Origin of the sequence: Metabacillus indicus, assembly GCF_046603695.1 — a bacterium.
Taxonomy (GTDB): domain Bacteria; phylum Bacillota; class Bacilli; order Bacillales; family Bacillaceae; genus Bacillus_P; species Bacillus_P indicus.
Genome location: NZ_CP176757.1, coordinates 3258095 through 3488780 on the forward strand (window position 1 = coordinate 3258095; position 230686 = coordinate 3488780).

220 protein-coding genes, 22 tRNA genes, 3 rRNA genes, 2 pseudogenes and 6 riboswitches (2 of these 253 cut by a window edge) are annotated in these 230686 nt (G+C 44.7%); of the genes and pseudogenes, 64 read left to right on the forward strand and 183 right to left on the reverse strand.

The features are described from left to right. The 30 genes from ACK1LH_RS16685 to ACK1LH_RS16830 form a co-directional block, all read right to left on the reverse strand. Positions 1–171 carry the beginning of a glucose-1-phosphate adenylyltransferase gene (locus tag ACK1LH_RS16685; RefSeq protein ID WP_087946352.1) on the reverse strand. It extends 975 nt beyond the left edge of the window, so 171 of the gene's 1146 nt are visible here — the first part of the coding sequence; its start codon is at positions 169–171; its stop codon lies beyond the left edge, outside the window. Then, positions 125–2056, reverse strand: coding sequence for a 1,4-alpha-glucan branching enzyme (glgB, locus tag ACK1LH_RS16690; RefSeq protein ID WP_029278745.1), 1932 nt, complete (start codon positions 2054–2056; stop codon positions 125–127). The genes ACK1LH_RS16685 and glgB overlap by 47 nt, the downstream gene beginning before the upstream one ends. Before the next feature lie 652 nt (positions 2057–2708). Continuing rightward, positions 2709–2780 (reverse strand) — tRNA-Glu (locus tag ACK1LH_RS16695). Positions 2781–2793: 13 nt separating this feature from the next. Continuing rightward, positions 2794–2884 (reverse strand) — tRNA-Ser (locus ACK1LH_RS16700). Positions 2885–2892: 8 nt separating this feature from the next. Next, positions 2893–2967: transfer RNA gene (locus tag ACK1LH_RS16705), tRNA-Asn, on the reverse strand. Positions 2968–2994: 27 nt separating this feature from the next. Continuing rightward, positions 2995–3071, reverse strand: a tRNA-Ile gene (locus ACK1LH_RS16710). 5 nt (positions 3072–3076) lie between these two features. Further along, positions 3077–3150 (reverse strand) — tRNA-Gly (locus ACK1LH_RS16715). Between the two features lie 17 nt (positions 3151–3167). Beyond that, a tRNA-His gene (locus ACK1LH_RS16720) sits at positions 3168–3243 on the reverse strand. Positions 3244–3288: 45 nt separating this feature from the next. After that, positions 3289–3364, reverse strand: a tRNA-Phe gene (locus ACK1LH_RS16725). Positions 3365–3374: 10 nt separating this feature from the next. Then, positions 3375–3450: transfer RNA gene (locus ACK1LH_RS16730), tRNA-Asp, on the reverse strand. A 3-nt stretch (positions 3451–3453) separates the two neighbouring features. Next, positions 3454–3530: transfer RNA gene (locus ACK1LH_RS16735), tRNA-Met, on the reverse strand. A 45-nt stretch (positions 3531–3575) separates the two neighbouring features. Then, positions 3576–3668: transfer RNA gene (locus ACK1LH_RS16740), tRNA-Ser, on the reverse strand. A gap of 15 nt (positions 3669–3683) precedes the next feature. Beyond that, positions 3684–3760 (reverse strand) — tRNA-Ile (locus ACK1LH_RS16745). A 5-nt stretch (positions 3761–3765) separates the two neighbouring features. Beyond that, positions 3766–3842 (reverse strand) — tRNA-Met (locus tag ACK1LH_RS16750). 31 nt (positions 3843–3873) lie between these two features. Then, positions 3874–3949: transfer RNA gene (locus ACK1LH_RS16755), tRNA-Ala, on the reverse strand. A 15-nt stretch (positions 3950–3964) separates the two neighbouring features. Then, a tRNA-Pro gene (locus tag ACK1LH_RS16760) sits at positions 3965–4041 on the reverse strand. A gap of 5 nt (positions 4042–4046) precedes the next feature. Further along, positions 4047–4123 (reverse strand) — tRNA-Arg (locus ACK1LH_RS16765). Between the two features lie 14 nt (positions 4124–4137). Beyond that, positions 4138–4226: transfer RNA gene (locus ACK1LH_RS16770), tRNA-Leu, on the reverse strand. A 10-nt stretch (positions 4227–4236) separates the two neighbouring features. Continuing rightward, positions 4237–4308, reverse strand: a tRNA-Gly gene (locus ACK1LH_RS16775). Positions 4309–4315: 7 nt separating this feature from the next. Then, positions 4316–4396, reverse strand: a tRNA-Leu gene (locus ACK1LH_RS16780). Between the two features lie 14 nt (positions 4397–4410). Next, a tRNA-Lys gene (locus tag ACK1LH_RS16785) sits at positions 4411–4486 on the reverse strand. Between the two features lie 17 nt (positions 4487–4503). Further along, positions 4504–4579 (reverse strand) — tRNA-Thr (locus ACK1LH_RS16790). A gap of 18 nt (positions 4580–4597) precedes the next feature. Beyond that, positions 4598–4673: transfer RNA gene (locus tag ACK1LH_RS16795), tRNA-Val, on the reverse strand. Between the two features lie 20 nt (positions 4674–4693). Then, positions 4694–4809 (reverse strand): 5S ribosomal RNA (rrf, locus tag ACK1LH_RS16800). 128 nt (positions 4810–4937) lie between these two features. After that, a 23S ribosomal RNA gene (locus ACK1LH_RS16805) occupies positions 4938–7868 on the reverse strand. 203 nt (positions 7869–8071) lie between these two features. Further along, positions 8072–9609, reverse strand: a 16S ribosomal RNA gene (locus ACK1LH_RS16810). Together the 16S, 23S and 5S rRNA genes with 21 tRNA genes alongside form the textbook arrangement of a ribosomal RNA operon. A 287-nt stretch (positions 9610–9896) precedes the next feature. Then, the gene (locus ACK1LH_RS16815; protein WP_411333664.1) at positions 9897–10655 is read right to left on the reverse strand and encodes an ABC transporter ATP-binding protein; all 759 of its coding nucleotides are present in this window, start codon (positions 10653–10655) and stop codon (positions 9897–9899) included. A gap of 1 nt (position 10656) precedes the next feature. Further along, positions 10657–11658 carry an ABC transporter substrate-binding protein gene (locus ACK1LH_RS16820; RefSeq protein ID WP_411333666.1) on the reverse strand — a complete coding sequence of 334 codons (1002 nt, stop codon included), beginning with the start codon at positions 11656–11658 and terminating at the stop codon, positions 10657–10659. A 14-nt stretch (positions 11659–11672) separates the two neighbouring features. Beyond that, entirely contained in the window at positions 11673–12458 is a 786-nt protein-coding gene (locus ACK1LH_RS16825) for an ABC transporter permease (protein WP_051827363.1), read from the reverse strand. After that, entirely contained in the window at positions 12433–12726 is a 294-nt protein-coding gene (locus ACK1LH_RS16830; protein WP_029283875.1) for an MTH1187 family thiamine-binding protein, read from the reverse strand. Before ACK1LH_RS16830 ends, ACK1LH_RS16825 begins: the two co-directional genes overlap by 26 nt. A gap of 93 nt (positions 12727–12819) precedes the next feature. After that, positions 12820–12931, reverse strand: a riboswitch (TPP riboswitch). Positions 12932–13072: 141 nt separating this feature from the next. Further along, positions 13073–13173: riboswitch (TPP riboswitch) on the forward strand. Between the two features lie 105 nt (positions 13174–13278). Here ACK1LH_RS16830 and thiT point away from each other — a divergent pair. Then, entirely contained in the window at positions 13279–13851 is a 573-nt protein-coding gene (thiT, locus tag ACK1LH_RS16835; protein WP_411333668.1) for an energy-coupled thiamine transporter ThiT, read from the forward strand. A 92-nt stretch (positions 13852–13943) separates the two neighbouring features. Then, the gene (locus tag ACK1LH_RS16840) at positions 13944–14132 is read left to right on the forward strand and encodes a hypothetical protein (protein WP_029283879.1); all 189 of its coding nucleotides are present in this window, start codon (positions 13944–13946) and stop codon (positions 14130–14132) included. A gap of 447 nt (positions 14133–14579) precedes the next feature. Here the strand turns inward: ACK1LH_RS16840 and ACK1LH_RS16845 are convergent, their stop codons facing one another. Next, positions 14580–15470 carry an NAD-dependent epimerase/dehydratase family protein gene (locus ACK1LH_RS16845; RefSeq protein ID WP_411333670.1) on the reverse strand — a complete coding sequence of 297 codons (891 nt, stop codon included), beginning with the start codon at positions 15468–15470 and terminating at the stop codon, positions 14580–14582. After that, positions 15470–15991 carry a GNAT family N-acetyltransferase gene (locus tag ACK1LH_RS16850; RefSeq protein WP_411333671.1) on the reverse strand — a complete coding sequence of 174 codons (522 nt, stop codon included), beginning with the start codon at positions 15989–15991 and terminating at the stop codon, positions 15470–15472. Before ACK1LH_RS16850 ends, ACK1LH_RS16845 begins: the two co-directional genes overlap by 1 nt. 118 nt (positions 15992–16109) lie before the next feature. Between ACK1LH_RS16850 and ACK1LH_RS16855 the strand changes: the two genes are divergently transcribed. After that, positions 16110–17174, forward strand: coding sequence for a peptidase MA family metallohydrolase (locus tag ACK1LH_RS16855; protein ID WP_411333672.1), 1065 nt, complete (start codon positions 16110–16112; stop codon positions 17172–17174). A 44-nt stretch (positions 17175–17218) separates the two neighbouring features. Here ACK1LH_RS16855 and ACK1LH_RS16860 read toward each other — a convergent pair whose 3' ends face one another. Further along, complete coding sequence (locus ACK1LH_RS16860) at positions 17219–18121, reverse strand: DMT family transporter (protein ID WP_411333673.1); 903 nt, start codon at positions 18119–18121, stop codon at positions 17219–17221. A 136-nt stretch (positions 18122–18257) separates the two neighbouring features. Here ACK1LH_RS16860 and ACK1LH_RS16865 point away from each other — a divergent pair, with 136 nt between their 5' ends. From ACK1LH_RS16865 to ACK1LH_RS16880, 4 genes are all read left to right on the forward strand, one after another. Further along, on the forward strand, positions 18258–19907 hold the full coding sequence (locus ACK1LH_RS16865) for an AMP-binding protein (RefSeq protein WP_411333674.1): 1650 nt from the start codon (positions 18258–18260) through the stop codon (positions 19905–19907). A 56-nt stretch (positions 19908–19963) separates the two neighbouring features. Beyond that, positions 19964–20452, forward strand: coding sequence for a DinB family protein (locus tag ACK1LH_RS16870; RefSeq protein ID WP_029566112.1), 489 nt, complete (start codon positions 19964–19966; stop codon positions 20450–20452). 195 nt (positions 20453–20647) lie between these two features. Next, positions 20648–21148, forward strand: coding sequence for a hypothetical protein (locus ACK1LH_RS16875; RefSeq protein ID WP_411333675.1), 501 nt, complete (start codon positions 20648–20650; stop codon positions 21146–21148). Positions 21149–21256: 108 nt separating this feature from the next. Beyond that, positions 21257–21329 (forward strand) — tRNA-Ala (locus tag ACK1LH_RS16880). Between the two features lie 110 nt (positions 21330–21439). On the opposite strand, the gene ACK1LH_RS16885 is transcribed toward ACK1LH_RS16880, so the two are convergent. From ACK1LH_RS16885 to ACK1LH_RS16950, 14 genes are all read right to left on the reverse strand, one after another. Next, complete coding sequence (locus ACK1LH_RS16885; protein WP_411333676.1) at positions 21440–23143, reverse strand: methyl-accepting chemotaxis protein; 1704 nt, start codon at positions 23141–23143, stop codon at positions 21440–21442. A 67-nt stretch (positions 23144–23210) separates the two neighbouring features. Next, positions 23211–23292: riboswitch (cyclic di-GMP riboswitch) on the reverse strand. 175 nt (positions 23293–23467) lie between these two features. Then, a complete protein-coding gene (locus ACK1LH_RS16890) occupies positions 23468–24550 on the reverse strand; it encodes a peptidyl-alpha-hydroxyglycine alpha-amidating lyase family protein (protein ID WP_411333678.1) in 1083 nt (360 codons plus the stop codon). Positions 24551–24714: 164 nt separating this feature from the next. Beyond that, positions 24715–25065 carry a DUF898 family protein gene (locus ACK1LH_RS16895; protein ID WP_203288573.1) on the reverse strand — a complete coding sequence of 117 codons (351 nt, stop codon included), beginning with the start codon at positions 25063–25065 and terminating at the stop codon, positions 24715–24717. Positions 25066–25252: 187 nt separating this feature from the next. Next, positions 25253–28930 carry a GH32 C-terminal domain-containing protein gene (locus ACK1LH_RS16900; protein ID WP_411333680.1) on the reverse strand — a complete coding sequence of 1226 codons (3678 nt, stop codon included), beginning with the start codon at positions 28928–28930 and terminating at the stop codon, positions 25253–25255. Positions 28931–28996: 66 nt separating this feature from the next. Continuing rightward, positions 28997–29980 carry a carbohydrate kinase family protein gene (locus ACK1LH_RS16905; RefSeq protein WP_411335115.1) on the reverse strand — a complete coding sequence of 328 codons (984 nt, stop codon included), beginning with the start codon at positions 29978–29980 and terminating at the stop codon, positions 28997–28999. Then, positions 29980–31443 (reverse strand): glycoside hydrolase family 32 protein, encoded by a 1464-nt coding sequence (locus ACK1LH_RS16910; RefSeq protein WP_203288577.1) that lies wholly within the window; start codon positions 31441–31443, stop codon positions 29980–29982. The genes ACK1LH_RS16905 and ACK1LH_RS16910 overlap by 1 nt, the downstream gene beginning before the upstream one ends. 63 nt (positions 31444–31506) lie before the next feature. Next, positions 31507–33111, reverse strand: a complete 1605-nt coding sequence (locus tag ACK1LH_RS16915; protein WP_411333681.1) for an ABC transporter substrate-binding protein — start codon at positions 33109–33111, stop codon at positions 31507–31509. Positions 33112–33132: 21 nt separating this feature from the next. Further along, positions 33133–34011 (reverse strand): carbohydrate ABC transporter permease, encoded by an 879-nt coding sequence (locus tag ACK1LH_RS16920; RefSeq protein ID WP_029566123.1) that lies wholly within the window; start codon positions 34009–34011, stop codon positions 33133–33135. An 18-nt stretch (positions 34012–34029) separates the two neighbouring features. Then, positions 34030–34995 (reverse strand): ABC transporter permease, encoded by a 966-nt coding sequence (locus ACK1LH_RS16925; RefSeq protein WP_203288581.1) that lies wholly within the window; start codon positions 34993–34995, stop codon positions 34030–34032. Between the two features lie 294 nt (positions 34996–35289). Then, entirely contained in the window at positions 35290–36630 is a 1341-nt protein-coding gene (locus ACK1LH_RS16930) for an ABC transporter substrate-binding protein (protein WP_411333682.1), read from the reverse strand. Continuing rightward, positions 36627–38222 (reverse strand): response regulator, encoded by a 1596-nt coding sequence (locus tag ACK1LH_RS16935; protein WP_411333684.1) that lies wholly within the window; start codon positions 38220–38222, stop codon positions 36627–36629. Before ACK1LH_RS16935 ends, ACK1LH_RS16930 begins: the two co-directional genes overlap by 4 nt. Next, a complete protein-coding gene (locus ACK1LH_RS16940; protein WP_411333685.1) occupies positions 38194–39996 on the reverse strand; it encodes a sensor histidine kinase in 1803 nt (600 codons plus the stop codon). Before ACK1LH_RS16940 ends, ACK1LH_RS16935 begins: the two co-directional genes overlap by 29 nt. Before the next feature lie 197 nt (positions 39997–40193). Next, positions 40194–41555, reverse strand: a complete 1362-nt coding sequence (locus tag ACK1LH_RS16945) for a GDSL-type esterase/lipase family protein (RefSeq protein WP_411333686.1) — start codon at positions 41553–41555, stop codon at positions 40194–40196. Positions 41556–41736: 181 nt separating this feature from the next. Continuing rightward, complete coding sequence (locus ACK1LH_RS16950) at positions 41737–44127, reverse strand: immune inhibitor A domain-containing protein (protein WP_411333687.1); 2391 nt, start codon at positions 44125–44127, stop codon at positions 41737–41739. Between the two features lie 284 nt (positions 44128–44411). Here ACK1LH_RS16950 and ACK1LH_RS16955 point away from each other — a divergent pair, with 284 nt between their 5' ends. Then, positions 44412–44729 carry a hypothetical protein gene (locus ACK1LH_RS16955; RefSeq protein WP_029283903.1) on the forward strand — a complete coding sequence of 106 codons (318 nt, stop codon included), beginning with the start codon at positions 44412–44414 and terminating at the stop codon, positions 44727–44729. A 61-nt stretch (positions 44730–44790) separates the two neighbouring features. Here ACK1LH_RS16955 and ACK1LH_RS16960 read toward each other — a convergent pair whose 3' ends face one another. Further along, positions 44791–45630 carry an MBL fold metallo-hydrolase gene (locus tag ACK1LH_RS16960; protein ID WP_342825413.1) on the reverse strand — a complete coding sequence of 280 codons (840 nt, stop codon included), beginning with the start codon at positions 45628–45630 and terminating at the stop codon, positions 44791–44793. Between the two features lie 56 nt (positions 45631–45686). Next, positions 45687–46640, reverse strand: a complete 954-nt coding sequence (locus tag ACK1LH_RS16965) for an RNA methyltransferase (RefSeq protein ID WP_342825411.1) — start codon at positions 46638–46640, stop codon at positions 45687–45689. Positions 46641–46775: 135 nt separating this feature from the next. Here ACK1LH_RS16965 and ACK1LH_RS16970 point away from each other — a divergent pair, with 135 nt between their 5' ends. Beyond that, positions 46776–46967 (forward strand): hypothetical protein, encoded by a 192-nt coding sequence (locus tag ACK1LH_RS16970; RefSeq protein WP_029283906.1) that lies wholly within the window; start codon positions 46776–46778, stop codon positions 46965–46967. Positions 46968–47432: 465 nt separating this feature from the next. Here the strand turns inward: ACK1LH_RS16970 and ACK1LH_RS16975 are convergent, their stop codons facing one another. The 3 genes from ACK1LH_RS16975 to ACK1LH_RS16985 form a co-directional block, all read right to left on the reverse strand. Continuing rightward, entirely contained in the window at positions 47433–48875 is a 1443-nt protein-coding gene (locus ACK1LH_RS16975) for a DEAD/DEAH box helicase (protein ID WP_411333688.1), read from the reverse strand. Between the two features lie 144 nt (positions 48876–49019). Beyond that, positions 49020–49790, reverse strand: a complete 771-nt coding sequence (locus tag ACK1LH_RS16980) for a LysM peptidoglycan-binding and 3D domain-containing protein (protein ID WP_029283908.1) — start codon at positions 49788–49790, stop codon at positions 49020–49022. A 482-nt stretch (positions 49791–50272) separates the two neighbouring features. Further along, the gene (locus ACK1LH_RS16985) at positions 50273–51157 is read right to left on the reverse strand and encodes a sulfite exporter TauE/SafE family protein (RefSeq protein WP_029283909.1); all 885 of its coding nucleotides are present in this window, start codon (positions 51155–51157) and stop codon (positions 50273–50275) included. 238 nt (positions 51158–51395) lie between these two features. On the opposite strand from ACK1LH_RS16985, the gene ACK1LH_RS16990 reads away from it, so the two are divergent. Then, positions 51396–52427, forward strand: coding sequence for an FUSC family protein (locus ACK1LH_RS16990; protein ID WP_411333689.1), 1032 nt, complete (start codon positions 51396–51398; stop codon positions 52425–52427). Positions 52428–52454: 27 nt separating this feature from the next. Here the strand turns inward: ACK1LH_RS16990 and ACK1LH_RS16995 are convergent, their stop codons facing one another. Then, positions 52455–53573, reverse strand: coding sequence for an acyltransferase (locus tag ACK1LH_RS16995; protein WP_411333690.1), 1119 nt, complete (start codon positions 53571–53573; stop codon positions 52455–52457). A gap of 342 nt (positions 53574–53915) precedes the next feature. Between ACK1LH_RS16995 and ACK1LH_RS17000 the strand changes: the two genes are divergently transcribed. Together ACK1LH_RS17000 and ACK1LH_RS17005 are read left to right on the forward strand one after the other, a co-directional pair. Then, positions 53916–54824, forward strand: a complete 909-nt coding sequence (locus tag ACK1LH_RS17000) for an NAD(P)/FAD-dependent oxidoreductase (RefSeq protein ID WP_411333691.1) — start codon at positions 53916–53918, stop codon at positions 54822–54824. A 178-nt stretch (positions 54825–55002) separates the two neighbouring features. Next, a complete protein-coding gene (locus ACK1LH_RS17005) occupies positions 55003–56415 on the forward strand; it encodes a TerD family protein (protein WP_029566139.1) in 1413 nt (470 codons plus the stop codon). A gap of 131 nt (positions 56416–56546) precedes the next feature. Here ACK1LH_RS17005 and ACK1LH_RS17010 read toward each other — a convergent pair whose 3' ends face one another. Beyond that, positions 56547–56765, reverse strand: coding sequence for a hypothetical protein (locus ACK1LH_RS17010; protein ID WP_029283913.1), 219 nt, complete (start codon positions 56763–56765; stop codon positions 56547–56549). Between the two features lie 250 nt (positions 56766–57015). On the opposite strand from ACK1LH_RS17010, the gene ACK1LH_RS17015 reads away from it, so the two are divergent. Beyond that, positions 57016–57420: a hypothetical protein gene (locus ACK1LH_RS17015; protein ID WP_411333694.1), complete on the forward strand. Its 405-nt coding sequence runs from the start codon at positions 57016–57018 to the stop codon at positions 57418–57420. Positions 57421–57535: 115 nt separating this feature from the next. On the opposite strand, the gene ACK1LH_RS17020 is transcribed toward ACK1LH_RS17015, so the two are convergent. Beyond that, a complete protein-coding gene (locus ACK1LH_RS17020) occupies positions 57536–58006 on the reverse strand; it encodes a CBO0543 family protein (RefSeq protein ID WP_029283915.1) in 471 nt (156 codons plus the stop codon). Beyond that, entirely contained in the window at positions 57999–58496 is a 498-nt protein-coding gene (locus tag ACK1LH_RS17025) for a CBO0543 family protein (protein ID WP_029283916.1), read from the reverse strand. Before ACK1LH_RS17025 ends, ACK1LH_RS17020 begins: the two co-directional genes overlap by 8 nt. A gap of 197 nt (positions 58497–58693) precedes the next feature. On the opposite strand from ACK1LH_RS17025, the gene ACK1LH_RS17030 reads away from it, so the two are divergent. Then, complete coding sequence (locus tag ACK1LH_RS17030) at positions 58694–59521, forward strand: STAS domain-containing protein (RefSeq protein WP_411333695.1); 828 nt, start codon at positions 58694–58696, stop codon at positions 59519–59521. Between the two features lie 106 nt (positions 59522–59627). Then, complete coding sequence (locus ACK1LH_RS17035; RefSeq protein ID WP_411333697.1) at positions 59628–60518, forward strand: exonuclease domain-containing protein; 891 nt, start codon at positions 59628–59630, stop codon at positions 60516–60518. A 76-nt stretch (positions 60519–60594) separates the two neighbouring features. Here the strand turns inward: ACK1LH_RS17035 and ACK1LH_RS17040 are convergent, their stop codons facing one another. The 4 genes from ACK1LH_RS17040 to ACK1LH_RS17055 form a co-directional block, all read right to left on the reverse strand. After that, positions 60595–60960, reverse strand: a complete 366-nt coding sequence (locus ACK1LH_RS17040) for a winged helix-turn-helix transcriptional regulator (protein ID WP_029283919.1) — start codon at positions 60958–60960, stop codon at positions 60595–60597. Between the two features lie 22 nt (positions 60961–60982). Then, positions 60983–61969 (reverse strand): Gfo/Idh/MocA family protein, encoded by a 987-nt coding sequence (locus tag ACK1LH_RS17045; RefSeq protein ID WP_411333699.1) that lies wholly within the window; start codon positions 61967–61969, stop codon positions 60983–60985. 75 nt (positions 61970–62044) lie between these two features. Then, a complete protein-coding gene (locus ACK1LH_RS17050; protein ID WP_029283921.1) occupies positions 62045–62731 on the reverse strand; it encodes an MgtC/SapB family protein in 687 nt (228 codons plus the stop codon). Positions 62732–62906: 175 nt separating this feature from the next. After that, positions 62907–66119, reverse strand: coding sequence for an efflux RND transporter permease subunit (locus ACK1LH_RS17055; RefSeq protein ID WP_411333700.1), 3213 nt, complete (start codon positions 66117–66119; stop codon positions 62907–62909). A 215-nt stretch (positions 66120–66334) separates the two neighbouring features. On the opposite strand from ACK1LH_RS17055, the gene ACK1LH_RS17060 reads away from it, so the two are divergent. After that, a complete protein-coding gene (locus ACK1LH_RS17060; protein WP_411333701.1) occupies positions 66335–67177 on the forward strand; it encodes a TetR/AcrR family transcriptional regulator in 843 nt (280 codons plus the stop codon). Between the two features lie 47 nt (positions 67178–67224). Here ACK1LH_RS17060 and ACK1LH_RS17065 read toward each other — a convergent pair whose 3' ends face one another. The 7 genes from ACK1LH_RS17065 to ACK1LH_RS17095 all read right to left on the reverse strand — a co-directional run bounded on the left by ACK1LH_RS17065 (position 67225) and on the right by ACK1LH_RS17095 (position 74482). Further along, positions 67225–67839 (reverse strand): serine/threonine protein kinase, encoded by a 615-nt coding sequence (locus ACK1LH_RS17065; protein ID WP_029283924.1) that lies wholly within the window; start codon positions 67837–67839, stop codon positions 67225–67227. A 64-nt stretch (positions 67840–67903) separates the two neighbouring features. Further along, positions 67904–68350 (reverse strand): DUF6376 family protein, encoded by a 447-nt coding sequence (locus ACK1LH_RS17070; protein ID WP_411333702.1) that lies wholly within the window; start codon positions 68348–68350, stop codon positions 67904–67906. 273 nt (positions 68351–68623) lie between these two features. Further along, positions 68624–68926 (reverse strand): hypothetical protein, encoded by a 303-nt coding sequence (locus tag ACK1LH_RS17075; RefSeq protein WP_029283926.1) that lies wholly within the window; start codon positions 68924–68926, stop codon positions 68624–68626. A 99-nt stretch (positions 68927–69025) separates the two neighbouring features. Next, the gene (locus ACK1LH_RS17080; protein ID WP_411333703.1) at positions 69026–70894 is read right to left on the reverse strand and encodes a fructose-specific PTS transporter subunit EIIC; all 1869 of its coding nucleotides are present in this window, start codon (positions 70892–70894) and stop codon (positions 69026–69028) included. 21 nt (positions 70895–70915) lie between these two features. Next, a complete protein-coding gene (gene pfkB, locus ACK1LH_RS17085) occupies positions 70916–71827 on the reverse strand; it encodes a 1-phosphofructokinase (RefSeq protein ID WP_411333704.1) in 912 nt (303 codons plus the stop codon). Continuing rightward, a complete protein-coding gene (locus ACK1LH_RS17090) occupies positions 71824–72576 on the reverse strand; it encodes a DeoR/GlpR family DNA-binding transcription regulator (RefSeq protein ID WP_320155639.1) in 753 nt (250 codons plus the stop codon). The genes pfkB and ACK1LH_RS17090 overlap by 4 nt, the downstream gene beginning before the upstream one ends. Positions 72577–72721: 145 nt before the next feature. After that, the gene (locus ACK1LH_RS17095) at positions 72722–74482 is read right to left on the reverse strand and encodes an ABC transporter ATP-binding protein (RefSeq protein ID WP_411333707.1); all 1761 of its coding nucleotides are present in this window, start codon (positions 74480–74482) and stop codon (positions 72722–72724) included. A 152-nt stretch (positions 74483–74634) separates the two neighbouring features. Between ACK1LH_RS17095 and ACK1LH_RS17100 the strand changes: the two genes are divergently transcribed. Both ACK1LH_RS17100 and ACK1LH_RS17105 read left to right on the forward strand, forming a co-directional pair. Next, positions 74635–75414, forward strand: coding sequence for a hypothetical protein (locus ACK1LH_RS17100; RefSeq protein ID WP_029283936.1), 780 nt, complete (start codon positions 74635–74637; stop codon positions 75412–75414). Between the two features lie 13 nt (positions 75415–75427). Then, entirely contained in the window at positions 75428–75892 is a 465-nt protein-coding gene (locus ACK1LH_RS17105) for a hypothetical protein (RefSeq protein WP_029566157.1), read from the forward strand. A gap of 66 nt (positions 75893–75958) precedes the next feature. Here the strand turns inward: ACK1LH_RS17105 and ACK1LH_RS17110 are convergent, their stop codons facing one another. After that, positions 75959–77350, reverse strand: coding sequence for an L-cystine transporter (locus ACK1LH_RS17110; RefSeq protein WP_029283940.1), 1392 nt, complete (start codon positions 77348–77350; stop codon positions 75959–75961). 196 nt (positions 77351–77546) lie between these two features. Here ACK1LH_RS17110 and ACK1LH_RS17115 point away from each other — a divergent pair, with 196 nt between their 5' ends. Further along, positions 77547–78374: a protein-glutamine gamma-glutamyltransferase gene (locus tag ACK1LH_RS17115; RefSeq protein ID WP_342825375.1), complete on the forward strand. Its 828-nt coding sequence runs from the start codon at positions 77547–77549 to the stop codon at positions 78372–78374. A gap of 20 nt (positions 78375–78394) precedes the next feature. On the opposite strand, the gene ACK1LH_RS17120 is transcribed toward ACK1LH_RS17115, so the two are convergent. The 4 genes from ACK1LH_RS17120 to ACK1LH_RS17135 are packed head-to-tail and all read right to left on the reverse strand — an operon-like array spanning position 78395 to position 81674. Further along, positions 78395–78655: a hypothetical protein gene (locus tag ACK1LH_RS17120; protein WP_411333710.1), complete on the reverse strand. Its 261-nt coding sequence runs from the start codon at positions 78653–78655 to the stop codon at positions 78395–78397. Between the two features lie 49 nt (positions 78656–78704). After that, the gene (gene kynB, locus ACK1LH_RS17125) at positions 78705–79334 is read right to left on the reverse strand and encodes an arylformamidase (RefSeq protein ID WP_029283954.1); all 630 of its coding nucleotides are present in this window, start codon (positions 79332–79334) and stop codon (positions 78705–78707) included. Further along, a complete protein-coding gene (gene kynU / locus ACK1LH_RS17130) occupies positions 79331–80599 on the reverse strand; it encodes a kynureninase (RefSeq protein ID WP_411333712.1) in 1269 nt (422 codons plus the stop codon). The genes kynB and kynU overlap by 4 nt, the downstream gene beginning before the upstream one ends. Continuing rightward, positions 80586–81674: an NAD(P)H-dependent flavin oxidoreductase gene (locus ACK1LH_RS17135; RefSeq protein WP_411333713.1), complete on the reverse strand. Its 1089-nt coding sequence runs from the start codon at positions 81672–81674 to the stop codon at positions 80586–80588. Before ACK1LH_RS17135 ends, kynU begins: the two co-directional genes overlap by 14 nt. A 166-nt stretch (positions 81675–81840) precedes the next feature. Here ACK1LH_RS17135 and ACK1LH_RS17140 point away from each other — a divergent pair, with 166 nt between their 5' ends. Further along, positions 81841–82245 (forward strand): HIT family protein, encoded by a 405-nt coding sequence (locus ACK1LH_RS17140; protein WP_411333715.1) that lies wholly within the window; start codon positions 81841–81843, stop codon positions 82243–82245. 56 nt (positions 82246–82301) lie between these two features. Continuing rightward, positions 82302–82634 (forward strand): DUF948 domain-containing protein, encoded by a 333-nt coding sequence (locus ACK1LH_RS17145; protein ID WP_051865584.1) that lies wholly within the window; start codon positions 82302–82304, stop codon positions 82632–82634. Positions 82635–83359: 725 nt separating this feature from the next. Here the strand turns inward: ACK1LH_RS17145 and ACK1LH_RS17150 are convergent. The 6 genes from ACK1LH_RS17150 to ACK1LH_RS17175 all read right to left on the reverse strand — a co-directional run bounded on the left by ACK1LH_RS17150 (position 83360) and on the right by ACK1LH_RS17175 (position 90743). Continuing rightward, positions 83360–84277: an MBL fold metallo-hydrolase gene (locus ACK1LH_RS17150; RefSeq protein ID WP_411333717.1), complete on the reverse strand. Its 918-nt coding sequence runs from the start codon at positions 84275–84277 to the stop codon at positions 83360–83362. Next, positions 84258–84674: a secondary thiamine-phosphate synthase enzyme YjbQ gene (locus tag ACK1LH_RS17155; RefSeq protein WP_029283971.1), complete on the reverse strand. Its 417-nt coding sequence runs from the start codon at positions 84672–84674 to the stop codon at positions 84258–84260. Before ACK1LH_RS17155 ends, ACK1LH_RS17150 begins: the two co-directional genes overlap by 20 nt. Before the next feature lie 84 nt (positions 84675–84758). Beyond that, positions 84759–86420, reverse strand: a complete 1662-nt coding sequence (locus ACK1LH_RS17160) for a glycoside hydrolase family 13 protein (RefSeq protein ID WP_411333720.1) — start codon at positions 86418–86420, stop codon at positions 84759–84761. Between the two features lie 245 nt (positions 86421–86665). Next, the gene (locus tag ACK1LH_RS17165) at positions 86666–87901 is read right to left on the reverse strand and encodes a dicarboxylate/amino acid:cation symporter (RefSeq protein ID WP_282034720.1); all 1236 of its coding nucleotides are present in this window, start codon (positions 87899–87901) and stop codon (positions 86666–86668) included. A 107-nt stretch (positions 87902–88008) separates the two neighbouring features. Beyond that, positions 88009–89322: a hemolysin family protein gene (locus ACK1LH_RS17170; protein WP_411333722.1), complete on the reverse strand. Its 1314-nt coding sequence runs from the start codon at positions 89320–89322 to the stop codon at positions 88009–88011. A gap of 113 nt (positions 89323–89435) precedes the next feature. Continuing rightward, positions 89436–90743 (reverse strand): glycosyltransferase family 2 protein, encoded by a 1308-nt coding sequence (locus tag ACK1LH_RS17175; protein ID WP_411333724.1) that lies wholly within the window; start codon positions 90741–90743, stop codon positions 89436–89438. 138 nt (positions 90744–90881) lie between these two features. On the opposite strand from ACK1LH_RS17175, the gene ACK1LH_RS17180 reads away from it, so the two are divergent. Further along, the gene (locus ACK1LH_RS17180; protein ID WP_411333725.1) at positions 90882–91124 is read left to right on the forward strand and encodes an atypical membrane-integrating protein (Mistic protein); all 243 of its coding nucleotides are present in this window, start codon (positions 90882–90884) and stop codon (positions 91122–91124) included. Between the two features lie 14 nt (positions 91125–91138). Further along, positions 91139–92131 (forward strand): potassium channel family protein, encoded by a 993-nt coding sequence (locus ACK1LH_RS17185; RefSeq protein ID WP_029283978.1) that lies wholly within the window; start codon positions 91139–91141, stop codon positions 92129–92131. On the opposite strand, the gene ACK1LH_RS17190 is transcribed toward ACK1LH_RS17185, so the two are convergent. The 3 genes from ACK1LH_RS17190 to ACK1LH_RS17200 form a co-directional block, all read right to left on the reverse strand. Beyond that, positions 92128–92532 (reverse strand): YugN-like family protein, encoded by a 405-nt coding sequence (locus ACK1LH_RS17190; RefSeq protein WP_029283979.1) that lies wholly within the window; start codon positions 92530–92532, stop codon positions 92128–92130. The two genes, ACK1LH_RS17185 and ACK1LH_RS17190, sit on opposite strands and share 4 nt — an antisense overlap. Before the next feature lie 566 nt (positions 92533–93098). After that, a complete protein-coding gene (locus tag ACK1LH_RS17195) occupies positions 93099–94448 on the reverse strand; it encodes a glucose-6-phosphate isomerase (protein ID WP_411333728.1) in 1350 nt (449 codons plus the stop codon). Between the two features lie 143 nt (positions 94449–94591). Beyond that, positions 94592–95755 carry an iron-containing alcohol dehydrogenase gene (locus ACK1LH_RS17200; protein ID WP_411333729.1) on the reverse strand — a complete coding sequence of 388 codons (1164 nt, stop codon included), beginning with the start codon at positions 95753–95755 and terminating at the stop codon, positions 94592–94594. Between the two features lie 158 nt (positions 95756–95913). On the opposite strand from ACK1LH_RS17200, the gene ACK1LH_RS17205 reads away from it, so the two are divergent. Continuing rightward, a complete protein-coding gene (locus ACK1LH_RS17205) occupies positions 95914–96147 on the forward strand; it encodes a DUF378 domain-containing protein (protein ID WP_029283985.1) in 234 nt (77 codons plus the stop codon). Positions 96148–96229: 82 nt separating this feature from the next. On the opposite strand, the gene yugI is transcribed toward ACK1LH_RS17205, so the two are convergent. The 5 genes from yugI to ACK1LH_RS17230 form a co-directional block, all read right to left on the reverse strand. Next, a complete protein-coding gene (yugI, locus tag ACK1LH_RS17210) occupies positions 96230–96628 on the reverse strand; it encodes a S1 domain-containing post-transcriptional regulator GSP13 (protein ID WP_029283986.1) in 399 nt (132 codons plus the stop codon). Positions 96629–96831: 203 nt separating this feature from the next. Further along, positions 96832–98472 carry a hypothetical protein gene (locus ACK1LH_RS17215; RefSeq protein WP_411333731.1) on the reverse strand — a complete coding sequence of 547 codons (1641 nt, stop codon included), beginning with the start codon at positions 98470–98472 and terminating at the stop codon, positions 96832–96834. Then, the gene (locus ACK1LH_RS17220; protein WP_029566096.1) at positions 98465–99022 is read right to left on the reverse strand and encodes an RNA polymerase sigma factor; all 558 of its coding nucleotides are present in this window, start codon (positions 99020–99022) and stop codon (positions 98465–98467) included. Before ACK1LH_RS17220 ends, ACK1LH_RS17215 begins: the two co-directional genes overlap by 8 nt. 196 nt (positions 99023–99218) lie before the next feature. Continuing rightward, entirely contained in the window at positions 99219–100388 is a 1170-nt protein-coding gene (locus tag ACK1LH_RS17225; protein ID WP_411333733.1) for an aminotransferase, read from the reverse strand. Next, complete coding sequence (locus tag ACK1LH_RS17230) at positions 100385–100885, reverse strand: Lrp/AsnC family transcriptional regulator (protein ID WP_029283996.1); 501 nt, start codon at positions 100883–100885, stop codon at positions 100385–100387. Before ACK1LH_RS17230 ends, ACK1LH_RS17225 begins: the two co-directional genes overlap by 4 nt. A 235-nt stretch (positions 100886–101120) precedes the next feature. Between ACK1LH_RS17230 and ACK1LH_RS17235 the strand changes: the two genes are divergently transcribed. Further along, positions 101121–101948 (forward strand): alpha/beta fold hydrolase, encoded by an 828-nt coding sequence (locus tag ACK1LH_RS17235; RefSeq protein WP_411333734.1) that lies wholly within the window; start codon positions 101121–101123, stop codon positions 101946–101948. 38 nt (positions 101949–101986) lie between these two features. On the opposite strand, the gene ACK1LH_RS17240 is transcribed toward ACK1LH_RS17235, so the two are convergent. Next, positions 101987–102241, reverse strand: a complete 255-nt coding sequence (locus ACK1LH_RS17240; protein WP_035206850.1) for a DUF1871 family protein — start codon at positions 102239–102241, stop codon at positions 101987–101989. A 112-nt stretch (positions 102242–102353) separates the two neighbouring features. On the opposite strand from ACK1LH_RS17240, the gene ACK1LH_RS17245 reads away from it, so the two are divergent. The 3 genes from ACK1LH_RS17245 (at position 102354) to ACK1LH_RS17255 (ending at position 105520) form a co-directional block, all read left to right on the forward strand. Then, a complete protein-coding gene (locus tag ACK1LH_RS17245; protein WP_411335116.1) occupies positions 102354–103520 on the forward strand; it encodes a MalY/PatB family protein in 1167 nt (388 codons plus the stop codon). Positions 103521–103812: 292 nt separating this feature from the next. After that, complete coding sequence (locus tag ACK1LH_RS17250; RefSeq protein ID WP_411333735.1) at positions 103813–105111, forward strand: ATP-binding protein; 1299 nt, start codon at positions 103813–103815, stop codon at positions 105109–105111. Positions 105112–105205: 94 nt separating this feature from the next. After that, positions 105206–105520 (forward strand): hypothetical protein, encoded by a 315-nt coding sequence (locus tag ACK1LH_RS17255; protein ID WP_029284009.1) that lies wholly within the window; start codon positions 105206–105208, stop codon positions 105518–105520. A 109-nt stretch (positions 105521–105629) separates the two neighbouring features. On the opposite strand, the gene ACK1LH_RS17260 is transcribed toward ACK1LH_RS17255, so the two are convergent. Further along, complete coding sequence (locus tag ACK1LH_RS17260) at positions 105630–105839, reverse strand: hypothetical protein (protein WP_411333737.1); 210 nt, start codon at positions 105837–105839, stop codon at positions 105630–105632. Between the two features lie 146 nt (positions 105840–105985). On the opposite strand from ACK1LH_RS17260, the gene ACK1LH_RS17265 reads away from it, so the two are divergent. Then, the gene (locus ACK1LH_RS17265; protein WP_411333738.1) at positions 105986–106375 is read left to right on the forward strand and encodes a kinase-associated lipoprotein B; all 390 of its coding nucleotides are present in this window, start codon (positions 105986–105988) and stop codon (positions 106373–106375) included. Positions 106376–106402: 27 nt separating this feature from the next. On the opposite strand, the gene kapD is transcribed toward ACK1LH_RS17265, so the two are convergent. Beyond that, positions 106403–107026: a 3'-5' exonuclease KapD gene (gene kapD / locus ACK1LH_RS17270; protein ID WP_282034712.1), complete on the reverse strand. Its 624-nt coding sequence runs from the start codon at positions 107024–107026 to the stop codon at positions 106403–106405. A gap of 225 nt (positions 107027–107251) precedes the next feature. Here kapD and ACK1LH_RS17275 point away from each other — a divergent pair, with 225 nt between their 5' ends. From ACK1LH_RS17275 to ACK1LH_RS17285, 3 genes are all read left to right on the forward strand, one after another. After that, positions 107252–108430, forward strand: a complete 1179-nt coding sequence (locus tag ACK1LH_RS17275) for an MFS transporter (RefSeq protein ID WP_029284014.1) — start codon at positions 107252–107254, stop codon at positions 108428–108430. Positions 108431–109489: 1059 nt separating this feature from the next. Next, entirely contained in the window at positions 109490–111361 is a 1872-nt protein-coding gene (locus tag ACK1LH_RS17280; RefSeq protein ID WP_029566626.1) for a transglycosylase domain-containing protein, read from the forward strand. A 58-nt stretch (positions 111362–111419) separates the two neighbouring features. Further along, positions 111420–111818, forward strand: coding sequence for a thiol-disulfide oxidoreductase DCC family protein (locus ACK1LH_RS17285; RefSeq protein WP_029566627.1), 399 nt, complete (start codon positions 111420–111422; stop codon positions 111816–111818). Between the two features lie 51 nt (positions 111819–111869). Here ACK1LH_RS17285 and ACK1LH_RS17290 read toward each other — a convergent pair whose 3' ends face one another. Then, entirely contained in the window at positions 111870–112427 is a 558-nt protein-coding gene (locus ACK1LH_RS17290; protein ID WP_029284022.1) for a DUF5366 family protein, read from the reverse strand. A gap of 417 nt (positions 112428–112844) precedes the next feature. Next, on the reverse strand, positions 112845–113072 hold the full coding sequence (locus ACK1LH_RS17295) for a hypothetical protein (RefSeq protein WP_029566628.1): 228 nt from the start codon (positions 113070–113072) through the stop codon (positions 112845–112847). Between the two features lie 216 nt (positions 113073–113288). Between ACK1LH_RS17295 and ACK1LH_RS17300 the strand changes: the two genes are divergently transcribed. The 8 genes from ACK1LH_RS17300 to ACK1LH_RS17335 are packed head-to-tail and all read left to right on the forward strand — an operon-like array spanning position 113289 to position 119733. Beyond that, a complete protein-coding gene (locus tag ACK1LH_RS17300; RefSeq protein ID WP_029284026.1) occupies positions 113289–115679 on the forward strand; it encodes a Na+/H+ antiporter subunit A in 2391 nt (796 codons plus the stop codon). Continuing rightward, on the forward strand, positions 115676–116110 hold the full coding sequence (locus tag ACK1LH_RS17305; protein ID WP_029284028.1) for a Na(+)/H(+) antiporter subunit B: 435 nt from the start codon (positions 115676–115678) through the stop codon (positions 116108–116110). Before ACK1LH_RS17300 ends, ACK1LH_RS17305 begins: the two co-directional genes overlap by 4 nt. Continuing rightward, on the forward strand, positions 116110–116451 hold the full coding sequence (locus ACK1LH_RS17310) for a Na(+)/H(+) antiporter subunit C (RefSeq protein WP_029284030.1): 342 nt from the start codon (positions 116110–116112) through the stop codon (positions 116449–116451). Before ACK1LH_RS17305 ends, ACK1LH_RS17310 begins: the two co-directional genes overlap by 1 nt. After that, a complete protein-coding gene (locus tag ACK1LH_RS17315; RefSeq protein WP_411333741.1) occupies positions 116444–117925 on the forward strand; it encodes a Na+/H+ antiporter subunit D in 1482 nt (493 codons plus the stop codon). The genes ACK1LH_RS17310 and ACK1LH_RS17315 overlap by 8 nt, the downstream gene beginning before the upstream one ends. 5 nt (positions 117926–117930) lie before the next feature. Beyond that, a complete protein-coding gene (locus ACK1LH_RS17320; protein ID WP_029284032.1) occupies positions 117931–118407 on the forward strand; it encodes a Na+/H+ antiporter subunit E in 477 nt (158 codons plus the stop codon). Then, complete coding sequence (locus ACK1LH_RS17325; protein ID WP_029284033.1) at positions 118407–118697, forward strand: Na(+)/H(+) antiporter subunit F1; 291 nt, start codon at positions 118407–118409, stop codon at positions 118695–118697. The genes ACK1LH_RS17320 and ACK1LH_RS17325 overlap by 1 nt, the downstream gene beginning before the upstream one ends. Further along, positions 118675–119040 (forward strand): monovalent cation/H(+) antiporter subunit G, encoded by a 366-nt coding sequence (mnhG, locus tag ACK1LH_RS17330; RefSeq protein WP_029284035.1) that lies wholly within the window; start codon positions 118675–118677, stop codon positions 119038–119040. The genes ACK1LH_RS17325 and mnhG overlap by 23 nt, the downstream gene beginning before the upstream one ends. Positions 119041–119073: 33 nt before the next feature. Next, complete coding sequence (locus ACK1LH_RS17335) at positions 119074–119733, forward strand: DNA alkylation repair protein (RefSeq protein ID WP_029566630.1); 660 nt, start codon at positions 119074–119076, stop codon at positions 119731–119733. A 48-nt stretch (positions 119734–119781) separates the two neighbouring features. On the opposite strand, the gene ACK1LH_RS17340 is transcribed toward ACK1LH_RS17335, so the two are convergent. The 14 genes from ACK1LH_RS17340 to ACK1LH_RS17405 form a co-directional block, all read right to left on the reverse strand. Next, positions 119782–120351 carry a GNAT family N-acetyltransferase gene (locus tag ACK1LH_RS17340; RefSeq protein ID WP_029566631.1) on the reverse strand — a complete coding sequence of 190 codons (570 nt, stop codon included), beginning with the start codon at positions 120349–120351 and terminating at the stop codon, positions 119782–119784. Between the two features lie 24 nt (positions 120352–120375). After that, the gene (locus ACK1LH_RS17345; RefSeq protein ID WP_029284041.1) at positions 120376–120768 is read right to left on the reverse strand and encodes a hotdog fold thioesterase; all 393 of its coding nucleotides are present in this window, start codon (positions 120766–120768) and stop codon (positions 120376–120378) included. Positions 120769–120781: 13 nt separating this feature from the next. Next, the gene (locus tag ACK1LH_RS17350; RefSeq protein ID WP_411333744.1) at positions 120782–121843 is read right to left on the reverse strand and encodes a PQQ-dependent sugar dehydrogenase; all 1062 of its coding nucleotides are present in this window, start codon (positions 121841–121843) and stop codon (positions 120782–120784) included. Positions 121844–122103: 260 nt separating this feature from the next. Beyond that, positions 122104–122802: an SIMPL domain-containing protein gene (locus ACK1LH_RS17355; protein ID WP_029566633.1), complete on the reverse strand. Its 699-nt coding sequence runs from the start codon at positions 122800–122802 to the stop codon at positions 122104–122106. A 270-nt stretch (positions 122803–123072) separates the two neighbouring features. Next, complete coding sequence (locus ACK1LH_RS17360) at positions 123073–123714, reverse strand: response regulator transcription factor (RefSeq protein ID WP_029284047.1); 642 nt, start codon at positions 123712–123714, stop codon at positions 123073–123075. Positions 123715–123794: 80 nt separating this feature from the next. After that, positions 123795–126107: a histidine kinase gene (locus ACK1LH_RS17365; RefSeq protein ID WP_411333747.1), complete on the reverse strand. Its 2313-nt coding sequence runs from the start codon at positions 126105–126107 to the stop codon at positions 123795–123797. A 20-nt stretch (positions 126108–126127) separates the two neighbouring features. Next, complete coding sequence (gene comX / locus ACK1LH_RS17370) at positions 126128–126289, reverse strand: competence pheromone ComX (protein ID WP_411333749.1); 162 nt, start codon at positions 126287–126289, stop codon at positions 126128–126130. Between the two features lie 3 nt (positions 126290–126292). Next, on the reverse strand, positions 126293–127219 hold the full coding sequence (locus tag ACK1LH_RS17375) for a polyprenyl synthetase family protein (protein ID WP_203288682.1): 927 nt from the start codon (positions 127217–127219) through the stop codon (positions 126293–126295). Between the two features lie 146 nt (positions 127220–127365). Further along, the gene (gene degQ, locus ACK1LH_RS17380; RefSeq protein ID WP_029284053.1) at positions 127366–127506 is read right to left on the reverse strand and encodes a degradation enzyme regulation protein DegQ; all 141 of its coding nucleotides are present in this window, start codon (positions 127504–127506) and stop codon (positions 127366–127368) included. Positions 127507–127733: 227 nt separating this feature from the next. Further along, a complete protein-coding gene (locus ACK1LH_RS17385) occupies positions 127734–127961 on the reverse strand; it encodes a hypothetical protein (protein WP_203288683.1) in 228 nt (75 codons plus the stop codon). A 113-nt stretch (positions 127962–128074) separates the two neighbouring features. After that, complete coding sequence (locus ACK1LH_RS17390; protein ID WP_203288684.1) at positions 128075–128677, reverse strand: pyroglutamyl-peptidase I; 603 nt, start codon at positions 128675–128677, stop codon at positions 128075–128077. Between the two features lie 100 nt (positions 128678–128777). Further along, positions 128778–129680: an aldo/keto reductase family oxidoreductase gene (locus ACK1LH_RS17395; RefSeq protein WP_203290377.1), complete on the reverse strand. Its 903-nt coding sequence runs from the start codon at positions 129678–129680 to the stop codon at positions 128778–128780. Positions 129681–129741: 61 nt separating this feature from the next. After that, the gene (locus tag ACK1LH_RS17400) at positions 129742–130974 is read right to left on the reverse strand and encodes an EAL and HDOD domain-containing protein (RefSeq protein WP_282034697.1); all 1233 of its coding nucleotides are present in this window, start codon (positions 130972–130974) and stop codon (positions 129742–129744) included. A gap of 100 nt (positions 130975–131074) precedes the next feature. Beyond that, on the reverse strand, positions 131075–132346 hold the full coding sequence (locus ACK1LH_RS17405) for a helix-turn-helix transcriptional regulator (RefSeq protein WP_203288685.1): 1272 nt from the start codon (positions 132344–132346) through the stop codon (positions 131075–131077). Positions 132347–132483: 137 nt separating this feature from the next. On the opposite strand from ACK1LH_RS17405, the gene ACK1LH_RS17410 reads away from it, so the two are divergent. Next, the gene (locus ACK1LH_RS17410; protein ID WP_158001664.1) at positions 132484–132624 is read left to right on the forward strand and encodes a hypothetical protein; all 141 of its coding nucleotides are present in this window, start codon (positions 132484–132486) and stop codon (positions 132622–132624) included. 198 nt (positions 132625–132822) lie between these two features. Here the strand turns inward: ACK1LH_RS17410 and ACK1LH_RS17415 are convergent, their stop codons facing one another. Both ACK1LH_RS17415 and ACK1LH_RS17420 read right to left on the reverse strand, forming a co-directional pair. Continuing rightward, on the reverse strand, positions 132823–134073 hold the full coding sequence (locus tag ACK1LH_RS17415; RefSeq protein WP_029284065.1) for a S8 family peptidase: 1251 nt from the start codon (positions 134071–134073) through the stop codon (positions 132823–132825). 461 nt (positions 134074–134534) lie between these two features. Next, the gene (locus tag ACK1LH_RS17420) at positions 134535–134921 is read right to left on the reverse strand and encodes a YueI family protein (protein ID WP_029566636.1); all 387 of its coding nucleotides are present in this window, start codon (positions 134919–134921) and stop codon (positions 134535–134537) included. Positions 134922–135397: 476 nt separating this feature from the next. On the opposite strand from ACK1LH_RS17420, the gene hpaB reads away from it, so the two are divergent. Beyond that, positions 135398–136858 (forward strand): 4-hydroxyphenylacetate 3-monooxygenase, oxygenase component, encoded by a 1461-nt coding sequence (gene hpaB / locus ACK1LH_RS17425; RefSeq protein ID WP_029284069.1) that lies wholly within the window; start codon positions 135398–135400, stop codon positions 136856–136858. On the opposite strand, the gene ACK1LH_RS17430 is transcribed toward hpaB, so the two are convergent. The 6 genes from ACK1LH_RS17430 to ACK1LH_RS17455 all read right to left on the reverse strand — a co-directional run bounded on the left by ACK1LH_RS17430 (position 136855) and on the right by ACK1LH_RS17455 (position 144089). Next, positions 136855–138903 (reverse strand): molybdopterin-dependent oxidoreductase, encoded by a 2049-nt coding sequence (locus tag ACK1LH_RS17430; RefSeq protein WP_029566637.1) that lies wholly within the window; start codon positions 138901–138903, stop codon positions 136855–136857. The two genes, hpaB and ACK1LH_RS17430, sit on opposite strands and share 4 nt — an antisense overlap. 104 nt (positions 138904–139007) lie before the next feature. After that, positions 139008–139976: a LacI family DNA-binding transcriptional regulator gene (locus tag ACK1LH_RS17435; protein WP_411333753.1), complete on the reverse strand. Its 969-nt coding sequence runs from the start codon at positions 139974–139976 to the stop codon at positions 139008–139010. A gap of 88 nt (positions 139977–140064) precedes the next feature. Then, complete coding sequence (locus ACK1LH_RS17440; protein ID WP_029284075.1) at positions 140065–140286, reverse strand: spore germination protein; 222 nt, start codon at positions 140284–140286, stop codon at positions 140065–140067. 105 nt (positions 140287–140391) lie between these two features. Then, the gene (locus ACK1LH_RS17445) at positions 140392–141540 is read right to left on the reverse strand and encodes an AI-2E family transporter (protein ID WP_029566639.1); all 1149 of its coding nucleotides are present in this window, start codon (positions 141538–141540) and stop codon (positions 140392–140394) included. A gap of 713 nt (positions 141541–142253) precedes the next feature. Then, positions 142254–143591: a hemolysin family protein gene (locus ACK1LH_RS17450; protein WP_029284079.1), complete on the reverse strand. Its 1338-nt coding sequence runs from the start codon at positions 143589–143591 to the stop codon at positions 142254–142256. Between the two features lie 84 nt (positions 143592–143675). Then, positions 143676–144089, reverse strand: coding sequence for a MerR family transcriptional regulator (locus ACK1LH_RS17455; protein ID WP_029284081.1), 414 nt, complete (start codon positions 144087–144089; stop codon positions 143676–143678). Positions 144090–144384: 295 nt separating this feature from the next. Here ACK1LH_RS17455 and ACK1LH_RS17460 point away from each other — a divergent pair, with 295 nt between their 5' ends. Then, positions 144385–144939 carry a TVP38/TMEM64 family protein gene (locus ACK1LH_RS17460; RefSeq protein ID WP_411333755.1) on the forward strand — a complete coding sequence of 185 codons (555 nt, stop codon included), beginning with the start codon at positions 144385–144387 and terminating at the stop codon, positions 144937–144939. A 73-nt stretch (positions 144940–145012) separates the two neighbouring features. Here the strand turns inward: ACK1LH_RS17460 and ACK1LH_RS17465 are convergent, their stop codons facing one another. Beyond that, positions 145013–145234, reverse strand: coding sequence for a YuzF family protein (locus ACK1LH_RS17465; RefSeq protein ID WP_029284087.1), 222 nt, complete (start codon positions 145232–145234; stop codon positions 145013–145015). A 183-nt stretch (positions 145235–145417) separates the two neighbouring features. Between ACK1LH_RS17465 and ACK1LH_RS17470 the strand changes: the two genes are divergently transcribed. Beyond that, positions 145418–146923, forward strand: a complete 1506-nt coding sequence (locus tag ACK1LH_RS17470; protein ID WP_411333757.1) for an esterase/lipase family protein — start codon at positions 145418–145420, stop codon at positions 146921–146923. A 69-nt stretch (positions 146924–146992) separates the two neighbouring features. Here ACK1LH_RS17470 and ACK1LH_RS17475 read toward each other — a convergent pair whose 3' ends face one another. Next, complete coding sequence (locus ACK1LH_RS17475; RefSeq protein WP_029284091.1) at positions 146993–147526, reverse strand: HD domain-containing protein; 534 nt, start codon at positions 147524–147526, stop codon at positions 146993–146995. Between the two features lie 186 nt (positions 147527–147712). On the opposite strand from ACK1LH_RS17475, the gene ACK1LH_RS17480 reads away from it, so the two are divergent. Beyond that, positions 147713–148186, forward strand: coding sequence for a helix-turn-helix domain-containing protein (locus ACK1LH_RS17480; RefSeq protein WP_029566641.1), 474 nt, complete (start codon positions 147713–147715; stop codon positions 148184–148186). A 111-nt stretch (positions 148187–148297) separates the two neighbouring features. Here the strand turns inward: ACK1LH_RS17480 and ACK1LH_RS17485 are convergent, their stop codons facing one another. The 4 genes from ACK1LH_RS17485 to ACK1LH_RS17500 all read right to left on the reverse strand — a co-directional run bounded on the left by ACK1LH_RS17485 (position 148298) and on the right by ACK1LH_RS17500 (position 156097). Beyond that, positions 148298–148840, reverse strand: coding sequence for a hypothetical protein (locus ACK1LH_RS17485; RefSeq protein WP_411333759.1), 543 nt, complete (start codon positions 148838–148840; stop codon positions 148298–148300). 149 nt (positions 148841–148989) lie between these two features. Next, positions 148990–149742 carry a (S)-benzoin forming benzil reductase gene (locus tag ACK1LH_RS17490; protein WP_411333760.1) on the reverse strand — a complete coding sequence of 251 codons (753 nt, stop codon included), beginning with the start codon at positions 149740–149742 and terminating at the stop codon, positions 148990–148992. A gap of 71 nt (positions 149743–149813) precedes the next feature. Then, a complete protein-coding gene (locus tag ACK1LH_RS17495) occupies positions 149814–154340 on the reverse strand; it encodes a cell wall-binding repeat-containing protein (RefSeq protein ID WP_411335117.1) in 4527 nt (1508 codons plus the stop codon). A gap of 356 nt (positions 154341–154696) precedes the next feature. Next, positions 154697–156097 carry an alanine/glycine:cation symporter family protein gene (locus tag ACK1LH_RS17500; RefSeq protein WP_411335119.1) on the reverse strand — a complete coding sequence of 467 codons (1401 nt, stop codon included), beginning with the start codon at positions 156095–156097 and terminating at the stop codon, positions 154697–154699. Positions 156098–156380: 283 nt separating this feature from the next. On the opposite strand from ACK1LH_RS17500, the gene ACK1LH_RS17505 reads away from it, so the two are divergent. Next, positions 156381–157610, forward strand: a complete 1230-nt coding sequence (locus ACK1LH_RS17505; RefSeq protein ID WP_029284104.1) for a PucR family transcriptional regulator — start codon at positions 156381–156383, stop codon at positions 157608–157610. Between the two features lie 140 nt (positions 157611–157750). Beyond that, the gene (gene ald / locus ACK1LH_RS17510) at positions 157751–158881 is read left to right on the forward strand and encodes an alanine dehydrogenase (protein ID WP_029284106.1); all 1131 of its coding nucleotides are present in this window, start codon (positions 157751–157753) and stop codon (positions 158879–158881) included. Between the two features lie 517 nt (positions 158882–159398). Here ald and ACK1LH_RS17515 read toward each other — a convergent pair. Then, positions 159399–160121, reverse strand: coding sequence for a DsbA family oxidoreductase (locus tag ACK1LH_RS17515; protein ID WP_411333761.1), 723 nt, complete (start codon positions 160119–160121; stop codon positions 159399–159401). 147 nt (positions 160122–160268) lie between these two features. Between ACK1LH_RS17515 and ACK1LH_RS17520 the strand changes: the two genes are divergently transcribed. Then, complete coding sequence (locus tag ACK1LH_RS17520) at positions 160269–161198, forward strand: DMT family transporter (RefSeq protein WP_411333762.1); 930 nt, start codon at positions 160269–160271, stop codon at positions 161196–161198. Here ACK1LH_RS17520 and ACK1LH_RS17525 read toward each other — a convergent pair. Beyond that, entirely contained in the window at positions 161195–162961 is a 1767-nt protein-coding gene (locus ACK1LH_RS17525) for an ATP-binding protein (protein ID WP_411333763.1), read from the reverse strand. The two genes, ACK1LH_RS17520 and ACK1LH_RS17525, sit on opposite strands and share 4 nt — an antisense overlap. 115 nt (positions 162962–163076) lie before the next feature. Further along, positions 163077–163673, reverse strand: coding sequence for a sulfite oxidase-like oxidoreductase (locus tag ACK1LH_RS17530; RefSeq protein WP_411333765.1), 597 nt, complete (start codon positions 163671–163673; stop codon positions 163077–163079). A gap of 104 nt (positions 163674–163777) precedes the next feature. On the opposite strand from ACK1LH_RS17530, the gene ACK1LH_RS17535 reads away from it, so the two are divergent. Beyond that, positions 163778–164362 (forward strand): biotin transporter BioY, encoded by a 585-nt coding sequence (locus ACK1LH_RS17535; RefSeq protein ID WP_411333766.1) that lies wholly within the window; start codon positions 163778–163780, stop codon positions 164360–164362. A gap of 148 nt (positions 164363–164510) precedes the next feature. Here ACK1LH_RS17535 and ACK1LH_RS17540 read toward each other — a convergent pair whose 3' ends face one another. Continuing rightward, positions 164511–165044, reverse strand: a complete 534-nt coding sequence (locus ACK1LH_RS17540) for a DUF6241 domain-containing protein (RefSeq protein ID WP_029284118.1) — start codon at positions 165042–165044, stop codon at positions 164511–164513. A gap of 185 nt (positions 165045–165229) precedes the next feature. Here ACK1LH_RS17540 and ACK1LH_RS17545 point away from each other — a divergent pair, with 185 nt between their 5' ends. Continuing rightward, complete coding sequence (locus ACK1LH_RS17545) at positions 165230–165388, forward strand: hypothetical protein (RefSeq protein WP_158001665.1); 159 nt, start codon at positions 165230–165232, stop codon at positions 165386–165388. 38 nt (positions 165389–165426) lie between these two features. On the opposite strand, the gene ACK1LH_RS17550 is transcribed toward ACK1LH_RS17545, so the two are convergent. From ACK1LH_RS17550 to ACK1LH_RS17560, 3 genes are all read right to left on the reverse strand, one after another. Continuing rightward, positions 165427–166755, reverse strand: a complete 1329-nt coding sequence (locus ACK1LH_RS17550; RefSeq protein WP_411333768.1) for a Na+/H+ antiporter family protein — start codon at positions 166753–166755, stop codon at positions 165427–165429. 201 nt (positions 166756–166956) lie between these two features. Continuing rightward, positions 166957–168447 carry a leucyl aminopeptidase gene (locus tag ACK1LH_RS17555; RefSeq protein WP_029284122.1) on the reverse strand — a complete coding sequence of 497 codons (1491 nt, stop codon included), beginning with the start codon at positions 168445–168447 and terminating at the stop codon, positions 166957–166959. A gap of 30 nt (positions 168448–168477) precedes the next feature. After that, the gene (locus tag ACK1LH_RS17560; protein ID WP_203288722.1) at positions 168478–168861 is read right to left on the reverse strand and encodes a DUF309 domain-containing protein; all 384 of its coding nucleotides are present in this window, start codon (positions 168859–168861) and stop codon (positions 168478–168480) included. Positions 168862–169019: 158 nt separating this feature from the next. Between ACK1LH_RS17560 and ACK1LH_RS17565 the strand changes: the two genes are divergently transcribed. Next, positions 169020–169499 (forward strand): divergent PAP2 family protein, encoded by a 480-nt coding sequence (locus ACK1LH_RS17565; protein WP_029284126.1) that lies wholly within the window; start codon positions 169020–169022, stop codon positions 169497–169499. Between the two features lie 12 nt (positions 169500–169511). After that, a complete protein-coding gene (locus ACK1LH_RS17570) occupies positions 169512–170327 on the forward strand; it encodes an ABC transporter substrate-binding protein (RefSeq protein WP_411333770.1) in 816 nt (271 codons plus the stop codon). Between the two features lie 667 nt (positions 170328–170994). Here the strand turns inward: ACK1LH_RS17570 and ACK1LH_RS17575 are convergent. The 5 genes and pseudogenes from ACK1LH_RS17575 to ACK1LH_RS17595 form a co-directional block, all read right to left on the reverse strand. After that, positions 170995–171669, reverse strand: a complete 675-nt coding sequence (locus ACK1LH_RS17575) for a 3D domain-containing protein (RefSeq protein WP_411333771.1) — start codon at positions 171667–171669, stop codon at positions 170995–170997. A 146-nt stretch (positions 171670–171815) separates the two neighbouring features. Continuing rightward, entirely contained in the window at positions 171816–172106 is a 291-nt protein-coding gene (locus ACK1LH_RS17580; RefSeq protein WP_029566651.1) for a YuiB family protein, read from the reverse strand. Positions 172107–172197: 91 nt separating this feature from the next. After that, entirely contained in the window at positions 172198–172326 is a 129-nt protein-coding gene (locus tag ACK1LH_RS17585) for a YuiA family protein (RefSeq protein WP_158001666.1), read from the reverse strand. A 295-nt stretch (positions 172327–172621) separates the two neighbouring features. After that, positions 172622–172970: pseudogene (locus ACK1LH_RS17590) on the reverse strand (NUDIX domain-containing protein); the annotation flags it as partial. A 105-nt stretch (positions 172971–173075) separates the two neighbouring features. Continuing rightward, the gene (locus ACK1LH_RS17595; protein WP_411333773.1) at positions 173076–174299 is read right to left on the reverse strand and encodes an NAD(P)/FAD-dependent oxidoreductase; all 1224 of its coding nucleotides are present in this window, start codon (positions 174297–174299) and stop codon (positions 173076–173078) included. 385 nt (positions 174300–174684) lie between these two features. On the opposite strand from ACK1LH_RS17595, the gene yumC reads away from it, so the two are divergent. Beyond that, positions 174685–175680 (forward strand): ferredoxin--NADP reductase 2, encoded by a 996-nt coding sequence (gene yumC / locus ACK1LH_RS17600; RefSeq protein WP_029284138.1) that lies wholly within the window; start codon positions 174685–174687, stop codon positions 175678–175680. A gap of 257 nt (positions 175681–175937) precedes the next feature. Here yumC and ACK1LH_RS17605 read toward each other — a convergent pair whose 3' ends face one another. From ACK1LH_RS17605 to ACK1LH_RS17625, 5 genes are all read right to left on the reverse strand, one after another. Continuing rightward, entirely contained in the window at positions 175938–176828 is an 891-nt protein-coding gene (locus ACK1LH_RS17605; RefSeq protein WP_411333775.1) for a hypothetical protein, read from the reverse strand. Between the two features lie 143 nt (positions 176829–176971). Next, positions 176972–177334 carry a HesB/IscA family protein gene (locus ACK1LH_RS17610; protein WP_029284144.1) on the reverse strand — a complete coding sequence of 121 codons (363 nt, stop codon included), beginning with the start codon at positions 177332–177334 and terminating at the stop codon, positions 176972–176974. 83 nt (positions 177335–177417) lie between these two features. Next, complete coding sequence (gene dapF, locus ACK1LH_RS17615; protein WP_411333776.1) at positions 177418–178278, reverse strand: diaminopimelate epimerase; 861 nt, start codon at positions 178276–178278, stop codon at positions 177418–177420. A gap of 135 nt (positions 178279–178413) precedes the next feature. Next, entirely contained in the window at positions 178414–179637 is a 1224-nt protein-coding gene (locus ACK1LH_RS17620; protein ID WP_203288736.1) for a NupC/NupG family nucleoside CNT transporter, read from the reverse strand. Positions 179638–180482: 845 nt separating this feature from the next. After that, positions 180483–180719 carry a YuzB family protein gene (locus ACK1LH_RS17625; protein WP_029284153.1) on the reverse strand — a complete coding sequence of 79 codons (237 nt, stop codon included), beginning with the start codon at positions 180717–180719 and terminating at the stop codon, positions 180483–180485. Positions 180720–181004: 285 nt separating this feature from the next. Here ACK1LH_RS17625 and ACK1LH_RS17630 point away from each other — a divergent pair, with 285 nt between their 5' ends. After that, positions 181005–182072 (forward strand): NAD(P)/FAD-dependent oxidoreductase, encoded by a 1068-nt coding sequence (locus ACK1LH_RS17630; RefSeq protein WP_029284155.1) that lies wholly within the window; start codon positions 181005–181007, stop codon positions 182070–182072. An 81-nt stretch (positions 182073–182153) separates the two neighbouring features. Here the strand turns inward: ACK1LH_RS17630 and ACK1LH_RS17635 are convergent, their stop codons facing one another. After that, a complete protein-coding gene (locus tag ACK1LH_RS17635; RefSeq protein WP_029284157.1) occupies positions 182154–182480 on the reverse strand; it encodes a YuzD family protein in 327 nt (108 codons plus the stop codon). A gap of 104 nt (positions 182481–182584) precedes the next feature. On the opposite strand from ACK1LH_RS17635, the pseudogene ACK1LH_RS17640 reads away from it, so the two are divergent. Next, positions 182585–182918, forward strand: a pseudogene (locus ACK1LH_RS17640) (NifU family protein). Between the two features lie 45 nt (positions 182919–182963). On the opposite strand, the gene ACK1LH_RS17645 reads toward ACK1LH_RS17640, so the two are convergent. The 7 genes from ACK1LH_RS17645 to yutH all read right to left on the reverse strand — a co-directional run bounded on the left by ACK1LH_RS17645 (position 182964) and on the right by yutH (position 190846). Beyond that, positions 182964–184937 carry a S9 family peptidase gene (locus tag ACK1LH_RS17645; RefSeq protein WP_411333778.1) on the reverse strand — a complete coding sequence of 658 codons (1974 nt, stop codon included), beginning with the start codon at positions 184935–184937 and terminating at the stop codon, positions 182964–182966. A 124-nt stretch (positions 184938–185061) separates the two neighbouring features. Beyond that, positions 185062–185997, reverse strand: a complete 936-nt coding sequence (thrB, locus tag ACK1LH_RS17650; protein ID WP_029284163.1) for a homoserine kinase — start codon at positions 185995–185997, stop codon at positions 185062–185064. Beyond that, positions 185994–187052 (reverse strand): threonine synthase, encoded by a 1059-nt coding sequence (gene thrC / locus ACK1LH_RS17655; RefSeq protein WP_029566657.1) that lies wholly within the window; start codon positions 187050–187052, stop codon positions 185994–185996. The genes thrB and thrC overlap by 4 nt, the downstream gene beginning before the upstream one ends. Further along, positions 187052–188350, reverse strand: coding sequence for a homoserine dehydrogenase (locus ACK1LH_RS17660; RefSeq protein WP_029284167.1), 1299 nt, complete (start codon positions 188348–188350; stop codon positions 187052–187054). Before ACK1LH_RS17660 ends, thrC begins: the two co-directional genes overlap by 1 nt. A gap of 240 nt (positions 188351–188590) precedes the next feature. Beyond that, complete coding sequence (locus ACK1LH_RS17665; RefSeq protein WP_158001668.1) at positions 188591–188764, reverse strand: hypothetical protein; 174 nt, start codon at positions 188762–188764, stop codon at positions 188591–188593. A 53-nt stretch (positions 188765–188817) separates the two neighbouring features. After that, entirely contained in the window at positions 188818–189783 is a 966-nt protein-coding gene (locus ACK1LH_RS17670) for a 2-hydroxyacid dehydrogenase (RefSeq protein ID WP_411333780.1), read from the reverse strand. 64 nt (positions 189784–189847) lie between these two features. Then, positions 189848–190846 carry a spore coat putative kinase YutH gene (gene yutH / locus ACK1LH_RS17675; protein WP_029284171.1) on the reverse strand — a complete coding sequence of 333 codons (999 nt, stop codon included), beginning with the start codon at positions 190844–190846 and terminating at the stop codon, positions 189848–189850. A gap of 163 nt (positions 190847–191009) precedes the next feature. On the opposite strand from yutH, the gene ACK1LH_RS17680 reads away from it, so the two are divergent. Beyond that, positions 191010–191510, forward strand: coding sequence for a phosphatidylglycerophosphatase A (locus ACK1LH_RS17680; protein WP_029284173.1), 501 nt, complete (start codon positions 191010–191012; stop codon positions 191508–191510). A gap of 50 nt (positions 191511–191560) precedes the next feature. Here the strand turns inward: ACK1LH_RS17680 and ACK1LH_RS17685 are convergent, their stop codons facing one another. Both ACK1LH_RS17685 and ACK1LH_RS17690 read right to left on the reverse strand, forming a co-directional pair. Beyond that, positions 191561–192331, reverse strand: coding sequence for a TIGR01457 family HAD-type hydrolase (locus ACK1LH_RS17685; protein ID WP_411333781.1), 771 nt, complete (start codon positions 192329–192331; stop codon positions 191561–191563). Between the two features lie 376 nt (positions 192332–192707). Next, on the reverse strand, positions 192708–193145 hold the full coding sequence (locus ACK1LH_RS17690; RefSeq protein WP_029566661.1) for a DUF86 domain-containing protein: 438 nt from the start codon (positions 193143–193145) through the stop codon (positions 192708–192710). A gap of 121 nt (positions 193146–193266) precedes the next feature. On the opposite strand from ACK1LH_RS17690, the gene ACK1LH_RS17695 reads away from it, so the two are divergent. Continuing rightward, positions 193267–193533 (forward strand): DUF3055 domain-containing protein, encoded by a 267-nt coding sequence (locus ACK1LH_RS17695; RefSeq protein ID WP_029284179.1) that lies wholly within the window; start codon positions 193267–193269, stop codon positions 193531–193533. A gap of 51 nt (positions 193534–193584) precedes the next feature. Next, entirely contained in the window at positions 193585–193872 is a 288-nt protein-coding gene (locus tag ACK1LH_RS17700; protein WP_029284181.1) for a hypothetical protein, read from the forward strand. Positions 193873–193903: 31 nt separating this feature from the next. Here ACK1LH_RS17700 and ACK1LH_RS17705 read toward each other — a convergent pair whose 3' ends face one another. Next, a complete protein-coding gene (locus ACK1LH_RS17705) occupies positions 193904–194179 on the reverse strand; it encodes a YutD family protein (RefSeq protein WP_029284183.1) in 276 nt (91 codons plus the stop codon). Positions 194180–194288: 109 nt separating this feature from the next. Here ACK1LH_RS17705 and ACK1LH_RS17710 point away from each other — a divergent pair, with 109 nt between their 5' ends. Further along, positions 194289–194963, forward strand: a complete 675-nt coding sequence (locus ACK1LH_RS17710; protein WP_029566662.1) for a YhcN/YlaJ family sporulation lipoprotein — start codon at positions 194289–194291, stop codon at positions 194961–194963. A 45-nt stretch (positions 194964–195008) separates the two neighbouring features. Here the strand turns inward: ACK1LH_RS17710 and lipA are convergent, their stop codons facing one another. Further along, on the reverse strand, positions 195009–195905 hold the full coding sequence (gene lipA / locus ACK1LH_RS17715; protein WP_029284187.1) for a lipoyl synthase: 897 nt from the start codon (positions 195903–195905) through the stop codon (positions 195009–195011). A gap of 223 nt (positions 195906–196128) precedes the next feature. Here lipA and ACK1LH_RS17720 point away from each other — a divergent pair, with 223 nt between their 5' ends. Next, on the forward strand, positions 196129–197109 hold the full coding sequence (locus tag ACK1LH_RS17720) for a M23 family metallopeptidase (protein ID WP_051827386.1): 981 nt from the start codon (positions 196129–196131) through the stop codon (positions 197107–197109). A 38-nt stretch (positions 197110–197147) separates the two neighbouring features. On the opposite strand, the gene ACK1LH_RS17725 is transcribed toward ACK1LH_RS17720, so the two are convergent. The 28 genes from ACK1LH_RS17725 to ACK1LH_RS17860 all read right to left on the reverse strand — a co-directional run bounded on the left by ACK1LH_RS17725 (position 197148) and on the right by ACK1LH_RS17860 (position 224956). After that, positions 197148–197252, reverse strand: a complete 105-nt coding sequence (locus ACK1LH_RS17725; protein WP_139015515.1) for a methionine/alanine import family NSS transporter small subunit — start codon at positions 197250–197252, stop codon at positions 197148–197150. After that, positions 197252–198757, reverse strand: a complete 1506-nt coding sequence (locus tag ACK1LH_RS17730; RefSeq protein WP_029284191.1) for a sodium-dependent transporter — start codon at positions 198755–198757, stop codon at positions 197252–197254. Before ACK1LH_RS17730 ends, ACK1LH_RS17725 begins: the two co-directional genes overlap by 1 nt. Before the next feature lie 216 nt (positions 198758–198973). Next, a complete protein-coding gene (locus ACK1LH_RS17735) occupies positions 198974–200530 on the reverse strand; it encodes a Na+/H+ antiporter NhaC family protein (protein ID WP_411333784.1) in 1557 nt (518 codons plus the stop codon). 127 nt (positions 200531–200657) lie between these two features. Then, a riboswitch (Lysine riboswitch) is annotated at positions 200658–200840 on the reverse strand. A gap of 121 nt (positions 200841–200961) precedes the next feature. Continuing rightward, positions 200962–201729 carry a sporulation protein YunB gene (gene yunB, locus ACK1LH_RS17740; RefSeq protein WP_029284195.1) on the reverse strand — a complete coding sequence of 256 codons (768 nt, stop codon included), beginning with the start codon at positions 201727–201729 and terminating at the stop codon, positions 200962–200964. Between the two features lie 102 nt (positions 201730–201831). Then, positions 201832–202134: a YunC family protein gene (locus tag ACK1LH_RS17745; RefSeq protein WP_029284197.1), complete on the reverse strand. Its 303-nt coding sequence runs from the start codon at positions 202132–202134 to the stop codon at positions 201832–201834. Positions 202135–202195: 61 nt separating this feature from the next. Further along, positions 202196–203596, reverse strand: coding sequence for a bifunctional metallophosphatase/5'-nucleotidase (locus ACK1LH_RS17750; RefSeq protein ID WP_411333786.1), 1401 nt, complete (start codon positions 203594–203596; stop codon positions 202196–202198). A 33-nt stretch (positions 203597–203629) separates the two neighbouring features. Next, positions 203630–204454: a sulfite exporter TauE/SafE family protein gene (locus ACK1LH_RS17755; RefSeq protein WP_411333788.1), complete on the reverse strand. Its 825-nt coding sequence runs from the start codon at positions 204452–204454 to the stop codon at positions 203630–203632. A gap of 19 nt (positions 204455–204473) precedes the next feature. Beyond that, positions 204474–205331: a DUF72 domain-containing protein gene (locus ACK1LH_RS17760; protein ID WP_411333790.1), complete on the reverse strand. Its 858-nt coding sequence runs from the start codon at positions 205329–205331 to the stop codon at positions 204474–204476. 405 nt (positions 205332–205736) lie between these two features. Beyond that, complete coding sequence (sufB, locus tag ACK1LH_RS17765) at positions 205737–207134, reverse strand: Fe-S cluster assembly protein SufB (RefSeq protein ID WP_029284205.1); 1398 nt, start codon at positions 207132–207134, stop codon at positions 205737–205739. A gap of 87 nt (positions 207135–207221) precedes the next feature. Next, complete coding sequence (gene sufU / locus ACK1LH_RS17770; protein WP_029284207.1) at positions 207222–207650, reverse strand: Fe-S cluster assembly sulfur transfer protein SufU; 429 nt, start codon at positions 207648–207650, stop codon at positions 207222–207224. Beyond that, entirely contained in the window at positions 207640–208860 is a 1221-nt protein-coding gene (locus ACK1LH_RS17775; RefSeq protein ID WP_411333793.1) for a cysteine desulfurase, read from the reverse strand. Before ACK1LH_RS17775 ends, sufU begins: the two co-directional genes overlap by 11 nt. Further along, complete coding sequence (gene sufD / locus ACK1LH_RS17780) at positions 208860–210164, reverse strand: Fe-S cluster assembly protein SufD (protein ID WP_411333794.1); 1305 nt, start codon at positions 210162–210164, stop codon at positions 208860–208862. The genes ACK1LH_RS17775 and sufD overlap by 1 nt, the downstream gene beginning before the upstream one ends. Before the next feature lie 17 nt (positions 210165–210181). Next, the gene (gene sufC / locus ACK1LH_RS17785) at positions 210182–210967 is read right to left on the reverse strand and encodes a Fe-S cluster assembly ATPase SufC (protein ID WP_029284213.1); all 786 of its coding nucleotides are present in this window, start codon (positions 210965–210967) and stop codon (positions 210182–210184) included. A 169-nt stretch (positions 210968–211136) separates the two neighbouring features. Continuing rightward, positions 211137–211307, reverse strand: coding sequence for a hypothetical protein (locus tag ACK1LH_RS17790; RefSeq protein WP_158001669.1), 171 nt, complete (start codon positions 211305–211307; stop codon positions 211137–211139). Between the two features lie 196 nt (positions 211308–211503). Beyond that, positions 211504–211872 carry a carboxymuconolactone decarboxylase family protein gene (locus ACK1LH_RS17795; RefSeq protein WP_029284215.1) on the reverse strand — a complete coding sequence of 123 codons (369 nt, stop codon included), beginning with the start codon at positions 211870–211872 and terminating at the stop codon, positions 211504–211506. Positions 211873–212589: 717 nt separating this feature from the next. Further along, positions 212590–213417 carry a MetQ/NlpA family ABC transporter substrate-binding protein gene (locus ACK1LH_RS17800; protein ID WP_411333797.1) on the reverse strand — a complete coding sequence of 276 codons (828 nt, stop codon included), beginning with the start codon at positions 213415–213417 and terminating at the stop codon, positions 212590–212592. A 14-nt stretch (positions 213418–213431) separates the two neighbouring features. Continuing rightward, on the reverse strand, positions 213432–214088 hold the full coding sequence (locus ACK1LH_RS17805) for a methionine ABC transporter permease (RefSeq protein WP_411333799.1): 657 nt from the start codon (positions 214086–214088) through the stop codon (positions 213432–213434). Continuing rightward, positions 214081–215106: a methionine ABC transporter ATP-binding protein gene (locus ACK1LH_RS17810; protein ID WP_411333801.1), complete on the reverse strand. Its 1026-nt coding sequence runs from the start codon at positions 215104–215106 to the stop codon at positions 214081–214083. Before ACK1LH_RS17810 ends, ACK1LH_RS17805 begins: the two co-directional genes overlap by 8 nt. 129 nt (positions 215107–215235) lie before the next feature. After that, positions 215236–215342: riboswitch (SAM riboswitch) on the reverse strand. Positions 215343–215447: 105 nt separating this feature from the next. Next, positions 215448–216764 carry an O-acetylhomoserine aminocarboxypropyltransferase/cysteine synthase family protein gene (locus tag ACK1LH_RS17815; protein ID WP_282034654.1) on the reverse strand — a complete coding sequence of 439 codons (1317 nt, stop codon included), beginning with the start codon at positions 216762–216764 and terminating at the stop codon, positions 215448–215450. Positions 216765–216832: 68 nt separating this feature from the next. Further along, a riboswitch (SAM riboswitch) is annotated at positions 216833–216944 on the reverse strand. 74 nt (positions 216945–217018) lie between these two features. Then, the gene (locus tag ACK1LH_RS17820; protein ID WP_411333803.1) at positions 217019–217339 is read right to left on the reverse strand and encodes a hypothetical protein; all 321 of its coding nucleotides are present in this window, start codon (positions 217337–217339) and stop codon (positions 217019–217021) included. A gap of 142 nt (positions 217340–217481) precedes the next feature. Next, a complete protein-coding gene (locus tag ACK1LH_RS17825; RefSeq protein WP_029284227.1) occupies positions 217482–217790 on the reverse strand; it encodes a thioredoxin family protein in 309 nt (102 codons plus the stop codon). A 20-nt stretch (positions 217791–217810) separates the two neighbouring features. Beyond that, on the reverse strand, positions 217811–218158 hold the full coding sequence (locus ACK1LH_RS17830) for a toprim domain-containing protein (RefSeq protein ID WP_029284229.1): 348 nt from the start codon (positions 218156–218158) through the stop codon (positions 217811–217813). A 131-nt stretch (positions 218159–218289) separates the two neighbouring features. Next, positions 218290–218532, reverse strand: a complete 243-nt coding sequence (locus ACK1LH_RS17835; RefSeq protein ID WP_029284232.1) for a YusG family protein — start codon at positions 218530–218532, stop codon at positions 218290–218292. Between the two features lie 53 nt (positions 218533–218585). Continuing rightward, positions 218586–218969 (reverse strand): glycine cleavage system protein GcvH, encoded by a 384-nt coding sequence (gene gcvH / locus ACK1LH_RS17840; RefSeq protein ID WP_029284234.1) that lies wholly within the window; start codon positions 218967–218969, stop codon positions 218586–218588. Positions 218970–219030: 61 nt separating this feature from the next. After that, complete coding sequence (locus ACK1LH_RS17845) at positions 219031–219393, reverse strand: arsenate reductase family protein (protein ID WP_029284236.1); 363 nt, start codon at positions 219391–219393, stop codon at positions 219031–219033. A 169-nt stretch (positions 219394–219562) separates the two neighbouring features. Then, on the reverse strand, positions 219563–221347 hold the full coding sequence (locus ACK1LH_RS17850; RefSeq protein WP_029284237.1) for an acyl-CoA dehydrogenase family protein: 1785 nt from the start codon (positions 221345–221347) through the stop codon (positions 219563–219565). A gap of 34 nt (positions 221348–221381) precedes the next feature. Then, positions 221382–222557 (reverse strand): acetyl-CoA C-acetyltransferase, encoded by a 1176-nt coding sequence (locus ACK1LH_RS17855; protein ID WP_411333805.1) that lies wholly within the window; start codon positions 222555–222557, stop codon positions 221382–221384. A gap of 14 nt (positions 222558–222571) precedes the next feature. Next, a complete protein-coding gene (locus ACK1LH_RS17860) occupies positions 222572–224956 on the reverse strand; it encodes a 3-hydroxyacyl-CoA dehydrogenase/enoyl-CoA hydratase family protein (RefSeq protein WP_411333806.1) in 2385 nt (794 codons plus the stop codon). A gap of 248 nt (positions 224957–225204) precedes the next feature. Between ACK1LH_RS17860 and ACK1LH_RS17865 the strand changes: the two genes are divergently transcribed. After that, positions 225205–225354: a YuzL family protein gene (locus ACK1LH_RS17865; protein ID WP_081414238.1), complete on the forward strand. Its 150-nt coding sequence runs from the start codon at positions 225205–225207 to the stop codon at positions 225352–225354. A 48-nt stretch (positions 225355–225402) separates the two neighbouring features. Here the strand turns inward: ACK1LH_RS17865 and ACK1LH_RS17870 are convergent, their stop codons facing one another. Next, positions 225403–226317 carry a proline dehydrogenase family protein gene (locus ACK1LH_RS17870; RefSeq protein WP_411333807.1) on the reverse strand — a complete coding sequence of 305 codons (915 nt, stop codon included), beginning with the start codon at positions 226315–226317 and terminating at the stop codon, positions 225403–225405. Positions 226318–226418: 101 nt separating this feature from the next. Here ACK1LH_RS17870 and ACK1LH_RS17875 point away from each other — a divergent pair, with 101 nt between their 5' ends. Both ACK1LH_RS17875 and ACK1LH_RS17880 read left to right on the forward strand, forming a co-directional pair. After that, positions 226419–226688: a hypothetical protein gene (locus tag ACK1LH_RS17875; RefSeq protein WP_029284245.1), complete on the forward strand. Its 270-nt coding sequence runs from the start codon at positions 226419–226421 to the stop codon at positions 226686–226688. 12 nt (positions 226689–226700) lie between these two features. Next, positions 226701–227039, forward strand: a complete 339-nt coding sequence (locus tag ACK1LH_RS17880) for a spore coat protein (protein ID WP_029566673.1) — start codon at positions 226701–226703, stop codon at positions 227037–227039. A gap of 31 nt (positions 227040–227070) precedes the next feature. Here the strand turns inward: ACK1LH_RS17880 and ACK1LH_RS17885 are convergent, their stop codons facing one another. Both ACK1LH_RS17885 and ACK1LH_RS17890 read right to left on the reverse strand, forming a co-directional pair. Then, positions 227071–227787, reverse strand: coding sequence for a gamma-glutamyl-gamma-aminobutyrate hydrolase family protein (locus ACK1LH_RS17885; protein ID WP_282034766.1), 717 nt, complete (start codon positions 227785–227787; stop codon positions 227071–227073). A 65-nt stretch (positions 227788–227852) separates the two neighbouring features. Then, entirely contained in the window at positions 227853–228401 is a 549-nt protein-coding gene (locus ACK1LH_RS17890) for a GNAT family N-acetyltransferase (RefSeq protein WP_029566674.1), read from the reverse strand. A 107-nt stretch (positions 228402–228508) separates the two neighbouring features. Here ACK1LH_RS17890 and ACK1LH_RS17895 point away from each other — a divergent pair, with 107 nt between their 5' ends. Beyond that, a complete protein-coding gene (locus ACK1LH_RS17895) occupies positions 228509–228736 on the forward strand; it encodes a hypothetical protein (protein ID WP_029566675.1) in 228 nt (75 codons plus the stop codon). 32 nt (positions 228737–228768) lie between these two features. Here the strand turns inward: ACK1LH_RS17895 and ACK1LH_RS17900 are convergent, their stop codons facing one another. The 4 genes in view from ACK1LH_RS17900 to ACK1LH_RS17915 are tightly spaced (at most 34 nt apart) and all read right to left on the reverse strand, a layout consistent with a single transcriptional unit that may run on beyond the window. Next, entirely contained in the window at positions 228769–229032 is a 264-nt protein-coding gene (locus tag ACK1LH_RS17900; protein WP_029566676.1) for a YusU family protein, read from the reverse strand. Between the two features lie 13 nt (positions 229033–229045). Continuing rightward, a complete protein-coding gene (locus ACK1LH_RS17905; RefSeq protein ID WP_411333809.1) occupies positions 229046–229789 on the reverse strand; it encodes an IucA/IucC family C-terminal-domain containing protein in 744 nt (247 codons plus the stop codon). Then, positions 229786–230598 (reverse strand): ABC transporter ATP-binding protein, encoded by an 813-nt coding sequence (locus ACK1LH_RS17910; protein ID WP_029284257.1) that lies wholly within the window; start codon positions 230596–230598, stop codon positions 229786–229788. Before ACK1LH_RS17910 ends, ACK1LH_RS17905 begins: the two co-directional genes overlap by 4 nt. A 34-nt stretch (positions 230599–230632) precedes the next feature. Continuing rightward, positions 230633–230686, reverse strand: the end of a protein-coding gene (locus ACK1LH_RS17915; protein ID WP_411333810.1) for a FecCD family ABC transporter permease. The gene runs 1002 nt beyond the window's last position; 54 of the gene's 1056 nt are visible here — the last part of the coding sequence; its start codon lies beyond the right edge, outside the window; it ends in the stop codon at positions 230633–230635.

A 230686-nucleotide genomic window follows, 5' to 3' on the forward strand; every position in this document is an offset into this window, starting at 1 on the left:
CAGCACACCAACTGTATCAATGCCGGAGTTGCAGCAGTTGCTCAGTGTAAAATCAATGATTCTGTATTTTCCTCCAAAAGGAACAGCCGGTTTCGCCAGATTCTGTGTCAGTGAACTTAATCTGCTACCCTTTCCTCCTGCCAATAACATTGCGACGCACTTTTTTTTCACCATGGTTGATTGTCTCCTCTCGTTTTTTAACTGCGCGTAATATGGATATTCCATATGGCGGAATGGTCATTGATATATGGTAAGGCTGATTATGCATCTTGCCTTCCTGCGCTTTCAGTTCTTTCTTGTTGATCTGGCCCGACCCTCCGAATACCGCATCATCGCTGTTCAGCGTTTCAACATATCTGGTATCAATCGGCACTCCGACTTTATAGTCATGGTACGTTTCAGGAGTGAAGTTACAAACGACAACAAGCTGTTCGTTCGGCTTAATCCCTTTACGGATAAAAGAAAAAATACTCTGGTCTGAATTATTGACGTCAATCCATTCAAAGCCTTCCTGCGAATGGTCAAGCTCATAAAGCGGACGCTGGCGTTTATACAGGGCAAGCAGTTCTTTAACATAAACTCTTGATTTTTGATGCATGTCAAAGTCATCAAGCACCCAGTCAAGCTGCTCAAGGTCTTTCCACTCATCAAACTGGGCAAATTCTCCGCCCATAAACAGCAGCTTTTTGCCTGGATGTGCAAGCATATAACCGAGCAAAAGTCTGTACTGTGCAAATTTCTGCCAGTAGTCACCCGGCATTTTATTCAGCAGCGAACGTTTTCCATGGACCACTTCATCATGTGAAAGCGGAAGGATAAAATTCTCTGTGAAAGCGTAGATCAGGGAAAAAGAAACTTTGTGATGAAGATCTTTCCGCTGTTCTGGAGGGGCTTCCATGTATTTGAGGATGTCGTTCATCCAGCCCATATTCCATTTATAATTAAATCCCAGTCCTCCATCAGAGACAGGAGATGTAACAAGAGGAAAATCCGTAGAATCTTCCGCAATCATCAGTACGGAAGGATCGTACTCAAACACTTTCTCATTCAGTTTTCTTAAAAACTGAACCGCGAACGCATTCTCGTGAGGTTCATCCGTATTCTGCCAGTAAATCATATTGGCAACAGCATCAACCCTGAAACCGTCGATATGGAACATCTCAAGCCAGAAGAGAGCATTTGAAATCAGGAAACTCTGCACTTCCGGTTTTCCAAGATCAAAGTTCGCCGTACCCCAGACGATGTTCTCCCTGTCTTCAAATTTCTCATATTCAAAAACCGGTTCCCCGTCAAAGAAATAAAGTCCGTGTGCATCTTTGCAGAAATGGCCTGGTACCCAGTCCATAATGACTCCCAGGTTATTCTGATGGCAAAGATCTATGAATGTCATCAAGTCGTGCGGGGTGCCGTAACGGCTTGTAGCCGAATAATAGCCTGTGCCCTGATATCCCCATGAACGGTCATATGGGTGCTCAATAATCGGCAAAAGCTCGATATGTGTAAACCCATGCTCAAGAACATACGGAATCAAGACATCCGCAAGCTCTAAATATGTATAAAGGCTGCCGTCTTCTTTCTTTTTCCAAGAGCAGATATTCAATTCATAAATGTACATAGGGCGCTGATAAATTTCCTTCTGGCGTTTTTTTCTCTGCCAGTTTTTATCATTCCATTTATACCCTCCAAGATTGTAAACAACAGAAGCTGTATTCGGCTTCAGCTCAGAATAAAAGGCAAATGGATCAGCCTTCAGAATTTTTTCATGCTTTTGAGTGATAATCTCATATTTATAGAGATCACCCTCTTCGATGCCATCAATAAAAGCAGACCAGATTCCCTGTTCATTCAGCTTCTCAAGCTTGTGTCCAGTGCCGTCCCAGTGATTAAAATCACCTGCAACCCGCACCTCAAGCGCATGAGGAGCCCAAACTGTGAATACTGTTCCGCTCACACCGTTTCGCACGCTGCTGCGGGCACCAAACAATTCATGAGCTCTGAACAAATTTCCTTCATGGAAAAGATGCACCTCAAAATCAGTTGGCGTAGCAAGATTCATTCCCATCACCCTTTCTATAAAGTAATCTTAATTCTTATTTCAATCAGAAGGAAGGATTACCTTTTTTGTAAGCGCTTCTACTTATTGACACGAAATGTCATGAACAGCCATTCATTTTTCAAAACATTATACTTTTAAAATGATGTCGAATAAAGAAAGGAAGGAAGGAGAGAATGTTGGTGAAATGAACATCAGTCTTATTTACTAAATAAGTCATATTCGATGAGAAAATCCGGTCATATTAACAAAAAAATACAATCTCAGCAAATGCAGTATGCTATATCACAAAAACAGTTAATTCGACAAATCCTCTTATATTTGTCGAAATTTTCACGACCTTTTAATCACGGTTTCTTTATTACCATTACTTATACCTCTAATGAAAAACATTCAAACCTTTTTGAGTAACAGAAATATATATTATTTGTTGAAAACATATTTTAAGGGAAAAAAGGATTTTTTGAAGTCATATTTTAACGGGGATACAGGGTTCATTCGTTCCTTGGAGATGGTCTGAGCTGCCTTATAGGAGTCGAGATCCCGTTGACGGAATCATTGTGGAGGATAGGTACGCTTTACGGCGTTTTTCATAACGGCTATCTTTTCTAACAACAAAAAAAGCGCTGCACAATGTGCAACACTTTTTTAATGATGACCCGTACGGGATTCGAACCCGTGTTACCGCCGTGAAAGGGCGGTGTCTTAACCGCTTGACCAACGGGCCGGAGCATGCCTTCTGGCGGAGAAGGAGGGATTTGAACCCTCGCGCCGCTTACGCGACCTACACCCTTAGCAGGGGCGCCTCTTCAGCCACTTGAGTACTTCCCCAGAATAAATGGCTCCGCAGGTAGGACTCGAACCTACGACCGATCGGTTAACAGCCGATAGCTCTACCACTGAGCTACTGCGGAAAATCAAATATGCTCCCATAATAGGAATGGTGGGCCTAAATGGACTCGAACCATCGACCTCACGCTTATCAGGCGTGCGCTCTAACCAGCTGAGCTATAGGCCCATTATTGGAGCGGGTGATGGGAATCGAACCCACGACATCAGCTTGGAAGGCTGAGGTTTTACCATTAAACTACACCCGCAGTAAATAAAGATAAAATGGGGCGACTGATGGGAATCGAACCCACGAATGCCAGAGCCACAATCTGGTGCGTTAACCACTTCGCCACAACCGCCACTATCTGTAAAATGTCTAAAGCTATAATATTTGCAAAAGCAAATGGTGGCTTGGGACGGAATCGAACCGCCGACACAAGGATTTTCAGTCCTTTGCTCTACCGACTGAGCTACCAAGCCTTTATAAAAATGGCGGTCCCGACCGGGATCGAACCGGCGATCTCCTGCGTGACAGGCAGGCATGTTAACCGCTACACCACGGGACCATTTGGTTGCGGGGACAGGATTTGAACCTGCGACCTTCGGGTTATGAGCCCGACGAGCTACCAGACTGCTCCACCCCGCGATAATAATAATTAGTGCTGATTTGTTTTGCTGAAGATAAAAGAAATGGAGGAGGTAGAGGGATTCGAACCCCCGCGGGGTTTGACCCCCCTGTCGGTTTTCAAGACCGATCCCTTCAGCCGGACTTGGGTATACCTCCGTATGGAAAATAGAATGGTGGACCTTGTAGGACTCGAACCTACGACCGGACGGTTATGAGCCGTCTGCTCTAACCAACTGAGCTAAAGGTCCTTTTTTGGTAGCGGCGGAGGGAGTCGAACCCACGACCTCACGGGTATGAACCGTACGCTCTAGCCAGCTGAGCTACACCGCCCCAGGAACAAAGTCAATTACTTCTATTAAAATGGTGGAGCCTAGCGGGATCGAACCGCTGACCTCCTGCGTGCAAGGCAGGCGCTCTCCCAGCTGAGCTAAGGCCCCTTAAATCTGTGAAAATGGTCGGGAAGACAGGATTCGAACCTGCGACCCCTTGGTCCCAAACCAAGTGCTCTACCAAGCTGAGCTACTTCCCGTAATATGGCGCGCCCGATAGGAGTCGAACCCATAACCTTTTGATCCGTAGTCAAACGCTCTATCCAATTGAGCTACGGGCGCATATTAAATGTGTGTGGTGCCGAGGACCGGAATCGAACCGGTACGGTAGTCACCTACCGCAGGATTTTAAGTCCTGTGCGTCTGCCAGTTCCGCCACCCCGGCTTATTCAAAGAGCGGAAGACGGGATTCGAACCCGCGACCCCCACCTTGGCAAGGTGGTGTTCTACCACTGAACTACTTCCGCAATATCATGCGGGTGAAGGGACTCGAACCCCCACGTCAAAGACACTAGATCCTAAGTCTAGCGCGTCTGCCAATTCCGCCACACCCGCATATTAAGGAAAAATGGTGTGCCATGAAGGACTCGAACCTTCGACCCTCTGATTAAAAGTCAGATGCTCTACCGACTGAGCTAATGGCACAAATATAGTAAATCTGGTGGTGCCGGCGAGAGGACTTGAACCCCCAACCTACTGATTACAAGTCAGTTGCTCTACCAATTGAGCTACACCGGCATGTCCAAAAAAATCATATGGTGGAGGATGACGGGCTCGAACCGCCGACCCTCTGCTTGTAAGGCAGATGCTCTCCCAGCTGAGCTAATCCTCCGGGTTTAATTTTTGTCAGCAGCCTGGCAACGTCCTACTCTCACAGGGGGAAACCCCCAACTACCATCGGCGCTAAAGAGCTTAACTTCCGTGTTCGGCATGGGAACGGGTGTGACCTCTTTGCCATCATCACCAGACATAGTGACAAAAATTATTATACTATGAAATCCGAAGATTTCAAGCTTTTTTTTGATAGAAGTTATTCTTTCAAAACTGAATAACGTTTGATAACAAGATTCACGTGCAATTCACGCTTAGTTAGACTGTGGTTAAGTCCTCGAACGATTAGTATCTGTCAGCTCCACACGTCACCGCGCTTCCACCTCAGACCTATCAACCTGATCATCTTTCAGGGTTCTTACTCACAAATGTGATGGGAAATCTCATCTTGAGGGGGGCTTCATGCTTAGATGCTTTCAGCACTTATCCCTTCCGCACATAGCTACCCAGCGATGCCTTTGGCAAGACAACTGGTACACCAGCGGTGCGTCCATCCCGGTCCTCTCGTACTAAGGACAGCTCCTCTCAAATTTCCTGCGCCCACGACGGATAGGGACCGAACTGTCTCACGACGTTCTGAACCCAGCTCGCGTACCGCTTTAATGGGCGAACAGCCCAACCCTTGGGACCGACTACAGCCCCAGGATGCGATGAGCCGACATCGAGGTGCCAAACCTCCCCGTCGATGTGGACTCTTGGGGGAGATAAGCCTGTTATCCCCGGGGTAGCTTTTATCCGTTGAGCGATGGCCCTTCCATGCGGAACCACCGGATCACTAAGCCCGACTTTCGTCCCTGCTCGACTTGTAGGTCTCGCAGTCAAGCTCCCTTGTGCCTTTACACTCTGCGAATGATTTCCAACCATTCTGAGGGAACCTTTGGGCGCCTCCGTTACATTTTAGGAGGCGACCGCCCCAGTCAAACTGCCCGCCTGACACTGTCTCCCAGCCCGGTAAGGGCTGCGGGTTAGAATTTCAATACAGCAAGGGTAGTATCCCACCAATGCCTCCACCGAAGCTTGCGCTCCGGCTTCCAAGGCTCCTACCTATCCTGTACAAGCTGTACCAAAATTCAATATCAGGCTGCAGTAAAGCTCCACGGGGTCTTTCCGTCCTGTCGCGGGTAACCTGCATCTTCACAGGTACTATAATTTCACCGAGTCTCTCGTTGAGACAGTGCCCAGATCGTTACGCCTTTCGTGCGGGTCGGAACTTACCCGACAAGGAATTTCGCTACCTTAGGACCGTTATAGTTACGGCCGCCGTTTACTGGGGCTTCGGTTCAAAGCTTCGCTTGCGCTAACCTCTCCCCTTAACCTTCCAGCACCGGGCAGGCGTCAGCCCCTATACTTCGCCTTGCGGCTTCGCAGAGACCTGTGTTTTTGCTAAACAGTCGCCTGGGCCTATTCACTGCGGCTTTTCAGGGCTATTCACCCTAAAAAGCACCCCTTCTCCCGAAGTTACGGGGTCATTTTGCCGAGTTCCTTAACGAGAGTTCTCTCGCTCACCTTAGGATTCTCTCCTCGCCTACCTGTGTCGGTTTGCGGTACGGGCACCTCTCACCTCGCTAGAGGCTTTTCTTGGCAGTGTGGAATCAGGAACTTCGGTACTAAATTTCCCTCGCCATCACAGCTCAGCCTTATATGGGAAGCGGATTTGCCTACTTCCCGGCCTAACTGCTTGGACGCGCATATCCAACAGCGCGCTTGCCCTATCCTCCTGCGTCCCCCCATTGCTCAAATGGTGAGGAGGTGGTACAGGAATATCAACCTGTTGTCCATCGCCTACGCCTTTCGGCCTCGGCTTAGGTCCCGACTAACCCTGAGCGGACGAGCCTTCCTCAGGAAACCTTAGGCATTCGGTGGAGGGGATTCTCACCCCTCTTTCGCTACTCATACCGGCATTCTCACTTCTAAGCGCTCCACCAGTCCTTCCGGTCTGGCTTCGACGCCCTTAGAACGCTCTCCTACCACTGTTCGTAAGAACAGTCCGCAGCTTCGGTGATACGTTTAGCCCCGGTACATTTTCGGCGCAGAGTCACTCGACCAGTGAGCTATTACGCACTCTTTAAATGGTGGCTGCTTCTAAGCCAACATCCTGGTTGTCTAAGCAACTCCACATCCTTTTCCACTTAACGTATACTTTGGGACCTTAGCTGGCGGTCTGGGCTGTTTCCCTCTTGACTACGGATCTTATCACTCGCAGTCTGACTCCCGAGGAGCAAGTCTTTGGCATTCGGAGTTTGACTGAATTCGGTAACCCGATGAGGGCCCCTAGTCCAATCAGTGCTCTACCTCCAAGACTCTCATACTCGAGGCTAGCCCTAAAGCTATTTCGGAGAGAACCAGCTATCTCCAAGTTCGATTGGAATTTCTCCGCTACCCACACCTCATCCCCGCACTTTTCAACGTGCGTGGGTTCGGGCCTCCATTCAGTGTTACCTGAACTTCACCCTGGACATGGGTAGATCACCTGGTTTCGGGTCTACGACCACGTACTAATTCGCCCTATTCAGACTCGCTTTCGCTGCGGCTCCGTCTCATCAACTTAACCTTGCACGGGATCGTAACTCGCCGGTTCATTCTACAAAAGGCACGCCATCACCCGTTAACGGGCTCTGACTACTTGTAAGCACACGGTTTCAGGATCTTTTCACTCCCCTTCCGGGGTGCTTTTCACCTTTCCCTCACGGTACTGGTTCACTATCGGTCACTAGGTAGTATTTAGCCTTGGGAGATGGTCCTCCCGGATTCCGACGGGATTTCACGTGTCCCGCCGTACTCAGGATCCACTCTGGAGGGAACGAAGTTTCGACTACAGGGTTTTTACCTTCTATGACAGGCCTTTCCAGGCCGCTTCATCTACCCCGTTCCTTTGTAACTCCGTATAGAGTGTCCTACAACCCCAAGAGGCAAGCCTCTTGGTTTGGGCTGATTCCGTTTCGCTCGCCGCTACTTGGGAAATCGCATTTGCTTTCTCTTCCTCCGGGTACTTAGATGTTTCAGTTCCCCGGGTCTGCCTTCAGTACCCTATGTATTCAGGTAAAGATACTGTTCCATTACGAACAGTGGGTTTCCCCATTCGGAAATCTCTGGATCAAAGCTTACTTACAGCTCCCCAAAGCATATCGGTGTTAGTCCCGTCCTTCATCGGCTCCTAGTGCCAAGGCATCCACCGTGCGCCCTTCATAACTTAACCAAAATTGGTCAATCGTTTGTTTAGACTGTAAAGTCTAAGAAAATCACTATGGTAAGCGTAAATCTCAGTGAATTACTTGTTATCAATTACGTTATCCAGTTTTCAAAGAACAACCGGCAGATCAGAAATGATCGCCTTCTTTCATATAGAGAGAATGATCTCTCAAAACTAAACAAAAACCAAAAGCGACCTCATATCCTTAGAAAGGAGGTGATCCAGCCGCACCTTCCGATACGGCTACCTTGTTACGACTTCACCCCAATCATCTACCCCACCTTAGGCGGCTGGCTCCTTGCGGTTACCCCACCGACTTCGGGTGTTGCAAACTCTCGTGGTGTGACGGGCGGTGTGTACAAGGCCCGGGAACGTATTCACCGCGGCATGCTGATCCGCGATTACTAGCGATTCCAGCTTCATGCAGGCGAGTTGCAGCCTGCAATCCGAACTGAGAATGGTTTTATGGGATTGGCTAAACCTCGCGGTCTCGCAGCCCTTTGTACCATCCATTGTAGCACGTGTGTAGCCCAGGTCATAAGGGGCATGATGATTTGACGTCATCCCCACCTTCCTCCGGTTTGTCACCGGCAGTCACCTTAGAGTGCCCAACTGAATGCTGGCAACTAAGATCAAGGGTTGCGCTCGTTGCGGGACTTAACCCAACATCTCACGACACGAGCTGACGACAACCATGCACCACCTGTCACTTTGTCCCCCGAAGGGGAACCTTCTATCTCTAGAAGTGGCAAAGGATGTCAAGACCTGGTAAGGTTCTTCGCGTTGCTTCGAATTAAACCACATGCTCCACCGCTTGTGCGGGCCCCCGTCAATTCCTTTGAGTTTCAGTCTTGCGACCGTACTCCCCAGGCGGAGTGCTTAATGCGTTAGCTGCAGCACTAAAGGGCGGAAACCCTCTAACACTTAGCACTCATCGTTTACGGCGTGGACTACCAGGGTATCTAATCCTGTTCGCTCCCCACGCTTTCGCGCCTCAGCGTCAGTTACAGACCAGAGAGTCGCCTTCGCCACTGGTGTTCCTCCACATCTCTACGCATTTCACCGCTACACGTGGAATTCCACTCTCCTCTTCTGCACTCAAGTTTCCCAGTTTCCAATGACCCTCCCCGGTTGAGCCGGGGGCTTTCACATCAGACTTAAGAAACCGCCTGCGCGCGCTTTACGCCCAATAATTCCGGACAACGCTTGCCACCTACGTATTACCGCGGCTGCTGGCACGTAGTTAGCCGTGGCTTTCTGGTCAGGTACCGTCAAGGCGCCGGCAGTTACTCCGGCACTTGTTCTTCCCTGACAACAGAGTTTTACGATCCGAAAACCTTCATCACTCACGCGGCGTTGCTCCGTCAGACTTTCGTCCATTGCGGAAGATTCCCTACTGCTGCCTCCCGTAGGAGTCTGGGCCGTGTCTCAGTCCCAGTGTGGCCGATCACCCTCTCAGGTCGGCTACGCATCGTCGCCTTGGTGAGCCATTACCTCACCAACTAGCTAATGCGCCGCGGGCCCATCTGTAAGTGACAGCCGAAACCGTCTTTGAATGTCAAACCATGCGGTTTGACATAGTATCCGGTATTAGCTCCGGTTTCCCGGAGTTATCCCAGTCTTACAGGCAGGTTGCCCACGTGTTACTCACCCGTCCGCCGCTGACCTCCGAAGAGGTCCGCTCGACTTGCATGTATTAGGCACGCCGCCAGCGTTCGTCCTGAGCCAGGATCAAACTCTCCGAAGAAAATTTGTGACTCATAAATGTTGCTGACTTAAAAATTTAAAACGTTTGGTACGCTTTTGGTTTTGTTTAGTTTTCAAAGATCATTTTCGCTTCCTGCGAAGCTTTATTAGAATAACATTTCACCTTTTCAAAGTCAAGCGTTTTTTTTACTTTCCTTTTTCTCAGGCACCGTTGCTCTCACGCGTTTTTCGCGGCAACGAATAATAATATACCACGCTGTTTTCCCCATTGCAATAGCATTTTTATCTTTTTGCAAAAAAAATGTTATAAATGAAAACGCGCTGAAATCAGCGCGTTTCCAGATGACTTTTTGAATGCAGCAAATCCAGGAGTACTTGTTTAATTGATACAAATTCAGCTGAAGCGAAGAGTTGGTCCGTTCGCGACCGGCCGAAAGGAATGTCTATATGTTCAATGATCCTGCCAGGTCTCGGGGAAAACACGGCAATCCTGTCAGAAAGAAAAATCGCCTCATCCATATCATGAGTAATAAACAGGACCGTTTTCCCGGATGCCTCGCAAATTCTGATAAACCATTTCTGAAGCTTGTGTCTTGTCATGGCATCAAGCTTTCCAAAAGGCTCGTCCAATAATAGAAGTTCTTTGCCGCTCAAATAAGCCCGGAGGAAGTTCGCTCTCTGCCTCATCCCGCCAGAAAGCATGGAAGGGTAGTGTTGTTCAAATCCCTCAAGCCCAAACTGAGAAAAGAAAGATAGAGCTTCGGCACGCGCTTTTTCTTTCCCTGTCCCATGCAGCTCCAGCGGAAGTATGACATTATCAAGAATTGTTCTCCACGGAAACAGCACATCGCTTTGCGGCATATACCCGGCATGGCCTGTTTGATTCGTTATGTCTTTCCCCTTGTAATGAACAATTCCGCCGCTTGGCTTATTTACCCCTGCAATGATATCAAGAAGAGTGCTTTTGCCGCACCCGCTCGGACCAATGATGCTGACAAATTCCCCTTTTTCTACTATAAGATCAGATGGAAGCAGGACAGGCTGATCTTTCGAGTAAGTCTTGCTGACTCCTTTTAGTGTCAGCATGCTACTTTTCAGCCTCCGGAAGGAATTCATTTGTATAAGCCTCTGCCGGATCTATGTTTTCTTCAATCAGCTTTTGTTGATACATCCAGTCAGCATACCGTTCCCAAACTTCTTCTTTTTGAACGCCCCATTGCTTTGCATCACCCTGATACTGCTTGCTGAGCCACTTTTGGCTTTCCTTTGCAAGATCTTTATTTATTTCCGGTACATGCTTAATTAGAATATCTGCCGCTTCAATCGGCTTATCGATGGCAAACTCGTAACCTTTTGCGGTTGCCTGTACAAAAGCCTGTACCGTATCCTTTTCTTTTTTTATCTTTGTCTCGCTTGCAGCAAGTACAGGTGTATAGTAGTTCAATGCTGGATCAAGGTCTTTAAGATAGATGTAATTCAGTTCTATCCCCTTTCTTTTAGCTTCTATCCCGTCCCAGCCTTCAAAGATCCATTGAAAATCCGTATCCCGGCCGATTGATTTAAAGAAATCAGTTGCGCCAAGTGTGACATAATCGACTTTGCCAAAATCTGCGTCATCCTGGTTCATAACCGCACGAATCACAGCCTCTTCAGTAGGCGACCCCCATCCGCCGTACCGTTTCCCTTCAAAATCATCAGGCGAGACAATCTCTTCTTCCTTTAATGAAGCGAAAGCAGAAGTATTTTCCTGAATAATGGCCGCAATAGAAACGATCGGCACACCGGCTGACCGCGCATGTGTGATGTTTTCCTGGTGGCTGACCGCAAAATCGACTTCGCCAGATGCAACAATTTGATCTGCGCTGACTCCCTCGCCAGGTTCTACTATCTCAACTTCAAGACCCGCTTCTTTATAGAACCCTTTTTCAATCGCTGCATAAATGCCTGTATGATTTGTATTCGGAAACCAGTCCAGCATGACCTTCACTTTTTTTGCTTCTTCACTTGAGGCATTCTCAGCAGGAGCGCATCCTGTTAAAAGGATGGATGTGCTGAATAATATGACGAGCATTCTCCGCAGTTTTTTCATCGTATTCCTCCATGTCAGTTGTGTTTATTCGCTTTGTACTTCCAGGGCATCGCCGCTCTTGCCAGCAATTCAATGACTGCAAAAATAACCAGACTTAAAGCAACAATGACGATAATGATGGCAAATACCTTTTCTGTTAAAAAAGATTGAGAGGATCTAGTAAGGATAATTCCAAGGCCTTGACTCGCTCCCAGCCACTCTCCGATAACCGCTCCCATTACACTGTATGTTCCGGCTATCTTGAGCCCTGAGAAAAAATACGGCATGGAAGCAGGAATCTTCACCTTCAAGAAGAGCTGACGTTTATTCGCTCCCATGGTCTTCATCAGTTTGATCATATCCCTGTCTGCCTGACTGAATCCGTCTGCAAGATTAATGGCTATCGGAAAAAAGCAGACAAGTGCTGTTACGATGACCTTCGGCAAGATCCCGAATCCAAACCAGATAATCAGCAAAGGTGCCAGTGCAATAATTGGAACGGTCTGTGAAAGGACAAGGAGCGGTTCAACCGCTTTTCTGATCCAGAGGGAAAGGTCAATTAAAATGGCAATGGCCACTCCGGCAGCTGCTGCTATCAGGAGGCCGAGAACAGCTTCAGTAAGCGTCTGCAGAACGTGCACTCCGAGCGTTCCTCTCATTTCAAACAGGGTGATGAAAATGTCTGTAGGTTTTGGCAGGATCCACTTCTCAATTCGAAAAAGCACGACTGCCATCTCCCAGAGTAGAAGAAAAACGGCAAGAACGGCTGCAGGCAGCGCTATTCCTGATATAGATTCAGCGATATTTTTGGAGTTTTTCATCCATCGTTACTCCTTCAGCAGGGCGGTAATGAATTTTGATGTGCGTCATCACTTCACTTGCACCTGCCCCGATACAGGCATCCTGAGCCTGCTTGACAATTTCAAGCAGATGATTGAGTTCCCCCTCCATAACGGTCTCCATCGCGCCGACTTCATATTTGACACCTGACTGCTGCACAACTTCAATGGCTTTGTCGACAATCTCGTATGTATTTCCGTGTGCTGATTTCGGCAGTACTTGAAACGCAAGGTTTACACTGGACATCATGAATTCCTCCCTTTCTTTCTGTGAATCTCTTAGAAAATGCAAAAAAAGGCTGCCGGTTAGGGCAGCCTTAAGCATTCGCAAAGTTCATGGAAAATAGACTCTTTTCCTGTATCCCTCCGCTGGCATTACCCAGATCAGGTTAAAGGGTCGATACAAGAATCAGTATCCTCTCAGCCGAGTTCACTCAGCTCCCCTGCTTCTATAAGATTCATGGAAACTATAGCAAGTTTTACAAGACTTGTAAAGAAAGGAAAAATACTTTCCGCTATTTTCTGAAAAAAAATAGAATTTAGGCTTGTCGAATTTTGCAGTTTCCTGTATAGTAGTGTCTAAATCATATATCGCATTTGACCACTTGGGGAGCCGCCGGCTGAGAGTGAACGTTATGTTCTGACCCGTTGAACCTGTTAAGTTAAAGCTTACGTAGGGATGTGGCGATGGATTCAAGTGATAACCCAACCAAAGCAGTGCGTGGAAACCATCCGACATTCCCCGCATTGCTTTTTTCTATGGAGAAAAGGCCCCGGTCGAATGCCGAAAAGGGGTAAAATCATGCAAACAAATAAGCGCCTGGTTTTTTTATTGGAAGCAGCGATTCTTGCTGCAATCGCCTTTCTTTTAGATTTAGCGACAAGCTTTATCGGCAAAATGCCGCAGGGAGGATCGATTTCACTTGCAATGGTGCCCGTACTGATCATGGGATTTCGCCACGGTCTAAAAGGCGGACTGCTGACAGGCTTTCTCCTCGGACTGCTGCAGACGGTCATGGGCTATACGACCATTGTTCATCCTGTACAGGGTTTTCTGGATTACTTTGTCGCCTTTACAGCGGTTGGTGCCGGAGGTATTTTTTATAAGCAAATTCAGAACTCTCTCCATTCTTTAAACAAAGGGCGCCTGATTCTTTATGTCACACTTGCCGCTTTCCTTGGAAGCTTCCTGAGATTTGCAGCCCACACACTCGCAGGCGCTGTCTTTTTCGCTGAGTTTGCAGGAGATCAGCCGGTGCTTCTTTATTCAGCAGGGTACAATGCATCCTACATGATTCCGACATTTATCATCTGTACGATCATTCTTGTGCTGATGCTGCTGACATCAAAAGCGCTGATAGTAAATAGAAAATAGAGAAAAGCACCGGAAATCCGGTGCTTTTTATCATAATCTCTTCTTTTTCAGCATGTATTAGTAGTAATAGATTTCCTATTGGAGGCCATGAAATGAATCTCACATACTCACTCATGTTGTTTGCCTTTTTTCTATCCATCTTTCATTTTCTGTATGGCTACTTTGAAGCGCTGCGGATCAGCGGCGAAGATGGCCCTGTCAGAGGTTGGTCGGTTGTTTTTTCATTTCCGCTCGGATTTGTTTTTGCCTATTTTGCAGCAGTTTTTAACCAGCAAATCTGAACAAAAGCGCAAGCGCCAAGGCCCGCTCCGATAGGCAGATAAGAATCCGGCGGAAAAGTCCGGTTTTGACTTTTTTGACGGATTTGTTCTGACAGAGGATCTAGGCGCTGGAGCTTGCCGTTGATAACTTTGTTATGTTATCAACAGCCTTTTATTTTTTATAATTCCTTTAACAAAAAGTAGAACCCGGCATATGTCTGCCGGGTCTTTTTGATGCCTCTGGCGGGATTCGAACCCGCACTCCTTTCGTAAGCATAGGCTAAGGGGAACACGCTTCCCTACGGATTTTCACCGGCAGGAATTTCACCTGCCTCAGCATAGTTGCTTTTCGGTGCTTCTGAAACCTTTGCCTTGCGACCCGGTTCTACTGTTTTCCGGCGCTCTTCCCTTCTAGAGCTACAGAGGCTTATTAAGAGTCTCTGTTTTCACAGAAACTCCCGCAAGAGTTTACAGCAGCTCTTCTATTAAACTCTCAACATACTCGTTCATGTTCCCAAATGTATATCCTGTCATTTGTGCTTTTGTCACATCCAGCGTCCAGTCACCCGGAAGACCGTACGGGGAAGCATTTTCTTCTTCCCCTGTAATGACTGCGGCTTTGTCTGCAGCACTTTCAATCTTGCCGATCAGTTCCCTCAGGGAAAGATTGTCTTCAAACGCTATATTATACGCTCCTGTCAGCTTTTCTTTTCCTATATGTAAAAGAAAACCTGCAGCGTCTTCAGATGAAGTGAAGCTGAAAGAAACATTGTCATTTTTCGCGCCAATTGGCTCTTCCCTTTTCACTTTGTCTACATGAAATAAAAAGCGCTCGGTGTAATCATCGGTTCCGATAACCAGAGCAGGCCTGACTGCTGCAACAGGCACTTTTGCATTCTGGAACAGATAAGCTTCGGCACCGCGCTTTGCCTCCTGATAACCGGTCATTCCCCCGTATTCCTTGCGGTCTTTAAACGTCGGTTCGAACGAGAGCGGGTTAAAATCCGTTTCCCTTCGTCCTTTGCCGAATTCATAGACTGCCATTGTTGATGTAAAGATGTAATGCCCTACTTTATCTTCGAGAGCCTCATAAGCGGTTTTGGCTTCGAGCGGGGAGAAACAGGACTGATCATAGACAGCGTCCCATTGCCTTCCTTCAAAAGCCCGGGTCATTGATTCTTTCTTTTCCCGGTCAATGACAAGGCGCTCGACCCTGTCTCCAAAATCATCCCGGGTTCTGCCTCTTGTTGCGACCGTCACAACCACTCCCTCCTCGAGCAGTTTATGAACAAGCCTCTTCCCAAAAAACTGTGTCCCACCTAGTATTAACGCGGTTTTCAATGTATTTCCCTCTTTCATTATGTATTCAGCCTCGCTGACAAATCCTTGAGATTCCAGCCGTATGCCGTCTCCGGATGATCGGTACCTTCAATCGCGTATGTATCCTCTCCCACTTTTTCAGGGCTGTAGCGCTCATAGAATCCCTTTGACGGGTTGGCATTCATCACCCACAGCATCATCGTTTGATAGTTCAGGTTCATCAGCTCCTCTGCTGCCGCACGAACCAGTCTCTTTCCAACACCTGCACCTTGTGCTTCTTTCAGAAGATAGATGGCGTATAATTCGCCATCATAGCCGAATTCCTGAGATCTGGACGGACCAAATCCCGCAAACCCGACAATTTTGCCCTCTTCATCTTCTGCAACGAACACAGTATCCGGATTTATACTGCGCCAGATTTTCTCTTTGCTTTCGTAAGTCAGACTATTTAAAAATGAATCTGCTACGATTCCCTTATAGGTTGTCCGCCAGCTGTCGACGTGCACAATCGCAATTTGCTTTGCATCTTCTCTGGCAGCTTTTCTTATCAGTACCTTCATTTTTCAACACTCCTTGCTGATGAAAATTCGACAACATTCAATAAAAACCCTGTTTCAAAAGGAGTTTCTTTTTTTGCAGAGAATAAGTTTACTAGACCAAATCAATTGGAGGCCTACAGTGAAAATCGTACTTCATGCCGTCCTGTCCATTCTTTATATCGTGTACTTCACCGCTGTCTTTTACGTTTTGTTTCTTTTTTTAAATATCCCGGCGTCTGTGATTTCCGGGACCATTATATGCCTGCTGCTCCTTGGCCTCTTTATCTATTCCGTCTACGAAATGATTCACAGCAAAGAACGGAATCTTCTTTTTTTCAGAGGGCTGTCAGGAACAATCGCCCTTTCGGTAACAAGCATCAGCCTGATCATTACGCTGTTTTTCGTTGTGCTGATGAACATTATGACCACTCATGTAAATTACCAGAGCATCAGCCCGCGCGAAAAATTCGAATTCCAGGTCAATGCCTTCCTGCCGGTTGATCCTTACCAAGAATACAAAGACAAGGCACTGACAAAAACAATCTCACATTTAACTGTCTTTTACCCGTCACTGAAGAAAAAGGATCTTGAGCTAGTAGAAAATGAATATAAACAGGCAAGAGAAATAAGCACGCGCCTGCTCGGCGAGATTGAGGATCAGCCAATAGACCTTCTTCTCTTAGACGAATCGCCTGACTCTCTGCACGAGCTTGATTATCTGGATTATATGGGTTTCTACGACCACAATAAAAAAACGATGGCTGTTGTCATTCCGGATGAATACAATGCCTCATCTCCTGTTGTGATTGAAACGTTTTACCACGAGTATTCTCATTATTATTTAGAAAAGACACTGGAGAAGCTCAGCATTGAGCCTTACAAAATCCCGATCTGGTTTAATGAAGGACTGGCTGAATACGCGGGGTATAACGGGAAAGAGGTGCTCATCCCCCTGCAGACTACCGTTTCTTTCTACGATCTCATCAATCCGGGAGACTGGGCAAATGCCCTTGAAAAAAGCACGGAAGCTGACATTTATACTCAAAGCTATTATGCGGTAAAGATGCTTGCCGATGAATTTGGAGAAGAGATCATCCTCCAGCTGCTGAAGGAAACAAAAGCGGCCGGAAGCTTTGAAGAAGCCCTTAAAAATAAAACCGGATATACGTATGAAGAGTTAGAAAGAAAATTAAAAGAGCAATAAAATGGAAAGAGCACCAGGGAACAGCCCGGGTGCTCTTTTCCGTTTTACACGGCTTGTTGTTCAGGAATTTCCGCTCCTGTTTTTTTCTCAGTCATAAAAAGAAGCACACCGGCAACAATGATTGCCCCACCAATCACCTGCGTAAGGAGAACCGTCTCAGCCAAAAAGAAATAGGCCAGGATAATCGAGCCCACCGGTTCGAACAGAATGGCGACCGAGATGACATTTGTCGAAATCCACTTCAGCGACCAGTTAAACAGCGAATGCCCAAGCAGGGTCGGGACTGCCGCAAGCAGAAGAAAATATATCCAGTCCTGCTGCGGATAGCCGCCGAGCGGATACTTCAGAGCCAGACAGTAGATTAGAAGTGTCACGGAGCTTACGGCATAGACGATGAACGTATATAGCGTCAGAGAGTGCCTTTTCCTCACTCCCTGGCCAAAAAGAAGGTACGCCGTGACCATCGCACAGGCTGCCAGAGCAAGAAAGTCTCCGAACAGAGCAAGACCGCTGATTCTGAAATCTCCCCAGCTGATAACAGCACTGCCGGCAATCGCCAGCAGGGCACTGATTACTCCCCTGATCGAAACCCTTTCTTTAAAAAAGAAATACGTTCCGATAAAAGCAAACAGCGGCTGCAGCGTTACGAGAACAACCGAGCTTGCCACAGACGTGTAGTTCAGAGATTCAAACCAGAGGATAAAATGAAAGGCAAGCAGCACTCCGGCCAGAGCGGAATAGCTCCAGTCTTTCCGTGACATCGTCTTTAGCTGCGGTAGACATTTTGCCAGAAAAAGAGGCAGAACAAGCAGCGTGGAAAAAAAGAGCCTGTAAAAGGCAATAACCGGCGCAGGAGCAGATGTCAGTTTTACAAAGATAGCGGATGTTGAAACAGCCGCAACCCCCACAGCAAGTGCGATATATGGATACAAAGTGGTTTTATTCATGTTTTTTCTCCTTCACCATTCACTCATTTCCATTATACTGCATGATGGACCCGGCAATTTGCAGAATATTATTTTCAAAACTTTCAAAAAATAGTTATAATGAAAGCGTAACCATTTTAATGTTCCGGGAGGTCCTATGCAATCACTTAAAAACAAAACCATCGGCCAATTATTGAAAGACACTGTTTCTGCATACGGAAATAGAGATGCAGTCGTCTATTCAAAGGAAAACATCCGCTATACCTATGATGAGTTCTATCGCGAGACAACTAAACTCGCAAAAGCGTTAATCGGACTCGGCGTAAAAAAAGGCGAAAACATTGCCATATGGGCTACGAATGTTCCTGAATGGCTGCTCCTTCAGTTTGCATCTGCCCGCATTGGGGCCGTGCTTGTCACTGTCAACACCAGCTATCAAAGCAGTGAACTCAAGTATTTGCTGCAGCAGTCAGACTCTGCCGCTCTCTTTCTGATTGACGGCTATAAAGGAACATCTTACGTTGATCTGATCCGCTCCATCACGACTGAAACCTCTTCAGAAAACAGCTCACAGCCTGCACTCCCTTACTTGAAGAATCTCATTTACATAGGACAGAATGAAGCACCGGAGGGAATGCTCAGCTGGAACGACCTTCTCCTCCGCGGCATGAAAGTGACCGATGAAGAACTTGCAGAACGTGAGAGCCTGCTCACACCTGAAGGCGTTATAAATATGCAGTATACGTCAGGTACAACCGGTTTTCCGAAAGGTGTTATGCTGACGCACCATAATATCGTCAACAACGGGTTTTTGGTGGCAAGTTCGATGAATTTGACCCATGAAGACCGCCTGTGTATTCCTGTCCCGTTTTTCCACTGCTTCGGCTGCGTTCTCGGCGTGCTTGCCTGCGTTTCGGTCGGGGCGGCTATGGTTCCGATTGTGGAATTCGATCCTGACCTTGTTCTTCAGACGGTCGAGAAAGAAAAATGCACCGGGCTGCATGGCGTGCCAACGATGTTTATCGCGGAGCTGAACTCTCCAAATTTCAAAAAATACGATCTCTCCACTTTAAGAACAGGCATTATGGCTGGCTCCACCTGTCCGATTGAAGTGATGAAAAAAGTAATGAACGACATGGGCATGTCTGAAATCACAATCGCCTACGGACAAACAGAAGCCTCACCCGTTATCACGCAGACGACTGTAACAGATTCCATTGAACGCAAAGTGGAAACGGTGGGCAAGGCACATCCGCATGTGGAAGTGAAAATTATTGATCCCGTTACAGGAGAAGAGGCGCCAAGAGGCGTGCAGGGCGAGCTTTGCACAAGAGGGTATCTTGTCATGAAAGGCTATTACAAAATGCCGGAGGCTACTGAGGAAGCTATCGATAAACAAGGCTGGCTTCATACCGGCGATCTGGCAACAATGGATGAGCACGGCTATATTGTCATCACCGGACGCCTAAAGGATATGGTTATCCGCGGGGGCGAGAATGTCTATCCTCGTGAAATTGAAGAGTTCCTTTACCGTCACGAAGACATTATGGACGTTCAGGTGATTGGCGTTCCTGATGAAAAATATGGAGAAAGAGTGGCAGCCTGCATCGTTTTAAAAGAAGGCGCAGCACTTACTGCTGATGACGTAAAAGCCTTCTGCAGAGGACAGCTTTCCCATTATAAAATCCCTGAATACTACACCTTTGTCAAAGACTATCCAATGACCGCTTCAGGAAAAATCCAGAAATACAAACTCAGGGAGCAAGTGAAAAACGAATTGGCAAGGGAACTGTCTGAGAAAAGCTGAAAAGAGATTTCCTGCAGGCAAGTTTGATAGAATAACGGCAGAAGGGAGAGATCACCATGCTCGACTATACATTGAACGTAAGAGAAGAACTGATCAGAGAAACAGAACAAATGACAGATGAACAGCTGAACATGAAACCCTCAAAGGATGTCTGGAGCCCTGGACAGATTCTCGACCATCTGTATCTGATGGAAACCGTCATCACAGGCGGCCTCAAGCACGTATTGATGAACGGCGAGAAAAAAGAGGCCTCTGAAAAACCGCTCCAACTGGTCATTGACCGCTCACGTAAAGTGCCGGCACCTGAAAACCTGAAGCCGGCAGAAGGCCCATTTTCAAAAGAAGAGCTATTCTCAAAGCTTGACCGCTCGCGGCGTGAACTCATCAACTTTGCAGAAACAGCTCCTGAACAGGAACTTGAAGAAAAGGTGATGAAGCATCCGCATCTCGGAGACCTTTCTCTCAAGCAATGGATCGAATTCATCGGCTATCATGAAAAAAGACATCTCCTTCAGCTGCTCGAAGTGCGGAGTGCAGTTTCCTAAAAGAGAGACTTCTACAGAAACGTAAAAAAAGCGCAGACACCGTCTGCGCTTTTTTGGTTCGCGATTATGTGTCACAGGAAAAATAGATTAATAAGACTATGTAAATTTTCATTCTTTTCACTCATAACAGCCCCAATCACAACCATTAATGGTATTATTTAATAGGTATTACTTACATAAAAGGAGCTTGAAACTGTGAAGAAAGGACTTAAAATTGCAGCTGCAGCTGTCATGGTGATGCTTGCGGCCGGGGTCATCGGCGTCTGGACAATGGTTTACTTGAAAAACACCAGTGCTGAAGAAAATTCTACCGCCGCTGAAACCAACTGGCGCCCTCAGCAAGTGCAGGATTATGGGGACACAGAAAATCCGGAATACACTGATGCAGGTGAATTCATCAAAAAATTTCATGAGTTCTACAATCAAACAACCGGCTGGGACAGAATTCAGGAATTGAACATGCCAGACCAAATTGCCCGCGCGGAAGCAGCCAAGGCCTATGCCGGCCATTTCATTCCGCTGACGGAAGATCCTGCTCTAAAAAACGATCTTGAAGCCATCATCATGCATGCCGACAGTGTTATCGCAGGAAACGCTGAGACCGTCCTGACTCTTCATCGTTATTTTCATGATTTAGATATTGCTGTAAACGGATATGTCCATGAGCAAATTTTCGGAGTCACCGAAAGCAAATAAAAAACAGTCAAAACTTTTTTCGTTTTGACTGTTTTTTCTATTGCAACATAGTGAATCACGGAGTATAATTTAGTATATCGCCAGAAACAACTGGCACTAATTTTATACGGGGCATTAGCTCAGCTGGGAGAGCGCTACGCTGGCAGCGTAGAGGTCATCGGTTCGATCCCGTTATGCTCCATATCCGGAAACCCTTGTGTATCAAGGGTTTCTTTTTTATGCATTTTTTCACAAACAGAAAAGACAGCAAGCACACTATGCGCTCTCTGCCTTTAATATTCGTTTCTTCTCTTAAAACTTAAACTTCTTCAATTCTTCCTGAAGCTCTCCCGCAATATGACTCAGTGAGGCGGCAGAAGCAGAAACTTCCTGCATGGCTGTCAATTGTTCTTTTGAGGACACTGCAGCGTTTTGCGAATTTAAGGATGTATCTGTTGCTGCGTTTGCAAGCGAATGGATTCTTCCGTTTACGTGCTTTGAGTCACCCGCCATTTTCTTTGCGGATCTTGAAACTTCTTCGATTTTTTCTGAGACCAGGTGAATGGAAGCGATGATATTTTTAAATGCATGTCCGGCCTCATTCATCGCATCCGTCCCTTTTTTCACTTCGCCTTCACCTTGTGCCATAGACGAGATTGCTGTACTTGCATCGTTTTGAATGTGGCCGATTAATTCATCTATTTGATCGGCTGATTCTTTCGACTGCTCGGCAAGCTTCCTTACTTCATCAGCAACAATGGCAAATCCCCGTCCGTGTTCTCCTGCACGAGCAGCTTCAATTGCAGCGTTCAAAGATAACAGGTTTGTCTGCTCTGCAATCCCTGTAATCATCTCGGCTATTTTCCCGATTTCTTTTGAACGGTTTCCTAAATTAGATAAAAGGTGTGATGTCGTTGCAACAGATGTCTGGATGGCCCCCATTTGCTCAACGGCTTTGTCTACAAGAATATTACCGTCAGAAGCCTGTTTCGCTGCGGTCTGCGACTCTCTGGAAACATCTTCGGATGATTCGGCAATCTGGTAAACTCCTTTCGCCATTTCCTCCATCGACCGCACAGATTCATTGGCACTTTCAGAAGAGGTGTTGGCATCTTCGGCAATTCCCTGAATTGTTGCCGTTACTTGCAGGGCAGACGCGGAAGAATGCTCTGCTGATGCGTCGAGCTGCTGAGAGGCTGCCGCTACCTGTCCTGATGTGTCTGAGACTCTCTGCATAAACGCCTTTAAATTGACCGACATTGTATTTGAAGCCACAATGAGGCGGCCGATTTCATCCTGGGACTGCGTCTGAATAAGATCGCCTTTGAGGTCTCCTTTAGAGATGGTTTCGAGTCTGTCCACGATGAGGGCAGCAGCCTTTGAAATTCCATTGGCATTTAAAAGACCAATAATGAGAGCTGCTGCAAAAGCGATCACAGAAGCAATAACAATGATTATTTTAGATTGGTTTGAAGACTCAATCGTTTCAGATGTCTGATCACTTGTAATCTTATTTTGTATTTTTACAACTTCTGCCCAAGCATCAATCGCTTCCTGACTGTACGGGAGACATTTCTCCTCCATCAGCTGCAGGGCTTTCTCTCGTTCTCCGCTGTCATATAGAGGGATAATTTCTTCAGTAACTAGCGTCCTCCATTTGATCGTCTTTTCATCCGCTTCCGAGAGAGCAGATTCCACTTCTTTTGAAATCTTTCCGTTTTGGATAGCCTCTTGCAATACTTTTTCGGTTTCGATCGCTTTTTCCGTTTCGTCTAAAAATTGCTTTTTGAACTCTCCCCTGTCAAATAAAATATAATCACGCGCAATTTTTGCCCTGTACGCCACGCTGAATGTCATCGAATTTGAAGATTCCAGAAACGCCAAATCATTTGCGGTGATTTCCTCTACATCATCAGAGATCCGGTTTATCGTCAGATAACTGAACACGGCAATGATGACCAATAATAGCAAAACAATCGCATAGCTCATTAAGATTTTCCACTTTATACTCTTCATTTTTTCCCCCTTTTACCTTCATGCTTACCCTTACTCAATGCTTTTTCTATTTCAGTCCATCAGTCCTGTCTGTGCTGGCCGGTTGCGCTACTTGCTCCCGATCGTTAAAGCGCCCAATTATAAACGATCAATCTCTGCATTCCATTTATTACTTTATACCTATATTATCGGACGTAAAAATCCTCTATTTAGCGGGCAGCGCGTAAAAGCATAAAAAATTCTGAAATTAGTTAAGGCAGTTTTGAACCTGAGGGTAAAATTGAAGCAAAAGGGGAGGACGGCTATAAAGTGCCGTCCCCAGTTAGAAGAGATAATCCGATGTTTCTAGTTAAACGACTTTCTTGAAAACTCTTGTAATCTTTTATTGCCAAGCTCAGCTACATACAAATTCCCGCTCTCATCAACAGCAATATCATGCGGAATTTTCATCTGGCCTTCTTTGCTGCCCCATGTGCCGAATCGCTCCAGTATTGTTCCTTGTTTGTCTAAGACAATGACCCCGCTTGTAAAGTTTTCTTCTGCGCCGTTCAGGGAATCACCGCCGTCAACAACGTAAATGTTTCCGTCACTCGCAGCTTCTACACCAAACGGCCTGCCGATCTCCGGCATGTCCCAGCGGTCAAGATACTGTCCATTTTTATCAAATACCTGTATGCGTGCATTGCTTCGGTCTGCGACATAGATTCTGCCTTCGCTGTCGCTGCTGATTCCGTGCGGCAGGTTGAATTCTCCCGGCTCGTCTCCATGCTGATTAATCTGCCATTCCAGTTTTCCTTCTTTATCAAATTTAGCTATTCTCCGGTTTCTGTAGCCGTCCGAAACAGCGAATGAGCCGTCATCCATGACCGTTACATCTGTAGGGCGCGCAAATGTGTATTCGTCCATGAAAACAGGAAAGTTTGGAAGCACATTTCGAATGCGGAGACTCCATTCCATACCCGTCCGGTACTCATTTCCGAATGATTGCATAAGCTTACCTTCCGGACTCAATTTAAAAACCTTATTTAAAGAAACGTCTGTCACCCAGATGTTATCCTCGCTGTCGATTTCAAGACCATGCGGAGATTTGAACATGCCTTCTCCCAAAGTTCTCTTAACTTTTTTTGTTTTTCCGTCCAAAACGACAATCGTTGGTTCTTTAATAAAATCTTTTCCGCTGTACTCTCCGCTTGCTCTGTGAAAATAGTAAATATCTCCTTCAGAGTTAACCGCCACACCGCTTGCTTCACCAGCTGCGCTTTTCTCTTCGGGCGTTTTCGGCCAGAGAACTTCAGCTGAGTAAGTTTTTGTTTCCGGTATTTCAACCGGCTTTTCTTTAAAAATAACGTCTGATCCTCCCTGGCTGAACCATACGATTAATCCTGTGATGCTGAGTGCTGCCAAAAAGAACGAGTTCTTTTTATTCATTTGAAATATTCCTCCATATAAAATAGTAGTGCTTATCTCTTTGCACAGCCTATGATATCGCGGAATACAGCTTCCTGAAACGGACGCGGGATTGAACCGTTCTAAGACCTGAGTTGCAGAGAATAAAAAAATGCCCTCCTCATAAAGAGAAGAGCACTTTCATATTACTCAAATGACGTATGTTTTGTTTTCCATTTTTCCAGCGCAATAAACAGCCAAAAGGAATAGATTCCAAGAGTAATAATGCATAGGAACCACCATTTTATCCAATTGCCGAATAATCCTATTGCAGTTCCGTGAAATCTTAGGCGCTTGCCGTTAATAACAGTATGCCGTGCCTTCCAGCTTAAAATCATAGTAATAGACCAAGGATAACAAATACCAAATGTACACACTGTTACTAGCAAACCAAGCAAAGACCAACCGATGTATTGAAACAGTCCGCCATCAAAATATGAGGCTTCTTTATGTGATGCTGCATTCACCGGCTGACTTACATAAGCTTCTGTACTCAAGACTTTACACCCCCTCCTTTTAGACTAGAACATTGTAACATAATAGGATATTATTTCCTTGTTAAATAAATTTTCTAACAAATGAATCTGCTTATGGCTTTATAAGGTCTAATAAAAAAACGTGCAGAGAAGAGTTAAAACACGACTCCTCTGCACGATGCATTTTTAAAGTAAAGCTTTAGTAAGTTTACTTTATGCCGTTTCCTTCAAAGTTAATAAGCTCCCAATCCTGAAACTCCCCTCCCCCTGCATTCTGGATTTCTGCAATTGTTCCATCCTCGGGCCGGTTGTTCTTAACGCCCATTACTTTACCGCTGTTGACAGCACTGAAGCGATAGGTTCCATCCCACTGATCTGTAATTTTCCATTGCTGGTTGCCGTAGCCAAAATACTCCCATATTTGCACATCATCTCCGGCGGTGACTCCTGAAGCATCCAGCACAAACTTGCTGTCGCCTGCGTGAACTTTATAAGCCCCCGGTGCGGCATTTTCTATTTTCCATACATGTTCCCCGCCCGGCTGAAGTCTTGTTTTAGATCCATTTCCCTTTCCTTCCGGTACAAGGAATTTCCCGCTTGTCCTCTCGGCGATTTTAAAGGAAGCGGTGCTCTCGATAATGGTTCTGCCGGCAATTTTCCCATTTGCAGCCGATGCAGTAATGATGCTTCGTCCGTGGCCTGTCATACGGATTTCTGCACTGTCATCATCCGTTTTTTCAATTTCTGCTGCATCAGGATTACTTGAATGCCATTTCAGTTTTTGATGCTTGCCTGTTACGGATGCAGAAAGCTTATGCACACCTCCAACCGGAAGGGTCATTTTTTGATGATCCATGACGACTGCGGCAGAACCATCGCCTTCCTTCCAGACCCCTTTTAACGGGTACACATCAAGGGAAACAATTTTCACGCTCCCGCCTTTGGTGTAAAAACTCATCCCATCACTTGCCCCGTCCGGAAAGATAACATTGGAGAAAACGGCCGCGCCGTCGTTTACGAACACCTCAACAGAAGACTCATCTACAAAAATGTTTACTTTCACCCGTTTGTTCTCAGGTTCAGCACTAGTTTCATGATAAGTGGAGAACTTGTCAGAGAAGCTGACGTCTCCAGATTGAGACCGGTCAAAGAACATGATGCCTTCTGAAGCCTTGTAGCCTGCAGCCGTTTTTTGAGAGCCCGATTCTCTCAGCCCGAATCCGAATTCTGCCTTGCTGTTCTCAGGCAGTTCTATTTCTGCTTTGATTTCATACGATGTGGCTTTGATGCCCGCCAGTAGATTTGCATCTCCAGGCTTTACAGTCTTATCGCTCCAAGAGAAACCTGCGCCTCTTAACTGCTCCAGCTCTCCAACCGGTTTCTGGAACAATCTTACACCTTCTCCCGGCACGGTTTTGAGCGTCAGTTCACGCGGAATCGACATTTGCCCTTTCCACGGTGATGTCGGAAAAGCGAAGGGATAATCCCAGTTGCTCATCCAGCCGAGTGAGATTCTGCGCCCGTCCTCTTCCGGAATATCCGCAAACGACATCGCCGCATACATTTCCTTGCCGAACTCGTTTTTCAGCACTTTTCCAGCGGGATTATCGCTCTCAAAACGATTTCCGTCAAAGGTCCCCGTAAAATATTCCGAATCTGATCCGCCTGTTTTCGGATTGGCACCGGTACTGATGGACAGCACCCATTTCTTTTTGGACGGATCTCCGTCTACCGGCAGCTGAAAGAAATCCGGACATTCCCACACTCCCCCTCTGACGTAGTCCCCATAGCCAAATGATTCAATCATCTCCCAGTCCAGAAGATTTTGAGAGGTAAAGAAACGGATATGATCTCCTCCGGAAATGACCATCACCCACTGATTATGCTCCCCGTCCCATACAACTTTCGGATCTCTGAAATCCCAGCCTTCTCCGCCATAGAATTCCCCTATATTCGGGATAATCGGATTTCCGTCATAAAATTCCCACGTACGGCCTTTATCTTGGCTGTAGGCAACGCCGACCTTCTGATCTCCATTGTGTTTTTCAGGATTAAAGGAGGTATAGAAGGCAATCAGTCCGGAACCTTCCTTATCAAATAATCCGGAGGCATTCGTTTTATCAACTACTGCCGACCCTGACCAGGCGTGCCCCATTTCATTCCAGGGAATAGCAATCGGGAGCCTTTTCCAGTGAACAAGGTCCGTGCTGACCGCATGTGCCCACTTTCCGCCGTCCTGATGAAAAAGATGATACTCTCCCTCATAGTAAACAAGGCCATTTGGATCGCTTGCATAGCCCCTTGCCTGTGTAAAGTGATACTGCGGTCGGTAAAGCTCAGAATAATACGTGTCATGCTGTTCTCCGTATACATGCTGGAAAAAGGCTGTGCCGTTGTATACATTTAATCCATATTTTCCGCTTGAATAGGCTGAGTCTGTTACGGAAATAGCCGGATCAGCATATCCGTCAAAATAAATTTTCAAATGATCTCCCGCTGCATGAACCTCAACATGATAGAGTTTACCAGGCTCTAAATCCCTGTCCGCTATGCCAAGGGTACGGTCTCCTTTCAAATCGAGCAGACGAATTCGGTTCAGATTGGGATCCAGAGTCAGCATGTACCCTTCACTGACATCCCCTTTTCCTCTGAAAATAAGGCCAGCCGATGCATAGGGCGTCTTTGCATCCAGTTTCAGATCAGCCTCAAGAACAAAATCATCCCCTTCTGTTTCAGCCATACGGAAGGCATTTTCTTCTGGCAGGCTCGTTCCTCCAACACCTTCAAGATGAGGAGCCCATTCTCCATTGACCGGCTGCCATCCCTCAAGGTTGGACTGAAGATCACTCAGGTGACTATTTTGAAAGACGGCATGTCCGACGGCATGAAAGCCCAAAAATCCATTTGAATATGAATCATCTTCAGCATCTATAACCGGCTTTCCTGCGTTTTGCCAAAATACCTGCAGGGAAGAGCCCTCTGCTTTGACCTTTACGTGATAAAGCGTTTCATGGTCAATCGTTACCTGTTTTTCCTCAAGAATCTTTTTCTTCTGAACGTCTATAAGCTGCAGCCTATTTTTTTCGGCATCAGCCTTTACCTGATAGGCTTTTGTGCCGGTTTTGTCTGATCTGATAAGCAGGGAGGCGGCTGCATGTTTATCTTTTATCAGCAAATCCGATTCAAAGGTGAAATCTTTAGAAGAAACCGATGAAACGGAAGAGAGGTCCTCTCCCTGTCCCGGTAATGCTTCCAGCCCGTCAGGTCCAGCCTGCCACTTTCCTTTTTTCATTAAGAGGCCCGTCAGGTTTGTCCGTATTTCGTGCAGCTTCACTTTGCTGAAAAGTATATTTCCGTTCTCTGCCTGAAATCCTGCATAGCCCTTTGAAAAGCGGTAGTCAGTAACCTCCAGAACGGTTCTCCCGTTTACGGAAACTGTTATGTACGGGCCATCTGCCACTGTTTTAACGTTGATAGCTGCTGAATGTTTTAGTTTTAGCGGAACAGTTCTTAACGCGCGGCCTTGATTCAGCGTTCCAAGTGATACGGTTTCTTTTTTTGCATCAAGGCTCACTTTATACCCTTCTGTCCCTGTTTCATTTGCTCGCAGAACAAGGGATGCTGCACTTTTTTTCTCAAGCTTCACTGTTGCTTCATACTCAAGATAACCGGACGTTTCTGAATCTGATAAAAGGAGAGCCGGCTGTTTTGCCGCACTTCCCCTTAGCGATCCATCTGAATTCTTTGTCCAGCTTCCTGACAAAGCTGAGTATCCGAAAATGGCTGTATTCCTCTCGGTAGCTCTTCCTTTGAACTCTTGCATGGAAAAAGCAGAAAATAACAAAGCAGCTGCTGCTGCCAGTTTGAGAAGTGTTCTTTTTTTCATTTTATCCATCCCCTCCCAGTAATTATTAAGCGCTTACATTATTTCTTTTAAAAAAACGGGACGTAATTATCCAATCCCGTTAGCTGCTGATAATCTTTTGACGGTTTCAATTGAAGGCATTGCAGTAATGGCTCCAATCTTTGTACAGACCGCGGCTCCCGCCAGATTGCTGAAGGCCGTCATTCTTTTTACTGCTGCCATGTCAGAAGCCGCTTCCCTCGGATTCCCCTTGTCTGCAAGCTGATAAAGAAACGCGCCGACAAAGGCGTCTCCGGCACCCGTGGAATCGACCGACTTTACCTTAATACTTGAAACAGCGGCTCTTTCTTTCCGGTTCGAAACTACGGTTCCTGCACTTCCTAATGTAACGGCAATCAGCCCGCTGCAGGACTTGTGCAGTGCATCGAGGCCTGCCTGAATACTTTCTTCCCCTGAAATCAGCGCCAATTCCTCTCCGCTCATTTTGATAAAGTCAGCGAGTTTCAAGGCCTCTTGAACAAGATTGATAAACAGGGTTTCTCTTCCTTTCCACAAATCTTGTCTGTAGTTTGGATCGAACGAAATGAATTTCCCCCCGCCCTTTGCTTTTCCCATCAAATCCAAGTACATGGAACGCAGCGGTTCTTCCAGCAGGGCTGTCGCCGAACCAAAATGGTGGATTGACGCCTGATTCCACTTTTCTTCATTTATATCGCGCTCCGTTAAAAAACCATCTGCGCCTCTATTGAAAAGAAAGTCCCGTTCACCATTTTTTTGAAGTGATACAAAGGCAAGCGTCGTTTTATGATCAGGATCAAAAACAAGCATGGATGTATCTGCGCCTGCATCATCCAGCGTTTTCTTCAGAAACTGTCCGAACGGATCATTCCCGGCTTTGCCGCAAAAGGAAGCCCTGCCGCCAAGCTTGGCAATTGCGGCACAGACATTTGCTGGTGCTCCTCCTGCCTGCTTTTCAAACTTCCTTCCTTCTGCAAGATGGATGTCCGGTTCCGTGCAGTAAAAATCGATCAGCCCTTCTCCGATGCAAATGACAGACCTGTCCACATCCATCACTCCTTCCGCTTCCAGATGGAAGAGAGTTCATGCAGCTCGAGTGATTTGACATGTACCCTTCCGCCCCTCGACGCCAAGCGCAGCACACTTTCCTCCGGCTGAGGAAAAATCAGGCCCGTTATGGCGCATTCACCGTCATTGCCGAATAGCTCAATGGAGGATGAATCCAGCAGCAGCTGCAGGCGGATCGAACGATTCTTCATCTTTAGCGGCGCCTCCTGAACGGCAGGGAAAGACGCTGAAAAGTCAGACTCTCCGGAGTGCGTTCTGTCTGCTGAAAGGATTTCAGACTGCGGGTCATAATAGATGATCGTTCTGTCTGCTTCTGAATGAAGGATCATCAGCTCCAGCCCGGCATCCCCCTCAAACTCAGCCTCCAGGTTCAGTTCCATTAAAGAACCTTTCAATGGAATCACTGCGTGTTTTTCTGCGGACACAAAAAGATCGTGACAGGTTTCTCCCGCTTTTCTAAGGACCTGTATTTCCGGGACCGGTTTCTGGATAAGATGAAGGCCGTCTGCACCTGCTGATAGTGACAGCTCCCTCGGGAACGTCATAGCGCCGCGCCATTCTCCTGTCGGCACTTGATTGGCATACCGCCAGTTGCTCATCCACCCCATATATATGCGGCGGTCAGGAAGGTCTGAGAAGCTTACGCCTGCATAGTTGTCTCTGCCGTGATCAAGCCACAGCACCTCATCTTTTTCCCGGTCATTCACAAAGGTTTCTCCGTCAAAGTCACCGGTAAAATACTGAGTTCTCGACCCCTCTGTGTAATCACCTGTATCACCCAGACTGACGAGCATGACCCATTTCTCCTTCCCTTCGCCTGAAGGAAGCGGAAAGAGGTCAGGGCACTCCCAAAAGCCCGCGTGTGATCCTTCTGCAAATTCACTCGCAAACTGCCAGTCTATTAAGTTTTCCGACTTATAAATGGTCGCACTTTGTCCTGTGGCAAGAATCATAATCCAGCGCTGCGTATCCATATGCCAGAACACCTTCGGATCCCGGTAATCGGTCTTCGATTCATCCGTAAGAACGGGATTGCCGCTGTATTTTGTCCAAGTCCGCCCTTTATCGCTGCTGAATGCAAGGCATTGCCGCTGACGGGCTCTGTCTGTGCCCGGATAGGTGTCATGGCTCGTATAAACGGCAACAAGCCCCGGTTCATCATCGAAAAAACCGGTTGAGTTTTTCCAGTCAACAACTGCGCTTCCAGAGAAGATAGCTCCGTGTTCATCAGGATACAGGGCCAGGGGCAGATGCTCCCATTGAATCAGATCCCTGCTCACGGCATGCCCCCAGTGCATAGGACCCCAAACTGTGCTGTAAGGATGATACTGATAAAACAAATGATATTCGCCTTCAAAATACACCATTCCGTTAGGATCATTCATCCACTTCTCCTTCGGTGAAAAGTGAAACTGCGGGCGGTATTTTTCTGATAGAATCGTCTTCACTTAAAAAACTCCCTTTTCATAGAATAAGAGGCTGCTGATGATTAAGCAGCCCCTGCAGTCCGGTTATTGCTGGTTGCGGTCATAGCCTGTCTGCTTAATTTCAAGCCACTCCTGCAGTCCCAGACGGTCAAGCTCGGCCAGATATTCCTTCCATTCTGACTCTGCTTTTCCATTTGTCATCCATTCTGCTCGTTTTCTATTGATATAAGCAAACAGATCGGCTTCAATAGATGATAGTTTATCAAGCTCTTCAAGCGAGAAGAAAACCTTCGGATACGTGTTTTCAGCTTTCATATGTGGGACCATGACCTCTTTCATTAAGTCCAGTCTCCATGCGGCATCATCCGGCTTCGTTGTCACAGAGCCATAGTATTCATCCAAAATGGCAAGCGGCCCGTTAATGCTGGTTTTCTGACGGACTTCAACCGGAGCAGCTCCCTCAAGAGGCAGATGCTTCAGCATATTCGCAGCTTCGTCATATTCAAAGATGTTTTGCTGCTTATCATCCCCGTATGTTCCCCAGTTGTTCTGGACAGACTGCAGCGGGTCGTAGAGCTGGTCGACCCACTTCGCAGTCAATTCAAGGTTTTTGTTTGAGCTTGTGATGACCATTCTTCCTCTGTCAAAGCCCATCCCGTTTGTTCTCGCAACGTTCACATTTCCATCAGGTCCTGCTACTGGAGGCATTAAATCATATTTCTCGTTCATGCCTGTGATATTTGCTTTATCCCATGTAAAATACATACCGTACCGCTCATCTTTTCCTTTCGCGAGATACGTATTCCAGTCATGTTCAAACGCTTCAACATCAATCAGCCCGTCTTTATAGAGGTCGCTGAAGTACATAATGGCCTCTTTATATCCTTCTTCTGCAGCTGTCAGTATCACTTTACCTTCGTTGCTTACAACCGTGTGATCCCAGTTGTCTCCAAGCCCGAATGCCCCGAACAAGAAGGCCGGATCCTCCCCGCCGTGATTGATGATAAAGGACATAGGAATTTCATCCGCTTTGCCGTTGCCGTTTGGATCCTGCGTTTTAAAGGCAATCAATACCTGTTTCAGCTCTTCTGTCGTCTTCGGCATCTCCAGTCCAAGCTTGTTCAGCCATTCTTTATTGATCCACGGGAAATCATCGACTGAGTGAATGTTTTCTTTCCCGGTGCCAAGCTCTTCAATCCAAGGAAATGCATAAATGTGGCCGTCAGGAGCGGTCATCATCGCTTTGTATTCAGGTGATGAATCAAGCACTTTCTTCAGATTCGGCATATGCTTTTCAATTAACTCTTCAACAGGAATAATGGCCCCGTCCTTGGCGAGCTTCAGCAGGTCATAATCGCCGTAGCCCGCATCCATGATTGCATCCGGCAAATCACCGCTTGCCATGGCAAGGTTTCTTTTTTCTGCAAAAACATCGTTCGTATAGTTCTTCCACTGAATCTGAACACCCGTTTTTTCTTCCAGACGCTTATAAATCAGTTTTTCGTTTGGATCCTTCGGCGCAAGCGGAGAGCTTTGCGTGATAAACTTCAGCGTCACCTCTTCCTTCAGCGGGAAAGAAATATCCTTTAATTCATAGTCCTCAGAGGATGCGACATTTTTGCTTGTGCACCCGGATAATAATAGAGCGGCAATTGCCGCTGCCCCTGCAGCTTTTTTAACGTGTTTCATGACCATTTCCCCCTGTGTTTGTTATTTTAACGAACCAACCATAACCCCTTTTTCAAAATACTTCTGGAAGAACGGATACATAATAATCAGCGGAAGGCTTGAAATGACAATCGCTGAATATTTGATCATCTCAGAAACCTTGGCAAGCTCGGCCATTGCCAGCTGATCGCTTATCATGCCGGGTTCAGCCTGGTTCTGAATTAAAATAGACCTTAAAACAAGCTGCAAAGGATGCATGTTCGGATCTTCCAGGTAGATCATTGCGTCAAAGTATGAGTTCCACTGTCCCACAAAAGCATAAAGAGCAAGAACAAAGATGATCGGTTTTGAAAGCGGTATGACAATTTTGAAGAAAATCAGCAGATCTGACGCCCCGTCCACTTTTGCCGCTTCGTGCAGTTCGTGGGGAATTCCCTTAAAGTACGTTCTTGCAAGGATGATGTTCCACACATTCACAGCGGAAGGCAGCAAAATCGCCCAGACTGTATTCAGCATGCCGAGTTCCTTCACAACCAGATAGGTCGGAATCAAACCGCCGCTGAAAAACATCGTAATCAGGAAAAACGTCATAAACGCGTTCTTCCCGACAAACCCTCTTGTCGCAAGAGGAAACGCAGCAAATATGGAAACGACGACAGTTATTATGGCAAACCCCGCGGAGTAAAGCATCGCATTCACAAATCCCCGCACCATAGAATCATCCGACAGAATCCGTTTGTAGCCTTCAAGACTCCAGTCAGAGACGTTAAAGGAAAGTCCCTGATTTAAAAGAACCGTCGGATCCATGAAGGAAGCGATAACAACATAAACCAGCGGCACAAGAACAACAAGCACTGCCAGGCAGAGAAAAACGGCATTCAGAGACAGGATGATCCGGTCAACGCGCGTATGTTTAATCATGAAAATCCTCCTCTCGGATTAATAGAGTCCTTCTCCCTCATTCAGTTTTTTGACCACAAAGTTCACAACTACAAGCAAAATGACGTTGATGACGGAGTTAAACAGGCCGACTGCAGTGGAATAGGCGTAATCGCCAGCCTGAAGTCCGATTTTGTAAACGTAGGTCGGAAGGATTTCCGACGTTGGAAGGTTCATGGCTGTCTGCATTAGAAATGCTTTTTCAAAGCCGATTGCCATGATGCCCCCTGCACCTAAAATAAAGATAATAGCCATAAGCGGTTTTAAAGCGGGCAAGTCAATATGAATCATCCGCTGAAGAATATTGGCCCCGTCAATTGTTGCGGCCTGATGCAGTTCCGGGTCCACATTCGCAAGTGCCGCCACATAGACAATGGACGACCAGCCCGCAGCCTGCCAAATGCCTGAAAGAATATAAATCGATCTGAAGTATTCCGGATCGGACATAAACATGACCGGCTTCCCTGTAAGAAATGTAATGAAGTGATTCACCGGGCCTGTCGGAGCTAAAAAGATAAACAGCATCCCTACAATGACAACGACCGAAATAAAATTTGGCGCATATAAGAACAGCTGAATATTTTTCTTAATAGCTGCTCTTCTGACCTGATTCAGCATCAGAGCAAGGACAATCGGAATCGGAAATCCAAGCAAAAGCCCGTACAGGCTGAGCTTAAGCGTGCTCATGAAGATGGTTTCAAAATTTGGCGAGGTCAAAAACTCCTGAAAATGCTTAAGCCCAACCCATTCGCTTCCCCAGATTCCCTTTATCGTGCTGAAATCTTTAAAGGCAATGATTGCTCCGTACATCGGAACATACTTAAATACAATTGTGAGAATAACAGCAGGCGCAATCAGCAAATACAGAAAGTAATTCTTTTTCACATACTCCCATTTGTATTTGGGTTTTGCCTCCGGCTTTACGATGATAACACTCTCATCTTTTGCCTTCACTGCCTCCTGCATACAGCTCCCCCCCTTTACAGAAAACACATATAAGCGCTTTCATTATGTTTCAGAGATCTTTACCTGTTGTCTCTGTACATTCACTTTATCAAATGCCCCATTCAAAAAAGTTTGATATCTTTGGAAGAAGAAGTTTAATATTTTTGGTTCAACAGAGAAGAGGATACGCACAATCGTGTTCAAAAAATAAAAGAAGCCGATCCTCAGCGGAATCGGCTCTGCATTTTGAAGTTTTATTTGGGCTGGAGAATGCTAACAAATGTTTCAGCTCTCCACAACCAGCATATCTCCTCATTATTTCTTATCTATATCATCGAGACTTCCGTTTATTTTAGCGACAGCTTTATCGGCGGATTCTTTTACGTCCTTTCTTCCTATGCCGATGTCTTCGAATAATTCTTTCAAAGAATCGCTTATGACTGGATAAGCCGGTGAAACAGGACGGTTTTTTGAGTAGTTTAAAGCCTGATGAACAAATATATTTTTCGGATAAGATGAGAGTTCCGGAAATGACTTGGATACTGAAAATCGGGCAGGCATGTCACCCGTTATTTCCACATATTTTTTGGAACCTTCAAAGCCCGTCATGTATTGAATAAATTCCCAGGCTTCTTCCGGATGCTCTGAATTTGATGATATTCCAAGAGCCCAGCCTCCGTTTGGCGTCACCTGGTGCGTCCCTTTCGGCAATGGGGCCACTCCAAAATCCTCTCCAAGCTTAAAATCAGGAAAATTCCGTTCAATTTCTTCAAGCATCCATGACCCCATGACCGACATGCCAAGATGGCCTGTTACAAACGGATCGGGAGGCATTTCAACAGAAGCGACACCATGGCGGTGATAGAGATCCTGATAGAATTGCAGGGCTTTAATTGCGTTGTCTGAATTCAGATATCCGGATGCCGTTTTCCCGTCCGGACTGAGAACATCAGCGCCAAATTGCCACAGCAGCGGTGTTTTAAAGTAGGCTGGGGATTCTCCGCTGCTGAATCCCTGTGCAGGATCTATTCCATAAACCCCTTTTGAGGGATCATTGATTTCCTTCGCAAGCTCGACTGCTTCGTCCCATGACATTGGGTCAGCAGGATCCTGTGATGGAAGCATCAGTCCCGCTTTTTTAAAGAGGTGAATGTTATAAAATAAGGCCACACCGGATTCCGCGATAGGAGACAGATAGATTGCATCTTTAAATTTCATTCCCTCAAGTGTTGAATTGGGGATATCCGCAATCTGCCCTTCTGCTTTCATTTCTTTATCAATGGAAAGCAGCGCACCCGAATTTGCATAAAGCCCAAGATTCGGACTGTCAATCGACATAATGTCAGGAGGACTTCCTGCGGCAATTTCCGTCCTCAGCCTTAATTCATAATCTCCATACGGAATAGCGTTCATGGTAATCTTTATGTCTGGATGAGCTGATTCAAAAGCTGAAATCAGCTCTTTATAAGCTTCATTTTCAAGCTTTGTTCCATAATTCCGCCAGAATGTCAGTTCAATTGCTGCGGGTTTCCCCGATGACGATCCCTGATCGTTCCTTTCATCATTTGGAAACAGGTTGAAGGATGAAAAGGCATAATACCCGCCTGCAAGCAACAGCAGAAGGACGGGGATAATGACAACTGCACCTTTTTTCATCTACTTTCTCCTCCTGCCATGTTGAAAGCATTTTTCCTGTATTCAGCCGGTGTCTGTCCGATGTGTTTCTTAAAGACGGTACTGAAGTAACTGGAATTAGAGTAGCCTGTTAAGTATGCAATATCAATCACTTTCAGCTGTCTGTCTTTTAACAATCCGCATGCATGCTTCATCCGTACCTCCGCCAGATAATCACTGAACGTATGTCCGACATGAAGCTTAAACAGTTCGGACAAATAAGCACTGTTGATATGAAATTGATCAGCAAGCGTGCCCAATGAAATTTCATTTGCAAAATTCTGGTCGATGTATCGGCGCACGTTTTCCACAACGGATAAGCCGTTTGGCGAAGAGCGGACCGTGTTTACCCTCTGAATAATACTGTGAGCAAAATCTGATAGCTGCTCAATGACTTTTTCATGGGAGGTCAATTCTCCGATACTCTGCTGGCATGTCCACATCGTCTGGTTCATCTGTTCCCTGTCCAAATCATATTTCACAGCAAGCGATTCAAGCAGCAAAAGGAACCTGCCGGCTGCAAATGAAAAGGACAGCATTGACTTGGTCTTTGCTTCATTTAAAAGATCGGCGATCATCATGCTGCACTCACGCATTCGGCCATTTTCAATCAGATTGACTGCTTTTTTCTCAAGATCAGGCGAGAACTCGTAAAACTCTTTATGAAGTGTTCCGTCAATCACTTGTGATTTTTCCTCCGGATCACTCTGGCTCCAGGCAAGCAGGGCAGAAATGTAGCCTGTTTTTAACTCTGATGCTGATACCTGCTTGCCTATTCCGATGACGGTTTCAGCTTCAAGATATTTTTTTGCATACGTTTGAACTTTTTTGATCATGCTGGATGTTTCAAAAGCGTTCCTGTCTGATGAACACTGAAGAAAATGGATCATGCTTGCATACCCGGCATCATAAAAAGCGCACGCCCCTTCATACGTTCCGGCTATTTCTTTGCAGAGCATTCTGAAAGGAAGCCATAGCTCCTTTACTGAATATCTGGCTGACCTGAGTTCCACGGTGAAAAATTGAACGAAATTTTCTTTATTGGCGAGAAAATCCATCTCAAAATGATGCAGTCTTTCGGCAGCTGACTCAGTCCAGTCCTGTTTTACTAGCTGAAGGATGTATTGTTCCTTCATTTCTTCCAGCTGTGTGTGAACAAGCCTTGTCATTTTATCTGCTTCAAGCTGCTTCTTTTTTTCAGCAGCTATTTCTTCCTTCACCCTTCTTAAAGCTCCTGCAAGCTCGTCTGGAGCAACAGGCTTGAGCAAATAATCCTTTACTCCTTCAATTAGGGACGACCTGACATAGTCAAAATCGGAATATCCCGATAACACAATCACTTTTACACCGGGAAACTCACGGTGGCATCTTCCAGCGAATTCAATTCCGTCCATCACAGGCATCCGGACGTCCGTAATGACGACATCTGCCTTCAACTCTTTCACAAGCTGAAGTGCTTCCTTTCCATTTGATGCTTCTCCGGCAATCATGAATCCTTCTTCTTCCCAGTTTGCTTTCATTTTCAACCCTCTGCGCACTTGAATTTCATCGTCCGCCAATATAACCTTCATCATGTATATCCCCCTCATTTCCCTTTATACATAATGCAATGCTTGTCCCTGCTCCTTCTTCTGACTGAATGCTGATTGAAAACCGGCTCCCGCAGAACAGCTTCAGCCTTCCAATGACATTTCTCAGCCCAATGCTGCTTCCTCCACTGTCCAAAACGGTTTCGGATTCTTTCTCTTCGGCTAAGAGCTTTGATGAAATCTCCTTTGACATGCCTATGCCATCGTCCTCTATCAATATAGTTAACTCATTATCTTTCCATTCGGTCCTAATCAGAATTTCCGCCTCTGTTTTTTGTATTAAACTATACTTAACCGCATTTTCTACAAGCGGCTGAATGATAAATTTGCAGATGGGAAAGGATGCTGCTGCCGGATCTTCTTCTATGATAAAGCTGACTGCCCCATCATATCTGAGCTTTACAATTTCGATGAAGTCACGGATATAGGCTAGCTCTTCTCCTAATCTGACAATATCCGTTTTTGTATTTAATGAATATCTCATCATTCTTCCAAGAAAGATGCTTACATCCAGGACTTCCTTCTGTTTATTCTGCAGGGCAAGACTTCCGATGACTTCTAGCGTATTGTTTAAAAAATGCGGATTAATCTGCAGAAGCAGAGCTTTATACTCAGCATCCTTTCTTCGGAGATTTGCCTCATATTCTGTTTTGATGAGTTCATTCAGCTTTTCCACGGTATGATCAAACATCTTAATGGCGTATCCGACCTCATGATTATAGGATTTAATGGTCGGCATAAACGACCTGGCTCCTTCAAGATCTCCATTTTCTACAAATTTCATGGCATTGGTAAGCTTACCGAGAGGACGGACAATATTGGAAGAAAGGACATACGAAGCGAGGATTGTCAGCAGAAAAATCACTCCGCTGAAAAAGAATAATTTTTTCTGCAGCCTGTCAATTTCAGCGAAAAGCTCAGATGTTGTAATTTCACTGAAAAGCGTCCAATTGCCTACCTTTAATTTTTGATAAAAAACAAGATAATCCCTACCCTTGTATGCCGTTTCAATCAGCCCATTTGACTGATTCATCCGTTCAATGTTTAAAAGACTGTCCTTTAAGACAGAAGCAGGGGTTTCCACCTTGCCGGACAGCACATTCTTTCCGTCTTCATCCAGAAGATAAACGCGTCCGTTATCCCCCAGTTTAATTTTCCCAAGCGCAGTTTCAAGAAGCGAAGCTGGAAAACTGACTTTAATGATTCCCGATAAATCAAGCATCTGCATATCAAAAAGAGGAATTAAATAGCTGTTAACCTCCATTTCTCTCATTGCCTGATGAAGCTGGTACGGGTCCTGGTGATGACTTATCCAGCGCTTTTCATCTTTTGAAAACGCCTTGTACCAATGCGTTTCAGAAAGGTTGGGGTTATCTCCCCATGTCCCTGTTCCATCGTTTAGAAAAACGGAAATGTCCATGCCATTTGAATTATTGATCATCATCGAAGAAAGCTGCATTTTCAGCTGGTTTTTGATCAGCATCCTCTCATCGGACGAAACAGCAGAATCACTTTCTGCATGCAGCCAGTCCTGAGTTGCCTGATTAACAAGTACTTGTTTCCCCAAATCTTCTGCCTGTGAGGTGACGGAGTTAATATAGATTGAGAACTGCTCCATCATTTCAACAGTTGAATCCTTTGTCTGATCTTCAATAACAGAAGAGAACCATGCCGGGATAAGAAGGGACAAAACAAGAAACGGAACGGTCAGAAGAATCGTAAAAATGATAAACAGCCGGTTTCTAAGTGAATAAAACATGGAGACCCCCGATATTTTTTCGAAAATTTCTGTTTGTTTTACAGTATAATACAAACCTTCCTTTTCCGGGGGAATATTGTAGAGGAAGGACTTTTTACCCATTAGAGTTCGCCCATGCCGTGCAAAGGGAAAAAGCCCTCCTCACAAAGAGAAGGGCTTTCACATGAGGTATTCTGCTATTTAAACAGGTATAGGAGTCAATTTACCCGAGCTCTTCTCCTGCGAATCAGCATCGTTCCTGCTCCAACCATGATCATGACTGCACCTGCAGCCGTATAATTGTAAGCAGCGGTAGCTGTATCAGGCAGTTCATTTTTCTTAACAGTAACAACCGGAGTCGCGCTTTCTTCTTTTACCGGAGTTTTTTCATCCTTTTCCGTTTCGTTAACAGGTGTTTCTTCCTGAGGTTGTTCTGTCACAGGTTGCTCCTCAGCCGGCTCTTCTTCTTTAGGCGGTTCTTCTTGTGCCGGAGGTTCCTCAGCCGGAGGCTCTTCCACTGGCGGTTCTTCTTCTGCCGGCGGCTCCTCTTCTTCTTTAGAAACGATGTTTTCGATCTTAAACGTTTTGACAGCTTCAAGCTGCTCATGCGTTTTAACATACACTGTATAAGTGCCGTTTTCAGTTACATCGAACGTGTTTCCTTTTATTGCATTTCCTGCTGCTGAAAATTTATCAGCTGTCTGCTCGCCTGGAAGCCACTTCATCTCTAGTACGTCCTGGTCTGCCGATACTGTTACCGTGACAGTGCCCTCTGTTTTTTCTGTTGTCGAGAAAACTATTTCTACAGTTGGAGCTGCAGGAACCAATGATGCCAGGGCTTGATCAGCAAGTGCTCCAAGAACCTGATGTCCTGCTGCATTAGGGTGGATGTCACCCGGAATGATATAGGCAGCTTGATTACCGGAAAAAGCGCTGTATGTATCCACAAGCAATGACCCTGATGCTGCTGCGATCGGATTTAATACTTGCTGATTAACAGTTAGAGTAATTTGCTCCCCTGCTTGATGCAGCGAAAGTAAAAAGGGATCTTCACTTGCTCCAAAGGGATTGTACATGTTGTAAAAAACGACAGGTGCGGTTTGATTGTTCTGTCTGATTGTTTGCAGGATGTTTTGAAGGTTCTGAGATAGCTGTGCAGATGCTGCAGCAATCTTCTGCTGAAGTTCTGGTGTGAATTCGATAGGAGTTTGGTTTTCGATCAATTCCTGCAGGCCTATTGCCTGAAGGTAATCGTTGCTTCCAATATTCAATGTAATGACATCAGCCTGCTGCAGAGCGAGTAAGGTTTCCTGGTTAGAGAGTGCTCCAAGAAGCTGTGATGATGTCCAGCCCGGAAAGCTGATATTGGCGACTTCTGCATTGCCTTCGTTAATCAAGTAAGGAAATGCCTGGCTTGAAGGCTTTGTTTTATCTTCCTGAAGGTTGTAGCCAAAGGTGATTGAATCTCCTAAAGCTGCGACAAATAGCTTGTCCTTCCCGCTTTCCTGCGCAAAGCCGATAGATGCTGCAAAACTGCTCAGCAACAAGATGAAAACAAAAAGCAATGATCCTTTTTTCATTCTTTCTTTATCCCCCCATATTCACATATTTTGCAAAGCCTCTTTCATTATAGAGTTAGATTTCAGAATATTCAATACTAATTGCGCATACTGCATTCAATTTCTTCCATTCTTTTTTCCCATAAAAAAAATTTTATACAAACAGAAAAGCAGCGCCCAAAGAACGCTGCCCTTCAATGTTTTATTTGCGAATCCAAACCGCACCGGCGGAGTTGTCTTTCGCTTCTCCTACTACCTGGAATTTCAGGCCGTAGTTTGGAACTTTGCGCCCTGCATCCGGAATGACATCATTGATGTAGGATCTTGAATCATCAAAGAATGTTACTCCCTTCAGTCCGTTGTAGCTGTATTCGCCGCGTGTCGGGCTGTCTACATACCATGAAGGTGACTTGTCATACGAGAATGCTGCATCTGCAATCTGGTAGCGTGTTGATTGAGTAGTTGTCAGTTTGCCGTCAAGCTGGCCGTACAGAGGAAGCGGATGAGAATCTACCACTCCAAGGAAGCCTTCACCTGGATGTTCGCCGACCCAGTTGTCTGTGAAGCTGTCATCTGCATACCATACGACCATGCCTGTGTTGTATTTTGGTCCGCGTGAGAACGCAAGAGCTTTATCAGAACCTGCATAGTTTCTCCACTCAAGATAGTAGTGATGTTTAGCAAGGTACGTCCCGTCAAATGCCTGGAAACCGTTTAATGTAAACTTCGCTGCTCCTTCTGCATCATCGCTGAAAAGCTGTTCGCCATCAGCCGTCAAGACCGCGTTGTCAAGGGCAAAACCTTCAGGCGCAAGTCCTCCGTCTGTCGAGTAATCAAAGACAAGCTTCACTTTTTTGCCTGCGAATTCGCTCAAGTCGTATGACTTGTCGATCCATTTGCCGGCAGTTGTTCCTTTAGTAGCGTCTCCGTCTGTTACATCTCCGCCGAGGATTTCAAGAACTTTGCTTCCGTCAGCTGTTTCTGCTTTTACAGTTAAAGCATCACATGCACAGCCATATTCAATTTCATAGTTTGCTTTGAAAGTGAATGCTGCACTTGTTTTGCCTGTAAGATCAAATTGGGGTGTTTCCATTACTGTGTGTACGTTATCACCTTTCGTACTGTGATAGTACTTTTCGCCAAACTGCGGCTGAATTGTACTTTTCACTTCTTTTTCAGGAAGGTTTATTTTCACAATACCAGGATTGTTTGACTTCGTTACACTTTGGTCGATGAATGATGCCGTTCCTTCAGCCGTTACGTCCTTGTAATTAATTTCGTGAATGTTGGCCCAGTTTCCGCCCATCATCGTCTGGAAGAATTCTTTATTCTGGGGAGAAAAACTTGTCGGTTCTGTTCCGGCAATCTCTCCGTTCCAGCTTCCGCCGCTCATGATAGACCATGAAGCAACCGGTTCACCCTGGCCTGAATACTGCGTATCATACTCATCTGGAAGGCCTAAATCGTGTCCGAATTCATGGGCAAAAACGCCGACTGCCCCGTCTTCAGGCTGGATTGTGTAATCAAATGCAGCCATATTTCCGCCCCAGTAATCCACATCAGCCTCGGTGCCAGGTACAGGGAATACACCGTCTAATGTCCAGCGGTGTGACCAGATTGCGTTGCTCTCAAGCTTTCCGCCGCCTGCTTCCTGTCCTGTTCCCGCATGGACAATCATCAAGTGGTCGACAAGACCGTCCGGCTCATTTTGATTGCCGTCACCGTCAAGGTCATACAAATCAAATTCATCATAGTCTGCGAGATTCATGCCTGATGAGGCTGCAGCTTTTAGAGATTCTTTTACAAGATCACGAGGTCCAAGCGGGGCAAGGTTATCGTGTCCCCCTGCCGGATTATCATCTCCGTAGTCAGCAGCTTTTCCCGGAACCGTCAGCCACTCAGAAACCGTACCGTCTACTGTGTAGCTGCCGCCGGATTGCTCTTCATAGAATTGCTTAAAGGTAGGAACTTTCTTTCCGTCCAGAAGCTGAAACGGCTTGTCCCCAAACAGCATGTTTTCATAATGCTCCTTGCTGAAATCATTTGAATACATGTAGCCTTCTTCTTTAATGATATTGTTGTGCTTAAAATCTTCAAATTCAACAAGCAAAATCAAGACTTTATCTTCTCTGACTGCACCGTTATAACCTGCTTGTTTTGCAGGTTTCACATTAACAAAGCCGTCTTTTTTGCCTTTTTTCAGCTTTTCATGACCTTTAGCAAGCTGCTTTGTCAGCTGCTTTTTTTGTTTCGTTAAAAAATCTTTTGATTTTTCATCCAGGTCATATTCTCCATGACCGTCTTCTTCTGTATGCAGATCAGCAGCAGGCTTTTCACCTTGCTTTTTTTCAATATAGTTTTTCACAGCTGCGGCAGTCTCTTTGTCGCTTGCCTTTTTCGGGATGATTCCCTGTTTCTTCAAAGCGTCAGCCAGACGCTCTTCATTAATAATATTCATATCAATCGGCGCAGACAAAGCCGTTTGTGTGTTTTCCTGCACGGGCTGCTTGGCGAAAGCTGCCGGTGCAAACAGGCCTGCCGTCAAGCTTGCAGCCAGAATCGACGTTCCAAGTTTCTTGCTCCAGTTATTCAAGTGCGGTCCCCTCCCAATTTGTAAGAACATGTAGAATTTTCTGTTTTTTTCTACACGTATAAAGATACCATACTATGAAAAACTTGGAATTGGCCTATTATCCTATAATCGGAAATATTTTACTAGTATAATAGATCATCCGAATGGAAAAAGAACTGAAACAATGGACCTACTATAACCTTAAGGCATGAGGGAAAAAGGAAGCATAATCCATCTGCCACCCCCAGAAAATCCGCCTTTTCCTTCAATAGTGTATTGAAATAGACGATGCTTGGAGGGAAACGATGGAGTCCTACGTAAAAGATTCTCTGCAAAAATGGAAAGAAGACATGCTGCAGCAAAAAAATGAAATTGATGCTGAGTACGAGAAAGTAAAAAGCGAGCTTCAGCTGTATTCCTATAAGTTCGGCATTACGAAACAAGTGATTCAATCCACGATCAATGACGAGATCATCAGCACGATCAAAACAACTTACCAAAAGCCGTTTGAAGAAAAGTTCAATGAACTGAAACTGTACATAAAAGAATTGGATGAAAAGCGAAGAGTCTATCAGATGTTTGTTGAGAAGATTGAAAAGGTAAGTGAGACAGACGAAAATTAAGCAGAAATCCCTGAGGCGGATTTCTGCTTTTTATTTATGAAAAAAAGCCGGTTTCCCGGCATTAATGAAGATACCTTCCATGATCAGGAATGGCCAGCTTTTCAAAGTCCGTGCTCAAAAGGGCAAGGCCGTCACGCAGTTCTTCTCCTGAAACAGGCACGCCATGTCCTGTTATTGCTGTGGAAGGCTTTAAGGATTCCAATGTTTTGACAGATTCCCATGCCGCCTGCCAATCTGTCGTGAAGTATCTTGGCGGCCCTGAGATTTCCTGTTTTTGTGTAAACACTTTATAGAGGGAGTCCTGCCTCACGGTTACAAACGCATCCCCTGCGATCAGCGTTCGGTCGGATTCCCTGAAAAATGAGACATGTCCTGGTGTGTGGCCGGGAGTATGAACCCATTTCCAATCTGACAGCCCAGGAATCATCCCGTTTGGTTCAAACGGCTTGACCCGGTCTTTAAGATCGATGGATTCGTTCGGAAACATTTTTGACAGCTTCGCGACCATTCCGCCTTCTGCACTTGGGTCCGGTTCTGGATAATCTGTTTGGCCTGTTAAAAAAGGAATTTCCAGTTCATGAGCATACACCGGCACCTGCCATTGTTCAACAAGTTCCACAATTCCACCCACATGGTCAAAATGCCCGTGTGTCAGCAGAATCGCTTTTGGAGCAGCATCAATTCCGCCATGTGCTTCGAACGCTTTTTTAATGGCGTCTGCAGAGTGGGGCATCCCTGCATCAATGACATACCAGTCGTCCCCGCTTCTCATAAATACTACGTTTACCACCTGGTTTGTATAGCAGTAAATCCCGGGAAGCACATCCATTTCAAGTCCGCTCATGACAGATGTTACCGGGATGAACTTATGCTCAAAAGGGCTCTCCATGTTATCGTCCATCGCTGATACCTCCTGATTTTCATTCAAGAAGATAGTATCCTCACGATCCTGACAATCTATTCACAGACAAGAACCTGTCTAGAGAACATCTGTTTTCGGACAGTGCATCTGTCGATGATGGCAAAGCCGGCTTCGATAATCATGTGATCCATCGTTTCACTCGTGACAATGACTGCGCGATCTGCAATGCGTCTTGCGTGCCTGATGATATCAAGCTGCTCTTCAGGGGTAGCATGTGTGTAAAGATTGTAAGGCATATCGATGATGGCCGCGTCATACTTTCCATTTACCTCTGCAATCGGAGATACTTTCACATCACACTCATATCCGAAATGGGCAATATTTTCTCTGGAGCCATCCACAACAAGAGGGTTGATGTCACGGCCGGCAATATCAATTCCCATTGAAAGAGCTTCAACGAGCACTGTCCCTATTCCGCAGCATGGATCGATTGCCTTTACTCCTGCCGGATGCGGGACCGCAATGTTAGCCGCTGCTCTGGCAACCCTTGTACTGAGAGCGGTTGAATATTCCCTGGGCTTTTTCACATGGTGCAGATATACAGGTTCGGCTTTTGTATAGTTTCCAAAATACCAGCGTCCTTCGTGTACTGTAATCCCAAAAACCTGATCAGGATTCCGGACATCCGCTTCTGCTTTAAACGGCCAGCCTACTCTGCGTTCAATCTTCCGCCGTTCGTCATAACTGATTTGTTCTGAGTCATCGAGGTCATTGATTTTAAGAAAAATAATCTTAAACGTATCCGGCCCAATATCAATCTCGCCAACCTGCTGAACGATATCTTCTACTTCATTTCCTTCATATAAAATCTCTATGCGCTCTTTCATAAAAGGGCTTCTGCTTGGATCAATGCAGGTGCTGCTTTTCAGGCAGTGTCCTTCCGGCTGAACGCCAAAAAAAGACCGCATTTCCAGCTTGCATAGTTCAAGCTCTTCTTGTGTGCTTGCAAACGTATAAATATAGGCCGGTTTCCGGCTTTGATTCTGCAATCATTTCCCATCCTTTAGCGTTAAAAATATGCATCTATAAAACCATAGCTGTATTCTAAAAGAAAAGCAATTCTTCCGGCGCGTAAAAATGACTTTCCAGGAGAATCCTACGGATAAAAGGAGAGTGATCGTTCAATGAGAGATAAACACGCTCAAACGTCCGAAGGATTAAATCAAATCGTTGAAATCATTAATGCAAAAGGCGATCAGGGAGAACTGACAGACATCGTGAATCAGGCTGAAGAACATCTCCTCTGCAGCGACGACCTATTCGACCGGCAGCTTTTTGCAATCGTGGACGATACTGTCAGCGAAAAGGAAGAATAAAGAGACTGGGCAGAGAACCAAAAAATCCGAACTGTGAAAATAGTTCGGATTTTTTGTAATGGATTAGCTTTCTCGGGCCTTATGACCCTTCAGCTCTTAAATATCCGCGCGAAAGGTTAATCCCATACTTCTTATGACCCTTCAGCTCCCACATATCCGCACGAAGGGTTCTTTACACGCTTCTTATGACCCTTCAGCTCCCACATATCCGCACGAAGGGTTCTTTACACGCTTCTTATGACCCTTCAGCTCTCACACATCCGCACGAAGGGTTCTTTACACGCTTCTTATGACCCTTCAGCTCTCACACATCCGCATGAAGGGTTCTTTACACGCTTCTTATGACCCTTCAGCTCTCACACATCCGCGCGAAGGGTTATTTCCACGCTTCTTATAACCCTTCAGCTCTCACACATCCGCATGAAGGGTTATTTCTCAGATTCTAATGCCATTATCCAAAATCATTCACTTTCTTGCTTCATGTACCTTCAGAAGTTTTCCTTTAACAGTGGTCGTTTTCATGGCTTTTAAGACGGCGGGCCCTTTTCCGTTCAGTATATCTACGTATGAAACATTTTCCTGTATGGAAATGATCCCAATGTCATCCGCCGTGATGCCGGGAAGGTTTGAAATCGTCCCGACAAAATCAACGGCTCTGATTTTCTTTTTCTTTCCGCCGTTAAAATAAAGTTTCATGATGCCTTTATTCAACTGCGCACTTTTATCTTTTTTCATTACAGGCTTTGACGTTCGTTTTTCTTCAAACGCCGGCTTGGCAGCTGCCGTTTCTTCATGAGTTGGAGCATCTGTTCTGCGGATGGCGAATCCGATATAGTCCTCAATCTCCGCTGTCATTCTTTCTTCATTTGGAACGGCAAACGTTATGGCCTTTCCTTTTTTCCCTGCTCTTCCGGTCCTGCCTGTTCTGTGAACATAGCTTTCTTTTTCAAGGGGAAGATCGTAATTGATGACAAGGGATACGTTGTCAATGTCGATTCCCCTTGCCGCGACATCTGTTGCAATTAAGTAGCGGAATGCTCCTTTTTTGAAATCATCCATGACAGAAAAACGATCTTCCTGAACGAGTCCGCCATGAATTTTTCCGCATGGATAGCCAGCACGGCTGAGCTTCCTCTCGAGTAAATCCACTCTCTCCTGCGTTCTGCAAAAAAGAATGCAGCTGTCAGGATTTTCGATCACCGTTACTGCTTTAGCAAGTGAAAACTTATCATCCTCTGAAACAGTGATCAGCGAATGGTCAATGTCAGACGTCGTTAATCCTGATGCCTTTATTTCAATTTGGACCGGATCGTTCATATATTTGTCGCACAGCTTTTCAACATCATCAGGAAGCGTAGCTGAAAAGAGCATCGATATCCGCTCTTTCGGCAGTTCTTCCATAATGGCCGCCACTTGATCGATAAACCCCATATTCAGCATCTCATCAGCTTCATCTATAATTAAAAAGCGCAATTTCTCGAGAGGAAAAGTGCCTTTTTCAATGTGATCAAGAACTCTTCCGGGTGTTCCCGCAACGATGTGCGTCTTCTGCTTCAATTCTGTTTTTTGACGTTCAAATGGCTGTTTCCCATAAATAGCCGCTGCTTTAATTCGCTTGAATCTCCCAATATTTGTGAGATCTTCTTTTATTTGTGCCGCAAGTTCCCTTGTCGGAGTCAAAACCAGCGCCTGGGGCTTATTCTCCTCCCATTCAACAAGCTCACACAGAGGAATGCCGAACGCTGCTGTTTTCCCGCTGCCTGTCTGGGATTTAACCACCAGATCTTTTTGCTGCAGGGCAGCAGGGATCACTTGTTTCTGTACTTCAGTCGGCTGGGTATAGCTTAATTTATCTAAAGCTTTAAGCAGATCAGAGCTTAATTTGTAATCTGAAAATCCGTTTTTCATTTGTCCTGAACCTCAATTTCATTTGTTTTATCACGTGTGCTTCGGGTAAATATTCATTATACCCTTTATTAGACGGAATTAGATTTATGACCGCAAAAAAAATACCGTAAATCTCCTGGGAGATTCACGGTATCTATCAATCTATCAGTTTAAAACTTTCACATTTACTTCGCGCTTGCCAAATGCAACTGCTGCATCTTGTGTAGGAATGAACACATCAATGCGGTCGCCTTTAATCGCTCCGCCAGTATCCTCTGCTGTTGCATAGCCGTAGCCCTCAACATATACTTTCGAGCCAAGCGGAATCACATTTGGATCAACTGCAATTACTTTCTTGTCAGGATTTGCTCTTAAATCAACGCCTGTAGCCGTTGTTCCTGAGCAGCCGTCACAAAAAGCGGTATAAGCTGTTGCTGTAACTGTCATTTCTTTTGCAACGCTCTCTTCTTTTACATCATTTTCTGAAACCGCGCTTGCAGAAGCCTCATTTACAGACGGGTTTGTGTCCTTAGGCTTTTCGCTAGCTTTTGCAGGAGCAGGGGCAGGCTTGCCATTATCTGCATCACTGTAAACCACCAATTCCTGTCCAGGGTGGATCAGGTCGCTTTGAAGATCGTTTTTACCTTTAATATGTTCAACACTTGCTCCGAATTTTTCTCCGATGCTCCATAAAGTGTCTCCGGCAACGACTGTGTAAACTTCCTCATCTGATACTTTTAATGTATTGTCTGCCATGATTATGTCTGATGATAATCCGTTCCAGCTTTTAATATCTTCTACTGAAACGTTATGTTCTTTGGATAGGCTGTAAAGAGTGTCACCCTTCTCCACTACGACCTCTTCTGCCTGTGCGCTAAATCCTGCTGTCGTTGTTAGTGCAGCTGCTGCTGCTAATGAAAAGATTGTTTTTTTCATTATTTTTCCTCCTCCTTCAGCAATCGATGTTTCCCATCTTAGCATAAAAAAGAGGCTTGTAAAAAACAGCGAGATAATAAATCCATTACAAATGTAACAGCACGATAACAATTACCTTACCAAATAACTGAAAATTCCCACTATATTCCTTAGTTTCCTTCAAAAAATAAGGGAAATTAGTTCGTTTTTCACCATATTCAAATACTAAATTTCTTTTTATCAGGACATATGGTATGGCCCTATATAAGGGATACTTGCTAAAATTTCTTCTATTTTTTGAAACAAACCGCCATGAAAATCCGTCTTATATGTAAGAAGAAAAAACAAAGGGGAAATGAAAATGGGGAAATTACTTAAAAAGCTGGATATGACAAAACAAGACCTTCTGTTTGGCATTGCAGGGTCATTGCTGATAGCTTCATTCGTGCAGTTTATCGCTTAATAACGTCAAAAACCCCTTGAACAAAAGGGGTTTTTTCTTTTTATGAGACCACTGCCGCTTCCTCGGATCTTCCTCTGTTGCGTTTCACGGCATATGCTACCGCCGCAGCCCAGCCGATAATGATAAATCCATAAACAAATGGTGTAATCGATGCGTCCGTGTCCCAGGTTGTCAGGAGCGTTCTTGCGTTAGTCAGCACGATAAATCCTCCTACAAGGACGCCAAGGAGGTGGCCGGGAAGCTTCCTTACAAGCCAGGCCGCAATCGGGGCTGCGAAGATTCCTCCGATCATTAATGCTCCAACCCACAGCCAGTTCACCTGCTCCCATCCAAGAGAAAGCAAAAATCCAAGTGTTGCAGATACGGCTATGGCAAATTCACTCGTATCGACCGTCCCTACCACCTTGCGTGCTGAAGCTCCCTTTTGTGAAAGCAGCACTGGTGTTGCAATCGGCCCCCATCCGCCCCCGCCGGTTGCATCAGCGAACCCTGCAATCAGCCCAAGGGGAATTGATTTTTTTCTTGTCAGTGCAAGGGATTGATTTTTTTCCCTTTCTTCAAAATGAAATAAGAAACGGACAAGAACATAAAGCCCTAAAGCAAGCAGGAAAACAGCGATAAACGGTTTTGCCAGATCTCCGGGCAAATTACTTAGAAAGCACGCTCCTGCAAATGCTCCGATTGAGCCTGGGATGATCAGTTTATAGACGGCCTGCTTATCCACGTTTCCAAACTTAATGTGCGAAGCGCCGGATGCTGCTGTAGTGACCACTTCTGCCAAATGCACAGATGCCGAGGCAACGGCAGGGGCAATCCCGAAAGTCAAAAGCAGTGTAGTAGATGTGACCCCGTATGCCATCCCCAGTGAACCATCAATTAACTGTGCCAAAAAACCAATAAATGCAAAAATAATAAGCTTTCTCAACGTTATCTCCCCTTTCTGAATACAAAAAGGTCCCTAACAATGTGTTAAGGACCTTTGGTTTTCCAATCAGTCTGATTTTTTTAAATTTTTAATTTGTATTTTTATTATACATAATTCCTATGAGTTTACAAGGAATTATATGAAAAATTTTTCAAACCGATTTTTTCATTTTTAGGAATCAGCCTTTCTGTTAAACTAAAGCTACTTCATCCTGAGAATAGAGGAGTGAAAGAATCAGTTGATTTTTGGACCCCGCGTTTTGAAAACAGGCATATCCGTCACACTTGCGCTTTTTATCTGCTCCCTTGCAAATCTTGAGTATTCTGTATTTGCCGGGGTAGCCGCCATCTTTACCATCCAGCCTTCCATCTACAGGACATGGAAACAGGTTCGTGAACAAATTCAGGCTAATACACTCGGTGCGATGCTCGCCCTGTTTGCTCTTTACTTTTTCGGCAGCAGTCCGCTCGTCATTGGAGTCGTTGTCATCTCAGTCATCGTGATTTGCCTGAAGCTGAAAATGGAAGCGTCCATTTCATTGACGCTTGTAACCGTTCTGGCCATCATGAGTGCACCGGGACAAGAGGATTTTCTATATGTGCTGAACCGGTTTGCCGTCATTATGATTGGAATCGCATCAGCGTTTATTGTCAATCTCCTGATTCTTCCGCCGAAATATAAAGAGAACTTTTTTTCCAAAGTTCAGACCGTTTTTGAAACGATGTCTCTTTTACTGAGAACTGCCGTATCGGATGAACTGACTGAATCATACTATCAGGAAAAAAGAAAAGAGTTCAGGACTGACCTTCAGCAGCTTGAAGACTTATATGAACTTTTTGATGAAGAACGGGAAAAGATGGCAAAGATCAATCCGCTGAATGTAAGAGAAATTGTCGTGTTTAAACAGATGCTCAAAACCATTCAGCAGGCTGCCGATGTGCTGAAAGTTATTGAAGAGCATTACTTTCAGAGCAGAACCACAATGGCTGAGGATCAGTTGTTTGATGATCAAATTGAACAGCTGACGAAATGGCATGAGTATTTGCTTCTTAAATATGAAGGGAAAATTAAACTCAAGGACTGGTTTGAAGATGACCGGGTGACAAGAGGAACTAGAGTTTTTCTCATTCAGATGATGGAAAGAGACTCTGAAAAAATTGAAAACCAGAGGCTGAATGTTGTAGCATCCGCCGTCTATGAATATGCCTTCCAATTGCAGCGGCTGGATCAGCTGGTTGGAAGTTATGTTAAGAAAGCAGAAGGTTTATAAAAAAAGTCCAGCCAAACGGCTGGACTTTTATGCTGAGCGCAGCTGCCTTTCTGCAGATGCATCTTGAGCAGGTCTTGCTTTTTTGATTTTCGGTACGGGAATGACATAGCCGCTCAATGGAATAAACTGCAGCAGCCTGATAAATACTACCCCAATGACCATTACAGCAAGGAATAGCAGCGGAATGTTTCCGACTGTCCAAACGCTGTTTGGCAGGTATTCAACCATAAGATATAACGTCATCGGATGAACGAGATAAATGCCCATTGAATACTGGCCAATGACCATCAGCGGCTTTTTAATGACTGTCAGTTTTGTAAGAAGCGGGTACATGCCAATCGTCGCAATGCAAAGAAGCGGCAGGTTAATCAGATTGGTAAGTCTTCTGTTGGAAACCTGTCCAGTGATACGATACTCCACAACGGCTCCGGCAGAAACAACCAGTGCAAGAACAAGCATCTGCCATGGACGCTTAGTCGCAAAGCCTACAATTTCTTCCCAGAAATAAGCAAGGACTCCGCCAAACGCAAAGTAGAATAGCCAGATCGGCATAAAGGTCTTGCTTGCGAAAAATGCTCCAAGCGCACCTTCTACACCTGGATTAAAACCAAATAATTTGTAGCTGATCACTAATGAAATAAGAGCAAAAACAATCATAAGAATTCTAGATCTCACGATTTTTTGAAGAAGCGGAAAAACAAAATAAAACTGAACCACGATTGCTATAAAGTAAAGATGGTAAAACGATTCTCCCAATAACAGCCTCTGCAGTTCTGCGCCTAATCCCTGAAATTCCAGACCATCATAATGAAAAACCATATAACGGTAAGCGAAGCTCCAGATGAGGAACGGGAGCAAAATTTTTGAAAAGCGGGAAGTAATGAATTTCTTTGTATCAAAACCCCTTTTTCTCACTTGGTAAAAAAGGAGAAAGCCGCTGAGCACAGCGAAAATGGTTGTTCCAAATCTTCCAACCTGATTAATAAAATACGTAAACCAATGCCATGTTTGAGCATTTGCGTAATAATGAGTGGCCGTGACGTGAACGCCGACTACAGCCATACAGGCAAAAGCTCTTAAGAATGAAATTTCAAATAGGTAATTTCTGTTTTTTTGTTTAGTAGCAACAGATGACTGAACAGACATAACCTGACCTCCTTGTCCTTAAAGTATAAGTTTAGTGTAGATGGTATGAACAAACAAGTGTCGATTTATGTCAAAATAAGTACTTATGTATGAAATTGAAAAACGTGACATTTCCTGCATGAATTTTGCAAATCCTTGCAATGCCAATAGGACGGGGACTGAGCGTATTTCCCTGTAAAAGATGAATCCTGAAAAAATGAACAGCATGCCCCTCTTTTTTGGTAAAAGTTTCTTCCCTGCTTCCGTCAATTTTATTCTTGCTGAGAGAAAAGACTTACGTGTGAATGAGGTTTTTTGATTGAAGCATCCTATAGACTATACATAACCGAAGGCGTGTTGCTGATGAACGAGATTTACGAGTGTTTGATTATTGGGGCAGGGATTGCCGGGCTTCAGGCAGCCATTCAGCTTGGACGCTACAAAAGAAATGTACTTGTCATTGATTCCGGTGAAGGACGTTCTTCCCTTTGCAGAAGCTACCGCAATATTCTGGGCTGGCCTGACGGAATCAGCGGAGAGGAACTGAGAGCGCTTGGAAAAACACAAGCTGAAAAAACAGGTGTGCACTTTTTAAGCGGCCGCGTTGTCGGGCTGAAAAAAGGAGAAAATGCTTTTGAGGCTGAAACGGCGTCAGGAGCCGTCTATTACGCAAAGAGAATTCTGCTTTCGACTGGCCTATCTGACAGAATGCCCGAGCTTCCCGGTCTAAAAGCCTGCCTTGGCCTCAGTGTTTATGTGTGTCCCGATTGCGACGGCTATGAGGTCAGGGATAAAAAAACCATTGTGCTCGGCGCGGGAGCTGCTGGTGCAAACATGGCGCTGACCCTTTCTTATTGGACCGATTCTATTGTGTATATCAATCATGAACAGCAATCCATTCCTGAAGACCTGATTTTGAAGCTTACACACAAAGGAATTATGACCGTTGATAAAAAAGCTGATGAAGTTTTGACAGAAAACGAATCTGTGTTTAAAGGAATTCGTTTTGCAGACGGGACGCTGCTTGAGGGTGAACGCGGCTTTCTTGCTTTCGGAGGGAACACTGTCCACACCGGGCTTGCAGCAATGCTCGGGGCTGAACGGCTTGAAAATAAGCATGTCCTGACAAATCCCCGGACGAAGGAAACAAGTGTAAAGCATGTATGGGCCGCTGGCGATGCAGGCGTGCATTCTGAGCAGGTGACCATTGCTATGGGAGAAGGATGTCAGGCTGCGGTCTGGATCCATAAAAGCCTGATGGACGGAGAATAGCAGCGGGCTGCTGTTCTCTTTTGTTTTGCCGGTGTCATTACGGGGTCTTGGAATCGCACCTTATCATTGAAAAAATAGTTTAAAAGACTTAGTATTTAAAGAGAGTGATTTTTTACTAATTTTACATAATTTAAGCAACTTTACAGAAACCTATTTAACTTAAGGAGTGGATGGACGTATGGGTGTGACGCTCAGTAAAGGTCAAAAAGTGGATCTAACAAAATCAAATCCCGGCCTTCAGAACGTAATTGTCGGACTTGGATGGGATGTAAGCAGGCACGGGGCTTCCTACGATCTTGATGCATCAGCATTCCTGGTCGGTCAATCCGGCAAGGTGGGCAGCGATCAGGATTTTGTTTTTTACAACAATCCCTCAGGCGGAAACGGTTCGATTCTGTACACGGGAGATAACAGGACAGGTGCAGGGCATCAGGATGATGAGCAGATTCAGATTAATTTAAGCGCTGTCCCTCAGCACATTCACCGCATTGCATTTACAATTACAATCCATGATGCACAAGCAAAGCAGCAGAATTTCGGACAGGTTGAAAATGCCTATGTCCGCATTTTCAATCCGCTAAACAATGATGAGCTGATCAGGTTTAATCTTGGCAGAGATTTTACTGTCGAAACCGCGATTGTTGCAGCTGAGCTCTACCGCCACAACGGCGAATGGAAATTTAATGCAATCGCAAGCGGATTTCAGGGCGGCCTTGCAGCCTTGTGCCGCAACTTCGGGGTAACGGTTGATGACGAACCGGCACCGGCAGCGGGAATTCATTCAAGCGGATTTCAGCCGCAGCAGCCAAGCTATTCCCAGCAGAATACGTATCAGCCGCCGCAGCCAGCCTATTCTCAGCAGTCCGCGCCATCGTACACTCAGTCTACTCCGGCCTATTCTCAGCAAAGCTACAGCCAGCCGCAGCAGACATATGGTCAAGGTTCGCAGACATACGGCGGGGAAACAATCAGCTGCACCCGCTGCAGTTCAACGAACGTACGCACAGGCGAAAAGGGCTTCGGTCTTGGAAAAGCTGCTGTAGGCGGTTTGATTCTTGGTCCTGTAGGACTGCTTGGAGGATTTATCGGAAAAAACAAGCTGAAGTTCACGTGCAACAGCTGCGGTAATTCCTGGTCTCCAAATCAGACGGATTACGCCGAGTGGGCTAATCAGCAAAAGAACAAGGCTATGGAGCTTTTCCAGAAATATAAGAGTCAGGACGTGCTTGAAGCCGTTGTTGCCGCCTGTGCACTCGTAGGCACGGCAGATGGCCGCCTTGATCAGACTGAACGCCAAAAAATGATTGAGTTTGTGAATCAAAGTGAAGAGCTCCGTGTTTTTGACACAAATAAAGTCATTCAGCAATTTAACGTATATGTTCAAAAAATGGAAAGAGATCCGATCATCGGGCGTGCTGAAGCCTTTAAAGCACTTGGAAGAGTGCGCACGAAACCGGAAATTGCGAGGCTTGTTGCCCGCTACTGCATCGCCATCGGCTATGCGGACGGGCACTTCGATCAGAATGAACAAAAAGCTGTTGCAGATATCTGCTATGAGCTTGGACTGAATCCGAACGAGTTTTTGGCTTGATTAAAAAAATGCCTGCGGGACTTTGTCTCACGGGCATTTTTTTCACGCTGAAAACTTCGTCATATAATCTCACAAACTAGAAGTCTTTCTGATTTTTCTATTGTAGAATAAAAGAAAAACAAAAATTTTTTTTATCCTTCCCTTACCATATATACTCCTCTTCTCGGTTTTACGACTGAAGGATACCGTTCAATTACCTTTACCATGAATGCGGATGGAGACGATACCCGTTTTCCGGTCTGCGCTTCCAGATCGTCTGCAATTTGTTTGGGTGTGGCCACTTTCCTGGCCCTGAGCAGATGAAAAGCAGCCGCAATCAATTCATTAGACTCTTTTTTCGTATATCTCACAGTTCTCCATTCCCTTCTGATAATTGTGCTATTTCATTTATTTTACTTTGAATGGCGCCTTAAATCTACAACGTTTTAAACCACTAAAGCGTCAAATGGATTATTTACTATACTCCTATATTTTCTAAGGGCAGCCCTTTATGGAAAAATTTAATAGGCCAATGCTATGAACAGATTTGACAGAATCAGGTATAATAGGTTCATCACAAACAGAAATGGGTGACAGATTCTGAAAGAATTTATTCTTCTCATGGCAGAAGCTGTGAATAATATACACGACCTCATCAATTCAATGGCCTATCAGACCTTTGGGTTAAATGTGACGGACAAAGACCTTCACTTCTGGATTATGGGCTTCATTGGAATGGCTGTGTTTCTATTTGTCTATCTTCTTTCGAAATGGCTGTCCAAGCTTCCTTTTGGAATAACAGCTCTTTCCTTTCTATACACAATGACGTTTATGTTCGTTCTTGTTTTCGGCATTGAAATTCAGCAGGCTCTTACAAGGCGCGGGAACATGGAATTTATTGATGCCATTGTCGGACTGTGGGGCTTTGTCGCACTATTTTTAGTTTATATAGCGCTCATCATCGTTGTTTTGGTGATTAGAAGTCTTTTCAGAAGAATAACCAATAAAGACGATATAGATGCATAATCGTAAGCCCTCAAATAGAGGGCTTTTTTTGTATGGAGATTTTTCCGATTGCTCACGGAGTGTTACAAACTGAGTGAAAAAGCCGCATCTATGCCGCCTCTGCCTGAGCAGAGCACTACTTCCTTATCAGACCCTTCCGGAACCAGATATAGAATATGCGGATAATGATGATGATGGAAAGGTTAATGAAGAATGTCAGAAACCAATGATACTTCCTGTACTCCATTAAATCTGTATACTCTGCAAGAAGCCAGGCCATGAGCTGGATGCCTAATGCGCTCGCGATGAAATATGCTGCTTTCAGTGAAAGCCTTTTTTGTTCCGGATAATTCAGGTTAAACCAAACGGCAATTGCAGGATAAAATAAATAGAAGAGCGTCAGGCTCATCTTTGTCGCATCCGGAAACTCCCTGAACGGAAAAACCATTCTGCCTGACAGGGTTTGGATGTACACATACAGCCAGCCTACAGACTGTGAAAACAGGAAGATTATTTGAGCGTCTCTTCGTTTGCCTTTTGGAACCTTCAGCAGGAGATACAGAATGGCAGCTCCCCAAAGAGCAGCAAGGACAATGATTTCACGCATGACTGTCACCGCCCGAAACCATTCCCTTTCTGAACCATTTTACGTACTGGTGGTTTAGCATCAGCACAAGCAAGACGGAAAAAAAAGTCCAGTGCCATTTCCATTCGTCATATTTGACTAAGTTTGTATAGGCCTCCAATATGACTTCTGCAACGGTGAATACCCCGGAAAAGACAATAGCGTAGACCCATTTTACAATCAGGCTTTTCCGTGATGGATAATGGATGCTGAAAAGAATGGCCAGCACGGGAAATAAGAAAAACTCAAACGTAAAGCTTGATTCGTTCACTTTGTTTTCGATGCTTAAAAGCTGCACCGGGTAATGGATCCAGCCCTTTTCGACAACAAAAAGGCCTGCAATCCACGTAATGGAGCCCAGGGAAAGAAACGGAACCCATGCTTCCCTTGCCCTCTCTTTCGGTACAAACTTTCCTATTAATAGGATGCTGAGCACAATGGCTCCGGCAATAATCCATCTCTCATGTATCATAGCGGCCCTGTCCATTTCTGTTTTTGTTCATTCCTCTTTAACCATCTGTCATTAGAGGAGGATCCTGGTTTTCCTCTGTTTTATTACTATTGGTTCATCTTTTGACAATTATGTGAGAATAAAATAGGATGTTGGAATTTTTTATGATAAAGTGAGGGTACAAAGGGCTTTTACTTTTTGATACGGGAGAGAAGTTGATGAAGACTAAGGCTTTGTGTCAGTTTTTAAGAGAGCAGTCTGGATCTATGTCAGACAAATGGCTCAGTGCAAGAACCATTGAACCAGTATCTGTTTATTCCATTAATGTACCTGATAAAGTCACAGCAGATCTTCGCGAACAGAATCAGCATTTCATTCATACCCTTATCAATCTCCTTGAGAACCCCGCAGCTGACCGTATGAGCAGCTGGGCTCAGGAAATCGCTGTAAAACGCGCCGCTTCAGAAACTCCTCTGTACCGTACCATTCAGCAATTCAGGCGCTTCAGGCTGATTTTTCTGGAAACTGCCGAAGCCTATATCTTAAGCCATGAAGACGAATTTTCCATCCATGACCTTCTATCATTCAGCAAACAAGTTCACTCAGCGTTTGATCACGCTATTGAACTCTTTACCCGCTATTATCATCAAGTATCAGACGCAAGAATGGAAGCCCATAAAACCATGATTTACAAGCAGACAACGCCCGTTATTCCAATCTCGGATGAAATCGGGGTTTTGCCCATTGTCGGTGATCTTGATATGCACCGCGCGGCAATGATTACAGAAAGTGCCATTTCAAAAGCAGAACAGCTTAACCTGAGCCGCATTGTGATTGACCTCTCCGGCGTTTTGGTCATTGACACGATGGTTGCAGGGCAGCTTTTTAAAATGATGCAGATGCTGAAGCTGCTAGGAATTCAGGTAACCATTACGGGCATCCGTCCCGAAATCGCTCAAACTTCTATCCAGCTTGGAATTGATTTTGGAGATCTCGCTACATTTGGACAGCTTAAGCATGCACTGAAGTATTTATATAAGGAATGATCCCTTTCTAAACTGCAGCCCCATAACTCCTTCTGCGAAAGCAGATTCTTCACGCTGTTCCCTTCTCCAGAAAAGTGATAGATTAATAGGAAAGGAGGAGAACCGAATGATTCTTACTGGAATGATCCTTGATACTGAAACGACAGGCCTGTCCCCTGTTAATGATGAAATAATCGAGATTGGCTATATCCTTTTCACTTATGATGATGAGCGGGACCTTTACTTAGATACACTGGAAGAAGGCACTTATCTAAGAGAACCGCTCTCTGCCTCTGCCAGAAAAAATTATCCATTCGCTTTCCGCATTCATTCCATTCCGTTTGAAGACGTGAAAGGCAAGTCATTTGATGATGAAAAAGTAAAAGCGGCCATTAAAAAAGCAGATTTTATCATTGCCCACAATGCTTCGTTCGACAAAAGCTTTACGGTCAAAATGTACCCTGAGCTATTTTCAAAAAAGTGGTACTGCTCCGCCCGCAACATCCCTTGGAAAACATACGGATACTATAGCGCGAAGCTTATCAGCCTGCTGCACAGCCATAAGCTTGCATCTTCGCAGACTCACCGTGCCCTTGATGATGTCAGGCAGCTGAAGCAGCTGCTCATGAGTTCCAATTATGAGGGGAAATCCTATTTGAAGGTTGCCCTTTCCTCTGCATCGCCTGTGAACAAGACGGTCAAGTGCCCGCTCTCAGGCGTCAAGCAAAAACAGGCAGACGGGACGAGCCCTCAGACTTATATTCCTTCTCTTTCCGCAAAAGACATCCTTTCTCTGCTTAAAGAGGAAGGAAAAGACCGGTATCTTGTCTACACGGAAACTGGCCGCTATATCGGCTTTATCGGCGCAGCAAAAAGCAGACAAATAGAAGCCTCACTTCGTGAAGGTTTGGGGATGAAGGCAGAAGTAAAAGAGCTCTCGGTGAATGAAAAAGGAGAGCATCACTGCTTGATTTCGGTTACCATTGAGCCTGCTAAGAAAAAAGAGGCTGCGCGGTAATTGGACGAAAGTCTTTTTACAGACAGGCCGCATGCCTGTAGATACAAAAAGATCGGTGCATCGGCACCGATCTTTTTTACTGCTCGTTCAGGATGTTTTCTTCAAGCACAGCCGACTTGTCACCATACACTCTTTCAATATGCTGCAGACCCCATGCAGACAGCGATTCTAGAATGCCTGTTACTGACCAGCCGTATTCTGTAAGCTCATATTCGACTTTTGGCGGCACCTGATTGTAGATGATCCGGTTTATGATCCCGTCCTCTTCAAGCTCCCTGAGCTGTTGTGTCAGCATTTTCTGGGTAATGCCTGTCATCAGCTTTTTCAGCTCTCCTGTCCGCTTTTTCCCCCTCATTAAATGGCAGAGAATCACACATTTCCATTTACCGCCAATGACTTCAAGAGCAGCTTCTACGGGAATGTTGTACCGCTTTGCTTTCACCTGATCCTGCCTCCGCATTCACTTATTTTTTATCTGCCGGGTAAACGACGCCGATTTGTTTTCTTGCTTCATCCATTACGTTCATTACGGAAATTGAATGTTTATAAGTGTTGATCGTCGATTCATAAAGGTCATTTTGAATCAAATCAATAAATTCCTTCATTTCATAATACATCGTTTCTTCTTTCTGCGGACGCGTAATGTCTTCGATTCTGCCGTCGCGGTAGTGGATCTCCACTTTCCCGATTGTGCTGATTCTGTCAATGACGATCGTCCCGTCCTCTCCCTGTATTTCTGAAGGAAGGGCGGAATCAGATATTTTCGAGTACATCATGACAGCGTCCATGTCCTTGTATTGAAGAAGGATGCTTCCTTCTCCGTCAACGCCGGATTCGAGCATCATCCCGCTTGCTTTAATCGTCTCCGGTTCACCGAACAGCACAAGGGAAGGATACAGCGCATAAATACCAATATCCATAAGAGAACCATTCGAGAATTCGGGTTTGAATGCATTCAGAACTGTTCCCGAGCGGTATGCGTCATACCTTGAAGAATACTGGCAGTAGCTTGCCGTGTATCTTCTTACCGTTCCGATTTTATGAAGGTTTTCCTGGATGGCTTTAAAGTTTGGCAGGAAGGTGGATTTCATTGCTTCCATGAGCAGGACGCGGTTTTCTTTTGCTGCCTCAATCATCTTTGTCACTTCTGCCGTGTTGGAAGCGAGCGGCTTTTCACAAAGAACATGCTTTTTATGATTCATAAATAAAATGGCCTGCTCTGCATGCAGCGAATTTGGACTTGCTATGTAAACGGCATCAATCTCATCGCTTTTTGCCATGCTTTCTAAATCTGTGAATGTTGTTTTCACGTTATATTTTGCCGCAAATTCTTCCGCTTTTTCGCTTGATCTTGAGTAGACGGCAGTCAGCGAAAAATCTTCAACCTGCATAGCTGCCTGAAGCAGGCGGTCTGTAATCCAGTTGGTTCCGATAATTCCAAAGCGTATCAACGTTAGTTCCTCCCAAAAATCGATTTCTGTAATACCTTACCATATGTATGGGCAAACGTCTCCGCTGACGCCTGCTTAAATTAATTCCACCTCTACAGATTCAATGCCCTCAACTCTTTTTATATCTTCATACACATCAGACGTATAGCGGTCATTTTTTATCAGCAGGATCAAGTCAACGGTTCTCATTTCGCGGTCAACAACATCCTTGATTTTGACATATTTGATTTTCATATCGTAATCACGGAGAATTTTCAGCACGTCAGATATACTTACGTTCACCGGCACGGTCAGTTTTACTTTCAGTTCTTTAAGGCGCAGTGTGCGGGGTCCGAGCTTCTTCACCAGCGGCGCAATGATTTCAATTGAACCAATCATAAAAACAAGCGCAATCAAAGCCTCCTGATAAAAACCTGCACCAATGGCAATTCCAAGCCCTGCAGCTCCCCAGATCATCGCTGCAGTCGTCAGGCCGCTGATGACATCATTGCTTCTCCGGAGGATCGCACCTGCACCAAGAAAACCTACTCCTGATACAATTTGAGCGGCAAGTCTCAGCGGGTCCATCGGCCGGTTGTAATCACTTGAAAAGGTATAGGCTGCCTCTATTGAAATAACGGTCAACAGACACGAGCTTACTGCGATAATAATGGTCGTTTTAAGTCCGAGAGGCTTTTTCTTAATCTCACGCTCAAGCCCGATGATAATTCCGACAAGCAAAGATAAAAACAATTTAAGAATGGTATGCTGATGAACGATGATATCCTCCAACTCTTTTCCCCCTCTCTCTTTTTTATAGTGTACTCATTTAATGTTTGAAACATTATACCATTCGCAGGCATGTGAATATATGTGATTTTACAAATAAGGCCGCATATTCTCATGACAGACAGACAGCAAAAAGACACCCTGCATCGCAGGGTGCCTTGCGTACCTCTTATTCTTCTTCAGCGATTGCTGGTTTTTTACGCTTGAATTTGCTCATGATTTCATAAACGATCGGCACGATGATGAGAGTAAGAAGCGTTGAACTTGTGAGTCCGCCGATGACCGTTACTCCAAGTCCTTTTGAGATAATGCCGCTTCCGCCTTCAATGCCGATGGCAAGAGGGATGAGCGCTCCAATTGTAGCGATGGCGGTCATCAGAATCGGGCGCAGACGTGTTGTTCCTGCTTCAAGCAGCGCTTCTCTTGTTGAAAGTCCCTCACGTTCTTTGTGAATGACGCGGTCAATCAGAACGATTGCATTCGTTACAACAATCCCTATCAGCATTAGAGCTCCGATCATGGAGTTGATGCTGATCGTTTCTCCCGCAATCCAAAGTCCAACTAGAGCTCCGATTACTGTAAACGGAAGAGAGAACAGGATTGCGAACGGCGCAAGTCCTCCCCCAAACGTAATGACAAGCACAAGATACACGATGGCAACAGCTGCAAGCATCGCCAGGCCAAGCTGAGTAAAGGATTCCTGAATATCTTCTGTTACCCCGCCTGTGTCGATATCAGCGCCTGTTGGCAAGGAGAGTTTATCCACTTCCTTCTGTACTTCACCCGATGCTTTTGCCACATCATCTGTTGTCAGTTCTCCGGAAACCTGAACGTAAATTCGTCCGTCGCGGCGTGTCACTGTATCAGAGGTTTTCCCCTCTTCAACCGAGACAACATCTCCGATTTTCACTTCTTGACCCAGTGGGGACATAATGGTTTTTTCCGTCATGTCGTCTACATCTTCGAATGTTTCTTTTTCTGTCTGCAGATAGACGTTGATGTCTTCCCCGTCTTTTTCAACCTGAGTCAGAACCGGACGGTCGCGCTGAGGCATTAGTTCCATGCCGATTTGACCGGCAGTCAGCCCAAGCTTGCCGAGTTCCTCCTGGTTTGCGACAAGAGTGAACTCATCGTATGTTTCAGCAAGACTTGAACTTACGTTTTTAAAGCTGCCATTGTCCTTCATGATCTTTTCAATCTCTCCGACAGTCGGTTCAATGTCTTTCAGTTCGTTGCCGTACACGAAGAACTGAACTTCATTGCTTCCGGCGCTTTGAGTGAAATCCTGTGCAGCCCACTCGCCTTGTTCTGTGTCTGCCTGAAGGTCTTCAATGACTTTCTCTTTTTCTTTTTCGAAGTTTTCTGTGTCGTCTTCATATTCAATGAAGAATATCGCACTGTTCGTATCTCCCGGATTCATCGGGTTTTCGCTTCCAAGCGAGTATTGGACAAGCGAAACGTTTTTGCGGTCAAGCAGCATGCTTTCTGCGTTTGCGACTACATCTTCAACCTGTTCCTCTGTTTCGCCAGGTGCAGGTTTATACGTCGCATAAACAAGCTTCTGTTCTTCAGAAGGCAGGAAGCTGACACCGATGACAGGCACCAGGAACAAGCTTCCGACAAGAACCAGGACCGCAAGAATGGATGTGATCCATTTGTGGTTCAAGGTCCAGTTCAAAATACTTCTGTAGGCAGCCGTCATTTTCCCCGGCTTATGTTCATCATGTTTTTTAGCGGTCTCTCCGTACAGTCCTTTCTTAAAGAAACTGTGTGCAAGCATCGGCACGATTGTGACAGCTACAACAAGAGAGGCAAGAAGGGCAAAGACGATCGTTAAGGCAAATGGAAGGAATAATTCTCCGATGACTCCATTTACAAGTGCCAGCGGAAGGAACACCGCGATTGTTACGATCGTTGAAGACATGATCGGAACAAACATTTCTTTCGTTGCTTCTCTTACAAGCGCCATGCCTTTCAGTTTTTCACCCTGCAGAGACATTCTGCGGTAAATATTCTCGATGACGACGATCGAGTCATCGACGACACGTCCGATGGCAACGGTCATCGCTCCAAGTGTCATAATGTTCAATGTTATGTCCATTTGTTTCAATAAGAGAATCGCAATCAATAAAGAAAGCGGAATGGATACAACCGAGATTAGCGTTGATTTTATATCCCTCAGGAATAAAAGGATAATAATGACGGCAAATATTGCTCCAAAAGCCGCTTTGCTCAGCATCGTGCTTACGGATTCCTCGATCGGCTCTGCCTGGTCAAGAGTCGTCTGCACATCAAGGTTTTTGTATTCCTTTTCGTATGTTTTAAGTTCTTTTTTAACAGCATTTGCTACATCAACTGTGTTTGCATCAGCAGATTTTACAACCTGAATACCGATGGCTTCTTTTCCGTTTGTGCGGGAAATCGATTCTGCCTTCCCGACTGATTGAATGTCTGCAATCTCAGAAAGTTTTACTGTCGGCAGCTCGGCAGCCTGAGGAGCCTGTGCTCCGGGTGCTGTCTGAGTCTGTCCTGCAGGAGGAGCTGCTTCAGCAGGTGCCTGTGCACCAGGGTTCTGCCCTGCACCAGGGTTCTGTCCTGCCCCAGGTGCTGCCTGCTGCATGCCGGCATCTGCTCCTTTAGGCGTGACAGGAATTTCAAGGTTTTTAAGATCATCTATTGTGACGATATTTCCATCAACGACAACAGACTGCTCTTTCTCGCCAAACGTATAAAGACCGAGCGGGAAGTTTACATCTGCGCCTTTAATGATATTCTGGACCGTTTCCTGATCCAGGTTGTATTCTGTGAGTTTATCTTCTTTAAAAGTGAATTGAACTTCTTCTACCTGCTGGCCGGATACCTGAACAGAAGATACACCGTCAAGACCCTTCAATGAAGGGACGATGTCATCCTCCACGAGGGTGGTTAACTCGCTGAGAGACTCCCCGTCCTCTGAAATGCTTAACGCCAAAATAGGAAATGCGTTAATGCTGAGTCTTGAAATATCCGATTCATTGACTCCTTCAGGAAAAGACAAGTCTGCTACAGTGCTTTTCACTTCTTCTTCAGCTTTATCCATATCCTTTTCAAACTCATATTCAATTTGAATGGATGAGGCGTTCTGGAAGGATGTGGAGCTTACTACGTTTACTCCGCCAAGATTCTGGACTGCCTGTTCAATCGGTTCTGTTACTTTTTCAGCAACTTCTTCAGGAGTAGCTCCAGGATAAACCGTTGTCACGGTTACAATGGGAGTTGTAATGTTCGGGATTGTCTCAAGCTTCATGTTTATGCCTGAGTAGAGTCCTGCCACTGTCACAATAATGGTCAGCAGCCATACAGCAAATTTGTTCTTCAGGACAAAATTAATGATGGAATTCATGTGATCCTCCGGAGATGATTTTTTTAAAGTTTATTGACTGACTGGTCATAATAATTAATAATATAAATGACCAGTCGTTTGCAGTCAATTATAATAAGCTTGTTCCAGTATGAATTTTATGTAAATGTGAACATTCAGTCATAAATCAGCTGTACTTCAGGAACATTATGGTGAGAACAGAAGACGGCCAATGCACGTGTAAGGAGAATCAGCGAATGAAGGAAAAAGAAAAACGGATCATTGAAGCGGCGATGAGCCTTTTTGCCAAAAAGGGTGTAACCTCAACTTCCATTCAGGATATCGTCAATGAATGCGGTATTTCAAAAGGGGCTTTCTACCTTTACTTTAAATCCAAGGACGCTCTTTTGCTTGAGACGTTCAAGTATCATTTTGAGCTCATCCATTCAAAAATGCAGTCTGTCCGAGAAGAAAATCTTGAACCCCGCGCACTCTTGATTAAGCAATTATCCTGCCAGTTCAGTGAAATTAATAAACATAAAGATTTCATCATTATGCAAATGCGTGAAAATGCCGTGCCGAACAATCCGTCAGTCGCAGCATTTATTCAGAAAATGAATGCTGAAGCAAGTCTCCTTGTTAAAAATGGACTGGCTTCTATTTACGGAGACTCCATAAATCCATTCATCTGGGATATGACGGCAATCCTGCAGGGGATGATCCATTCCTATTTGAAGTACATTATTTTCGATAAAGCGGAGCTAGATTTTGAAGCACTCTCTGTTTTTCTTGTAAACCGGATCGATGATATGGTTTCAGGACTGATCCGTTCAGACGAAAAGCCTATTCTTTCGGGAGATGAACTGACTCTTTTTTCTCCATGCTCGGGTATTAGCAAAGAGGATCTGATCCATGCTATTTCCCACTATAAACAAAAAGTTTCAGGAGACTTGCTTGTGACACTGGAAGTTCTTGAGGCGGAAATACAGGAACCCGAACCGAGAACAGCCGTTATTCAAGGGATGCTTGCAAACTTCAGCCAGGATTCTGCTTTATCTGAATTAAAAGAGAGCATTGCTTATTATTTCCAAATTAAGTAGCAAAAAAACAAGAGAGGCCTCTTCTATTTCCTGAGATCTCTCTTTTTTTATGGAGCTAATGGAATCAGCTTCTTTTTATAAAGTGCAGCAATGACGTTCATTAAAGCTGCAGGAATTTTTTTAGGGAAATATGCTTTTCTGTAATATTTGTGAAAAGCGGTTTTCAGGTCATTCCACTGTGTACAGTCTTTCTTTTGGCGAAACCTGGCAACATCAATCATCATAATGCTGCCGTCTGACGTGATGAAAATGTTGCGGAGGTGAATATCGGACGGATTTAATCCTCGCATTTTTGCAGACAAAAGGGCACTGTCCACTTCTGCAATGTGTTCGTCTGTAATGGAGATTCCGCTGCTGACACATTCAAACAGGGTGCTTCCTTCAATGTAATCGATGACCAGAAAGTTTTTACCTGCTTCATACAAGGAGGGATAGTACTTAATTCCTTGTAGTGTCCTGTAAATGTCAGCTTCCTCCTGTGCAATATGTGTAAAATCAGGAAAGAATACTTTTAACGCTTTTTCTTCGCCGCTGAGCTTAAAGACGAATGCACTCCTGCCTGCTCCAATGAACGTCAGGGACGGGTCGTGGCCCAAAAGCTTTGCTCTCGTTCCTCTGCCGCCGATTTTCACGCTGTCAGCGAGCTTGCTCCAGACTGTCATAGGAAAACCTCCATTCGTTTTAAACGTCTTTTACAAAGTGCGATCATTGCGGGATACCATTCTATTACGATCCAAGCTGCTCGATCTGATCCAGAATCTGCTTCATTTCATTTATATTTCTCATCATTTCTGAGTCTTCCAGCATCTGCAGGGTATATTCTCCGTTCTCCACCTGCTGCAGAGCTGAATCAATGCCACTTTCGAGTGATTCACTGTACTTTATGAGCTGACTGTGGGCATCCTGAGCTGCACCAGGTGCCTCAATCTCTTTAAAGGTTTGTATTTCTTCTTTCATATCCAGGAGGCTTTGCTTCAAATCCTCTCTTGCCTGAACGCTCCCTGCTGCTTTTTCAGCAAGCGCAGGTGCCTCTTCAGCAAAAGCTGCTGCCTCGTTCATGTAATCTTTTGCCTCATTGGCGTACTCAAGCGTTGAATTAACCTCCTGGAGAAAAGAACATCCGCTTAGTAATACGACGGTTAAAACAGCCGTAAGTTTCATCATCCATTTCATTTAAACCGCTCCCTCCTTTTATACACCTGCTATTCCATCTGTAAATGCAAAAAGACGCTGCGGCCGATGAATTGGCCGAGCGTCTTTTTAAAAGAGACTTCACCAATAAATCGGCAAAGGTCTCGCTAACAGCGGATGCTGCCAGCAAAGCCGGGGAAACGGTCCCGTAATGACGACTTTGCTGTTAAAGCTACTCCCCTTTAAGGAATAGATATGATGTTGCTTTTATTATACCGTGAATGACCAGAATCAGTCAATTTCGGTCTCTCTGAATCACACAGTTACTTTTTCGCCCATGACAAAATAAAAACCTGAAGATCTCATATCACTTGCTACGCTGTGAAGTCCTTCTTCCTCAAGTTTTGAACACAGCTTTTCAGCATTCTGAAGATCAAATGCAAGCATCTCTTCTTTACCGAGACCTGAGATCCGGACATCGTCCAGAAGATGAGTAAAGTCTTCATCTGCAAATACATTGATGCCCACTTCATACGCAATGGCTCCAGTATCAGAGCCGTTAAGATTGATTTCTTCTGATTTTAAATACCAGAAATCGTAATAGATAATGTCAGACATAATCGCATTCCTCCATGAATGGTTGGTGAATGCATTGTACCAGAAAAAGGGCCGGTGTGTAAAAAACTGGCGCCGGTTCGTTCAGCGCCAGTTTCAGGATTATTCTTTTGCGTCTTTCTTGAGGACTCCAACCATTACTGCCGTGATGACGGATCCTGTTAAAATAGCCGCGATGTAAAGCAATGGATTTCCGTCAACAATCGGAATGACAAATGCTCCTCCGTGCGGGGCACGAAGTCCGATGCCGAAGATCATTGTCAGTGCTCCTGCAGCAGCAGAACCAATGACAGCTGCCGGAATGACTCTGGCAGGATCTGAGGCTGCAAACGGGATCGCTCCTTCTGTAATAAAGGTTGCTCCCATTACATAATTTGTTTTCCCGGCTTCTCTTTCAGCTTTTGTAAACTTCTTTTTAAAGAAAGTCGTAGAAAGGGCAAGACCAAGCGGGGGCACCATTCCACCTGCCATTATAGCAGCATGGGGAGCAAAGTTGCCGGCATCGATCATGGCGATTCCAAAGGTGAAGGCCGCTTTGTTGATCGGTCCTCCCATATCAACTGCCATCATGCCTCCAAGAATTAGTCCAAGCAATACGAGGTTGCCTGTTCCCATGCCTTTCAGCCAGACAGTCAGCCCGTCATTAATGGCCTTGACCGGCTCAACAACAACAAACATCATAATTAGTCCGGTCAAAAGGATGCCAAACAGCGGATACAGAAGCACCGGTTTAATTCCTTCAAGGGAACCCGGCAGACCGCTGAACGCCTTTTTTAATCCGACAACAAGATAACCTGCAAGAAATCCGGCAATGAGGCCTCCAAGGAACCCTGCCCCGCCAGTTGCCGCCATCAGGCCGCCGACCATACCAGGTGCAAATCCCGGCCTGTCGGCAATACTCATCGCGATGAATCCTGCAAGAACAGGAATCATGAGATAAAAGGCATTGCCTCCGCCAATCGTGCTGAGCGCTTCTGCAATCGGATGGTAGGAAGAATCTTTCGGGTCAGCCGCATTGATGCCAAAAACGAACGAAAGGGCTATTAAAATCCCGCCTCCGACTACAAACGGCAGCATGTTGGAAACACCGCTCATTAAATGCTTGTAAAAACCGGATCTGCCGGACTTGCCTTCTGCAGATTTTTTTGGTTCTCCGCTTGCTTTGAAAATTGGAGCATCCTGGTCAAGAGCTTTTTGAATGAGCTCCTGCGGCTTGCGGATACCCTGTGCGACAGGAACCTGTATCACATGCTTGCCTGCAAACCGGTCCATCTCCACCTGTTTGTCGGCAGCGACAATAATGGCAGCAGCTTCTGCGATCTCTTCCTCTGTCAGCGCATTTTTTATGCCGCCTGAACCGTTTGTTTCCACTTTGATGGGAACATTCATTTCTTTTGCTTTCGCCTTGAGGGCATCAGCTGCCATGTACGTGTGGGCAATTCCTGTCGGACAGGCAGTTACGGCAAGAATCATTTTTCCTGAAGCAGCCGGTTCTGAAGCTTCCTCCTCTTCCATTTCCTTTTCTTTTTCATTGATTGCGTTCAAGATTTCCTCTTCTGTTTCGGCATCTTCAAGCTTCTTCTTAAAAGCAGGATCCATCAGAAAGCCGGACAGTCTGGAAAGCGTTTGCAAATGCTCGTTATTTGCGCCCTCAGAAGCAGCAATCATAAAGAACAAATGGGCAGGCTGACCGTCGAGAGATTCATAGTCTGCTCCCTGCCTGGAACGGCCAAAGGCGATAGCCGGTTCTGCCACTGCATTCGTCTTCGCGTGTGGAATGGCAATTCCTTCGCCGATTCCTGTTGTACTTTGTTCCTCTCTGGCCAGAATGGCTTTTTTATACCCTTCTTTATCTTTAAGTTTTCCAGAGTTGTGAAGAATCTCAATTAATTCATCTATCACTGCCGGTTTTGTGCCGGCGCGCAAATCCAGAATGATTGTATCCCGTGTCAATAAATCTGTAATTTTCATTGTTTCTTCCCCTTTCCCTCTTTATATCTCTCTGACTGTTATCTTTTCTATTAATTGCCGGACAAGCTCCTCTTTTGCCAAATCCTCTGAAAAGGCAGTAGCACTGCCGGCTGCAACTCCCTGCCTGAATGCTTTTTTCAAATCACCGTGCATCGTATATCCTGCAAGGAATCCAGCTACAACAGAGTCGCCGGCTCCTACTGAATTCCTGATCTCTCCAGCTGGAACATTAGCAATGAACGCCGATTCCTGATTGATAAATACAGCACCGTCTCCCGCCATGGAAACAATGACATTCTGTACACCCTCTTCAAGAAGCATGCGACCGTATTTCACAGCCTCTTCCGCACTGTGTATGTCTGTCCCGAACAATTCTCCAAGCTCATGATGATTCGGCTTGATCAGAAACGGTTTCATGCTGAACGTGTTCTTTAATGCATTGCCAAAGGCATCTATCACCGTTTTTGCACCGGCATCCCGGGCAATTCGGGCTGCCTCTCTGTAAAAATCTTCTCCAAGACTTTTTGGGATGCTGCCTGCAAGGACAAGAATATCGCCCTCCTGCAAGGCAGATATTTTCTTCAGCAGCTGCAGCTTTTGGGTTTCTGCGATTTCCGGCCCCTGCCCGTTTATTTCCGTTTCAGCACTGGATTTGAGTTTAATATTTATTCTTGAATATCCATCTGCACGGATAAAATCACTTGTGATTTTTTCTTCAGCCAGGAAGTTCTCGATAAAATCGCCGGTAAATCCTGCGGTAAAACCGATGGCCGTGCTGTCTGCACCCTGGCGCTTTAGCATCCTTGATACGTTGATGCCTTTTCCGCCCGGAAACATATTCTCGTTTTTCGTGCGGTTAATTTGACCTTCCTTAAAATCATCGACCCCTATCACGTAATCGATGGAGGGATTCAGCGTACATGTATATATCATGGTGCCACAACCTTTATCACTGTTTTTTCCATATATTCATAAGCTGCATCTTCTTCAAGTTCATTTGTGAGAATAACAGCCTCACTGAGGTCTGCAATTTTTGCAAAAGACCATTCATTGAACTTCGACTCATCTGCAAGGACATATGCCTCCTGAGACAGAGAAACAGCAAGCCTCTTCATTGCCGCTTCTTCCGGGTCTGGAGTCGTAAATCCCGCTTCCGGATGAATGCCGTTCACACCCATGAAGCACTTATCAAAACGGTACGAACTTAACCCTTTCTGAGCTTCACTGCCAATTAATGCCCTTGTCTTAGGCTTAACCATTCCTCCTGTCAGGAAAGTCGGAATGCCCTGTTCAAGGAGCGGTTCGAGATGGGAAACGCCATTTGTCACAACCGTTATCTCTTTATCCTTCAAGTAGGGAATCATCTGCATTGTCGTCGTTCCCGCGTCTATATAAATACTGTCGCCGTTCTTCACAATCGCCGCGGCTGCTTTGGCAATCCGCTCTTTTTCTTCCGAATGTCTAAGGGCTTTTTCGCTTACACTGAGTTCTTCGCCCTTTTGATGGAGAAGAGATGCTCCCCCATGAACACGCTTAAGCTTTTTTTCTTTCTGAAGCTGGCTTAAATCTCGTCTGATGGTTGATTCTGAAGAATCTGTTGCATCTACCAGCTCCTGTATAGTCGCTACTTGCTTTTCCTGCAAAACCGACAGGATCAAGCGGTGCCGTTCTTGTGTAATCATAGCGCCCCTCCATCTGTTTCAACTTTATGACCTAATAGTAACGTAAGCCCTTTCAAAAATCAATCAAAAACATTCAAAAACAACCAGAAATGTTCATTATATTTTTAAATACGGTCAAAACCAATCAAAAAAACTGTCCGATCTCTCAGACAGTTCCATTTAATCCTATATTCTGAAGCTTCAGCTGCTGAACGGCAAACTCTCTGTACATCGCATGCGATTCGAGCAATTGTTCATGTGTTCCCGAACCGGTCACTTTTCCTTTGTCCAAAAAGATGATTTTATCAGCATCAATAACCGTTGACAGTCTGTGGGCAATAACAAGCGTTGTTCTGCCCATCATCAAATTGCCCAGTGCTTTTTGAACGATGATTTCTGAGTGGCTGTCAAGGCTTGATGTTGCTTCGTCAAGGAGCAGGAGCTTCGGATCGCGCAACAGTGCTCTTGCAATTCCGATCCGCTGCCGCTGTCCGCCGGAGAGCTTGACGCCTCTCTCTCCGACCTGTGTATGATAACCTTCGGGAAATTCTTCAATAAACTGGTGGGCATACGCCATTTCAGCAGCCCGGATGATTTCCTCGTCTTTCGGCTCACGGGTTAATCCGTAGCAAATGTTTTCTTTGACCGTCCCTGACGTAATGGGACTTTCCTGCGGAACATACCCGATTTGCTCTCTCCATGACTGAAGGGAAAACTCTTCAATTCGATTTTCTCCCAGGATGATTGCTCCGCCGGTTGGCTTGTAGTAGCGTTCCATCAATGAAAATAACGTCGTTTTTCCGCTTCCGCTCGGACCTACAATAGCCGTCGTTTTTCCCGGTTCAATTTCCAGCGCCACTTTGGTCAAAATCGGGTCATTCTTATAAGCAAAATCAACCTCCTGAAAGATGATCGGTTTTGCAATGCTCTTTACTTCTTTTCCTGCAGACAAGCTTTCTTCTTCTTCCCCAAGGATCTCAATCATGCGCTCTGAGGCTCCCATTGCTTTTTGAAGCTGAGTAAAAAATGCCGTAAACTGTGTCATCGGGATGACAATCTGAAACAAGTAGAGAATGAACGCGACCAGATCTCCGGATGAGATGGCGCCGGACTGCACTCTGAGTCCGCCATATCCAAGGATAATGACTAACAGCGACATAATGACAAACGAAATCAGCGGTCCAATCAGTGCATGAATTTTTGCTTCTGAGAGGCCGAAGGTAAACAGGCGGAAAGCTCCCTCTTTACCTGATTCATATTCTTTCGTTTCAGCGTTCGATGATTTCACGAGGCGCACATGGGACAGCACTTCACTTAACAGAGAAGTAAACCGTGCTGTTTCATCCTGAAGCCCTTTTGAAACCTTGTACATTTTTCTTCCAAGCGGAAGCAGAATCAAGATTGAGAGAGGAATCAGGGCAAGCATAATCAGCGTCATCTGCCAGTCAAGGTAAAGCAGAATGCCGAACGAGCCGATTATGGCGATGATGCCTGTAAAGAAATTGGTGATGTGATCTGTGATCAGCCCTTTTAAAATGGCTGTATCATTTGTCATCCGGCTGATCATTTCACCTGTCTTATGCTGATCGTAAAATGAAACCGGAAGATGAATATGCTTCTTCCATAAACGTTCTCTAAGCCTTGCAACCACATGCTGTCCGACATAATTCAAAAGATATATGGAAATGCCGCTCGTAATCGCCTGTGCGACAAAGGCTGATAACAAGAGCAAAATATGGAAGGCTCCAATGCTCTCAAAACTGAAGTCGTCAATCAGATTTTTTGTAAAAAGCGGAATAACAAGACCGGCAAGCGTGGAAATAACGCTTAGAATGCCTGCAGCAGCCATTCTCGCTTTCGACGGTTTTGTGTCGCGTATCAGTTCATAAAAAAGCAGCAGTCTGTCACCGTATCTTTGTTCTTTCATTGTTTTCTTCCCCCATCATGCATACTCACCATCTATTATACAGATATCTCCAGAAAAGAATAAATACAAGCCCTTCTGCCTTCCTGCATGTATTCCATAATTAAGGAAATGATAGTACTCAAGTATAACTAACCAAGAAAGCAGCGTAGAAGATGGAAAATTTCACTGGATCCAATCAGCACAGGCGGTATAAAGCTCATTTGAGCATGTTTGGGACAACTCAATTCCACTTAAGAAACCCATACATTATTGCATGGTGGTCCGCGGCTTTTCCCGGATTCGGCCATCTCCTTCTGTCCAAATACTTCAGGGGGCTGCTCCTTTTCGTATGGGAAGTCTTTATTAATATGCAGTCTCATTTGAACATCGCGATGGTTTATTCGTTCTGCGGAGAAATTGATAAAGCGCGCGAAGCCCTTGATTACCGGTGGACCCTCTTATATATTCCCGTCTACATATTTGCCATCTGGGACAGCTACCGCACAACAGTCGATTCCAACCGGGTCTATCTGCTCGCCGAACGTGAAAACGCACCCTTTAACACCTTTACAATCGGAGCCATGGAAATCAACTATTTAGACAAGCGCAATCCCCGAATGGCTGTCGTCTGGTCCTTTCTCATGCCTGGGACCGGGCAGCTGTATATACACCGCCTTATTACCGGATTTTTCGCCCTGATCTGGACGGTTGTTTTCGTTTATTATTCCAAGTGTCTTCTCGCTGTTCATTTTCTGTTTTTGGGAGAAATTGAGCAGGCAACAAACATTCTGAATCCATCATGGCTGATGTTTGTTCCCTCCGTATACGGATTCGCTGTTTATGACTCATACATCAATACAGTCGAGAACAACAAGCTGTTTATAGATGAACAAAGAAATTTTTTGATGACTAATTATCAGAAATACCGGGTCAGCTTTCCTGACAGAGTTTGAGGGGTGATTTCCATTGCAAGTATTTGCTGCGTTTGATCACTGCACATATCTGGAGCTTGCGATTTCCAAAATCGAGCAAGAAGGTATACATAAAGACAGAATCCTTGCTGTGCCTTTAAAATCGAATGACGATTCCGTCAAATTGATGGATTCTATCCATCATTCGGATGGCATCAGTCTTTTTGATACAGGTGCAGCCCTTGCTACTGCATTTGCCGTCATTGGCGTCAGCATCGGGTTTAAGCTTGAATGGGGACCTGTTTACTGGGGACTGATCGGGGCAGGCAGCGGGCTGCTGTTGGGGTTTGCCATCAATTTGTTCTACTATACGGTCATAAAAAAAAGAAAACTTAAAATTGGCGGGAGCGCAAAAAAAACCGAAGTCGTCCTGGTTATTGAATGCCGTGAGGAAGTGTTTTCACGCGTGGAAAAAATATTGAAGGAACACTATGCACTGGGAATTGGCTATATAAAATAAAACAGGCAGCCGCAATAAATCCGGCTGCCTTTCTGTGTGTTCTAATTGGTTCATACGGCTTTTGCATCAGGCTTCAAGTTCAACTTGAGAAGAATCGCCGTTATATACATCCGTATCAAGTTCATTTGTCGCTTTTCCGGTAAGCACCCCGGCTGTCATGCTTCCGCTGACATTCAGCGCTGTACGGCCCATGTCAATCAACGGTTCAACTGAAATTAAAAGCCCTGCTAAAGCAATCGGCATATTCATGGTTGAAAGAACGAGAATGGCCGCAAATGTAGCCCCTCCCCCAACACCTGCAACACCGAATGAACTGATGGCCACAACTGCAATAAGGGTGAAAATAAATGACGGGCTGAGCGGATCAATCCCCACTGTCGGCGCAATCATAACCGCCAGCATGGCCGGATAAATGCCGGCACATCCATTTTGCCCGATTGTAAGACCAAATGAACCTGCAAAGTTTGCAATACCTTCAGGCACACCAAGCTTTTTCGTCTGTGTGCTGATATTAAGCGGCAGCGTACCTGCACTTGTACGTGAAGTAAACGCAAAGGTAAGGACAGGAAATACTTTTCTTACATACGTAACCGGGTTTAACCCTGCAAGTGTAAGCAGCAGCAAGTGAATAATAAACATGACGAGAAGTGCGACATATGAAGCGATGACAAATTTCCCTAGCTTCAAGATGGAATCGAGGTCACTTGAAGCAACTGTTTTTGTCATAATTGCAAGCACGCCATATGGAGTCAGACGCAGAATCAATGTAACGACGCGCATAATGACGGCATAAAAAGCATCCACAATTTTAGCAAACAGCTCTGCATGCTGAGGCTCTTTGCGTTTTACTCCAAGAAACGCAAGACCAAGAATGGCTGCAAAGATCACAACTGCAATGGTTGAAGTCGGACGGGCACCTGTGAAATCAAGGAACGGATTGCCCGGAAGAAGTTCAAGAACCTTCTGCGGGAAGGTCTGATCCTGAATTTCCGTATATGTAGCGTCAAGGGCTTCCCCTCTGGCTGTCTCAGCCTCTCCCTGCTCAATTTGAACTGCTTCTAAATTAAATCCAAGCGACGTTCCAATGCCGATTGCGGCGGAAATGGCTGTTGTTCCAACGAGAATCCCCAAAATCAGGATGCTGATTTTTCCGATATTTCCCGAAAGCTTCAGTTTCGTAAACGCACTGAGGATTGAGATGAAGACAAGAGGCATCACAATCATTTGAAGCAGCTTGACATAACCGCTCCCCACGATGCTGTACCAGCCGATTGATTCAAGAAGAACCTCGTTTTCCGGCCCGTAAATAAATTGAAGGGCAAAGCCCAGCACAATCCCGAGACCAAGGGCTGCAAACACCCTTTTTGAAAACGAAACGTGTTTCTTTTGCATATAAAAAAGCAAGAATATGAGTCCAAGAAGAACGGCAATATTCACAATTAACAAAAATGCTGACATAGCATTTCCCCCCTAACTTTTTCCTTAAGTATTAGAAAAATATAAAGCAATTAAACCAATCAGTCAAGTAGGAATTACCGGCGGCCAACACTCAAAGGTTATGTCCGCTTTTAAGGAATTATGCCTGAATGGTTCCGCTTCAGCCCGCAATCTCATAATTTATGAGAGCAGCTTTAAAAGGAGGCGCGTGTCTGACGTGATAAAAATTAAAAACGCCTATCAAAATGACAATATCCTAAATACGAGTGTATTAACCGCCGAGCAGAAAGAGATTCTTGATCTGATGGTAAAGTATGAAGAGGTTTATTCATATGAGCATTTCAGCCAGTTCAAATTCGAAATGGATCTGCGGACCGAAATTGTAAAAGCATCCTCTGCCCTCTATCAGAGCGGGGTCAAGTTTACGACGTTCGAGTATTCCAAATGCAATCCGGCTTTTTGGGACCTGACGAGCCAGGGAGCCATAGTCATCAAACCCGGCGTTCCTCCTTCAGCCGCCTTGATGGACGTCTACAATAATGGGACCATGTATGCATTTGAATGTGCGACTGCCATGGTAGCCGTTTTTTACAGAGCCGTGCTGGAAATGATTGAAGAGCCCTATTTCAACCGCCTGTTCGACGGGATGATTCTATACGACTGGCACTATGATGACGACCTTGGAGTTTTTACGAGAAGAGGAAATGATTATCTTCCAGGTGATTGCCTGTACTTTAAAAATCCTGATTTTGATCCTGAAAAGCCGCAGTGGCGAGGTGAGAATACAATCGACCTCGGCTATGATCTTTACTACGGACACGGCATCGGCATTAAAGATTCTGAGGGCATCATAACCTCCCTCAACAAATACAGAAAACAGGGAGCTACGAGATCAGCCTACCTTCTTTCCCAGGTAACGCGGCTTGATTACAGATACTTGTATCCGTATAAACGGAGTGACAGAGAGGAAACAGGCGCCTATCCGCTTGCAGATGGAACCATTACGGCAACGAGACTTGGGGACGTATTTTATTTAAGAGCGTAATGCCAAAAAAAAAGCCGCCATTATTTCGGCAGCTTCAGCTGATCATTATGAAAATATTTGCGCTGCAAGTAGTGCTGTTCACGCCCAAGATATTTATTTACCATCAGCTCCATTTCGCCAAGGTCAATTCTTGTCACGAGCGGATCGAGCTGATTCCACTTTACAACTCTAATGAAGTAATAGTCTTTAATGGGGGTGAACACAACAGGGGAATTCGGCCATTGATCGAACCAGAATTCAATTCTTCCCCTTTTCTTGTACGAATAATGAATAATCTTCATTTTCATCACCTGTTATAAGAATACATGTTCTGATTTGAAAAAGAAAGCTTTAATCGGCTGACCCGCTTCTTAGGATCGCTCTGACCGGACTTCCGTCACCGTCCGTAAGTTTCAGCGGCAGAGCAATCAGCTCATAGCTTCCTTCTTCAGCCGAAGTTAGGTCCAGCCCCTCTAAAATAAAGATGGACTGCTGAAAAAACGAGTGATGGGCAGGCAATTCTTTGCTTTTCATAAAATCGACCGATGGGACATCCACTCCGATCAGCTTAATGCCAAGACTTCCAAGGTACTCTGCAGCATCGGGGTGAAAATAAGTGAACTCTTCGGGAAACCTGTTTGAATCCTCCCAGGAATCAGTCCGGATGAGCAGACGTTCTGTTCCCGCAAGATCCATTTTCTTCAGAATGTGAGCAGTAATGACCTCCTGGCCTCGAATGTGAATGACTTTTGCTGTGCCGCAGTAAATGGAGAGATCAAGTTCATGGATCCTCTTCCCTTCCGAGTCAAAATGATAGGGGGCATCTACATGAGTTCCTGTATGGGTGCTCATCTCCACCTTTCCGACATTAACGGACCCGCTCGCTTCTTTCGTCCACATCAGTTCAAAATCAAATGGAGTATCCCCCGGCCAGACAGGCGTGCTGTTTTGCAGCGGCCTTGAAATATCAATAATTTTCATGCAATCACCTCCCGAATATTTTCAAACTGCTCATATCGTTTTTCCCTCATTATCGTTTTTAGAAACTGCACGGTCTTCCAAATCTCTCCATAAGAAGTGTAAAAGGGTGAAGGGGCCAGCCTGATAATATTAGGAGACCTGTAGTCCGGAATCACTCCATCCTTTTTCAGCGCTTTGCAGATTCTTGCAGCCTCAGGATGCATGAGAGCAACATGACCTCCGCGACGTGCATCTTCTTTCGGGTTCACAATCTCAAAAGAAAAACCTGAAAGCTCTTCTTCGATTAAATCCATCATCACCCTGGTCATACTCAGCGATTTCCTGCGGATGGCAGCCATCGTTGCTTCCCTGAACATTTCAAGAGAAGCAGATAAGGGCGCCGAACTGAAAATATGCGGAGTTCCAATCTGATAGGCTCCTGCAGTGTCTGCCGGCGTAAAAGTATGCTCCATATCAAACTGCTGCTCTTTATTTGAGCCAAACCAGCCGCCAAGCCCCGGTCTCTTTTTGCCAAGATGCTTTTCATGGACAAACAGTCCTGCCGCCGCACCCGGTCCTCCATTGACATATTTATAGTTGCACCAGTAAGCAAAATCTGTCCCCCATTTGTGCATCTCATGAGGAATTGCCCCCACTGAATGGCAGCCGTCAAAGCCGATGATAATCCCCCGTTCGTGAGCGGCTTTCGTAAGCCTTTCAATATCAAGCAGCTGGCCGCTTCTGTACAGAACAGTCGGCAGAACAGCCATCGCCACATCTTCTGTCATGCAGGCAATAATATCGTCTTCATCAAGCGTCTGACCGTCTTTGCTTTTCACCTTGACTAAGTGTGTATCAGGATCTAATCCTTTCAGAGACAGCTGACTTTGAAGAGCGTATATGTCAGAAGGAAAATTTAATTCATCCGCAAGAATCTTTGTCCTTTTTCCTTCCGGCTTAAAAAAACTGGCTGCAAGCTGATGGAGATTTACCGTAGTAGAACCTGTCACAATGACCTCATGCGGCTTTGCCCCCACTAAAAAAGCCGATTGCCCGCCAAGTGTTTCAGACAGGTAGTACCAAGGTTTATCGCCTTTCGTCCAGCCGTCAATTCCGTGCTCCTTCCAGGCCTCAAGCATTTCAAGCAACGCAGCTTCAGTCCGCTTTGAAGGGAGGCCAAGAGAATTGCCATCCATATAGATAATGCCTTCTTTTAAATAAAACTCCTGTCTGTAGCAGGCAAGTTCATCCTGCTTATCAAGTGCTGCCGCTTTATCTGGATCCATAGCGGGAAGCCTCCTTCATCCTGATTTCAGTTTGACTGATTAACTGATTTAAAAAAACGTCTGCCGGCACTTTTTCATGAATCATCCTTAGACCCTGGCCAGCCCAGACAGACATATTTTCAGTGTTTCCCGCTTCAGCAGCCTCGCTCCTAAGCCGCTTCGTCAGATTGTTTTGCATAGGATAAGGGAGGACATCTGATTCATACGGCTCCATTTTCCGGATAAAATCATTTGTAATTCCCCGCGCATATTTTCCTGAGAATGCTTTCGTCAGTACCGTCTGATCTTCTGTGCTTGAGATTATTTTGTCTTTATAAGCTTCCGCTGCACCGCTTTCAGTACATGGAATAAACGCGCTCCCCATCTGCACTCCCTCTGCACCGAGCATAAATGCCGCTGCCATTCCTCTTCCATCCGCTATGCCGCCGGCAGCAATCACCGGCACCCGAAGCGCATCTGCTGCCTGAGGAATAAGTGACATGGTTCCGACCCCTGCATCCTGAGAGTGATGGAAGGTTCCGCGGTGTCCTCCTGCTTCACTGCCCTGCATGACAATCAAATCTGCTCCAAGTTCTTCAAACATAAGCGCCTCGTCTACGGATGTCGCCGTGCCAATTACGGTCCTGCCTGATTTTTTCAGTTCTGCTGCAGCTTCTTTTGAAGGCAGCCCGAATGTAAATGAACAGACAGGCACCCCCTGCTGGAGAATGACTTCAAGCTGCTGTTCGTAATTATGGCAGTTTTCTTCATCTGAATAAGAAAGGTCCTCCACAGGAAGTCCCCATTGCTTAAATCGATCCGTCATCCTTTTTATCTCTGCCTCACTGGCATAGACCTCTTTTTCAGGCACAAAAAGATTGACGCTGAACGGTTTCCTTGTCAAACCCTTTATTTTCACAACCTGCTCCTTAAGCTGTTCCGCCGTTAAATAACCTGCTCCGACAGACCCCATCGCCCCGAAGCCGCTGACAGCAGCCGCCAGTTCGGGTGAAGTAATTCCTCCCGCCATCGGTGCCTGAATAACCGGATAGGTGATGCAAAGCTTGCGGCTTACAGCTGTTTCATTCCATCCCACACATACTCCTCCTCATCCAGAAGTGAACTGCCTACCTTCTTCTACAAGCATGCAGCCGTTCCCTGCCGGATTCAGGAGGAATGATCCGGAGCAAAATCCGTTCTCCTTTTACCCGGTTGTGCTAAAATGGTAAAAAATAGACACTCAAAGATAGGAGCTGTTGAAGTTGGATGAGCTGTGTCCCCTTTGCAATCCTCAAATGATAGAAGATCAGAAAATTGTCCTGTCCAACGACCATTGTCTCTTTCTTCAGATGCCCCAAAACATCCTTATTGGATCAGGCCTGATTGTCCCAAGAGAGCACCGCCCTACTATGTTTGATTTAACGCAGGATGAATGGAATGCAACATACAGTCTGCTTCAGGAAGTGAAAAAGCTGCTTGATCAAGAACACGAGCCTGATGGCTATACAATCGGCTGGAATACAAACGAGGCCGGAGGGCAGCATATTTTTCACACTCACCTTCATATCATCCCCCGCTTCAAAGACGAACCGTATGCCGGAAAAGGCATCAGATCCTGGCTGAAGGGCAAAGAGAATCTGCGGCCTTCCCTCTCTGACGAAGATTAAAATGGACCGAACTTGGGTAAAAAAAGAGAAAGACCGCTGACAAAGGAGTGTTACCGATGATCATTGTATACATAAGCATTGCGCTTGTTGTCCTTGCCCTTATCTATCTAGGTGTCTCATCCATCCGCACCTTCAAAAAATCACAGCCTGTGCTGCAGGACCTTCAGGAAACGGCAAACCGCCTCCAAAAACAAACCGAAAGCATTCAAAATGAAACAACCAGACTCTCCGCCACCCAGGAAAAAATCATGTCTGACGTAGAGTACAAAAAGAAAACCGTTCAGGAAACAATCGAAATTGCGAAAGAAACACCGGAAACTTTGAAAAGCTTTAAAGAGTTTATACCATCTAAAAAAGAAGAACGCGCCGCACACAGAGTTCGGGGCTGAGAGGTGCAGATCACTTTGGTGGTCTGTTTTTTTGTGTGGTGGAGGAGCTGTCGGAGATGATATTAAACCAGGTACTAAGTTTTAGTTCTACCATGCTTCTGTTGATGGTTCTTATCACGCTGTTGAGTGCCATCAATCACGAGTTTTTTTCTGTTGGTGGTTCTTATCACGCTGTTAAGTGCCATCAAGCACGAGATTTTTTCTGTTGGTGGTTCTTATCAAGCTCTTAAGTACCATCAAGCACAAGATCTTCTCTGTTGATGGTTCTTATCAAGCTGTTGAGTGCCATCAAGCACGAGATTTTTTCTGTTGGTGGTTCTTATCACGCTGTTAAGTGCCATCAAGCACGAGATTTTTTCTGTTGGTGGTTCTTATCAAGCTCTTAAGTACCATCAAGCACAAGATCTTCTCTGTTGGTGGTTCTTATCACGCTGTTAAGTGCCATCAAGCACTAGATCTTCTCTGTTGGTGGTTCTTATCAAGCTCTTAAGTACCATCAAGCACAAAATCTTCTCTGTTGGTGGTTCTTATCACGCTGTTAAGTGCCATCAAGCACAAGATTTCTCCTGTTGATGGTTCTTATTAGACTTATTAATTCCATCAAACTCGAAATCTTTCCGGTTGATGGTTCTTGTCCTGCTGTTTTCTGCCAACAACCTCAGGGTCCTTCCCCGATGATGGTTTTATTTTTCCACAACAAAAAGAGCACTGAATCTCATCAATGCTCATACCCACCATGTTTCACCAATTTTCATTACGTTTAGCTTTTCCGGGTCAAGTGCACGCTTTTCCCATTCTGCAAGCAGCCTCTCCAAAGCTTCAGGTCCTGTATCGTCGGCCAGCCTGAATGCACCGTAATGCATGGGAACAAATGGCCCTTTCGCGTTCAGATCAAGGTACGCCGTGACTGCATCCTCTGGATTGATGTGCGATACCTTCATAAACCACTCAGGCTCATAAGCTCCGATGGGCATCAGGACGGCATCGACAGACATTTTTTCACCGATTTCTTTAAAGCCGCGGAAGTATCCGGAGTCACCGGCAAAATAAATGGAGTGGCCTTTGTGTTCAATGACCCAACCTCCCCAGTGGGAAGTATTCGTATCCCACAGGGTTCTGCGCGTCCAGTGCTGGGCAGGAACGAATGTAAATCTGACGTCCTCTTTATCAAACACATCCCACCATGCAGCTTCTTTCACGTTCTTATACCCTCTTCTTCTGAAGGAAGCACCGAGGCCTTCGGGCACGTAAAAAACCGGGTCTCCCTTGAGCTTTCTGATTGATGCAAAATCCAGGTGATCATAATGTCCGTGAGAGATCAGGACAGCGTCAATTTCCGGAAGTGCCCGGATTGGCATGCCCGGTTTCGTCAATCTCCTCTGCATGCCCATCCGCTCTGCCCAGACCGGGTCAGTAAGGATATTGATGCCGCCTGTCTGAATCAGGAATGTAGAATGGCCGATCCAGGTCACACTGGTTTTTGAACGATTAGCCGACACTTCTTCCGTCTGAGGATTATCCAGCCTTTCAATGGAGACCGACAAATCCTTCTTTTTCGCTTTTCGCTCTTTCATCCATTTTCTGAAATCCGAAAAGCTTTTGGTGTTTTCAACCCCGTCCAAGTTATGATATTTCTTGCCCATCTGCCTGCACCTTTACATAAAATGTCCGGGTTCTCGGCCCGTCAAATTCACAGAAATAGACTCCCTGCCATGTTCCAAGCAGGAGGTGCCCTCCAGTGATAATGACATGCTGCGAGGAGCCGACTGTGCTTGCTTTCATATGCGCAGCAGTATTCCCTTCGGCATGCCTGTCCTTATCGTCAAACCATGGATAGACTTCATCAAAGCGTCTGATCATGTCTGTTTTCACGTCAGGATCCGCATTTTCATTGATTGTGATTCCTGCAGTGGTGTGCGGACAATAGATTAAGGCTGTGCCTTCTACTGTGCCGGTTTCATTCACAAAATCTTCGATCAGGGCTGTTGTGTCGAGCATCTCATCGCGTGCTGATGTCCTAATCGTGAATTTTTTCAGCATTCTATCAGCCTCCTTTTTTAAATTGTACCATTATCAGCATGCAAAAACCCCGAAACGGCACAGGCTGTCTCGGGGATTGCATGTTTAGAACAAGTATACTCGTGTTTCAAAAGGTTTCATTGTAAAGGAAGTCACATGTTTGTGGCCTTCTGTTTCGTAGTTTTGCAGCACCAGGCTTTCGCTTGAAAGCGGAAGCTTGCTGTACTGATAGAATGCATTTTTGTTGCTTATGTTCGAAATGACAAGGGCTGTTTTGCCTTCAAACGTACGTGTATAAGCGTAAATTTGTTTATCCTTTGGAAGGATTAAGTCATATGTCCCGTAAACAAGGACATCGTTTTCTTTTCGCAGGTCAATCATTCTTTTGTAGAAATGGTAGACAGAGTTCTCATCTTTCAGCTGCTTTTCAACGTTTGTTTCCTTGTAGTTTTCATTAGCGCCGAACCAAGGAGTTCCTGTTGAGAAACCGCCGTTTTTCTCGTCATTCCATTGCATTGGCGTACGTGAATTATCACGGCCTTTATGCCAGATGATTTCCATGATTTCTTCGTGTGAGCGTCCTTTTGCCGTTTCAATGCGGTAAAGGTTTTTCATGGCAACATCGTCGTAATCATCGATGGACGGAAGATGAACGTTTTTCATGCCGAGCTCCTGTCCCTGGTAAATGAACGGTGTACCCTGCATCATGAAGTACATAGCGCCAAGTGCTTTTGCACTTTCTACAAGATAGTCTTTGTCATCGCCCCATGTTGAAACAGAACGCGGCTGGTCATGATTTTCAAGGAAAAGAGCATTCCAGCCATTGCCATCAAGACCCTTCTGCCACTTTGTAAGAGTTTCTTTCAGTTTGACAAGATCAACCGATCCTTCAAGTCCATTGTCCCAAAGGCCAAGGTGCTCAAACTGGAAGATCATGTTGAAGATTCCGTTCGTATCTCCGACCCAGTCCTCTGCCTGTTCAAGCTTAACCCCGTTCGCTTCTCCGACTGTCATGATGTCGTAACGTGCAAACGTTTGCGCTTTCAGCTCGCTCAAATGCTCCATAATGCCCTCTACGTTCATGTGGTAATCAAAGGATGAAACGTAATCAAGACCGTTTGGATTTGGAAGATCAGGGAATCCTTCTTTTTTGTTGATGTGGGAAATCGCATCTACTCGGAAGCCGTCGATTCCTTTATCAAGCCACCAGTTGATCATTTCGTAAACAGCTTGTCTCATGTCCTGGTTTTTCCAGTTTAAATCAGGCTGCTTTGTTGCGAAAACGTGCATGTAGTACTGATCTGTTTTTTCATCATATTCCCAGGCAGAACCGCTGAAAATACTTTCCCAGTTGTTTGGCTCTTTGCCGTTTTTGCCGTCGCGCCAGATGTACCAGTCGCGCTTTTCATTGTCTTTTGACTCGCGTGATTCAATGAACCATGGATGCTCATCACTTGTATGATTGACAACAAGATCCAAAATCAGCTTCATGTCTCTTTTATGGACTTCTGCTAAAAGCTCGTCAAAGTCTTCCATTGTTCCGAAATCAGCCATGATGTCCTGATAATCACTGATATCATATCCATTATCTGCATTTGGGGAAGAGAAAATCGGACAAATCCAGATGACATCGATTCCAAAATCCTTCAAATAATCCAGTTTAGAAATAATTCCGCGGATATCACCGATTCCGTCCCCATTCGAATCCATAAAGCTTCTTGGGTAGATCTGGTAGGCAACTGCTTCTTTCCACCACATTTTTTTCATATACAGCACTCCTTTATTTCAACCTTAACGTCCAGTAAGACGAACGGGTATGTGTTCCAAATAAAAAGTATTCGCTTACATTTATGCTAAGTTTTCATTACTAAAAAGTATTATACTCTAATTGTGTTAAAGATTGAACAATTTCCTTTGAATTCCTTTAAAAAGTGGCCCCGTCCATCCTTTATTGACAGACAGATCCTTAAAACAAGAAAAAGCTATCCGCACCGGATAACTTTCTCCATTACTTATGCTATTTTAGAGCTGACTTCAGCTGTTTTCTTTTTAAGCCAGTTCTTGCCCTCAACCATGCGGGAAACCATCATGCTGCTGACGTTATCGCCTGTAGCATTGAGCATGGTTGCAGGAGGATCGATGATTGTTGAGATGGCCGCAATAATCGGCAGTGCTTCAGGCGGGAAACCGTAAAGCGTAAGAATAAGCATTTCGCCGATCATTCCCCCGCTCGGGATGGCTCCCATGACCGTTCCGACAAGGATGGCTACTAAGATCACGCTTGTAATGGTACCAAATCCTGAAAAGCTCATGTCAAAAATACCAAATAAGAATACAATTTTCAGGACGCCGCCAAGAACGGAACCATCTTTATGAAGAGCGGCTCCCAGAGGCACGGTCGTTTCTCTGATATCTGCGCTGACACCCATCTTTTTCGTCGCCTCAAGGTTAACCGGGATGGATGCTGCACTGCTGCATGTTGCAAGAGAAGTAATCGTCGGAGACAGCATGTTTTTCCAGAAAACGTTCACTCCCTGTTTCTTGCCGGCGATAAATGCGTAAACCGTAAACGCAATGATAAAGTAAATAAAGGCTGCTGCATAATACATCACACCTGCTCTGAAATAGGTGCCAAGAAGCATTGGCCCGTATTCACCAACAAGAGTTGCAAAGTAGGCGCCAAGCCCGATCGGTGCATAGTACATAATGATGGAAACAAGTTTCATCAGCACTTCAGAACCGGACGCGAGAAAGCTTGCAAACGGCTTTCCTTTTTCCCCGATCATGGAAACAGACAGCCCGACCAGTACGGAGAAAACAATCATCGCAAGCATGTTGTTTCTTGAGAACAGTTCGACAAAATCAGGAACCGTAAACGTGCTGACGATCTGATCAGCAAGTGTTACATCCTCCATCGCCTCAGGCTTTTCAAGCTGAAGCGTCACACCCTGTGCTGGAGGAACGATTTTAACGACAGCCGTCATATATATGGCTGCAATCAATCCTGTAAACAGGAACACAGCCAGCATGCTGCCCATAATCTTTCCTAAACGCTTTGTTCCTCCCATATTCGCAATGGATGAAGCAATCGTGAAAAACACAAGCGGTACAACAACCGTAAACATGGCATTTAAAAACAAATCGCCGAACGGCTTTAAGAACACAGCTTTTTCTCCAAACATCAGTCCGATTATGCCGCCAATCACAACTGATGAAAGCAGAATAAGCGGAAAACGGTAAGCTTTCATTTAAAATCCCTCTTTCATATCAATAAGAACCAACTAATGCTATCAGAGGAATGGACTTTTTTCAAGAAAGGTTTATTGGAATTTTCATCAGCACAAAAAACAGGCAATCACTCAGGATCGCCTGCGGCTGCTTTCATTTTCTTTTTGGCTTCAAGGGTTATGATGTGGTGGCCTTCCATATCCGTAACGGTAAATTCATAGCCGTCTGCGGAGATTTTATCGCCTTTTTGAACATCAATCATTTCGGTGAGGATCCATCCCCCGATTGTATCCACATCTTCGGAATCAATGTTTGTCTGAAGAAGATCATTTACTTCCTCAATAAGCGCTTTTCCGTCAAAAATGTAGTGCGTCTCGCTTTTCTTCCGCACATTTGGGAGTTCATCGATGTCGAATTCATCGCGGATCTCGCCTACAATTTCTTCAAGAATATCCTCCACTGTCACAAGACCGGCTGTTCCGCCGTATTCATCGACAAGGATGGCCATGTGAATCCGGTCCTTTTGCATTCTCAGGAGCAGATCCTGAATCGGAATGGTTTCAATCACTTTGATCACCGGCCGGATGTAATTTTTAAGAAGCACGCCGTCTTTTGACATGTAAAGGGCATCAAGCACTTCCTTAATGTTCACAAGACCGACGATGTTGTCTTTGTCTTCGTGTTCAAGCGGATACCTGGTGTATCTTTCGCTTCTCATAATTTCAAGGTTTTCCTCAAATGAATCTTCCAGTGCAACAGTAACCATTTCTGTTCTCGGGACCATGATTTCTTTTGCAATCCGGTTATCAAATTCAAATATTTTGTTCACATACTTATACTCGGACTGATTGATCTCCCCGCTTTTCAAGCTTTCTGACAAGATGATGCGGAGCTCTTCCTCCGTGTGGGCCATCTCGTGTTCAGAAGCCGGATGAAGGCCAAACATTCTAACAATCGTCTGGGCAGATCCATTCAGCGTTTTGATAAAGGGATACATGATTTTATAAAAAAGAATAAGCGGCCTCGAAAGATTCATGGTGACCCATTCCGCTTTCTGAATGGCCAGGGTCTTTGGGGCAAGCTCCCCAATGACCACGTGAAGATACGTGATCGCCACAAAAGCGAGGACGAACGATAGAATTCCTGACAGCGACGGATTGACTCCCCATGAATCAAATAATGGATGAAGGAGGCGCTCTATGGTCGGCTCCCCGAGCCACCCGAGACCGAGAGCTGTGATCGTAATGCCAAGCTGGCAGGCTGAAAGATATTCATCAAGACTTCCCGTTACTTTTTTGGCAGCAATCGCTTTTTTATTTCCTTCTCCTACGAGCTGATCAATTCTTGAGCTTCTTACCTTTACAATGGCAAACTCTGCAGCGACAAAAAAGCCTGTAGCTGCAATTAAAAGGGCGACTAGAATTAGATTTGTAGCAATCAAAGAGTTCCCTCATCCTTCAAAGGACAAGGGTCACCTCCTTTCATAAGGTGAAACCCGGATTCCGTTTTATTTGCTTCTATTCTTTGCTTTTTCGCGTTACTTTAGCATTTTATTTATTTCCAGGTTCTTTTCAGCCTGAAAACCTCCTGAATGTATCCCCAGACGGAAACAGGAGCCATGATCAGCTGATAGCTTAAAACGAAGAAAAAGAAGCCTGAGATATTTTTTCTCACTTTTAAATCAAGTTCTCTGAACACTTTTTTCTGATAGGAATAGATGCTCAAATAGCTGATCAGTGTAAGGGGCAGAACAAAAAGGGTCATCGGCCCGACAATCCAGTAATGACCGAAAAAAGCGAGAATCAGGCCCGGAATCCAGAAAACAGTATACGTAAAATCAAGATACGGCATGATGAAATTAATGCCCGTCAGGAATTTCGCGAAAATGGCCGGCTGATGCCACGGCTTCATTTCCTTCAGCGCTTCAATCATCCCCCGCGCCCACCTTGACCGCTGCCTGGCAAAGTGCCGGAAGGAAACCGGAACTTCTGTAAACGCAACAGACAAAGGCTCAAAGTACACTCTGTACCCGTGATGGAGAAATCTCCAGGTCAGAACAATGTCCTCCCCGATTGCTTCCGGCCATCCGCCAGTTTCCCTTACAGCAGACGTTTTGTACAAACTGAATGCCCCCTGTGCTACGAGCGTTCCCTGATATAAACCTTGAAGCCTTTTGATCGCTGCAATGCCGAGGAAGTAGTCCCACTCCTGCATTTTTGTCAGAAGATTTTCCCGGCTGTTTCTGACGAGAATGGTACCTGCAACAGCACAGACATCCTCAGGGGAACTGATCATCCTTGAAACAATGCGCCTGACAGCACTTTTGTGCAGAAGCGTATCTGCATCAAGAGTAAGAACGAAATCGGTCATCGTTTCATTAATGCCTTTGTTCAGCGCATGATATTTCCCCGGATTTTCTTCATGGAGGAGACGCACAGGAATGCCATAGGCAGTCCCGGCTTCCAGGGCAACTGACGGAGTTGAGTCCTCGGATCCGTTATCCACTACAATCACTTCAAGACTGCCCTTGTAATCCTGATCGGCCAAATACCTGATTGTCGTCCCGATATTCTTCTCTTCATTCTTTGCTGCAATCAAAATGGTGACCGGAATTGCAGGACTGCTGATTTTATATGGGGGCTGCCTGTCAATCAGCAGGCTGGTGATCAAAAAGGCATTCAAAAACCCCGGTATGTAGGCAATGCCGCCAATAATGAAGATGGCAAGCGGCAGCGAGGTCAGCTCAGCAAGCTCCCTTAGCCAAGGAAGAGAAAGGAAGACAGAGAAGAGCATCCACAACAAAGCCGCGGTCTGGCTGATCCAAAATTTCTTTTTCACGCTCACGTATCGCTTTAGCACCATGTCTCAACCTTTTCACTCGAGTTTTCTTTTATCTTCCGCAATCCCTGACTATGCATACATAAACGAAACAAGTAGAAAAAATGGGAGAAACTTGCACATACTACATAAAAGCATGTTTGAAATCAAGGAAGTGATGAGATGAAACTGTCTGATGAGGAAAAGACCGCGCTTAGCGAAGCCATCGACAAAATGAATGAGGGGCTTGATGTATTCATTCAATTCTACAATGATGCTGAAGAAGAAAAGCCGGTGATCGAATTCAAAGAAGATACGATTGCTGCTATTGAAAAAGCAATTGAAGCCTATGGAACAGAACCGGTTTCGGAGAAAATAAATGCCATTATCCGTGAGGTTCTATCTTTTTTACCAAACAAAAAATAAGGCGGGTGTGAACGTTGAGATCAAATAAACTGCTTGTAGACTGGCTGAGATGGCCCCTCTATGTCCGCATTATTTTAATCGTCATGCTGATTGTCCTTCTCTTTGGACAAGTGATATCCCTAATAGAACCGGACGTCTTTCCGACTGTTTTTGATGGAATCTGGTGGGCGCTTGTTACCGTGTCCACCGTCGGATTCGGCGATTATGTTCCAGAAACGGTTGCAGGAAGATCAGTAGGCATCGTGCTCATCCTTATTGGTGCCGGATTTGTCACGACCTACTTTGCCACATTGTCGGCAGCAGCTTTTCAAAAGCAGCATTCTTACCTAAAAGGAGAAACGGCCTACAAATATGGAAATCATGTCGTGATTGTCGGGTGGAATGAAAAATCAAACGAGCTGATCGAAACCTTCCAAAAGGTCAAGCCCTATAAAAACATCGTTCTCATTGATGACACTCTCGAAGAGTCACCTTTAATTGAAAATCTGCATTTTATCAAAGGCAATCCAACGATTGACCGGACACTGATCAAAGCAAACATCGAAAAAGCAGATGCTGCCATCATCACGGCCGATCAGTATAAAAGCGAAACAGATGCTGACATGCAGTCGATCTTAATCCTGCTTGCACTAAAAGGCATGAACCCTGATCTTTACACGGTTGTCGAGCTTGTTACCGGGATGCATGTGAATAACGCCAAAAGAGCAGGTGCAGATGAAATTATCAAGTCCTATCAGCTTTCAAGCCACTTGATGATGAACAGCTACCTGGCGAAATACGGGCTGTCGAGCGTATATTCAGAACTCAATCCCGCAAACGGAAACTACTTTAAAATCATTCCGATACCTCCTGAACTAGTCGGAAAAACCTTTCACGATGCCAGCCACAGTCTGCTTGAAAAAGAAAACTTGCTTATTGGCATCAAAAAAGGAGATCAGACGAAACTGAATCCGCCGATCTCCCAAATTCTTAATGAAGAGGATCTTCTGATTATGATTACTCATTAATCAAGCAGCAGATCCTCAAGTTCTTTTACCAAATCCCTGCCTGTATCAATGTATTTCTCCGGAAAATCGGCGTCTTTGTCCTGCGGCTCCTGAAACTGGTCAAAAGATGCCTTTACATTTCCAATATGAACATTGTCATCAAGACCTATCTGATATTTGTGCGAAAGCAAGTAAGGGTTTGAGAGCGTGACAGTCGTATTCTGCGAATCCAGCTGGCCGTCAGCTGCCGTAAACGGAACACGCAAAAACTGATAGCCCACCTCATCATCAATCTTATAATCAAACGAACCGTGATCATAGTCCCAGCCCCCGCCGATAGCATACCCAAGCGGCTTTAATTGTGTTTCAAGATGATACAGCTTGAACGATTTCCCTTCCAGTTTCGATGGAATTTCAATCATGAGATTCGACCTCCTTTTTAAGGTAGGTTCTCCTGATAACTGTTTTTTATGAGGAAGGGAAGGGAAGCGGAGGGAATGACATATTTCTGATGGTTTGCTTACCCTCCCATGCCGTTATTCGCTTTTAGCAGGGTATGATTCCACGCTTTGCTTACCCTGCCCATGCCATTTATCGCTCTTGCTGGGTACGATTTATCGCTTTCCTTACCCTGCCCATGCCGTTTTTCACTCTTGCTGGGTACAATTCATCCCTTTGTTTACCCTGCCCATGCCGTTTATCACTCTTGCTGGGTACGATTCATCCCTTTGCTTACCCTGCCCATGCCATTTTTCTCTCTTGCTGGGTACGATTCATCCCTTTGCTTACCCTGCCCATGCCGTTTTTCGCTCTTGCTGGGTACGATTCTTCGCTTTGCTTACCCTGCCCATGCCGTTTTTCGCTCTTGCTGGGTACGATTCTTCGCTTTGCTTACCCACCGAAATCAATTTACGGCTTCACAGGCCCTGCTTCTATTTTCCCGCAAAAAAAGCAGCCCGGTTAAATTACACCGGACTGCCATTTACACTTATTTCAAACGCTTTTCAAGCTCAGCTTTAACCTCTTCAAATCCTGGTTTGCCAAGCAGAGCAAACATGTTTACTTTGTAAGCTTCAACACCCGGCTGATCGAATGGATTCACGCCAAGCAGGTATCCGCTCATCGCACAGGCTTTTTCGAAGAAATACACAAGATATCCGAATGTGTACTCGTTCATTTCAGGAAGGTTCACAATCAGGTTTGGAACGCCTCCGTCTGTGTGAGCAAGCATCGTCCCTTGGAATGCTTTTTTGTTGACGAAGTCAACTGTTTCGCCCGCAAGGTAGTTCAGGCCGTCAAGGTCGTTTTCTTCTGATTCAATCGTAATCTCGTGACGCGGTTTTTCAACGTTAAGGACGGTTTCAAACAGATCACGGCGTCCTTCCTGCACGTATTGGCCCATTGAATGCAGGTCTGTTGAGAAGTTTGCTGAAGCAGGGAAAATGCCTTTTTGGTCTTTTCCTTCACTTTCGCCAAACAGCTGTTTCCACCACTCTGAGAAATATTGAAGGCCCGGCTCATAGTTAATGAGCATTTCAATCGTTTTGCCGCGGTTATAAAGCGCGTTGCGAACGGCTGCATACTGGTAAGCAGCATTTTCTTCAAGCTCGGATGTTGAGAAATCGTTCATGGCAGCAGCTGCGCCTTTCATCATTTCTTCAATATCCGCTCCTGCAGCAGCAATTGGAAGCAGACCGACAGCAGTAAGAACAGAGTAGCGTCCGCCAACATCATCTGGGATGATGAATGACTCGTACCCTTCTTCTGAAGCAAGTGTTTTTAAAGCACCGCGCGCTTTGTCTGTTGTCGCATAGATGCGTGTTTTCGCTTCTTCTTTTCCGTATTTTTCTTCAAGCAGCTTGCGGAAAATACGGAAGGCAAGAGCTGGCTCAGTTGTTGTGCCTGATTTCGAAATAACGTTGATTGAGAAGTCGCGTCCTTCAATCAGGTCCATCAGGTCTTTCATGTAAGTAGAGCTGATGTTATTGCCGACAAAGATAATTTGCGGCGTTTTGCGCTGTTCTTTAGACAATGCATTGTAGAAAGAATGGTTCAGCATTTCAAGGGCAGCGCGTGCGCCAAGATATGATCCGCCGATTCCAACGACTAAAAGAACATCCGAATCAGATTTAATTTTTACTGCACTTTTTTGAATGCGTGCAAATTCTTCTTTATCGTATGCCTCAGGAAGGTCAACCCAGCCAAGGAAGTCGCTTCCCGCTCCTGTTTTCTCATGAATTGAGTGATGCGCAACTTTAACGAAATCGCGCAGGTATGTAAGCTCATGCTCACCAAAAAATGACAGCGCTTTTGAGTAATCAAAACGAACATGTGTCATTGCAGTTCCTCCATCGTTCCTAAAATTTTAATCCTCTTTCACTTTAACGAAACTGTGTTTGTAAATCAAGCGGACCAAAAAATGAAAACGCGATCATTTAAAAATAAATGAAAACACCCTGCAGATGCAGGGTGCTGGTGCCATTAAAGTGAAGCTCTCAAGATGGCAAGAACATCTTCTTTGTTCAGCTTTTTAAAGTTGCCGAACTCTCCGTTTGCCATTGCTTTATCTGCAATCAGATCAAGCTTCTCGTCTGTTATGTCGTAGTCAGCGAGGCGGCTTGGTGCACCGAGGCTGCTCCAGAACGCGCTGAGCTTGTCGATTCCTTCAAGCGCGACATCACGGTCTGATTTGCCTTCTGTATCTACTTCAAATACGCGGACAGCAAGCTGTTTGAAACGGTCAAGGTTCTCATCAAGCGTATGTCTCATCCAGTTAGGGAACAGGATGGCCAGGCCGCCGGCATGAGGGATATCATATACAGCTGAGACAGCATGCTCGATATTGTGAGTCGCCCAGTCTCCGCGGTAGCCCATCTGAAGGGATCCGTTCAGAGCAATTGTTCCTGAATAAAGGATCGTTTCGCGAAGCTCATAATTTTCAAGGTCCTTCATCAGTTTTGGCGCTGTTTCCATAACTGTTTTCAGAGTCGATTCACAGAACCGGTCCTGAAGCGGCGTGTTTTTTGTATGATGGAAATATTGCTCAAATACGTGAGACATCATGTCGACCATTCCGTACACGGTTTGATCCTGAGGAACTGTGTACGTGTTGACAGGATCAAGAATGGAGAATTTCGGGAATGTCAGCGGACTTCCCCAGCCGTATTTCTCCTGTGTTTCCCAGTTCGTAATAACCGAACCTGCGTTCATTTCTGAACCTGTCGCAGCAAGCGTCAGCACGGTTCCAAACGGGAGAGCTTCTGACGGAGTGTGCTTTTTGGTTACGATGTCCCATGCATCTCCGTCATATTTAGCTCCTGCAGCGACCGCTTTTGTGCAGTCAATGACACTTCCGCCGCCTACAGCAAGCAGGAAGTCAATATTTTCACTTTTACAGATATTCACACCGCGGTGAACGGTTGAAAGTCTTGGATTCGGTTCTACACCGGAAAGTTCAAAGACGTTTGACCCGGTTTTCTCAAGCTCAGCAAGTACTTTATCGTAGAGGCCGTTTCGTTTAATGCTGCCCCCTCCGTAAACAAGGAGAACATTTTTGCCGTATTTAGGCACCTCTGTCTGAAGCTGCTGAAGCTGCTCTTTGCCAAAAATTAATTTCGTAGGATTATGGTATGTAAAGTTTTCCACAATCAATCGCCTCCTTACGTTTTATAAAATAAGTATGACCTGTTTCGAATGTTTTTTGCAAGAAATGCGCTTGTGGAACTTTTTTTTGTGCCGTGAATAATTTTCATGACATTTCCGCATTCTATTAGTGAATTCTTACATCCAAGGAGGTTATCAGCATGAGCGCATTACAGCGTATTGCACTTGTACTTACAATTATTGGAGCAATCAACTGGGGGCTAATCGGCTTCTTTCAATTTGATTTAGTGGCTGCTATTTTTGGCGGCCAGGGCGCTGCCCTTTCAAGAATTATTTATGGACTTGTCGGAATCGCAGGTTTAATCAACCTTGCCATCCTCTTCAAGCCGGCAGCTGAGCTCGGCAGAACAGAACCAAAACCTGAAGCACGTTAAAGAAAAAGCACCGGATTCGCTCCGGTGCTTTTTTTATGCAAAAAAAAGAATCCATCCAGCCGGATGCATTCTTTTCACAAACTTATTTGTTCGTTTGTTTTGATTGCTCAATCCACTCTTCAAGCTTCTCTTTAAGTGTGTTGAAACCTTGTGGAGTTTCGTTAGAGTAAGCTGGAGTAGCTTTAACTGTTGCCTGGCGCTTTTTAGGCTTCTTTGGAGCTTCTGTTTGTGCAGGAGCTTCTTGAGTTGCACGGATAGAAAGGCTGATTTTGCCTGCTGCTTCGTCAACAGAAAGTACTTTTACTTGTACTTCGTCTCCTACTTTCAGCTGTTCGTTAATGTCTTTAACGAAACCGTGTGCGATCTCAGAAATGTGGACTAGTCCTTGTGTAGACTCATCTAATGCAACAAACGCACCGTAGCGCTGGATTCCTGTTACTTTGCCTGTGTAAACAGAACCTGTTTCGAATTTTGTACTCATGGTAACACTCCTATATAAGTTGATTTTTCTCGTTTAATATACGCAATTTAAAACTATATCATATCACGCCTGTTTTTACAATAACAATTTAGTTACTGTCAAGTAATAAGCTGTTGTCTTTTATGATCTTAACAACATCGTCGTTTACTTAAGAACGCCAAAAAACCATAAAAAACCGGGCAGAACCCCGCCCGGTTTTTCCATCAGTTATAAACAACTTTAGATGTGTAGTCACTAGCATTAACCTTTACCGTCATCTCCCTGGATGAACCGTCCTTGAGAATCAGTTCAAATACGGCTGTACTGCCATCATCGCTGTAGGTTTCATTCAATTTAACCGTATTTGCAGAAAGAACGCTGTACTGCTTGGCTTTCTCTTCTAAATCTGCTTTAAATTCTTCTTCTGAAGGAGCTGATTCGTCTTTTGCAATAAGGTCATAAGCCGTATCTGCATCTCCGGTAACAGCTGTGTACAGATAGAGGCGGAGCACATCAGCCGGCTGCAGCTCGTTCAATGCCGCGCTGTCCCCGCCAGTATATGCCTGATAGGCAGTTAGGATGCTGCTTGATACAGGCAATAGCTGAATCTCTCTTCCCCTGAAGAAAGATACGTCAGGCTTCAGACTTTGGGGCACGTTCACCTTATACTGCCAGTATTCCTCCTGTGATTTAAAAGTGAAATTCTGCGCTTTCAAAAACTCATAGTATGCCGATACAGATGAAGTCGTCTCACGATTCGGATAATCTTTCATGAGCTGTTCGAAGGCGGATTTCCATTCCTCTTTCAGTCTGAGCTGCTCATCCACGGCCATAGTATTGTTGAGGCCTTTAAGCAGAACGGTGAGCCAGAACTCGTAGCGCTCTTTTAGTTTTTCCCGGTATTTAAAGTTTGGGTTCTGCAGAATAAAGTCTTCAAGAGCAACAGTCCGCTCTGCCAGTTCGTAAATTGGGACAGCGAGAGCCGCATCCATGGCAACCTGTGCCTGGTTTTCCGTTTCAAAATACTTCTTCATTTGCGGGCTTGGGTCAAGCTCGTTTTCAAGGAGCTCTAAATCCGGCTGGAAATTGATCATGCCTTCCCCTTCATGATAAAAACGATAGCCGCTGTTTCTGATCTCTTCAACAACCGGCCCTGCTTCAGGATGGTCGGAGCCTTCCTGGTTCAATTGTTCAGCGAAAGCATTTACATCCGTATACTGAAGAGTGCTTGAAACAGTCAGCCACTTTTCAAAGAAATACTCCTCCATCATCCTCTGTTTTTCAAGAAGGCTGATGATTTCTGAATCCCTTACCTCTTCTCCTTCTTCTGCCTTTGCTCTTAGGGCAGCGAGCTGGGCCGCTGGAGAGGAAACGTTTTGTTCAACTGTCAGCTTGACTGTCTTAAAATAGTTGTCAAGCTCCTGAATGGTCTGATAGGAACTTCTGCTCTTAAATTCCCGGACTGCATCTTCGGCTTCCTGGATAAAAGGATAAAGTTCCGCGTCAGGCATCTGAATCTCTTCCTTGAAAGCAGCAAGTCTTTCCTTAAACAGGAGGTCCAGTTCACTTCGTTTAGCTTCAATCTCTTCAGCAGAAGGCGGCACCTGCACAGCAGGAGGCTGTTCACCTGTTCCGCCATTTCCCTCATTATTCTGCTGGAGCAGCTGTGCACCAAGCAGCCCCGCAATCAGCACGACACCCGCAAAGCTTGCAGCATACAGCGTTTTGGCTTTGAAGAAAGGATTATTCTTCTGCTTTTCAAGCTTGATGCGGTCCATTATATGATCAGCCGATGTTTGCACTGGAAGCTTTTCATAGGATTGCTTTAAATTCGATAGACGTTTCTCAAAAAGCTGATCATCCATGAGTTTCACCTTCTTTCTTTTCGTGCTCCTCCACTAGTTTTTTCAGCATCGTTTTCCCCCTGAGGATGCGTGTTTTAACAGTAGAAAGCGTTATTGACATAATTTCAGCAATTTCTTCATATTTCATTTCGTGGAAAAAATACAGAACAATTGGAATCCGGTATTTTTCATCCAGTTTCTGAAGGCACATGTGAAGGGCCCTGTCTTCTTCATTTTGAATAACACTCGATTCCACCTCAGGATAATCCATCGCAGGTTCATTTTGAATTTTGAATACTTTCTGCATGTTTGACATGCGTTTTCTGGCCGCATCTCTTGTCACATTGAGAGTAATTTTATAAAGCCATGTAGAAAATTTCGCCTTTGAAAATTGGTCCAAAAACCGGTATACCCGGATAAATACTTCCTGGGTAATGTCATCTATATCATCACGCCGGTTTCCAAGCTGATACGCAAACCGCTCGACTGTAGGCGTATATTTTTCAACCAGTTCCCGGAATGCACTCATATTTCCCTTCTTTGCCCGCCGCACTAATTCATCTTCGTTCATAATCTGCCCTCCTTCTTACACCTGTGAAACGGGAGATGCATGCAGTTTGTTTCACGCTGATGGACGCAAGATGCAAATTTTTTCAAAAAAACAGGTTTAACTCAAATTTAAGGGGGGAATACTATCAGCGTATAAGCTTTCTAGTATTCCCCCCCTTTTGTTTTTAGGACAAGGCCTTTAAGGTTTTGTCCATTTTTTATTTTCTGCCCTTTTCCATAAATACAGCCATTCTTCTAAGCGCTTCCTGAAGCTGCTCAAGGGATGAGGCATACGAACAGCGTACAAATCCCTCACCGCTTTCACCGAATACGTTCCCTGGAACAACAGCTACTTTTTGTTCAATCAGCAGCTTTTCAGCAAACTCTTCTGAACTGAGTCCGGTTTCTTTTATTGAAGGAAAGGCGTAAAACGCGCCTCCAGGCAGATGGCAGGACAAACCGATTTCATTCAGGATCTCGACAAAAAAGTTTCGTCTGCGGCGATAGCTTTTTTTCATTTGCTCAACATCCTGCATGCCATTTTTCAACGCTTCAATGGCCCCGTATTGAGCCATCGTCGGTGCGCACATCATAGAGTACTGATGAATCTTCAGCATGGCTCCTGAAAGCTCGGCAGGCGCAGCGATAAAGCCGAGCCTCCATCCTGTCATGGCGAACCCTTTTGAAAAGCCGGAAATCAAGATGGTGCGTTCGCGCATTCCGCTCAGGCTCGGAAAGCTCGTATAAACTTCATCATATGTAAGTTCCGCATATATCTCATCAGCAAGCACCACCAGGTCGTGCAATTCAGCCTGCTCTGCGATCAACTGGAGTTCATGCTTTGATAAGACAGCGCCTGTCGGATTGCTTGGCGAGCATAACAGCAGGGCTTTTGTCCGCTCCGTCAATGCTTCTTCAATTAACTGGGGCCGAAGTTTGAACTGATCATCTGCCCGCGTATGCAAAGGCACCGGCACTCCTCCCGCGAGTGATACAAGCGGCGCATAGGAAACAAAGCAAGGCTCAGGAATGAGCACCTCATCAAGCGGGTTCACAATGGCTCTTAATGCGATATCCAGCGCCTGGCTTGCCCCCACCGTTACAATGATTTCATCTTCATGCCGGTAAGACACATCAAATTTCTCGTGAAGATACCGGGAAATTTCCTGGCGCAATTCCAAAAGACCGGCATTGGCGGTGTATGATGTAAACCCCTGTTCCAGCGACAGGATGCATGCTTCTCTTACATTCCAGGATGTAACAAAATCCGGTTCCCCGACTCCAAGCGAAATAACACCTTCCATGCTTGCCGCAAGATCAAAGAACTTGCGGATGCCGGAAGGCTTCAGGGCTGAAACCGTATGTGATAAATACTTCGATTGCGTCATGGAGACACCACAATCCGTTTGTCTTCATCATCCTGTTCGTAAATCTTCCCGTCATGTTTATATTTTTTTAAGATGAAGTGCGTCGTTGTTGAAAGGACAGAGTCAAGAGTTGACAGCTTGTCCGAAACAAAGTGTGCAACCTCTGACATTGATCGTCCTTCTATTACGACGGACAGATCGTATGCCCCTGACATGAGATAAACCGATTTCACCTCATTGAATCTGTAGATTCTTTCTGCAATCGCATCAAATCCTGTCCCTCTTTTTGGCGCGACCTTTACGTCAATCATCGCCGTGACTCCCTCATGCCCATCCACTTTCCGCCAGTTGACAGTCGTTGAGTAGTCGATAATGACCTTCTGCTCTTCCAGGCGTTTAATTGTTTGGAGTGTTTCTTCTTCGCTCAGCTGAACCATTTTTGAGATGTCCTGCGGCGTTAGTCTGCTGTTTTCTTCAAGGAGCTCAAGAATTTCTGTTTCTTTTTGAGTAAGCTTCATTTTCTTTTCCTCCCTTTCCGTTAAGAATGTTCTGATAATTATAGCATGAACATCTGAAAACAAACACGCATTCTTCCGTTTTTTTTCGGGAAAAACCGGGTAGATTTTACAAGAGTTATTTTCGGCCGGCAGGTTAAAATAGTAAAAACTTTCGCTGCCGGCACTTCATTGCCGCCAGCTTTTGAAAATCATGTCTTTTACAAGGATTTAAGAATAAATGCTGGAGTGAATGATTATGGTGATATTGGATAACAAGCAGGAGTTTAAGATGCATATTCAGGGGATAGGGGTTCACTATGAGGTATATGAAAATCCCGGCAAACCTGTGATGGTTTTAATACACGGCTTTCTTTCTTCCACATTCAGCTACCGCCGGCTGATTCCATTTCTCAGGCATGAGTATCATCTCATTGCTGTTGATCTTCCGCCGTTTGGCCAGTCGGAAAAATCAATCGCTTTCGTTTACTCGTACCGGAACATGGCTAAAGTTGTGATTGAGCTTTTGAAAAACCTGCAAGTGGAACAAGCTATCCTGGTTGGACATTCAATGGGAGGGCAAATTTCCCTGTACGCATCGAAAGAAATGCCTGAGATGATTAAAAAAGTCGTGCTTCTATGCAGCTCAGGCTATATGAAAAGGTCCCATCCTTCGCTTATATTCGGCTCTTATTTTCCTTACTTTTACCTCTGCATCAAGCACATCATGAGCAGACAGGGAGTCTGGAAAAACTTATGCAACGTCGTACATGACCGCTCGATGATTGATCAGGAAATGATGGATGGCTATATTCAGCCATTTTACGACGACCGCATCTTCATGGCGCTCTCACGGATGATCAGGGACAGAGAAGGTGATCTGCCTGCAGAAGATCTGCGGAAAATCGAAACACCAAGCATTCTTATTTGGGGACAGGAAGACCGCGTTGTACCGGTTCATATCGGAGAGAGAATGAACAGGGATCTTCCAAATTCTCATTTCTTCTCATTAAAAAACACGGGTCATTTAGTTCCGGAAGAACGCCCTGATTTTGTATCAGAACGCATTTTTGAATTTTGCGTGTAAGTGAAGAAACATAAAAAAATGCAGCTTAGAACGGCAAATCATCGTTCACAAGCTGCATTGTTTTTGATCAGCAGAAGCTGTACAGCCATTTTTTCACACTCTATTAAAGGAATAATCTCTTCAAAAGAGAACTCATAAACAGCCTGTATTTTTCGGGAAAGCTGTGCAGGTGTTTCTGAGACGTGCACCGCCTGAAGGACATCAAATACTTCCGTTTCATATGCTTCCGCGCCGTACTTCAGCGGGTCCCATTTAGATAACAGCGCGAGCATCTGCTCGTTCGCTTCTCTCATTTCCACTGCGCATCACCCAAACCTTTTTCTTTTGCATAACGTTCCATACATATTTTATCATAAGGTTTTAAAGGAGCAACATCCGGAGAAATCAAACTGGAGAGTGATAATGATGAGCATGTTTGACCAAAAAATCGACAGATACATGACGCACTCAGTGAAGTGGGATTATTCCGAGGAGATTTTCGGTGTAAAAGATGTCCTCCCCATGTGGGTGGCAGATATGGATTTCCGTGCACCTGATGAAGTGATTTCCGCCCTGCAGGAAAGAGCATCGCACGGTATTTTCGGCTATACTTCAGCAGGTCCAGAAGCGAAAAAAGCCGTGCAGTCATGGATGAAAGCGCGGCACGGCTGGGATGTAACCCAGGAATCCATCGCTTTCAGCTCGGGAGTGGTTACTGCCCTGAGTATGGCCATTCAGTCCCTCACAGACCCTGGAGACGCAGTGCTGATTCAGTCTCCTGTTTACCACCCTTTTTTTGACATGACAGAAAAAAACGGCCGCATACTTGTAAACAATCAATTGAAACTTGAAAATGGCGCCTATCAAATTGATTTTGAAGATCTTGAAGAGAAAGCTGCACACCAAAAAGTGAAGCTCATGCTGCTTTGCAACCCGCAGAACCCGGGAGGCAGAGTGTGGACAAAGGAAGAACTCGAGAGGATCGGAGAAATATGCGCAAAGCATCATGTCATTGTTGTTTCGGACGAAATCCATTCAGACTTGATGCTGTTCGGCCATAAGCATGTCCCTTTTGCTTCCCTTTCCAAAGAGCATGCCCGGAATTCTGTTACATGCATGGCACCGAGCAAGACATTTAATCTTGCAGGGCTCCAGTCTTCAGCCATTATCATTCCGAATAAAGAAATCCGGACAAAATACGAGGAATTTCAAAAGCGCCAGGGGTTCTTTACACTTAATACCTTTGGCATAGCCGGCTTAACTGCAGCCTATACACATGGTGAGAAATGGCTTGATGAGTTAAACAGCTACCTTGAAGAGAACGTGAACACAGTGATTTCATATATTGAAGAGCATTTGCCCAAGCTTAATGTGATTCGGCCTGACTCGACATACTTAATCTGGATTGACTGCACGCAACTGCAGAAAACAGATGCTGAACTAAAGGAATTGCTGCTTCAAAAAGGAAAGCTTGCGCTTGAGGATGGGACCAAATACGGCCCCGGCGGAGAGGGCTTTGTCCGCATGAATATCGGATGCCCCCGCTCTCTTGTCCATGAAGGACTGGAACGTTTGAGAAAGGCGTTTTCATAATCCTGAAAATCCGCGGTTCACAGCTGCGGTTTTTTATTGTTTAGAAAATTATAAAAGTAAAAACATAACAAAGTTATCCTCGGCAAGCGGAAGCGCCTAAATCCTCTGTCAGAACAAATCCGTCAAAAAAGTCGGGACCCGGACTTTTCCGCCGGATTCTTATCTGCCTATCGGAGCGGGCCTTGGCGCTTGCGCTTTTGTTCTTGCGCACAAACAAAAATTGTCATTTTAGGAGTTTTTTGAATGTTCTGATGGTATAATGGACTCAGAATATAGCAAAGGTGAGAATCCGTTGATCATTCCTATAGAGTCTGTAAAAGAACTGATACTTCATATAACCTTTCTTTTGTTTCCTGTTTTTCTCTATCAGACCGTTTGGCTCAGCAGGCCGTTCAAGTCCCCTCCAAGCAGGAACAAATTTCTTATTTCCCTTCTATGCATCCCTTCAGCCCTGCTCTGCCTGACTTATCCGCTTCACACAATTGAAAGTGTAAGCTTTGACCTGCATGCGATACCTGTTATTGTCAGCATCCTTTATGGCGGACCCTTCTCAGGTGCTGCGGTCATTGCCTCCGTTCTCGCCTACCGGTTTTATGCCGGAGGACACTGGCTTCTTCTCAGTCTCGTGACAATTCCTTTTTATACCCTTTTATCCTTCTACTTTCAGCGTTCCTGGTTTTCCTTTAATAAACGGCGAAAAATGTTGGTTATTCTTTTAATCGGCAATGCCAAAACAGCTATCACCTACTCTTCCCTGTACCTTTTTCATTCCTTTGGATGGGTGCCGGATGTTTTCTCGGGGGAAGGCCGGAAGTATTTAATTATCGGCTGGATCTTTTTGAACTTCGCTTTATTTCTGACCCACTATGCCATTGAATACATTCGTGAAAATGCCATCATGAGATATCAGATTATCAGAAATGAAAAGCTGTCCATACTGAGCGAGCTTGCTGCGAGTGTTGCCCACGAAGTCAGAAATCCGCTGACTGTTGTAAGGGGATTCATCCAGCTGATGGGGCAGGAAATACGCGACAATGAACAAAAAAACAAGGATTATCACGAATTAGTATTATCAGAGCTTGACCGGGCTCAGGATATTATTACCGATTATTTAAGTCTTGCAAAACAGCATTATATCGAAAAAGAGAATGTGTCCCTGACTTCACTGCTTTATGAAGTGGATCAGCTGATGCGCTCCTATGCCAATTATAAAACAGTTGCGATTGAAACCAGCATTGAGGACGGGCTGATGATTGTTGGAGACCGCTCAAGACTGAAACAGGTGTTTATTAATCTGCTTAAAAATGCAATTGAAGCCGTTCCTGATTTAGAGGGACAAGTGGAAATCAGAGCTTATTCATCCCATGAATTTGTGAGAATCAAACTGACGGATAATGGCTGCGGAATGAGGGCGGATCAGCTTCAGAGACTCGGTGAACCCTATTTCACTTTAAAAGAGAAAGGAACAGGTCTCGGACTTACGGTGACGTTTTCGATCATTCAGCATCATGGCGGGACGATCCGCTATCAGAGTACATTAGGCGGAGGAACATCTGTGACCGTCTCTCTCCCTATCGAAGCTCTCAAATGAATAAAATCGAATGTTTCTCTTATTTGTTAATAAACTGTTTATAGGACATGGACGAAATGAACGTAAGGAGGGGGTACTCCTGAAAAACCGATTTATGCTGATTTTTCTGCTGACCCTGTGCCTGTTGACTGCAGCTTTTTCCATCCCAAAACAAATGGGCAATGGCGCAAGCGCCATTCCAAACGAAACCATGCAGCAGGAAGCTTCCCTTGCAATTGATACGGTTTTGACCATTCATTTCAACTCTTTTCAGAGGGCGCTCACGCTGAATGAGGAAGTCCTGAGCATTAAGCCTGTTAAAGACAGCGGGCAAAAATGCTATGAAACGACCATTCAGTTCTACACTTTTTTTGGACTGCCCCTGTCAAAAGTGAAGGCGGACTGCAATGAAATTGAGGAAGTAAATTAGCACGCACGACCAAAAACGGCCAGCTCGGCCGTTTTTTCATTTTCAGGAAATGTGCCGCATCCTGTTAATAAAAAATCCAATCCCGAAGCAGCGGAATTGGATTCTGACATTATTTGTTCTTATCCGCTGCTTTTAGGCTTCTTTCAAACTCCTCTGCTTTCAGTTCCTCTTTTCTGGATACCTTTTTAATCAGCATAAAGGCTGCAATGGCCAGAAGAAAAAAGATAAACATTGTGATGCCGGCGGGAAGGTACTCAGACTTGTCTTCCGGAAAATATAAAAACAGCCCCATAATGAAAGCGTTTAACAATTTAATCACTCCTTGTCCCTTTTACTATAGCAAGAATTCATTGCTTCCTCTACTTTAGATAAAAATTTTTCTCCCGGACTTTGCTATAATGGACGTAAGAACGTTAAAAAAGAAAAAAATGGGGATTTGCACCATTTTGTATGGGAGGCATAAACTTGAAAGAAGAACTGAGTAGCGGAGAAATCGTGACAGGCATCTATAAAACAGGCAAATATATCGGCGTCATTACAAACGTGCGCCCTGAGCATTACTTAGTGAAAGTAAAAGCCGTTCTGCGTCACCCCGCTCAAGGCGATCTGCATATGCCTAAAGAAGCGGACGTTCCTCTTTTTCATGAACGCAGAGCTCTTGCAGAAAACGAACAAACGAATATCCCGAAAAATATGGTGCGCAAATATGAAGAACCCCTGCCTGCATACAAGGATTCCCTTGTTGCCGCAGTAGCAGCAATCGAAAACGAACTAAAAGAAGATGCCCGTCCTTGGGCAGTCAAATCTCTTGAGAAAATACAGCTTCTTAAAGCGGATTATTTTAAAATCAAATGAGCCAAATCACTTGCTAGTGATTTGGCTCTAAGTTGCAAACTTGTTCATAACTTTTGAAAAATCGATCCTGTCTCCAATGGTTGGCGGAGCAGGTTTCTGCAAATAACGTTTGTCGTTTTCTACCAGGTTGTAAATGTTATAGGTCGTAAGAGCATCATCCAGTGCGCAATGATGTCTTCCTGTTCCCTTCTTGCCGTATTCTTCGACAGCCTTCCACAGTCCTGTCTGGTTTCTGTCACCAAAAAACTTTTTGTATTCCATGGATAAATCTCTGAACTTCGCATGAAACGGGAATTCAACATTGTTCTTAAGGCAGTTTTGGCGCAGTACCTTCATGTCCATATTTCCCCATGTAATGACTGTGGTGTTGGGATAATTTCCAAAATCATTTAAAATGGCGATCAGGTCCAGAAACGAAATGCCTGAGTTGACTTGAGACTGGGATATGTTTAAAAAGGATTTGCAGCGGTTTGTTAAAAAGGGAAACTGTACGGGTCTTACATAAGAGGAAAATTGTCTGTGAGCAGTTTGATTGATGACGGAAACGATTCCTACTTCGATAATTTCAGGATAAAATCCGCGTGGGTTGGCTTTTCCTTCAGGCATAGTAAACTCAAAATCAACGAAAATTAATTGCTGAGGAGCTTCCATTTCTCCCCCCTCCTTTCTCCAAAAATTCATCATTTCCTTTTTATTACTATTATATCACCTTACTCGAAAATATAGCTTCATTTTTCGAAAAATAATGAATATGCCCCCATAATATTTCAAAAAACGAAAGGATTGATTTATAATATTAAGGGACACGAAATAAATAGTGGGTATTCTACCAGAGAAGGTGTTTTTATTTCTATTCAGAAACGCAATTTTCTCATCATGTGGACGGCTAATTTCTTTGTTGCAGCAAGCGCGACAATGATTATGCCATTTTTGTCTTTGTATTTGAGTACATTCGGTGATTTTTCAGATGACTATGTTCGCAGATGGTCAGGATATGTGTTTGGTATTTCCTTTTTAATGGCCTTCCTTGTTTCTCCGCTGTGGGGCAGATTCGGCGATAAATACGGCTATAAAAAAATCCTGATCATGACCGGAGCAGGAATTGCCACAAGCATTTTTCTGATGGGCTTTGTTCAATCCGTGCATCAGCTGTTTGTTCTGCGCCTGCTGATGGGGGCAGTGACCGGATTTATTCCTACATCTCTTGCACTCATCTCCGCTCAAACGAAAAAGGAAGAAGCCGGCCGCACCCTAGGCACTCTGCAGATGGGAACCGTGTCAGGCGGACTGTTCGGACCGCTGATCGGAGGCCTTCTTGCTGATCAATTTGGCTTCACCTATACATTCTTCATTACATCCGCCGTCATTTACATATCTGTTTTGCTTGTAGCCTTCGGCATCAAAGAAAAACCCCTCAGAACAAAAGAAGAAGGAAAGAAATCCTACTCGCGCAAACAGGTTCTGCAGCATATCTTCAAATCTCCGCTGCTTTTGACCATTATGTTTCTGACGCTGCTGATCCAAATTGGAAACTTCAGCATTCAGCCCCTTCTTGCTCTTTATGTAAGCGAGCTTCACGGCCCTGTCAATCTTGCGTTTTTCTCAGGCCTTGCTTTCTCCGCAACAGGAGCAGGCAATTTGCTGGCTTCCCGAAAATGGGGCGCTCTCGGTGACCGCATCGGCCATGAAAAAGTATTGATCGGCCTGCTGATCGCATCTGTTTTTTGCTTTATTCCCCAGGCCCTTGTATCCACACTATGGCAGCTGATGATTTTCCGCTTCCTTTTCGGCCTGGTGATGGGCGGCATCATCCCCTGCATTACAGCCTTTATCAGGCAGACCGCACCCGTTTCAATGCAGGGAGAAGTGCTCGGCTACAACACAAGCTTCAAATTCCTCGGGAATGTCGCTGGTCCTGTATTAGGAGGAACCATTGCAGGCGGATTCGGCATTTCAGCCGTTTTTTACGTAACAGCAGGACTCTTTTTATCCGGAGCGATCCTTTTATGGAAAAGTGTCCGCACAGAGCAAAAGCAGCTGGCAGAAGCTAGCTGAATGAGGCTGGGACATAATTATATACAGCACTTTGATCCGAACTGGGAGATAACTAGTTCGGATTTTCTATGCTTAGAATATTTCTCCCGTAGTGCTGCCACTTTTCAAAGGGATGAAGCTGTATTTGTGGCGCCACTCCACGTGGTGCTCCCACTTTTAACAGAGATGCAGATGCATTTGTGGCACCACTCCACTTAGTGCTGCCACTTTTCACAGAGATGGAGATGCATTTGTGGCACCACTCCCCTTAGTGCTGCCACTTTAAACAGAGATGGAGATGCATTTGTGGCGCCACTCCTCGTGGTGCTGCCACTTTTCACAGAGATGGAGATGCATTTGTGGCGCCACTCCTCGTAGTGCTGCCACTTTAAACAGAGATGAAGCTCCTTTTGTGGCGCTACTCCACGTAGTGCTGCCACTTTTAACAGAGATGAAGCTCCTTTTGTGGCGCTACTCCACGTAGTGCTGCCACTTTTAACAGAGATGAAGCTCCTTTTGTGGCGCTACTCCACTTAGTGCTGCCACTTTAAACAGAGATGCAGATGCATTTGTGGCGCCACTCCACTTAGTGCTGCCACTTTAAACAGAGATGCAGATGCATTTGTGGCGCCATTCCAGGGAGTGGCATGATTTTTAAATCTTCATTTAAATTTCTTGTACTGTTAAAAACATTTTTCATCCTCTTTTACTCGGAGGAAATATATTCTAAAAAACAGTAGGAAATGGTAGTATGAATAGAAAAGCGGAGCCGACCGTTTAGCCCTGACAGGCAGAAAAGAAATCACCCGAAAAGTCCGGTTTTGACTTTTTGGGGGATTTTGTTCTGACGGAAGGGCTGGGAGGCGGAGCTGGACAACACGAAAAGTGGAATCAGCCGTTTAGCTCCGATAGGCAGATAAGAAATCACCGAAAAAGTCCGGGTTTGACTTTTTTGGGGATTTTGTTCTGACAGAGGAGCTGGGCGATGGAGCTGGACAACGCGAAAAGCGGAGCCGACCGTTTAGCCTGACAGGCAGAAAGAGCCGTACTATTCATCATTCCAATAAACTTTAAAGGCGTGTGACATCATTGCGTTCAATTACAGGCTGGATTTGCCTTCTGGCAATGTCCCCTCTCCTCATTTTCTTATTTATGCTATCGGGGGAAGAAGTAAAACAAGTAAAAGCCGTTTCGACTGTTTTGGAAGAACAGATTCCTTTAACAGACATTCCCATGATTCAAAACAGCTACATTCTAGACCAAAATGGAAGCATCGCTTCAGAAATTGTCAACTCAAGGGAAAACAGAAGATTTGTTCCTTTGGAAGAGATGCCGGAAGCAGTAAAAACGATTTTCATTGTTTCAGAGGATCAGCGTTTTTATGACCATATCGGATTTGATCCGGCCGGCATGACCAGGGCAGTCCTTGTGAATGCTAAAAACCAGTCGACCGACCAGGGCGGAAGCACCATTACACAGCAGCTTGCCAGGAATGTCTTTTTGACTCATGAAAAATCATATAACCGTAAACTGAGTGAACTCTTATACTCGTACCACCTTGAGCGGACCTTTTCAAAAGAAGATATCCTTGAAGGGTATTTGAATGCTGTTTATTTTCACAACGGGGTTTACGGCGTAGAGATGGCAAGTCAGTACTATTTCAGCAAGCCGATAGGAAAACTCACTCTTGCCCAGACAGCCTTTATCAGCGCGATCCCGAACAATCCTGCCCTGTATGACCCTATTACCCGTTTTGAGAATACGAAAAAGCGGCAGGAACGGCTCCTTAACGAGCTTCTTGAAGGAAAGTACATAACCGGGGAACAATACCGCGCTGCTGCTGCTGAAAAAATCCGGATAAACACCCAGACGAGAACAGACCGCTATCCGGATTACATCACGTATGTTCATGATGAATTGAAGCAGCTGATTGCTGAAGAAGAAGGGTACACCATCAAGCTTTCAAAAGCGGACAGTGCAGAAAAAGAGCGTTTGAACGAGCAGCTTAAAATCCGCGTGCAGGATGTGCTGAAGAGTGGAGTGCGCATCCATACTGCTCTCGATCCAACCCTTCAGACACGTGTTTCGGATGCTTTTAAAAACCATCTGACAGATCCCTCTGTACAGGGTGCAAGTGTTGTCATTGACCATAGGTCTCATGAAATTAAAGCGATGTACGGAGGAAAGGACTATAAAAAGTTCGACTTCAACCGCGCATATCAAGCATACCGCCAGCCCGGCTCGGCAATAAAGCCTCTGCTTGACTATGTGCCGTATCTCGAAACCACGGGGGCGGGACCGAATTCCATGATCAGCGCAGAACCATTTTGCGATAAAGAGTATTGTCCAAAGAATTACGATGAAAAAACGTACGGGAGGGTAACGCTGGAAACAGCCTTTAAGCGTTCCTATAATACACCGGCCGTAAGAATGATGAATGAAGTCGGGGTTGAAAAGGCCTTTTCATACTTAGAGCCTTTCAAATTCAGCCGGATTGTCAAAGAAGATTACAGACTTCCTGTATCAATCGGGGGTTTCACATACGGCTTCTCCCCACTCGAACTCACACAGGCCTATTCTGCTTTTGGAAATGACGGCGTTTTTTCTAAAAGCCGTGCTATTAAAAGTGTGACGGACCTTGAAGGGAACCCCTTATATAAGTGGAAGGACGAGCCGGTGCGAGTATGGCAAAGCGCAACAAATACGAAAATGCGAGCGCTTTTGACTTCAGTGACTGAAAGCGGTACTGGAACGAAGGCAAATCATCCCGCTGCCTATACAGGAGGCAAAACCGGCACAACAAATGATTACAATGATTTATGGTTTGCCGGATTAACAGACGCCTATACAGCCGCTGTCTGGATTGGAAAAGATAAAGCAGAAAGCATTGAGAGCCTTTCATCAGCAGCACCGCATCAGCTGATTTGGAGAGATATCACTAAGAACCGCTAGTTTTTTCGTTTTAAGATTGGGGAACAGAAAAAGAAACAGCCAAAAGCAGGTGAGTGACATGACACACAATAAAATTCTATTATTTGACGGTGTCTGCAATTTCTGTGACGGAACCGTTCAATTCGTTTTAAAACACGACAAGAAAGAAGTCTTCTCTTTTGCCTCCCTTCAATCGGAAGCCGGCCAGAGCCTGCTCAGGAAACACGGACTTCCCCTTGAAGATTACGACAGCTTTGTCTATCTCGATGAAGGGAAGGTTCATACAAAATCCACTGCCGCTCTGCGCGTTCTCAAGGAACTCGGCGGAATATACAGAGCGCTTTATCTTTTGATTGCCATTCCAAAACCGATAAGAGATGCCGTCTACATGATGATCGCAAAAAACAGATACAAATGGTTCGGAAAAAAAGACGCCTGCACATTGCCGTCTAAAGATGTCAGAAAAAGATTCCTGTGAAAACGTGCCCGAAGTAAACGAAAGCCCCTCAAAACCTGAGGGGCTTTCGCTTTAAATTGGCAGACTCGCTAAAAGGCTGTTATACAGCTTCATGCAAATATAAAGAATACCGAACAAAAAAACGGACCAGAACAATACGTGAAACAGAACAAGGCCAATCAGCGAAAAGGATGTCAAGAAAAAACTGAACTGATACACGGCAAAAATGAAGTAGCAGACCGTTGCAAGCAGGAAAACCGCAATAATCGCTGCGCCAAATTGAACAAGCAGCAGAGATACTCCGCCTCCTGCCAGGTAAAAGGCAGAACCGAGCCTGATTTTTTTCAGGCTCTCCCCCTCAGCATCCTTTGAGAAAAACAGAAGGGACAGCTCTGTCACGGTATCAGAGATCAGCTTAAGGGCAGAAAAAACCATAAAATAGATAAGGGCAAAGACCGTGAAAAGAGCTAGCTTAATGCCGCTCTCTGAAAAGAACTCCAGCATCCCGCCGTATACGCCAAGCCTCTTCAGCAGCCCTACAATTTCAGAAACAGTTGAAATGGAAAGCGATGTGCTGAAAAGAAGAATAGCGATTAGGGGGAAGTAGCTGGTGAAATACGTATTTTTCATTCCATAATCTCCTAATCCGTCAGAATACTCATTTAGTATGAACGAATGAGGTCCGGGTGACAAGAAGGAAATGGAAAAATGACAGCTGACGGCGTTTGGCTGTCTGATTGATGCCCTTATCTTAGTCAGCAGCATAATACGGGGCTGACAGTTGAATTTCGGTTACTGACAGTAAAATTATGAAGTTGGTTATAAAACCAGGATTGTTGGCTGTAATCTCAAAATAGTTGGTAGTAATACTTCTATTGTTGGTTGTAATACCACAATTCTTGGTTGTAAAGCTTCAGTTTTTGCCGGCTGTCCAATTATAGCTTGAAGTTAAACCGCAATTACTGATTCGAGCTAATGTATTGATTCATTTCAAACCAAATCAGAATAGAACACGCAAACGAAACCGCCTGATCCAGACGGTTTCGTTTACTTATTGACGATTCTGATATATTCTCTTGGTTTGAATTTTTCAAGCATCCGTTTTTCTTCGTTGGATAAATAGAACGGCTCCTGTTTTTCAGACCATTCAGAATCGCTCTCGGATTGGTATCCGGGATTGTAAAAAGGCTGTTCTGCTGATTCGTTTGCAGCCCATGCGGCGGCAAAAAGAACGGAAAACAATGCGGATGCCGTGATGATCTTCTTTTTCAGCATATGGATCACCTCAGCAATAGGTTTCTCATTCTTTCCCCGTGCTATACAAAAAAATCCCGTTATTTTTTGCCTGATTTTAGCTTTCTCTTCTTATTTAATAGAACATGAAAAGCTGGTTAATACTAGATGTGTGAGAAATGCACGATCGAAATTTTTACGTTATAATTGCATTTAGGGTCTTATGACCGTGAAATTTTATTGTAAGGAGGTTCAAAAATGACGTTATTGCATGCGGCTATCATCTCACCATTTCTTCTGGCCATTCTGATACCCTTCCTTTATAAATATTTCAGAAACATACATACAGGCTGGTTCGTCCTTATTCTGCCTGTTGTTTTATTTGGCTATTTTCTGAGCTTTATCGGTGAGACCGTGACATCAACTGTGAAATGGATTCCGTCTCTTGGAATTAACTTCACGGCATATGTGGACGGACTTGGATTGCTTTTTGCTTTGCTGATTACAGGAATCGGAGCGCTCGTTGTCCTGTACTCCATTTATTATTTATCCAAAGAGAAAGAAAAATTAAATCATTTTTACGTATATTTGCTGATGTTTATGGGGGCCATGCTCGGTGTGGTTCTATCTGACAACGTCATCGTTCTTTATACGTTCTGGGAATTTACGAGCCTTTCTTCTTTCCTTTTGATCGGCTATTGGTACCACAGAGAAAAATCAAGGTATGGCGCGCTGAAGTCGATGCTGATTACTGTATTCGGCGGTCTTGCCATGCTCGGAGGCTTTGTGCTGCTTTATTTAATGTCCGGCACATTCAGTATTCGCGGAATGATTGATGCTGTTCCTCAAATGATGGCCAATCCGCTTTTCATTCTGGCACTTGTTCTTGTGCTTCTCGGGGCATTTACAAAATCGGCACAATTTCCATTTTACATCTGGCTTCCTGATGCGATGGAAGCGCCGACTCCGGTCAGCGCTTACCTGCACTCAGCCACGATGGTAAAAGCAGGTATTTATCTTGTCGCAAGGTTCAGCCCTGTTTTTGCGCTTACTCCCGAATGGTTCTGGCTTGTTTCCCTGTTTGGAATCGTGACTCTTTTCTGGGGATCGCTGAACGCGGTCAAGCAGACTGATTTAAAGGCCATTCTTGCGTTTTCAACGGTCAGTCAGCTCGGATTAATTATGTCCCTGCTTGGAGTCGGTGCGGCAGCGCTGCATTATGATTCGCTTGATGATAATTACTTTACCATTGCAACGGTTGCGGCCATTTTCCACTTAATCAACCATGCCACGTTTAAAGGCAGTTTGTTCATGGTCGCAGGTATTGTTGACCATGAAACAGGCACGCGTGACATCCGGAAACTTGGCGGCTTGATGAGCTTTATGCCGATTACATTTACCATTGCGGTTATTGGTGCCTTCTCGATGGCCGGCCTGCCGCCGTTTAATGGTTTCTTAAGTAAAGAGATGTTCTTTACAGGCATGATTCATGTCACGAAGATGGATATTTTCAACGCTGATACGTGGGGTCTGCTTTTCCCTGTTCTTGCCTGGATTGCAAGCGTCTTTACATTCCTGTACAGCATGGTTCTTGTTTTCAAGACGTTTACCGGCCCTGCCCAGCTTGAAAAACTTGAGCGAAAGCCGCATGAAGCGCCGATCGGCATGCTGATCCCGCCGATTATTTTAGCTTCACTCGTTGTTATATTCGGTTTTTTCCCGAACCTGCTTTCCTACACGTTAATTGAGCCGGCAGTGGAATCTATTCTGCCTTCGCTTCTCCCTGAAGGAAAACAGTTTAAAGTGCATATTTACTTCTGGCACGGTCCTACGCCCGAGCTGTTCATGACAATCGGCGTGATCTTGATTGGAACCCTTCTCTACTTAACTCTTGGAAAATGGAGAAAAGTGTATGATCTGTTCCCGAAGAAGCTCGCACTCAACAAATTGTATGACGCATCAATAAACGGCATGGAACGTTTTTCAAACAGTTTCACCCGCTTTTATATGACCGGATTTATCCGCGACTATCTTGCCTACATCTTTGTGTTCCTGATTGTGATTACGCTCGGAACGATGGCTGTTAAAGGCGGATTTGCGTTTACTCTTGACGGTACGGCTGAAATCGGGATCTATGAAGTTGTTCTGGCGCTTGCCATGGTGCTCGGAACCGTGACCATCCTATTTTCCAAATCAAGACTTACAGCGATTATTGCACTCGGTTCTGTCGGATACAGTTTGGCGTTATTCTTTGTGCTGTTCCGCGCACCGGATCTCGCATTGACCCAACTTGTCATTGAAACAGTTTCTGTTGCACTCTTCCTGCTTTGTTTCTATTTCCTTCCGAAATTCAAAAAGCGGGAGAAAAAGCTCAGCTTCAGGCTGGTTAATTTCCTTATTTCACTGGGTGTGGGACTTACTGTCACACTGGTGGCTATCTCTGCAAACAGCAGCAGAGCAGGAGAAACGATTTCTTCCTACTTTATTGAAAACAGCTACAAGCTTGCCGGCGGAAAGAACATGGTCAACGTAATTCTTGTAGATTTCCGCGGATTTGATACGCTGTTTGAAATAGCTGTTCTCTGCATTGCTGCACTTGGAATCTATGGAATGGTAAAACTTCGCATGGCAAAGGGGGAGGAAGGATGAATTCAAAAATAAAGACAAATGATGTGATCCTTCAGACCATAACGAAAGTCGTGTTTTTCATCATTGTCATCTTTTCGATTTACCTCTTTTTCGCAGGTCACTATACGCCCGGAGGAGGTTTCGTCGGAGGACTCATGACGTCCTCTGCAATTGTCCTTCTTCTGCTTGCGTACGATGTAAAAACAGTAGTGGGCATACTCCCTGTAAACTATATTCACATGGCGGCGGCGGGACTTTTGATCGCTGTTCTCACAGGTGTCGGCTCTTTCTTTTTCGGCGTTCCGTTTTTGTCCCATACGTTCGGGCATGTTCACCTCCCGCTGCTCGGTGATACAGAGCTTGCCACTGCCGTTCTGTTTGACCTCGGGGTGTACCTCGTCGTTATCGGGGTGACTCTGACCATTATTCAGACGATTGGAGAGACGGAATAATGGAAATTTTAATGTCGATCGTCGTTGGTATTTTGTTTATGGCTGCAACGTATTTAATGCTTTCAAAAAGTCTGCTGCGGATTATTATCGGCACAGGGCTGTTAAGCCACGGCGCCCACCTTCTGATCCTGACGATGGGCGGGCTGAAAAAAGGAGCAGCTCCTTTGCTTGGCGAAGAGGCGTCCTCCTATGTCGATCCGCTGCCGCAGGCATTGATTTTGACTGCAATTGTCATCAGTTTCGGTGTTACTTCCTTTTTCCTTGTTATGGCATACAGAGCCTATCAGGAGCTTGGAAGCGATAATATGGATCAGTTAAGGGGAAATGATCATAATGAATAATATCGTGATGCTGCCTCTTATTGTTCCTTTATTGGCAGGCATACTTTTAATTTTTTTCAACAAATATATCACTATACAAAAATGGCTGAGCGTGATTGCTTCCGTTTTGGCAGTAGTCATGTCTGCCATGCTTGTCCAGGAAGTCAGAACGAACGGTATCCTGACAGTTGAAATCGGCAGCTGGGCTCCGCCTTACGGAATTGTTTTTGTTGCGGACATGTTCGCAAGCCTCCTGGTGCTTGCGACAAGCATTATTGGACTCACTTCCATTCTGTTCGCCTTCCGCACAATTGGGCCTGAGAGAGAACGCTTCTATTTTTACTCAGCGGTGCAATTTCTTTTAACTGGAGTTACAGGCGCCTTTTTGACTGGCGACATTTTCAATCTGTTCGTTTTCTTTGAAGTGATGCTGATGAGTTCTTACGTTCTGATTGTGCTCGGAGGAACAAAGCCGCAGCTTAGAGAATCCATTAAATATATTCTGGTTAACATTGTTTCATCTGCTTTGTTTGTCATTACGGTGGCTTACCTTTATGCGGTAACAGGAACGCTTAACATGGCGGACCTCGGGCAGAAAATTGCAGAGAACGGGCAGACAGGGCTGCTGACAGTCATTGCGATTCTGTTTTTAGTCGTTTTCGGAATGAAAGGCGCGATCTTCCCTCTCTACTTCTGGATGCCTGGTTCCTACAAGGCACCGCCAGCCGCCGTTACCGCGCTGTTTGGAGCGCTTTTGACGAAGGTCGGGGTTTATGCGATTACAAGAGTTTATACACTCATATTCATTCACGATACAGGCTACACGCACCAAATCCTGGCCTGGCTTTCCGTCCTTACGATTCTGTTTGGGGTCATTGGAGCCATTGCCTATTGGGACGTAGATAAAATTGTCATTTACAATATTATCGTTGCCGTCGGCGTTATCTTGTTTGGTGTAGCCGTCTTCAATTCTCCTGGAATCGAAGGGGCCATCTATTATCTTATTCACGACATGATTATCAAAGGCGCACTCTTTATGCTTGCAGGTGTGATGATTGTCATTACCGGCACGAGCGATCTGAGGCAAATGGGCGGACTGCTGAAACATCACCCTCTCCTTGGATGGCTGTTCTTCATCGGGGCTATTTCCCTGGCTGGCATTCCTCCGCTGAGCGGATTTATCGGAAAGCTGAAAATTGTCCAGGGCGGATTTGAGGCCGGAGAATATGTCTTCGCTTTATTTGTTCTTTTGTCCAGTCTGCTTGTTCTCTACTCCATCATGAAGATTTTCATTCATGGATTCTGGGGCGAAGTAAAGCTTTCCAAGGAAGAAGAGAAAGGGTCCACAAAAGGACTGCTCTATCCAATTGCCATCCTGGTCGCTCTGTCCGCTGCATTCGGACTCGGTACAGAAGCTGCTGCACCTTATATCACTCAAGCTGCAGAAACGCTGCTTGATCCGTCAATCTATATTCAAGCCGTGCTGAAGGAGTAGATGATATGGCCTTTCAAATTTTGCTGAATTTTTTCGTTGCGTTTCTCTGGATGTTTTTAAAAGGGCAATATGCAGCACAGGACTTTTTCAACGGCTATTTCTTCGGTCTGCTTATGATTTTTGCGCTGCGGCGCTTTTTTGCCCGCCGTTTCTACTTATGGAACGTCGGTGCCGTTTTAAAGCTGATCTACATTTTCAACCGTGAACTGATTATGTCCAACCTTGCTGTTTTAAAAGTGGTGCTTGCACCGAAAATAAATGCCCGTCCCGGCATTTTCAAGCTTGAAACAGAGCTGAAAAAGGACTGGGAAATTACCATTCTTGCAAATTTAATTACGCTGACTCCCGGAACACTCGTTGTAGAGATTTCAGAGGATAACCGCTTCCTTTATATCCATGCAATGGATCTTGGGGATGCGGAAGAAGCAAGAAACGATATTAAAAATACGTTTGAAAAAGCGATACAGGAGGTGAGCCGCTGATGCTTGATTTGGTGCTCAGAATATCCCTGCTCATCATTGCCGTTTCAACCATCCTGTATTTGTACAGGCTGATTAAAGGGCCGTCTGTGCCTGACAGGGTCATTGCCCTTGATGCAATCGGCATCAACTTGATCGGCATTACGGCCATCATCTCTGTCATGCTGCGTACAAATGCCTTCCTGGAAGTCATTCTGCTGCTCGGCATTTTGACCTTCATAGGCACTGTGGCTTTTGCCAAGTTCCTTGAGAAGGGAGAGATCATCGAAAATGACCGCAATCGTCATCGCTAAGTTCATTACAGGCTATTTTGTGCTTCAGGGTGCTCTTTTAAGCCTGGTAGCGGCATACGGTGTTGTGCGCCTGCCTGATGCCTATACACGCAATCATGCCGCATCAAAAAGCGCCACACTTGGAGTAATCAGCATATTGCTCGGCGTGTTTTTCTACTTCTGGCTGATTGAAGGCCATATGAATGCCCGGATCATTCTCGGGATTATCTTTGTCTTTATGACAGCTCCTGTTGCTGGCCACCTCATTATGCGGGCAGCCTACAATACGAAGGTGCCGCTTTGGGAAAAAAGCGTTCAGGATGATTTAGAAGCAGACAGAAAAAAAGAAGGGGTTAAAGGATGAGACGCTCTCATCCTTTTTCTACAGGACTGCACGATGGATTATGCTGAAGACCTGCGAAAACTCTTTCGGGAGCATGCCGACGCGGAAAAGGCTCACCTAATGTCAGCTTATATGCGCGGCCAGTTTCAATTCTTTGGAATCAGGTCTCCCGAGAGAAAAGAACTGACAAAACAATTTCTTAAAAAACACGGAAATCCAGCCTCTCTTGAAGGTGCCATTTTAAAGCTTTGGGCATTTGAAGAGAGAGAACTCCAATATGCAGCCGTGGATATGCTGGAGCGCAATAAAAAGCAGCTCTGCGGAAAAGATATGGTGTGGCTTAAAACGGCAATCACGACTGAATCATGGTGGGATACTGTGGACCTGATTGCCTCAAACATCATTGGTCCACTTGTAAAGAAAGAGCCTTCCTTACGTGAAAGATACTTAGATGAATGGGCCGAATCGGAAAACATCTGGCTGGTCAGAACCGCAATTCTGCATCAGCTGAAATATAAAGCAAATACAGACGAAGCCTGGCTCTACCGTGTGATTTCACAAAACTCATCTTCGAAAGAATTTTTTATTCAAAAAGCAATCGGATGGGCGCTCAGAGAATATTCAAAAACAGCTCCCGCATCCGTCAAAGCGTTTGCGGAGAACCATCCTCTTGCCCCGCTCAGCAGGCGCGAAGGACTGAAATATGTTCAGTAATATGATCATTATCCAGCAGCATAACACCCCCAAAAAAACAGAGCCCTTCTATAAAAGGCTCTGTTTTTTCATATATTCATCCCGCAGCATGGAGCACACTGCTGCATCACAGAATACGCCCTTTTCATAGGCGGCCTGTCTCAAAACTCCTTCAAACATGAAGCCGGCTTTTTCAAGGCAGGATTTGGATGCGAAATTGTAAGGATCATAAAATGCTTCAATGCGGTTTACATTCATTTCGTTGTATCCAAAGGCAATGACAGGTTTAAGCACTTCACTCATCACGCCTTTTCTCCAGTAGTCCGGATGCAGCTCAAAACCGATTTCAGCTTTATAATGTTCTTTATCCCAATTGTGATAGCCGCAGCTTCCTATAATTTTATCGGTTGCTGTTTCTGCAATGCCCCATCTATACCCCTCATTTTTACCGAATCTTTCAGCCCAGCGGCTGATGATTTCCAGCGCCTGATCTAGGTCTGTAAAGCTTTCCAAATCATAATACCTTGTGACTTCGTCCTTTGAAAAATACGAAAATACAGCTTCTGCATCCCGTTCTTCAAGTTTTCTTAATGTAAAACGGTCCGTGTGCAAAACCGGAAAGTCTGCCGGTGTTTTCATCTCTTCTTCCCCTTTGCCTGCCGCTTATGCTTTCTTTTTTAACACAGCCATCGTGCATCTTGAAATACAGATCAGGCTTTCTCTTTCATCGACTATTTTGATTTCCCAGACCATCGTTGTTTTCCCTCTGTGAACAGGAACAGCGTGAGCAGTCACTGTGCCGTCCTGCTTGCCTCTGATGTGGTTTGCATTAATCTCAAGTCCCACACACATTTCCGTTTCCTGATCGATCAAGTGATATGCTCCAATGCTCGCAACGGTTTCTGCAAGCGCGACAGAAGCCCCGCCATGCAGGATGCCAAATGGCTGTCTTGTCCGATCATCCACCGGCATTGTCGCCACAACTCCGTCATTTGTAATGCTTTTAATGTCGATTCCAAGCGAGTTAAGCAGTGTATTTTCAACGTTGTATTCCATCCTGATTCCTCCTCTATTTTTTCACCAGAAGCTGATCATCGCCAGGGTGCGGATTGCCTCTTCCGTCGCGGTTGTTTGTTATGGCATAGATTTCGCCGCCTGCTACCAGCACATCCCGCATCCTTCCGAAACCATCCATTTCATTTGCTGCTTTGCGGGAATTTATATTCACTCTTTTTACAGCATTTCCGGACAATGCAGCAACGTACAGACGGCCATCCTTATAGGCGATGCCGGATGGCGCCCATGTCTCGCTGCCGGTATGGAAAAACGGTGTTTCCATCCCCTCCTGCTGCTCGTCCCCTTCAATCACAGGCCACCCATAATTCCTGCCTGGCATAATACGGTTGATCTCATCGTGAGCAGACTGGCCGTGCTCCGTACTGTACATCTCCCCGTTATCACTCCATGCGAGCCCCTGCGGATTTCTGTGTCCATATGAGTACACATATGATTCCGGGAACGGATTGTCATCAGGCAGTGCGCCGTCAAGTTCGAGTCTCAAAATCTTCCCTGCAAGTGATTCCCTGTCCTGTGCAAGCTCCGGGGTTAAAGCATCTCCAGCTGTCGCGTACAGCTTGTCGTCAGGGCCGATCTTCAGCCGGCCGCCATTGTGAAAACGGGCACCGGGAATATCTTCGAGCAGCACACGCACCTCTTTCCATCCACCGTTCCGCTCCTCAATGACAACAATCCTGTTCTTAATGCTTCCGCCATCCTTATATGTATGGTAAGCATAGGCCTGTCTGCTTTTGTCAAAGTCCGGGGCAAGCTGCAGCCCGAGAAATCCGCCTTCCCCTTCCAGGTGAACTTTTTTGTCAAAGGAAACATCCTGAACGTCTTTTTTGCCGGATGTGCTGTCCCACTTGACAATCTTTCCTTTTCGTTCGCTCAGATAAAAAGTTCCGCTGTGTTCATTAATTGACCATGGAACATCCATCTCTTTCAAGACACTTTCAGCCCCCTGACCCTCTTGCTGAACAACAGCTTCTGATTCTGGACTTTCCTGACCCGACTGACATCCGGCAAGAAAAATCAGTGCACCAACTGCAACCCATTTCCTCAGAACGATCACCTCTGATTTCCATTTACATCTAGTTTAACTGAAAAGAAACAATCATTCACGCGTCACCCTTCTGCTATTTGCGAAGAGCTGCCAAAGCAAAGCAAAAATAAATCGCCATTAAACCAAGAATCGGTAAAACCGCCGTCACATCCATGCTGCCATCCTCCTAATAGAAAGCGCTTACTTACGCTCATAATCTTAATTAAGGTCAATCATAGCGGATGGATGTGATGGAAATATTGAGAAAAAGTATAAAGTTTGTAAACTTGCTACTGATAGGAGAAAACAACCTCGAGTTCAGCAGTTACCTCGATTTGTCTTGCAAAAATGGGTGTCTGCCCGGAAGATTGCGCTCCAAGACTTAATTCTTTGGAAAGAGGTGAAAACCCTCTTGATTCTTCTGTTATTTTTACCGGGGTGCGGTTTAAATTCAGCCGATACGACAGTGCGATGGCTTCTGCCTTTTCTAGTGCCTGCTTTGCCGCAAGATCAAGAGCCTGATTGATCCATTTCTGCTGATCAGAAAGAAAAAACTGCAGCGAGTCAGACCGGTTGGCTCCGTTTGCGAAGGCTGCATCATAAATGCTGCCGATTGTGTCTAAGTCCCGTGTTCTGACAGAGAGTGTGTTAACCGCTTCATAGCCCTTCAGGACCGGCTCAGAGCCTCCAGTGTAGTCGTATTGCGGGAACACGGTATAGGAAATCGTTTCAATTTGTTTTTCATCAATTCCCTCGTCCTGAAGTGTCCTGATAAGCTGATTGACCCGCCGCTTGTTTTCTTCTTGTGCGGCCGTTACATCCTTATCCATTGTGACAACGGCAAGCTGCAGCACGGCTGTATCAGGCGCAGCCTCCACCTTCCCCATCCCTCTTACAGACAGGGTGCTTCCGCCTTTTGCTTTTCGTTCATCCGCCTTTAAGGCATGACGGTATGCAGGATTGTAAGGCTGTCCGTACATTGGATACATACATTCATTCTCCCCTCAGCATGCTAGCGTTCTATTTAACTGTATGCAGAGAAAAAAACGTATAATCACAAAAGCGCAAGCGCCTTGAACAGATCCGATAGGCAGATAAGAATCCGACAAAAAAGTCCGGTTTTGACTTTTATGTCGGATTTGTTCTGACAGAGGATCTAGGCGCTGGAGCTGGACGATGATAACTCACTACTAATTTCACACTTTAAGCATTTAAATATCTATAAACCTGCAAAAAAGTGTGCAGATCTGCTCTGCACACTAATCAATAATGCCTTCGGATTTGGAAATCAGAACGGCTTCTGTTCTTGACCCGACATTTAATTTATTAAAGATGGAAGTAAGGCTATATTCGATCGAGCGCTTGCTCAAGTGCAGCTTATCGGCAATTTCCTGGTTGGTTAAACCGCGTTCAACTTCCTGGAGAATGGCTTTTTCTCTTTCATTCAGCGTCTCAGTCTCTGAATGAGCAGAACTGCTTTTATTTTTTTGCTGAAGAATAAGGGATTTTAAATAGGAATAGGGAACAACAATATCTCCTGAAAGAGCATGCCGGATGGAAGAAAGAATTTTTTCTTTCGTTTCTGTTTTGCTTATTGCTCCATGAATGCCAAGCCGGATGGCTTCTTCAAAATAATCCTCTACATCATAGCCTGTATATAAAATAATTTTGCAATCCTCTGAGTGCTTAATAATCTCTGTGGAAAGCTCCATGCCGTTTATGTCTCCCAGGTTCATATCCATAAGAATCACATCATACTCCTGAAAATTCAGGTGCTGAATCACATCTTTGGAGTAAGGGGGATTCAGGTACGAAACCTTCACTTGTGAATCGGTTTCAAGAATGGCCTTTGTTCCTTCACGCACTGCCGGATGATCGTCCACAACTAAAATATGCAACATTGTATCAACCTCTCTGTCCACTGCCTCTGCTTACTATTCTATAAAAAAGACCTGGCCTGTGCCAAGTCTGAAGGTGCAACTTAAATCTCTACGACAACTTTAAACCCGTTGCCCTTTGACGTCTCAATAGAGTGGGTCCCATTCAGCGCTTTAACCCGTTCAGCAATTCCAGAGAGCCCCATACTCTGATGATTGGTGTACAATTCGTTCTGGTCAAAGCCAATTCCATCGTCCTCATAATGCAGAACGATTTTATCCTTGATACAGACAAGCATAATCAGCACATGCATGGCATTCGAATGCTTGCCGGCATTGGTAAGAAGCTCCTGGACAATGCGGTACAAGTTCAGCTGGGTGTCAATATCAATCGATTTTGTGAAGTTGCCGGCATTGAGCCTGACATCAAACGGAGCCGTTTCATTGTACTGGGCAGCAAGCTTCTGAAGCGCCTTAACGAGGCCCAAATCATACAGCAGCTGCGGCCGAAGCTCCTGGCAGGTTTCACGGGTCGTTTTAATAATATTCGTCATCGAACTGTTCATATCCTGAAGCTGGTCCGTAAAAACAGCCGGGGCAGCCTGGAGCTCAGCCAGTGCCAGCTCACACTGGCGCTTCAGTGAAATCAAATCCTGAAGAACAGAATCGTGCAGATCCTTAGCGAGATTAGAGCGCTGTTTTTCCTCGATGGAAAAGAGCACCTTAGTCAGCCAGGCCGGATTGCTGCCTTCGCTTTTGATCTTCTGAAGATGGCTCATCAGTTCTTCAATCTTAAGGAAGTTTTCAAGGGAGATATTCGTATAGAAAGAAAGGGTCTTCAGCCATGAAATCTCATCCCTGTTGAGCTTTGGCGTATTGAGCATGGACAGGCAGACCATCACAAAACTGCGCTCGTCTGTCTCCCCCACATTAATCACAAAACCCCTGTCCACTTCAACGATCTTCCCGATCTCATGAGATGCTTTCCTTATTTCCTTTTCATACAGGAGATAATCAGACCCTTTCATCTGAATATCAACCGAAACAATATCCCCATCTTTATTTACTTCCACATAGCTTGCCCTGCTGACAAGCAGGACATCTGTAATAACCTCTTTCAGCTCGCTGATGACCTGATCCAGCTTGCTCGCTTTACGGATGCTCTGCGTATATTTAAAGATACTGTCCTGATAGTTGTACTTCTCCGAAAAACGCTTAAACCGAAAGCGGAAATCGAGAATTTCTTTGATGTAGAAGACAACTACAAAGAGCATATAAATCATTATTGACAAACGTATTGGATAAAAGCTCGGGCTGCTGTCCTTGTTCACTAGAACCAGGCCAACTCCTATAAATGTAGGAATGACTGCAAGGAGTGCATAATATTTTACTCTTCCTAGGATAAACTCAATATCATAAATTTTAGTGGCTAAAAATTGATACACTAATGAAAATGGAATCAACAGCAAAAAGGCTGCTAAGAATGTAGGCGGGAAGATTTGCTTATTTAAAACAATATAAGGTATTGTATACAAAAGCAAAAAAGGTGAAAATGCTATAACATTTGTAATAATAAGAACTTTCACCAGATATTTCTGATCTGAATATTTTACTCTTTGAAGCCCAAATAATTTAAGCCCAAACGTTAGAATAAATAGAAGCAAAAAGGAAGTTAAGTTAATGGATTTTACTAATGAATAAAAGCTTAATGGATAACTTAAGTTATAAATAATCCTTACCGTTTCAACAAGAAGGTTAAACAGAATAAGAGAGTAGCCAAAGTAAACAAATTTTACAGAGAAAAGGGCTTTGCCCATTTCCTTAAAATACTGGTATATAAAATGAAGATAAAAAACAGGCGTAAGCAAAAACAAGCTGAGATTAAAGTATCTGCTCATTATATCTCCTCTTGCAGAACTTCCGCCGCTCAGGTATGCCATTGCAATCGTAATTAAAAATGCGTTCAGTATTAATGCAGAAGGCAAATTCAGCTTTCTGTTGGATTTATAAATAAAGTAACTGCAAAATAAGCAAAGTAAATAAACCGTTAAAGGCACAACTACAACGAACATGTTCTGATAATTAAAAATGGAGTCAGATACTACATATTCTCTTTCTTCATTCCCCTTTAGCAGTTTAAGAGTCTCTACTTGTTCAAGCAAACCGCTGTTTGTGGAAGGAGAATGGAGAATCGGATTTTTTCCATTAATTTCAGTAACAATGTCTCCTGGACGAATATTGACATTATCCGCCCAAGATTTAGGTTCAATTGCTGTTATTTCAAGCTTATCGTCACTAATTATTTGTACGTTTGCTCCAACATAAGGAATTTTTATATTTATATAAGAAAAGTAAATCGCCAAGATGCCACTTAAAATCACAATCAGCAGGTAGCTCTTGTTAAGATTTTTAATCATAAAATCTTCCTTCTAAGTTTTTAGAACCAGAACATGTTTGTTGTTCTACCCATGCTCACAAGCCCCTCAACTAATCCTAACACTTCATCTACATTTTTCACACCCAGCAAGCTTGCTTCTCCGTTTACTACTTTTTCAACGATTTCAGGGTTTTCTACTAAAAAATTGACGATTTCCTGCATGAATTAATCTCTCCTTTTATTTTCTGATTGATTTATGATCAAATGAGACTTAAGAAGCTCAATTTGATGCTGCGGCAAGGGCAGTTCGGCAAGTAAAGTTGAAGCTTTTTGAAGAGCAATTTGTTTGATGACATTGAGGTAGTGGACGACGCCAGATTGAAACAATTTCGATTTGAATGCTGCTGCATCCCCGTATTGCTCCTCATATGACTTGCCTTCTGCGATAAAACGGCTCAGTTCTTTTGAATGTTCATTAAACTCCCTGTTTATGTAGAGGAGAGCCAAAGATTTTTTCTGTGATGACAAATCATTTTTATGCAGATGAAATAAGTCACGGTAATCGTTCTCAATTTGGGCAGCCAGTCCTATTTGATAGGAATATTTTTCGACAATTGCCTGCTCTTCTCCAGTTGCGAGCATAGCTCCGCTTACAGATGCGAGAGCTACGAGGGAACCTGACTTTTTTTCGATCATGGAGGTGCATTCTTCTTCGGTTTCAATCCTATTCTCCAAATCGGCGTGCTGTCCTTCCATTGCCTGAAGGGCTAAACGGTGAAATACGCTGATGATCATTCCTTTATAAGGGCTGTGAAGTTCATCAGCCATTTTCAGACTGACCGTATAGAGGGCTGTAGCAGCGTTAAGGGCGACCGAAGAGTCAATCTTCATCCATGGCTCTTCAAAATTGTCTAGGTCTTCGAGATCATCCAGAATGTCGAATGAAAGAGCTAAAAGCTCAACTGCACCCGACAGGTGAACAACTTCGTCCTCTTTCCCTCCAAAAGCTGTATAGTGCAGGTTTGTCAATTGGGCAAAAGGGAAGGTCTTTTTCGCTTCTATGAACGAAAGAAGAAGGTGCAGCAATTTTTCGTTCTCAATATGAGATGTTACTGCAGTGTTTAAACGGTGAATCAGAGATTTATAGTCCAAATGTAATCACCCCTTCGAAATTATATTACAATATTCGCGACAAATTGAGTAGCTTAAAAACAATCTTTTTACATAAATATAAAACATTTAACAGTTAATCCCATTATATGGGTAAAAAAAAAGACCCGGCTGCATTCAGCCAAGTCTTATGACACGTTTATAAAGGAGTATTTATCATACTTATCAATGCTTTTATTGATCATTCTCAGCGACTGCTTCGTTTCTTGAATTTCTTTTTCAAGACGTTTCAATAATTGAGTAATCTCTTCAATGTTGTGCTTTTTCATCGTTTCCACACTCCTCTGTAAAAGATCAAATTCTGCATGGTGAACGAAACACGTGTTTTGATCTTTCCTTACTTTAAATTTTAAAGGATGTGAAAAGGAATTTCACCGAAAATAATGCGAAAGAATCAGTGCGTGATACCGCAACTTGCGCTGGTAGTCTTTTTTGTTCACTGTCCAATCTCATTTATAAAAAAAGGCAGAAAAAAGCCCCATGTGAATGGGGTGATTTATTTTACAGTATTAATTGACTGCAGATGATAGGACTCTGCTTCCTGAAGGGCCATTTTTGTCAGTTCTTCTCTCTTTTCGATTGGTCCGCTAAATTCCAAGGTGTAATCAAGAATTCCCTGTTCTGAGAGCAAACACTCCATTTTAACCTTACTGTCACCGATAACCACCGAAAACACCGCAACCGTTTTATCATCCAGCACATATACGGATGGCTGCACACGCATGAGAGAGTTGAACCTCCTTTAAAAATAGAATGAACATTACCTTATTTCGACATCAAATTGGTCATTCCTTTATTTTCCTGGAAGCAGCTCATATTTTTCTGCAAAAAAGTCGCTCAGTCCAAACAGCGAATCATTTTTCTGACTGCATCTGCTAATTTCTCCTGAGGCATCCCCGGTACATGACCAAGTTCCAGGGCAAGCTCTTCTGATGCAGGAATATGGATAAATCCTGCCGGAACCTTTTGATCAGCCGATTCAAAGTGATGGCACACGCGGTACATAAGGTAGTTGCATAGATATGTTCCTGCTGTATTGGAGATTCCTGCAGGTATACCGTCTCTTTCAAGTGCATTCACAAATTTTCTGATTGGGAGTGTGCTGAAGAACGCAGCAGGGCCCTCATTCTCTATCAATTCGTCCTGCTTTACAATTCCGTCGTTGTCTTTATCTCCATCCGCACAGTTGATGGCCACTCTTTCAGGCGTAATTTTATCTCTTCCGGCAGCTAAACCGAGCAGCATGACGGCATCCGGCTTTTCCTTTTCGATCTGCAGGAGGCATTGTTCCCACGTGTTTGAAAATGCTACAGGCAATACAGCACCTGCCACTTTCCAGCTGCCTATGATCTCGCCGTCAAGCTGCTTTGCAATTTCAGCTGTCGGGTTAAGCGGGTAATCCAAGAATGGTTCAAATCCTGTCAGCAATAGTTTTTTCAAATGGATCATCTCCTCACGGCCTTATTATATCAGAAGATTCTGTCACATCATTCATTCATAAAAAAACCCCCGCCTGTCAGGCAGAGGTTTTCGGATTAAATTACGCTACTTCATGTCCCATTGACACCTGAAGAATGTCAAACCATTGCTCGCGCGTCAATTTGAGATCAAGAGCGCGGATCGCGGATTGAATTCTGTTCATTTTACCTGAGCCTACAATCGGCATAATCCCTGCAGGATGGCTGATCAGCCACGCATAAAGGACTTCATCGATTCCGTCTGCGCCAATTTCTCCGGCAATTCGTTCAAGGGTGCTGCGGAGGTTTTCAGCTCTTTCATTTTCTGCAGAAAAAATGCTGCCGCCTGCAAGAGGCGACCACGCCATTGGCGCCATTCTCTCTTCCTGGCAAAGATCAAGAGTTCCATCTTCGAAGTTCTCAAGCTGATAAGCAGAAAGCTCGATCTGATTTGTCACAAGCGGAAAATCGAGATGGGATTGAAGCATCTTAAGCTGAGAGCGCTTAAAATTAGACACGCCAAAATGACGGACTTTGCCCTCTTCTTTCAATTGTTTAAACGCTTCTGCCACTTCGGCAGGATTCATGTATGGATCAGGACGGTGGATCAGCAGTACATCTATGTAGTCTGTCCGGAAGTTTTCCAGGGATTTGTCCACTGATGCCAGGATATGCTCTTTACTTGTGTCGTATGATTTAATCCCATGATCCGGGCGGTTGTCAGAAACAAGTTTAATTCCGCACTTCGTGACAATCTCCATTTTTTCCCGCAGCTCCGGTTTAAGAGCAAGCGCGTCGCCAAAGAGCTTTTCACATGTGTAATTCCCGTAAATATCCGCATGGTCGAATGTTGTAATTCCCGCTTCAAGACAATCTTCGATCAGCTGAAGCACTTCCTCATTTGACATGTTCCAGTCAGAGAGTCTCCAAAGTCCATGAACAATTCTTGAAAATGATAAGTTTTCTGTCAGTTGTATACGCTGCATCATCATTCTCCTTTCTATCGTATTGTATCTCTCATTTACATAAATTCAAAGCGATTGGCTTTCAGCCGCTTTTCGCCGTTTCTTTGTCTGCATCAAGCAGATGGGCTGACCAGGCAATTGCCTCTCTGTAGCATTCATCAATTTCATCAAGGGACAGCGGCAAATCCTCCCATTTAAATGTTTCAATTTTAACAGCCGCGTCCAAAACAATCCGGATTTCATTCTGTTTTCCCCGAATGGCATCCCGTATGTCGTCTGATAAAGGAAGTTCATCAAGCACTTTATCAAGACTGCGGTGCAAGAGCGCGTCTACAAGTGAAAACATGCCCGTGAGCATATAAAGAGATGGTTCTGTTTTGCCCATTTTAACAGAAAGCTTTTCGCATAATTTTGCTCTCTGCAGAGAAAGACGGATCACTTCTTCCTGAATGGGATCTTGATTTCCTTTCAGGTTTTTGATGGATAAAATGTAAATCCATTTCTTTATTTCATTTAATCCGAGAAGAACGATCGCCTGCTTTATGGACTTTATTTTATTTCTTGGCCTGAATGCAGGAGAGTTAATGAGTTTGAGCAGTTTGTATGACAAAGACAGATCCTGCTCAATTTGTTCTGTGATGGTGTCGATGTCAGGCTCTGTTTTTGACAGCTCATGAAGAATCTGCAAATAGGCCTGTATATAAATCGGAATATCATAGCTTGACAAAACAACAGGCTTGCTGAAGAAGTATCCTTGAAAATAGTCATATCCGTCGCGTACGGCCTGCTCATATTCATCATGTGTTTCCACTTTTTCAGCCAGAAAGGAAACGCCGAATGGCTTATATCTCTCTATAATTTCTTTCCTGGCTGCAGGACTTGTCTGCAGCAGGTCAACTTTAATGATGTCGATATACGCAAGCAGTCTGTTCAGCAGAAGGTTATTCTGCACAACATTAAAATCATCCAGGGCAATTGTATACCCCTGCTTTTTCAAGTCTCTGCAGATGCTGACAAGTTCTTCTGTCACGGGAACATCTTCCAGGATCTCCACTACAATCGAACTAGGATTGAAGTAACTTGGGAGCTTCATTTGAAGCAGGCTCTCTGTAAAGTTAATAAAACATTTTTTCCCCTGTGACAGTTCTTCAAGACCGATATTTATAAAGCTGTTTACAATCACATCTGTTGTTGCCTCGTCCCCGTCTATATTAGGGAATGTGTTACTTTTATCTCCATTGCGGTAAAGTAATTCGTAGGCAACATTTTGACCCTTTTTGTCAAAAATCGGCTGCCTGGCTACGAATACCTTCATATGTTCAACCCCTTTGCCCTTTTACCAATCAGTACAATTGACCTATATCGATTGTACACAAAAGCTGCAGTCAGGGCTGTCGAATTATGTAGATAGTTTTTTAAAGTGCCAAGTATTTTTCTGTGACGTAAAACAGCGTTTTCTCATCGCGCCTGCCGCATGCAATCGCAGCCACTTTTTTCAGTGCATCCTTAATGACTGAGCGGTCCTTAACAGCTTCCGATTCATCAAGGATTTCATGATAACATCTTAAAGCATCCGTCAGTTCCCCGCGTGATTGATGCATATCGCCAAGCAGATGAAGAAATTTAAATTTATAATCGGTAAAAGGCTCTGAATACGCTTCGTTGAATGATTTGTACAGGCTGAGAACGTGCTCCTCTTTTCCGGACTCCTGATAAGTAACAGCAAGTTCAAATAATGTATTTAAGATCCCTTTGCTGTCTTCCAGCTGATTGTACAGGTCATGAGCTGATTTTAGATACGAGACAGCACTTTCTGCATCTGATGTATATCTGCTTAAAATACCCAGGTTTGTATATGTTCCTGCCAGGTTCAGCTGATCGTCTGTTCCCTCAAAAAACAAAAGTGCCTTTGAATAGGCGCCTTTTGCATCTTCATACTGGCTCATCCTTCTGTAGCATAAGCCAAGAACCATGTAGACGATGCCTGTCTGATAATAGATGGCTGTTTTGCTGCTGACTGAAAGAGCCTGCTTAATAAAGCGGATGGCGGAGTAGTACTCCCCCTTTTTAGCATGGGCAAGGCCAAGGTTGTTCAGCAGGGATATTTTTTCTACTCCCGATGCCTTGAAGGCAATGGAATCATCATACGCTTCATTCAAATAGGTAAATGCTTTTGAAAAGCGGTCTTCATTAATAAGCATAGAGGAGAGTTCATTGCTCGTTCTCAGCCGTTCCTCGCAATACGGCAGATTACAGTACAGCTCATAGCTTTTTTCAAAAGCCGTGACGGCTCCATCCGTATCCTGCCTGACACTCTGCAGAATGCGCCCCTGACAGAAATAATAAAGAGCAAGATCCCGCTGATTAAGAGCTGACAGATTCTTTTCGATATCATTCAGATGCTCCTCAGCATCCGCAAAATCATCGTTTATAACAGCAAACTCCAAATTTGACAGCGCTTTTTTAATATCAAATGAAAGAAGTGCTTTATTTTCCTCTTCAAAGAAATCATGAATATCACACTGAAGCCGTTCACTGAACTTTAATAGCAGTTTATACGATGGCTGCACCATGCCTTTTTCAAGCTGGCTGATATAGCTTCTGTTCACAATGCCTGCTGCAAGCTCACTTTGGGTCAGTTTTTGTTTCTTTCTCAAATGCCTGAGTTTTAAGCCAACGGTATTCATTCATACCCTCCTGAAAAAAGTCGATTATGTCTTGACAAGAAATTGAATAGTTGTATATATTTGAATTGTCAGTTAATTATAACAAAATGTTAGTTTTTTTTAAAATGTTAAATAAATAAATCATTGGAGGTCATAACATGAAAAAAGGGAAAAAATATTTATTGTATCTTGCACTTGGTGCAGCCATCCTTACAGCAGGCTTTTCTGCAGTAGATAATAAAGTCCATACGGCTGACGAAGAATGGCCGAGAATCATCAAGTCTGAAAAATACAGCTGAGCAGATTGTTTTATATTTATCTATTAAACCATATTTTTCAGAACGTGAACCAATCAATTTTGGAAAATTCTTTATAAGAGAAAGCTTTATAGAAACTGCAAAACCGCTGAAATAGGCCTTCAAGCGTCCTGTTTCAGCGGTTTTTTCTGTATAAAAAGAGCTTCACGGATCTAAAATCCGGAAGCTCTTTTTATAGTATTATTGAACTCTTGCAAATCCGAAGCCTGATGCATGGTCGTCACCAGTTGCCGCTCCGTATCCGCCTTTGATGTCATACAGTTTTGCACGTCGCTGAAGTTCCGCACGGACTTGTGCATTGCTTTGGCCTTTATTTGAAGACCAGATTTTCGCAGCAAGACCTGAAACGTGAGGAGTAGCCATAGAAGTTCCGCTGATTGTGTTGTAGCCGCTGTTAATCCAAGTAGATTCGATAGCAGCACCAGGAGCAGAGATCTCAACATCTCTTTCCTGAATCACAAAGTCTCCGTCAGTCGCTGAATTTCCACGGGATGAGAAGTTTGCAACACGGTATGTCCCGTTTTGCTGTACATTTTCAAGAGCTGCGACCGCCACTGCGTTTGTCAAAGCACCCGGGTAGCCGATTGTGTTATTTGCATAACCTGAGTTTCCTGCAGCAGCAATCACTAAAGCGCCTTTGCTGTATGCGTAATCAACTGCACTTGTGATAAGGCTGTCTTTTCCGCTTGAACCAAGTGACATTGAAATAACAACTTTTGATCCAGTTCTTGTTCCTTCATCAGCAGCATGTCTGATCGCCGCTGCAATATCATCAGAGTAGCCTGATCCGCTGTCAGTCAGCACTTTGTATGCCCAAAGCTCAGCCTGAGGTGCTACACCGTAAATGCCTTGTCCGTCTGAACCGCCGTTAGCAAGAGCTGAACCTGCCACGTGAGTTCCATGTCCATTGCGGTCTGTACAAGAGTTGTTCGTATACGTTGTGCCTACAGTGAAATCTTTGCACTGCTCGGCGTTTTGAGACAGGTCAATATGGCTTGTCTGTACTCCAGTGTCCAAAACAGCAATTTTAATGCCGTCACCGCCTGAAGTCTGAGTCAGCGAGCTGTTGTTGTAAATGGCCTTAATTCCCCACGGAGTCCGTGTGCTCGGCACTGCCATCGTTTTAATAGGCTTGCCTGCAGCCACTTTAAATGTTGCAACCTTTTCAACCTTCAGCCTGCTGTTTTTCTGAAGTTTCTCAAGCTGCTCCTGAGTGACCGTCGCAGTATAGCCGGCAGCACCGAAATCTCTGCGGACTTTATGATTCTTCTTTACTTTTTGTGCATCTGTTCCTTTAATGACAACACGGAATTGCTCCTGCTGCGCCTCCTGCTTAACTGGAGCCTCAGCAAAAGCGGCAGCTCCAAAAGATGAAAGACTTAAAGACAGACTAAGTGCAGCGGCTCCAAGCGTTTTTGAAAACTTCATCATATTTCCCCTCTCAAAATGTTAGTTTTTTATAACTTTGTACTTCGAAGTAAATTAAATATATAATACGTTAACAATTTTCACAATAATCTTAATTTACTAATAAGTACAAGTTTTAATATGTGAGAATAGTCTGTCTTTTATGTTGGAAGGAGTATTCTTTTCCTGATTTTCATAATAATGGAATTTTTTATCTGGAAGTTTAACTAATCTTTAGTTGGAAAAGGAGATTAAAGAGTTTAATCGACAAAATAAGACATTTTTTGTTGAATTTTTTTCCCTTCCAAAGATATAGTAGGGGTATGACGTATCATCAAGGAGTAATTTATGAAGAATGATCAATCTTTTGCAAAAGGATGTTTTTACGGGATTATTCTTTCCATTCCTATATGGCTGTTTGTTTTTTATGTTTTTTATAAAGTATTTTAAAAACCACTGGGGATCCCAGTGGTTTTCATTCTTTATCAAAAAGATTTCTTATAAATAGAGTCTTCAACAAAAATGGATTCTTTGTCGATGGCATGTTCTGCAGCGACAATCAGGCCTATTTTTGTATCCTTCTGATCACTTACAATGGTAAATGGCTGTTCTGCTTCATTTGCAAGCTTAATATATTTTGATAGGTCTGAATAGGCAATGGTTCCGTTTAAAAGCAGCTGATATCCTTTTCCGAGCCTGATGGCGGCTGCGGCTTCGCTGTATACTTTTTTCTGTCTAACCTGGCCATTTGTAAGAGCTATTTCAATTCTTTCTCTCAGAGTGCCCAGAAATTTGTTTCTTTCTTCCGGTTTCGTCTCAGGGGTACCGTAGATCCCCTGCTTTAAGTAGAGGTCAATCTGTTCGTCTGACATGATGAAGGTCTCCTTTTATGCTGGGTTATACATTTTACTTTAGCAGAGTTGCGTGTAAACGTGAAATCATGCGACCCGTTTACCATGAATAGGCCAGAAGAATTTTCATCCATCCGAAGAAAGACAGCCACAGCGGTACACTCAAAACACCAGCCCAGATCATCCCTTTAAAAAAATCTGCTTCTTGCATGAGTAGTTCCCCCTTTAATTCAATCTGGTATTCATCTTTTCCTTACTCTTGCCTTTTTAAAACGCCCGCATAAAAGTAAACGCTTTCAGATTAATATTCTTCTTTTTTTCTTCGTTTCCTCTGGGTCAAATTCTTCATTTCATCACACACCCTGCCTGCAGCCTCTTTCCATTTTTCCAAAACACCCGCAGCATGAGGCCGGCATATAGTATCTGTATCAGTGATTCATTTATTTGGGTATATTTTACAATCACACACGCTACTTCAAACCGCTGGGAGGAATAGGATGTCTGCGATATCAGGGAAAGATTATTTGCAGCGTATGGCGGCATTAAAACCAAATGTATGGCTAAAAGGACAGCCGATTGAGAAGCCTCTATTTATGCACCCTGTATATAAAGGTGCCATGCAGACAAAGGCTTCTCTATATGATTTGCAGGTGCAGAAGGAAAACCTCGGCTTTATGACATTTCCTTCTCCATTTACTGGGGAGCCGGCAGGGATGTCCTACCTGGAGCCGAAAACCGCTGAAGACTTAAAAAGAAGACGGCGGATGATTGAGACTTGGGCAAAAGCTACATGCGGCATGATGGGAAGAAGTCCCGACTATATGAATACCGCCTTAATGTCGCTTTCCGCTGCTGCTTCCATTGCCGGGTCCCAGGATGAGGAGTTTGCCAAGAATTTAAGGAACATGTACCGCATGGCGCTTGAACAGGACTTATCTTTTACCCACAGCTTTATTAATCCGCAAGTAAACCGCTCTTTGTATTATACAGAAGAAACACGGCAGCCGATTGCAGCTAAAATCGTCAAAAAAACGGCTGACGGCCTTGTTATAAAAGGGGCAAGACTGCTTGCAACTGAAGGCGGAATGACAGATGAAGTGCTGATATTCCCTTCAGGCGGAAACAATTTAAGCGATGATTATGCGTTTGCTTTCAGTATTCCTGCCAATACACCCGGACTGAAGTTTATTTGCCGAGAGCCATTTCACTCAGGAGAATCCGCCTTTAATTACCCTCTTTCATCCCGGTTTGATGAAATGGATACCCTGCTTGTGTTTGAGGACGTTCTAGTACCGTGGGAACGGGTCTTTTTCTATCATAGACAGGACATTGCTTTTAAACTTTTCACTCAGAGCGGTTTTGCACCGCACGCTCTTCATCAAGTCGTCACAAGACAGATCGTCAAGCTGCAGTTTCTTATTGGTCTTGCCCAGGTGATGATCAATTCTCTTGAAGTAACTGCCTATGAACATATTCAGCTGAAAATGTCTGAAATGATTCTTGGGCTTGAAAGCATGGAAGCACTCCTTCTCCGTTCTGAATCTGAAGCAAAAGTGGATGCTTTCGGAACGATGACGCCAAGTTCGCATGCACTCTACGCTGCCGTTACTCTTTTCTCAAAGCTCTATCCGCACTATATCAGCCTTCTTCAGCAGATTGGCGCCGGCGGACTGATGGTGCTGCCTTCAGAAGAAGATTTTGCATCTCCTATCGGAAAGGATATTGAGCAGTACCTTCAAGGGGCAGCAGTTGATGCAAAAACGAAAACAAAGCTGTTCCGCCTCGCATGGGAGCTGACGATGAGTTCATTCGGAACGAGGCAAACCCATTATGAACGGTATTTCTTCGGAGATCCTATAAGGCTTGCTAAAAATATCTACAGCAGCTATTCGAGAGAACAGTATATGGACAGAGTAAAAGACTTTTTGGAAAAAGCGGAAGAACGCCCTCAGGACTAAGGACGTTCTTTCTTTTTTATGCCGACTCTTCCCGAGAAGAAGACAGCTCCTTTTCCCATATCGGACAGCCTGTCTGGCGTCAGTACATTCACAAGCTGTTTTTTTGCCGGGTCCTCTGCCCACAGCCCTTGTGTGACTAAAACGCCCGGCAGGACATTCTCTCCGGCAGCAACCGTCAACTCGCACTCTCCCCTCCCGTTCCAGATAATGGCCGTATCTCCATCAGAAAGCCCCGCCTCTTCTGCATCCTTTTTATTTATATGGACAAGTGGCGTTTTCTCAAGCGAAACGTGTTTTTGATTATTGGAGAATGTGGAATTCAGAAAGTTATGATTGGGTCCCGGCACAAAAAGAAAGGGAAGCTCACTCTCTTTTACAAGCGGAGTATACACAGGAAGCGGCTGGTAGCCGGCTTTTTCCATTGCGCCTGAATAGAGCTCGATTTTCCCGCTTGGCGTATTCAGCTTCCCCGGAAATAAAGGTTTTACGCTGGCCTTTATCCATTTCTTCTCAGCCAGTTCATCAAATGTCACGTTGTCCAAATAGGGATTGTGAGTATTGTTCAGTGCCTGATTGATCATCTCTGCATCTGTATCTTTAAACGCCTGTTCAGTGAATCCTATCTTTTCAGCCAGAAGACGGAACACTTCGGCATTTGACTTTGACTCTCCGAATTTCTCAATAACCGGTTCCTGCAAATGAATATAGTGATGCCAGTAGGAAGTATAGAAATCCGTATTTTCAAAAGCGGATGAAGCCGGCAGCACAATGTCTGCATAAGCAGCGGTCTCTGTGAGAAAAAGATCGTGGACGACAAGAAACAAGTCTTCCCGCATCAGTCCTTTTTTTACTTTTCCCGATTCCGGCGCCACAACGGCAGGATTGCTTCCGTAGACAAACATCGATTGGATGGGCGGGTCTGCGCTGAGAAGCTCTTCGCCTATAAGGTTCATATTAATGGTTCTTGTCTGTTTTTTTCTAAGAAGATCCGGTCTTTGCAGGGCATTTGTGTTAAATGCCAGAAAGCCGGAATTGCCCTTAATGGCGCCCCCGCCCTTATGCATCCACTGGCCGGTCAGCGCCGGCAAACAGGCGATGGTCCGAATACACATCCCTCCATTATCGTGATGCTGGAGGCCGTTTCCGATGCGGATACAGGACGGGGAGGTTTCCCCGTACATTTTTGCAAGCTTAACGATATCCTCGGCAGGAACGCCTGTCAGTTCAGATACCGTGTGCGGATCGTATTGCTTCACATGCTCCCGAAGCTCCTTGAAGCCCGAAGTATACTCTTTCAAAAAGCCTTCATCTGTCAGTTCCTCTTTAAAGAGAATATGCATTATCCCCAGTGCCAGCGCGCTGTCTGTTCCCGGCAAAATGGGAATAAACCAGTCTGCCATTCTTCCTGTCTGGTTTTTATGCACATCGATGACAACGATTTTTGCGCCCTGTTTCCTTGCTTTCTGCGCAAGAGTCATCTGGTGCATGTTCGTGCTCACCGCATTGATCCCCCAGAAAATAAACAGCTTCGTATGAATCGTGTCCTCCGGATCAATACCGAAGCTTCCACCCATAGTATATTTATACCCTTCAGAACCCGCTGCCTGGCAGATGGTCCGGTCAAGCCTGCTCGCCCCCAGCCGGTTAAAAAAGCGCCGGTCCATCCCCTCAGCGCTTAAATTCCCCATATTGCCGTAGAAGCTGTATGGAAGAATGCTCTCAGGACCATCCGTTTCAATCAGACTTTTCCATTTAGATGAAATAGTGTTCAATGCTTCTTCCCATGAAATGCGCTCAAATTGGTTTTCGCCTTTTTTTCCTGTTCGTTTAAGGGGATACTCCAGACGTTTCACATCATAAATTCGTTCAGCCATGTGCCGTACTTTATTGCAGATGCTGCCCTTCGTGACTGGATGATTTGGATCACCGTCAATTTTCATAATTTTACCGTTCTTTTTGTGCACCAGAAGACCGCACTGATCAGGGCAGTCAAGGGAACACACACTTGGAAAAACGCCATTCTTTTTTTCGACATAGGGATGCATGCGAACACCTCTTTTTTGGAAAATGATTGCATTAAGAATAAAATAGATTTGGATTTACATCAAGAAAAAGAAGGCCGGGATTATCTCCGCAGCCTTCCTGATTTTCATTTTGAAGCAGTAGATTCTCTCATTTTCATCGTTGCCGGTACAAGCATTTTTAAAGGGGTATCCCTGTGATTGGTCATCTTATCCGTGAGAAGTGACAAGGCAGCTTTCGCCATTTCCTCAGCAGAAACATGAAGAGTTGTCAGGGACGGGGCAAAATAGTGGGCTTCCGGCACATCATAAAAGCTGACAATCGACACCTCTTCCGGTATTCTTTTGCCCTCTTCTCTCAGAGCCGTGATGGCGGCAAGCGACATGACGCTGCTTTGAACAATATAGGCATTGGCCAGACTGCCGCTCTGAGATGCCTCTTTCATAATCCGGTAACCTTCTGTTCCGTGCGGATCTGTCAAATACAAATGCTCCTCAGAGAGCAGGCCTGCTTTCATAAGCTCATCCTTTAAGGTCTCTCCCCAGTTCGGCGCACCGATGTAGCCGATTTTTTCATGCCCCATCTCCTTCAGATGGGAAATAACCAGTTCAGTCATTTGATGCAGGTCAATGCTGACAACATCACCTTCAGCCCCTCCGTCCCAGTCAGTTAAAACAACTGACTGGCGGGACACTTTCTCAATAGCCTCACTGTCGCCATCTTGTACCCTGCCAATCACAAGAACTCCGTCTACATCTGCCATTCTCTTACTGTCAGATATATTTTCTCTGCGGATTATCTCACGAATATGTATGCCTTGCTTTAGACAATAAACTTCCGCATACTTTCGCAGCGCTGCAAAGAAAGGATTTTCAAGTTCATCAGATGAATCATCTAAAACAGCCAGGGCAATGGAGTACTCTTTTTCAGCAGGTTTTGAGGAAAGCTTGGGAACTCTATACTGAAGAGATTCAGCAGCCTGCATGATTCTCGTTCTGCTGATCTCAGATACGTTTGATTCATACTCATGCAGCACGTCTTCTGCTTCCTGCCGGGAAACGCCGGCAAGCTTTGCAATTTCATTTAACCGATTCATGTAAGCACCTCTTCCACTGTTCATACGGATTAATACCCAATTCCATCAAATATGAAAACCCTCTTTCTGCATGAAAGAGGGTGCTTACTTATCCGTTAAATGCTTTTGTCTGATCGATTAAATCAAAATCAAAAAGATTTGTTGCATTTTTATCACTCGTAATCACATTGAAGTCTCCTGTATTCAAACCGCCCGCTCCGAAAAAGACTTTGTCCGTGTGCTTTGGCGATAAAGCAAAAACATCTCCCACGCTGACAGCCCCGCTGCTTCTTACCCCGTGAATTAAAATCGGCCCCACAAATGCCGGCATGACATCTCCACCTTTACTGTATATAACTCTTATCTGCCTATGCCAATGTATGCAGGGATAATTTGTATTGACACCCGGGGGCTAAATGAGCGATTCCGCTTTTCGTTATTCTCGAGGTCTGTTTTCATCCTCTTTCGGCACGGTACTCGCCGTCTCCCGTTTGTACCGGTTTCTAAGCTTGATCAGCCTGATGACATTTAAGAGAACGGCTTTCAAAACAGCATAGGTCGGAACCGCAAGAATCATTCCCAGTATGCCGCCAAAGCTTCCTGCGCCGATCAGCAGAAGAATGATCGTAAGCGGATGTGTATTCAGCCTCTTTCCAATGATCAGCGGAGAAAGAACGTTGCCGTCGATTTGCTGAACCACTGTCACAACGACAGCAGCAAGCAGCGCTTTTGTCGGAGAATCAAGCAGCGCAATGATCACTGCAGGGGCAGCGCCAATAAACGGCCCGAGATATGGAATAATGTTGGCAATCGCTACAACGATTCCAAGAATGAGCGCATAGTCAAGTCCAATCAGCGTATAGCCGATAAAACATCCCGTTCCGACAAACAGAGAAACAAGGACCTGTCCTTGTATGTATGCTGCAAGTGTGTCGTATAGATCTTCAAAAATCTTCATTCCTTCGCGTCTGTATGCAGCCGGAAGGACTTTAACAGCAGTCACCGGAAACTTATGTCCGTCCTTCAGCATATAAAACAAAATAAACGGGACGGTAATCACAGTAAGTGTGATATTTGTGACAACCCCAAGCACCTTCGAAACGGATGAAGTAATACTCTCAGGGAGCGATGTTGTTAAATTGCCGAGCGATTTCTCTACTTTAGAAATGGTCTCTTCAATAGAGACATACTCCTGAGTCATGATCCACGTGAACCACCTGGATTCAGAAAGATTCATGATAAACTGCCGGAATTCAATCATATACCGGGGGAAATTTTTAAATAAATCCGTGATCTGCTGAGAGACAACCGGTCCTGCAGTCGACATGACCAGCATGATGAGCCCGATAAACATGAGGTACAGGATCAGAATCGCAAGGCCCCGGGGCACTTTGTTTTTCTCAAGCAGCCTGACAACCGGACTGAAAATAAAAAAGAGAAAGCCCGCAATCAAAATGGGGAAAAACAGCGTAGATGCAAAAATAATCAGCGGCTGAAACAAAAAGGAAACCTTTGTACTTACATAAATGATCAGCAGCAGCAATAATATTTCGATGGTCCAGAAATGAACCTTTGACCTGTTCAGTTTGCATCCTCCTTTTACTCATAAAAAGACCCTGGTTGATTCAAACGTACTACGTGATGTACTGGGTGTCAAATTAAGATTTATGAAGATTATGCGTCAGAATTAGTTTAATTAAATAGGCTGTGTTTGTTTAGGAGCTGGAAGATTGGAAAGATTGAGAGAAGCTGGGGAATAACGCCATAAATGAGCGTTTATCTCAGGTAAAAGTGGCGCCACTACCGCGAATGACGCCACAAATGGGGATTCATCAACGGCAAAAGTGTCGCCACTACCGCGAGTGACGCCACAAATGAGGATTCATCAATGGCAAAAGTGGCGCCACTACTGAGAGTGACGCCACTTTTGAGCGGTCACCACAGGCATAAGTGGCGGCACTACTGCGAATGGCGCCACAAATGAGCGTTCATCACAGTCAAAAATGTCGGCACTACCGCGAATGGCGCCAAAATTGAGCGGTCACCACAGGCAAAAGTGGCCCCACTACCGCGAATGACACCACAAATGGGGATTCATCAACGGCAAAAGTGGCGCCACTACCGCGAATGACGCCACAAATGAGCGTTCATGACAGGTAAAAGTGGCGGCACTCTCACGAATGTCGCCACTTTTGAGTGTTCATCACATCCAAAAGGTATAACAATGCCACCCAAAAGCCCTTTAAACAGGAAAAATCCGAACTAATTGAATCTTAGTTCGGATTTTCAATGGCTGTATTAGCTCTCTTTTGCGATTAGTTCTTCTTCTTCTGCTTCTTCAAGCTTAAAAATTTCAATGACACGGATCAAGTGGCCATCCATTTCTTTTGTGAAGAATTCATAGCCATCAAGGATGATGCTTTCACCCTGTTTAATATCGATATTCTCAGTGAGCATCCAGCCGCCGATTGTATCAACATCGGCATCATCAATTTCAAGGCCAAGAAGATTATTAACTTCATAAATGAGAACTTTGCCGTCAAGAAGGTAATGTCCCTCGCCTTTTTTCTGCACTTCAGGCACTTCATCCTGGTCAAATTCATCACGGATTTCACCAACGATTTCTTCAATGATGTCCTCAACCGTTACAAGGCCTGCCGTTCCGCCGTATTCATCGACAAGGATTGCCATATGAACACGTTCTTTCTGCATCTTTATAAGCAAATCATGAATCGGAATCGACTCAATGACCTGAATGACAGGACGGATATATTTCTCAATTGTGCTTTTCTTCCGTTCCTCTTCAGAAAGTGAAAAAATATCGGTAAAGATCTCCTTAAGGTTAATCATGCCAAGGACGTGATCTTTGTCTCCGTTAACGACCGGATAACGAGTGTACTTTTCCATACTCATCGTCTCCAGGTTTTCTTGGAACGATTTTTCTACTGAAGCAGCTACAATTTCTGTACGTGGCACCATAATTTCTTTTGCGACACGATCGTCAAATTCGAAAATTTTATTCATATACTTCAGTTCAGATTGATTAATTTCCCCGCTCTCATAACTTTCGGAAAGAATAATGCGCAGTTCTTCCTCAGTATGGGCAAGCTCATGCTCAGAAGCAGGCTTTAATCCAAAGAGTCCCGTAATGACACGCGCTGATCCGTTCAATACCCAGATAAACGGGAACATAATACGGTAAAACCAGATTAAAGGAGTTGCAAACAGCAATGTAACAGCTTCAGCTTTCTGAATAGCTACTGTTTTAGGAGCAAGTTCTCCGATTACAACGTGAAGAAACGTAACAGAAGCAAAAGCAATACCAAATGTCAGAACGTGCGAGAGTGACTCGTTAATGCTGAAATTATCAAAAACAGGTCTCAAAAGACGTTCTACCGTAGGTTCACCAAGCCACCCAAGTCCTAAAGCAGTAACCGTAATACCAAGCTGACAGGCTGAAAGGTACTCATCGAGATGTGTCGTTACCTTTTTGGCAGCAACTGCCCCTTTTTTGCCTTCTGCAATCAATTGATCCAATCGTGAACTGCGAATTTTAACAATCGCAAATTCTGATGCAACGAAAAAAGCTGTTAAAGCAATTAAAATCGCCACGAATATCAAGTTAACTATGTCCAAAACACCCTTATCCCCCCGGTGGAGAATAAGGAGTCACCTCCTAAAATAGTAAGTTCATGCATGTTCAGCCGAATTCTATAAATGTTAATGAAGCAAAACCATTAAAGACTGTATGAGTGCCATTCTCTGCGGAGATATACGGCTCGCGATCATCTCCTGGTTTTCACCGTTTAATTTATCAAATATCGGCTTTAATTCTTTTATTTCATGGTCCAGCTGCTTCATGTGAGAAGCAAGAATTTCAGCTTGTTTCAAAAGCTTATCTTCTTCATTTGTCTGGCTTCGTTTCAGCTCCAGTCTATCTTTAATATCCTGAAGGCACATATTGAAGAGCTTGCATTCTTCAATGAAGTGAATATCATCCAGCGCCTGTTCCGAATAGAGGCGATAATTAGACCCAGACGTACGGTCCGCATGGAGCAGTCCAATTTGAGTGTAGTAATCTATCGTTCTCTTAGAAACATTTGCAAGCTTTGCTACCTCGCCTATTCGATACAATGCCCCATCTTATCACCCCAATCTAAATAGTTACATCTATTATACTTTTAATCTAAGTGTACAGTCAAACGTTCTGGTTTACCCGAAAAGCGGAATCGCCCGTTTAGCCCTGACAGGCAGAAAAGAAATCACCGGAAAAGTCCGGGTTTGACTTTTTCGGGGATTTTGTTCTGACGGAAGGACTGGAAGGCGGAGCTGGACACCGCGAAATGAGTAATCACCCGCAATCCCTTTAAAAATTCACTCATTTCCATTACACTTATTCTTTATAACCTCAAAAGACAGCGGTGAACTCATGAAAGATACTTTACTCGCATGGCTTGAGGAAAGCGGTCCTTTCGCTTTTCTTATCAGCCTTCTTGCCAATACAGCAATCAGCCTCCTGGCATTTGTTCCAAGTGTATTTGTTACGGCGGCAAACCTTTCTTTCTTCGGGCTGATCAATGGACTGATGCTTTCCTTCTCGGGTGAGGTCATTGGTGTCATGGTAAGCTTTTATGTCTACAGGAAAGGTTTCCGCTTCTTAAGTAAGAAAACGTCTGTTCACAGCAGCTCTGTATTAAAAAAGCTATCCGGCCTAACAGAGAAAGACGCTTTTTTTGTCATTCTTTCCCTGCGGATTTTTCCTTTTGTTCCTTCAGGGGCAATCACACTCGCAGCTGCCTGCAGCAGCGTCAGCGCAGGAACGTTTCTGGCAGCAAGTTTTCTCGGAAAAATACCGGCAATCCTGATAGAGGGCTTTGCTGTGCATCAGGTTTTGAATGCAGGATGGCGCGTTCAGCTCTTTCTTGTAACTTGCTCTCTGCTGATCCTCGCCGGAATATGGATGAAGAAAAGAATAAACGACTAGAGAAAAGCTGCGGATGACCCCTGCAGCTTTTGTTATTTATGGAAAATAAAAAAGGCCCTAGAAGGACCAAATCTTAATCAGGCATAATCGTAACGATTTGCTGGATGCGGATAAAGAACGTCGAATCTCCCGCCTGAAGCACGATATGATCAGGCTTTACATCTTTCAGCACGCCGCGGGTGCTGTCTCTGACCGTTTGGATGACAAGGGTTTTTCCGATCACGCTTTGAAGGGTCTGGAAAACATAAGGATCCACTATTGTAATCATTTGCGGTACTTGTGATTGGTTTTGCATCGTGTCACATCCTCTTCTGAAGTTCACTGACACTATATGAAGGCATTTACCTATTTAATACAAAAAGCTGCCCGCGAGTAAAAATCCGGACTAGCATGAAAATAGGCTGAATGGCCTTCTTCTTTTTTGAAAACAGCATCCATATATTTGTAAAGGTTTTCATAAAGAAGGAGGAGATGGAACTTGAAAAAGTGGATTTTGCTGTTTGCTGTTTTTCTGCTCATCTTGCCGGGAAGTACATATGCGGGCTCTTTTGGCGGCGATTATACAGGCACGCCTGGCCAATGGTATGTTGGCGATGCACCGTCATCACAAAACACTTCTAAATCACCGGTCGTTTTTGTGCACGGACTAAACAGCTCGTCAAACACGTGGTGGAACGGAAATGATATGTACAGCACTGCGCTCGCAAATGGCTATCAGACAGCCTTTGTTGATTTATATCCCACTAAGAACATGTGGGACAACGGCGCACTTCTTTCACAGAAACTGAGCGAAATCTACCAGTATTTCGGGGGTAAAAAGCTCGTCCTTGTCACACACAGCAAAGGGGGAATTGATGCGCAATCAGCTCTGATTCATTACGGCGCCCATCAATATGTGAGCAATTTAATCACTCTGTCCACCCCGCACTCAGGTTCACAGCTCGCAGATCTTGCCTACAGCAGCTGGGCGGGATGGCTCTCAGGCATACTCGGCAGCAAAAACGATGCTGTCTATTCGCTTCAGACAGGATATATGAGCCAGTTCAGAACACAGACAGATGCACATGCGAACTCAAGGAAAAATCCGATCTACACATTCGGAGGAACGAAATGGGGAAGCTTCGGATCTTCGCTTTACTGGGGAGGACTGTATTTAAGTTCCTATGGAAGCAATGATGGAGCTGTGACGGTACAGTCTTCACGCCTCGGATACGGCAGGGAGATTAAAACCGGCAGCTGGGACCACTATTCTGTAAATAAAGGAAGCTCCACGTTTCTTCTATTTGAACCGTATTTAAGAACGGCAGGAACAGCATCCTTCGCAACCAGCAATAGCGAAGATGTATCTGTTTCAGATGCCTCTTCTGCCTTCTACATTAGAGGCGGCGAGTTCTCTGGAGTCAAGCAGGAGTCATTCTATGCAGAAGACGGTGTAAGGAAAGTAACCGTTGACTGGCTGAGCAGCTCAAAACAAACAAAGCTCTCTCTTCACTCACCTGACGGGAAGAAGGTCATCACATCATTTAAAACAGCGGCAGCTGATGGAATTTTCAGTGGAGCGTATCATCATCAGGCTGTCCTGACGCTGCCTGAAAGCGGAAAATGGCAGCTCACTGCACAGAATCAAGATAAAGAAGCCTATTTATTGCACGTCTCTTACAGCTCAGATAATCATGACGCCATTTCCATGCAGCCGCTCTCAAAGCAAAACCAGAAAATTTCTTTTAAAATAAATTCGGCAAAGGCTCTAAAAGAAACGGAAGCAACTATTACCATTGATCAATATAAAAATAAAACGAAAATCCGTTCACAAAAACTAACGAAAACAAAACAGCAAACTTCAGCAGGAATTCATTTAGCGCAGGAAGGTCTCTATAACATTACAGTAGAAGCTCGAGGGAAAACACAAAAAGGAGAAATCATTGAACGGACTTTTATTAAATCGGTGTATGTTGACGCTGACGGGAAATGGTTTGTTCAGTAACCAGCTGAAATCCACCAGTTTCATTGGTGGATTTTTTTCTGCTGAAGAAGACAGCAGGATAAATACACATTAAACGGATTCTTTTAATGAAGAATTCGGCAGCCGGTCTATTTTTTCATCCAGCTTTTGAATGGTCTTCAAAGCTGTCACTTCATTTATTTTACGGTAGTGATGCCCTCCGCCGGGCTCTTCATCCATTTCATCCGCTAATCTGACAACTTTCTGAAGGGTGCTTTGGTTCAATGAACCTTCAGGAAGATACGAGTCTGTATGCAGCAGGATCGCAAGGGCAATCTCTTTTGCCGACTGGGGATTTTCTCCCAGGCGAATCAACAATTTATGGGCGCGCTCTGCCCCTTTAATGGCATGAATATCGTTTTCTTTATACTTTTCATAATCCCATTCTCCGTCGGTATACCATTCATAATGTCCAATATCATGGAGAAGGGCTGCTTTCGTCGCTAAATCAGGATTCACCCCGTATTTCACCGCTAATTTATATGCATGACAGGTTACTGCAATTGCATGCGCTAAGCCTGAACGCTGCAGATATTTTTGAGCAATCGGATGGGAATAAACCTCTGTCAATGTGACATTTCGCATGTAATCTCCTCCCTGAAAAATAATGAAAATAACGGAACCGTTAAAAATATTTCTATATACATTATCATATTACTCATGCAGCCGCAACAATCCTGTTACATTGCATAACATAATCTTCCTGTTCCTGATAGATTTAGGCAAACTCTTCGTGTAGAATTACACTAAAAGATGAGCTGAGGAGGATCTATGAAAAAACATGAACTGATTTCCGCACTATCAGGCAAAATTCTTTCCATCCGAACAGAAAGCGGCTATACACAAGAAGAAATGGCTGAAGTGCTCGGCCTATCTAAAAAAACACTTGTGCAAATTGAAAAAGGACGGCAGGAGGCATCCTGGGCGACAATCGTCGTTCTCTGCACCCTTTTCAGAGACAATGCCGCACTTCATTCCGCAATTGGCGGGGATCCTCTGGATGTTGTTCAGCTGGTTGCCCACCAGAAAATTCATTCCCGCAAAGAAAAGACGATGGGAGGAAAAGTATGGTGGAGAGATATTGCAAGCAGCAGCAAGTATAAACTGCAGCAAAATATCATCAGTTTTCACTATAGAATCATTGACCATGATGATTACCGCTGGTTTTCCTCTTTCGATAAAGATGAATTGGACAAAAAATGGACCGAATTGACGGATGAATATCCCGGAAAAGCGCGCCAATAAGTACAAGGCCGGCGTTTTATTAAGTATATGCGGCTAAAAACATTTTGGCATAGAAATAATCACTATTTTTAAAGAAAAAAGAGGGTTGCCAAAAAGCATCCCTCTTTTCATTTAACGGGCAGACCGGCTGTCCAGCACCTGCTTCATTTTTTCATTATGCTCTTTCATGTGCTGGAGCCTTGTACCGAGCAGTTCTTTTATTTTTGCCCCATCATTGCTTCTGACGGCAGCCTCCCATTGTTTGCGGGCTTGAGCTCTTTTCACTCTGAATTGTTCTCTTTTCGCTTTGAACGAATTTATTTTTTCCTTCATTTGCGCTTCTGTCATTTCACCGTTCTTTACTTTCTCTTTCATCTCAGCGATTTCTTTTTGCCTTTGAGCTTTGAAGTGATGATGTCTCTTGTATAGGCCCTGCTTTCCCATCCTATCGATTAATTGCTTTCTTTCACTTAGTACAGCCTCCCACTCTTTCTTTGTTTCGGGAGAGTATTTATCCGCAAGCTCCAGCAGCTGCTGATCCCATTTGTCTCTTTCTGCAATCCAATCTTCCTTTTCGTGATGACGGCTTTCTGCCTTCTCTGCTTGAACATTTGGCGCTGCTGACAAGAGCAGTCCTGCGGCCAAAAAAGTAAACAGCCACTTTCTTTTTCCCATGGTTTATCACTCCTTTTTGCTGATTAGTCTTATCTTGTCCGGCAGAAGGAAAACCATTAGAAATAAATTGTGTGAAATCATGTGAAAATATGACGGCCTGCAAGAAGACGATATAAAAAAAGCACTCAATGAATGAGTGCTGAAGCTTCTTATAGAAATTCTTTTATATCATAAATCCTGCCGTTTTCAGGCTCTTCTTCTAGAAGATTCAGGAGGACGCCTGCAACAAAATCCGCTGACCTGAGCTTTCCTGTTTCATGATACTCCTGAAACCTTGCCACATCCGCAAAATCCTCAGGCTTTGTGCTTCGAATATTCCCCTGCATCTCTGTATCCATGATGCCCGGCGAGAAGGAAAGAACGGTAATTGGATGATTCTCCTGCTTCTGTTCAAGACCGAAAGATTTTGTAAACATGTCCAGGCCAGCTTTTGAGCTGGAGTAGGCATTCCATCCGAACAATGAATAATTCGCTGCACCGGAAGATATGTTTACAACTGTTTTTTTCACGGGAAGATCTTTTGTTTTCGCTGCGAAAGCATGGCTTAGAACCATCGGAGCTGTTAAATTAAGCTGAATGTGTGCTTCAATTTCAGATGCTTCCGCTTTACCTACCGGCTTCATTGGATGAACCGTTCCCGCATTGTTGATAAGCGTCAGCTGTTCGGCATCATTCCAATTGATTTTTTCAAATACTTCCGTGATCGCCGCTTCGGTTTGATGAGCATTTGACAGATCGCATGGAACGAATTGAAGAACAGCGTCTTTTTCAAATGCAAGCTGTCTCAGGGAATGGTTCTCTGAACGCGAAAGGTAAATAATATGATGGCCCGGTGCAAGAAGCTGTTTGGCAATTGCTTCCCCGAGTCCTCTTGAAGCTCCTGTAATAATCGTAGTGTTCATTTTACCGCTCCTTTCTTTCTCCTTACATTCTATCAAAAAACTGCCGGGAACACCTCCCGGCAGCATGGGTCTTATTTCTTCAGTTCGTTTACAACTTCTTCTCCTACAGCTTCTTTTCCGCCAAGGATCGTGAAGTCATTTGCTTTCAATGCTTCAATTGCATTTTTGGTTGCAGATGGAACAGCTGTTTTCTTCACTAACAGCATAGAAGCTTCATGTTTTGAAGCAAGTACAGAGCCTGTAAGAGCATCTGCAAAAGTTGTGCCGGTTGCAATGAACACTTTGTTTGAAGGGTTCAGTTTCTTGGCAATTTCAGCTGCTGTCGCGTAGCGGTCTTTCCCTGCAACACGCTCAGCATTTTTCAGCTTCTTGAATACTTTTTCAGAAACTGCATTCTCTCCGCCGGCAACAATGACACTGTCGATTCCTTTTAATGCTTTAGTAGATGCTGCTGGAAGATTCTCAGCATCTGTCAAAAGAATTGGATACTTCATTTTCGCTGCGTAAGACGAAACAGCCAGTGCATCTGGGAAGTTTCTTCCGTTAACAACTACCGCTTTTTCTGGGTCTCCGCCAAGATTCGCTGCAATGTTGGCAGCTGTGTCAAAGCGGTTTTTCCCGCCAATGCGCTGTACTTTTTCAACGTTTTCAATACCTTGCAGCTGGTTTTTAACGTAATTGCTGATTGCTTCTTTACCGCCGAGAATGATGACTTTTTCAGCTCCTAGACGCTTAATCTCAGCTTTTGCTGCAGCATTCAGTCCATCTTTTTGCGTTAATAGAATTGGTGCATCAAACTTTTTGGCAAGCGGTGCTCCAGCTAGTGCATCAGGGAAAGAATCTCCGCGTGCAATTACAACTGTTTTCGCTGTTTCCCAGCCCTTTTTCGAGATTTCAACAGCCGTTTTGTAACGGTCTTTGCCTTCAATGCGCGTTACCGGAGTTTCTTTTACTTCTTCTGCCTGAACAATTCTTCCTTCTACTTTAGGAGATACAGGATTGTTCTTAGCAAGGTAAGAAGTGAATACTTCATAATCCACTACAAACAGCTCAGTCATACGGCCGTCATCTTTTGCTTTTTTGAACATTGTGTAGCCGTCTCCGCCGTCAGCTGTAAATGCATTTGTAGCCACGCGGTAGGTCTTGGCCGGATCAATTGCTTCAAAACCATTATCTGTTTTTGCTTCTGCAAACCAGACTCTGTCTCCAACCGGCTTGTTGATATCGTATTTGAAGTTCAGGCCTGAAACTTGAAGGAATCGTCCTTCTCCTGTTTCTACTCCGCTGACGCTGTGCTCAAGTGCATCAAGCAGTTCCTGTCCTGTCAAATCAAGTGTTACAAGATTATTTCCAAAAGGAAGAACGGTAAGAACTTCACCGAGGGTAATTTCACCTTCATTGATTGAATCACGGACACCGCCGCCGTTTTGAAGGGCGATATGAGTCTTAATAGATTCATTTGCTTTAGCAGCCATGCCGTCAGCAATCAGGTTTCCAAGGTTTGTTTCTTTCGTGCGGACATCAGCGCGAAGTCCGTTAAGGGCAACTGATGTATTTCCAACCACTTCATTCTTAATTTCTTCAAGAGGTGCTTTGTATTCCTGCACTTTTGCCTCAGCTTGTGCATCTTTTTCATAGTTTGCAAGTGTTTCTAAATATCCGTTATGACCTGTCACTACACCTTCATTGTTGAAGGTTACATCAAGCATTCCAAGGAAGTTCAGGTATTCACCAGCCTGTACGATAACTGTCGGCTCTTCTTTTTCGATTAAAACAGGAGCTTCAAGCTTCGTGTGGGAGTGACCGCCGACAATTACGTCAATTCCGTCCACTTCCTCAGCAAGTTTAAGGTCTGGTGCATATCCCAAGTGAGAAAGAACAACAATTTTATTTACGCCTTTTTCTTTCAGTCTGCTGATTGTTTCATTGGATTTTTGAACAACGTCTTCAAATACAACATTTTCTCCAGGACTTGCAAGGAAAGCTGTATCCGGAGTTGTTAATCCGTAAATCCCTACTTTTTCTCCGCCGATTTCTTTGATGATGGCAGGATAGATGTTTCCGCCTTCACCAGGTGACGCCACTTCATCTTTGAAAAGAGGTCCAAGATCTGCATCATCTTTAACGTTGACGTTAGATGAAACCATTGGGAATTCCATTTCTTTAATAAAGTTTGCGAGCGTTTTTGAGTCTTTGTCAAATTCATGGTTTCCAAGTGTCATCGCATCAAAGTTCAGCTGATTCATAAAGTGAAGATCCGCTAAACCAAGGTATTGACGGAAATACAATGTACCTGAGAAAACATCTCCCGCATCAACAAGAAGGCTGTTGTCCTTTTCTCCGCGGAACTTGTTCACAGCTGTGAACAGCTGAGGATATTTCTCTACATGAGCATGTGTATCGTTCGTGTGCATGATGGAAAGATTGTATTCATCTTTCGTTTCTGCTTTTAAATCAAATTGTCCTACATATGCATCATGGTCGCTTGCACGGCCGTGCTCTTCCATATATGGAGAATTGAAGTTCACAATGTCAAATTCAGCTTTTGAAGCTAAGCGGTTTGACACGAGCATGTGATCAAGAACCTGTGCATTTCCTTGATAAGAGTACGTATAGCGCTCAGATAAAGGAAGTGTTTCTACAAGGTTTGTAAGCTCAGTACCCTTTAATGTCTGAAGAGGAGCTGAGAATTCAAAGTCGTTCAAGTCACCTGTTACGATGACATTTGCTTTTTCGTTTTCAGCATGAATATCAGCTACAAACTCGTTGACAATTTTGGCAATTTCCATGCGCTGTGCTTCACTGCCAAGAACCGGTGGCTGCTTTTTGCCGAATAACGGCTCGTCTCCGCCTTTAGAGTTGAAGTGATTATTGATGACAACAACATCTTCGCCTTTAAAAGTAAATTCTGCAGCAAGCGGCTTGCGGCTGTCTGCAAACGCAGGATCCTGCGGGGCAATGCGGCCTGGGTTAAGAGTCAGAGAACCGTTTTCATATGCAGCTGCTTCTGTTGCCGTGCCTTTTGTTCCTTCTTTCAGTGTTACTCTCTCAGGGTTGTAAAGGAATCCTACACGGATGTTTCCGCCAGGAACTCCGCCGTCTTTTTTATCTTCAGGAGCGATTTCCGTCCATGCATAAGCCGGACCCCCGAAGCCTTTTACAGCATCGCTTAATGCTTTATAGTTTGCATCTGCTTTAACCGTGCCGTCATCTGCCGTTCCGCTTTCATCAAGTACTTCTACAAGTCCGATGATGTCCGGAGACTTCAGGTTTTCAACAATCGATTCAGAAAGCTTGTCGCGTTTTTCAGCATCTGAAGCTGCAAAGTTTTCAATGTTGTAGCCTGCAACCGTCAACTTGTCTTCAGCCTTTTCAATTGTTGTTACTTCAGGTGTAAATTCACGCTCATTTAAAGCTGGAAGATTTGCTTCTTTTACTAGGATTTTAAAGTTGCTGAACCCGTAGCTGACAACGCCTGTTACCGTGCCGTCGAACTTATCTCCCGCTTTTGCAACATAATTGCGGTTATCAAGAAGCAGAAACATTCTTTCAGGGTTTTGGTTTTCTTTTGTAAGAAGAGGTGCTCCCTCTTTCGTATATGCTTTTCCTTCTGTTTTGCCTGTGACAACTGTAACTTCACCATATTTTTGAGGGCCTGTCACTGTTGGGCTTTCAAGAGAAACGCGCATGCCTTCAAGGCTTTCGTAAAAATCGATTCCGTCTTCTTGAGGATCAAATGTACCAAACTGGTCGTTATCGATGACTTCAGTAGGAGGGATGGCATCTTTGCCGATCACAACTGCAGCAGGGAGAGCCTGTCCGTTTGATTTCACTGTTACATTGCCGTTTTGGGCATTGATTTCTGTCATCGCAAGGTCAGTCTGGAGTTTCTCGGCGTAGCCGTCAAGCACCCATTCCTTCACTTGGCCGTCTACAGAAACCAGGTCGCCTTCTTTAACACCGTGGGACGGCTTGTAAACAAGAACTGCCTCTGATGTATTGGCATTGTCATCCGGAGATGCATCCTGCATGAAGAAGTTGCTTGCATCCTGAACGTGAGTGACAATTCCTTCAACTGCTTTTACATTTTGAGTGTCATAAGGAGATTTATGGCCTGCGCCCTGAATATCATGAATGCGGAGTCCTTCAACGCCTTCAAATGGCTTTGGCTCTTCAGGAGTTTCACCGTCAAATTCCATGGCTGTAGGGTTTTTGAGGCCTGGTTTTGAAAAATAGGCTTCAAGTGTGCCTGTGACAATCACTTTTTTTCCTGCATTTGCAGGGTTTGTCATTAATCCAAATTTGCTTCGGAAAGTTGATGGAAGCTGGACAGGAAGAATTTTCGATAGATCTGTTTCGCTTGCACTGTCAGCAATCGCAAAGTTTGTATCAGCAGAAAACGGTGCTTCAAAATCAACATTTGTACCGCTGACTGTATATCCTACAATGTATCCTTCGACTGTTCCGCTGCCGGAATTATTCGCGATGGCTTCTGCAACAGTCATATTGCCTTCTGCCTGCGCCGGTGCGCCAAACGGCACCATCAGCGAAACAAGCAAAGCAAAAATCGTCGTCAGAGCGATCAGCTGTTTTTTCATGATCTTCAAACTGGTTCCCCCTCAAAATGAATAAAATAATGAAATAAGCGTATGTAACCTCGGCCGGCTTATTTTAACCACAATAATGTAAGCGTTTACTTACATAGACATGTTTAATAAGCAACTAAATGTTAACCCATTGGAATTTTTGCCTTCACGCACACCTCCGGTCGAATCATGTAATTTAGCACCCTTATAATATATCACTTTTTTGTCAAATATTAAGGAATTTACAGATGATTTGCAAAAAAACTACAATTCATTTACACAATGTAAATAATTTTTACCTGTTTTTTTCAAATGAATGAACAAATTGACCTAAAAAAACGCGGACATCAGGGTCCGCGTTTCTCTTCTTAACTGGCTTTCTTGTATTCTGCCATTTTATAGTGATTTTCAAAATAATCATTTGTTTCATTTACGATTACTTTCCATAGTAAGATTAAGGCAATTAAGTTTGGAATCATCATAAGCGCATTCGCCATGTCAGCAAATGCCCATACAACAGTAAGCTGTGCGACAGCACCGTACCCGCAGGCAAAAATGTAGATCAGCCTGTAGCCAAGAATTCCCTTTGTGCCCACCAGGTACTCAAAGCATTTTTCACCGTAGACATACCAGCCAACGATCGTTGAGAATCCAAAGAATATAACGGAGAATGCCACGATATATTCACCGATTGCCCCAAGAGCAGATGCAAAAGCCGCTGATGTCAGCGCTCCCCCGTCAAGCGCAGCATTGTGTTCCACGCCTGAAATCAAACCGCCTGTAGGATCCCAGAAACCTGTAATGACAAGTACCAGACCAGTCATTGTACAAACAATGATTGTTACGATAAATGTACCGGTCATTGCCACAAGCGCCTGTTTAACCGGATGATCTGCTTTAGCATTTCCGGCAATCAATGCGGCAGTCCCAAGACCTGCTTCGTTTGAGAAAATTCCTCTTGAAACTCCGCTTCGAATCGCTTCAACCACTGCAACCCCGACAAATCCGCCGGCAGCGGCAACAGGATTAAACGCATAGTGGAAAATGGTTCCGAAAGCAGGAAGGATCTGATCGTAATTCACGGCAAGAATCATCAGTGCTCCTCCAATGTACAGAAAAGCCATGATTGGAACAAAGAAACTAGCAACTGTACTGATTCTTTGAATACCGCCGAAAATAATCAGGCTTGTCAGAACGGCAAGAACAATACCTGTTGTCAGCCCGCCAATTCCAAAGCTGTCATCCATGACCTGTGCAATCGTATTGGATTGCACGCTGTTTCCGATACCAAGTGCAGCGAATGCTCCGAAAAGGGCAAACGCAAGCGCAAGAAATTTCCACTTTTTCCCCAGACCTTTTTCTACATAATACATCGGTCCGCCGGAATATTCTCCGTTCTCATTTTTAACCCGGTATTTCATGGCCAGCAGGGCCTCTGAATATTTCGTTGCCATGCCAAGCAGTCCGACAATCCACATCCAGAAAATCGCACCAGGTCCTCCAAGCGTAATCGCTGTTGCAACCCCCGCTATGTTTCCGTTTCCGATTGTGGCAGCAAGTGCCGTCATGAGTGCTTTAAAGTTGCTCACGTCACCTTCAGCACTGTCATCTTCCTGGTGTTTTTTTGAAAAGCCCAGCTGAAACGCATAAATCAGTCTTCTAAACTGCAAACCTTTTAAAATAAATGTTAGAAATAAGCCTGTCCCAAATAATAGAATCAAACTTGGAGTTCCCCAAAGGATCCCGTTAATCTTTGAAAGTATATCCATCATGTGCTGTCACCCCTGTGCTGTGTCATTTTGTTAACGCTTTCACACCATATCACTATAATAAATTTTAAGATACTACTATGTAATTGTTGAATTCCATAAAACAAGTACATCCTTTTTGTTGATTTTTACAAAGGCTAGTTACATAATATCCATAAGGGTCCCCGTTGTCAAAATTAAAAAAGTACCAATTTTTTTCGCTTAAAATAAACCCTTCAGAAAGATAAGATAGAATAATATTTCATTGTAATATTTATAAACGTAAAAAGCAGGTGATTTTCAGATGAACCGTTCAATAGATCCTTTTCACCACCATTCAGACAGACTTGAAGATGTAGCAGACCGCATCAGTGAGGTTCTGCAGTGTCCGATTACTATAGAAGATGTGAACCACAGGCTTTTAGCCTATAGTACACATGATGACTGCACAGACCAGGCCCGGATTTCCACCATTATAGGCAGACGGGTTCCGGAGAAGGTCATCAACAGCCTCTGGAAGGACGGCACGATCCCTATGCTCCTCCAGACAGATGACCCAATCCGTGTTAAAAACATTGATGAAGTAGGACTCGGGAACCGGATTGCCATTTCCATCTGGAAAAACGAAGAAGTGCTTGGCTTTATTTGGGCCCTTGAAATTGATAAAAAGCTTACGGACGAAGAACTCGGACTCTTAAAAAAGGCAGCCCAGGTTGTAAAAGGGAAGCTGCTGAATTTCCATAACCGCACATCCAAAAAAGAAGAAAGAAACCAGGAATTTTTCTGGAAGCTGCTGACTGGGCATATTCAGCAAAAAGAGGAGATCCTTAATGGCTTTCATGAAATTGGCGTCACGCCTCCTTCCCAGCATTCTGTCGTTCTTTTCCGCTTCAGCGAGGAGATCAAAGAGCCGACTGAAAAACAGATCAACTATCTGCTGCAGACGACACAGCAAGTACACGTGCTGCTTTCTACTCTTGATCAGAACGAGCTGATTGTCTTGCTTTCGCCAAAAAGCGATCAGCCCCTCTATGACATCAAGCAGTTTGTCGACTGGACCATTCTTCAGCTGAAAGAACGGTTTAAAATTGACCGTGTGAAAGCAGCAATCGGAAGCATTTACCGCGAAATTGATCAAATTGAACTCAGCTACAAAGAGGCTCTTTCTGTCCAAAACATAAAAAAGCGGTTTACTGAAGAAACAGACGGCTTGAACAGTTTTTCAGAGCTTGGCATCTATCAGTATTTAGATCTGCTTCATGAAAAACAGCAAAAAGAAGGGTTTGTTCACTATTCACTGAGAAGGCTGAAGGAATATGATCAGGTTCATCACACGGATCTGGTTGAGACGCTTGAAACTTATTTAGATAAAGACAGCAATGTGAATGAAGCTGCAAAAGCCTTGAATGTTCATGTCAATACACTTGGCTACAGAATGAAGCGGATCTCTCAAATCGCAGAGCTTGATCTGCGGAATCCAAATCAGAAAATCACGATTTATCTCAGCCTGAAGCTCGATAAAATGAATTTGTGAAATTTCACAAATGATCCGAAATCCTTTCTCTTTTTTAAACAAACAAATGTGTGAGAAAACGCTTTATACTGATGTCAGGAAATCAACACATTTGAGAGAAAAGCCAGTTTAAGGCTTCTTCAAAAGGAGGAAGGATTTCAATGATTATTGGAGTTCCCGGAGAAATTAAAAACAACGAAAACCGAGTAGCGTTAACTCCTGGCGGGGTTACACAATTTGCAGCTGCTGGACATAAAGTGATTGTACAAAAGGACGCTGGAATTGGAAGCGGTTTCACTAATGAAGATTATGCTGCTGCCGGTGCAGTCATTGCAGAAGACGTGAAAGACGTCTGGGCTGCTGAAATGGTGATGAAAGTAAAAGAGCCTCTGCCATCTGAATACGGCTTCTTCCGCGAAGGACTAATTCTTTTCACATACTTGCATTTAGCTGCTGAGCCTGCTCTTGCAGAAGCGCTTAAAAACAAAGGGGTTACTGCTATTGCGTACGAAACGGTGTCTGCCGGACGCACATTGCCTCTGCTTACACCAATGAGTGAAGTGGCTGGCCGCATGGCTGCACAAATCGGTGCACAGTTCCTTGAAAAACCTAAAGGCGGAAAAGGCATTCTGCTTGCGGGCGTCCCTGGCGTAAGCCGCGGAAAAGTAACAATCATCGGCGGCGGTGTTGTAGGAACAAACGCTGCGAAAATGGCAATCGGCCTTGGAGCAGACGTAACAATCATCGACCTTAGCGCAGACAGACTGCGTGAACTTGACGACATCTTCGGTAACCAGATCAAAACCTTGATGTCAAACCCTGTGAACATCGCAAACGCAGTTGCAGAAGCTGATCTATTAATCTGCGCGGTGCTGATTCCGGGTGCAAAAGCTCCTACTCTAGTATCTGAAGCGATGGTTCAATCCATGAAACCAGGCTCAGTCATCGTTGACGTTGCCATCGACCAGGGCGGTATCGTAGAAACTGTTGACCACATTACAACTCATGACAATCCAACATACGTTAAACACGGTGTTGTGCACTATGCAGTTGCCAACATGCCAGGAGCTGTTCCAAGAACATCTACGCTCGCTCTTACAAACGTAACCGTGCCTTACGCCCTGCAAATTGCAAACAAAGGCGTCAACAAAGCGATTGCCGAAAACGCAGCTTTGAAAGCCGGCGTAAACGCAGCAAAAGGCGACATCACGTATGAAGCCGTAGCACGCGACCTTGGCTACACTTATGTGCCAGTTGATGTAGCTCTTGATAAAGAGATTGCGGTTAATTGATAAAGATGAAACCGGCCTTTTAGGCCGGTTTTTTTGGGTTCTATGAATTCGGCAATACATTAGTATCCTGTATTTTTGGTGTCTGTTTTTATAGGGATGCATTTTCTCTTTTTGATACCCGATATTTCCGCACCCCTTTTATATAGGGCAGCATTTTCGGGTTTTGATAACCCATATTTCTCGCATCCATTTTTATAGGGATTCATTCTCCCATTTTAGTACCCCATATTTCCGCATCCCATTTTTATAAGGATGCATCTTCTGTTTTTGATACCCCATATTTCCGCATCCCGTTTTTATAGGGCAGCATTTTCGGGTTTTGATAACCCATATTTCCGGCATCCATTTTTACAAGGATTCATTCTTCCATTTTAGTACCCATATTTCCGCATCCCATTTTTATAAGGATGCATTCTCTCTTTTTGATACCCCATGTTTATGCATCCCGTTTTTATAAGGATGCATTTTCTTTTTTGCATTAAAAAACGACCCGCTTCTAACACGAGTCGTCCACCGCTTATTTTTCTCCTGCAATATCACAGCCGTCATCGCCGCATACATCGCCTTCTCCGCCCGAAAGGTCCTGCAGCTTTGAAGCAGCCTGTTCTTCTGCCCACACCTTTGCAAGGGCGCCTGAGAAGGTTTCTGTTCGCTGTGCACCTGAAATCGCATACTTATTGTTGATGATAAAATACGGGACCCCGCTGATGCCGTACTGGCGCGCAGCCGCTTCATCTCCGCGGACTTCACCGCCAAAAGCATCTTTATCGCTCAAAATTTCAAGAACTTTCTCCCGCTCCATACCTGATGCTTCGGCGAGATCTGCGAGCACTCCGTGGTCGGAAATGTCTTTTGAGTCCGTGAAGTAAGCTTGGAGCAGCTTCTCTGATATCATTTTCTCTTTGCCTTCTGAAGCAGCGTACTTTGCCAGGCGGTGGGCGTCAAACGTGTTTGACGGCTTCATATTGTCAAACCGGAAATCAAGACCGGCACTTTTTGCCTGAAGGGCAACATTGGCGCTTGCCTCTTTTGCCTGTTCAACCGTCATCCCGTACTTGGCAGCAAGCTGTTCATGAATCGTCTGCTCCGTTTTCAGCGGAGTATTCGGATCAAGTTCGAATGCTTTAAACTCGACATCCACGTGTTCTTTATGCGGAAAAGACTCAAGTGCCTCTTCCAGCCTTCTTTTCCCTATATAGCAGAATGGGCAGACGTAGTCAGACCAAATCTCAATTTTCATCACAGCACCTCATTTCAAAGATAGTTCTATCGTAGCATAATCATCATAAAAGAGCAGAACTGAAGCATTGACTTTCATCTCCCATTGGATATCATACCCAAACTGTCCGGAAACATGGTATGGTGAAGAATGAAAGGGGTGCAAAAGATGAATAAAAAAATGCTCCTGCCTTATTTGGCAGCAATCCTGAATGCCTCAATCGTGGGGCTGACCTTCCTGTTTACAAAGCTTGCGCTCGAGGATGCCTCCCCGTCCGATACGCTGTCCTACCGTTTCACCCTTGGTTTTATCGTTCTTATTCTGATCAAGATTATTTTTAAAGTGAAGCTTTCGGCAATCAAAAGCAAAAAAGCCCTTGGCTATTTATTGCTTCTTGCCCTGTTTTACCCAACTATGTTTTTTAGTTTTCAGGCTTTTGGCCTTCTTTATACCACATCTGCTGAAGGCGGTATTCTGATGGCGTTTGCTCCAATTTTGACTGCTCTTCTTGCTGCTTTATTTTTAAAAGAACGAACAAACCTCGTGCAGGTGCTGTTTATTTTCATGTCCATTGCCGGGGTTGTCTCCATTTTTTATATGAAAGGCGCGAGCATTCAAACGGGCAGCTATCTCGGCTATCTGCTGCTTTTTATAGCCTGTCTTTCCATTGCAGGCTATACGGTGCTGGCAAGGTTTCTTTCAGTCTCTTATTCTCCCCTGCAGCTGAGCTTTATTATGGTTACGTTCGGCTTTGTCTTTTTTAATGCCTATGCCATTATTCAGCATGCCGCAGCGGGTGATTTGATGACTTATACATCCCTATGGACAAATGTTCCGTTCTTGCTCTATACATGCTTTTTAGGGGTTTTTGCTACTCTTTTGACCTCTTTTCTGTCTAACTATATTCTTTCAAAGCTGCCTGCTTCTCAAATGAGTGTATTTGCAAATCTGTCTACTGTTATTTCCATTGCAGCCGGGGCAATTGTGCTGAACGAAACGATTTATCTTTACCATTGGATTGGCGCTTTTCTCATTATTGCAGGAGTAATCGGCACGAATGCCACTAAAAAAACAGGATCAAAAAGCCGCAGCCTTTAATCCTGTTTTTCCGGAAGGGTAACATGAACCACGGTTCCCTGCCCTTCCTCACTTTCAAACTGAATGTCTCCCTGATGCTCTTCCCTGATAATCTTATAGCAGACTGTCAGCCCGAGCCCTGTGCCCTTCTCCTTGGTTGTATAAAAAGGTTCCCCAAGCTTTTCGAGCCGTGCTCTGCTTAAACCGGTTCCATCGTCTGCTATTGAAATTTGAATCCGTCCGTCAGGAAGTCTTTTAACAGATGCGGCGACTGTGCCTCCGTCCGGTATGGATTCGATTGCATTTTTAATCAGATTAATAAACACTTGTTTTAAATGATTTTTGTAGCCTTGTATCCAGAAAGGTTCAGAAGCCGCAAGCTTAAAGCGGATATCCCTTGTTTCCGCACTGCCTGTCATGAGCGTCATGACATCTTCAATCACCGTTTTCATTTCAACAGAACTCATCGTCTGCATTTGCGGCTTTGCAATCAGCAGCAGCTCTCCGACTACTTCGTTGATTCTGTCGATCTCTTCTGACATGACCCTCAAGTGATCCCGTCTCGCACGAAGACTTTCATCCTCTTGAAGAATCTGGACGAACCCTTTAATAGAAGTCAGGGGATTGCGGATTTCATGGGCAATGCTTGCTGCAAGTTCTCCTACAACACTCATCTTTTCTGACTTTAAAATCAGTTCTGCTTCCAGCTTCTTTTGCGTAACATCGTTCCCTATGCAGAGTATGTACGTTTCGCCTTCCAGCCTCACCGGTATTTTCGTGACTTCGATCCATCTTGTGCCTCCGGTCGAGTCAATTGCAAGCTCAGGCTCTGCCCATTTTTCGGTTTCCCATGATAGAATGCGAAGCTCCTCATCCCGGATTTTTTTTATTTGATCCGGCTGGTCATTTAAATCGGAATCTTCTTTTCCAATCAAATCACTTACTTCCCTGCCGTAAAGCTCAGACATCGCTTTATTTGCCAAAACAAACTTCAATTGCTGATTTTTCACATAAATATAGCTTGGATTCAAATCCATCACTTTTATTAGAAAGTCTTTCTGATCGTTCAGATTCCGGTTCATCCTCTGAATCCGCCTAGAATGCATGACAAAATACGCCATAAAAATGATCAGCGTCGAGAGAACTGAACCAAAACTTGATAAAAATAAGGGAAGAGCATGATAGCCCGCAAGCACCCCATTTATGAAAACAAACAAGATCGACGTGCAGAAAAAGATGCTGAAGAAACGCACGTCTCTGTCAGCAAGCTGCATCGAAACTCTGATCAGCAGGAGAATGGTGAAAAAAACGGCCGCAATGTTCAGGTAATACGTCCAGTTCAATCCTCCGAACACAGGATAGTAGTGGTCAGGGAAAAAATCATCCTGAATCATTCTCATGCCTGAGATTCCATAAGACGTAAGATTAACAGTAAAAACAAGGGTGCTCCAAAGCATAAAAATACGGAACGTTTTTATGTTAACGATCCTGAACCAGTTTTTTTCAGAAACAAAGTTCTCGTCTTTTAAAAGCAGGTACATGTAATAAAAAACCACCGGCAGGATAAAAATGGAGCCAAAGCGCCCTATTTTAAATAACCATTCGGCTGTTCCGGCTGAAAACAAATCCGTTCCGTACAGGACCGCAACATCTATCTGCCAGATAAACAGCATCATTAAAAAGGATACAATCGCCTTTGAGAGAATGGTTTTTTCATTTATATAAATGATCATCCCAAGAAGCATCGGGATGAGGGACACGAGTCCAAGAATTGTGAAATACATACTGGCGTTCACTCCGGTTTAATTGTGTAAGCATCCTCATTATAGACGATAATCTGCCGGTGCGCGCATTCAATTTATTTTAAGAAAACAAAAAGCACCTGCAGCAGGTGCTTTTTCAGTCCCATGTAAACCTTTCCTCTTTCCATGGATCTCCGTACATGTGATACCCGTTCTTCTCCCAAAATCCAGGGTGATTGTGCTCTGTAAACTGAATAGCGCGCAGCCACTTGGCGCTTTTCCAAAAATACAGGTGAGGAAAAACGGCCCTGAACGGATATCCGTGCTCTGGCGTAAGCGGTTCTCCGTTGTGGGAGTGGGCAAGCAGACTCGATTCTTTCAGAAAGTCTTCAATTGGGAGGTTTGTTGTCCATCCTTCTTCTGCATGAAGGATACAGTATTTCGCGTTCTCAAGCAGGCCGCAGGCTTTAACAAGTTCACCCATCCGGATTCCTTTCCAGACATTATCAAGCTTTGACCAGCCCGTTACGCAGTGAATATCGTTTCCCTGTTCTGACTGAGGCAAGCTCATGAGCTCTTTATATGTAAACTGCTTCGGCTGTTTGACCAGTCCGAAAATCTGAAGATCCCATTTGCTGATGTCCTCATAATACGGTACATTCCCTGCATGCAGGACAGGAAATGTTGTTGTAACATGCTGATTTGGCGGCACTCTGTCCGGGTCGCCTTTCGATCTTGCCTTGCCAAAATACACCGGGAGACCTCCTTTGTTAACCTTTTAAAAATGAAGTTGACATATTTATGCGTTTTCAGTTACTCTTTAATGGAACATACATAGCATCTATGGGGGATGAGAACATGAAAACAAAATTAAAAGCTTATGATCTGGCGCTTGTCGGGATGTTTGCAGCGCTGATGGCAATCGGCGCAAACCTTACTTCCTTTTTGACTGTGGGAACCGTGCCATTATCGATGCAGCCCTTTTTCTGTATTTTAGCAGGTTTGCTCCTCGGCAGCAGGCTTGGCGCATTATCTATGATTGTCTATGCACTTATTGGCATTTCAGGTGCACCTGTATTTGCCCAGTTCAGCGGCGGCATCGGCGTGATTTTCGGCAGCACAGGCGGTTTTATTCTCTCCTATATTGCGGCGGCATATGCAGCGGGGAAAATTGTTGAAGCAAGCAAAAAACCTGGATTGGGTGTATTCTTTTTATCATCGTTTGCAGGCATCGTACTTATTTATCTAATCGGAACAACCTATATGTATGCAGCTCTTAACTACTGGCTTAATGTGGATATGAGCTATGCAGGAGCATGGGCGGTCATGACATGGTTCATGATCAAAGACGTCATTTTCACGGCAATCGGAGCGCTCATTGCACCAAGAATTTATCATGCTGTTCATAGAGGAGCAAAGACTGGGAGACACCGTGCAGCGTAATGTTTGATTATGAGTCATTGTAAAAAACTTGGAGAACTAATCTCCAGGTTTGATATTGTATAAATCTCTGCTCTCAATGGCTGCAATATGAACGAAAAAAGAACGCCAAGGCGTTCTTTTTCTTTCGTATTCTAGTGTCCGCGCCTTTTCATTTCTTATCTTCCTTATTCTCCTCCAAATACTGAGCCTCTTCAGCCTCCGACAGCACACCGGTCGCTTTTCCGATTGTCCCTCCCTGAAGATTCCACACTGCATTATGGTCCCGGTCCGCTTTTGAGTAATCTCCTTCCAGCCATCTGCTTAAAATGTCAAGATACAGATCGGCATGTCCGAACGCAGATCTGTTGCTTTCAATCTGCTTCATTAAATAGAGAATCCTTTCTTCGGTTATTTCAAAATGGATCCATTTATCTTTTGCCTCAACCTTCTGGTGGGACATTCCGTGCAGGTACTTCTGAATTTGATCTTCTGTTACCGTTTCGCTGCCGACCGGAAACGGATTGCTGCTCAAGTCCACTTTTGCAAGCTTGTCTGCATGTTTATCGATCTTGCTGTCCACCTGTTCAGCACTCTGCACAGGTGTTGGATTCAAATCGGTAAAAACATAAGCCGCCGCTCCTCCGCACACAAGAACAATGAAAAGAACGCCCGCAAAAATCCGCTTCTGCTTCGTCCACTTCATGACAGCACCCCTCTCATTTTTTCTTGTCTAGTTCGATTTCTCTTCTTCTATCTCCTGCTTCAGATTCAATCCTTGCACAACTAGACAAAATTCGATAAAATCTTACAGTATCATAGATTTCATGTATAAAAGATTCCTGTTTTGGAAAATCCTAAATATGAAATCTCATGAAAGAGGTGAACGTCATGACCGTAATTCAAATGAAGCGCTACTTTTTAAGCGAGCTTGAGCGCGAAACATATGAAAACAAACTGGCTGCCGAAAAGCCTGAGCTCGAAGAAGTCATTCTTGAAATGGATGACGAAGAGCTTGTTCAGCGGATAAACAACTTACCTGTAAAATAGCCAAAAGCCTCCTGCAAGAGCAGGAGGCTTTTTCATGTTCATAAAACCATTGCGGCAATCCAGCCGAAAATAATCAGCGGGATATTATAGTGAAGGAAAGTAGGTACGACCGTATCCCAAATATGGTTATGCTCACCGTCAGCATTCAAACCTGATGTTGGTCCAAGGGTACTGTCAGATGCAGGAGAACCTGCATCCCCTAATGCACCGGCGGTTCCAACTAAGGCGATTGTCGCCATCGGGCTGAAACCAAGTTCGAGACATAGCGGGACAAAAATGGTAGCGATAATCGGAACAGTTGAGAACGAAGATCCGATCCCCATAGTTACAAGCAAACCGACGAGAAGCATCAGCAATGCAGCAAGTGCCTGGTTTCCGTTAATGAGATCAGCTGACGTTTTTACAAGAGTTTCAATATGCCCCGTTTCCTGCATAACAGCTGCAAATCCTCCAGCAGAAAGCATGACAAATCCGATAAATGCCATCATTCTCATGCCCGTTGTCAGCAGTTCATCCGCTTCATTCCACTTCATCGAGCCTGTCGCATAAAGGACGATGATTCCGGCAAGCGCACCGAAGATCATTCCCTCTACCTCAAGTTTTTGAGACAGGATCAATTGGACGGATAACGAAACGGCAATTGCAAGCACTGCAAATCCAACGCTTTTCTTCGTATAAAAGGCCGTTTGCTGCCCGGCAACATTTTTCGTTTGATAGATCCGTTTTTTTCTGTATGTGAAAAAAGCAGCGGCTAAACCAATGACCATACCTGCAGATGGAATCAGCATAGCCTGAGGGATATCTTTCAGACTTACCTCAAGTCCGCCTGAAGCCATATTCTTTTGAAGAATATCATGAAAAATGGCGCCGAATCCCACTGGAAGCAGCATATAAGGTGTAATCAGTCCAAAAGCAATGACTACTGCAATTAAGCGGCGGTCTACTTCAAGCTGATTAAGAACCTTAAGAAGCGGCGGAATTAAAACAGGGATAAACGCGATATGAACCGGAACCACGTTTTGTGAAAAGATTGAAATAGTCAGGATCACGAAAAGGATAAGTACTTTAGATAGAGATTTCTTTCTCTCTTCTCCTTCTTTGCCGACCAGCTTAATCGCCGCGTCTACCATTGCATCAGGCAATCCTGTTTTTGAAAGAGCGACAGCAAACGCACCGAGCAAAGCGTAGCTCAGGGCAACTGTGGCATTGCTGCCAAGACCGCCAGTAAATGTTTCAATTGTTGCTTTTAAATCAAGACCGCCTGTCAATCCGCCGACAAGAGCTCCAGTCACAAGGGCAAATACAACATTTACCCGCAGCAGGCTCAAAATCAGCATCACAACGACAGCCAAAATCACTGCATTCATCTATAAAACCTCCGAAATCTTTTCGCTTTAGTTTGGTAATGTATTAGAGAAATAAATTCAATAGAGATAAAATAACACATTTTCTTTTTTCATGTCAATGTTAAAATTTTATTATATTAGCAGACTAAAGGATTTAGAGGTGTGGAAGGATTTTTGGAAAAAAAAGAGCCGGCAGTATATAACTGCCGGACACTTGAAATTTTATGCTTCAAACCGTTCAACTAAAGCTGCCAGGGTACGCGCCATAACACCTGTGGCGCCCGCAGGACCGAATTCATCCCCTTTGGATGATGTGGCTGTTCCTGCGATATCTAGGTGAACCCAAGGTGTGCCTTCTGCAAATTCACCTATGAATGTGCCTGCCATAATGGCGTGCCCTTCGCGTCCTGGTGAATTGTTCAAGTCCGCCATTTTGCTTCCGCGCACTTTTTCAATGTCCTTCTTTGTAATCGGCAGTCTCCAGATTGGTTCGCCGCATTCATGCGAAGCCTCAAGAACCTGCTCAAACAGGGCTTCATCGTTTGTCATGGCTCCAGTCGTGTGAGTGCCGAGGGCGATGATCACTCCTCCTGTAAGAGTCGCCACGTCCACTAAATAATCTGCTCCGTGGTGCTTGGCATACGTGATGCCATCAGCAAGGACCAGCCTGCCTTCTGCATCTGTATTCAGCACCTCGATTGTTTTTCCGCTTAGTGATACGATGACATCATCCGGCTTAAACGCATTGCCGCTGATCATGTTGTCTGTTGATGGAATCACTGCCAGTACATTTTGCTCCGGCTTCAGCTTCCCGATGATTTCCATCGCTCCAAGAACGGCAGCCGCTCCGCCCATATCTGTTTTCATGCCTACAATACCGTCCTTCGGCTTAATCGAGTAGCCTCCGGTATCAAAGGTAATGCCCTTGCCGACCAGGCCAATGACATCTTTCCATTCTTCTTTTCCCTGATATTTCAGGACAATCATCTTCGGCGGTTCCTCAGAGCCTTTGTTTACGGCAAGAAGCGCTCCCATTCCAAGCTTCTCCATGTCTTCCTTTTCAAGCACTTCATACTGGAATCCGTATTTCCCCGCAAGATCTACTGAATACTTGGCAAGCTCTGTTGCTGTTAAGATGTTCCCTGGCATGTTGACAAGCGTTCTTGCAGCATTTGTTCCTTCTCCAAAAGCGGAGCCTACTGTCAGACTTGAGCGTATTTCATCTTCGTCTGCCTGTGAAATGACTGTGACCTGATGAATGTTCCGCTCGGGTTCGTTTGAACGCTGTTTATAATCCTGAACTTTATATGTAGACAGCGGCAGCACCTCAGCAAGCGCATGTGCGGCCTCATTCCCGTCGACGTTTTCGTTTGTAAACGTATCAAGCCATACAGCGACAGACTGGATTTTAGCCTCCTGAACCGTTCTGAAAACCTTGGCGAAAGCTTCTCTTGATGCATCAAAATCATATTCTTTTTCCTTGCCGAGTCCGACAAAGTAGATTCGCTTTACTGCCAGTTTTCCAAGTGTATGTACTTTGGTAATGGCTTTCTTTTTCGCTGACAGATCTCCTTCTTTGCTGAGCTCTGAAAGCTGTCCGTCAAGCTTCCGGTCAAGTTCGCCAAGAACGCCCGAAAACGGACCGTTTTTATGGAAAAGACCGATTACGATTGTTTCTTCTTCCCAGGATGCATGTGATTTAATATGAAACATCCAAGCACACCTCCATCATATAGTATGTTTTCATTCCTGCTCTTTCAGGTAAAGAAAAAGAGCAGGCAGTTTTGGGAGCCGTCCCGCTTCTTCAAAAGGCACCGACTGCACGTCAGATGGAATGATCTCAAGCGAACGTTCCATAAACTCATTTATTTCCTCAAGGTCGACGCCCCAGTGAAAAGGACGGTAAGGCTGTATGTAGGAATGCCCTGCTTGCATCATCAGCCGTGCTCCTTTAATATTGCCATATTCGTAATGATAAATAGCGACCGTCATCTGAAGAAGCCCTTTTAAAAAAAGGTTATCTTTTTCAGTCAGCCAGATCCATTCAAGCAGATCATGGCACGTATAATAATCGCCTTCATTAAATGAGATAAAAAACTGATAATATTCCATCGGATAAAGAGTCATGAAGCAGGCACACTCCCCTCTGTCCCCATTGTATCAAAGCACAAAAAGTTTTTATACTATTTGAACAAATGACAAAGGATAAGGGCACGAATACATGGAACTATAAATTAGAGCGATACCAGCATACCATCACGAAAACCGAAAGGATGTAAGACTTCATGGAGACATTTCTTAACTTCCCTTTACTGGCTTCTCTTGCAGCCATCTTTTTTGCACAATTTGTAAAAGTGCCCATCACCTACATAGCCACCCGCAAGATTGACTGGTCGCTTATCACAAGCACAGGCGGAATGCCGAGCTCTCACTCTGCAGCAGTAACGGCCCTTGCAACAGGGGTAGCGCTTGACAACGGCCTTGCTTCCTCCCTTTTCGCTATTTCAGCCGTATTTGCAATCATTACGATGTTTGATGCAACTGGAGTACGAAGGCATGCCGGTGAACAGGCAACCGTCCTTAATAAGCTAGTCACCGACTTTAATACATTTGTAGGCGAAGCCAAAAACTGGCCAAAACAAGAAGAACAAAAAAAGCAGGAAAAATTAAAAGAGCTCCTCGGACATCAGCCGATCGAGGTGTTCTTCGGGGGACTGACAGGCATTCTTCTGACTCTGTTCCTTCATTACCTGATTATCTTATAAAGGAGAGATCGTGTGCGCCTGATTTCAATCTGCCCAAGCAACACAGAACTTGCTGCCTATCTGGGGCTTGCAGATTCCCTTGTAGCCATAGACGACTTTTCAGACTGGCCAGAACGGGTAAATGAACTCCCAAAGCTTGGCCCTGATCTGTCCATAAATATGGATCTTGTTGAACAGCATAAGCCAGACCTTGTTCTTGCCTCGCTCAGTGTGCCGGGCATGGAAAAAAACATTGAAGAGCTAAAAAAGCGAAACATCCCCCATCTTGTTCTTAATCCGCAGTCTTTTAAAGACATTGGCGATGATTTGCTTGCAGTCGGAAGAGCAGCGGGAGCGGAAAAAAGAGCGGAAGACATTGTTTCCAGGTATCATCAGTTCCTGGATGAATACAGGGAGATCTCAGAGAAAATAAAAGACCGCCCCTCCGTCTATTTTGAATGGTGGCCCAACCCGATCTTCACACCGGGCGGAATCAACTGGCTCACAGAAATGTGTGAACTTGCAGGGGGTACGAATCTATTTAAAGATGTCGATTTAGCGAGTGTCCAAACGGACTGGAGCGATGTAACAGAGAGAGACCCGGATTATATCTGCCTTGCCTGGGTCGGAGTGAAACAAAGCCGGATGAAAATATCGCATGTATTAAAAAGACAGGACGCACAGAGCGTTACAGCTGTAAAAGAGAATCGTATACATCTGCTCGAAGAACAGCTTTATTGCCGGCCTTCCCCCCGCCTGCTGCACGGACTTGCTAAGCTTGCTGATATTTTGCATCCTGGTGTTTACCCAAAACCGGGAGCACTGGATGATTTGCAATTGCGCATATAACTTTAAGTCCCTGGCCGCGGCCAGGGGTTTTTAGTGAATTGCTTTGTCCAACCGATTGATAGAAACTTGTCCGTATAGAAAAAGGGGCTGTCTTGTTGGCGTGCCTCCAGGTTTGGATTGGGGGTGTTGGTAAGGCAGATAGAACCTTTAAACGAAGAAGGACAGGTTTGAAAGGTCATAAACACAATAGATACGACCCTTAAGTGTGAAGGAAACTGTCTGAGGGGTTATAAGGGCATATGATATGACCCTTCAGTATGAGAAAACTGTGTGAAGGGTCATAAAGGCACATGATTTAACCCTTTAGCATGAAGGAAACTCTTTGAAGGGTCATAAAGGCACATGATTTAACCCTTTAGCATGAAGGAAACACATTGAAGGGTCATAATGACACATGATTTAACTCTTCAGCATGAAGAAAACTCCGTGAAGGGTTATAAGGGCACATGTTTTAACCCTTCAGCATGAAGAAAACTCCGTGAAGGGTTATAAGGGCACATGTTTTAACCCTTCAGCATGAAGGAAACTCCGTGAAGGGTCATAATGACACATGATTTAACCCTTCAACATAATAAAAACTCCGTGAAGGGTCATAGAGGCACATGATTTAACCCTTCGGCACAAAAAGAATGGCTGAAGGGTCATAAGAGAACATGGTTCCCAGTCTCTAACTCTTTGTTTTAGGCTTCATGTATTTTTGACGGAACGCCTGCATGGATCTGTTTTCGTTAAGCTCCGTCAGCTGTTTTTCAGTTAACCGTCCGTTTCCTTTTTGGACGATGTATATGTCTAATGTCTTTTTGCCCCAGTGCTCATAGACTTCGTCTACCGTGTCGTAGTAGAGGTCAAGCTCATTTCCCTTGATGGCGCCGCCTTTGTCCGCTACGACTCCGAAGCCGTAGTCTGGTATAAAAAGAATGGTGCCGATCGGAAAGACGTTAAGGTCAGCTGCAATTGTAGAATATAAATCTCTTTTCACTTTTACGCCGGAATAAGTGATGCCGTATTCCGGATGTTCGGGATGTTTACCTGTTGATTCGAAGCCTGCGGTGTATCCGGTAGCTGTGACTTCTTTTTTGGGATAGTGCGCCATTTGATCTTCAAGCGATTCTGATGTTTCAACGGCGGCTGAAATCGCAAGTGCCGTTTCTTTGATTTTTAATGACTTGAATGTAAGTCCTGATTTTTTATAGGGGTGATTTTCAACCTTTAATCTACCTTCTGCTAATCCGGTCCAGCCCGTTATATCTTTCGCTTCTGCACCTGAAAAAGCCTTGAACGTCGTGCCAAGCGCAAGCAGCAGCATAATAGCCATCAGCAGGCGCCTTATCACTTTTTTCATTTAGTGTTTCACTCCTCTCACTCTCATAATCGTTTCCAATCAGGAAGCGAAATATTCAGAATGAAGAGGAATCCAATTTCTTCTAGCTCCTAAATAACAGAGTGTAAACATACTAAAAAGACCTGCACGCATCGCACAGATCAGGACTAAAACATTTGATATCCTCTTTTTCGGAGCATGTTAATGACGATTCCGGACACGATGGCTCCTGCAAGACCGCTGGCTAATATCAGGATATCTGCAAGGGCCAATGACGCAAAACGCTGTCCAAGCGAAGATATAGATGAACCGGGAGCTGTGAAGTAGGCCGTAAATTTAACTGAATCTACGATAAAGATGCAGACAATCGGATAAATAATAGCCATGATCCATGACATTCTGAGAAGCATGTTCAGCAAGAAACCGATTCCAAAAAACAAAACAAAAAATAAAAGCATTGAAATAATTAATACAGGCAAAAACAAGTTATCCCCTCCAGTACACCTCTTTTAGTGTACTGAACAAGGGATAACCCGTCAATCTTAAAATCTATGCTGATTTCTTCCCTGTTCCGTTGCAGCAGTCACACGTTTCGGAACCTCCAAGAAGCAGCTGGAAATACCCTTTACCCGAACAATAAGGACACTCTTTCTTTTCGATAACAGATCCATTGATCATCTATATTTCCCTCCCGGTAAAAATCTCTTTTTAGATATTGAAGATACTATATCAGGTTCTTTGTAAAGGATAAAGGAAGAAAATCTGACGAGATTCCCGATGTAAGCGAATACATCAACTTCTTTCTCTCGTTTTCTTAATTTTTCTTATTATTTTGAAAATTATAAAAATAAACGGTAAGCTGTGTATCCAAACTGATTTCCGGGATTCGCCCCGTCCACTTTGTTCAGCATTTTATCAAACGTTTCATCTGCGAATGATTTAAGGAGCAAAGACGAATCAATATGCTCCCTTAATAGATCGGGGTGCATAAAGGCTGCTTCAAACAGTTCATTTTCCTGGACGGTGATGTCAGAAGAGATGGCCTTTAATCTGAAAATAATCATGTTGTCGCTGATTTTATCATGGATGACACCTGACCTGATCCCAATCACGCCAAGAACGGCCGTTTCTATCCCTGTCTCTTCTAGGATTTCCCTTGAAACAGCTTCATCCACTGTTTCTCCCTCGTTTACAAAGCCTGCAGGAAAAGACCATTTGCCCTTTAAACCTCCATAACGCTTTTTTACGACAAGCCATTCACCATTCTCATTTTCAACAAGGCCTGAAACGGCAATCCAGACATTTCCCCGTTTGGTTGACATTTAAAAACTCCCCTTCCTTTTGAAAATTCTTTATGTAAAAATCAATTTTCGCGCATAAAAAAAAGACAAAAGCATATAGCTCTTGTCTTTAGTTTAATCGATTTCTTAGAAAAACTTAAATTTTCCTTTTTTCACTACAAGACCTGCTCCGCCAACCATTAGAAGAGCACGGTTATCAATCATTTTCTTCATGAATGAAGCTTTTGTACCCATTACTTTTTTGCCGAATACCATGCCTACTGCATCGTCTTCGCCAAGAGAAGCTACTGTACCTTTGATATCAGGCTTGAATTCTTCCATCTCGCCCTGGTCGCGGACTGCAACTGAAATGTTCTTAGCCGCTGTAATACCTTGCTGCATAGCAATTTGAGCTGTCGGAGGGTATGGACGGTTGATTTCTTCGTTGATCACAAGAGAGCAGTCCCCGATGATATAGACATCATCATGGCCTGGAGCTCTAAGGTAAGAGTCAACTTTTACGCGGCCGCGCATGTTTTCAAATCCAGCTTCTTCTACGATGCTGTTTCCGCGTACGCCTGCTGCCCAAACAACTGTGTCAGCTTTGATTTCTTCCATTACATCGTCTTTTGCAACGATAATGCCGTCTTCAACACATTCTTTAATCGCAGTGCCGATTTTAAATTCAACACCTTTGCGCTCAAGATGGTTTACAGCATACTCGACAAGCTCAGGATCAAATCCAGGAAGAGCTGTTGGAGCAGCCTCTACGCAGATGATGCGCACTTTCTTATGATCAACATCGTACTCGCGGCAAAGCTCAGGAACACGGTTTGCAAGCTCGCCAAGGAACTCGATGCCAGTGAAGCCTGCTCCGCCGACAACAATCGTAAGACGCTGGTCGCGTTTTACTTCTTCTGTATTGTAAGTAGCAAATTGATATTCGATGTGCTCGCGCAATTGACGTGCAGCATTAATATTTGTGATGCCGAATGCATATTCTTTAAGACCTTTGATTCCAAATGTTTCAGGGTGTGAACCAAGAGAAATAACAAGATAGTCATACTCAAGCTCACCATTTGAAAGGACAATTTTCTTCTCATCTTTGTTGATCGATACTACTGTATCTTTCACAAATTTCACGCGGCTGTTATCGATGACATCTTTCACTTGGTATCTTGCTTTGTCATGATGCAGCGTACCAGCTGATGCCTCGTGAAGCCATGTTGTTTCATAATGATAATCGTTTTTGTTCACCAGTGTAAGATCTGCTTCATTTACACCGATCATTTTTTGAAGACGCGTAACTGCCATTAATCCGCCGTAACCTGCACCTAGTACTACTATTTTGGGCTTTCTCAACCGAATCACATCCACCTTTTTTGATTTTTTTGCTGTGAAGGATAGAATAATGTCTATATTCCTTATCTTCCTCCGCTTTACAGCTTTTTATTTTGTTTTCCGCAAAAAAGTTTGTGAAAATGTTCACTTAACTTTTCAGAAAGAAGCAAATAATTAAATATGATAGAAATAATGCCTATATTCCATAATAGCACCTGTACTGATTTTTTCAAGACCAAATTAAAGGATTAAAAACGTTAAGAATTTTACAAAAATAAAAACATTCTCTATAATAATCATAATCAAACAGTGAATGACTCTTTCGCACTGCAGACGGCTGCCGGCTGAAATGACGAACGAGTGACAATATGTTAACATTAAGAATCATTATCAATTACAATTGGGGGTTATCTTTGTGAAGGAAGACACAAAAGTATACGACATCACGATTATCGGGGGCGGACCGGTAGGATTGTTCACTGCATTCTACGGCGGCATGCGCCAGGCATCAGTTAAAATTATTGAGAGCTTACCGCAGCTTGGAGGACAGCTTTCTGCCCTTTATCCTGAAAAATACATATATGATGTAGCGGGATTCCCAAAAGTCCGCGCTCAGGAACTTGTCAACAATCTAAAAGAACAAATGGCTCAATTTGAACCAACGATTTGTCTTGAACAGGCAGTTGCCGATGTTGAAAAACAGGCAGACGGTGTTTTCAAACTGACAACCGATCAAGAAGTTCATTATTCTAAAACCATCATCATCACTGCCGGAAACGGTGCTTTCCAGCCGCGTAAAATCGAGCTTGAAGAAGCGGCTTCGTTTGAAAAATCAAACCTTCACTATTTCATCGATGACCTGAATCAGTTTGCAGGACAGCGCGTACTCGTATGCGGAGGCGGAGACTCAGCAGTTGACTGGTCACTGATGCTTGAACCGATTGCAGAAAAAGTGACCCTTGTCCACAGACGAGATAAATTCCGCGCCCACGAGCACAGTGTAGAAAATCTAAACAACTCGAAAGTTCAAATCCTGACTCCTTTCATTCCAACTGAACTGACAGGAACAGACAAGATTGAACAGGTTGTTTTAGAAGAAGTAAAAGGCGACCGCAAAGAAGTCTTGGACGTTGATGCTGTCATCGTAAACTTCGGATTTGTTTCCTCTCTTGGACCAATTAAAAACTGGGGACTTGAAATCGAAAAGAACTCCATCCTCGTAAACAGCAAAATGGAGACAAATGTTGAAGGCATTTATGCTGCAGGAGATATCTGCACATACGAAGGAAAAGTCAAGCTGATTGCAAGCGGATTTGGAGAAGCTCCAACTGCCGTCAACAATGCAAAAGCCTATATGGATCCAAAAGCAAGAGTGCAGCCGCTTCACAGCACAAGCTTGTTTGAAAAATAAGTGAAACAATGAAGAATGCAGAGAAATTGTTTATGTCTCTGCATTCTTTTTTTATTTGCGTTAATTTTTTTGATTTCATCCAGAAAAAACGATCAATTCTGCTGCCTGGAAAGTTCGTTTTTCTGCTAATCCTTCTTTTCACTTCCAAGATTGCCCTTTTTACAACCAACTTTTCCCGCTTTACTGCCAACTCTTTCTGAATTTACTGCCAACTCTTCCTTTTTAACAACCAACCACTTCATTTTTCTCTATATAAATCACTGCCAGTATTGGCTGTAGGGGTTATAAAAATACGGCTGCGGCTGCTGATAACGCTGGCCGTCAAACTGCATCATGCCCTGATCTGATCCGGGCATCTGGCCAAACGGACTTCCCTGGCCTCCCTGCATGCCTCCGCCCTGGCCCATTCCAGGCATTTGGCCGAACGGACTCTGCTGACCTCCCTGCATGCCACCGCCCTGACCCATTCCAGGCATCTGACCAGGCGATCCACCTTGACCTCCCTGCATGCCACCGCCCTGACCCATTCCAGGCATTTGGCCGAACGGACTCTGTTGGCCTCCTTGGCCTCCTCCGCCCTGACCCATTCCAGGCATCTGACCAGGCGATCCACCTTGACCGCCTTGTGAGCCACCGTTCTGACCCATTCCAGGCATCTCGCCAAATGGGCTCTGTCCGCCTCCGGAACCGCCATTTTGGCCTCCTGTTCCGCCGTTCTGGCCGCCTTGGCCGCCTGAACCGCCGTTTTGACCGCCACCAGAACCGCCGTTTTGACCTTCCGATCCGCCGTTTTGACCGCCAGATCCTTCTTGCCCGCCGTTCTGTCCGCCTTCTGAAGAGCCGCCCTGCTGCCCCTCTTCTGACTGACCGCCTCCATTTTGACCTTCACCTTCAGCCTTCGGAGGTTTCTCCATCACTTTAAACGATTTTATATCGCTAACGTTTACTCTGCTTGTCGTTAAAGCAGGAAAAGACAGGATATACGCATCTCCTGACTCTTTGTCTAAGTAAAATATAAAGGCCTCTTTTTCAGCATCATTTGAAAATGTGAACTTGCCCCATTTATACAGACCTTCATTTAATTCGTCTGTCGAATTCAGACGGTAAGAATAATAGCCGTGATACGGCGTATATGGATGATAATACATACTTTGCTCTGCCCCCTTATCGTTTTCACACCCATACTATATGCCGGGTTTTTGTCCAGTGTCAGAGAAAAGAAACAGGGGTTATTATGTAAAACAAGCAAAAAAAAGACATTCCCCTGTCGTTACAGGGAAATGTCCTTTTATCAGCACTCCTCAGGAGTACCAGTATTCGTTGCAGTTCTGAAAGAAGAACCGCAGCCGCATGAAGCAATGGCATTCGGATTGTCGATTGTAAAGCCGCCGCCCATCAGCGACTCTTTAAAATCGATAATCGTGCCTTTCAGGATTGCCGTGCTCTCCTTGTCTACGACAACTTTGATGCCGTGAAGCTCAAATTGCGTGTCATCTTCGCCCGGCTCCTGTTCAAAGCCCATTCCGTAAGAAAGGCCGCTGCATCCGCCGCCTTTAACGCCTACGCGCAGATAAGCCTGCTCCTCACCGTTTTCTTTCATCATGTCTTTTATTTGAAAAGCTGCTGCTTCCGTAATTGTTACTAAATCACTCATCTTTATTCCTCCTTTGCCGATTATCCAAAGGCTATGCTACCAGTATACCGAATCCGAAAGGAAGTCTCAAATGATTCAGCCTGTCAGCTGTTATAGTAATAAACTCCTGTGCAGATCACTTCAGCGGGCCCTGTCATAAAAACATTTCCTTCTTCAGACCAATTAATAAGCAAATCTCCGCCTGCTAAATGAACCGTCGTATCTTCTCCTCTTTTTGTGAAGCCATTTAAAACAGAAGAAACAACGGCGGCACATGCCCCTGTTCCGCAGGCCATCGTTACACCTGAACCGCGCTCCCACACTCTGAAATGAAGCTCGTTTTCAGATACGACTTCAACAAACTCGACATTCACACTTTCTGGGAATAAAGGATCTTTTTCAACAACCGGACCAAGGGTCAAAACAGGTGCCGTTTCAATGTCATCGACATAGAACACAAGATGGGGATTCCCCATTGAAACGGCAGTGCCCATGTACTGTTTCCCGCCAAATTCAAGAGGTGTGTTTACCGCTTTTTCCTCCGGATTGCCCTGCATCGGAATCTCGCTGCGGGTAAGCAGAGGTTCTCCCATGTCGATTGTCACTTTGCTGATAACTGATCCTTCGCCTTCAAGTTTCGCATAAACAAGGCCTGAGAGGGTTTCAATAGAAAACTCTCTTTCTTCTGTCAGTTTATTCTCGTACGCGTATTTCGCCACGCAGCGAAGTCCGTTTCCGCAGTTTTTTCCTTCAGAGCCGTCACTGTTGAAAATTCTCATCTTTACGGCTGCTTTATCTGAAGGGCAGATCAGGATCATGCCGTCAGATCCTATACCTGTATAAACATTCGATACCTTTACGGCAATCTCGGCTAAACTCGATTCTTCCAGCTTTTCCTCGAACATATTTACATATATATAGTTATTTCCAAGTGCGTGCATTTTGGTGAAGGTAAATTGGTTCATAAGAGTCTCCCGTTTTTTTTCTTTTTATAAGTATAAAATGCTGGAAACCGGAGCACAATAGAAATATCCCCCGTTTGTTATAGATAATAAAAGCTCCCTGCTTCATGCAGGGAGCTTTTATTCGTTACAGCCGTCTTAAAACATAAACATTCCTGCAATGGCAGCACTCAGCAGGTTTGCAAGAGTCCCTGCAGCAATCGCTTTGAATCCGAGTCTTGCGATATCCTGACGTCGGTTAGGCGCCATGCCCCCAAGCCCGCCGAGCAAAATCGCAATGGATGACAGGTTTGCAAAGCCGCAAAGGGCAAAGCTGACGATCGCAATGGTTTTATCGGACAGATTTTCAAGCTGAGGTGCAAAATTACTGTAGGCAACAAACTCGTTTAATACTAGCTTTTGCCCAATAAAACTTCCCGCTTTTACAGCTTCCTCCCATGGAACACCAATCACGAATGCAAGCGGTGCAAATACAAATCCGAGGATATATTCAAGCGTAAGATTTGAAGCTCCGAAAAGCCCGCCGATAAATCCGAGAATTCCATTTAATAGAGCGATTAAAGCAATAAACGCAAGAAGCATAGCTCCAACATTCAATGCAAGCTGAAGTCCAGTAGATGCCCCCTTGGCTGCTGCATCAATGACATTTGCTGCATCTTCATCGCTTTCCATTTTCACATCGTCCATTGTTACCGGTTTTTCCGTTTCAGGAATCAGCATTTTAGCCATGATCAATCCGGCCGGCGCTGCCATAAAACTCGCGGCAAGCAAGTATTCGAGCGGAACTCCAAGAGCCGCATATCCAAATAATACAGAACCTGCAACAGATGCAAGGCCGCCTGTCATAACCGCAAACAGCTCTGATCTCGTCATTTTGGCTATGTATGGTTTTACAACTAGAGGCGCTTCTGTCTGGCCGACAAAAATGTTTGCCGCCGCTGAAAGAGATTCTGCTTTGCTCGTTCCGAGAAGCTTCGACAATCCGCCTCCCAAAATTCGAATGATCCACTGCATCACGCCTATATGGTACAGGACCGAGATAAGCGATGAAAAGAAGATAATAATTGTAAGGACGTTAAAGGCAAAAATAAAACCTGTCGGCTGAGAGGGATCTCCTAAAGATCCAAACAAAAAGCCAATACCTTCACTTGCGTATCCCACAAGATTCTGAACAGCTTCCGTCAGCGCTTTAAATGCCCGTGTTCCGGGCTCCCATTTCAAAACTAAAAATGCAAATAAAAGCTGAATAGCAAGGCCGCCGAGAATGGTGCGGATTTTTATTTTCTTTTTCCCTTCAGAAAGGAGAAAAGCAATCGCAAACAGGACGGCAACCCCCATTATTCCCCATAAAAAATTCGTCATTTCTTCACCTCAGGCAATAGTTTTTGATGAGTCTAAAATAACAGCCGATTGCAGCCGTGTCCATATATTTTTGACAAAACACGATATTTTCCGACAAATTCACTAGCTGCTACATTTTATAGTGCTACTGATCAAATATCATTATGCAAGAAAGGATATTTTAAAAAGAGTCATCAATTGTACTACTCCGTTTGATGGTTCCGAACTGAGGGATAAGTGCCACCAAAAATGATATTCCTCCGTTTGATGGATCCGAACTCAGAGATAAGTGCCATCAAAAAGGATATTCCTCCATTTGATGGTTCCGAACTCAGAGATAAGTGCCATCAAAAATGATATTCCTCCGTTTGATGGTTCTGAACTCAGAAATAAGTTCCATCAAAAAGGATATTCCTCCGCTTGATGGTTCCGAACTCAGAGATAAGTGCCACCAAAAAGGAAATTCCTCCGTTTGATGGTTCTGAACTGAGGGATAAGTGCCACCAAAAATGATATTCCCACGATTGATGGTTCCGAACTCAGAGATAAGTGCCACCAAAAATGTTATTCCTCCGCTTGATGGTTCCGAACATAAGTGCCATCAAAAATGATATTCCTCCGTTTGATGGTTCTGAACTCAGAAATAAGTTCCATCAAAAAGGATATTCCTCCGTTTGATGGTTCCGAACTCAGAGATAAGTGCCATCAAAAAGGATATTCCTCCGTTTGATGGTTCCGAACTCAGAGATAAGTGCCACCAAAAAGGATATTCCTCCGTTTGATGGTTCCGAACCCTGCGATAAGTGCCTTCAAACATAAAAAAACACGCACCGGAGTACGTGTTCCTGCCTAACAAAAGGCATCTATTAAAACATAGGATTCTCTTCAAGGTAATCATAAACGTTCTTGACCAGCTCGTCTGGTGTCTCGCCGGCTACGATCTCTCCGTTGACAAGGGCATAGAGTGACGAATAGCATTTGCCGCAGTACCCCAAACATCCGTATTCAATAATATCCAGATTCGGATCCTTTTCGAGCTGTTCTAAAGCCGCCTGGGAGCCGTTCGCCAGATTGCTTATGCAAAATTCAATTATTGGTTTCAACCTTATCACCTCACACCTGCAATCAATGCTACCTCTTTTTATGCCCCATCGTCAATATTTAACGTTTTGTGATATACTTTTCAGTAAATAACAACACATATTTACAAAAGTGATTTACTATTGACGGTCTTTGCAGATTATTAGATGACTTTTTCATAACATATTGTGGTTTATCTGCAAATTCGTTATACTTTTATATGGCATATTGCAAAGGTTTTCTTATGAATCATCCATAAAATAGATTAGAATATACTCGCTTAATGAGGAGAAAAAGGGGAATCTGCAATGAAGAACTTAGTTATTCTTGGCGGCGGATACGGCGGAATGCGCATCCTGCACAGGCTGCTTCCTGGACAGCTGCCTGATGATGTGCAAATAACACTCATAGATAAAAATCCCTATCACTGCTTAAAAACGGAATATTACGCGCTTGCTGCGGGAACGATTTCAGACCACCACATCCGCGTCGATTTTCCTGAGCATGAGCGTCTGAACACAGCCTACGGGGAGATTACTTCTATTGACCTTCAGGAAAAAAAGGTTTATTTGGCCAATCAGGAACCGATTTCATACGATGATCTGATTATCGGCCTTGGCTGTGAGGACAAGTATCACAATGTTCCGGGAGCAAAGGAATACACACACAGCATCCAGACCATTGACCAGTCACGAGAAACGTATCAGCTGCTTAACAACCTGAGCGGCGGAGCATCTGTTGCAATCGTTGGCGCAGGCCTAAGCGGAGTTGAGCTTGCCAGTGAGCTCAGAGAAAGCCGCAAAGATCTGAAAATCACATTATATGACCGCGGCAAGAATATTCTCTCAAGCTTCCCTGAACGGTTGAGCAAATATGTACAAGGCTGGTTTGAAGACCATGGCGTGACAATCGTGAACAGCGCGAATGTGACAAAAGTAGAGCAAAACGTTCTCTACAATCATGATGAGCCGCTTACATATGATGCCATCGTATGGACAGCCGGCATTCAGCCAAACAAAGTAGTCAGAGACCTTCCGGTTGAAAAAGATCCGCAGGGAAGGGTCATCCTGACGAAGCAGCATTTTCTTCCTGATTATGAGGATGCTTTCGTTGTCGGCGACTGCGCGAGTCTCCCTCATGCTCCAAGTGCCCAGCTTGCTGAAGCACAGGCCGAGCAAATTGTTCAGGTACTGCTGAAAAAATGGAATGGGGAAGAACTTCCGCAAAACTTCCCTGCCTTCAAATTAAAAGGCGTGCTCGGATCACTTGGAAAAAAACATGGCTTTGGCCTTGTAAATGACCGTCCGCTGATTGGACGTGTCCCTAGACTTTTGAAATCCGGGATTCTTTGGATGTACAAGTATCATAACGGGTAAAGGACAGGATGCATCTCCTGACTGTGCTCACATAATAAAAACGCAAGGCTGTCTGCAGCCTTGCGTTTTCTTTGTCTTTTTTCACGATGCTGAAACGTAGCCGTGCTTTTCCATTTCCGCATAAATCACTTTTAATTTCGGACTGCCTTCTCCCACCACTTCTCCATTAATAACGACAAGCGGATAGAAGTATTCATCATTCGCAATCTTTTCTGCAAATTCCTTTTTCTCTTCATCTTCGTGCTCCTGGTAGATATCCACATATTCAATATGAAAGGGCTGCTGCGGGAATTTGCGTGTGAGAGCTGCTTCTAGCCATTCGCATGTATCTTTTGTTGAAGGGAGGTTCACACAGCTCGGACAGAGCACTTCAGCACCGTACACAAAAACCTTTAATCGTTTATCCATCGTTCTCCCCCTTTTCTTTCCTTTCATTGTAAGGGACAGTGTGCATTTTTGCCATGAAAAATACAGGGTTCTATCCATTTTTATTCCCTGCAGAGTGTGTTAAAATAGAACTGATTACAGAATTTGCACCAGTCAAAACAATAGATTTTCAGAAGCATTTTGAATATAATAGCAAGATAAGGAAGGAGTCGATTTAAAATGGCAACAGAAACTCATATGATCGAACAAGTTCAGGAAGTACTTGATAAATTGCGTCCGTTCCTTCTTCGCGACGGCGGGGACTGTGAACTGGTTGATGTGGAGGACGGCATTGTTAAGCTTCGTCTTCTTGGTGCATGCGGAAGCTGCCCAAGTTCAACAATCACACTTAAAGCCGGTATCGAACGCGCTCTTTTAGAGGAAGTTCCTGGTGTTGTTGAAGTAGAGCAGGTTTTTTAATGAAATAGAAAAAAGATGGTGAGTCCGCTCACCATCTTTTTTTATTTACAGGTATTTATCAAACCATTCCTTAATATGATTCAGGCGGTCAATTCTGAGCTTTGGATGCCCGCTTCTTGACAGTTCATGGTTGGCTTCAGGGAAACGGACCAGCTTAGTCTCTTTTTTCAGCTGCTTCAGAGCAATGTAAAGCTGTTCTGCCTGCTCAACAGGGCAGCGGTAGTCCTTTTCGCCGTGAAGGATAAGAAGCGGTGTTTCGACGTTCTTTACGTACTTCAAAGGCGAATGGTGCCACAGCTTCTCGAAGTCATCAATCAGATTCCCGCCAAGCTCCCATTCAGTAAAGTAGTACCCGATGTCGCTTACTCCGTAAAAGCTGATCCAGTTGGAAATTGAACGCTGTGTCACTGCTGCTTTAAACCGGTTTGTATGGCCGACAATCCAGTTTGTCATAAAGCCGCCGTAGCTTCCTCCCGTTACACCAAGCCGCTCCTCATCAATAAAATCATATGTTTTCAGCGCATAGTCGACTGCACTCATCAAGTCCGTGTAGTCGCTTCCGCCATAGTCTCCCCGGACCCCGTCAACGAAATGCTGGCCGTATCCATGGCTTCCTCGCGGATTTGTGTAAAGAACCGCTTTTCCGCTCGCAGCAAGCATTTGGAACTCATGGAAATAGGTGTTGGCATACATGGCATGCGGACCGCCGTGGATTTCAAGGACAAGCGGGTACTTCTCGCCTTCCTGATAGCCTGCCGGTTTCATGATCCACCCGTGAATCTCAAGTCCGTCCTCCGCCTTATACGCAATTGCTTCCGGAACAGAGAGCTCCACTTCGTTTAAAAAAGCTTCATTAATGCTTGTCAGCTGCCTGTTTTCACCTGTGCTGAAATCGAAGAAGTGAAGGTCACTCGGGTGATCCGGACGGCTGATGCCAAGGACCGCCGTATGGCTTTGAACATGAACGGACAACCCATAGACGTGCTCGTTTTCAAAGCGGACAGGAACTGTCTGGCCTTCAAGCGAACCGTAGTAAGCGCCTGTATTTCCCTGATCCGTCAGAATGAAATAAAAGCCCTGGCTGTCTTCCGTCCAGATAAGTCCAGGATAGACACTTCCCGAAATAAAATCTGCCACCGCCGCATCACTGATATGGACATCCCAATCTGCAGAATAACAGGAAAGCTCTCCAGTTTCACGATCAGACAGCCAGATTTTTGAGAAAGTAGCCCCAAGATACTCTTTTTCGTGTCCTAAAAAGGATACGTACTTGCCGTCAGGCGACCAGGAGGGATGGCCGTAAAATCCATTGCTGTTTGTCAGTTTTGTCAGATCATGCCCGTCAAGGGACAGAATATAGACATCTGAAATCAGGTTTTGGTCAGGGTCATCCGTCATATTGGATGTAAAAACTATAGCCTTTCCATCAGGCGACCAGGCTGCGTCGCTGCAGTCATATTCTCTGAACCCAAGCAGTTTGAGTTTTCCGGTTTCTGCATCCGCAACAGCCAGCTGTCTTTTTTTGTTTCTGACAAATCCCGAAGCATCCGACTTATATCTCATATCTTCCACAACGAGCGGTTGGGGCTGCTTGTCCTCTTCTTTCGCTTTTTCGAGTGTATCTTCAGGAGCAAGCGCAAGTGAAACGAGGATGCTCGCACTGTCCGGACTCCACACAGGCTGTGAAACGGCAAGGTGCTCTTCTGTCAGTGCTTTTGCTTCTCCCCCTCCTGCTGACATGACGTAAAGCTGATTTTTCCCGCTTCTGCTGGACAAAAAGGCAAGCCTGCTGCCATCCGGAGACCATCTTGGCGATGTATTTCTGTGTTCGCCAAATGTCCATTGAACCTTCTCGCCTGTTTTTAAATCAAGCAAAAACAGGTTCGATATGTAGTGATGTTTTTCTTCCTGAATGGATGTTTCAACGTATACAGCTTTCGTTCCGCAGGGTGACATTTGCGGATCGTTGACGGACTTCAGTTTGTATAAATCTTCTGCAGCAATGACCCTTTTTTCCATTTTACTAACACCATTCTTTCTCTTAAATTTGCTCTTATTCTATTTATTTCGACAAGCTAAATAGTTTTCCTTCTCTGCCTTTGATTTTAAACTGAAAAAAAGCATCCTCATCCTGAGAATGCTTTCAGCCGATCGAGTCATGAACTTGTCCCGCACCCTTTTCATAGTAAACGTTTGATCCTTCAAGAACGGGTTCCAGCACTTCAACTTCACATTTGGGAAACTTCACTTTAAGCACATCTGCAAGAGCCTTCCCTTTGCCTTTTGCAGCAAACGCAAGGACGGTCGGGCCTGCGCCGCTTAGGGCAGCGCCGTAAGCACCTGCTTCGAGTACAGCTTCCTGCACTCGGGAAAGTTCTTTAATGAGTGTTCCTCTGTATGGCTGATGAAACAAATCTTTCTGCATCATTTTTCCTGCCAACGGCCAGTTATTTGAAAGCACGGCGGCAACAAGGACGTTGCTTACTGCACTTGCTTCAACTGCCCCGCTGTACTCAAGGTACCCTGGAAGGACATCCCTCGCATCCTTTGTATAAAGTTTATAAGGGGGGACAACCGCAACCAGCTCAACATCCACCTGCTGGACGGACACGAGCTCTGTTTCGTGCTCCTGGTGAATACCTACAACCAGACCTCCGTACAGCGAAGCACCTGCATTATCCGGATGTCCTTCAATCAGGCTTGCAAAATGAAGCTTTTCTTTCATAGTAAGCTCGAGTCTGCACAACTCATTTGCAAGCTCTACGCCTGCAACGATGGCGGCGGCGCTGCTTCCGAGCCCCCTTGCCATTGGGATATCGCTCCATACTTCAACTCTGCAGGGTGGAAGCTTTGCATGACAGGTGCCGGCAACCTGCTCAGCCACCTGATAAATCAAATTTTCCTTGCCTTCCGGAATATCAGCCATTTCATCATTCAGGGGAACAAATGTCCAGCTGTGGTCCCTTGTGACATTCAGTTCAAGATACCTGCTGACTGCAAGACCGACAGAATCAAAGCCGGGACCGAGGTTCGCCGTGCTGCCCGGCACCCTTATTTTAAGCATGTCACCTTCATTCACCATGCACCGACTCCTTTTAGCTGCTCCATGACAGCACGCTCGTCATTCGGCAGAACCGCAGGCTTTATAGATGAAACATCAATGGCCGTATTCGGATCCTTCAAGCCGTTTCCAGTCAGGACCGCTACTGCTTTGGAACCTCTTTGATACACGCCTTTTTTTGCGTTTTTAATCAGCCCTGCAATGGAAGCGCAAGATGCAGGTTCGGCAAAAATGCCTTCTGTTCTGGCAAGAAGCTGGTAGGCCTCCACAATTTCTGCATCTGTTACTTCATCAATGAAACCGCCGGACTGCTCAGCTGCCTGTACGGCTTTATCCCAGCTTGCAGGATTTCCAATCCGGATAGCCGTTGCAATCGTTTCAGGATCTTCAATAATCTGATTTCGAACGATCGCCGCAGCACCTTCCGCCTCAAAGCCGTGCATCTGGGGAAGCCCTGTCTGATGATGCTCGTGATATTCTTTGAATCCTTTCCAGTAGGCTGAAATGTTGCCTGCGTTGCCGACTGGAATCGCCAGCACGTCCGGAGCTGCGCCTAATGCGTCACAAAGCTCGAATGCCGCTGTTTTCTGGCCTTCAAGTCTATATGGGTTGACAGAGTTTACAAGAGTAATAGGAAGCTTTTCTGACATGCTGCGGACCATTGTAAGGGCCTGATCAAAGTTTCCCTTGATGGCGATAATTTCAGCACCGTACATTACCGCCTGGGCAAGTTTGCCGAACGCAATTTTGCCGTCAGGGATAACGATGATGCAGCGCATCTTCGCGCGCGCCGCATAAGCTGCCGCAGCCGCTGATGTATTTCCCGTTGAAGCGCATATGACCGTATCGCTTCCCTCTTCTTTTGCTTTAGCAACAGCCATGACCATTCCGCGGTCCTTGAATGAACCGGTCGGGTTGGCTCCTTCTGTTTTTGCATAGAGTTCAAGACCAAGCTTTTCTGAAAGCACCGGCAGAAACACCAGAGGCGTATTGCCCTCGTTCAACGTAAGCAAAGGAGTCTGGTCGTTCACAGGCAAATAATTGCGGTATTGATTCAAAAGGCCTTTCCACATCATGAATATCCGTTCCCTTCTACGCGGTATGAACTCTTAATGCCCTGCACAACTTCAAGGTCCAGCAGGTTTCCGAGAATTTCATCAAAATCTTTATTTGAAGCCTGGTGCGTGACAATGACAATTTCAGCAAGGCTGCTGTTTTTAAGCGGCAGCTGAAGAATTTTTTCAAAGCTGACCCCGCGTTCTGAAAACAGGGATGTAATCGTTGAAAAAGCCCCGACCTGGTCTTTTACATGAATGCGCAGGAAATGCTGGGCATAAATTTCATCACTCTGCTTGAGCGCCTTTTCATATTGAGGAAGGACGGCACTGCGGCCGTTAACCCCAAGTCTCATGTTTTTCATCACACCGACAAGATCTGAAACAACGGCCGTTGCCGTCGGCAGGCTTCCTGCCCCCGGTCCGTAAAACATCGTTTCGCCGACTGCCTCACCGTACACATAAACAGCGTTGTACTCATTGTTTACTGATGCAAGCGGATGAAAGTCAGGAAGCAGGGTCGGCTGAACGCTGACCTCGACCTTGTCGCGCGTTCTGTTTGCAATCCCGATCAGCTTCATTGTGTAGCCGAGGCGTTTGCTGTAGCTGATGTCCTCATCCGTCACTTCGCTGATCCCTTTAACACTGACATCCTCTAAATCTACATGCATGGAAAAACCAAGCCGTGCCAGAATGGCCATTTTTCTCGCAGCATCAAGTCCTTCCACATCCGCAGTCGGATCTGATTCAGCATATCCAAGCTCCTGCGCTTCTTTCAGCACTTCTCCGTACGGACTTCCGTGCTTGCTCATTTTTGTTAAAATAAAATTTGTTGTTCCGTTTACAATCCCCATCATTTTTGTAATCCGGTCTGATGCAAGTCCGTCTACCAAACTTCTTAAAATAGGAATGCCTCCCGCGACACTGGCTTCATAGAATAAGTCGCATCCATTTTCAGTTGCAGCATCCAGCAGCTCCGTGCCGTAAACCGCCATCAGATCTTTGTTGGCTGTGACTACGTGCTTTTTCGCCTGCAGAGCCTGAAGGATATATTCTTTCGTAAGCTCAACGCCGCCCATCACTTCTATTACAACATCAATCTCAGGGTCATGGATGACCTCATCTGCATTTTTCGTCAAAAGATCTTTCCCAAACTCAATTTGCCGTTTCTTATCTATGTCCTGAACAAGAACTTTTTTCACTTTAACAGGGCAGCCTACCTGATGCATCAGCTTATCCTGGTGATCTTCAATAATTTTCACAACGCCGCTTCCGACTGTTCCGAGCCCTAATAATCCAACGTGAATCGCATTCATGATTTCTTCCACTCCCTTGATGTCTTTCTTAGAAATACATTTGTTTATGTATGATAGACATTTTCTATTATTGTCATTATAAACAGTGTGCCATTGCTTATCAATAGAGAATTTTCAGTAATTTTATTGTAATCGCTTTCTTTCCTGCTGGACCGCTGTTTATATTTTTTGTAAAACTGGTTGGCTTGTTCATGCTCATCCATTAAAAAAAGCGTGCAGGAAATCTCCCGCACGCACGTGTTATTCGCGGTCAAGCTGAATGTCGTTCTCGCTTTCGACAACTACATCCATGTGACCCTTCATTTCGAGTTTTTCTTTTTCCCTCATTGCTTCTTCCTCTGTAGGAAAAACAGGGCCGTCAAAAACCCGTTCCATCGTTTCTTTATCCGTATACTGCACTAAAAAACTGTTCAAGTCAGATCCCTCCCGTTTTGAAGGTCTTATACCCCTTTTTCCAAACGGCTAATCTAACGGACAGGTGTAAGCGGCTTTTTCCCTTCAAGGATTTGTTTAATATTCTCTATGGAGCATGCCATCATGGCAAATCTCGTTTCCCGTGTAGCACTTCCTATATGGGGAAGCGCCACAGCGTTTTCCAATTGCAAAATGGGGTGATCTGCACGGATCGGTTCGTTTTCGAATACATCCAGCCCCGCTCCTGCAATCACACCGTTCCGAAGTGCCGCAATCAGGTCTTCCTCGACAACGGTGCCTCCGCGAGATGTGTTGACGAAAATGGCCTCCCGCTTCATTTTTTTGAAAGCGCCGGCATCAAACATCCCTTTTGTTTCACTTGTTAATGGCGTCATGCAGACAACAAAATCAGACGCTTGCAGCAGGTCCTCAAATGACCTGTATTCGGCTCCGAGACTTTCTTCCGCCTCCGTATCTCTTGAACGGTTATGATAAAGAATGTTCATATCAAACCCTTTTGCCCTCTTGGCAACAGCCCGTCCTATATTCCCCATCCCGACAATGCCGATTGTTTTATGATGGACATCTGCCCCAGCAAGCAGCATCGGGCTCCAGCTTGTCCATTTTCCTTCTTTTATGTAAGCAGCCGCTTCCGTCACTCTTCTTGCAGCAGACATGAGCAGCAAAAAGGTTAAATCTGCTGTTGTTTCCGTCAGAACATCCGGCGTATTGGTTATGATGATGCCTTTTTCCTTCGCATATTCCACATCCACATTGTCATAGCCGACAGCAAGATTGGCGATTACTTTTACCCCTTCACACGCATCAAGCAGCTCCTTGTCGACCTGGTCAGAAAGCATGGTCAGCAGAGCATCAGAGGTTTTTGCTTTTTCAAGCAGGAGATCCCTCGGGCACACTTCATCTTCTTTATCCCACATCTCGACATCAGCGAACGTTCTAAGCGCTTTCAAAACTTCTTCCGGAAGCTTTCTCGCAACAAACACAGAAGGCATTTCCATCCTCTCACCCTTTACTCATTTTCTTTTATCTTATCATATCAGGCATGAGAGGGAGGAAATAAGCCTACAGCCAGTGAATGGAGGGCAAATAAATTTTTTTCGTTCTCATCGACAGAAGCTGTTCATAGGATTTCAGGAACCCTTCGTATCTTGAAGAGTTTTTCAGCATATCTGCAAGCTTCGCCTCATAATAAGGCTTATCGGTTTCAGCGGATAAGTAATAATCTTCAATGCATTCGAAATAGTGAATCGGAAGCAGCATCCTGCTATAGATCAGCCTCCAGGAAAAAGACGACAGCGGCGTTGTCCTGTCATAGTCCTCTAAAAACTGAAAACCTTCCTGGCGGAGCGACTCCGGCTCCTCAAAAAACTGGTTTCTCAAGTATTCCGCAATATCCCTGCTGCAATGATCAAACACCCAGTCTGTCGGAACCTTAACCAGACCTGAAGACCTCCACGTATGGGAATAAAAGCGATTGTGGCATACTGTCGCAGAATCGATCGGCTGAGGCTCATCATCAAGCTCTGTGTCGACCAAATACTGAATGGCATTCTCCGCAATCCCCATATAATATGGAAACGATTCAGCAAACATCTTCTCAAATGAATCAAGCGGCTGGGAATTCACCTTTCCCCTCCAGAAGCCTTCCAGCTGATCTGTCCGCTTTTCCCAAAGATTTTTCCACTGCCCGATCCGGCTGATTTTAGACACCTGATACGGATAGCTTCTTGCCTTCTGATGAAAACGGGCAAGCTCTCTGCCTACCTGAAACACACGCTCGCCCTGCACGTATGATGTTTTCAGAATGCCGTATTTCCGCTTTTCCCATTCTATATACAAATTCCCCTGTTTTGTCAGCAAAAAAACGGCCACGAAGGGATCTCCCCGTTCAAGCAGGTACTGGCTCATATGGTAAAGCTCATAAAGCTCTTCATCTTCATAGTGGGAAACCGGCACAATTAAATACACATGCTGATGATGCGAAAACGCATCGTAGTGACCTACCCGGAATGTCTCTCCAATTCTAAGCCCGTACTGTTCCCGAATCAATTTTTCCACCAGATTCTCCCCCATGTATAAAAAGTCCTTATCCTATCGTAATCGCAACTTAGCCGATTTATGTATAATTTGGCCCTGCAGTTAAACACTTTTTAATGATTGTCATTTTCGTTACACACTAAGAGAGCCATTTGCGTAAAATGGTAAAAAAGATTGGGTGAAATGGATGAAAGATAAAGAACAGATGGACATTGTCGAAAAAACAGCACGCCAATGGTTAACCGACCGCGGAGTCACACTCAATGACATCGCAGAACTCGTATACTTCCTGCAAGTCAAATATCATCCTTCATTAACAATCGATCAATGTTTAGAAAATATAGATCGAGTCCTTGCAAAACGCGAAGTTCAAAATGCCATCCTTACCGGCATTCAATTAGATATCCTGGCTGAAAAGAAAATGCTTGAAGAACCCCTGCAAGCCATCATTGAAAGTGACGAAAGCCTTTACGGGGTTGATGAGATCATCGCTCTCTCCATCGTCAACATTTACGGATCAATAGGATTCACCAACTACGGATACATTGATAAAGAAAAACCGGGAATCCTTAAATTCCTGAACGATAAATCATCCGGAATGGTCCATACCTACCTTGATGACATCGTTGGAGCCATCGCTGCCGCCGCCTCAAGCAGACTGGCGCACAGGGCGAAGAATACAGAGTGAGTACACAAAAAGCTGCATCCAGAGAATAAGATGCAGCTTTTTGGTTGTCTTTATATTTTTTCAAACCACTCAGAAAGAGAATCAACCGTATAGGTCGGCTTTTCATCGTAGTTCACAAGGTGCTCCCGCAGAGTTACGCCAGTATGGACAAGCAGGGTATCAAGACCTGTATTCATTCCCGCTTTTATATCTGTGTCATAGTTGTCCCCTACCATCAGCGTTTCTTCAGGTTTTGTGCCGAGCACTTTCAAAGCCTGTTCCATAATAATACTTTCAGGCTTGCCGATAAAGATCGGATCTACAGTTGTGCTGACAGCGATGACAGATGTGAGAGAACCGTTTCCCGGCAAAAGTCCGCGTTCTGTTGGAATGGCAATGTCTCCGTTTGTAGAGATAAACGTCGCCCCATTGCGGACGGCAATGCAGCCGAGAGCGAGTTTCTCATAAGTGATATCCCTGTCGATTCCGGATACGACGAAATCAGGGTTTTCATCTACAAGCTGAAAACCGCGTTCGATGAGAGCTTTTTGAATCCCCTCTTCCCCGATGACATACACGGATGCATCCGGTTTTTTCTCCCAGATAAAATTGGCAGTTGCCTGGCTTGTTGTAAACACTTTATCTTCACTTGCAGGAATGTCAAACGTGTTTAGTTTTTCTGCTACCTGCCGGGGTGTTCTTGATGAATTGTTGGTCACAAACAGATAGGGAATCTTTTTCTCAATCAGCAATTTGACAAAGTCACTTGCTTCTTCAATCCGCTCTTTGCCGCGGTACATCGTTCCGTCGAGGTCGATTAAATAGCCGTTGTATGTTTTCAAAGTGAGTGCACTCCCTGTATTTGATATTTTACCCGTTCCCTTTCGCTCCAGCCACTTGCTTTCCGCGGGGAGCGCCGGGAGCCTCCTCACTTCGTTTGCGGGGTCTCCCGTGCCCTCTTTATCCCTTAGAAATGCGGAAGCGCCCGTTTTGCTCCGGCAGTCAGATAAGAAATCACCCGAAAAGTCCGGGTTTGACTTTTTGGGGGATTTTGTTCTGACAGAGGAGCCTGAGCGCTGCAGCTGGACAAGGAGTCAAGTGCCTTCCGCTGCAGTCCACTGGAGCTTAAAAATTTTATCTAAATCAAGTTTTTTATGAAGAAAGCAAAATAAGACGCAATATTATCATTGCGCCTCTTCATTATAATCCGTTCATTTGTTAATGTCTAAAAGCAGAGACGGGTCCCAGTTCATTTTCGAGATAGGTTCTTACACGTGCCGGAAATGAAGCAAGTATGGCTGCTTGCTCCTGGAGGCATTGTGTTAATTCCCCGTGGTTAATGCCCAGGTATTCCTGCACGAGCTGCTTGCGGAAGGCGATTACCGCTTTCAGTCCGTCTGCTTCATCAGCGCCGATTACTTTTTCATCGAGCATGATGTCGATGATGTCTTCATAGCTCCCGGGGTCACGCATGATAAATCCGTCGATGATGGCATTGCCTGTATCTAAAACGGCTTCAATCAGCATGTGGGCAAGCCGTTCAAGCGCTTTCAATTCAAGGTCAGTGTCCCAGTTCTTCTGCTCAGAAAAAAGAGTCAGGTTCTTCTCATAATAAACAAGCGTTTCTTCTATTTTTTCACGATCGACAAAATACATCCCATTACACTCCCAGCACAGTTGAATGCTTTTATTTTACCACATTCAAAGCACTTTGTTTCAGGATTGGATGACGTCTGCTATTATTAAGAGACAATGATGCATGAGAGGGGAATTATGGATGTCTGAACGATTTTTTTTATATGATGATACGGTTGAAACAAAGACACGATTTGTAAGCTTTATGGGAGAGAACAGCCGGTTTGACCTGGCGATTGTCAGATCCGACCGCTATTACGGAAAGCACCTTGTTCTGAACCTGCTCAGCAGCCGCTTTGCCATTATCGGGGAAGATGATTTAAATGAGCCCGGTTATATTGAACATGCATACGGCCTTGATGAAAATGAGGCAAATGAACTTAGAGAATTTTTGTATGAAATTGTCTGATTAAGAAGTGTCCTGCTACTGCACAATAAGTAAAAAAGCAGGTGATCTTGAATGGATGACAAAGAAAAACGGGAGTATACAGATTTTTCGAATGTGGAAAGCATGCGGAATTTCATCCTGCCGGAAATAACACCGGAAGGCCCTTACGGCGCTCCAAGAGGAAAGAATACGCCCGTAGAGAATAAAAGCTCGGAGTGGAAAGAAGGCCAGCGCTATTACAGTGCGTTTAATTATGAGTTCAAATCTCTTCATCAGAACCTGCCAAGACAGTACCCGGGAGCGCATCCGACACATGATGACCCGGAGAAAAATGAAGAGCCTCCATATACAGCCAAATAGAAAAATACAAGCCGCTGTTTTACGCAGCGGCTTATTTCTTTATTCGTTTTAAAACGAAATGCGCACAGCCGAAATTACAGTACTCAAATATGTACTCGTCAAGCGTGCTGATTTTCGTGTCATAGGATGCTTTTTGGTTCTGATCATCAAAAAAGCCTTTCAGCCTGAGCTGATTATAGCCCCAATCCCCCACGATGTAATCGTACTTGTTCAGGATCTCAGAGTAGCGCGCTTTGAATGCTTCTTCATTAAAGCCGTTCCGCTCGTCCTTAATCAATTCAAAAGTATGATTTTGAACAGTTATCACAACTATCACCTCTCAACCGCATTATTTACTATCATAATCGATTTCCCCATCAATTGCTAAGAAAGTTTGGATATGTTTTGGCAAACCTAAGGTTACGGAGGTGTTTGCGATGAAGAAAATCGCGTTCACGGCGTCCATAATCGGGATGGCCATCATCACGGGATGCCAGAATACAGCTAGTGAAAACGACCTTTTTGAAGAAAGCGGTAATACGGTCAATGTCAACGACCGCAACGAATTGTACAACGAAGATGGGATGAAAAAAGGAGAAAAGAACACAACGTCAAACTTTGGGTATGTCCGCCACGAAAAAAGCGGCCTCGCCAGAGATATTGACTACAACAAAGTTCCCGGCATCGACCATGAACAGCTGGCAAATGTGATATCAGATCTTGTAATCCAGCTGCCTGGCATAGAGGATGCTGCTACCCTTGTAACAGATGAAGAAGTATTGATTGCCTATGAAGCGGAGAAAAACAGAGACCGTTTTGAAACCGCTGATATGGTCAAGAAAGCAGCGATCTCCGCCATTCCAAGATATTATCATGTCTATGTCTCAGACCAGCCGGGGATGATCAAGCAAATTGAAGGCTATTCGGGCCTTGACGCCAACAGCCGTGACATTGACGAAATCATCAACAGCACAATCAAAGAAATGCTCAAATCCCCTCAGGGACGCAAGCTCAACACAGGCGAAAACCCTAACGGAGAAGGCTACGGCGAAACAAACGAAGAACTGGATCAGGATATGAAGGATAAATATCAGGAAACTAGATATAAATAAAACGCAAAAACCCGCAGCTATGCGGGTTTTTCTTATGAAAAGCTATTAAGCCTGAGCCTGTCTCGCTTTTGTTGCAGCGTTGACCTGCTCATCTGCATGATAGGAAGACCTTACAAGCGGTCCTGCCTCACAGTGGCTGAAGCCTTTGCTCATGGCGATTTCGCGTAGTTCTGCGAATTCTTCCGGCGTGTAGTATTTGATGACTTTAAGATGTTTTTTGGACGGCTGGAGATACTGGCCGATTGTCATAATATCAACATTGTTAGCGCGAAGATCATCCATTGTTTCGATAATCTCTTCTTTTGTTTCTCCAAGCCCGATCATCAGACTTGATTTAGTCGGAATATCAGGCTGCATTTCTTTCGCACGGCGGAGAAATTCAAGGGAGCGGTCGTATTTGGCGCGGGCTCTGACTCTTGGTGTAAGGCGTTTAACCGTCTCAATATTATGGTTAAGAATGTCCGGTCTTGCATCCATAAGAATTTTCAGGTTTTCTTCCACTCCGCCCATATCTGATGGAAGAACTTCAATTGAAGTAAACGGATTTTTGCGGCGGACAGCGCGAACCGTCTCAGCAAATACATTGGCACCGCCATCGCGGAGGTCATCGCGGGCAACCGCTGTAATAACCGCATGCTTCAGGTTCATCAGGGCAACTGAATCCGCAACGCGTTCCGGCTCTTTGAGATCAAGCTCGTTTGGGAGGCCCGTTTTGACAGCGCAGAATCGGCATGCACGGGTACAAACGTCCCCGAGGATCATGAACGTCGCCGTTCTACGCACAGCCCAGCATTCGTGAATGTTCGGGCATTTTGCCTCTTCACAAACGGTGTGAAGATTATTTTCGCGCATCATTTTTTTAAGGCCTGTGTAATTTTCATTGGTGTTCAGTTTTATTTTTAGCCAGTCAGGCTTTCTCAGGTATTCTTCTTTCTTAGCCATCTGAATCATCTCCAGTATGTATAGTCAGGTTTCTTTAGGCAAAATAATCAGGAAAAAAGGAAAATTCGCTTAAAACGTACACTTGTCACTTTAACATAACAGAGTGCGGTTCTACAAGGATGGAGATTGGATCAATTACTAACATTTTCTACATATGAATTCTTCCTGAAGCACCAAACTAAGGTTATGAAATTGGGTAAAGGAGACCGGTAATGTGAGAAAAATGTTGACCCTGTTTAGTGTATGTTTTCTTTGCTTTATTCAACCGCACTCTGTCCTTGGATCAGAGAAAAGCACAGAAGAAATCAATCAGGAGAGAATGATTCTGTTTAAAAATGCAGAGACCATTACTCAGATTCCCTGGTATGTGCTGGCATCTGTTGATCAATATGAGCGCAATGTGAGAAGAACACGCAATGATATTCCGAAAGCGAAGGGCGTAATTGGCATTTATATTCGTCCAGAATTATGGGCCGGCATCCAAAATCCAAATCAGTCTGACACAAACCCTGCAAGCATCGCGCTGTTTGGCGGGCTTGGAATCGACGGAAATGGAGACGGGAGAGCAGACCCCACGAATGATGAAGATGTTCTTTTATCCTTTGCCGATTATCTCCTTTCGTATGGAACTGATTTTGAAAACATTAAAATCGGGCTTTGGGATTATTACCAGCGCGATAAATCCATCGGTTTAATTACAGGACATATGAAGCTTTTCAAAAAATACGGCAGGCTGGATCTTGATCAGCATGCGTTCCCGGTTCCAATCAGATTTAACTACAGCTACAAAAACACATGGGGAGATGCCCGCGGATGGGGCGGCAGAAGGATCCATGAAGGAACCGACATTTTTGCTAATTACGGTGTTCCCGTTCGTTCCACCTGCTATGGCATCATTGAAATGAAAGGGTGGAACATGTTTGGCGGCTGGAGACTCGGCATTCGCGACAGCACCAACACGTATCACTATTTTGCTCATTTAAATGGGTTTGCAGACGGTCTTGAAGTGGGACAGATTGTTGAACCCGGGCAGCTCATCGGCTCTGTGGGAAGCTCAGGCTACGGCCCACCAGGCACATCCGGCAAGTTCCCCCCGCACCTTCATTACGGAATGTATAAGGACAATGGACGAACAGAATGGTCCTATGACCCTTTTCCGCAGCTTAAGGTTTGGGAACGTGCCGAGTACAGAAAGCGTAAATAAGAAACGGGCCAGCCCTTTTAAGGACTGGCCCGAACATTTTATGACTTTTTGGCCTTCACAACTGCATTTGCAATGCTTGCTGCAAGACCTCCCCAAATCACAACAATACCGACTACCATCATTGTAATAGCTCCACCACTCATCAGCGTGATACCTCCTTATCAGCCGGCAATTCAATTGTATCCTTCTTCCATGAAATAAAGGAGAACAGAATGCCGACGATTAATGCGCCCGCTGCAACGAGCCAGCCTGAGTAAAGCAGGAATTCTCCTGAGTAAGATCCTCCGCCGTATGGCTCAGCTCTAAGTTTATCAATCATCATGTAGCCAAGGATGATTGGAGTGATGACACCCAGACAGATCTTCCACCAAGAACCTAATTGAATGTCGGAAATCTGATTTGCATGAGTTTGAAGATTTGTTGCCTGCTTAAGGATCCAGATGACAACAACTACTTCTACAAGTCCTGCAAGAGCCACACCAAAGCTGTTGATGAACTCATCTGCTACATCAAGGAAGTTGATGCCGCCTCTTGTTGCGAACAGAAGAGAGATAATAGCTGAAACTCCGCCTCCGAACAGCACGGCTTTCGTACGGGATACATTGAATTTATCCTGTACACCCGCAACAAATGTCTCAACAATCGAAATGAGAGATGTAAGTCCGGCAAGCGTCAGGGATGCGAAGAATAAGAATCCGAAAAGCTGGTTAAATGCCGGGAATTCATTAATAATCTGCGGGAATACGATAAATGCAAGACCGATTCCTTTAGAAACGACTTCACTTACCGGAACGCCCTGCTGCATGGCCATAAAACCAAGTGCACTGAAAACCCCGATTCCTGCAAGAAGCTCAAATGCAGAGTTTCCGAAACCTGTAATGAACGCATTGTTTGTAATATCCGATTTTTTAGGCAGATAGCTTGAGTACGTAACCATAATGGCAAATGCAATCGATAAACTGAAGAAGATCTGCCCGTAAGCAGCAACCCACACTTTGCCGTTTGCAATCATGCTCCAGTCAGGTTTGAAAAATGCCTCAAGACCTAGTGCAGCACCTTCAAGTGTTAATGCTCTGATAACAATAATTAAGAATAAGACCACTAAAGTCGGAATGAAAATTTTGTTTGCAAGCTCGATGCCTTTCTTAACTCCGGCAAATAAAACACCAAGTGTAACCACCCATACAATCAGGAGCGGAATGAGAACTCCAGGTGCAAATCCGCCAAGTTCTCCAGGCGCTGCAGCTTGGAGGTAATCATTAAAGAGGAACGTCTGAGTGTCTTTTCCCCAGCTTAAATTTAATGAAAAACCGCTGTATGAAATCGCCCATGCGATAATGACAGAATAATAAGTAGAAATGACAAATGCTATTCCAACCTGCCACCATCCGAGCCATTCAAACTTCTTGCTTAACCGTGCATACGTTAAAGGTGCAGAACCGCGGTACTTGTGACCTAGAGTAAATTCCATTACAAGCAGGGGAATACCTGCTGTCAGCAATGCGAAAAGGTACGGGATGAAAAACGATCCTCCGCCGTTTTCGTACGCCACTCCAGGAAAACGCCAGATGTTTCCAAGTCCGATTGCCGATCCGACAGCCGCTAAAATAAAGCCTGCCCTTGTTCCCCACTGTGGACGATTATCCATTTGTGTAAAGCCCCCTTTAGCCTTTTCTTCCGAATTTGGAAGAATTTTAATTTTTATTATTTTCTGATATTTAAATATAACTATACATAGTATAATCGGACATTATGCCTAAGTCAAAATGATTTTTGAAATTTATTATAGTAAAATGATAAATCTGTCATATTTTCTCGCAAAAAAAAGACAGAGTCCGCGTGAACTCTGCCTTTTTCCTATTTGTTAAACAGCTGTTGCCTTTTTCTTGAAAATAAGGATAAAGACAATTAAAAGCACAATTACTGTCAAAAGTCCCAGAATCATACTTCCTGTAAGTCCGAGAACTAAATATCCAAGAGCTGCCATGATTCCTCCTGACACTGCATATGGAAGCTGCGTCACCACATGGTCGATGTGATGGCTTCCCGCTCCAGTTGAGGATAGAATCGTCGTATCTGAAATAGGAGAACAGTGATCTCCGAGTACAGCTCCTGCAAGGACAGCCGCCATTGCCGGAAGAAGCATCGAAATATCAGTTGCAGCCGTTATTTCGCCTGCTATCGGAAGCATGATGCCGAATGTTCCCCATGACGTTCCTGTAGCAAACGCCATAAAACCTGCAAGAACGAACAGAATGACAGGCAGGAAGGCTGTATTCATGTTTGACTGCTCTACTAGCCCTGCAAGGTATTCTCCTGTTTTCAGCTGGCCGATCAAATCAACGATCATCCAGGCAAGCGTCAGAATATAAATGGCCGGAAGCATTGATTTAATGCCCTCAAGGAAAGCTTTTGGCAAGTAGGCAGAAGAGATGCCTTTGCCTAAATATAAACCAAGTGTAACCACGAGACCGATAAGTCCTCCAATGACAAGCGACTTCGCCACATCCGTGTATTCAAACATTGTAAGAAGCGTCACTTTAACGCCATCTTCTGCTAGAACGCCTTCATACCCGGTCCAGAGCATGGCGCCTACTGTTCCAATAATCAGGGCAATAATCGGCCAGACAAGATTTCCGATCGAGCCTTTATCACTAACAGGCAGATCTTCCTTAATATCTCCGAGCGGCTCTTTTTCAGGATCAAACAATACGCCTTCTTTCATAGCCCGCTCTTCATGAAACTTCATGCTGCCGAGATTGATGTTTAAGTAGGCCGTTGCAAAAACTAGAGCCAGTGCAGCGAACACATAGTAATTCATAGGAACCATCGTCATAAAAGCAGACAGAGGGGTGTATTCAGAAACACTGTGGGTTGCAAGAATCGTCCCGATCATGGCAATAATATACGCTCCCCAGCTTGAAACCGGTGAAACAACACACACCGGTGCAGAGGTTGAATCAATAATATAGGCAAGCTTGGCTCTTGAAACTTTCTGCCGGTCTGTAATCGGACGGCTGACCTGCCCTACAGCCAGTGCGTTGAAATAATCATCGATAAAAATCATAATGCCCAGAAGAGCAGCAGTAAACTGAGCACCAGCTCTTGTTTTAACACGCTTTTGAGCCCATTCGCCAAACGCCCTGCTTCCGCCTGATATGGAAATCAGCGCAGTCACAACACCAAGGATAAGCAGGAACAGAAGAATGAACACATTCCACGTATTGAGCTCTCCGTCTGCAACAAAGATGGCTTTAAAAGCTCCCCAGATTTTCGAAAGGGTCTCTCCTATTGAAAAGTTTGTAAGAATAAGTGCGGCGGAAAGGATTCCGACTCCGAGTGAAAGAAGGACTTTCCTAGTAAGTATGACCATCAAAATGGCGATGATCGGGGGAAGAATTGAATAAATAGTGCCTGACATGGTAAAACCTCCTGGAATTAGTAATGGGGCTACCGGCACGATGCAAGGATAAAAAAGTGCAAATAAAAAAGAGTACGATAGAAAATAACTATCATTACTCTTTTTAGGTAATGTTATGTTATCCTCCACGATCAGTAGCCCACCATTGCAGATATCCCTGCAATGACAGTGTTACCCTTATTCAAGGTAACCCCAGCTGTGCAGATGTTGACGCATGCTGCATAACTTCGGCAAAAAAGCCTTTTGTATAGTGATCTCAGTTGTCATCCTCACACTATCTACTCTTCTTTTTCGCGCCTCTACCTCATCATGAGACAAGGTGAAGTATTCAATTTGTATGCTGATTTAACGGACATATTTCTTTAGCCCCAAAAAGCAGCTCATTAACTAGTTGGATTATATCAATAATCTCCTAATCTATCAACAGCAACTTACCTTCCAGTTGATTCCACGGGAACTTCAAGCGCAGGAGGTGAGCTTCCTCCGCCCCCGTTGTAATAGCTTGGCACTTGCCCCTGAACAGCTTTAATCGCAATCGGGATGTTGTTTCTTACTGTAGCAGTTCTTGTGGAGAACGGAATGACCACCTCGACATTCACTTCAATTTCAACTGCTATTTCAATCAGCGCATTGTTAATTCCATACTGCTGAATCGTTTCCTTCACATCAGTCTGCACCTCACCGACAACGTAAAAACGGACGGGCACTTTCGGACCGAGGTTTCCAATCAGTGCATTATTCGTTGCCTGGCCAAGCGGAATCGAGTAGATGATTCCCTCGCCCTGTTTATCTTTCGTAAGATGCTCGCCCTCCGGCAGTTCAAGCGCGTCAATATTACCTTTGGATGCTTCTCTTAAATTCGCCTGAATCTTGTCGGTTGTCTTGGCAAGCACGCTTCTGACAAATTTGGCGTTAAAATCGATTGTCGTCACATTCCCTTTTTCATCCGTATCAACGACGAACATTTCATCCACATCTACATCTTCTTTAATGTCCTTGTTAATCGCATTCTGGATAACAAGTGTCGCAATCCGTTTTGTTTCGGTTTCAGCCACCGTCATTAATGTCGGTTCAATTCCCTTATTAACAATCCACAGCCCCGCAGCTGTAGATAAGATAAAAAAGACGAGTGAAAGCAGGAATACATATCTGAAAGGAAGCGGCCCTTTTTTATGAGGACGGCTGCGGAATCTGGCCAAAAATAAATCCCCCCTTTACAAGCTATATTTATGCATGTAAGGAGGGATGTACGCTATTTTTTTGAAGTTATCTATTAAAACAATGATGTTATACAGTTCGACTCAGAGCATTCTAAGCAGGGCATCTCTTCCGCTCATTCCTACGTGGATTCCGCGGTTTTCGGCTTCAAAGGTAATGGATTCAAGCGGAGCATCAAGAAGCTGTTCGATCGTCCGGACGCCGACTGCTCTCCCTGCAATAATTCCCCGCTCTTTCAATTTTTCATTCAGCAGCGCTACATCGAGTGCGCCGCACATAATGTACCCTTTGTCGCTTGTAACAGCCATGAAATTTGTTTTAGGCAAAGCAACCGTTACAGCTGTAAATTGATGACTTCCAATCATAATAGGTGTCATGGATACCATCGTTCTTTCACACTCCCTTCCTTCTGTAATTTATGAAGGCAGGAGGCATTGAGTGTGAAAACTAGGCATTCTTGTACGAATGTCCCTGTTTCAGCTTCCAGGCAAGGACATCACGCAGCATTTCAGGCATATAATAGGTTTTCTTTTCTGCATGGTAAATGGAAGGGTAAAGCACGCCCAAAGTGAACATATCGACTGTCGCAACCTCATAGGTGCGGTCAGGATCAAGCGGTTCCCCTTGTATAAGAATGCCCGTAATGTGATTTAAACCGTCTGATTTCTGCTCACTGCGAACCTCGATTCCGTCAAAAATCATCCGGCCCATTACTTTCCCCCTGAATCCAAGCCCTTTTAATCTCAACTGTTCAATTTTTTCTGTCCGTGATTCTGCAATCACTTCTTTCAGGACATCTCCCTTTAACTGCACTTTACAGGGGTTTATTGGATGCGGACAGATCCTGTGCAGGTCTTTTCTCGTCACTGAGCCTGCTTGTAAAGGTTCCAGCAGCAGCCCGGCATTGACCATGCTCACATCGCCTTTGCACCATTCCTTGACGGCTGATGCCAGAAGGGCTGTAAAGTCAGAAGGACCAAACCAGTCCAGCGTGAGATCCCTGTCAAGCACTGTCACTTCCTCTGACAGAATCTCATCGCTTTTCTTCCTCTCCGCATCAAGAAACACTTTTACATCTTCACATTCCGGCTCTGCAGCAACTGAAATGACATTTGCCGTTTTTGACAAAAGCGTGTCACCGTCAACTGATAATGCCACGTGGCCGATTAAGCTGCAGTTTTTCCCCGCACCTGTAAGAAGCACATTATTCACCAGCTTCCCTTTTTCCAGGACGTGGTGGGTATGGGCACCTAAAATGACGTCAATTTCAGGGAATTCCGCAGCCAGGAGTTCATCGTCATTAATCCCTAAATGAGAAAGCAGAATGATGATATCCGCCTGGTCTTTAATCAATTCCAGCGTTTCGCGAAGACTTTGAAACGGATCCGTTACTTTCCATCCGAGAAGCTGATAAAACTTCTCATAGAAGACGCTGACACCAAGAACGGCAGCTCTAGTTCCGTTTGCAAAAGAGAAGATTTTATAAGGCTCCACCCAGCGGGGACGCTCCCCTGACTCTGTATAAAGATTTGAAAGAATGACCGGAAATGCTGCCCGGTCATATAAAGTATCCAGCGCATCATGCGGCAGCGTTATCCCCTCATTATTGCCGATGGTCACAGCGTCATACTCTAAGCCGTTCAAAAGCTCTACATTCGTCTTCCCATTCGTAGCTTCCGTGATTGGATGCACACGGTCAAGATGGTCTCCGACATCTACAAGCAGCATCTCTTCCCCATCTTCTGCATGCTCTTTTTTCATCCGCTTCAAGTAGTGAGCAACCATAGGCCAGTTCTCAAAATAACTGTGCAAATCGTTTGTATGATATAAATGAATGGTCTCAGCCATCAATAGTCCCCTTTTCAAAAAGGTGTTCAGGTTTTAGAAAACACCTTCATAAATCAGTTTAAGTCCCGCAAGGATCAAGACAATCCTGAGCAGACTGATGAGCGCTTTTCCAGAAAGCTTTGAGGCAATCAGCGCACCTGCTTTTCCTCCTGCCCAGGCTCCTGGTATTAAAGCAAGAGCAAACAGCCAGTTTATATTTCCAAGAGCCGCATGCATAACCGAGCTTGTCAGACCAGAGAGAAAAATAATAAACATAGACGTTGCGACAGCTATATGTGCCGGGAAGAAAAAGAGGAGAATCATCGCAGGCACCATCAGGGCACCGCCGCCAATGCCAAAAAGACCGGACAAAAAACCAACGCCAAATGAAATGATGATGGCCGGTACGGGTTTATAAAAATAGACTCCCTCCGCACCTTGCTCACCTTGATATGTACGGACAATCTCTTTTTCTCCAGGCTGTCTCGCACTCGGTTTGAGTCTGTCCCTGAGCATCAGCAAAACAGAAACGAAAATCATAAATAAACCAAAATACAGGGAAAAAGAATCCGTGTTTAAATATTGATTCGCATATGCTCCAATTATTCCTCCAGGCCCGCTCCCGATAAAGAAGATCAGTCCGCTCCTGTAATCCACTTTTTTCTTTTTCATATAGGCGAGTGTAGAGGAAAGGCCTGTGAAAATGACAACAAGGAGCGAAGTCCCGACCGCTGTCTGAGGGGAAACTCCTTCAAAAATCGTAAAAAAACCTGATGAAAACAGCATGGCCGGAACGACAATAATGCCTCCCCCAAGGCCAACAAGGCTGCCGATTGTTCCTGCTATAAAGCCTATGAAAATAAGGAAAATCCATTCCATTTAAACAACCCGCCTCTTTCTATTCTCCGCTGAACAAGTCCAGCTGCCTCGGCGCAAGACCCTCATATTCAATCTTCATCAGCTTTTGCATTTGTTTCGCATTGTCAGCAGCATCTCCGCCGGAATTATTATTAAAGAGGAGAAAAATATCCTCTGTTACCTCTTTCAGTTCTTCAATAAATTCTGCCCATTGATTCAGCTCGTTCTCATTGTACCTGTATAAATATCTCACTTCGCGCCATTCTTCTCCTTTAGCAGGCTTCGTCCAGCCATGAACATTTCTTCCGTGCATCCGGATCAGCGTTTTACCTGAGTCTGTGGCCTTCACAACTGCCGGAACCGACCCGCTGCCTGCCTGAGGCTCATCGCATATACTGTGAATCCACTTTTCATTCCGCATAAAGGAGAGCGTTTTTTCGCGTGTTTCCGGAGTAAACCAAGACTGATGCCTGAACTCAAGAGCAACCGGAACGTCTCCCATTTGCTCGCGGCACCATCTTAAATAGGTCACATTCTCCTTTTTGCAGTCAAACCACGGCGGAAACTGAAAAAGCACCATGGCAAGCTTTCCTGTCCGTATGTAGGGTTCAATGGACCTGAGAAAGGCTGCGAACATCTCTTCTTTCGAATCAAAGGGAATGTCCCCGCGCTGATGGCCTGTCATTCCCTGATAAGCCTTCACTATGAATTTGAATGACTCAGGAGTTTCACTCACCCATTTTTCTGCATTTCTTACAGGCTGAACAGCATAAAAGCTTGCATCCACTTCAACTGCCGGGAAATGGGCCGAGTACTCCTTCAGTTTCTCCCCTGCTGCAATTCCATTAGGGTACAGAGCATCATGGTCTCCCCAGCCTGTTAATCCAATATAGATCAATCTGCGTCCAGCCTCCTTTTCGTACGTATCGGTTCTTTTATGATACTACATGGATGAAAAATTTTCATTCTGGATGGTTTGTGCAGTTGATTGGAAGAGGTGATTAAGGGATTGAATACTGTGAAATATGCGTGAGCTGTTTTTAGAACATTTTGCGGGAGGCTGCGCTTTGGCTAAGTGCGCTTATCTCGGCTTTAGAACACTTTCACAGATATTGCACTTTGGCTAAGTGCGCTTATCCCGGTTTTAGAACACTTTCACAGATACTGCGCTTTGGCTAAGTGCGCTTATCTCAGTTTTAGAACACTTCCACCTATGCTTTGATTCGCGTAAGTGCGCTTATCCCTGTACCTTCAGTTACATACAAAAAAGCCCGCCTCTAAAGGCGAGCTTTTTTCGTTTCTATTATCCGATTGATCCTTCCATCTCGAACTTAATCAGACGGTTCATTTCAACGGCATATTCCATTGGAAGTTCTTTTGTGAATGGCTCGATGAAGCCCATTACGATCATTTCAGTTGCTTCTTCTTCTGAAATTCCGCGGCTCATCAAGTAGAATAATTGTTCTTCTGATACTTTTGAAACCTTCGCTTCATGCTCAAGCGAGATGTTGTCGTTGAAGATTTCGTTGTAAGGGATCGTATCAGATGTTGACTGGTTATCCATGATCAGTGTATCGCACTCAATGTTAGAACGGGCGCCTTCAGCTTTGCGGCCGAAGTGGACGATTCCGCGGTACGTTACTTTACCGCCTTGTTTTGAGATTGATTTTGACACGATCGTAGATGATGTGTTTGGTGCAAGGTGAATCATTTTTGCACCGGCATCCTGATGCTGGCCTTTTCCTGCAAGAGCGATTGACAGTGTCATACCGCGTGCACCTTCGCCTTTTAGGATAACCGCAGGGTATTTCATAGTCAGTTTAGAACCGATGTTTCCGTCGATCCATTCCATCGTTGCGTTCTTTTCGCAGACTGCACGCTTTGTAACAAGGTTGAAGACGTTGTTTGCCCAGTTCTGAATCGTTGTATAACGGCAGTAGCCGCCGTCTTTTACGATGATTTCAACAACTGCACTGTGAAGTGAGTTTGTTGTGTAAACTGGAGCTGTACAGCCCTCAACGTAGTGAACGTGTGCACCCTCATCAACAACGATCAGAGTACGCTCAAACTGACCCATGTTTTCAGAGTTGATGCGGAAGTACGCTTGAAGCGGCGTATCCACTTTCACGCCTTTAGGAACGTAGATGAACGATCCGCCAGACCAGACAGCCGAGTTCAAAGCTGAGAACTTGTTGTCTGTTGGAGGAATGACTTTTCCAAAGTGTTCTCTGAAAATGTCTTCGTTTTCTTTAAGTGCTGTATCTGTATCTTTAAAGACGATGCCAAGATCTTCAAGGTCTTCTTTCATGTTGTGGTAAACAACCTCAGATTCGTACTGGGCTGATACACCTGCAAGGTATTTTTGCTCAGCTTCAGGGATTCCAAGTTTGTCAAACGTACGCTTGATTTCTTCAGGAACCTCATCCCATGAGCGCTCTGACTTCTCAGACGGCTTTACGTAATACGTAATTTCATCAAAGTTAAGAGCAGCCATGTCTCCGCCCCACTGCGGCATTGGCATGCTGTAGAAATGCTCAAGAGATTTCAGGCGGAAATCAAGCATCCATTGTGGCTCGCTTTTCATACGTGAAATTTCTTCAACGATTTCTTTTGTCAATCCGCGTTTTGAACGGAAAATCGAGACGTCTTTGTCTGCAAATCCATATTTATAATCGCCGATATCCGGCATTTTTTTAGCCATCCGTATTCAACTCCAATCATAGTTGATGGAAGGTTCTCCATCATTGTAAGCAGGAGAGGGACAGCTTAAAGCTGCCCTTTTTCCTGTTCAGCTGTTTTGAACTCCTTTTTCCATGGCCTTCCACGCAAGAGTTGCACATTTAATGCGGGCAGGGAATTTTGCAACACCCTGAAGGGCCTCGATGTCCTCAAGTTCAATGTCGTCATCGTACTCTTTTCCCTGCATCATATCAGAGAAGATTTTTGACAGTTTAAGCGCGGTTTCAACAGACTGGCCTTTAATGGCCTGGGTCATCATTGAAGCAGAGGACATGGAAATGGAACAGCCTTCCCCGTCGAATTTGGCATCTTTTATCTCGCCGTCTTCAATTTGAAGGGTAAGGCGGATACGGTCGCCGCATGTAGGGTTGTTCATATCGATTGTTAAGCTATCTTCGAGTACACCTTTGTTCCGCGGGTTTTTGTAATGATCCATGATGACCTGACGGTACAAGGTGTCCAGGTTGTTAAAAGACATTTGTAAAGTACTCCTTTGTTTTAACAATTCCTGCAACAAGCTTATCGATTTCTTCTTCTGTATTGTACAGGTAAAAACTTGCACGTGCAGTGGAAGAAACATTCAGCCATTTCATAAGGGGCTGTGCGCAATGATGGCCGGCACGCACGGCGATGCCTTCTGCATCAAGCACTGTAGCCACATCGTGAGGATGAACATCCTCTATATTGAACGTTACAAGTCCTGCGCGGTGCTCTGGACCGTAAATTGTAATCCCTTCAACATCTGAAAGGCGCTCTAGGGCATAGCCTGCAAGCTTGTGCTCGTATGCTTCGATGTTATCAAGACCAATATCCTGAAGGAAATCAATCGCTGCACCTAGCCCGATTGCTCCGGCGATAATCGGTGTTCCGGCTTCGAACTTCCACGGAAGCTCTTTCCACGTTGATTCGTACAGGCCGACAAAATCAATCATCTCGCCGCCGAATTCGACCGGCTCCATTTTTTCAAGAAGCGCTTTTTTCCCGTAAAGAACGCCGATGCCGGTAGGACCGCACATCTTATGGGCAGAAAAAGCAAAGAAATCACAATCCAGATCCTGCACGTCAATTTTCATATGAGGAGCACTCTGTGCACCGTCAACGACCATGACTGCACCTTTGCCGTGTGCAATTTCTGCAAGTTCTTTGATAGGGTTAATAGTTCCAAGCACGTTTGAAACCTGCATCACAGATACAATTTTAGCGGCATCTGTAATGGTCGCTTTTGCATCCTCTAAAGAAATCGTTCCGTCTTCTTGAAGAGGGATGTATTTAAGGACCGCTCCCGTTTCTTTGGCAAGCTGCTGCCATGGAATCACATTCGCATGATGCTCCATGTGGGTGATGACAATTTCATCCCCGGCCTTAAGATTCGCACGCCCATAGCTCGCTGCAACTGTATTTAAAGCTGTCGTAGCTCCGCGCGTGAAAATAATTTCTTCCATTGATGAAGCGCCAATGAACTTCCGGACCTTTTCACGGGCTCCTTCATATCCATCTGTCGCTTTCGTTCCAAGCGTGTGAACGCCGCGGTGCACATTTGAATTGTACTCCCGGTAATAGCGGTCCAGCGCTTCAATGACGGGCAGCGGCTTCTGGGAAGTCGCTGCACTGTCAAGATATACAAGATCCTGTCCATTTACCTGCTGATCCAAAATCGGAAAAAGTGAACGGATATCTTGAATATTCATTACTTAACTTTCCTTTCAATAACCTCTACAAGCTGTTTCTTAACACCTTCAATTGGAAGGACGTTGACTACCGGTGCTAAGAATCCATGAATGACAAGGCGCTCTGCCTCAACCTTTGGAATTCCGCGGCTCATCAGGTAGTAAAGCTGAAGAGGATCTACACGGCCAACAGAAGCCGCGTGTCCTGCCGTAACATCATCTTCATCAATTAGAAGAATCGGGTTAGCGTCACCGCGCGCTTTTTCACTCAGCATAAGCACTCTTGATTCCTGCTCAGCATTTGATTTTGAAGCACCGTGCTCGATTTTTCCGATGCCGTTGAAGACAGATGAAGCACTGTCTTTCATTACACCGTGTTTTAAGATATATCCTTCAGAGTTTCTTCCGAAGTGAATCACTTTAGTCGTAAAGTTCTGAGTTTGCGATCCGCGGCCGACTACAACTGATTTTGTGTCGCCGTAAGATCCGTCACCCATAAGGTTTGTCGTATTCTCAGAAATTGTGTTTCCGTCGTTCATCAAGCCGAGAGCCCACTCGATACGGCCATCGCGACCTGCAGTTCCGCGGCGGTTTACATATGTTGTAACACCTTTATTCAAGTGATCAACAGCACCGTACGTTACTTTTGCGTTTGAGTTTGCGAAAACTTCTGTCACGATGTTGAAAATTGCTCCTTCAGTCTCCGTTACAGAAATATAGTTCTCAACATACGTTACTGAGCTGTTGTTATCTGCTACTACGATTACATGGTTGAAAAGAGTCGTAGCCGGATTCTCGTGAACATAAACAGCTTGAAGAGGTGCAGCAACTTCGACATTTTCAGGCACATATACGAACACTCCGCCGTTCATCAAAGCAGCGTTCAATGCTGTCAGGCGGTGCTCATCTACTTTAACGCCATCTGTCATGAAGTATTTTTGCACAAGCTCTGAATGCTCGCGTGCAGCTGTATGAATATCTGTAAAGATAACGCCCTGGTCTTTCAGCTCCTGTGACAGAGATGAATAGGCAGGTGTTGTATCAAGCTGGATGTACAGATTTTTGTTCTCTTTTTCAAGGTCGATAAGAGATTTTACTTCTTCATGCAGACTGTCAAGTGACGTATGCTTTTCGCTTTTCACTGCATGAGTTTTAAACTCAGTGAAGTTCCATTTGTCAATCTTTGTTTTATCCGGCTTTGGCATAGAAAGGTCTTCAGCTTTTGCAAGAGCCTGTAAGCGCAGTTCTGTTAGCCATTCCGGTTCGCCAAGTTCTTTTGAAAAGCCGGCGACATAGTCATGGTTGAATGTTGTCTCTACTGTCATCTTAATCCCCCTAACGCTTACGCTTCTTGACCAACAGTTTCGTCTTCGATGCCAAGCTCTTGTTTAATCCAGTCATATCCTTCTGCTTCAAGGCGCTGAGAAAGCTCAGGACCGCCTGATTTTACGATTCGTCCCTGCATCATAACGTGCACATGATCAGGTGTGATGTAGTTAAGCAGGCGCTGATAGTGAGTGATGATCAGGCAGCCGAACTCTTCAGAACGCATTTGGTTGATACCTTTTGAAACGACTTTAAGAGCGTCGATATCAAGTCCTGAGTCAATTTCATCAAGAATGGCAATCTTAGGCTCGATCATCATTAATTGAAGAATTTCGTTGCGTTTTTTCTCACCGCCAGAAAAACCTTCGTTCAGGTAGCGCTGTGCCATATCAGGATCCATTTCAAGGAATTCCATGTTTGAATCCATTTTGCGGATGAATTTCATTAATGAAATTTCTTCGCCTTCTTCTTTGCGTGCATTAATAGAAGAACGAAGGAAGTCCGCATTTGTTACACCGCTGATTTCGCTTGGATACTGCATTGCAAGGAACAGACCTGCGCGTGCGCGCTCATCAACTTCCATCTCAAGCACGTCTTCACCGTCAAGAGTGATGCTGCCTTTTGTTACTTCGTACTTAGGGTGCCCCATAATTGCTGATGAAAGCGTAGATTTACCAGTACCATTCGGTCCCATGATTGCGTGGAACTCTCCGCCTTTTATTTCAAGGTTTACACCTTTCAAAATCTCTTTTCCGTCGATTTCCACGTGTAAATCTTTAATCACTAATGTTGATCCTGCCATAACTGCTTATACCTCCAATAATCTATAAGATCTGAATTTAATCATTCTCAATTTATTCTCATTCTAATTTTATAACAAATGAAAAGTGAATACAACTTTTTCGGAGGCTGATCCAATTTGCCGCAACCCAAAAGGAACCAGCCTGCGGCTGATTCCTTTTATCCATAGTCTATCCATTCATTTTCCGGTCAAGTTCCGCAAACAGCTGTTTGCTTTTCTGATAGTCCTCTTCACGATTCTTTTCTACTTCCATACGCTTCTCATGGTTTCTGCTGTACACTGCGTACCCCATTTTGTGGGACTGCATAAGAGCCTTTTCCATTTCAGTCGTGTAATTCAAATCAAGCTTCTGCTGACTTGCGTAGATAATGAATCATCCTCTCAGGTTTTGTAAAAACGATACTACTATCGTAATACCCCTTGTAAAAAAGTTCAAACCTGCTGAGAAGGGATAAGAATGAGTGACATACATACAGAGCTCTTCACTGCTCGAAGCAGGCAGAATTTAAAAAGATGCTCTCGTTTTCTTCTGTTTGCTACTGTTTCAGCTGGTTGAGTTCTGTGATGCACTCCTGAACAAGCGTAACAGACTGGCTCATGGCGGCTCCTCCGCCGAATGCAGCCGTCACCCCTACGGTTTCGAGAATTTCCTGTTCGCTCGCTCCCTGATCAAGGCAGCCCTTCGTATGATAAATGATACAGTATTCATCCTGGGAGTAAATACTGATTCCAAGGGCAATCAGCTGCTTTTCTTTTTGGGAGAGAGTCCCTTCTTTAAAGCATTCCTGTGTAAATTCATTATAAAGGTGAGCAAGTTCAGGCATTTTTTCTGTAAAAATGCCAAGGCCTTCTTTGTAGTCGTGCAAAGCTGCTTCGCTTGAGTTTCTCGGTTCAAAATGCTGCATACTGTTCAGCTCCATTCCTAAGATTCAACACCGTTAGTATGCAGAAAAGGGGTCCAGAGTATGCGGAAAAATAAAGGATACAGCGGCAGCTTATTGAGTTTGGAGTGACTGTTTTCTTCTATATAATATTGATTGTTGTTTGAGGAGGAATTTTCTTTCTAATTTATTTTGCAGTGGTACCCGTTCCCTTTCGCTCCGGGAACTTGCTTTCCGCGGGGAGTGCCTGAAGCTTCCTCGCTGCGCTTGCGAGATCTTCAGTGCCCTCTTCATCCCGCAGGAGTCAAGTTCCCTCCGCTGCAGTGCACTGGAGTTTAGCGACGCCACAAACAGGAAGCATTCTCCGCTCATCTTGACCCTTTAGCTCTCGTGAATCGTGACCCCGCCGAAAGTGTTCCAAACATGAGTTAGCAGCACTAACTCGGTGCAGGGACACGACGAAAATGTTCTAATCATGAGTTAGCAGCACTAACTTGGTGCAGGGACACGACGAAAATGTTCTAATCATGAGTTAGCAGCACTAACTCGGTGCGGAGACACGACGAGAGTGTTCTAATCACCGCTTTTGATGGTTCTGAATTCTGCAATAAGTGCCATCAAATTATAATCTGCCTTAAGGGTCATATCTGTATGACCCTTTACCTCCCGCACCTAAGATGTGCCTGCACAAGAAAAAAACCCGAACTGATTTCAGTTCGGATTTTCCAATGGCCGTGCAAATTATTTTCCGTCTACAGGCACAACTGCACCTTCGTATTTTTCTTCGATGAACTTCTGGATTTCTTCTGAGTGAAGAACTTCCACAAGGGCTTTGATCTCTTCTTTGTTTTCGTCGCCTTTGCGGACAGTGATGATATTTACGTACGGTGAATCTGATCCTTCAAGGGCAATTGCATCTTTTTGAGGGTTTAGTCCTGCGCCGATTGCATAGTTCGTGTTGATCAGAACAGCATCGCCCTCGTCGTTGTTGTAAGCCTGAGGAAGGATGCTTGCTTCTACATCAGCTTTGAACTTCAGGTTCTTTTTGTTTTCATCGATGTCGTCGACAGTCGCAGTTGTTTTGTCGACTCCTTCTTTAATTGTGATCAGGCCTTCTTTTTCAAGGAGGGAAAGCATGCGTCCGTGATCAGCAACAGAGTTGCTCATAATGATTGTTCCGCCTTCAGGAATATCTTCAAGCGATTTATGTTTTTTAGAATATACACCGATCGGCTCGATGTGGATTCCGCCTGCATTCACAAAATCATAGGCCTTGTTTTCAGCCATTTGTGACTCAAGGTACGGGATATGCTGGAAGTAGTTTGCATCAATTTCTTCACTTGCAAGTGATTTGTTCGGCAGAATGTAATCCTGGAAAGGAACGATATCAAGCTCGATTCCCTTTTCTTCAAGTAAAGGCTGTGCTTCTTCTAAAATTTCAGCGTGAGGAACATTTGATGCTCCGATTTTCAGAGTCTTTGTTTCCTCTCCGCCACCGTCACCGCCGCCGCAGGCAGCAAGAGCGAAAGCAGATGTAGCAAAAACAGCACTTAATAGTAATTTTTTCATGGTGAATATCCTCCCTAACGTTTATCTAATTTTGATGTTATTAAATCTCCAATAAATTGGATTATGAAGACAATGACTAATATTAAAATAGTTGCAATCATCGTTACAGCATTATTGTTCCTCTGGAAGCCTTCCAAAAAGGCAAGATTTCCAAGGCCTCCTGCACCAACTACCCCAGCCATGGCTGTGTAGCCCACAAGAGCGATAGCCGTTACTGTAATGCCGGAGATTAAAGCAGGTGATGATTCAGGAATCAGGACCTTCCAGATAATCGTAGATGTTTTAGCACCCATTGATCTGGCCGCTTCAATGACTCCTTTATCAATTTCACGGAGTGCAATTTCAACCATTCGGGCATAAAACGGAGCAGCTCCGATGATTAATGCCGGCAGTGCCGCCTTTGCACCAAGGAACGTGTCAAGAATGGCCTTGGTAAAAGGAATTAGCAAAATGATCAGCAGGATAAATGGAATCGATCTAAAAATGTTTACAAATGCAGATATGATGACATTAACCGGCTTGTTTTCCCAAATACCGTTTCTGGATGTAAGGAAGAGCAGCAATCCGAGGATGATGCCCAGCACGAATGTCGCTGCCACGGAAAAGGCAGTCATGAACAAGGTTTCACTGGTTGCTTCCCAAACGTTTTCCCATCTCACGTTTTCAAACATTTGAAATCACCTCCGCCTCGACCTCTTGGCTGCGGATGTAGGCCATCGCTCTTTCAAGCTCAGCCTGTTCGCCGTCCATGTGGATAAACAGTGTACCGTAAGATCCGCTTTGAGTCTGCGAAATTTTCCCCTGAAGAATGTTCACCTGAATCGGATGGTTCCGGATCAGGTTCGTAATAAGGGGATTTTCAGTTGAGTCACCTACAAATGTCAGCTGAATAACCATGCCCTGCTTATATTTCTCAAGGATCAGCTCCATTGTTTCCTGCGTGTCGTCCGGCTCTGTAATTTGTTTCACAAAGCGCTTTGTGATGGCCTGCTGAGGCCTTCTGAATACGTCTAGCACTTCACCCTGCTCGACAATTTTTCCGCTTTCCATCACTGCCACACGGTGGCAGATTTTTCGGATAACATGCATTTCGTGGGTAATCAGAACAATCGTCAGTCCTAACCGTTCGTTAATGTCAACAAGCAGGTCAAGAATGGAATCGGTTGTCTGCGGGTCAAGTGCTGATGTTGCCTCGTCACATAGCAGGACTTTTGGATTGTTGGCAAGGGCTCTCGCAATTCCGACCCTCTGCTTTTGCCCTCCGCTCAGCTGGGAAGGATAGGAGTCTTCCCGGCCTTCGAGCCCGACAAGCTTGATCAGCTCTTCTACCCGTTTAGCCCGCTGCTCGCTTTTTATCCCGGCAATCTCAAGCGGGAACGCAATATTTTCACGGACAGTTCTTGACCAAAGCAAATTGAAATGCTGGAAAATCATGCTGATTTCCTGCCGTGCCTTTCTAAGATCGCTGCCGCTGATTTCATCGATGCCCTGGCCTGCCACCTGAATGGAGCCTTCCGTTGGTTTTTCAAGTCCGTTCAGCAGGCGGATAAGTGAACTTTTCCCGGCGCCGCTATAACCTATAATTCCGAAAATTTCACCTTTGTTTATGTCCAGATTGACGGAATCAACAGCCGTGACACGGCCATTCTTCGTCTGAAAGACTTTTCGCACGTCCTTTAGCGTAATCATGAATTCACCTTCTTCCAAAATTCCACTCACTAACATTTTGCTCTATATCTCCTTGCTTCATGTTTTTCCATGAAAACAAAAAAGCCTTTCTGCAGAAATGAGCAGAAAGGCATATGTGAAAAAACCTTTCTCTCATCTTTCAAAGCTGCAAGCTTTGAGTGAATTGGCACCTTTTCAACAATGTTGACGGTTGCCGGGCTTCATAGGGCACTTCCCTCCACCTCTCTGGATAAGAGACTAACATTTATTAAATTGACTGTATATTTAGTGAGTTTATAGTACGAGAGTGATTCTATCATGCATCAAAAGTACGTGTCAAGAACAAAACTTCCGGATCATGCTTATCGTGCTGTCGATTCTGTCAGTGACCTAATGCCGACAGCCTTCTCAATTGCCTGCTCCAAGTCTTCGAGAAGGTCGTCTATATGTTCAATTCCAACAGAGAGCCTGATTAAGTCTTCCGTTACGCCTGATTTTCTTAAGCCCTCAGCGTCAAGCTGCTGGTGTGTCGTGCTGGCAGGATGGATGATGAGGCTCTTTGCATCCCCTACATTCGCAACGTGTGACCACAGCTCTGCAGAGTTGATCACTTTAGCCCCTGCTTCGCGTCCGCCTTCAATGCCGAATACGACAACTGCGCCTGCTCCCTCAGGCAAGTATTTCTCAGCAAGAGCCTGGTCCGGATGCTTTGAATCTTCAGGATAAAGAACCCATTTCACTGCAGGATGTCCGTTCAGATAGTCTACAACCTTCCTCGTATTCGAGATATGCTCTTTCATTCTGACGTGCAGCGTTTCAAGACCGAGGTTAAATTGAAAAGCATTAAACGGGCTGAGAGCAGGCCCAAGATCCCTCAGCAGCTGCACCCTCGCTTTTACAATATAGGCTGCTTCCGGAAGGGCTTCCGCATAAACCAGGTTATGATAGCTTGGATCAGGTGTCGTGAAACCTGGGAATTTTCTGCTGTTCCAGTCGAATTTCCCTCCATCTACAATGACACCGCCAAGCGTTGTGCCATTTCCAAGCAGCCACTTTGTCGCAGAATGGACAACGATATCAGCACCGTGTTCAAGGGGACGGCACAAATACGGCGTGGCGAATGTATTATCTACAATCAGCGGAATGCCGGCCTCATGAGCAATTTTTGCAACGGCTTCTATATCAAGCACTTGAAGACTCGGGTTGCCGATTGTCTCGGCAAAAATGACTTTCGTTTTTTCTGTGATCGCGCTTCTGAAATTTTCCGGGTTCTCCGGATTAACAAATGTGGTTTCAATGCCGTATTTTGGCAAAGTTGTCTGGAAAAGATTATAGGTTCCCCCGTAGAGACTGGACGCGGACACGATTTCATCCCCGGCACCGGCAATGTTCAGAATCGAAAGGGTAATGGCAGCCATACCGCTTGCTACTGCAAGACTTCCGACACCGCCTTCTAGTTCAGCAATGCGCTCCTCAAGGACGGAGGAAGTCGGATTATGTATACGAGTGTAAATGTACCCCTGTTCTTTTAATGCAAATAAGTTTGAAGCGTGCTCAGTGTCATTGAAAACGTATGCATTAGACTGGTAAATCGGAACAGATCTGGCACCTGTTCCAGGATCAGGCTTAAGCCCTCCATGAATGTTGACGGTCTCCAAACGGTACTTTTTTTGAGTCATGATCCATTTCTCCTCCCAAGTTTCAAAAAATAAAAAGCCCCTTCAAAGAAGAGGCGCGCATCCCGGTCTTCTTATCTTTCAGAGCATATGCACTCTGCTGGAATTGGCACCGTGATTCACTCTCTATAACCGGTTGCCGGGCTTCACAGGGCCAGGCCCCTCCACCGCTCTTGATAAGATATCTTATTATTTCTGTTGGAATTGTATCACTTTAGTTTGTCTTAAGTCAATTATTTGTTTGAATTTTTAGAATATTATTTGCAGAGCTGAATGAGTGACTCTATCCGAAGTATATTTCTGAATGATCCTTTTGCCTCCATAGCGCCAAGTTTTACAAGCTGCAAAAGCCTGATCGGCGAATGAAAGCAATCTTGAAAATGCTTTTCTTCCCCAATAATCTGCACATGAAAGAATTCATCATCACTGCTTATATGGCAGTTGCCTTTTTGCAAAACCAGGGTTGATTTCTTGTTGATATTTTTAACAAAAAACTCAATTCTCAAGTTTTCATTTGGAAGCAGCGGCTGAATAAAGTGGGCATTATTCATTTTTTCGGCAAAAAAGTCCAGATTCATCGTTTCTCCCCATTTCCGTGCAAGTGGTTAAGGGAGAAATTCTAGTTTTCCGTACTTTTCCCTTTAAGAAAGCTTCGACATATTCCTTCCCGCAGATAGACAAGATTCTATTTCCCAAGAAATATGTCAAATGCCGCCCTCATCAGGCGGCATGTTTTTTCAATATGTGATAGAGATGTTCGACAGAATGAAAGGCATACGTTTTGCTGATTACTCTTCCATTTTCAAAAACAAGCAGGCAAGGGACACTTTCAATTTCCCAGTCTGACGCCTGTTTCGGTAGATAATTCAGGTTGGCCATATTTATTTCAAGGGCAGGCAGCATCGCCTCAACGACTGTCATCATTTTTTTAGCAAGCTGACATGTGCCGCAAAAAGGTGTATAGAGATAAAGAATGGCTTTTTCCTTGTCTGCGAGTCTGCTTACCTGCTCTTCATTGCATTCGATCATCGGCTTTTCAGCAGCTCCCTTTATAAAAATTTAGCATGTACATCAATGTTTGCACTCAGCAGCACAGCTGCGACGTGCTGATCCGGCGCGGTGGCAACTTCCCTGTACATTTTGTCGATAAACAAATGCGCAGCCTCGGGAAATTCGCGTTTAAACTGTTTTCTCAGGCGATCCCCGGAATCGTCAGAATCCACAAGCACATATACATCGCGGCTGAACAGTTCATCCACCATTTCATCAAGCCGTGTCAGACTGATCGTGCCGTTTGTACAAATGATTTCTACCGGTTCATTGACAACATTCAATACTTTACGCTTATCAGATGTACCTTCAACTATTATGACTTTTTCAACCTCAATTGCAGACATCGCCATCACCTATTCAGTTAGAGTATATGTTATCTATAACCTATTCGAAATGCATGAGGTTGTTTCCTTCTGACCTTTATAACAGGCCGTCACAACAGGAAAAGGCAGTGGAACATTCCACTGCCAAGTCATCAGCACCAGCCGTTTTCTTCGTCACAATCGACATACTTCTCATCTTGTTTAGATAGAACGTCTGCATACTGAAAAAAGGAATGATTTTCTTCTTCATATCCATTTTTCAACGACACCCGGCCGTCCGGTCCAAGTGACATCGAACCGATTTGCTCTTTTTCAAAAAACAGATTCATCTGTCCGCCTTCAAACCTGCCGGTAACGCGATCCGTAATATCCAGCCGCTTCTTTTCAAATGACATGCTGAAACACCCTCCTTTTTACTGTTTAGGGTGTCCAGAAGGCGGATTGATTATCAGTCTTCGTTTGTCATTTCTTCGTATTGCTCAGCAGTCATCAGGCTGTCAACATCACCTGCATTGCTTGGCTCGATGACAATCATCCAGGCTTTTTCATATGGAGACTCGTTGACAAATTCAGGGCTGTCATCAAGGTCTTCATTAATTTCAACAACCGTTCCGCTGATTGGAGCATAAAGCTCAGATACTGTTTTTACAGACTCAACGCTGCCGAATGGCTCGTCTGCTTTAATTTCGTCGCCTACTTCAGGAAGTTCAACAAACACAATATCTCCAAGCTCTGATTGTGCAAAGTCCGTAATCCCGATGCGTACTTTATCGCCTTCAACTTTTACCCACTCGTGTTCTTCAGAGTAGCGAAGTTCTTTTGGTGTGTTCATGTTTTCTACCTCCAACTGATTATCGTGTTTTATTTGTAAAAAGACTAAAAGTGTAAGTCTTCTACTTCCCTAGCCAGGTTTCTTTAAATTGATCTTCTTTAAATCCGGCAGTTGTCTTGTTTCCGTCTGTTGTCAGCGGACGTTTAATAAGCATGCCGTCTGATGCCAAAAGCGTAAGAAGCTCATCTTCTGACATGGAGGATATTTTATCCTTCAGGCCAAGTTCACGGTATTTTTGACCGCTTGTGTTAAAGAATTTTTTGATTTCCAGACCGCTTGAATCAAGCATGGTTTTCAGCTCTTCTTTTGACGGCGGATTTTCAACAATATGTATTTCTTCTGCCTGCAAATGGTGATCTTCTAACCACTTTTTTGCTTTCCGGCATGTCCCGCATTTCGGATACCAGTAAAATTTAAGCGCCACTCTTTTCACCACCTGCAACCGTAATTGAACATCATTATTTTACCACATTCTTTTTGACAAGCATAATGACAAGCATCGTCATTCTGCCATCTATTATCTTAGCCTTTTTTCAGCAAAAAACATCAAAAAGGCCTTTTCTTTTGAAAAAGGCCTTTTTGAAAGGTGTTTATTACGCGCGGTATCCGTTCTCTTCGATCAGTGCAGCAGCGATTTCACGCTTCTTGGCAATCACATTGATCGGCGTGTGGCGAGTGAATTTTCTTAATGCCGAGATCATCATGCGGAGAGTGTCTCCCTGTTCAATCGCAACAAGAGATTCTTTTGCATGTGCTTCAATTTCGTTGAATGCTTCCTGGCAATACACTTGTGTGTAAAGAAGTTTTTGAGCACTCTTAGCTTCACCATACTTGTTAATTGCCTTTTCCGTGCGGAGGATGGCAGATTCCATAGCGTATACATTGCTCACGATATCAGCAATGTTCACTAAAACTTCCTGTTCCTTCTGCAGGGACTTGCCGTATTTCTGAGCAGCAAGTCCGGCAATCATTAGACCGATTTTCTTTGCATTTTTCAAAAGGTGCTTTTCCTGCTCAAGAACGCCGTCTCCCGGTTCTTCAGGCATAAGCATCATTAGCTCTTCCTGAAGAGCCTGTGCTTTTTGAAGTAGCGGCAGTTCACCCTTCATTGCTTTTCTTAAAAATGTGCCAGGAACGAGAAGACGGTTGATTTCATTCGTTCCTTCAAAAATACGGTTAATACGTGAGTCGCGGTATGCTCTTTCTACTTCGTACTCAGCCATGAAGCCGTATCCGCCGTGAATCTGAACGCCTTCATCAACGACATAGTCAAGTGTTTCAGAACCGAGGACTTTGTTCAGTGAACACTCGATTGCGTATTCTGCAATAGATGCCGCAACTTCTTTTCCGTCCTTGACTTCTTCAGGAGTCAGGCGGCTCATGCGGTCTTCAAATAATCCAACTGTACGGTAAACTGAGCTTTCCATTGCATATGTTTTTGAAGCCATGTTTGCCAGTTTTTCCTGGATGAGCGAGAAGCTGCTGATTGGCGTTTTGAACTGCTGGCGCTGATTGGCATATTCAACAGATACGTCGATAATGCGTTTTGATCCGCCGATCGTTCCGACAGCAAGCTTATAGCGTCCGATATTTAGAATGTTAAAGGCAATAACGTGGCCTTTTCCAAGATCTCCAAGAAGATTTTCTTTAGGAACAAGCGCATCTTCTAAAATAAGTGTTCTTGTAGATGAACCTTTGATTCCCATTTTCTTTTCTTCCGGACCGGTTGAAACCCCAGGATATTCTTTTTCTACGATAAACGCTGAGAAATGCTCTCCGTCAACCTTTGCATAGACAACGAACACGTCTGCAAAGCCGGAGTTTGTGATCCACTGTTTTTCGCCGTTCAATACATAATGCGTGCCTTCTGCATTAAGCTTTGCCGTCGTTCTGGCACCAAGGGCATCTGAGCCTGATCCTGGTTCAGTCAGTGCATAGGCTGCAATGCGCTGTCCTGATGCAAGGTCTGGAAGGTACTGCTGCTTTTGCTCTTCGCTTCCGAAAAGAACGATTGGCAGAGACCCGATACCGACATGCGCACCGTATGAAAGAGAGAAGCTTCCTGCACGGGCAAATTTTTCAGTAATCAGCGCAGAGCTGATTTTATCAAGGCCAAGGCCGCCGTATTCTTCAGGTACGTCAGCACCGAGAAGGCCAAGGTCGCCTGCCTGCTTCAATAGTTTGACAGACTTGTCAAACTGGTGATTTTCAATATCTTCAAGCTGAGGAAGTACATCATTTACGACGAAATCCTCTGTCGTTTTGGCAATCATTTTATGCTCATCTGTGAAATCCTCTGGCGTAAAAACACTTTCAAATGTTACATCATCAAGTAAAAAGCTTCCGCCCTTGATTAGATTTTCAGTTGTTTTTGACATTGCTTGTTCCCCCATTTTCCTGATTTTTTAAGCCTTACACTAATTCAAATACTCCCGCTGCACCCATTCCGCCGCCGATGCACATTGTGACAACTCCGAATTGCTCGCCGCGGCGCTTCATTTCGTGAATAAGGGAAAGGGTTAATTTTGCTCCTGTACAGCCAAGCGGATGACCGAGCGCAATTGCTCCTCCGTTGACATTCACTTTCTCTTCATCAATTCCAAGAGCTCTCATGACTTGTATAGACTGTGAAGCAAATGCTTCATTCAGTTCAAAGAGTCCAATATCAGACAGGCTTAAACCTGCAGCTTTCAGTGCACGAGGAATCGCTTCGATCGGACCGATTCCCATTACTTCAGGAGGTACTCCTCCTACTGCGAAGGATCTGAATTTCACGAGTGACTCCAGTCCAAGCGCATCCGCTTTTTCGCGGTCCATGACCATTACGGCAGCAGCACCGTCGCTCGTCTGCGAGGAATTTCCTGCTGTAACTGATCCTTTCACGTTGAATGCAGGTCTTAATGTTGATAGAATCTGCATAGTCGTTCCAGGACGGACACCCTCGTCTTTTGAGAACTGGAACGTTTTTTCGCGGAGCTTATGATCTGCTCCCACACTTCTATGTGTAACCTTTACAGGCACGATTTCATCGTCAAACTTGCCCTCTGCAATGGCTCTTGCCGCTTTTTCATGGCTTCTTACTGCAAAGGCATCCTGCTCCTCGCGGCTGACTCCGTATTTGACAGCTACCTGCTCTGCCGTGTGGCCCATTCCCATGTAATATTCAGGCGCACTTTCAGCAAGCAATGCATTCGGACGGACAACATGGCCCATCATCGGCACCATGCTCATTGATTCGGCTCCGCCTGCAATGGCTGTATCCGAGTGGCCAAGCATAATCTTCTCCGCTGCGTAAGCAATACTTTGAAGACCTGATGAACAATAGCGGTTGACAGTGATCGCCGGTACTGTATACGGCAAACCGGCAAGCGCGCCGATGTTACGTGCAAGGTTCAGCCCCTGCTCTGCTTCAGGCATCGCACATCCAATGATCAGATCATCAATATTTCCTTCATATCCGCCAGCACGCTTAAGTGTCTCTTTTACGACAAGCGCTCCAAGATCATCTGGTCTAACGGCTGCTAGTGACCCTTTTTTTGCTCTTCCGACAGGTGTTCTGGCACCTGCTACAATGACCGCTTCTCTCATGACAGTGCACCCTCCTAGTTACGTAATGGTTTTCCTTTTACAAGCATGTGCTGCATTCTTTGCTGAGATTTGCCTTCCTTCACGAGACTCAGGAACGCCTCTCTTTCAAGGTCAAGTAAGTACTGTTCATCTACTTCCGTGCCAAACGGCACTTTGCCTCCCGCAATGACATATGCGAGCTTTTGGGCAATTTTCAGATCATGCTCTGAAATATATCCTGACTGAAGCATGGATTGTGCTCCAAGAAGAAGGGCAGCATATCCCGTCTCGCCTACGACCGGTACATTTTTGCGCACAGGTGCCTTATAGCCGTTATCAGACAGCTGAAGAACTTTCTGCTTTGCATCATAAATGAGGTGATCCCCATTGAAGCTTACAGAATCTTTTTCATTCATAAAGAAATTTTCTTTTGCTTCAGCAGCAGAAGAAGAAACCTTAGCTGTTGCAATCGTTTCAAATACTTTATTGGCTACGTTCTGCAGATCGAAATCGACGCCTTTTGGAACGCTGTTAAGAAGTTTAATGTAAAGCTCTTTATTGCCTCCGCCGCCCGGAATCAGGCCTACACCGGCTTCAACAAGTCCCATGTACGTTTCGCTTGAGGCCTGAATGCTTGCAGACGGCAGACAGATTTCTGCTCCTCCGCCAAGTGACATGCCAAATGGAGCAGCAACGACCGGCTTTGGACTGTATTTGATTTTCATCATGGCCTGCTGGAAGTGGCGGACAACCATGTCAACTTCAAAATAGTTGTCATCCTGAGCTTCCATCAGGATCATGGCAAGGTTCGCACCGACACAGAAGTTTTTGCCCTGATTGCCGATGACAAGTCCTTTAAAGTTCTTTTCGACTTCATCCACCGCAAAATTGATCATCTGGATAATATCAAGCCCGATCGCGTTATTCGGTGAATGGAACTCAAGCAGCGCTACTCCGTCCCCAAGATCCACTAAACTTGCTCCGCTGTTTTTCTTGATGACCCCTTTTTTCTCTTTTAAGTCTTTAAGATTGATGACTTTTTCGTTCGTCTCAATGCGTCTGTAATCCCCGTCATGGTAATAGTAAGAAACGCCGTCTTCTTTTTTATAGAAGGAAGTGAAGCCTCTCCCAAGCATGTCTTTGATCCAGGCTGGAACTGTTTTTCCTTCTGCCTCCATCTTTTCGACGGATTTTGAAAGGCCGATGCTGTCCCATGTTTCAAATGGGCCATACTGCCATCCGAATCCCCATTTCATTGCTTCATCTATTGCAAGGATGTCATCTGCTATATCGCCGAGAAGTTCAGCAGAATAGAGAAGAGTAGGGCTTGTAATATTCCAAAGAAGCGTTCCTGCTCTGTCGCCTGAATAGATAAGCGCTTTCATTTTTGCTGCTGAACCCTTGATCTGTTTTGCAGCCTCGATGCTCTGAGCTTTCAGCTTCTTCCGTTCTTGATACTCCAGGGTCTCTGGATTCAGCTCGAGAATCTCTTTTCCTTCTTTTTTGAAGAATCCCTGGCCAGATTTGCTTCCGAGCCAGCCGTTCTCAAGCATCTTTTTCATAAATTCAGGAATGTCGAATACATCTTTCTCTTCGCCTTCCACCTGGTCATAAACGTTCTTTGCAACATGTGCAAAAGTATCAAGTCCTACAACATCAAGCGTTCTGAAAGTTGCGCTTTTTGGACGGCCGATAAGAGGACCTGTCACAGAATCCACTTCACCTACACTGTATCCGCCCTTTTGCAGTTCCTTAACCGTAACAAGGAGGCCGTAGGTTCCAATTCTGTTGGCAATGAAATTGGGAGTGTCCTTTGCTTCGACTACTCCTTTTCCAAGAACATCTTCCCCGAATGTTTTCATGAACGAGAGAATCTCCGGCGATGTTGCTTTTGTCGGGATGACCTCGAGCAATTTCAGATAGCGCGGCGGGTTGAAAAAGTGAGTTCCGAGGAAATGCTTACGGAAGTCATCAGAACGCCCCTCTGACATCGCTTCAACTGATATGCCTGATGTATTTGAGCTGACAATGCTGCCTTGTTTTCTATATTGATCTACTTGAGTAAAGACTTTTTGCTTCACTTCAAGATTTTCAACGACTACTTCAATAATCCAATCCGCTTCAGCGAGTCTGTGCATGTCATCTTCGAAGTTACCCGCTTCGATTAAAGCCAGATTTCCTTTTGCAGTAAGCGGTGCCGGCTTTTGCTTAAGAAGCTTTTGCACAGCTCCGGATGAGATGCGGTTTCTCACAGCTGCATCCTGCAGAGTCAGTCCCTTTTTCTCTTCGCCGTCTGTCAGCGTGCGCGGTACGATATCAAGCAATAGAACAGGGATTCCGATATTTGCCAAGTGTGCAGCAATGCCTGAACCCATGACTCCGGATCCGAGAACTGCGGCTTTTCTAATACGCTGGTTCATGAATGCTCCCCCTTTAGTCGCTTTGAATGAATGCTCATTCATTTTTTGGTGAAAAAAAATCCGGGAAATCTTCCCTCTATCTATTAATATAAAAGATTTAGAAAATTTGTTCAACACATTTACGAAAAATTCACATATTAATTTTTAAAAAGAACCATTTGTCCAACTCATTTGCCAAAAATACGGGCAGCTCCGATTACATGAAAAATGAACCCCCGGGAAAAATAAAACTGGGGAGGTGATCACTCATGGCAAGACTGAAGAAAGATCCATCCAATGCAGGGATTAGCGCTGCAAGTGTAAAGGGAAGCTCCGGGCCGACAAACGAAATGGCCGGCGGAGGGAAACGCTCAAGCACAAACCAGCAATATAAGAAAAAGAATATGGGACAGGAATAGGTGCTGGGGTCAGTCACGCCGTGCTTTAAAGCACAGCGGGACTGACCCCTATTTTTTAAACAGGCTTTTCAGGATAAACGCAGCGTTTGCAGGCCTTTCTGCCAGCCTCCTCATGAAATAACCGTACCAGTCTTTGCCGTACGGGACATAGATCCTCATTTTATAGCCCTCTTCTGCGAGTTCAGCCTGGCGCTCGGGGCGGATCCCGTACAGCATCTGAAACTCAAATCGGTCACTCGGAATGCTGTTTTCTTTTACAAATTGCTTTGTGAATTCAATGATGGCGTCATCATGGGTGGCAACAGCCGTATAATGGCCGTTTTGCATATGCATTTTTATAAGCTTTTTAAAGTTTTCATCTGTGTCTTTCTTGTTTGGAAAAGCGATATGCGGAGATTCCCTGTACGCTCCTTTTACTAATCGCAGGTTCGGATGATAAGCGCTCAGATCCTCCAGGTCTTTGGATGATCTGTATAAATAAGCCTGAATCACGGTGCCCAGATCATATTCCTTCTTGAGCTCTTTGAATAATTGGAGTGTCTTCCCGCACCTTGCATAGTCTTCCATATCGATTGTGACAAAGACTCCATGCTGTTTGGCGGCTTCCATAATCTTTTTCATGTTGGTGCAGACAATCTCATCAGAAAGATCAAGTCCCATTGACGTTAACTTCAGTGACAGTTGGGACTGAAGCTGTTCCCCCGCGATTGTTTCAATAGCCTTTATAGACTGCTCAGCCATTTCATTTGCCTCAATTTCGTTATCAACAAACTCCCCGAGATAATCAATTGTCACATCCAGATTTTTTTGATTGAGCTCTTTTATGACCTGTGCAGCCTGCCCAATCGTTTCTCCTGCCACAAAACGCGATGCGCCGAATCTCAGGCCGTAGCGCTTTGCGGCATTCGTCAGCCATTTGTTTTTTGATAAAAACAGGAAAAAATGACGGAATAAAAACTCCAACTGGCATACCCCTTCCGATATAAAATCTTACATAGGTGAACCTGTATAAAATCAGCAGCCTGAGGAACGATAAGGAAGAAAATGTCCAAGGAGGTTTTTCCATGCAACAACAGCAGAACACAGGCCAACAGCAAGGTATGATGCAGCAGCCGCCTGCCATGATCACAACAAAGGATCACCTTTACTTAACCGATATGCTTTCATGGAATTTGCTCGCCATGAAAAAAGCTCATTTTTTCGCTTCTCACTGCAGCGATCAGCAAATTAAAGCAGAGCTTGAAAAGACCGGAAAAATGCATGAAAAGCACTATACGGCCATTCTTAATCACTTAAATCCAAATCAGGAAGCAAGCTCAACACAGCTTCAATAGGAGGGGTGCAGCATGAACAACAGTCAAAATCAGAATAAGATCGGAAATCCTGAAACACAAGTTCCCAAAACCCCGCAGATGAACGACAGGGACTTCATTAACGAACTGCTTGCAACTGAAAAGTACATGACGGATTCCTACTCCACTGCGCTGAATGAAATGAGCAACGATGCTCTCTATCAGGATATTCAGGGGATCTTTAATGAAACACAAAATTGTCAGCGCGAGCTTTATAACATGATGTATAAGTACGGATGGTACAAACTCGAAGCTGCCGACACAACCAAAATCCAGCAGTCTCATCAGCAGTTTGCAGGCTATCTGCAGCAGCAGTCTCCTTATATTCAATAAATACAAAAAAAAGCAGCCGCCGGCTGCTTTTTTATCTGCACTTCTCAATAAATGTTTTAAATAGCTTATGCATGGCTTCATCCTCAGCGGCCATTTCTTCTGGATGCCACTGAACAGCTAATACATACCAGTCCTCATAAGTCCCCTCAAGCCCTTCTATAATTCCGTCCGGAGCGGTCGCAGTTGCAGAAAGCGTATCTGCTAGTCTGCCTACAGCCTGGTGATGCATGCTGTTAACTCTTACAGAATCCGTTCCGAAAATCCTTGCAAGTTCACTTCCCTGTGATACTTCAACCATATGAGTAGGGTCCGGTCTGTCTGCTGTTTGATAATGCTTGATCGGGTCTTCATACTGGCTTTCAATATCCTGCATGACTGTCCCGCCAAGCGCAGCGTTCAGCATAGCGATCCCTCTGCAAATGCCAAGCACGGGTTTTTTACTTTGCTCTGCATATTTCACAACAGACAGCTCCATTTGATCCCGCGCCCCGTTTGTTTTCCGGAGCATCGGGTCAGGGTCTTCCCCGTACGAGTGAGGATCAACGTCCTCTCCTCCGCTTAATATAAAACCATCACACTTCGAAGCAAGGGTCTTTGCAGCTTCGTCATCCACTAAAGGGATAACGACAGGGATGCCGCCCCCCTGTATGACGGAACCGATATATTTTTGGTGAACATGGACACTCGGAATGTCTCCATGGTCCACTACTGAACTTGTAATGCCAATAACCGGCTTAGACTGGTTCATCAAGTTTCACTCTCCTAATCTATGTTATTGGTCTATACCCTCACATAGTAAGTTTGAACCTGATTTTAAACTTGTCTTTTTGCAGAAAGAGCTTCCCATTCTTCTCTTAAAATGCCGACTCTTACTGAGTCGTAGTGTTTACCGTCCACTACCCTGCATTTTCTCATCCTTCCCTCAACGGTCATTCCGAGCTTTTCTCCAACCTTCATCATTCTGGCATTGCCTGACCAGGTTGTATATCCCGCTCTGACAATCGGCAGGGATTCAAACAGATGATCAATCCACATTCGAAAAGCTTCCGTACCGTAACCTCCGTTCCAATAAGCTGGGTCGTAGATGCCGATGCCCATTTCAAGCCACATGGACGGCTCATGTTCCCAGTAATAGCTGACGGTTCCAATGACCTTTTCATCTACAGTAATGGCCCAGTAGTCATCCAGTCCGACAATGCTTTCTTTCTGAGAGAGAAAATCAGCCAGAGTCAAGCTTTTATGTTCAAAATAAGGGGCGTCCCATTTTTTCCATTCAGGGTGTTCGTCTTTGTATTTTATTTCCCAAAGGTGAATAAGATCTCTGCTTTCAATAGGACGAATAATGGTTTTTTGCTGCTTCATTTCGTTTATCCTCCGTTTTGGGATGTGATTTCCATAAAATTCTTTTACTCTTTTAAACTATACCTTATAATGACAGAAACAGGGAAAATATGGAGGTTGTTAGATTAATGAGAAGTATTGCTTCCGCTCTAATCGTCTATTTTTCTTTAGTCGGAATTCTGTATGCATGCGGATATATATTTGACATTACCTGGCTTCAGTGGCAAAAAACAGTGTACGATCAGGCAGGAGGAGTGAAAACGGTTACAGGTTCAGTTATTCCTTTTTTCCTTTGTGCGCCAGTCTACTATTTCTTTTCAGGAAAAGACAGCGGCAGCGAGAGCGCATTAAAATAAAAAATCCCAGAGTTCTTTGAGTTTCTCTGAGATTACGTGCGTTTTTTATTCGTCTGGGACATGCGGTGCTGTTCATTCAGCTGTTTAATTTCAGAAATCAGTTCTTTCACCATTTCCTTCTCTTCCGGATACGTTTCGTTCCAGTGCTTGACCAGCGGCGGCATTGATTTTGCAATGTGCGAATAGAGCACCCACAATTTCACTTTTTCCTTGAGCTCAGGAGTTGCTTCCCCAAGGAGCAGCTCTGTGTACTTTTCAAGTAATCCGTCAAGCGGAGCATTCAACTCGTTCTGCACAAAAATCCCTCCATTATGTAAGGCAATGTTTCGGGCATGTGCTGCACCGGTCTCTCTTTTCAGATGTTAAATAATACAGGCAGCAGGTCTGTCTGATTCTCGCTCCATCTGAATGCTGTTCTCTAAATAACGATTGAAACGGGTTTCTCAATCCTTCGCCAAACAGAGAGCCGTCCGCCTTCCTTACCACATACTCATAATCTTCCTGTATTTGTTCTATCGTAACACACTCAGGTTTGTTTGCAAGGAGGGTTTCATACATCCAGACAATATAAAGGCCGATGTTTTCCCAAAGAATCATTTTAGAAATCTTTGCTTCTTTTGATACAGTCAGGACAAGCCTGCTCAGATGGTTTTTGAAAAGGCTGCGGAGAACTTCGTCCCTCCACTCCTCCCTCTTTTCTCCCGGTACGGAGCACTCAAGCTTCCGGAAATAAAAAGAAGGCAGCCACAACGGGTCTTCATCATCAGATTCCAGGCTCATATTTTCGGGATCTGTATTCAGACCTTTCTCAAAGACGGTCATTGAGTAAAGCGTAAGTGCTGCAAGAAAGGCATATCTTTTCACAAACAGGGACCCTGTCACATTTAATCTGTCAGAATGGATTTTATGCTTAACTGCATCTAAATAAGCAAGGAGAGCTGCAGGTTCAAATAAACCGGCTGATTCAACAGACAGATCCGATCCGCTTCTACTTGACCCGAGCCGAAACCTGGACAGGTCCTGAATCTCCTTTTCACTCAGAAAAACCGTCATGAAATAGCAGCCTCTTTAATGATGCATCGTCCTCTACCGTGTGGAATGCAAAGCGGTGTGCCAAAAAGCGGATCCATTGTGACTTCGCAGTTCATCTGGAAAACATCCTTAACAAGATTGCAGTTAATCACGTGCTCCGGGCGGCCTTCTGCATAGATTTTCTTATCTTTTATCGCCACGATATGATGGGCGTAGCGGCAGGCGAGATTGAGGTCATGAAGCACCATGACAATCGTTCTTTTTTCTTTTTCATTCAGCTCAAACAGCAGATCAAGGATCTCAATCTGGTGGGTCATATCAAGATAGGTCGTAGGCTCATCGAGCAGAATAATGTCTGTGTCCTGAGCAAGAGTCATCGCAATCCAGGCGCGCTGACGCTGGCCGCCTGAAAGAGAATCAACCGGACGTTCGGCAAATTCCAGCATTCCCGTAGATGCAAGTGCATCCATCACGGCTTTCTCATCCTTCTCTGTCCACTGTTTCAGCCAGTTCTGATAAGGATAGCGTCCCTGCTTCACAAGCTGAAGAACCGTCAGACCTTCAGGAGCAGCCGGACCCTGAGGCAAAATGGCAAGCTTTTTGGCCACTTCTTTTGTAGGAAGCTTTGCAATCGCCTCTCCCTCAAGAAGAACAGCCCCTTTTTCAGGTTTGAGCAGTCTCGCAATGGAACGGAGAAGAGTCGATTTTCCGCAGCCATTGCTGCCGATAAAGACGGAGATTTCTCCTTTTGGAATCGTGAGGTCAAGTTCATTGATGATCGTTGTATCCCCGTATGATAATGTGAGCGACTTCGTTTGAATAGCTGTCATAGTAGCCTCAGCTCCCTTTCGCATAAGAATGGGTTTAATTGTTTCTGCTTCTGTAAAGCAGATAAATAAAGTACGGAGCCCCGATTGC

Coding starts and splice junctions, on each gene's coding strand:
- ACK1LH_RS17285 (WP_029566627.1), top strand. CDS start 111,420: ATGACACACAATAAAATTCTATTATTTGACGGTGTCTGCAATTTCTGT.
- comX (WP_411333749.1), bottom strand. CDS start 126,289: ATGCAGGAAATCGTCAATTTTTTAGTAGAAAACCCTGAAATCGTTGAA.
- ACK1LH_RS17435 (WP_411333753.1), bottom strand. CDS start 139,976: ATGAATCGGTTAAATGAAATTGCAAAGCTTGCCGGCGTTTCCCGGCAG.
- ACK1LH_RS17465 (WP_029284087.1), bottom strand. CDS start 145,234: ATGCAAAACCAATCACAAGTACCGCAAATGATTACAATAGTGGATCCT.
- ACK1LH_RS17730 (WP_029284191.1), bottom strand. CDS start 198,757: ATGGATAATCGTCCACAGTGGGGAACAAGGGCAGGCTTTATTTTAGCG.
- ACK1LH_RS17755 (WP_411333788.1), bottom strand. CDS start 204,454: ATGGAATGGATTTTCCTTATTTTCATAGGCTTTATAGCAGGAACAATC.
- ACK1LH_RS16825 (WP_051827363.1), bottom strand. CDS start 12,458: ATGAAAAACTCCAAAAATATCGCTGAATCTATATCAGGAATAGCGCTG.
- ACK1LH_RS17165 (WP_282034720.1), bottom strand. CDS start 87,901: ATGAAAGCTTACCGTTTTCCGCTTATTCTGCTTTCATCAGTTGTGATT.
- ACK1LH_RS17385 (WP_203288683.1), bottom strand. CDS start 127,961: ATGCGTGTGCAGCCATCCGTATATGTGCTGGATGATAAAACGGTTGCG.
- ACK1LH_RS17860 (WP_411333806.1), bottom strand. CDS start 224,956: ATGAACCAGCGTATTAGAAAAGCCGCAGTTCTCGGATCCGGAGTCATG.
- ACK1LH_RS17335 (WP_029566630.1), top strand. CDS start 119,074: ATGGATTATGCTGAAGACCTGCGAAAACTCTTTCGGGAGCATGCCGAC.
- ACK1LH_RS17255 (WP_029284009.1), top strand. CDS start 105,206: ATGCTGATTTTTCTGCTGACCCTGTGCCTGTTGACTGCAGCTTTTTCC.
- ACK1LH_RS17360 (WP_029284047.1), bottom strand. CDS start 123,714: ATGTTGCATATTTTAGTTGTGGACGATCATCCGGCAGTGCGTGAAGGA.
- thrC (WP_029566657.1), bottom strand. CDS start 187,052: ATGTGGAAAGGCCTTTTGAATCAATACCGCAATTATTTGCCTGTGAAC.
- ACK1LH_RS16840 (WP_029283879.1), top strand. CDS start 13,944: ATGAATCTCACATACTCACTCATGTTGTTTGCCTTTTTTCTATCCATC.
- ACK1LH_RS17825 (WP_029284227.1), bottom strand. CDS start 217,790: ATGATCGAATGCAATGAAGAGCAGGTAAGCAGACTCGCAGACAAGGAA.
- ACK1LH_RS16925 (WP_203288581.1), bottom strand. CDS start 34,995: ATGCAGGAGGCAGTGAAGGCAAAAGATGAGAGTGTTATCATCGTAAAG.
- ACK1LH_RS17220 (WP_029566096.1), bottom strand. CDS start 99,022: ATGAACGAAGATGAATTAGTGCGGCGGGCAAAGAAGGGAAATATGAGT.
- ACK1LH_RS17565 (WP_029284126.1), top strand. CDS start 169,020: ATGGAGACATTTCTTAACTTCCCTTTACTGGCTTCTCTTGCAGCCATC.
- ACK1LH_RS17440 (WP_029284075.1), bottom strand. CDS start 140,286: ATGCCGGCATTTGTGGGGCCGATTTTAATTCACGGGGTAAGAAGCAGC.
- ACK1LH_RS17275 (WP_029284014.1), top strand. CDS start 107,252: ATGTGGACGGCTAATTTCTTTGTTGCAGCAAGCGCGACAATGATTATG.
- thiT (WP_411333668.1), top strand. CDS start 13,279: ATGCAAACAAATAAGCGCCTGGTTTTTTTATTGGAAGCAGCGATTCTT.
- ACK1LH_RS17535 (WP_411333766.1), top strand. CDS start 163,778: ATGAAAACAAAATTAAAAGCTTATGATCTGGCGCTTGTCGGGATGTTT.
- ACK1LH_RS17885 (WP_282034766.1), bottom strand. CDS start 227,787: ATGAACCAGTCTAAGCCGGTTATTGGCATTACAAGTTCAGTAGTGGAC.
- sufU (WP_029284207.1), bottom strand. CDS start 207,650: ATGTCTTTTAACAACCTGGACACCTTGTACCGTCAGGTCATCATGGAT.
- ACK1LH_RS17195 (WP_411333728.1), bottom strand. CDS start 94,448: ATGACACATGTTCGTTTTGATTACTCAAAAGCGCTGTCATTTTTTGGT.
- ACK1LH_RS17495 (WP_411335117.1), bottom strand. CDS start 154,340: ATGAAAAAACAGCTGATCGCTCTGACGACGATTTTTGCTTTGCTTGTT.
- ACK1LH_RS17415 (WP_029284065.1), bottom strand. CDS start 134,073: ATGATGAAGTTTTCAAAAACGCTTGGAGCCGCTGCACTTAGTCTGTCT.
- ACK1LH_RS17405 (WP_203288685.1), bottom strand. CDS start 132,346: ATGAATACCGTTGGCTTAAAACTCAGGCATTTGAGAAAGAAACAAAAA.
- ACK1LH_RS17820 (WP_411333803.1), bottom strand. CDS start 217,339: ATGAATCTGGACTTTTTTGCCGAAAAAATGAATAATGCCCACTTTATT.
- ACK1LH_RS17080 (WP_411333703.1), bottom strand. CDS start 70,894: ATGAAAATTACAGATTTATTGACACGGGATACAATCATTCTGGATTTG.
- glgB (WP_029278745.1), bottom strand. CDS start 2,056: ATGAATCTTGCTACGCCAACTGATTTTGAGGTGCATCTTTTCCATGAA.
- ACK1LH_RS17190 (WP_029283979.1), bottom strand. CDS start 92,532: ATGATTGAAATTCCATCGAAACTGGAAGGGAAATCGTTCAAGCTGTAT.
- ACK1LH_RS17000 (WP_411333691.1), top strand. CDS start 53,916: ATGAACGAGATTTACGAGTGTTTGATTATTGGGGCAGGGATTGCCGGG.
- ACK1LH_RS17635 (WP_029284157.1), bottom strand. CDS start 182,480: ATGGATAAACGATTAAAGGTTTTTGTGTACGGTGCTGAAGTGCTCTGT.
- ACK1LH_RS16845 (WP_411333670.1), bottom strand. CDS start 15,470: ATGAAAGAGGGAAATACATTGAAAACCGCGTTAATACTAGGTGGGACA.
- ACK1LH_RS17490 (WP_411333760.1), bottom strand. CDS start 149,742: ATGAACACTACGATTATTACAGGAGCTTCAAGAGGACTCGGGGAAGCA.
- ACK1LH_RS17160 (WP_411333720.1), bottom strand. CDS start 86,420: ATGAAAAAAATGTGGTGGAAAGAAGCAGTTGCCTACCAGATCTACCCA.
- ACK1LH_RS17295 (WP_029566628.1), bottom strand. CDS start 113,072: ATGCTGAAAAAGAAGATCATCACGGCATCCGCATTGTTTTCCGTTCTT.
- mnhG (WP_029284035.1), top strand. CDS start 118,675: ATGACCGCAATCGTCATCGCTAAGTTCATTACAGGCTATTTTGTGCTT.
- ACK1LH_RS17090 (WP_320155639.1), bottom strand. CDS start 72,576: ATGATTACACAAGAACGGCACCGCTTGATCCTGTCGGTTTTGCAGGAA.
- ACK1LH_RS17645 (WP_411333778.1), bottom strand. CDS start 184,937: ATGGAAAAAAGGGTCATTGCTGCAGAAGATTTATACAAACTGAAGTCC.
- lipA (WP_029284187.1), bottom strand. CDS start 195,905: ATGGCTAAGAAAGAAGAATACCTGAGAAAGCCTGACTGGCTAAAAATA.
- ACK1LH_RS17205 (WP_029283985.1), top strand. CDS start 95,914: ATGAGCGCATTACAGCGTATTGCACTTGTACTTACAATTATTGGAGCA.
- ACK1LH_RS17560 (WP_203288722.1), bottom strand. CDS start 168,861: ATGACTCTTTATCCGATGGAATATTATCAGTTTTTTATCTCATTTAAT.
- ACK1LH_RS17505 (WP_029284104.1), top strand. CDS start 156,381: ATGAACCGTTCAATAGATCCTTTTCACCACCATTCAGACAGACTTGAA.
- ACK1LH_RS17235 (WP_411333734.1), top strand. CDS start 101,121: ATGGTGATATTGGATAACAAGCAGGAGTTTAAGATGCATATTCAGGGG.
- ACK1LH_RS17520 (WP_411333762.1), top strand. CDS start 160,269: ATGAATAAAAAAATGCTCCTGCCTTATTTGGCAGCAATCCTGAATGCC.
- ACK1LH_RS17400 (WP_282034697.1), bottom strand. CDS start 130,974: ATGAAGGTATTCGTAGCCAGGCAGCCGATTTTTGACAAAAAGGGTCAA.
- ACK1LH_RS17345 (WP_029284041.1), bottom strand. CDS start 120,768: ATGGAATACAACGTTGAAAATACACTGCTTAACTCGCTTGGAATCGAC.
- degQ (WP_029284053.1), bottom strand. CDS start 127,506: ATGAAAAAGCACAACATTGAAGAGATTACTCAATTATTGAAACGTCTT.
- ACK1LH_RS16970 (WP_029283906.1), top strand. CDS start 46,776: ATGAGAGATAAACACGCTCAAACGTCCGAAGGATTAAATCAAATCGTT.
- ACK1LH_RS16885 (WP_411333676.1), bottom strand. CDS start 23,143: ATGAAGAGTATAAAGTGGAAAATCTTAATGAGCTATGCGATTGTTTTG.
- ACK1LH_RS17875 (WP_029284245.1), top strand. CDS start 226,419: ATGCAACAACAGCAGAACACAGGCCAACAGCAAGGTATGATGCAGCAG.
- ACK1LH_RS16860 (WP_411333673.1), bottom strand. CDS start 18,121: ATGAATAAAACCACTTTGTATCCATATATCGCACTTGCTGTGGGGGTT.
- ACK1LH_RS16830 (WP_029283875.1), bottom strand. CDS start 12,726: ATGATGTCCAGTGTAAACCTTGCGTTTCAAGTACTGCCGAAATCAGCA.
- ACK1LH_RS17680 (WP_029284173.1), top strand. CDS start 191,010: ATGAAAGATAAAGAACAGATGGACATTGTCGAAAAAACAGCACGCCAA.
- ACK1LH_RS17100 (WP_029283936.1), top strand. CDS start 74,635: ATGGAAAATTTCACTGGATCCAATCAGCACAGGCGGTATAAAGCTCAT.
- ACK1LH_RS17230 (WP_029283996.1), bottom strand. CDS start 100,885: ATGAAGCTTACTCAAAAAGAAACAGAAATTCTTGAGCTCCTTGAAGAA.
- ACK1LH_RS17735 (WP_411333784.1), bottom strand. CDS start 200,530: ATGTCAGGCACTATTTATTCAATTCTTCCCCCGATCATCGCCATTTTG.
- ACK1LH_RS17695 (WP_029284179.1), top strand. CDS start 193,267: ATGTCTGAACGATTTTTTTTATATGATGATACGGTTGAAACAAAGACA.
- ACK1LH_RS17110 (WP_029283940.1), bottom strand. CDS start 77,350: ATGTCAGCATTTTTGTTAATTGTGAATATTGCCGTTCTTCTTGGACTC.
- ACK1LH_RS17460 (WP_411333755.1), top strand. CDS start 144,385: ATGAAAGATACTTTACTCGCATGGCTTGAGGAAAGCGGTCCTTTCGCT.
- ACK1LH_RS17025 (WP_029283916.1), bottom strand. CDS start 58,496: ATGATACATGAGAGATGGATTATTGCCGGAGCCATTGTGCTCAGCATC.
- ACK1LH_RS17065 (WP_029283924.1), bottom strand. CDS start 67,839: ATGACAGTCTGGAGCAAGCTCGCTGACAGCGTGAAAATCGGCGGCAGA.
- ACK1LH_RS16820 (WP_411333666.1), bottom strand. CDS start 11,658: ATGAAAAAACTGCGGAGAATGCTCGTCATATTATTCAGCACATCCATC.
- ACK1LH_RS17325 (WP_029284033.1), top strand. CDS start 118,407: ATGCTTGATTTGGTGCTCAGAATATCCCTGCTCATCATTGCCGTTTCA.
- ACK1LH_RS17300 (WP_029284026.1), top strand. CDS start 113,289: ATGACGTTATTGCATGCGGCTATCATCTCACCATTTCTTCTGGCCATT.
- ACK1LH_RS16900 (WP_411333680.1), bottom strand. CDS start 28,930: ATGAAAAAAAGAACACTTCTCAAACTGGCAGCAGCAGCTGCTTTGTTA.
- kapD (WP_282034712.1), bottom strand. CDS start 107,026: ATGGAAGCTCCTCAGCAATTAATTTTCGTTGATTTTGAGTTTACTATG.
- ACK1LH_RS17690 (WP_029566661.1), bottom strand. CDS start 193,145: ATGTATTTTGTCGATCGTGAAAAAATAGAAGAAACGCTTGTTTATTAT.
- ACK1LH_RS17855 (WP_411333805.1), bottom strand. CDS start 222,557: ATGAGAGAAGCGGTCATTGTAGCAGGTGCCAGAACACCTGTCGGAAGA.
- ACK1LH_RS16935 (WP_411333684.1), bottom strand. CDS start 38,222: ATGATGAAGGTTATATTGGCGGACGATGAAATTCAAGTGCGCAGAGGG.
- ACK1LH_RS17420 (WP_029566636.1), bottom strand. CDS start 134,921: ATGTCAGACGAACAGATTGACCTCTACTTAAAGCAGGGGATCTACGGT.
- ACK1LH_RS17060 (WP_411333701.1), top strand. CDS start 66,335: ATGAAGGAAAAAGAAAAACGGATCATTGAAGCGGCGATGAGCCTTTTT.
- ACK1LH_RS16975 (WP_411333688.1), bottom strand. CDS start 48,875: ATGAAAAACGGATTTTCAGATTACAAATTAAGCTCTGATCTGCTTAAA.
- ACK1LH_RS17365 (WP_411333747.1), bottom strand. CDS start 126,107: ATGATTAAAAATCTTAACAAGAGCTACCTGCTGATTGTGATTTTAAGT.
- sufD (WP_411333794.1), bottom strand. CDS start 210,164: ATGACAGTAGAGACAACATTCAACCATGACTATGTCGCCGGCTTTTCA.
- ACK1LH_RS17240 (WP_035206850.1), bottom strand. CDS start 102,241: ATGAGAGAAGCGAACGAGCAGATGCTCGCGCTGTTATCTAAATGGGAC.
- ACK1LH_RS17020 (WP_029283915.1), bottom strand. CDS start 58,006: ATGCGTGAAATCATTGTCCTTGCTGCTCTTTGGGGAGCTGCCATTCTG.
- yugI (WP_029283986.1), bottom strand. CDS start 96,628: ATGAGTACAAAATTCGAAACAGGTTCTGTTTACACAGGCAAAGTAACA.
- ACK1LH_RS17910 (WP_029284257.1), bottom strand. CDS start 230,598: ATGACAGCTATTCAAACGAAGTCGCTCACATTATCATACGGGGATACA.
- ACK1LH_RS17720 (WP_051827386.1), top strand. CDS start 196,129: ATGTTGACCCTGTTTAGTGTATGTTTTCTTTGCTTTATTCAACCGCAC.
- ACK1LH_RS17315 (WP_411333741.1), top strand. CDS start 116,444: ATGAATAATATCGTGATGCTGCCTCTTATTGTTCCTTTATTGGCAGGC.
- ACK1LH_RS17480 (WP_029566641.1), top strand. CDS start 147,713: ATGAAAAAACATGAACTGATTTCCGCACTATCAGGCAAAATTCTTTCC.
- ACK1LH_RS17895 (WP_029566675.1), top strand. CDS start 228,509: ATGAGAAGTATTGCTTCCGCTCTAATCGTCTATTTTTCTTTAGTCGGA.
- ACK1LH_RS17225 (WP_411333733.1), bottom strand. CDS start 100,388: ATGACGCAATCGAAGTATTTATCACATACGGTTTCAGCCCTGAAGCCT.
- kynB (WP_029283954.1), bottom strand. CDS start 79,334: ATGAAAATTATTGATATTTCAAGGCCGCTGCAAAACAGCACGCCTGTC.
- dapF (WP_411333776.1), bottom strand. CDS start 178,278: ATGAACCAATTTACCTTCACCAAAATGCACGCACTTGGAAATAACTAT.
- ACK1LH_RS17035 (WP_411333697.1), top strand. CDS start 59,628: ATGATTCTTACTGGAATGATCCTTGATACTGAAACGACAGGCCTGTCC.
- ACK1LH_RS17310 (WP_029284030.1), top strand. CDS start 116,110: ATGGAAATTTTAATGTCGATCGTCGTTGGTATTTTGTTTATGGCTGCA.
- ACK1LH_RS17525 (WP_411333763.1), bottom strand. CDS start 162,961: ATGTATTTCACAATTCTTGGACTCGTGTCCCTCATCCCGATGCTTCTT.
- ACK1LH_RS17605 (WP_411333775.1), bottom strand. CDS start 176,828: ATGTATTATCATCCATATACGCCGTATCACGGCTATTATTCTTACCGT.
- ACK1LH_RS17880 (WP_029566673.1), top strand. CDS start 226,701: ATGAACAACAGTCAAAATCAGAATAAGATCGGAAATCCTGAAACACAA.
- ACK1LH_RS16865 (WP_411333674.1), top strand. CDS start 18,258: ATGCAATCACTTAAAAACAAAACCATCGGCCAATTATTGAAAGACACT.
- ACK1LH_RS16930 (WP_411333682.1), bottom strand. CDS start 36,630: ATGAAAAAAGGTGCAGTTGTCATTATCCCCGTCCTTCTGCTGTTGCTT.
- ACK1LH_RS17745 (WP_029284197.1), bottom strand. CDS start 202,134: ATGGTATCCATGACACCTATTATGATTGGAAGTCATCAATTTACAGCT.
- ACK1LH_RS17005 (WP_029566139.1), top strand. CDS start 55,003: ATGGGTGTGACGCTCAGTAAAGGTCAAAAAGTGGATCTAACAAAATCA.
- ACK1LH_RS17710 (WP_029566662.1), top strand. CDS start 194,289: ATGAAGAAAATCGCGTTCACGGCGTCCATAATCGGGATGGCCATCATC.
- ACK1LH_RS17545 (WP_158001665.1), top strand. CDS start 165,230: ATGACCGTAATTCAAATGAAGCGCTACTTTTTAAGCGAGCTTGAGCGC.
- ACK1LH_RS17630 (WP_029284155.1), top strand. CDS start 181,005: ATGAAGAACTTAGTTATTCTTGGCGGCGGATACGGCGGAATGCGCATC.
- ACK1LH_RS17095 (WP_411333707.1), bottom strand. CDS start 74,482: ATGAAAGAACAAAGATACGGTGACAGACTGCTGCTTTTTTATGAACTG.
- ACK1LH_RS17355 (WP_029566633.1), bottom strand. CDS start 122,802: ATGTATCCAATGTACGGACAGCCTTACAATCCTGCATACCGTCATGCC.
- ACK1LH_RS16960 (WP_342825413.1), bottom strand. CDS start 45,630: ATGGACGATAACATGGAGAGCCCTTTTGAGCATAAGTTCATCCCGGTA.
- ACK1LH_RS17850 (WP_029284237.1), bottom strand. CDS start 221,347: ATGTCAAAAACAACTGAAAATCTAATCAAGGGCGGAAGCTTTTTACTT.
- ACK1LH_RS17475 (WP_029284091.1), bottom strand. CDS start 147,526: ATGCGAAATGTCACATTGACAGAGGTTTATTCCCATCCGATTGCTCAA.
- ACK1LH_RS17540 (WP_029284118.1), bottom strand. CDS start 165,044: ATGAAGTGGACGAAGCAGAAGCGGATTTTTGCGGGCGTTCTTTTCATT.
- kynU (WP_411333712.1), bottom strand. CDS start 80,599: ATGGATCCAGATAAAGCGGCAGCACTTGATAAGCAGGATGAACTTGCC.
- ACK1LH_RS17485 (WP_411333759.1), bottom strand. CDS start 148,840: ATGGGAAAAAGAAAGTGGCTGTTTACTTTTTTGGCCGCAGGACTGCTC.
- ACK1LH_RS17175 (WP_411333724.1), bottom strand. CDS start 90,743: ATGGTGCTAAAGCGATACGTGAGCGTGAAAAAGAAATTTTGGATCAGC.
- ACK1LH_RS17555 (WP_029284122.1), bottom strand. CDS start 168,447: ATGTTTCATATTAAATCACATGCATCCTGGGAAGAAGAAACAATCGTA.
- ACK1LH_RS17290 (WP_029284022.1), bottom strand. CDS start 112,427: ATGAAAAATACGTATTTCACCAGCTACTTCCCCCTAATCGCTATTCTT.
- ACK1LH_RS17305 (WP_029284028.1), top strand. CDS start 115,676: ATGAATTCAAAAATAAAGACAAATGATGTGATCCTTCAGACCATAACG.
- ACK1LH_RS17750 (WP_411333786.1), bottom strand. CDS start 203,596: ATGGCTGAGACCATTCATTTATATCATACAAACGATTTGCACAGTTAT.
- ACK1LH_RS17245 (WP_411335116.1), top strand. CDS start 102,354: ATGAGCATGTTTGACCAAAAAATCGACAGATACATGACGCACTCAGTG.
- ACK1LH_RS17030 (WP_411333695.1), top strand. CDS start 58,694: ATGAAGACTAAGGCTTTGTGTCAGTTTTTAAGAGAGCAGTCTGGATCT.
- gcvH (WP_029284234.1), bottom strand. CDS start 218,969: ATGAACACACCAAAAGAACTTCGCTACTCTGAAGAACACGAGTGGGTA.
- ACK1LH_RS17610 (WP_029284144.1), bottom strand. CDS start 177,334: ATGAGTGATTTAGTAACAATTACGGAAGCAGCAGCTTTTCAAATAAAA.
- ACK1LH_RS17410 (WP_158001664.1), top strand. CDS start 132,484: ATGAAAAAAGGGAAAAAATATTTATTGTATCTTGCACTTGGTGCAGCC.
- ACK1LH_RS17700 (WP_029284181.1), top strand. CDS start 193,585: ATGGATGACAAAGAAAAACGGGAGTATACAGATTTTTCGAATGTGGAA.
- ACK1LH_RS17430 (WP_029566637.1), bottom strand. CDS start 138,903: ATGCATCCCTATGTCGAAAAAAAGAATGGCGTTTTTCCAAGTGTGTGT.
- ACK1LH_RS17500 (WP_411335119.1), bottom strand. CDS start 156,097: ATGGATATACTTTCAAAGATTAACGGGATCCTTTGGGGAACTCCAAGT.
- ACK1LH_RS17155 (WP_029283971.1), bottom strand. CDS start 84,674: ATGCTGAAAAAATTCACGATTAGGACATCAGCACGCGATGAGATGCTC.
- ald (WP_029284106.1), top strand. CDS start 157,751: ATGATTATTGGAGTTCCCGGAGAAATTAAAAACAACGAAAACCGAGTA.
- hpaB (WP_029284069.1), top strand. CDS start 135,398: ATGTCTGCGATATCAGGGAAAGATTATTTGCAGCGTATGGCGGCATTA.
- sufC (WP_029284213.1), bottom strand. CDS start 210,967: ATGGCAGGATCAACATTAGTGATTAAAGATTTACACGTGGAAATCGAC.
- ACK1LH_RS17805 (WP_411333799.1), bottom strand. CDS start 214,088: ATGTTTGAAAACGTGAGATGGGAAAACGTTTGGGAAGCAACCAGTGAA.
- ACK1LH_RS17830 (WP_029284229.1), bottom strand. CDS start 218,158: ATGTCTGCAATTGAGGTTGAAAAAGTCATAATAGTTGAAGGTACATCT.
- ACK1LH_RS17070 (WP_411333702.1), bottom strand. CDS start 68,350: ATGAAATGGATGATGAAACTTACGGCTGTTTTAACCGTCGTATTACTA.
- ACK1LH_RS17575 (WP_411333771.1), bottom strand. CDS start 171,669: ATGAAAAAAGTGATAAGGCGCCTGCTGATGGCTATTATGCTGCTGCTT.
- ACK1LH_RS17660 (WP_029284167.1), bottom strand. CDS start 188,350: ATGAATGCGATTCACGTTGGATTATTAGGGCTCGGAACAGTCGGAAGC.
- ACK1LH_RS17815 (WP_282034654.1), bottom strand. CDS start 216,764: ATGACTCAAAAAAAGTACCGTTTGGAGACCGTCAACATTCATGGAGGG.
- ACK1LH_RS16815 (WP_411333664.1), bottom strand. CDS start 10,655: ATGCTGACACTAAAAGGAGTCAGCAAGACTTACTCGAAAGATCAGCCT.
- ACK1LH_RS17670 (WP_411333780.1), bottom strand. CDS start 189,783: ATGGAAATGCCTTCTGTGTTTGTTGCGAGAAAGCTTCCGGAAGAAGTT.
- ACK1LH_RS17120 (WP_411333710.1), bottom strand. CDS start 78,655: ATGAAGATTATTCATTATTCGTACAAGAAAAGGGGAAGAATTGAATTC.
- ACK1LH_RS17775 (WP_411333793.1), bottom strand. CDS start 208,860: ATGAATATTCAAGATATCCGTTCACTTTTTCCGATTTTGGATCAGCAG.
- ACK1LH_RS17800 (WP_411333797.1), bottom strand. CDS start 213,417: ATGAAAAAATTACTATTAAGTGCTGTTTTTGCTACATCTGCTTTCGCT.
- ACK1LH_RS17585 (WP_158001666.1), bottom strand. CDS start 172,326: ATGATCAATGGATCTGTTATCGAAAAGAAAGAGTGTCCTTATTGTTCG.
- ACK1LH_RS16995 (WP_411333690.1), bottom strand. CDS start 53,573: ATGTCTGTTCAGTCATCTGTTGCTACTAAACAAAAAAACAGAAATTAC.
- ACK1LH_RS16850 (WP_411333671.1), bottom strand. CDS start 15,991: ATGAAGGTACTGATAAGAAAAGCTGCCAGAGAAGATGCAAAGCAAATT.
- ACK1LH_RS16940 (WP_411333685.1), bottom strand. CDS start 39,996: ATGTTTTATTCACTTAGAAACCGGCTGTTTATCATTTTTACGATTCTT.
- ACK1LH_RS16870 (WP_029566112.1), top strand. CDS start 19,964: ATGCTCGACTATACATTGAACGTAAGAGAAGAACTGATCAGAGAAACA.
- ACK1LH_RS17890 (WP_029566674.1), bottom strand. CDS start 228,401: ATGAAGCAGCAAAAAACCATTATTCGTCCTATTGAAAGCAGAGATCTT.
- ACK1LH_RS16890 (WP_411333678.1), bottom strand. CDS start 24,550: ATGAATAAAAAGAACTCGTTCTTTTTGGCAGCACTCAGCATCACAGGA.
- ACK1LH_RS16980 (WP_029283908.1), bottom strand. CDS start 49,790: ATGAAAAAAACAATCTTTTCATTAGCAGCAGCAGCTGCACTAACAACG.
- ACK1LH_RS17905 (WP_411333809.1), bottom strand. CDS start 229,789: ATGACGGTTTTTCTGAGTGAAAAGGAGATTCAGGACCTGTCCAGGTTT.
- ACK1LH_RS17725 (WP_139015515.1), bottom strand. CDS start 197,252: ATGAGTGGTGGAGCTATTACAATGATGGTAGTCGGTATTGTTGTGATT.
- ACK1LH_RS17075 (WP_029283926.1), bottom strand. CDS start 68,926: ATGTCTGACATTATCTATTACGATTTCTGGTATTTAAAATCAGAAGAA.
- ACK1LH_RS17340 (WP_029566631.1), bottom strand. CDS start 120,351: ATGAAAACACCGGCAGACTTTCCGGTTTTGCACACGGACCGTTTTACA.
- ACK1LH_RS17810 (WP_411333801.1), bottom strand. CDS start 215,106: ATGATTACGCTAAAGGACGTGCGAAAAGTCTTTCAGACGAAGAATGGC.
- ACK1LH_RS17865 (WP_081414238.1), top strand. CDS start 225,205: ATGGCAAGACTGAAGAAAGATCCATCCAATGCAGGGATTAGCGCTGCA.
- ACK1LH_RS17150 (WP_411333717.1), bottom strand. CDS start 84,277: ATGGGCAAGAAATATCATAACTTGGACGGGGTTGAAAACACCAAAAGC.
- ACK1LH_RS16955 (WP_029283903.1), top strand. CDS start 44,412: ATGGAGTCCTACGTAAAAGATTCTCTGCAAAAATGGAAAGAAGACATG.
- ACK1LH_RS17515 (WP_411333761.1), bottom strand. CDS start 160,121: ATGAAAATTGAGATTTGGTCTGACTACGTCTGCCCATTCTGCTATATA.
- ACK1LH_RS17055 (WP_411333700.1), bottom strand. CDS start 66,119: ATGAATTCCATCATTAATTTTGTCCTGAAGAACAAATTTGCTGTATGG.
- ACK1LH_RS17180 (WP_411333725.1), top strand. CDS start 90,882: ATGAAACTGTCTGATGAGGAAAAGACCGCGCTTAGCGAAGCCATCGAC.
- ACK1LH_RS16920 (WP_029566123.1), bottom strand. CDS start 34,011: ATGATTAAACATACGCGCGTTGACCGGATCATCCTGTCTCTGAATGCC.
- ACK1LH_RS17145 (WP_051865584.1), top strand. CDS start 82,302: ATGATCATTGTATACATAAGCATTGCGCTTGTTGTCCTTGCCCTTATC.
- ACK1LH_RS16945 (WP_411333686.1), bottom strand. CDS start 41,555: ATGAAAAAAGGATCATTGCTTTTTGTTTTCATCTTGTTGCTGAGCAGT.
- ACK1LH_RS17015 (WP_411333694.1), top strand. CDS start 57,016: ATGGCAGAAGCTGTGAATAATATACACGACCTCATCAATTCAATGGCC.
- ACK1LH_RS16905 (WP_411335115.1), bottom strand. CDS start 29,980: ATGGATGTGGACAGGTCTGTCATTTGCATCGGAGAAGGGCTGATCGAT.
- ACK1LH_RS17215 (WP_411333731.1), bottom strand. CDS start 98,472: ATGGATGATCAGCTTTTTGAGAAACGTCTATCGAATTTAAAGCAATCC.
- ACK1LH_RS17620 (WP_203288736.1), bottom strand. CDS start 179,637: ATGACGAATTTTTTATGGGGAATAATGGGGGTTGCCGTCCTGTTTGCG.
- ACK1LH_RS16915 (WP_411333681.1), bottom strand. CDS start 33,111: ATGAAACACGTTAAAAAAGCTGCAGGGGCAGCGGCAATTGCCGCTCTA.
- pfkB (WP_411333704.1), bottom strand. CDS start 71,827: ATGATATATACATGTACGCTGAATCCCTCCATCGATTACGTGATAGGG.
- ACK1LH_RS17795 (WP_029284215.1), bottom strand. CDS start 211,872: ATGCAGCATTTTGAACCGAGAAACTCAAGCGAAGCAGCTTTGCACGAC.
- sufB (WP_029284205.1), bottom strand. CDS start 207,134: ATGGCTAAAAAAATGCCGGATATCGGCGATTATAAATATGGATTTGCA.
- ACK1LH_RS17320 (WP_029284032.1), top strand. CDS start 117,931: ATGGCCTTTCAAATTTTGCTGAATTTTTTCGTTGCGTTTCTCTGGATG.
- ACK1LH_RS17580 (WP_029566651.1), bottom strand. CDS start 172,106: ATGCTTTTATTTTTTGTTTTGTTTTTTGGAATCGGTTTCTTGCTGAAC.
- ACK1LH_RS17395 (WP_203290377.1), bottom strand. CDS start 129,680: ATGCAGCGTATACAACTGACAGAAAACTTATCATTTTCAAGAATTGTT.
- ACK1LH_RS17550 (WP_411333768.1), bottom strand. CDS start 166,755: ATGAATGCAGTGATTTTGGCTGTCGTTGTGATGCTGATTTTGAGCCTG.
- ACK1LH_RS17835 (WP_029284232.1), bottom strand. CDS start 218,532: ATGTCATTTGAAAAGAAGCGGCTGGATATTACGGATCGCGTTACCGGC.